Origin of the sequence: Methanosarcina thermophila TM-1, assembly GCF_000969885.1 — an archaeon.
Classification (GTDB): domain Archaea; phylum Halobacteriota; class Methanosarcinia; order Methanosarcinales; family Methanosarcinaceae; genus Methanosarcina; species Methanosarcina thermophila.
Genome location: NZ_CP009501.1, coordinates 1,211,101 through 1,441,786 on the forward strand (window position 1 = coordinate 1,211,101; position 230,686 = coordinate 1,441,786).

The 230,686-nt window shown below is 41.9% G+C and carries 218 protein-coding genes, 4 tRNA genes and 1 pseudogene (1 of these 223 cut by a window edge); 106 read left to right on the forward strand and 117 right to left on the reverse strand.

The features are described 5' to 3' along the window. The 3 genes from MSTHT_RS05170 to MSTHT_RS05180 all read left to right on the forward strand — a co-directional run. Positions 1 to 1,107, forward strand: partial view of a DUF2117 family protein gene (locus MSTHT_RS05170; protein WP_048166861.1) — the 3' portion only. Its footprint begins 69 nt before the window's first position; 1,107 of the gene's 1,176 nt are visible here — the last part of the coding sequence; its start codon lies off the left edge, out of view; the stop codon is at positions 1,105 to 1,107. A gap of 925 nt (positions 1,108 to 2,032) precedes the next feature. Further along, positions 2,033 to 4,621 (forward strand): type II/IV secretion system ATPase subunit, encoded by a 2,589-nt coding sequence (locus MSTHT_RS05175; protein WP_048166862.1) that lies wholly within the window; start codon positions 2,033 to 2,035, stop codon positions 4,619 to 4,621. 17 nt (positions 4,622 to 4,638) lie between these two features. After that, positions 4,639 to 6,579, forward strand: coding sequence for a hypothetical protein (locus MSTHT_RS05180; protein ID WP_048166863.1), 1,941 nt, complete (start codon positions 4,639 to 4,641; stop codon positions 6,577 to 6,579). Between the two features lie 102 nt (positions 6,580 to 6,681). Here the strand turns inward: MSTHT_RS05180 and MSTHT_RS14015 are convergent, their stop codons facing one another. From MSTHT_RS14015 to MSTHT_RS05215, 9 genes are all read right to left on the reverse strand, one after another. Next, entirely contained in the window at positions 6,682 to 8,994 is a 2,313-nt protein-coding gene (locus tag MSTHT_RS14015) for a PGF-pre-PGF domain-containing protein (protein ID WP_048166864.1), read from the reverse strand. An 890-nt stretch (positions 8,995 to 9,884) separates the two neighbouring features. Next, positions 9,885 to 10,886 carry a hypothetical protein gene (locus MSTHT_RS05190; RefSeq protein ID WP_048166865.1) on the reverse strand — a complete coding sequence of 334 codons (1,002 nt, stop codon included), beginning with the start codon at positions 10,884 to 10,886 and terminating at the stop codon, positions 9,885 to 9,887. 373 nt (positions 10,887 to 11,259) lie between these two features. Further along, a complete protein-coding gene (locus MSTHT_RS15035; RefSeq protein ID WP_048166866.1) occupies positions 11,260 to 11,514 on the reverse strand; it encodes a hypothetical protein in 255 nt (84 codons plus the stop codon). A 32-nt stretch (positions 11,515 to 11,546) separates the two neighbouring features. Then, positions 11,547 to 11,681, reverse strand: coding sequence for a YncE family protein (locus MSTHT_RS15355; RefSeq protein WP_259274537.1), 135 nt, complete (start codon positions 11,679 to 11,681; stop codon positions 11,547 to 11,549). A 59-nt stretch (positions 11,682 to 11,740) separates the two neighbouring features. Continuing rightward, the gene (locus MSTHT_RS15045) at positions 11,741 to 11,899 is read right to left on the reverse strand and encodes a hypothetical protein (protein ID WP_231588205.1); all 159 of its coding nucleotides are present in this window, start codon (positions 11,897 to 11,899) and stop codon (positions 11,741 to 11,743) included. 290 nt (positions 11,900 to 12,189) lie between these two features. Further along, positions 12,190 to 12,837: a histidinol phosphate phosphatase domain-containing protein gene (locus MSTHT_RS05200; RefSeq protein WP_048166867.1), complete on the reverse strand. Its 648-nt coding sequence runs from the start codon at positions 12,835 to 12,837 to the stop codon at positions 12,190 to 12,192. A gap of 146 nt (positions 12,838 to 12,983) precedes the next feature. After that, positions 12,984 to 13,775 carry a 23S rRNA (uridine(2552)-2'-O)-methyltransferase gene (locus tag MSTHT_RS05205; protein ID WP_048166868.1) on the reverse strand — a complete coding sequence of 264 codons (792 nt, stop codon included), beginning with the start codon at positions 13,773 to 13,775 and terminating at the stop codon, positions 12,984 to 12,986. Positions 13,776 to 13,937: 162 nt separating this feature from the next. Then, a complete protein-coding gene (locus MSTHT_RS05210; protein WP_048166869.1) occupies positions 13,938 to 14,675 on the reverse strand; it encodes a YoaK family protein in 738 nt (245 codons plus the stop codon). 661 nt (positions 14,676 to 15,336) lie between these two features. Beyond that, the gene (locus MSTHT_RS05215; RefSeq protein ID WP_181952183.1) at positions 15,337 to 16,377 is read right to left on the reverse strand and encodes a Vms1/Ankzf1 family peptidyl-tRNA hydrolase; all 1,041 of its coding nucleotides are present in this window, start codon (positions 16,375 to 16,377) and stop codon (positions 15,337 to 15,339) included. A gap of 302 nt (positions 16,378 to 16,679) precedes the next feature. Between MSTHT_RS05215 and coaBC the strand changes: the two genes are divergently transcribed. The 25 genes from coaBC (at position 16,680) to rpsJ (ending at position 48,275) form a co-directional block, all read left to right on the forward strand. After that, positions 16,680 to 18,047 (forward strand): bifunctional phosphopantothenoylcysteine decarboxylase/phosphopantothenate--cysteine ligase CoaBC, encoded by a 1,368-nt coding sequence (gene coaBC, locus MSTHT_RS05220; RefSeq protein ID WP_082086776.1) that lies wholly within the window; start codon positions 16,680 to 16,682, stop codon positions 18,045 to 18,047. A gap of 117 nt (positions 18,048 to 18,164) precedes the next feature. Further along, positions 18,165 to 19,097 (forward strand): pantoate kinase, encoded by a 933-nt coding sequence (locus MSTHT_RS05225; protein WP_082086777.1) that lies wholly within the window; start codon positions 18,165 to 18,167, stop codon positions 19,095 to 19,097. A 251-nt stretch (positions 19,098 to 19,348) separates the two neighbouring features. Then, the gene (locus MSTHT_RS05230) at positions 19,349 to 20,110 is read left to right on the forward strand and encodes a 4-phosphopantoate--beta-alanine ligase (RefSeq protein WP_048166870.1); all 762 of its coding nucleotides are present in this window, start codon (positions 19,349 to 19,351) and stop codon (positions 20,108 to 20,110) included. Between the two features lie 2 nt (positions 20,111 to 20,112). Further along, on the forward strand, positions 20,113 to 20,796 hold the full coding sequence (locus tag MSTHT_RS05235) for an HD domain-containing protein (RefSeq protein ID WP_048166871.1): 684 nt from the start codon (positions 20,113 to 20,115) through the stop codon (positions 20,794 to 20,796). Positions 20,797 to 20,911: 115 nt separating this feature from the next. Next, a complete protein-coding gene (locus MSTHT_RS05240) occupies positions 20,912 to 21,226 on the forward strand; it encodes a hypothetical protein (RefSeq protein ID WP_148704579.1) in 315 nt (104 codons plus the stop codon). A 48-nt stretch (positions 21,227 to 21,274) separates the two neighbouring features. Further along, positions 21,275 to 22,171 (forward strand): LbetaH domain-containing protein, encoded by an 897-nt coding sequence (locus tag MSTHT_RS05245; RefSeq protein ID WP_048166873.1) that lies wholly within the window; start codon positions 21,275 to 21,277, stop codon positions 22,169 to 22,171. 279 nt (positions 22,172 to 22,450) lie between these two features. Next, positions 22,451 to 23,749, forward strand: coding sequence for an amidohydrolase family protein (locus MSTHT_RS05250; RefSeq protein WP_048166874.1), 1,299 nt, complete (start codon positions 22,451 to 22,453; stop codon positions 23,747 to 23,749). Between the two features lie 145 nt (positions 23,750 to 23,894). Further along, positions 23,895 to 25,130: an adenosylhomocysteinase gene (locus tag MSTHT_RS05255; RefSeq protein WP_048166875.1), complete on the forward strand. Its 1,236-nt coding sequence runs from the start codon at positions 23,895 to 23,897 to the stop codon at positions 25,128 to 25,130. A gap of 633 nt (positions 25,131 to 25,763) precedes the next feature. After that, complete coding sequence (locus tag MSTHT_RS15050; protein ID WP_052721835.1) at positions 25,764 to 29,852, forward strand: PAS domain S-box protein; 4,089 nt, start codon at positions 25,764 to 25,766, stop codon at positions 29,850 to 29,852. A 98-nt stretch (positions 29,853 to 29,950) separates the two neighbouring features. Next, entirely contained in the window at positions 29,951 to 30,397 is a 447-nt protein-coding gene (locus MSTHT_RS05270; RefSeq protein ID WP_048166876.1) for a response regulator, read from the forward strand. A 32-nt stretch (positions 30,398 to 30,429) separates the two neighbouring features. Beyond that, positions 30,430 to 32,343: a PAS domain S-box protein gene (locus MSTHT_RS05275; RefSeq protein ID WP_052721836.1), complete on the forward strand. Its 1,914-nt coding sequence runs from the start codon at positions 30,430 to 30,432 to the stop codon at positions 32,341 to 32,343. A 343-nt stretch (positions 32,344 to 32,686) separates the two neighbouring features. Further along, positions 32,687 to 33,238 carry a DJ-1/PfpI family protein gene (locus tag MSTHT_RS05280; RefSeq protein ID WP_231588245.1) on the forward strand — a complete coding sequence of 184 codons (552 nt, stop codon included), beginning with the start codon at positions 32,687 to 32,689 and terminating at the stop codon, positions 33,236 to 33,238. 769 nt (positions 33,239 to 34,007) lie between these two features. Further along, positions 34,008 to 34,084 (forward strand) — tRNA-Lys (locus MSTHT_RS05285). 84 nt (positions 34,085 to 34,168) lie between these two features. After that, the gene (locus tag MSTHT_RS05290; protein WP_048166878.1) at positions 34,169 to 34,405 is read left to right on the forward strand and encodes a DNA-directed RNA polymerase subunit H; all 237 of its coding nucleotides are present in this window, start codon (positions 34,169 to 34,171) and stop codon (positions 34,403 to 34,405) included. A gap of 213 nt (positions 34,406 to 34,618) precedes the next feature. Next, the gene (locus tag MSTHT_RS05295; RefSeq protein ID WP_048166879.1) at positions 34,619 to 36,214 is read left to right on the forward strand and encodes a DNA-directed RNA polymerase subunit B''; all 1,596 of its coding nucleotides are present in this window, start codon (positions 34,619 to 34,621) and stop codon (positions 36,212 to 36,214) included. 14 nt (positions 36,215 to 36,228) lie between these two features. Beyond that, on the forward strand, positions 36,229 to 38,043 hold the full coding sequence (gene rpoB / locus MSTHT_RS05300) for a DNA-directed RNA polymerase subunit B (protein WP_048166880.1): 1,815 nt from the start codon (positions 36,229 to 36,231) through the stop codon (positions 38,041 to 38,043). Between the two features lie 12 nt (positions 38,044 to 38,055). Further along, a complete protein-coding gene (locus MSTHT_RS05305; protein ID WP_048166881.1) occupies positions 38,056 to 40,698 on the forward strand; it encodes a DNA-directed RNA polymerase subunit A' in 2,643 nt (880 codons plus the stop codon). A 29-nt stretch (positions 40,699 to 40,727) separates the two neighbouring features. After that, positions 40,728 to 41,876 carry a DNA-directed RNA polymerase subunit A'' gene (gene rpoA2 / locus MSTHT_RS05310; protein WP_394297019.1) on the forward strand — a complete coding sequence of 383 codons (1,149 nt, stop codon included), beginning with the start codon at positions 40,728 to 40,730 and terminating at the stop codon, positions 41,874 to 41,876. A gap of 266 nt (positions 41,877 to 42,142) precedes the next feature. Next, a complete protein-coding gene (locus MSTHT_RS05315; protein ID WP_048168404.1) occupies positions 42,143 to 42,433 on the forward strand; it encodes a 50S ribosomal protein L30e in 291 nt (96 codons plus the stop codon). Positions 42,434 to 42,453: 20 nt separating this feature from the next. Beyond that, a complete protein-coding gene (locus MSTHT_RS05320) occupies positions 42,454 to 42,879 on the forward strand; it encodes a NusA-like transcription termination signal-binding factor (RefSeq protein ID WP_048168405.1) in 426 nt (141 codons plus the stop codon). 106 nt (positions 42,880 to 42,985) lie between these two features. Next, positions 42,986 to 43,414, forward strand: coding sequence for a 30S ribosomal protein S12 (locus MSTHT_RS05325; protein ID WP_048166883.1), 429 nt, complete (start codon positions 42,986 to 42,988; stop codon positions 43,412 to 43,414). Positions 43,415 to 43,420: 6 nt separating this feature from the next. Next, complete coding sequence (locus MSTHT_RS05330) at positions 43,421 to 43,981, forward strand: 30S ribosomal protein S7 (RefSeq protein WP_048166884.1); 561 nt, start codon at positions 43,421 to 43,423, stop codon at positions 43,979 to 43,981. Between the two features lie 111 nt (positions 43,982 to 44,092). Next, entirely contained in the window at positions 44,093 to 46,285 is a 2,193-nt protein-coding gene (locus tag MSTHT_RS05335) for an elongation factor EF-2 (RefSeq protein ID WP_048166885.1), read from the forward strand. Between the two features lie 375 nt (positions 46,286 to 46,660). After that, positions 46,661 to 47,929, forward strand: a complete 1,269-nt coding sequence (tuf, locus tag MSTHT_RS05340) for a translation elongation factor EF-1 subunit alpha (RefSeq protein WP_048166886.1) — start codon at positions 46,661 to 46,663, stop codon at positions 47,927 to 47,929. A 37-nt stretch (positions 47,930 to 47,966) separates the two neighbouring features. Continuing rightward, entirely contained in the window at positions 47,967 to 48,275 is a 309-nt protein-coding gene (gene rpsJ / locus MSTHT_RS05345; protein ID WP_048168406.1) for a 30S ribosomal protein S10, read from the forward strand. A gap of 228 nt (positions 48,276 to 48,503) precedes the next feature. On the opposite strand, the gene MSTHT_RS05350 is transcribed toward rpsJ, so the two are convergent. The 4 genes from MSTHT_RS05350 to MSTHT_RS15060 all read right to left on the reverse strand — a co-directional run bounded on the left by MSTHT_RS05350 (position 48,504) and on the right by MSTHT_RS15060 (position 51,559). After that, positions 48,504 to 50,021 carry a DUF4139 domain-containing protein gene (locus MSTHT_RS05350; RefSeq protein ID WP_048166887.1) on the reverse strand — a complete coding sequence of 506 codons (1,518 nt, stop codon included), beginning with the start codon at positions 50,019 to 50,021 and terminating at the stop codon, positions 48,504 to 48,506. Between the two features lie 239 nt (positions 50,022 to 50,260). Beyond that, a complete protein-coding gene (locus MSTHT_RS05355) occupies positions 50,261 to 50,662 on the reverse strand; it encodes a carboxymuconolactone decarboxylase family protein (protein ID WP_048166888.1) in 402 nt (133 codons plus the stop codon). A gap of 209 nt (positions 50,663 to 50,871) precedes the next feature. After that, on the reverse strand, positions 50,872 to 51,135 hold the full coding sequence (locus MSTHT_RS15055) for a phospholipase D-like domain-containing protein (RefSeq protein WP_231588206.1): 264 nt from the start codon (positions 51,133 to 51,135) through the stop codon (positions 50,872 to 50,874). A gap of 172 nt (positions 51,136 to 51,307) precedes the next feature. Further along, positions 51,308 to 51,559 carry a TrmB family transcriptional regulator gene (locus MSTHT_RS15060; protein WP_231588207.1) on the reverse strand — a complete coding sequence of 84 codons (252 nt, stop codon included), beginning with the start codon at positions 51,557 to 51,559 and terminating at the stop codon, positions 51,308 to 51,310. Positions 51,560 to 51,804: 245 nt separating this feature from the next. Between MSTHT_RS15060 and MSTHT_RS05365 the strand changes: the two genes are divergently transcribed. Both MSTHT_RS05365 and MSTHT_RS05370 read left to right on the forward strand, forming a co-directional pair. Further along, positions 51,805 to 52,221 carry an ester cyclase gene (locus MSTHT_RS05365; protein ID WP_052721837.1) on the forward strand — a complete coding sequence of 139 codons (417 nt, stop codon included), beginning with the start codon at positions 51,805 to 51,807 and terminating at the stop codon, positions 52,219 to 52,221. 131 nt (positions 52,222 to 52,352) lie between these two features. After that, complete coding sequence (locus tag MSTHT_RS05370; RefSeq protein ID WP_048166889.1) at positions 52,353 to 52,904, forward strand: hemerythrin domain-containing protein; 552 nt, start codon at positions 52,353 to 52,355, stop codon at positions 52,902 to 52,904. A gap of 157 nt (positions 52,905 to 53,061) precedes the next feature. On the opposite strand, the gene MSTHT_RS05375 is transcribed toward MSTHT_RS05370, so the two are convergent. From MSTHT_RS05375 to MSTHT_RS05395, 5 genes are all read right to left on the reverse strand, one after another. After that, a complete protein-coding gene (locus tag MSTHT_RS05375) occupies positions 53,062 to 53,430 on the reverse strand; it encodes an ATP-binding protein (RefSeq protein WP_048166890.1) in 369 nt (122 codons plus the stop codon). A 66-nt stretch (positions 53,431 to 53,496) separates the two neighbouring features. Further along, the gene (locus MSTHT_RS05380; protein ID WP_048166891.1) at positions 53,497 to 53,952 is read right to left on the reverse strand and encodes a hypothetical protein; all 456 of its coding nucleotides are present in this window, start codon (positions 53,950 to 53,952) and stop codon (positions 53,497 to 53,499) included. Positions 53,953 to 54,285: 333 nt separating this feature from the next. Next, complete coding sequence (locus MSTHT_RS05385; RefSeq protein ID WP_048166892.1) at positions 54,286 to 54,630, reverse strand: CGGC domain-containing protein; 345 nt, start codon at positions 54,628 to 54,630, stop codon at positions 54,286 to 54,288. A 20-nt stretch (positions 54,631 to 54,650) separates the two neighbouring features. Beyond that, positions 54,651 to 54,989 carry a cupin domain-containing protein gene (locus MSTHT_RS05390; RefSeq protein ID WP_048166893.1) on the reverse strand — a complete coding sequence of 113 codons (339 nt, stop codon included), beginning with the start codon at positions 54,987 to 54,989 and terminating at the stop codon, positions 54,651 to 54,653. A gap of 374 nt (positions 54,990 to 55,363) precedes the next feature. Next, positions 55,364 to 56,023 carry a nitrite/sulfite reductase domain-containing protein gene (locus MSTHT_RS05395; RefSeq protein WP_048166894.1) on the reverse strand — a complete coding sequence of 220 codons (660 nt, stop codon included), beginning with the start codon at positions 56,021 to 56,023 and terminating at the stop codon, positions 55,364 to 55,366. Positions 56,024 to 56,165: 142 nt separating this feature from the next. On the opposite strand from MSTHT_RS05395, the gene MSTHT_RS05400 reads away from it, so the two are divergent. Both MSTHT_RS05400 and MSTHT_RS05405 read left to right on the forward strand, forming a co-directional pair. Then, positions 56,166 to 56,522 carry a winged helix-turn-helix transcriptional regulator gene (locus MSTHT_RS05400; protein WP_048166895.1) on the forward strand — a complete coding sequence of 119 codons (357 nt, stop codon included), beginning with the start codon at positions 56,166 to 56,168 and terminating at the stop codon, positions 56,520 to 56,522. Positions 56,523 to 56,909: 387 nt separating this feature from the next. Continuing rightward, positions 56,910 to 58,277, forward strand: a complete 1,368-nt coding sequence (locus MSTHT_RS05405; RefSeq protein ID WP_048166896.1) for an acetate--CoA ligase family protein — start codon at positions 56,910 to 56,912, stop codon at positions 58,275 to 58,277. A gap of 81 nt (positions 58,278 to 58,358) precedes the next feature. Here MSTHT_RS05405 and MSTHT_RS05410 read toward each other — a convergent pair whose 3' ends face one another. Then, the gene (locus MSTHT_RS05410; protein WP_231588208.1) at positions 58,359 to 59,492 is read right to left on the reverse strand and encodes a Glu/Leu/Phe/Val family dehydrogenase; all 1,134 of its coding nucleotides are present in this window, start codon (positions 59,490 to 59,492) and stop codon (positions 58,359 to 58,361) included. Positions 59,493 to 59,959: 467 nt separating this feature from the next. On the opposite strand from MSTHT_RS05410, the gene MSTHT_RS15410 reads away from it, so the two are divergent. From MSTHT_RS15410 to MSTHT_RS05425, 4 genes and pseudogenes are all read left to right on the forward strand, one after another. Next, entirely contained in the window at positions 59,960 to 60,139 is a 180-nt protein-coding gene (locus tag MSTHT_RS15410; protein ID WP_310572468.1) for a hypothetical protein, read from the forward strand. Continuing rightward, positions 60,133 to 60,585 (forward strand): annotated as a pseudogene (locus MSTHT_RS15415) (class I SAM-dependent methyltransferase); the annotation flags it as partial. The gene MSTHT_RS15410 and the pseudogene MSTHT_RS15415, both read left to right, overlap by 7 nt. Before the next feature lie 915 nt (positions 60,586 to 61,500). Then, entirely contained in the window at positions 61,501 to 62,340 is an 840-nt protein-coding gene (locus MSTHT_RS05420; RefSeq protein ID WP_148704573.1) for a PGF-CTERM sorting domain-containing protein, read from the forward strand. A 157-nt stretch (positions 62,341 to 62,497) separates the two neighbouring features. After that, a complete protein-coding gene (locus MSTHT_RS05425; RefSeq protein WP_048166898.1) occupies positions 62,498 to 63,646 on the forward strand; it encodes a hypothetical protein in 1,149 nt (382 codons plus the stop codon). A gap of 85 nt (positions 63,647 to 63,731) precedes the next feature. On the opposite strand, the gene MSTHT_RS05430 is transcribed toward MSTHT_RS05425, so the two are convergent. Continuing rightward, a complete protein-coding gene (locus MSTHT_RS05430; RefSeq protein WP_082086780.1) occupies positions 63,732 to 64,409 on the reverse strand; it encodes a rhodanese-like domain-containing protein in 678 nt (225 codons plus the stop codon). Positions 64,410 to 64,639: 230 nt separating this feature from the next. After that, complete coding sequence (locus MSTHT_RS05435) at positions 64,640 to 66,451, reverse strand: KUP/HAK/KT family potassium transporter (RefSeq protein WP_048166899.1); 1,812 nt, start codon at positions 66,449 to 66,451, stop codon at positions 64,640 to 64,642. 607 nt (positions 66,452 to 67,058) lie between these two features. Here MSTHT_RS05435 and MSTHT_RS05440 point away from each other — a divergent pair. The 4 genes from MSTHT_RS05440 to MSTHT_RS05455 all read left to right on the forward strand — a co-directional run bounded on the left by MSTHT_RS05440 (position 67,059) and on the right by MSTHT_RS05455 (position 70,116). Beyond that, positions 67,059 to 68,468, forward strand: a complete 1,410-nt coding sequence (locus tag MSTHT_RS05440) for an MATE family efflux transporter (protein ID WP_048166900.1) — start codon at positions 67,059 to 67,061, stop codon at positions 68,466 to 68,468. A gap of 226 nt (positions 68,469 to 68,694) precedes the next feature. Then, the gene (locus MSTHT_RS05445) at positions 68,695 to 69,156 is read left to right on the forward strand and encodes a MarR family winged helix-turn-helix transcriptional regulator (RefSeq protein WP_048166901.1); all 462 of its coding nucleotides are present in this window, start codon (positions 68,695 to 68,697) and stop codon (positions 69,154 to 69,156) included. A 22-nt stretch (positions 69,157 to 69,178) separates the two neighbouring features. Then, positions 69,179 to 69,532 (forward strand): TrmB family transcriptional regulator, encoded by a 354-nt coding sequence (locus MSTHT_RS05450; protein ID WP_048166902.1) that lies wholly within the window; start codon positions 69,179 to 69,181, stop codon positions 69,530 to 69,532. Positions 69,533 to 69,750: 218 nt separating this feature from the next. Then, positions 69,751 to 70,116, forward strand: a complete 366-nt coding sequence (locus MSTHT_RS05455; RefSeq protein WP_048166903.1) for a cupin domain-containing protein — start codon at positions 69,751 to 69,753, stop codon at positions 70,114 to 70,116. An 18-nt stretch (positions 70,117 to 70,134) separates the two neighbouring features. On the opposite strand, the gene MSTHT_RS05460 is transcribed toward MSTHT_RS05455, so the two are convergent. The 4 genes from MSTHT_RS05460 to MSTHT_RS05475 all read right to left on the reverse strand — a co-directional run bounded on the left by MSTHT_RS05460 (position 70,135) and on the right by MSTHT_RS05475 (position 77,488). Beyond that, on the reverse strand, positions 70,135 to 72,330 hold the full coding sequence (locus tag MSTHT_RS05460; protein WP_231588209.1) for an NACHT domain-containing protein: 2,196 nt from the start codon (positions 72,328 to 72,330) through the stop codon (positions 70,135 to 70,137). Positions 72,331 to 72,531: 201 nt separating this feature from the next. Then, a complete protein-coding gene (locus MSTHT_RS05465) occupies positions 72,532 to 75,912 on the reverse strand; it encodes a HEAT repeat domain-containing protein (protein ID WP_048166904.1) in 3,381 nt (1,126 codons plus the stop codon). Positions 75,913 to 76,182: 270 nt separating this feature from the next. After that, positions 76,183 to 76,605 (reverse strand): RidA family protein, encoded by a 423-nt coding sequence (locus tag MSTHT_RS05470; protein ID WP_048168411.1) that lies wholly within the window; start codon positions 76,603 to 76,605, stop codon positions 76,183 to 76,185. A gap of 316 nt (positions 76,606 to 76,921) precedes the next feature. Then, on the reverse strand, positions 76,922 to 77,488 hold the full coding sequence (locus tag MSTHT_RS05475) for a flavodoxin family protein (protein ID WP_048166905.1): 567 nt from the start codon (positions 77,486 to 77,488) through the stop codon (positions 76,922 to 76,924). Between the two features lie 258 nt (positions 77,489 to 77,746). Between MSTHT_RS05475 and pta the strand changes: the two genes are divergently transcribed. The 3 genes from pta to MSTHT_RS05490 all read left to right on the forward strand — a co-directional run bounded on the left by pta (position 77,747) and on the right by MSTHT_RS05490 (position 81,272). Further along, positions 77,747 to 78,748 carry a phosphate acetyltransferase gene (pta, locus tag MSTHT_RS05480; protein ID WP_048166906.1) on the forward strand — a complete coding sequence of 334 codons (1,002 nt, stop codon included), beginning with the start codon at positions 77,747 to 77,749 and terminating at the stop codon, positions 78,746 to 78,748. Between the two features lie 120 nt (positions 78,749 to 78,868). Then, entirely contained in the window at positions 78,869 to 80,095 is a 1,227-nt protein-coding gene (locus MSTHT_RS05485) for an acetate kinase (RefSeq protein ID WP_048166907.1), read from the forward strand. Positions 80,096 to 80,528: 433 nt separating this feature from the next. Further along, positions 80,529 to 81,272 carry an acetate--CoA ligase family protein gene (locus MSTHT_RS05490; protein WP_048166908.1) on the forward strand — a complete coding sequence of 248 codons (744 nt, stop codon included), beginning with the start codon at positions 80,529 to 80,531 and terminating at the stop codon, positions 81,270 to 81,272. 206 nt (positions 81,273 to 81,478) lie between these two features. Here the strand turns inward: MSTHT_RS05490 and MSTHT_RS05495 are convergent, their stop codons facing one another. The 3 genes from MSTHT_RS05495 to MSTHT_RS05505 all read right to left on the reverse strand — a co-directional run bounded on the left by MSTHT_RS05495 (position 81,479) and on the right by MSTHT_RS05505 (position 83,104). Beyond that, positions 81,479 to 81,673, reverse strand: coding sequence for a 4Fe-4S dicluster domain-containing protein (locus MSTHT_RS05495; RefSeq protein ID WP_048168412.1), 195 nt, complete (start codon positions 81,671 to 81,673; stop codon positions 81,479 to 81,481). A 187-nt stretch (positions 81,674 to 81,860) separates the two neighbouring features. Next, positions 81,861 to 82,157: an Hsp20/alpha crystallin family protein gene (locus tag MSTHT_RS05500; RefSeq protein ID WP_048166909.1), complete on the reverse strand. Its 297-nt coding sequence runs from the start codon at positions 82,155 to 82,157 to the stop codon at positions 81,861 to 81,863. Between the two features lie 401 nt (positions 82,158 to 82,558). Beyond that, a complete protein-coding gene (locus MSTHT_RS05505; RefSeq protein WP_048166910.1) occupies positions 82,559 to 83,104 on the reverse strand; it encodes a uracil-DNA glycosylase in 546 nt (181 codons plus the stop codon). 302 nt (positions 83,105 to 83,406) lie between these two features. Here MSTHT_RS05505 and MSTHT_RS05510 point away from each other — a divergent pair, with 302 nt between their 5' ends. After that, positions 83,407 to 84,645, forward strand: coding sequence for a phosphoglycerate kinase (locus MSTHT_RS05510; protein ID WP_048166911.1), 1,239 nt, complete (start codon positions 83,407 to 83,409; stop codon positions 84,643 to 84,645). 328 nt (positions 84,646 to 84,973) lie between these two features. After that, the gene (locus MSTHT_RS05515; RefSeq protein WP_048166912.1) at positions 84,974 to 85,582 is read left to right on the forward strand and encodes a TIGR00296 family protein; all 609 of its coding nucleotides are present in this window, start codon (positions 84,974 to 84,976) and stop codon (positions 85,580 to 85,582) included. Positions 85,583 to 86,192: 610 nt separating this feature from the next. On the opposite strand, the gene MSTHT_RS05520 is transcribed toward MSTHT_RS05515, so the two are convergent. From MSTHT_RS05520 to MSTHT_RS15560, 4 genes are all read right to left on the reverse strand, one after another. Beyond that, positions 86,193 to 86,678: an Hsp20/alpha crystallin family protein gene (locus MSTHT_RS05520; RefSeq protein ID WP_048166913.1), complete on the reverse strand. Its 486-nt coding sequence runs from the start codon at positions 86,676 to 86,678 to the stop codon at positions 86,193 to 86,195. Between the two features lie 629 nt (positions 86,679 to 87,307). Next, the gene (locus tag MSTHT_RS15555; RefSeq protein ID WP_231588210.1) at positions 87,308 to 87,751 is read right to left on the reverse strand and encodes a type I restriction enzyme endonuclease domain-containing protein; all 444 of its coding nucleotides are present in this window, start codon (positions 87,749 to 87,751) and stop codon (positions 87,308 to 87,310) included. Next, positions 87,738 to 90,251 (reverse strand): type I restriction endonuclease subunit R, encoded by a 2,514-nt coding sequence (locus MSTHT_RS05525; protein WP_197071764.1) that lies wholly within the window; start codon positions 90,249 to 90,251, stop codon positions 87,738 to 87,740. Before MSTHT_RS05525 ends, MSTHT_RS15555 begins: the two co-directional genes overlap by 14 nt. Then, complete coding sequence (locus tag MSTHT_RS15560; RefSeq protein WP_331454387.1) at positions 90,238 to 90,474, reverse strand: type I restriction endonuclease; 237 nt, start codon at positions 90,472 to 90,474, stop codon at positions 90,238 to 90,240. Before MSTHT_RS15560 ends, MSTHT_RS05525 begins: the two co-directional genes overlap by 14 nt. 328 nt (positions 90,475 to 90,802) lie before the next feature. Between MSTHT_RS15560 and MSTHT_RS05530 the strand changes: the two genes are divergently transcribed. Further along, positions 90,803 to 91,102: an Hsp20/alpha crystallin family protein gene (locus tag MSTHT_RS05530; protein ID WP_048166914.1), complete on the forward strand. Its 300-nt coding sequence runs from the start codon at positions 90,803 to 90,805 to the stop codon at positions 91,100 to 91,102. Positions 91,103 to 91,357: 255 nt separating this feature from the next. On the opposite strand, the gene MSTHT_RS05535 is transcribed toward MSTHT_RS05530, so the two are convergent. From MSTHT_RS05535 to MSTHT_RS05550, 5 genes are all read right to left on the reverse strand, one after another. After that, on the reverse strand, positions 91,358 to 92,020 hold the full coding sequence (locus MSTHT_RS05535; RefSeq protein ID WP_048166915.1) for a hypothetical protein: 663 nt from the start codon (positions 92,018 to 92,020) through the stop codon (positions 91,358 to 91,360). Then, positions 92,013 to 92,417 carry a DUF6884 domain-containing protein gene (locus MSTHT_RS05540; RefSeq protein ID WP_345739987.1) on the reverse strand — a complete coding sequence of 135 codons (405 nt, stop codon included), beginning with the start codon at positions 92,415 to 92,417 and terminating at the stop codon, positions 92,013 to 92,015. The genes MSTHT_RS05535 and MSTHT_RS05540 overlap by 8 nt, the downstream gene beginning before the upstream one ends. A gap of 495 nt (positions 92,418 to 92,912) precedes the next feature. Then, entirely contained in the window at positions 92,913 to 93,341 is a 429-nt protein-coding gene (locus MSTHT_RS05545; protein WP_048166917.1) for an N-acetyltransferase, read from the reverse strand. Positions 93,342 to 93,669: 328 nt separating this feature from the next. Continuing rightward, complete coding sequence (locus MSTHT_RS14450; protein ID WP_156149722.1) at positions 93,670 to 93,840, reverse strand: hypothetical protein; 171 nt, start codon at positions 93,838 to 93,840, stop codon at positions 93,670 to 93,672. A 593-nt stretch (positions 93,841 to 94,433) separates the two neighbouring features. Beyond that, positions 94,434 to 94,856: a nucleoside 2-deoxyribosyltransferase gene (locus MSTHT_RS05550; protein ID WP_048166918.1), complete on the reverse strand. Its 423-nt coding sequence runs from the start codon at positions 94,854 to 94,856 to the stop codon at positions 94,434 to 94,436. A 352-nt stretch (positions 94,857 to 95,208) separates the two neighbouring features. Here MSTHT_RS05550 and argC point away from each other — a divergent pair, with 352 nt between their 5' ends. The 6 genes from argC to MSTHT_RS05580 all read left to right on the forward strand — a co-directional run bounded on the left by argC (position 95,209) and on the right by MSTHT_RS05580 (position 101,878). Beyond that, on the forward strand, positions 95,209 to 96,222 hold the full coding sequence (argC, locus tag MSTHT_RS05555) for an N-acetyl-gamma-glutamyl-phosphate reductase (RefSeq protein WP_048166919.1): 1,014 nt from the start codon (positions 95,209 to 95,211) through the stop codon (positions 96,220 to 96,222). Between the two features lie 75 nt (positions 96,223 to 96,297). Beyond that, entirely contained in the window at positions 96,298 to 96,762 is a 465-nt protein-coding gene (locus tag MSTHT_RS05560) for a CBS domain-containing protein (RefSeq protein WP_048166920.1), read from the forward strand. Positions 96,763 to 96,780: 18 nt separating this feature from the next. Next, on the forward strand, positions 96,781 to 97,968 hold the full coding sequence (argJ, locus tag MSTHT_RS05565; RefSeq protein ID WP_048166921.1) for a bifunctional ornithine acetyltransferase/N-acetylglutamate synthase: 1,188 nt from the start codon (positions 96,781 to 96,783) through the stop codon (positions 97,966 to 97,968). Positions 97,969 to 98,125: 157 nt separating this feature from the next. Next, on the forward strand, positions 98,126 to 99,598 hold the full coding sequence (pfkC, locus tag MSTHT_RS05570) for an ADP-specific phosphofructokinase (RefSeq protein ID WP_048166922.1): 1,473 nt from the start codon (positions 98,126 to 98,128) through the stop codon (positions 99,596 to 99,598). Between the two features lie 50 nt (positions 99,599 to 99,648). Then, positions 99,649 to 101,049, forward strand: coding sequence for an ADP-dependent glucokinase/phosphofructokinase (locus tag MSTHT_RS05575; protein ID WP_048166923.1), 1,401 nt, complete (start codon positions 99,649 to 99,651; stop codon positions 101,047 to 101,049). Continuing rightward, entirely contained in the window at positions 101,036 to 101,878 is an 843-nt protein-coding gene (locus tag MSTHT_RS05580; RefSeq protein ID WP_048166924.1) for a DNA-3-methyladenine glycosylase family protein, read from the forward strand. Before MSTHT_RS05575 ends, MSTHT_RS05580 begins: the two co-directional genes overlap by 14 nt. Positions 101,879 to 101,995: 117 nt before the next feature. Here MSTHT_RS05580 and cca read toward each other — a convergent pair whose 3' ends face one another. Then, positions 101,996 to 103,381 (reverse strand): CCA tRNA nucleotidyltransferase, encoded by a 1,386-nt coding sequence (gene cca / locus MSTHT_RS05585; RefSeq protein WP_374756214.1) that lies wholly within the window; start codon positions 103,379 to 103,381, stop codon positions 101,996 to 101,998. A 495-nt stretch (positions 103,382 to 103,876) separates the two neighbouring features. Next, positions 103,877 to 104,032, reverse strand: a complete 156-nt coding sequence (locus MSTHT_RS14455) for a hypothetical protein (RefSeq protein ID WP_156149723.1) — start codon at positions 104,030 to 104,032, stop codon at positions 103,877 to 103,879. A 231-nt stretch (positions 104,033 to 104,263) separates the two neighbouring features. On the opposite strand from MSTHT_RS14455, the gene MSTHT_RS05595 reads away from it, so the two are divergent. The 7 genes from MSTHT_RS05595 (at position 104,264) to MSTHT_RS05625 (ending at position 112,391) form a co-directional block, all read left to right on the forward strand. Then, positions 104,264 to 106,867 carry an S-layer protein domain-containing protein gene (locus MSTHT_RS05595; RefSeq protein ID WP_048166926.1) on the forward strand — a complete coding sequence of 868 codons (2,604 nt, stop codon included), beginning with the start codon at positions 104,264 to 104,266 and terminating at the stop codon, positions 106,865 to 106,867. A 476-nt stretch (positions 106,868 to 107,343) separates the two neighbouring features. Continuing rightward, the gene (locus MSTHT_RS05600; RefSeq protein WP_048166927.1) at positions 107,344 to 107,799 is read left to right on the forward strand and encodes a YqaA family protein; all 456 of its coding nucleotides are present in this window, start codon (positions 107,344 to 107,346) and stop codon (positions 107,797 to 107,799) included. Positions 107,800 to 108,510: 711 nt separating this feature from the next. Next, on the forward strand, positions 108,511 to 109,218 hold the full coding sequence (locus MSTHT_RS05605) for an energy-coupling factor ABC transporter permease (protein WP_048166928.1): 708 nt from the start codon (positions 108,511 to 108,513) through the stop codon (positions 109,216 to 109,218). After that, positions 109,215 to 109,556 (forward strand): energy-coupling factor ABC transporter substrate-binding protein, encoded by a 342-nt coding sequence (locus MSTHT_RS05610; protein WP_048166929.1) that lies wholly within the window; start codon positions 109,215 to 109,217, stop codon positions 109,554 to 109,556. Before MSTHT_RS05605 ends, MSTHT_RS05610 begins: the two co-directional genes overlap by 4 nt. 118 nt (positions 109,557 to 109,674) lie before the next feature. Then, positions 109,675 to 110,457 carry a cobalt ECF transporter T component CbiQ gene (gene cbiQ, locus MSTHT_RS05615; protein ID WP_048166930.1) on the forward strand — a complete coding sequence of 261 codons (783 nt, stop codon included), beginning with the start codon at positions 109,675 to 109,677 and terminating at the stop codon, positions 110,455 to 110,457. An 11-nt stretch (positions 110,458 to 110,468) separates the two neighbouring features. Beyond that, complete coding sequence (locus tag MSTHT_RS05620) at positions 110,469 to 111,830, forward strand: energy-coupling factor ABC transporter ATP-binding protein (protein ID WP_048166931.1); 1,362 nt, start codon at positions 110,469 to 110,471, stop codon at positions 111,828 to 111,830. Positions 111,831 to 112,094: 264 nt separating this feature from the next. Then, entirely contained in the window at positions 112,095 to 112,391 is a 297-nt protein-coding gene (locus tag MSTHT_RS05625; protein ID WP_082086871.1) for a DUF378 domain-containing protein, read from the forward strand. A 281-nt stretch (positions 112,392 to 112,672) separates the two neighbouring features. On the opposite strand, the gene MSTHT_RS05630 is transcribed toward MSTHT_RS05625, so the two are convergent. The 3 genes from MSTHT_RS05630 to MSTHT_RS05640 form a co-directional block, all read right to left on the reverse strand. Further along, positions 112,673 to 113,506, reverse strand: coding sequence for a TIM barrel protein (locus MSTHT_RS05630; protein ID WP_048166932.1), 834 nt, complete (start codon positions 113,504 to 113,506; stop codon positions 112,673 to 112,675). Positions 113,507 to 113,520: 14 nt separating this feature from the next. Next, entirely contained in the window at positions 113,521 to 113,853 is a 333-nt protein-coding gene (locus MSTHT_RS05635; RefSeq protein ID WP_048166933.1) for a hypothetical protein, read from the reverse strand. 66 nt (positions 113,854 to 113,919) lie between these two features. After that, on the reverse strand, positions 113,920 to 114,390 hold the full coding sequence (locus MSTHT_RS05640) for a phosphopantetheine adenylyltransferase (protein WP_048166934.1): 471 nt from the start codon (positions 114,388 to 114,390) through the stop codon (positions 113,920 to 113,922). Between the two features lie 321 nt (positions 114,391 to 114,711). On the opposite strand from MSTHT_RS05640, the gene radA reads away from it, so the two are divergent. Together radA and MSTHT_RS05650 are read left to right on the forward strand one after the other, a co-directional pair. Further along, entirely contained in the window at positions 114,712 to 115,689 is a 978-nt protein-coding gene (gene radA, locus MSTHT_RS05645) for a DNA repair and recombination protein RadA (protein ID WP_048166935.1), read from the forward strand. A 157-nt stretch (positions 115,690 to 115,846) separates the two neighbouring features. Further along, a complete protein-coding gene (locus tag MSTHT_RS05650; protein ID WP_048166936.1) occupies positions 115,847 to 116,527 on the forward strand; it encodes a phosphoglycolate phosphatase in 681 nt (226 codons plus the stop codon). 57 nt (positions 116,528 to 116,584) lie between these two features. Here the strand turns inward: MSTHT_RS05650 and MSTHT_RS05655 are convergent, their stop codons facing one another. Further along, positions 116,585 to 117,208 (reverse strand): transglutaminase-like domain-containing protein, encoded by a 624-nt coding sequence (locus tag MSTHT_RS05655; RefSeq protein WP_231588211.1) that lies wholly within the window; start codon positions 117,206 to 117,208, stop codon positions 116,585 to 116,587. A 558-nt stretch (positions 117,209 to 117,766) separates the two neighbouring features. On the opposite strand from MSTHT_RS05655, the gene MSTHT_RS05660 reads away from it, so the two are divergent. Then, positions 117,767 to 118,000 carry a DUF2795 domain-containing protein gene (locus MSTHT_RS05660; protein WP_048166938.1) on the forward strand — a complete coding sequence of 78 codons (234 nt, stop codon included), beginning with the start codon at positions 117,767 to 117,769 and terminating at the stop codon, positions 117,998 to 118,000. 207 nt (positions 118,001 to 118,207) lie between these two features. On the opposite strand, the gene MSTHT_RS05665 is transcribed toward MSTHT_RS05660, so the two are convergent. From MSTHT_RS05665 to MSTHT_RS05680, 4 genes are all read right to left on the reverse strand, one after another. Next, a complete protein-coding gene (locus tag MSTHT_RS05665) occupies positions 118,208 to 118,603 on the reverse strand; it encodes a DUF6326 family protein (RefSeq protein ID WP_281853417.1) in 396 nt (131 codons plus the stop codon). 298 nt (positions 118,604 to 118,901) lie between these two features. Next, positions 118,902 to 119,615, reverse strand: a complete 714-nt coding sequence (locus tag MSTHT_RS05670; protein WP_231588212.1) for an SAM-dependent methyltransferase — start codon at positions 119,613 to 119,615, stop codon at positions 118,902 to 118,904. Positions 119,616 to 119,879: 264 nt separating this feature from the next. Beyond that, positions 119,880 to 120,131 carry a PRC-barrel domain-containing protein gene (locus MSTHT_RS05675; protein ID WP_048166941.1) on the reverse strand — a complete coding sequence of 84 codons (252 nt, stop codon included), beginning with the start codon at positions 120,129 to 120,131 and terminating at the stop codon, positions 119,880 to 119,882. Positions 120,132 to 120,280: 149 nt separating this feature from the next. After that, positions 120,281 to 122,605 (reverse strand): CDC48 family AAA ATPase, encoded by a 2,325-nt coding sequence (locus MSTHT_RS05680; protein WP_048166942.1) that lies wholly within the window; start codon positions 122,603 to 122,605, stop codon positions 120,281 to 120,283. Between the two features lie 551 nt (positions 122,606 to 123,156). On the opposite strand from MSTHT_RS05680, the gene MSTHT_RS05685 reads away from it, so the two are divergent. Beyond that, positions 123,157 to 123,927 (forward strand): NAD+ synthase, encoded by a 771-nt coding sequence (locus MSTHT_RS05685; protein WP_048166943.1) that lies wholly within the window; start codon positions 123,157 to 123,159, stop codon positions 123,925 to 123,927. A 97-nt stretch (positions 123,928 to 124,024) separates the two neighbouring features. On the opposite strand, the gene MSTHT_RS05690 is transcribed toward MSTHT_RS05685, so the two are convergent. Then, the gene (locus MSTHT_RS05690; protein ID WP_048166944.1) at positions 124,025 to 125,311 is read right to left on the reverse strand and encodes a tRNA(Ile)(2)-agmatinylcytidine synthase; all 1,287 of its coding nucleotides are present in this window, start codon (positions 125,309 to 125,311) and stop codon (positions 124,025 to 124,027) included. 148 nt (positions 125,312 to 125,459) lie between these two features. On the opposite strand from MSTHT_RS05690, the gene MSTHT_RS05695 reads away from it, so the two are divergent. The 4 genes from MSTHT_RS05695 to MSTHT_RS05710 all read left to right on the forward strand — a co-directional run bounded on the left by MSTHT_RS05695 (position 125,460) and on the right by MSTHT_RS05710 (position 129,861). Next, entirely contained in the window at positions 125,460 to 126,443 is a 984-nt protein-coding gene (locus MSTHT_RS05695) for a transcriptional regulator (RefSeq protein ID WP_048166945.1), read from the forward strand. A 270-nt stretch (positions 126,444 to 126,713) separates the two neighbouring features. Next, positions 126,714 to 127,322 (forward strand): phosphoribosylglycinamide formyltransferase, encoded by a 609-nt coding sequence (gene purN / locus MSTHT_RS05700; protein ID WP_048166946.1) that lies wholly within the window; start codon positions 126,714 to 126,716, stop codon positions 127,320 to 127,322. 410 nt (positions 127,323 to 127,732) lie between these two features. Beyond that, positions 127,733 to 128,971 carry a bifunctional serine hydroxymethyltransferase/L-allo-threonine aldolase gene (gene glyA / locus MSTHT_RS05705; RefSeq protein ID WP_048166947.1) on the forward strand — a complete coding sequence of 413 codons (1,239 nt, stop codon included), beginning with the start codon at positions 127,733 to 127,735 and terminating at the stop codon, positions 128,969 to 128,971. 26 nt (positions 128,972 to 128,997) lie between these two features. Then, positions 128,998 to 129,861 carry a bifunctional methylenetetrahydrofolate dehydrogenase/methenyltetrahydrofolate cyclohydrolase gene (locus MSTHT_RS05710; RefSeq protein ID WP_048166948.1) on the forward strand — a complete coding sequence of 288 codons (864 nt, stop codon included), beginning with the start codon at positions 128,998 to 129,000 and terminating at the stop codon, positions 129,859 to 129,861. Between the two features lie 624 nt (positions 129,862 to 130,485). Here the strand turns inward: MSTHT_RS05710 and MSTHT_RS14460 are convergent. Next, the gene (locus MSTHT_RS14460) at positions 130,486 to 130,632 is read right to left on the reverse strand and encodes a hypothetical protein (protein ID WP_156149724.1); all 147 of its coding nucleotides are present in this window, start codon (positions 130,630 to 130,632) and stop codon (positions 130,486 to 130,488) included. Between the two features lie 112 nt (positions 130,633 to 130,744). Here MSTHT_RS14460 and folP point away from each other — a divergent pair, with 112 nt between their 5' ends. The 3 genes from folP to MSTHT_RS05725 all read left to right on the forward strand — a co-directional run bounded on the left by folP (position 130,745) and on the right by MSTHT_RS05725 (position 133,657). After that, positions 130,745 to 131,971, forward strand: a complete 1,227-nt coding sequence (folP, locus tag MSTHT_RS05715; protein ID WP_048166949.1) for a dihydropteroate synthase — start codon at positions 130,745 to 130,747, stop codon at positions 131,969 to 131,971. A gap of 2 nt (positions 131,972 to 131,973) precedes the next feature. Next, positions 131,974 to 132,588, forward strand: coding sequence for a methylenetetrahydrofolate reductase C-terminal domain-containing protein (locus MSTHT_RS05720; RefSeq protein ID WP_048166950.1), 615 nt, complete (start codon positions 131,974 to 131,976; stop codon positions 132,586 to 132,588). Positions 132,589 to 132,775: 187 nt separating this feature from the next. Beyond that, a complete protein-coding gene (locus tag MSTHT_RS05725; protein ID WP_048166951.1) occupies positions 132,776 to 133,657 on the forward strand; it encodes a methylenetetrahydrofolate reductase in 882 nt (293 codons plus the stop codon). Positions 133,658 to 133,666: 9 nt separating this feature from the next. Here the strand turns inward: MSTHT_RS05725 and MSTHT_RS14465 are convergent, their stop codons facing one another. Beyond that, positions 133,667 to 133,843 (reverse strand): hypothetical protein, encoded by a 177-nt coding sequence (locus MSTHT_RS14465; protein WP_156149725.1) that lies wholly within the window; start codon positions 133,841 to 133,843, stop codon positions 133,667 to 133,669. Between the two features lie 92 nt (positions 133,844 to 133,935). On the opposite strand from MSTHT_RS14465, the gene cofE reads away from it, so the two are divergent. From cofE to MSTHT_RS14470, 11 genes are all read left to right on the forward strand, one after another. Continuing rightward, complete coding sequence (cofE, locus tag MSTHT_RS05730) at positions 133,936 to 134,799, forward strand: coenzyme F420-0:L-glutamate ligase (RefSeq protein ID WP_048166952.1); 864 nt, start codon at positions 133,936 to 133,938, stop codon at positions 134,797 to 134,799. A 294-nt stretch (positions 134,800 to 135,093) separates the two neighbouring features. Beyond that, positions 135,094 to 135,360, forward strand: a complete 267-nt coding sequence (trxA, locus tag MSTHT_RS05735) for a thioredoxin (RefSeq protein WP_048166953.1) — start codon at positions 135,094 to 135,096, stop codon at positions 135,358 to 135,360. 613 nt (positions 135,361 to 135,973) lie between these two features. Further along, positions 135,974 to 136,381 carry a DUF1699 family protein gene (locus MSTHT_RS05740; protein WP_048166954.1) on the forward strand — a complete coding sequence of 136 codons (408 nt, stop codon included), beginning with the start codon at positions 135,974 to 135,976 and terminating at the stop codon, positions 136,379 to 136,381. 528 nt (positions 136,382 to 136,909) lie between these two features. Then, complete coding sequence (locus tag MSTHT_RS05745) at positions 136,910 to 137,923, forward strand: MBL fold metallo-hydrolase (RefSeq protein WP_048166955.1); 1,014 nt, start codon at positions 136,910 to 136,912, stop codon at positions 137,921 to 137,923. Between the two features lie 235 nt (positions 137,924 to 138,158). Beyond that, positions 138,159 to 138,572 (forward strand): EMC6-like membrane protein, encoded by a 414-nt coding sequence (locus MSTHT_RS05750; RefSeq protein WP_231588213.1) that lies wholly within the window; start codon positions 138,159 to 138,161, stop codon positions 138,570 to 138,572. Between the two features lie 474 nt (positions 138,573 to 139,046). Further along, on the forward strand, positions 139,047 to 140,813 hold the full coding sequence (locus tag MSTHT_RS05755; protein WP_048166957.1) for a ribosome biogenesis/translation initiation ATPase RLI: 1,767 nt from the start codon (positions 139,047 to 139,049) through the stop codon (positions 140,811 to 140,813). Positions 140,814 to 141,025: 212 nt separating this feature from the next. Next, positions 141,026 to 143,215: an ATP-dependent DNA helicase gene (locus tag MSTHT_RS05760; protein WP_048166958.1), complete on the forward strand. Its 2,190-nt coding sequence runs from the start codon at positions 141,026 to 141,028 to the stop codon at positions 143,213 to 143,215. Positions 143,216 to 143,580: 365 nt separating this feature from the next. Further along, positions 143,581 to 144,882: a histidinol dehydrogenase gene (gene hisD, locus MSTHT_RS05765; RefSeq protein WP_048166959.1), complete on the forward strand. Its 1,302-nt coding sequence runs from the start codon at positions 143,581 to 143,583 to the stop codon at positions 144,880 to 144,882. Between the two features lie 103 nt (positions 144,883 to 144,985). Then, entirely contained in the window at positions 144,986 to 145,393 is a 408-nt protein-coding gene (locus MSTHT_RS05770) for a DUF1699 family protein (RefSeq protein WP_048166960.1), read from the forward strand. Between the two features lie 719 nt (positions 145,394 to 146,112). Next, the gene (locus tag MSTHT_RS05775; protein WP_048166961.1) at positions 146,113 to 146,520 is read left to right on the forward strand and encodes a DUF1699 family protein; all 408 of its coding nucleotides are present in this window, start codon (positions 146,113 to 146,115) and stop codon (positions 146,518 to 146,520) included. 59 nt (positions 146,521 to 146,579) lie between these two features. Next, complete coding sequence (locus tag MSTHT_RS14470; RefSeq protein WP_156149726.1) at positions 146,580 to 146,717, forward strand: hypothetical protein; 138 nt, start codon at positions 146,580 to 146,582, stop codon at positions 146,715 to 146,717. A gap of 26 nt (positions 146,718 to 146,743) precedes the next feature. Here MSTHT_RS14470 and MSTHT_RS05780 read toward each other — a convergent pair whose 3' ends face one another. Next, complete coding sequence (locus MSTHT_RS05780; RefSeq protein ID WP_048166962.1) at positions 146,744 to 148,042, reverse strand: TrpB-like pyridoxal phosphate-dependent enzyme; 1,299 nt, start codon at positions 148,040 to 148,042, stop codon at positions 146,744 to 146,746. A gap of 340 nt (positions 148,043 to 148,382) precedes the next feature. Further along, positions 148,383 to 149,741 (reverse strand): bifunctional hydroxymethylpyrimidine kinase/phosphomethylpyrimidine kinase, encoded by a 1,359-nt coding sequence (gene thiD / locus MSTHT_RS05785; RefSeq protein ID WP_048166963.1) that lies wholly within the window; start codon positions 149,739 to 149,741, stop codon positions 148,383 to 148,385. Positions 149,742 to 150,175: 434 nt separating this feature from the next. On the opposite strand from thiD, the gene MSTHT_RS05795 reads away from it, so the two are divergent. The 3 genes from MSTHT_RS05795 (at position 150,176) to purF (ending at position 152,257) form a co-directional block, all read left to right on the forward strand. Beyond that, positions 150,176 to 150,394, forward strand: a complete 219-nt coding sequence (locus tag MSTHT_RS05795) for an LSm family protein (protein ID WP_011032293.1) — start codon at positions 150,176 to 150,178, stop codon at positions 150,392 to 150,394. A gap of 190 nt (positions 150,395 to 150,584) precedes the next feature. Further along, entirely contained in the window at positions 150,585 to 150,755 is a 171-nt protein-coding gene (locus MSTHT_RS14025; RefSeq protein ID WP_082086781.1) for a 50S ribosomal protein L37e, read from the forward strand. A gap of 50 nt (positions 150,756 to 150,805) precedes the next feature. Continuing rightward, positions 150,806 to 152,257 (forward strand): amidophosphoribosyltransferase, encoded by a 1,452-nt coding sequence (purF, locus tag MSTHT_RS05800; protein ID WP_048166965.1) that lies wholly within the window; start codon positions 150,806 to 150,808, stop codon positions 152,255 to 152,257. Between the two features lie 42 nt (positions 152,258 to 152,299). Here the strand turns inward: purF and MSTHT_RS05805 are convergent, their stop codons facing one another. From MSTHT_RS05805 to cgi121, 10 genes are all read right to left on the reverse strand, one after another. Further along, positions 152,300 to 152,695 (reverse strand): secondary thiamine-phosphate synthase enzyme YjbQ, encoded by a 396-nt coding sequence (locus tag MSTHT_RS05805; RefSeq protein ID WP_048166966.1) that lies wholly within the window; start codon positions 152,693 to 152,695, stop codon positions 152,300 to 152,302. A gap of 161 nt (positions 152,696 to 152,856) precedes the next feature. Further along, positions 152,857 to 153,495 (reverse strand): hypothetical protein, encoded by a 639-nt coding sequence (locus MSTHT_RS05810; protein WP_231588214.1) that lies wholly within the window; start codon positions 153,493 to 153,495, stop codon positions 152,857 to 152,859. A 453-nt stretch (positions 153,496 to 153,948) separates the two neighbouring features. Beyond that, positions 153,949 to 154,917, reverse strand: coding sequence for a nucleotide-binding protein (locus MSTHT_RS05815; protein WP_048166967.1), 969 nt, complete (start codon positions 154,915 to 154,917; stop codon positions 153,949 to 153,951). Further along, the gene (locus MSTHT_RS05820) at positions 154,914 to 155,771 is read right to left on the reverse strand and encodes an ATP-binding protein (RefSeq protein ID WP_048166968.1); all 858 of its coding nucleotides are present in this window, start codon (positions 155,769 to 155,771) and stop codon (positions 154,914 to 154,916) included. The genes MSTHT_RS05815 and MSTHT_RS05820 overlap by 4 nt, the downstream gene beginning before the upstream one ends. Before the next feature lie 14 nt (positions 155,772 to 155,785). Continuing rightward, positions 155,786 to 157,021: a cation diffusion facilitator family transporter gene (locus MSTHT_RS05825; RefSeq protein WP_048166969.1), complete on the reverse strand. Its 1,236-nt coding sequence runs from the start codon at positions 157,019 to 157,021 to the stop codon at positions 155,786 to 155,788. Between the two features lie 103 nt (positions 157,022 to 157,124). Next, positions 157,125 to 157,502: a NifB/NifX family molybdenum-iron cluster-binding protein gene (locus tag MSTHT_RS05830; protein WP_048166970.1), complete on the reverse strand. Its 378-nt coding sequence runs from the start codon at positions 157,500 to 157,502 to the stop codon at positions 157,125 to 157,127. A 200-nt stretch (positions 157,503 to 157,702) separates the two neighbouring features. Then, positions 157,703 to 158,134, reverse strand: a complete 432-nt coding sequence (locus MSTHT_RS05835; RefSeq protein WP_048166971.1) for a NifB/NifX family molybdenum-iron cluster-binding protein — start codon at positions 158,132 to 158,134, stop codon at positions 157,703 to 157,705. A 368-nt stretch (positions 158,135 to 158,502) separates the two neighbouring features. Further along, entirely contained in the window at positions 158,503 to 159,813 is a 1,311-nt protein-coding gene (locus MSTHT_RS05840; protein WP_048166972.1) for a tRNA (N(6)-L-threonylcarbamoyladenosine(37)-C(2))-methylthiotransferase, read from the reverse strand. An 86-nt stretch (positions 159,814 to 159,899) separates the two neighbouring features. Continuing rightward, positions 159,900 to 160,988: a class II fructose-bisphosphatase gene (gene glpX / locus MSTHT_RS05845; RefSeq protein ID WP_048168416.1), complete on the reverse strand. Its 1,089-nt coding sequence runs from the start codon at positions 160,986 to 160,988 to the stop codon at positions 159,900 to 159,902. Between the two features lie 376 nt (positions 160,989 to 161,364). Then, positions 161,365 to 161,895 carry a KEOPS complex subunit Cgi121 gene (gene cgi121 / locus MSTHT_RS05850; RefSeq protein ID WP_374756213.1) on the reverse strand — a complete coding sequence of 177 codons (531 nt, stop codon included), beginning with the start codon at positions 161,893 to 161,895 and terminating at the stop codon, positions 161,365 to 161,367. Between the two features lie 642 nt (positions 161,896 to 162,537). On the opposite strand from cgi121, the gene MSTHT_RS05855 reads away from it, so the two are divergent. Continuing rightward, positions 162,538 to 162,816, forward strand: coding sequence for a hypothetical protein (locus MSTHT_RS05855; RefSeq protein WP_048166974.1), 279 nt, complete (start codon positions 162,538 to 162,540; stop codon positions 162,814 to 162,816). A 407-nt stretch (positions 162,817 to 163,223) separates the two neighbouring features. On the opposite strand, the gene MSTHT_RS14475 is transcribed toward MSTHT_RS05855, so the two are convergent. From MSTHT_RS14475 to MSTHT_RS05870, 4 genes are all read right to left on the reverse strand, one after another. Continuing rightward, entirely contained in the window at positions 163,224 to 163,373 is a 150-nt protein-coding gene (locus MSTHT_RS14475; protein WP_156149727.1) for a hypothetical protein, read from the reverse strand. 97 nt (positions 163,374 to 163,470) lie between these two features. Continuing rightward, the gene (locus MSTHT_RS05860) at positions 163,471 to 164,262 is read right to left on the reverse strand and encodes a cytochrome b/b6 domain-containing protein (RefSeq protein ID WP_048166975.1); all 792 of its coding nucleotides are present in this window, start codon (positions 164,260 to 164,262) and stop codon (positions 163,471 to 163,473) included. 13 nt (positions 164,263 to 164,275) lie between these two features. Further along, on the reverse strand, positions 164,276 to 166,066 hold the full coding sequence (locus MSTHT_RS05865; RefSeq protein WP_048166976.1) for a nickel-dependent hydrogenase large subunit: 1,791 nt from the start codon (positions 166,064 to 166,066) through the stop codon (positions 164,276 to 164,278). Next, complete coding sequence (locus MSTHT_RS05870; protein WP_048166977.1) at positions 166,066 to 167,292, reverse strand: hydrogenase small subunit; 1,227 nt, start codon at positions 167,290 to 167,292, stop codon at positions 166,066 to 166,068. Before MSTHT_RS05870 ends, MSTHT_RS05865 begins: the two co-directional genes overlap by 1 nt. Positions 167,293 to 167,733: 441 nt before the next feature. Between MSTHT_RS05870 and MSTHT_RS05875 the strand changes: the two genes are divergently transcribed. Then, positions 167,734 to 168,648, forward strand: coding sequence for a peptidoglycan-binding domain-containing protein (locus tag MSTHT_RS05875; protein WP_048166978.1), 915 nt, complete (start codon positions 167,734 to 167,736; stop codon positions 168,646 to 168,648). 263 nt (positions 168,649 to 168,911) lie between these two features. On the opposite strand, the gene MSTHT_RS05880 is transcribed toward MSTHT_RS05875, so the two are convergent. The 4 genes from MSTHT_RS05880 to MSTHT_RS05895 form a co-directional block, all read right to left on the reverse strand. Then, a complete protein-coding gene (locus tag MSTHT_RS05880) occupies positions 168,912 to 169,400 on the reverse strand; it encodes a hydrogenase maturation protease (RefSeq protein ID WP_048166979.1) in 489 nt (162 codons plus the stop codon). An 83-nt stretch (positions 169,401 to 169,483) separates the two neighbouring features. Next, a complete protein-coding gene (locus MSTHT_RS05885; protein WP_048166980.1) occupies positions 169,484 to 170,260 on the reverse strand; it encodes a cytochrome b in 777 nt (258 codons plus the stop codon). Positions 170,261 to 170,284: 24 nt separating this feature from the next. Then, entirely contained in the window at positions 170,285 to 172,060 is a 1,776-nt protein-coding gene (locus tag MSTHT_RS05890) for a nickel-dependent hydrogenase large subunit (RefSeq protein ID WP_048166981.1), read from the reverse strand. Positions 172,061 to 172,067: 7 nt separating this feature from the next. Further along, entirely contained in the window at positions 172,068 to 173,213 is a 1,146-nt protein-coding gene (locus tag MSTHT_RS05895; RefSeq protein ID WP_231588215.1) for a hydrogenase small subunit, read from the reverse strand. 1,257 nt (positions 173,214 to 174,470) lie between these two features. On the opposite strand from MSTHT_RS05895, the gene MSTHT_RS05900 reads away from it, so the two are divergent. From MSTHT_RS05900 to MSTHT_RS05940, 10 genes are all read left to right on the forward strand, one after another. Then, positions 174,471 to 174,731, forward strand: coding sequence for a HypC/HybG/HupF family hydrogenase formation chaperone (locus tag MSTHT_RS05900; protein WP_048166983.1), 261 nt, complete (start codon positions 174,471 to 174,473; stop codon positions 174,729 to 174,731). 19 nt (positions 174,732 to 174,750) lie between these two features. Continuing rightward, a complete protein-coding gene (hypD, locus tag MSTHT_RS05905; protein ID WP_048168417.1) occupies positions 174,751 to 175,869 on the forward strand; it encodes a hydrogenase formation protein HypD in 1,119 nt (372 codons plus the stop codon). Beyond that, a complete protein-coding gene (gene hypA / locus MSTHT_RS05910) occupies positions 175,862 to 176,272 on the forward strand; it encodes a hydrogenase maturation nickel metallochaperone HypA (protein ID WP_048166984.1) in 411 nt (136 codons plus the stop codon). Before hypD ends, hypA begins: the two co-directional genes overlap by 8 nt. Positions 176,273 to 176,306: 34 nt before the next feature. Continuing rightward, complete coding sequence (gene hypB, locus MSTHT_RS05915) at positions 176,307 to 176,969, forward strand: hydrogenase nickel incorporation protein HypB (RefSeq protein WP_048166985.1); 663 nt, start codon at positions 176,307 to 176,309, stop codon at positions 176,967 to 176,969. A gap of 144 nt (positions 176,970 to 177,113) precedes the next feature. Beyond that, positions 177,114 to 178,160: a hydrogenase expression/formation protein HypE gene (hypE, locus tag MSTHT_RS05920; RefSeq protein ID WP_048166986.1), complete on the forward strand. Its 1,047-nt coding sequence runs from the start codon at positions 177,114 to 177,116 to the stop codon at positions 178,158 to 178,160. A 719-nt stretch (positions 178,161 to 178,879) separates the two neighbouring features. Beyond that, entirely contained in the window at positions 178,880 to 179,008 is a 129-nt protein-coding gene (locus MSTHT_RS15360) for a hypothetical protein (protein ID WP_259274533.1), read from the forward strand. Then, on the forward strand, positions 178,989 to 179,939 hold the full coding sequence (locus MSTHT_RS05925; RefSeq protein ID WP_052721838.1) for a S8 family peptidase: 951 nt from the start codon (positions 178,989 to 178,991) through the stop codon (positions 179,937 to 179,939). The genes MSTHT_RS15360 and MSTHT_RS05925 overlap by 20 nt, the downstream gene beginning before the upstream one ends. A 104-nt stretch (positions 179,940 to 180,043) precedes the next feature. Then, positions 180,044 to 180,322 carry a hypothetical protein gene (locus MSTHT_RS05930; RefSeq protein ID WP_048166987.1) on the forward strand — a complete coding sequence of 93 codons (279 nt, stop codon included), beginning with the start codon at positions 180,044 to 180,046 and terminating at the stop codon, positions 180,320 to 180,322. A 273-nt stretch (positions 180,323 to 180,595) separates the two neighbouring features. Continuing rightward, positions 180,596 to 181,120, forward strand: a complete 525-nt coding sequence (locus tag MSTHT_RS05935; protein WP_048166988.1) for a gamma carbonic anhydrase family protein — start codon at positions 180,596 to 180,598, stop codon at positions 181,118 to 181,120. Between the two features lie 173 nt (positions 181,121 to 181,293). Continuing rightward, positions 181,294 to 181,713: a hypothetical protein gene (locus MSTHT_RS05940; protein ID WP_048166989.1), complete on the forward strand. Its 420-nt coding sequence runs from the start codon at positions 181,294 to 181,296 to the stop codon at positions 181,711 to 181,713. A gap of 101 nt (positions 181,714 to 181,814) precedes the next feature. Here the strand turns inward: MSTHT_RS05940 and MSTHT_RS05945 are convergent, their stop codons facing one another. Then, positions 181,815 to 182,108 (reverse strand): hypothetical protein, encoded by a 294-nt coding sequence (locus tag MSTHT_RS05945; RefSeq protein WP_048166990.1) that lies wholly within the window; start codon positions 182,106 to 182,108, stop codon positions 181,815 to 181,817. A gap of 840 nt (positions 182,109 to 182,948) precedes the next feature. Between MSTHT_RS05945 and MSTHT_RS05950 the strand changes: the two genes are divergently transcribed. Both MSTHT_RS05950 and MSTHT_RS13730 read left to right on the forward strand, forming a co-directional pair. Then, positions 182,949 to 183,509 (forward strand): hypothetical protein, encoded by a 561-nt coding sequence (locus tag MSTHT_RS05950; RefSeq protein WP_052721839.1) that lies wholly within the window; start codon positions 182,949 to 182,951, stop codon positions 183,507 to 183,509. A gap of 358 nt (positions 183,510 to 183,867) precedes the next feature. Further along, positions 183,868 to 184,248 (forward strand): DUF2795 domain-containing protein, encoded by a 381-nt coding sequence (locus MSTHT_RS13730; protein ID WP_052721840.1) that lies wholly within the window; start codon positions 183,868 to 183,870, stop codon positions 184,246 to 184,248. A 380-nt stretch (positions 184,249 to 184,628) separates the two neighbouring features. On the opposite strand, the gene MSTHT_RS05960 is transcribed toward MSTHT_RS13730, so the two are convergent. The 39 genes from MSTHT_RS05960 to rpl3p form a co-directional block, all read right to left on the reverse strand. Then, positions 184,629 to 185,684 (reverse strand): tetratricopeptide repeat protein, encoded by a 1,056-nt coding sequence (locus MSTHT_RS05960; RefSeq protein ID WP_048166991.1) that lies wholly within the window; start codon positions 185,682 to 185,684, stop codon positions 184,629 to 184,631. A 90-nt stretch (positions 185,685 to 185,774) separates the two neighbouring features. Then, complete coding sequence (locus MSTHT_RS05965; protein ID WP_048166992.1) at positions 185,775 to 186,017, reverse strand: hypothetical protein; 243 nt, start codon at positions 186,015 to 186,017, stop codon at positions 185,775 to 185,777. A 913-nt stretch (positions 186,018 to 186,930) separates the two neighbouring features. After that, positions 186,931 to 187,015: transfer RNA gene (locus tag MSTHT_RS05970), tRNA-Leu, on the reverse strand. A gap of 132 nt (positions 187,016 to 187,147) precedes the next feature. Further along, positions 187,148 to 187,232: transfer RNA gene (locus tag MSTHT_RS05975), tRNA-Leu, on the reverse strand. Between the two features lie 302 nt (positions 187,233 to 187,534). Then, a complete protein-coding gene (locus tag MSTHT_RS05980) occupies positions 187,535 to 188,335 on the reverse strand; it encodes a DNA-directed RNA polymerase subunit D (RefSeq protein WP_048166993.1) in 801 nt (266 codons plus the stop codon). Between the two features lie 72 nt (positions 188,336 to 188,407). After that, positions 188,408 to 188,788, reverse strand: a complete 381-nt coding sequence (locus MSTHT_RS05985) for a 30S ribosomal protein S11 (RefSeq protein ID WP_048166994.1) — start codon at positions 188,786 to 188,788, stop codon at positions 188,408 to 188,410. A 2-nt stretch (positions 188,789 to 188,790) separates the two neighbouring features. After that, positions 188,791 to 189,444 (reverse strand): 30S ribosomal protein S4, encoded by a 654-nt coding sequence (locus tag MSTHT_RS05990; RefSeq protein ID WP_048166995.1) that lies wholly within the window; start codon positions 189,442 to 189,444, stop codon positions 188,791 to 188,793. A 23-nt stretch (positions 189,445 to 189,467) separates the two neighbouring features. Beyond that, positions 189,468 to 189,956: a 30S ribosomal protein S13 gene (locus tag MSTHT_RS05995; protein WP_082086782.1), complete on the reverse strand. Its 489-nt coding sequence runs from the start codon at positions 189,954 to 189,956 to the stop codon at positions 189,468 to 189,470. 263 nt (positions 189,957 to 190,219) lie between these two features. Next, positions 190,220 to 190,302 (reverse strand) — tRNA-Ser (locus MSTHT_RS06000). A 131-nt stretch (positions 190,303 to 190,433) separates the two neighbouring features. Continuing rightward, positions 190,434 to 191,444, reverse strand: coding sequence for an RNA-guided pseudouridylation complex pseudouridine synthase subunit Cbf5 (locus tag MSTHT_RS06005; protein WP_048166996.1), 1,011 nt, complete (start codon positions 191,442 to 191,444; stop codon positions 190,434 to 190,436). Between the two features lie 156 nt (positions 191,445 to 191,600). Beyond that, on the reverse strand, positions 191,601 to 192,143 hold the full coding sequence (gene cmk / locus MSTHT_RS06010; RefSeq protein ID WP_048166997.1) for a (d)CMP kinase: 543 nt from the start codon (positions 192,141 to 192,143) through the stop codon (positions 191,601 to 191,603). Further along, positions 192,143 to 192,763: a DUF106 domain-containing protein gene (locus MSTHT_RS06015; RefSeq protein ID WP_048166998.1), complete on the reverse strand. Its 621-nt coding sequence runs from the start codon at positions 192,761 to 192,763 to the stop codon at positions 192,143 to 192,145. The genes cmk and MSTHT_RS06015 overlap by 1 nt, the downstream gene beginning before the upstream one ends. A gap of 356 nt (positions 192,764 to 193,119) precedes the next feature. Then, positions 193,120 to 193,290 (reverse strand): hypothetical protein, encoded by a 171-nt coding sequence (locus MSTHT_RS14480; RefSeq protein ID WP_156149728.1) that lies wholly within the window; start codon positions 193,288 to 193,290, stop codon positions 193,120 to 193,122. Between the two features lie 220 nt (positions 193,291 to 193,510). Then, a complete protein-coding gene (locus MSTHT_RS06020; protein ID WP_048166999.1) occupies positions 193,511 to 193,789 on the reverse strand; it encodes a sugar-specific transcriptional regulator TrmB in 279 nt (92 codons plus the stop codon). A gap of 181 nt (positions 193,790 to 193,970) precedes the next feature. Then, the gene (locus MSTHT_RS06025) at positions 193,971 to 194,621 is read right to left on the reverse strand and encodes an adenylate kinase (RefSeq protein ID WP_048167000.1); all 651 of its coding nucleotides are present in this window, start codon (positions 194,619 to 194,621) and stop codon (positions 193,971 to 193,973) included. Positions 194,622 to 194,700: 79 nt separating this feature from the next. After that, positions 194,701 to 196,179, reverse strand: a complete 1,479-nt coding sequence (gene secY / locus MSTHT_RS06030; protein ID WP_048167001.1) for a preprotein translocase subunit SecY — start codon at positions 196,177 to 196,179, stop codon at positions 194,701 to 194,703. Positions 196,180 to 196,322: 143 nt separating this feature from the next. After that, a complete protein-coding gene (locus MSTHT_RS06035; RefSeq protein WP_048167002.1) occupies positions 196,323 to 196,745 on the reverse strand; it encodes an uL15m family ribosomal protein in 423 nt (140 codons plus the stop codon). A gap of 10 nt (positions 196,746 to 196,755) precedes the next feature. Then, on the reverse strand, positions 196,756 to 197,217 hold the full coding sequence (locus tag MSTHT_RS06040; protein WP_048167003.1) for a 50S ribosomal protein L30: 462 nt from the start codon (positions 197,215 to 197,217) through the stop codon (positions 196,756 to 196,758). Between the two features lies 1 nt (position 197,218). Beyond that, positions 197,219 to 197,845 carry a 30S ribosomal protein S5 gene (locus tag MSTHT_RS06045; RefSeq protein WP_048167004.1) on the reverse strand — a complete coding sequence of 209 codons (627 nt, stop codon included), beginning with the start codon at positions 197,843 to 197,845 and terminating at the stop codon, positions 197,219 to 197,221. 9 nt (positions 197,846 to 197,854) lie between these two features. Beyond that, complete coding sequence (locus MSTHT_RS06050; protein WP_048167005.1) at positions 197,855 to 198,379, reverse strand: 50S ribosomal protein L18; 525 nt, start codon at positions 198,377 to 198,379, stop codon at positions 197,855 to 197,857. 16 nt (positions 198,380 to 198,395) lie between these two features. After that, a complete protein-coding gene (locus MSTHT_RS06055) occupies positions 198,396 to 198,848 on the reverse strand; it encodes a 50S ribosomal protein L19e (protein ID WP_048167006.1) in 453 nt (150 codons plus the stop codon). Positions 198,849 to 198,850: 2 nt separating this feature from the next. Next, positions 198,851 to 199,276, reverse strand: coding sequence for a 50S ribosomal protein L32e (locus tag MSTHT_RS06060; RefSeq protein ID WP_048167007.1), 426 nt, complete (start codon positions 199,274 to 199,276; stop codon positions 198,851 to 198,853). Between the two features lie 10 nt (positions 199,277 to 199,286). After that, the gene (locus MSTHT_RS06065) at positions 199,287 to 199,817 is read right to left on the reverse strand and encodes a 50S ribosomal protein L6 (protein WP_048167008.1); all 531 of its coding nucleotides are present in this window, start codon (positions 199,815 to 199,817) and stop codon (positions 199,287 to 199,289) included. Positions 199,818 to 199,834: 17 nt separating this feature from the next. After that, a complete protein-coding gene (locus tag MSTHT_RS06070; protein ID WP_048167009.1) occupies positions 199,835 to 200,227 on the reverse strand; it encodes a 30S ribosomal protein S8 in 393 nt (130 codons plus the stop codon). Between the two features lie 10 nt (positions 200,228 to 200,237). Next, complete coding sequence (locus tag MSTHT_RS06075; protein WP_048167010.1) at positions 200,238 to 200,390, reverse strand: 30S ribosomal protein S14; 153 nt, start codon at positions 200,388 to 200,390, stop codon at positions 200,238 to 200,240. Then, on the reverse strand, positions 200,391 to 200,888 hold the full coding sequence (locus tag MSTHT_RS06080; protein WP_048168421.1) for a 50S ribosomal protein L5: 498 nt from the start codon (positions 200,886 to 200,888) through the stop codon (positions 200,391 to 200,393). A gap of 4 nt (positions 200,889 to 200,892) precedes the next feature. Beyond that, positions 200,893 to 201,600, reverse strand: a complete 708-nt coding sequence (locus tag MSTHT_RS06085) for a 30S ribosomal protein S4e (RefSeq protein WP_048167011.1) — start codon at positions 201,598 to 201,600, stop codon at positions 200,893 to 200,895. A gap of 15 nt (positions 201,601 to 201,615) precedes the next feature. Further along, positions 201,616 to 201,966 carry a 50S ribosomal protein L24 gene (gene rplX, locus MSTHT_RS06090; protein ID WP_048167012.1) on the reverse strand — a complete coding sequence of 117 codons (351 nt, stop codon included), beginning with the start codon at positions 201,964 to 201,966 and terminating at the stop codon, positions 201,616 to 201,618. Positions 201,967 to 201,976: 10 nt separating this feature from the next. Next, positions 201,977 to 202,375: a 50S ribosomal protein L14 gene (gene rpl14p / locus MSTHT_RS06095; RefSeq protein WP_048167013.1), complete on the reverse strand. Its 399-nt coding sequence runs from the start codon at positions 202,373 to 202,375 to the stop codon at positions 201,977 to 201,979. Next, positions 202,372 to 202,701, reverse strand: a complete 330-nt coding sequence (locus tag MSTHT_RS06100) for a 30S ribosomal protein S17 (protein WP_048167014.1) — start codon at positions 202,699 to 202,701, stop codon at positions 202,372 to 202,374. Before MSTHT_RS06100 ends, rpl14p begins: the two co-directional genes overlap by 4 nt. Before the next feature lie 4 nt (positions 202,702 to 202,705). Further along, entirely contained in the window at positions 202,706 to 203,038 is a 333-nt protein-coding gene (gene rnp1, locus MSTHT_RS06105) for a ribonuclease P protein component 1 (protein WP_048167015.1), read from the reverse strand. Then, complete coding sequence (gene rpmC, locus MSTHT_RS06110) at positions 203,028 to 203,231, reverse strand: 50S ribosomal protein L29 (protein ID WP_048167016.1); 204 nt, start codon at positions 203,229 to 203,231, stop codon at positions 203,028 to 203,030. Before rpmC ends, rnp1 begins: the two co-directional genes overlap by 11 nt. Beyond that, entirely contained in the window at positions 203,231 to 204,145 is a 915-nt protein-coding gene (locus MSTHT_RS06115; RefSeq protein ID WP_048167017.1) for a 30S ribosomal protein S3, read from the reverse strand. Before MSTHT_RS06115 ends, rpmC begins: the two co-directional genes overlap by 1 nt. Continuing rightward, the gene (locus MSTHT_RS06120; protein WP_048167018.1) at positions 204,146 to 204,601 is read right to left on the reverse strand and encodes a 50S ribosomal protein L22; all 456 of its coding nucleotides are present in this window, start codon (positions 204,599 to 204,601) and stop codon (positions 204,146 to 204,148) included. It abuts the gene before it with no gap. Positions 204,602 to 204,612: 11 nt separating this feature from the next. After that, on the reverse strand, positions 204,613 to 205,023 hold the full coding sequence (locus tag MSTHT_RS06125; RefSeq protein WP_048167019.1) for a 30S ribosomal protein S19: 411 nt from the start codon (positions 205,021 to 205,023) through the stop codon (positions 204,613 to 204,615). Between the two features lie 15 nt (positions 205,024 to 205,038). Then, positions 205,039 to 205,755, reverse strand: coding sequence for a 50S ribosomal protein L2 (locus MSTHT_RS06130; protein ID WP_048167020.1), 717 nt, complete (start codon positions 205,753 to 205,755; stop codon positions 205,039 to 205,041). Between the two features lie 10 nt (positions 205,756 to 205,765). Next, positions 205,766 to 206,014, reverse strand: coding sequence for a 50S ribosomal protein L23 (locus MSTHT_RS06135; protein WP_048167021.1), 249 nt, complete (start codon positions 206,012 to 206,014; stop codon positions 205,766 to 205,768). Further along, positions 206,011 to 206,772 carry a 50S ribosomal protein L4 gene (rpl4p, locus tag MSTHT_RS06140; protein ID WP_048167022.1) on the reverse strand — a complete coding sequence of 254 codons (762 nt, stop codon included), beginning with the start codon at positions 206,770 to 206,772 and terminating at the stop codon, positions 206,011 to 206,013. The genes MSTHT_RS06135 and rpl4p overlap by 4 nt, the downstream gene beginning before the upstream one ends. A gap of 5 nt (positions 206,773 to 206,777) precedes the next feature. Beyond that, positions 206,778 to 207,791 (reverse strand): 50S ribosomal protein L3, encoded by a 1,014-nt coding sequence (gene rpl3p, locus MSTHT_RS06145; protein WP_048167023.1) that lies wholly within the window; start codon positions 207,789 to 207,791, stop codon positions 206,778 to 206,780. 1,736 nt (positions 207,792 to 209,527) lie between these two features. Between rpl3p and MSTHT_RS06150 the strand changes: the two genes are divergently transcribed. The 3 genes from MSTHT_RS06150 (at position 209,528) to MSTHT_RS06160 (ending at position 214,637) form a co-directional block, all read left to right on the forward strand. Continuing rightward, on the forward strand, positions 209,528 to 211,939 hold the full coding sequence (locus tag MSTHT_RS06150; protein ID WP_048167024.1) for a TIGR04279 domain-containing protein: 2,412 nt from the start codon (positions 209,528 to 209,530) through the stop codon (positions 211,937 to 211,939). Between the two features lie 446 nt (positions 211,940 to 212,385). After that, a complete protein-coding gene (locus MSTHT_RS06155; RefSeq protein WP_048168422.1) occupies positions 212,386 to 213,042 on the forward strand; it encodes a hypothetical protein in 657 nt (218 codons plus the stop codon). Between the two features lie 248 nt (positions 213,043 to 213,290). Further along, positions 213,291 to 214,637, forward strand: coding sequence for a TIGR04279 domain-containing protein (locus MSTHT_RS06160; RefSeq protein ID WP_082086784.1), 1,347 nt, complete (start codon positions 213,291 to 213,293; stop codon positions 214,635 to 214,637). 768 nt (positions 214,638 to 215,405) lie between these two features. Here MSTHT_RS06160 and MSTHT_RS06165 read toward each other — a convergent pair. Continuing rightward, complete coding sequence (locus MSTHT_RS06165) at positions 215,406 to 216,134, reverse strand: glucose-6-phosphate isomerase family protein (protein ID WP_048167025.1); 729 nt, start codon at positions 216,132 to 216,134, stop codon at positions 215,406 to 215,408. 279 nt (positions 216,135 to 216,413) lie between these two features. On the opposite strand from MSTHT_RS06165, the gene rfbC reads away from it, so the two are divergent. The 5 genes from rfbC to MSTHT_RS06190 all read left to right on the forward strand — a co-directional run bounded on the left by rfbC (position 216,414) and on the right by MSTHT_RS06190 (position 222,041). Further along, positions 216,414 to 216,965 (forward strand): dTDP-4-dehydrorhamnose 3,5-epimerase, encoded by a 552-nt coding sequence (gene rfbC, locus MSTHT_RS06170; protein WP_048167026.1) that lies wholly within the window; start codon positions 216,414 to 216,416, stop codon positions 216,963 to 216,965. Positions 216,966 to 217,050: 85 nt separating this feature from the next. Further along, a complete protein-coding gene (gene rfbB, locus MSTHT_RS06175) occupies positions 217,051 to 218,007 on the forward strand; it encodes a dTDP-glucose 4,6-dehydratase (RefSeq protein ID WP_048167027.1) in 957 nt (318 codons plus the stop codon). Beyond that, a complete protein-coding gene (rfbD, locus tag MSTHT_RS06180) occupies positions 217,980 to 218,789 on the forward strand; it encodes a dTDP-4-dehydrorhamnose reductase (protein ID WP_048167028.1) in 810 nt (269 codons plus the stop codon). Before rfbB ends, rfbD begins: the two co-directional genes overlap by 28 nt. Further along, on the forward strand, positions 218,786 to 219,544 hold the full coding sequence (locus tag MSTHT_RS06185; protein ID WP_048167029.1) for a sugar phosphate nucleotidyltransferase: 759 nt from the start codon (positions 218,786 to 218,788) through the stop codon (positions 219,542 to 219,544). The genes rfbD and MSTHT_RS06185 overlap by 4 nt, the downstream gene beginning before the upstream one ends. Before the next feature lie 988 nt (positions 219,545 to 220,532). Beyond that, the gene (locus MSTHT_RS06190; RefSeq protein ID WP_048167030.1) at positions 220,533 to 222,041 is read left to right on the forward strand and encodes a lipopolysaccharide biosynthesis protein; all 1,509 of its coding nucleotides are present in this window, start codon (positions 220,533 to 220,535) and stop codon (positions 222,039 to 222,041) included. 525 nt (positions 222,042 to 222,566) lie between these two features. Here MSTHT_RS06190 and MSTHT_RS06195 read toward each other — a convergent pair. The 6 genes from MSTHT_RS06195 to MSTHT_RS06220 form a co-directional block, all read right to left on the reverse strand. Further along, entirely contained in the window at positions 222,567 to 223,736 is a 1,170-nt protein-coding gene (locus tag MSTHT_RS06195; protein WP_048167031.1) for a glycosyltransferase family 4 protein, read from the reverse strand. A gap of 58 nt (positions 223,737 to 223,794) precedes the next feature. Beyond that, positions 223,795 to 225,723, reverse strand: a complete 1,929-nt coding sequence (locus tag MSTHT_RS06200) for a hypothetical protein (RefSeq protein WP_048167032.1) — start codon at positions 225,721 to 225,723, stop codon at positions 223,795 to 223,797. A 143-nt stretch (positions 225,724 to 225,866) separates the two neighbouring features. Further along, complete coding sequence (locus MSTHT_RS06205; RefSeq protein ID WP_048167033.1) at positions 225,867 to 227,045, reverse strand: glycosyltransferase; 1,179 nt, start codon at positions 227,043 to 227,045, stop codon at positions 225,867 to 225,869. Positions 227,046 to 227,197: 152 nt separating this feature from the next. Then, a complete protein-coding gene (locus MSTHT_RS06210; protein ID WP_048167034.1) occupies positions 227,198 to 228,307 on the reverse strand; it encodes a DUF354 domain-containing protein in 1,110 nt (369 codons plus the stop codon). Between the two features lie 134 nt (positions 228,308 to 228,441). Then, positions 228,442 to 229,491, reverse strand: coding sequence for a glycosyltransferase family 2 protein (locus MSTHT_RS06215; protein WP_048167035.1), 1,050 nt, complete (start codon positions 229,489 to 229,491; stop codon positions 228,442 to 228,444). Between the two features lie 90 nt (positions 229,492 to 229,581). Beyond that, positions 229,582 to 230,553 (reverse strand): glycosyltransferase family 2 protein, encoded by a 972-nt coding sequence (locus tag MSTHT_RS06220; RefSeq protein ID WP_048167036.1) that lies wholly within the window; start codon positions 230,551 to 230,553, stop codon positions 229,582 to 229,584. Positions 230,554 to 230,686: the final 133 nt, after the last annotated feature.

A 230,686-nucleotide genomic window follows, 5' to 3' on the forward strand; every position in this document is an offset into this window, starting at 1 on the left:
AAACTTTCCCGTCTCGGTGAGGTAAAAGCAGAGCTTGGCGGAACTATGGGAAGAACAGCCGTCCTTGATGCAGGGCTCGAAAAAATTATAGATATAACCCGGAATCTCAAGCCTAGTGCCTGCATAGAAGCTTCTTTTGAAACAGCAGACCTTATTTGCCTCCTGAACCGAGGAAAAACTTTCGAAACCGGCAAAATTTTCGGGTCAAAGGTTGCTTCTCGCCTGAAAGACTGTGAAAAGAAACCAGTAATCCAGATCGAGAGCCCCGGCTGTTCCTTTGGGAGAATAATCCCCCTGAATAAAAAAGCCGAAAACTGCATCGAAAAACTCTCCGAAACCCTTGGTATTCCTGTAGAGAAACCCCTGCCTTTTCATAATTCAGTTTTCATAGAAAACTGCCCGAAAACCGGGAAAACCCAAGTAATCCGCGAGATCTCAGGCGTTCTTCCCGGCGAAAATATCTTTGTAAACGGAATCGTAATTGGAAAAGCCCTATCTTCGAAAATCAGGATAATCTCCGAAAATGGCTTCATTACTGCAATCGAAGGCGGAGAAATAAAAGAGCATGGGCTTGAGAAGCTCCATAATTACGAAAAAAGAGAGCCTGTAGACCTTGCCAACGCCTGGATAAAAAGTGGGGATATCCGGAGAAGCACCTCCTTACTGCCGGACGCCAGGAAACAAAGCGCCTGTGCCCGAAAATCAAGATTCATTTCCAGAGCCGGAGCTGGAAAAGTTGTGCCCGGAAAGGTTGTACTTATAGACCATATAGCAGAACGCACTTTCGAACTGACAACCAGTGCCGAACTTGCCGTTACAGTCGGAGATGATACCACTGATATAGCGGGAGATATTCTTTTCAGGTTAGGAATTCCTATTCTCGGAATCACGGACGGGGACTGCGATGAAGTTGCTTGCCAGACTGAATTTTATCCGGGTTCGGTCGTGCTGAGGCTGACAGCAGGAAATGATGATATTCTGGGCAAGAAAATAAAACAGGAACTTTTAAGGGGAAAGAGTTCTGCGGTTTTAGAGGATATATGCGCTTTTAAAGAAGATGTGCTGAAACTTGCAGAGCCTTTGATTGAAGATGTTTTTGAGTATTGATACTAAAAAGTTCATGATTCGAAATCCTAAATTCTGACCTCTACAACGTCATTCGTCACACTGTGTTGTGCTTGCCACGCTCGACGCAGGAGAGCGGCTTTTCAGAAAAAAGAAGAGAAAATATCAAAATTTTGACTATGAATATAAAGCTTTTTAAATCATTTTAGTTTGATAGCTAGACGCTAAGAACCGTTTTTCGGAACGGGACTAATGGTCCGTTTTTAATGATCCGTTTTTAATGGGCTGTTTTTAATGAGCTGTTTTTCGGGTTGGTTAACAAAGAAATGAGAATATGTTCCCGTTCCTAAAGTACAATAATAACAGTGTCATTTATTTAAATAAAATTGAGAAAATAATAGCACTAACATAATCATTTTATGAATTCTATAAGTAAAGAATCAGAGATGAATATGAACAACTCGATGTACAATAGATAGCCAGAATGAAAAATATACCTGTCAATTTGGGGAACGAGCTGGCATTTAGCCTAGCGTCATATGCAAAAATTCAGACGTTTATGATGAAAACGCCAATGTATTAATTGGTTTTAAGTTACTTAATTTTATTATCAGTCAATTGTAATCAGCACTCTGATTTAAAGAATTATTCCTAACTATTTAGAAAAGAGGTAGATGGGCGAGTGAAACAGCCCCGCTCTAGGCTTGAGAGAACAGGAAGAAACAGCTAAACTTGCTCCAGACATGATTGTAGATCCCAGCTAATTGGTCTACAGAATATTACTTTTTATATTAATTTTTATATGAATACATGAATATTTTCAAGTATATTACTCTATTTTTATTCTGATCCCGCTTGCTCTGATAGCTCTCCTGCCTGCGTTTACTAGAGTCTCCGACATCTGTCGAAAATTTTTAATACATTCAAAGATAAATTCTGAAGTTAGCTGGGAAATGGGGACTCAAACTTGAAAATAAAAGCAAAATTTCAGGATGCTGTCAATGTCCATAATTATGGTGGACTTTTCACAACGGATAAAAAGGAAGAGGAAATATGCCCGTATAGGATAAAGCAGACAAAAATTCGGAAAATCATTACTATAAATTGCAGAGAATGTAAAGCGGAATCTTCGCTCAATGATATACATTGCAGAAAAAATATTTTTAGAATTTTACAAAAAGAGGTTAAGGCTGACTGCCTGGTACTCTCAAGACTTTATGAGCGAGACTACGAAGGGCAAGCCCTGTCAACACTTTATACTCTCGCAAGTTTTGAAGAGACAATTAAAGCGTACAAAAGTGCAGAGAAAGTTCTGGGAAGCTGTACTTTGCCTGAAAGGAAAAACTGTGAGCTGGAAAGGAAAAAAATAATTGCCTCTTTTGCTGAAACCGTGGAAACCGATCCTCTAAAAGCCAAGTTGAAAATAAAAAATTTTATTCAGGGCAAAAAACTGAAAAGAAATTCAGATAAGATTTCAGAAAGAGGATTTAAGGCTTTATCTGCTTGTGAACCTTGTTTTGAACATTTCTATCATATGCTTAACGAAATTGATGAAAAATTATCCTGTTTTCCTGAAATTCCTGTGATTAAAAAATCCAAAACTCGAAATTCTCCAGCCACGTCGGTAGACAATTCTGGTAAAGAAACTGAAAAGACCATGAGAAAGACAGCAGGAAGCCTGATAAAAGATAAATCAGGAGAAGTTACCCTGGCAGAAATATTCAAGTATCTTCCGTTTCTTGCGCCTGCTAGACGAGGAGAAAAGCATAAGAAAAGTAAAAGTTTCACAGATGAAATTTTCGACTACGAATGTGGGATTAAGCCGCATGTAAGGCCGCCTTTTTCCAGTTCAAGAGTTTATGCGGAGGCGCCTGAGAATACCGAATTTCTCGAGTGCTACGATATAAACGGCAGGGAAGGGAGGAAGCTTGAAGTTTCAATTTACCAGTACACCGACAGACCGGAAAAACTTTACATGATCCGACCTCCTGAGTACAATCTCAGGGAGGAAGAACTCAGACTGCTTGAGAAAATCCGGATGCGGATGATCCAGCACAGACCAAAAGATATTGCTTTTACAGATCCTGTGGTTGCAAGGGAATACTTCAGGCGCATGGCGAAAACGCTTCTGGAAGAAGAATTGCTCACCAGCGAGGAAGCTTGCAATCCTGAAGAACTTGAAAGCTATGCCGACCTTCTTGCGAGATATACGAACGGGCTCGGGATAGTTGAAGACTTGCTCTCTGATTCAAGAATTACGGACATTTATATCAATGCCCCTGCCGATAAAAATCCTGTCCATGTTGTGCTGGATGGAGAGGAATGCATAAGTAATGTTTTTCTCTCGCAGGAGGATCTTGATGCCCTAGTATCCAGGTTCAGGATCATTAGCGGCAGACCGTTTGGAGAGGCGGTTCCTGTGCTTGAACTTAATCTTGAGGCTTTCGGGGTAAGAGTTTCAGTAATTGGAGACCCTCTCAGTGCAAGCGGGCTTGCTTATGCCTTCCGAAAGCATTCCCTCTCTCCCTGGACCCTGCCTAAACTGATCAATACAGGTTCAATTTCTCCTTATGCAGCTGGATTTTTAAGTTTCCTCATGGACGGGCAGGCTTCAGTCCTGGTCGCAGGAGAAGTCGGAGCCGGAAAAACTTCCCTGCTGTCAGCCATGCTGCTTGAGATTCCGCAGAAATACAGGATTCTGACAATTGAAGACACACACGAACTCCCTATAGAAAAACTCCAGAGTCTGGGCTGGAAGGTTCAAGGCATGAGTTCACAGTCCTCTGTCCTGAAATCAGGAGCTGAGATGAGCCCTGAGACCGCGTTACGTGCAGCTCTGCGTCTTGGGAATTCCGCCCTTGTTCTGGGAGAAATCCGAGGGTCAGAAGTTAAAGTGCTTTACGAAGCCATGCAGGTAGGAAAAGCTGGAAATTCAGTTATAGGGACTATCCACGGCTCATCCATGGAAAACGTGTATGAGAGAATAGTCCACACCCTGGGGGTTCCCCCGGCTTCTTTCAAAGCTACGGACGCCGTAATTATTTGCTCAACCATAAGGCTTGAAGGGAGCATGAAAAAACTAAAGCGGGTGAGCCGAATCGCAGAAGTTACAGGCGCTGTAATTGAAAATCCGGAGCCATCGGATATCTTTACAGACATAATGGTTTACGATGCCACTCAGGACTGCCTGCTTGCAGGAAAAGCCCTGGAGCAGGGGCAGTCCGAACTTATAGAAAAAATTGCCAGAAGGTGGGGAATTTCCATAGATAGGGCTTTGAAGGATATAGAGCTTCGGACAAAAATAAAAGAAAAAATTGCGGCTGAAGGGATGAAGAAGCCTTTTCTGCTGGAAGCTGAAGCTGTCAGTCAGGCAAACAATATATTCTGGCTGCTTGCAGAGTCCATGAAGAAGAGCACAATATACGGAAACGGATATGCAAATGAGCCTGCAAACGATTGGGAAACCGGCACTGGGAATGATCTGGAAGCCCTTTACAGGCAGTGGGAAGCCTGGTTTGAGAAATTCGCTGGGAAAGATCTGGATACAGGAAAATAAATATCCGAGGGAGAAACATGACCGAAGAAGGCAACTGGTATGTGCGAGCCTGCAAAAGCACAACAAAGCAATGGATCTGGGCTGTTCCTGACCCCGTTGCCTTCCACAGGCAATGTGAAAGAAGCGTCAGCCAGGAGTACAGAGATGCCCTTCGGTTTACTGGTTTTGACCTTGAAGCTTTTGAGACTGTGCTCTTTTCCTATGTAGGAACCTTTTCAATCCTTATCCTGCTCCTTGGAATAGATCTTTTCCTGCTCCTGTCAAGAAATTTTGATGCCAGAACACTTTATATAATGGGGATACTAACCCTTGTGATTCCCCTGATTGTACTCTGTTACCTTAGCGAATACGTGAAGATAAAGGCAGGGTTTATGAAAATATCCTCGCTCGGAGACATTCCTGAAATCCTGAGCTATATAGTTATGTCAATGAAACTCGTTCCCAACCTGGAACATGCCGTACTTTTTGCAGCCAGGAATTCCGAAAGACCGCTTGCAAAAGACCTGAAAAAACTTGCCTGGGACCTGAACCTCAGGATTTACAGCAGTATGGACGATGCTCTTCTTTCTTTTGCCGACCTGTGGGGAAGGAACAGCGAATATTTCAAGCGTTCTCTTCATCTCATTAAAAGCTCAACAGCCGAGCCTGACGAAGCACAGAGAATTATAACCCTGAATCGCGCCCTGGATATAAGCCTCGAAGGCACAGAAAGCCTCATGGATATTTTTGCAGCAAAACTCAAGACCCCGAGTTATATTCTTTACTCGATCTTCATTCTGATCCCGCTTGCCCTGGTAGCTCTCCTGCCTGCGGTTACAGTCGTTGGAATGAAACCTGAATTGATAGACCTTGTCTTCCTCTATGACCTGATTTTTCCGGCGCTTGCAGCCCTTTACTCCGAATACATTCTAATGCAAAGACCTGTTGCATTTATTCCCAGGCAAATTCCGGATTCTCACCCTGAGCTTGCAAATATAAAGCAGAAAAAACGCTTTGCCTTAATGCTTTCAATCCTGGTACTCTTCCTTATAGCTCCTCTTGGATATATTCTGCTTAGATTCGGAAATCCGGGTGAAATTATCGCAACCGCACCCCTTGAAGGGTATTTTTCACCCACCCTCCCGCTCATTATAGGCGGAACGGTAGCATTTTCGGTTTACCTGTACTTCTCGGCTGTCCCTTACAAGAAAATAAGAGACAGGATAAAAGTGATGGAACAGGAATTTGCAGATTCCCTTTTCGTGCTCGGGCGCAGGATTTCTGAAGGTAAAGCCCCAGAAGAAGCTTTTGCCCACACTGCGCGGACTATGGATGGTTCAAAAATTGGGGAAGCCTTCGAGGAAATCTCAATGAACCTGCTCAGCATGAGGACGAATCTCAAAGCTGCGATTTTTGATCCGGATTTCGGAGCTTTCAGGCACATATATTCGGAAAGAATCAGGAATACAATGCTTCTTTTTACGGAAAGCGTCCATAAAAACCATGAAGCGGCAGGTGCTTCGATTATAAAGCTCGCAGACCATTTGAAAGAGCTTGGTGAAGTGGAGGAACGAATCCGGCGCTCACTTTATGACGTCACCTCAACCATGCGCTCAACCGCTGTGATATTTGCACCTCTTATTGCAGGGATTACCCTTGCCCTTTCCGAGGTTATTACAAAAATCCTCAACCAGATAGCTGAAAGAGTAAACCGAATCCCTGCTGACCTATCCGGTATGCCTGTCGAAATCGGTCAGGCAGCTTTTTCCCAGTCCATTTCCCCGGATCATTTCCTGCTCGCAATAGGGGTTTATGTTGTCCTGATCAGCGCCATCCTTACCCGTTTTGCAGGCTCGATAGAATACGGAGGCGACCGAGCTCAGTTGAAATATGATCTTGCCTGCATGCTTCCGGTTTCGATTGCAATATTTGCAGTCTCTACAGCGACTTCAAGAATTATCTTCAGGGGGCTTGTATGAGATTAGTAAAAAGGGATAAAAATATAGAAAAAAAGTGGGATGAGAAAGTGAGAGGCTAGCCTTCTCATCCGGTATTTCCACATTGAATTCGGTAATTACTTTTTATTTCCGTATGTAAAGGTAAAGGAATAACCCGAGGATACAGAAAATTCCCAGTCCCGCTGCAAATCCGGGTGTACTCGGGATTCCTTTTTGTTCAGTTTTCAAATCATTATTTAGATTTTTATTAGTATTTTCATTGTCCATGTTAAGCTGTGTTTCTGCCACAACTTCCTCAGAAGCCCCTTTTGCATTGCCGGTTATTGCAAAAGAAGAAGCATCAGAAGCTTTTGCTGTGAAATACAGGAACTTATCATCTTCTCCTGATGGTTCTACTGGAAGTTGCTCCCATTTTTTCTCGACATATCCCCTAAGGGTAATGGAATCCGGATCAATTTTTTTATCCTGTACCCAGGCTTTTTCGACTTTGAAGCAGACAGTCTGGTTTTCTATATTCTTTGAGGTGGCTACTCCGCCACTCCCAATCCATATATTAAAGGATTTGTACAGTTCTCCTGACGGCAATTCAGAGACGAGGGCTGATTTCCCTTTGAGTTGTTCAGCAATAGTTGTAGTTTTTCCCAGAGTTTTTTTCACATCAAAACTCACATACATAACACAGGTTGCGTTCTTTGCAAATTCAAACTTTACAGGTTTCCCGCTTTTAATGTAAGCCTGAGAAAGTTCTTTTACTTCAACATTTTTTGCAGGTTCAGGGGAACCGCCCCCACCGCCACCGCCGCCACGGCTGCTGCCTCCACTCTTTTTGCTTTCTCCACTATTCCCATAACTGTTTGAGTTGCTATCACTGTTTGAGTTGCTATCACTGCTGGAACTGCCTTCCAGTACAGTTATTGTAGTACCCTTTGAGGAAACTCCGTTTGCATTGTATATTGTCAGGTTTACAAGGTATGTTCCCGGGGCTGTATACACATAAACGGGATTGAGTTCACTGGAGTCAGGTATTCCGTCGTTATTGAAGTCCCACACCCTTGAAACTGCATTCTGGGAGAGATCATAAAACTGCACTGTCAGGGGAGCATAACCCTTTGTAACATTGCTACTGTAATTTGCAATTGGAATTCCAAAGTCTGGAATGACTGAATCTGTGACCCTTATATAACCCCGTTTTTCTATAGAAACGTTGCCAGTCTCACCAATTACTTTTAGAGTAATATCATATGTGCCGGGATTAGTAAATGTGTGCGTGACATCCATAGCACGTTCTGAACTAGTTCCGTCCCCAAAATCCCAGAGCCATGAAGCAGACTCAATATCAATTCCAGTTGCAGTAAATAAAACATCTAAAGGTGCTGCACCGAATGTTACGTTTGCAGTAAAAGTTGCTTTAGGTATTTCAAATTCATTTGTAAGGTCACACAAATAGATGTCTGTACTGCTGGTACCAGAACCGAAGGTAGAGTCAAATCCCCAAACAACTATATCACCATACACATCTGGTGTTGTTCGAGTTCCCTCTGGATAAATACAAATCGGAGTGCTTTTTGCAGAAGGAATGTCATAAACATATACACCCGCATAACCAAACTGGTCATTACCGGATTTTGAATATACGATTTTGTCACCATGGATATTGGGGTGAGTGCCAGTGTCAGCTCCAGCATCAGCATAATCAGATCCGTATAAAGTATTACCTGTATGGTCACTGGTAACATCTATAGTCTTTTTAGTATCAAGGTCATACATCTGGATGTATCCATCTCTGTTAAAGAAGTCTGACCATATCACTTTATTACCATATATATGCGGACTGAATACCTGATCAGAATAGTGTATATTTATGGTCTCCTTAGTATTAACATCATAAACAACAATGTTTCGCCCATAGTCACCATCATAACCATACGCTATCTTGGTCTCGTATATATCAGGACTATTGCCCTCCGCAATTTTAGTCAGTGTAGAAGTTGACATATCCCACATGTATACATTATAATTGTAGCTTGTCTCGTTGTAATCCGCACTCCACACGATTCTGTCGCCGTAAATAGCAGGTTTGCTGTATTGGTCTACATTCTGAGTTATGTAATCTTTTGTAGCTGTAGGAATATCGTACATCGCAAGCTTTGGTGTCCCGCTACTCATATCATGCCACACTATTTTATTTCCATAGATAGCTGGATGAGATGCTGCAGAAGAGTCAACTGCAGTGTCTGTTCTGGCGGTCAGGTCATAAACATGAATAACACCGTTGTCTGTCCATACCACTTTGTTCCCATGAACGGCAGGATCAGTCCCATTGCCAATTTTTATTATCTGCGCCGCTGACGCTACGGTTGGAAATAAAATAGAAAACAGAAAAAAGAAAATTGTTAAAGTTAGAGCTCCCGAATATAGTTTCCCCTTAACTTTCACTTATTTACCCCCGATAACGACATCTTCCAAATTGAGTTGCAGTTCATATAACCTGTATGATTTTATAAAATCATACATAATTTTACGTAATTTGTACATCTTCACACGCTAGCTATTATATTAACATAAATTAAGCAAATAATATAATAATCGTGTGAATTTATATTAAATTTCGAGTTAATTGGAAAATATCAAACAAGTTATAATGAATACATATTATATTATTATACAAGTAAAATATCTTCTAATCTTTGCTACTTGTTAAATTTTAGGAGCCGTGACTTTTAAATAAAAATCTGTTATATCCAATCATGATAATTATAAATGTAAGTTAAGTAAATGGCAGCCTGAAGTTACATAAAAATTATAAAAAAGGGAAAATGACTAAAAAATAATTTTTATCACTTTAAGGCATAACTTTAACATAATTTAGCTTTTTACCTTAACACTGCCTGCAATATTATTTATTATTAAAACGATATTATAAAAACCAGGGTCAGTAAACCTATGGGCTGCATTCATGGGATGTTTTGAGCTTATACCATCCCCGAAATTCTAGAGCCAGGAAGTAGGTGCAAAACCAGTACTTGTACCAGTGAATAAGACAACAAAAGATGTTGTGCCAGAAGTCTCACTCAGGATAAAATATATACACCTGGCAGAATGAGTGAATGTGTACACATTACTGCATAGCGTAAGTTCAAATCACTGCTCCGGTGGTTCAAACACTCAGTAGCAGTCGATCTGAAGATTAAAGAATATTCTGATTTTTTTTGCTAGAATATAAAGATATTCTACTTTTTTACCCTTGCCAATTCAAAAATATAGATGTTTTCCAGTAAAATATTGTGGTGGATTTTCACCACTCACCTTAGTATGAGATTTTAAGGTTACTCTGAAAAGTTGTATGAAAGATTGCATAAATAGATATCATTATTTTCTGCACCATCAACGTAATTCTTGTCCATCCCCCATACAATAATGTTATTGTGTACTTCTGGTGTTGTATAAACGTCATTAGAGTAGCCATATATCAGCGTGCTTTGTCCTTCAGTTATATTATATAAATATACTCCGGGTTTGCCTTCGTAATCATCAACACATTTGTTATATACAATTTTGTCATCCTGTATGGCAATGTGTGTCCCTGTACTGGCGCCGTATTCATTCCCATTTGGATCGGTGCCAAGTGGATGTGTGACTTCTGTGGTTCCTTTTGTTAACATATCGTACATCACGATATATCCCTGATGGTTATACACATCAGACCAGATGATTTTAGAACCCCATATACGAGGAATATTTGGATAGCCATATGAACTTACAGTTACTTTTTCCTTCGTATTGATGTCATACATTCTGATAATCATATCTGCTTCTGGATCTTCGGTATATGAATAATACACCACTTTTGTGTCATATATGTCGGGGTCACTGCCGCTTCCGATAACAGTCTGCGTGGACGTAGACATATCCATCAGATACACGCTGTCATTTGCACTCCAGACTATTTTGTCGCCGTAAATAGCAGGCTTGCTATATTGGTCTACATTCTGCGTTATGTAAGTTTTTGTAGCTGTAGGAATATCGTACACCGCAAGCTTTGGTGTTCCGCTACTCATATCATGCCAGACTACTTTGTTTTCGTAAATATCTGGACTGGATGCTCCAGAAGAGCTAATTACAGTGTCTGTTCCGTCGATCAGATTGTATAGATGAATAACAACCCCATCTGTCCATACTACCTCATTACCATAGACAGCAGGATCGTATCCTGTGCCAATTTTTGTAACTTGAGCCGCTGAAGCTGAAGTTAAGGTTAAAAACAAAAAAACAAAAACCAGGAATGCCGAAGCTAAAGCTGTTGAACACAGCTTCCCCATATCTTTCATTTATTTACCCCCAAGTAGCTTTATTTTTCAAAGTTAATGTATACCCATAGACGGATATTTTTTAGGTTTGTAGTTATATCTGGATCATATATTAAAAAAGCCACGGTAATATAAAAAATCTGATATTTCAAAATCGGAAACGGCAGATAATAGCATAATTATAAGTCTGCCCTAAGATATCCTCCGAATATACAGAATCATATATTTATGAATAGGTTTGAGAACTGTTCCTACGCTTACGTTTTTCAGCGATTATCCTAACAGAACCTAAAATATGTTGTCATTTTTGCCATAAAAGATAGCAGAAATAAAGCGCGGATGAGATATTTTAATGTAAGGTAAAATAAGAAGATTGAAGCCATGAACTCAAAAATTATTTTCTCTTTGACACAAAAGACGTCCCAATAACGATTATTAAAGCAACCACGCCTATGACAAAAATAATCGTTCCAATGCGAAAAATTACATTGTATCTCATCAGATTATATTCGATATAATCAGGAGGCATTTCATCTACAAAAGATATCTCTCTACTATCATGTAAGAAAGTTATGTCTCTACTCGCTACATATAACTTATTTCCATCCGGAGTGACTGCAACTCCAGAAGGATTGCCTTCTATGTTCATTATGGCTATAACAGTATCAGTAGCTGTATCAATTACAGAGACTGTGCCATCATTTTTTCATAGAGCCTACCACCAATTTTTTCGTCGATGTTGCCCTCATTAGCCACATATACCTTTTTACCATCCGGACTGAATGCAACTCCCCATGGATTAATTTCTATTTCCACCGTATCTATAACTTTATTTGTTGCAGTGTCAATTACAAAGACGGTGCCACTCCGAAAGGTTAGACTTGTACATCTACATTTTGCGTCGCATCTGCAATATCTGCATCTTGCGTCGCATCTGCAATACCCATCAGCATTAAGAGTGCCAGTAATATAACTCCTAACGCTTTTATGAGGATGTGTTCTCTAAATATTTTATTAGATGTTATATCTTTCATCTTAAAATTCTAGATAGATTCGTATATTTATGAGTTTATCCATGGTCGATTTGATTCTCAAATCAGTAAAGTTACAGAATTTTTTTCCGTAATCAGAAGCTCATTGATTATCCCAACTCAAGATTCAGAGAAGTAGTTTAGAGTTATGGAATAGGCTCATAGAGCATGATATGAGAAGAAAGTATAATACCTTAGAAATATAGTTTCTGAGCTATAATTAATAAAATTGAGCACTATCCACAGGGTATTCTTGTGCAAACTTGGAAAAGAGTGGAAAAAGAAATTACACATTAAATAATTTCTGCGATCTTCCTCGCAGATGCTTTTAATACCTCTCTTGCCTTTGCTTCGGTAAGCCCGGCTCCCATTGCAATTCTCAGGGCAGCTTCATCTGTGATAAGGTTTTCAGGAGCATGTGTATCTGTATTCACTAAAAGCGTTGCACCGGCTTGAAGAGCGAGCCTTGCAACATGGCCGTTGGTCCGGTTGTGCCCATTTCGGGCGGTAATCTCAAGGCAGACATTGTTCTCTTTAGCAGTCTCAACATCTTCCTCGGAGATCAACCCCGGATGAGCCAGGATATCAACATATTCGCAGGCGACCGCTGCTGCGTTTGTTCCAGGGGCAACCGGCTCGGCTATGGTTTCCCCGTGAACGACCACGATTTCTGCGCCCAGTTCTTTTGCTTTCTTTGCAAGGGGAGCGATCTGGCGGGGAGGGACATGCGTCAGCTCAACACCCGACAGAACACGGATATCCCATTCGCTTTCAAGGTATTTTGCTTTCTTTGCAGCTTCTATAAGCTGTTCGAGATTAGTGTAATCGGCATGGTCGGTAAGTGCAATAGCCTTATAGCCGTGAATGACAGCCCGCCGAATAAGTTCGCTGGGGATAAGTTCCCCGTCACTGAAAATCGTGTGAGTATGAAGATCAATCAACCGGATCACCGTGTTTAGAAAATATTATGCTTTTTACTTTTTGACTTTTAGGCTTTTTATTACTTAATTCTACAGTTCACTTTATTAATGAACATTTAATCAATTTTTAATTAAGCATTTAATAAATTAACCAGATTTTTCGGTTTTCAATCAGATTTCTCGGTTTTTCCAAGCCTTTCTGCGACACCAGCAAAAGCGAAGTTCGGCTTCACATCTGTTATTTTAATCCTGACTTTTTCTCCTATCTCGACATCCTTTACGAAGACAACAAAACCCTCAATAAGCACAGCCCCGTCTCCACTTGAACCCAGCTTCTCGATATCTACAACGAATTCATTTCCTTTCCTGAGCGGAGCTGTAAGGAATTTCTTTCCTATAACATAAATTTCCGCGCTCTGGGAGCGTGAGGCTTTAGGAGAATAAGCTGTTGTCCGGACAAAATTATCCCTTACCTTTTGCATATAGTCGCCAAACATATCTCCCTGGAAGACCTTCACAACGAAGTTTCCTTTAGGCTTGAGAATTTTTTTTGCACATTCCAGAGCCGAAGTTGCAAGCTCGATTGACCTTGCATGGTCATAGGACCAGTTTCCTGACAGGTTAGGGGCTGCATCACAGAGCACCACATCGGCTCCTTTTGGACCAACAATTTGAATAATCTTTTTAATTGTGGACTCGGCATTTATATTGCCCTGAATTGTCTCAACTCCCTCAATAGGCTGAATTCTTTGCAAATCCACGCCAAGAACTTTTCCCCCGGATAATTCCTTTGCAACCTGAAGCCACCCGCCCGGAGCTGCCCCCAGATCGACAACTGTGTCTCCCCGCTTGAGAACTTTATGTTTTTCATTAATCTGTTTAAGTTTGAAGGAAGCCCTGGATCGGTACCCTTCCTCTTTTGCCTGATGATAATAATAATCTCTTCTGTCTCTTGCCATTGTTACTTTCCCTGCACTGAGAGCTGATATAAGTTACGGAAAAATCGTCTAGTTCCTCATCTTAATTTCTTGTCAATAATCCATGAATCTTTTCTCAATATCCATTGACCATTTATCAGTAATTTATGTGTCTTTGTCAGATAATCCATTGATTATCTCTTATTAAACCCCTGAGCCTTTAGCATCAATACGAACATTCTTACTCTTGTATTCGTCTGTGCTGAGCAATATTACAGGGCAAATTAGCACAATTACAGTAACCCACACTGCTTTAACCCCAATAAATGAGGTAAGCAAGCCTCCCAGAATAGCTCCTGCTAAAAACGAGAGGTTAATCACAGAAAAACGGACTGCTTGAAAAGCCGATTTATAGTCTTTTCTTGTGACAGCAAGATAGGCTTCCTGGGTAGCGGATCGTAGATTTCCGGTAATCGCGATTGTGTTGTACGGAGAACCGTCAAGTTTGCGAAATACAGAGAACTGGAGAGCAGCTACAAATGAGATTGCAACAGTTACCATCATATCAGGACCTGTATAAGGTATAAAACCTACAATAAAAAGGACTGCAATCTCAAGAATTAAAACTGCTCTTTCGGTATCCGGTATTAACAGTCGCATTGAAGGTTTTTTGATTGTCTCGGCAACTACTACTCCCACAATAAATGCCAGAATAGGTACTGCATAAAGTACTGCCTTTTCCCATTCTCCTGCTGCAGCTTCTATACCCATGAGCACAACATTTCCAGTCTGCGCATTGGCGAAAACCCCGCCTCTCCCTACGAATGTGTAAGCATCAAGAAATCCCCCTACCAGTGTAAGAAGTATACCAAGTTCTACAGACTCAGATGTTAATTTTTTAAAATTTATTTTATTTTCATTCTTTATTTGCATTTTTATCATTCAAAATTCTAGAAATCATCTTAATTGTAACAAACCTTTCTGCTTTGCACCTAACCTGCTGGGACTGCACCTAAAAGTAAGAAATAACTAAACTAATCTCTAGCAAATCATAGAACAAAAATTTAAATTATGAGCCAATCCCAAAACTTCCTTTGATCTAATTATTGCTGTTAAGATTACAATCCCAAATTTAATTTTCTATTCCGTAAAAAGGAGGATTGACAGGTCGATAATGCGGTATTGATAGCGTATTCATTATCAATTTAGGGGGTTTAAAGGAGGAAATTTTTCATGTAATAAGTAGACCGATCGACCTGCGAGAGTTAAATAAAAGCAATAGTATAAAAAACTATCGATAATTATTATTCAGTAACTTTCTTACGGATTGTCCGTGAATGGTCATCCTGCTGTCATTTTTCAGGTAGAAAAGTCTCTTCTCCACATAATTTAAAATTTTTTGACGCAGAAATTATGTTCTTCTCAAAATTTCAACTCTCATTGGAAAAGGTTAGAGTTTTCTAAGAGAACTTTGCATTACATGAAACAAAAAGCTAAGCCGGATAAACTTTTTAATCTTAACTCTCATGTTCTGAAAAGGGTCAAGTATATCTCCCACTGTCGTCTTGACCTCAGCTCTTATAGCAAACATACCTTCAATATTTCACAGCAAATACCTTCTTGAGCTCAAGACCGTTCTTAGTATTTCTTCACCGCCTGTTTTTTCGACCCTGATGTCAGACGGCTTTTCAATTACCTCAAGATTAAGTGGAAGGCGCTTCCGGATTTCCCCAATTAGCTGAAAATCCCCGCTCAGAATGACGAAGTCAATAGACCTGTTTTCTTCAAGAACCCTGTCCAGAGCCTCGACGACTTTATCGACATGATGCGCGATATCCTCTTCCCTCAGGCGCTCGAAGCGGCGCTGGCTGAAACCTCCTTTACTGTGCTTTTCCTTTACACTGCTGCGGATTAGCTCCCTGATGTCAAAAACCCGCGCATCGGGAGTAAAGCCTATGAAGGATTCACCTGCATGCAGGATAAGGATAAGTATTCGGTAGTCCTTACTCAAACTTTCCTCAAGCAAAGCAACCTCAAAATTGTCTCCGAGCTGCCAAGTAGGGGAAGCAATCGGGAGAGGGGGAGCTATAGCTTCACAAATCATGCGGTGAAAATCATAGAAAAGCACAACGCCGGTTTCGGATTCAAGCCTGTCAAGAAGCGTACGGTTTCCCTCTTCTACACGCTCAAGTATTTTTTCACTCATTATTTCTGATAGCCTGGTACCCGAAGGCAGGTAAACAGTGAGCAGGTCATCTGCAGGGGCGTGGAAGGATTTGAGTCTGGAAAGATAAGCCTGAACCGCTTGCGGGCTCAAAGTCTCAATTCCCCGAAACTTCAGTTTGCCCTCGGACTCAGACCTGAGGGTTTCAAGCTCGTGGGAGAGGGTCTGAGTCCGAATACGTTCCTGGTTTAAAAGGGCTTCAGCCTCCTGCCTGTCCGCAACTGCCTGCCTTGCGAGAGCCTCTTTCTTTTCAAGCTGGCTTTTTGCACTCTGCAGGTCGAGCTCCAATCTAACGATCTGAGATTTGAGCCGGGCTATCTCAAGCTCAAGCTGCTCTTTTCCTGAAATCTTCCCTATAAGTGTACCCAAGCCCTTTTTTGTGATTTCCGAGGTTTCTTTTTTTGCTTTCTTGTCGTTCATTTTGCCTTCCCGAACATTCTCCGGCGTCAATCAGAATCAATATAATCCTGTGGCTGGTATTTAATTCATAACAGCCAAGATTTAGCTCTCTATTTCATAACTCAGACTTATTAAGAAATTAAAGCATCTCTATAAAGCTTCTCTATTAATTTTAATCGTTTGTATTTCGAAAGTTTTAAGAATATCGTATTAAATGTCACTTTGCTTTCAGGAATGTTTTCTGAAAAGCAAATCGATTTAAGAAATTATTGCCCAGTTTACTAGCTTAGTTTATTAGCTTTATAGATTACTCCGGTGCCTGAATGAAAACCCCATTGGAAGACACTCAAAACCTAGCGGATCAGAAGGAACCGAACAGGGAAAATCCCGGTCAAAAAGAACCGGATCGAGTAGATGAAAAGGATAAACAGGACAGGCAAAAGCCTTCCAGGCGCAAACCCGAAAATTTCCATCCAACACTCTGGATCCAGGGACAGAAAAGCTCATCTCTTGCTGGGAAAACCATAGTTATTGGAGTTACAGGGAGCATTGGGGCGGTAAGAACCGTTGAGCTTGCAAGAGAACTGATAAGAAATGGAGCTGAAGTTCATGCTGTCATGACAGAGGCTGCCACGCGAATACTGCACCCTGATGCCCTGCACTATGCTACAGGAAACCCTGTAATTACCGAACTTGGAGGCAGGGTTGAGCATGTGGAGTTTTGCGGACTCAAGGGAAGAGCAGACCTTCTCCTTATAGCCCCTGCAACAGCAAACACTGTGGGAAAAATTGCATTCGGGATAGATGATACCCCTGTAACCTCGTTTGCAACAACTGCACTTGGCTCTGGTGTACCTGTGATGGTAGTTCCTGCGATGCATGAATCTATGTTCAGGCATCCGGCTGTAGCTGAGAATCTGGTGAAACTGAGAAGCTGGGGTATCCAGATCGTCGGTCCCAGGCTGGAAGAAGGCATCGCAAAAATTGCAGCAAATGAAGAAATCGTGCTTGAAGTAGAAAGGGTGCTGGGAAGCAAAACCCTTGAGAACCGGAAGATAATCATCACAAGCGGCTCAACAGCCGAAAGCATAGATCCTATCCGCATTCTGACGAACCGGGCTTCAGGCAAAACAGGAAAAGAACTTGCCCTTGAGGCTTACCGCAACGGAGCTGATGTAACCCTTGTTCATCGGGATAGGCTCGGATTTTCGGGAATCAGGGAAATTTTTGCAGAAAGCGCTGCTGAGATGACTGAGGCTGTACTCCTGGAGCTTGAAAGCGGATACGATGTCCTTATAAGTTCGGCAGCGATTGCGGATTATACAGTCGAGCCTTCTCCCGAAAAGATCAAATCGGGAGGAGAACTTGTTTTGAGATTGAAACCTACTCGCAAGCTGATAAAAGAATGCCGTGAAAAATACCCTGACCTTATAATTGTAGGCTTCAAGGCTGAAACCGGGGTTGAAAAGCAGGAACTTTTAAGAAGAGCAAGCTCAACCCTTAAAGCCTCAAAACTTGACCTGATTGCAGCAAACGACGTTGCAAAAGGCGGAATGGGCACCGAGGAAAATGAACTGTACCTGGTTAGAAGGGAAAAAAGCGAACCCAGGCACGTAAGCGGGAATAAACGCAAACTTGCAGCCTATATCCTTGAAGAGGTAGCTGAACTGTTAAAACAAAAACTCTCGTGAAGTAAATGCTCTGATAAAAAACAAGCATCTCAGGTATTGCCGAGTACTCCGGAATATTTCACAAAGATCCGGATATTCTGCAAAGCACTATGCAAAACAGGAACGAACTTTGAAAAAATGATTAAAATTGTAAAAAAGGCGCTTTCCATGTATACATATGAAAGTGAAGGAGCAAACTTTCTGGCAAAAGCCTATGCTCCGGGACACATTACAGGTTTTTTCCAGATACATGAACACGAAAATCCTCATCGTAAGGGTTCTACAGGCTGCGGAATCGTCCTGAACGGAGGCGTTACCACTGAAGTAGAGGTAGGGAGGTCTGTAGAAGAGACCGAGATTTTCCTTAACGGAAAAAGGGTTGAAGGCAAAACCAGCCGTACAGTCGCAGAGATGATGACTGACATGCCTGTAAAGATAAAGAGCTGGGCAGAAATTCCAACCGGGTGCGGATTCGGAGCATCAGGTGCAGGAGCTCTCGGTACAGCCTATGCCCTCAACAGAGCACTTTCCCTTAACCAGACCGTAAAGAGCCTGACTGAGTATGCCCATGTAGCTGAGGTTGTCAACCACAGTGGGCTTGGAGATATTGCTGCCCAGTCCAGCGGTGGAGTGGTAATCAGGCTGCAACCGGGTGGGCCCGAGTACGGGCTTGTAGACAGGATTCCGGCTCCTGAAGCCAGGGTTTTCTGTATTGTACTTGGCGAGATTTCTACCGATCTGGTTCTGAGAGACGAAGCCGCAACCGCAAGAATTAACAGTGCAGGGAAAACAGCCATGTCCGAGCTGCTTAAAAAGCCTACACTTGAGAATTTCATGCAACAGGCTAAAACGTTTGCCAGTAAAACAGGTCTTATGAGCAGCAGAGCAAAAGATGTTATCGAAGCTGCAAACGCAAGTGGAGGGCTTGCTTCCCAGGCAATGCTTGGGGATACGGTTTTTGCAATTGCTCCTCACCCCCATGAATTCTCTCTCTACGAATCCCTTCAGGAATTCGGGGAGGTGCTGGAATACAGCATAAGTACCTGTGTGCCGAAGTTAATGAATGAGTGAACCCAGGAAAAGCAGTTTCATGCAGATCAGGAAAATCTAAAATCTTTACACAAAAATATTCGCAAAAAAGAATTTACAGAAAATCTACTGCTTAATTAATCCTCCTACAGCTTAAATAGAATAGAAATAGAAAGAAAATCTGGATCAAATAGATGACACGCAGTTCTGAAGGCTTAATTAGAATAAATATTTGCCTATACTGAATTTAAATTGATTTGCATAAACTAAAATAAGAAAGGTAAGCGACCGTTATGACAGAGATACCTAAAGACCACCCTAGGTATGAGTCCCTGATCGCCCGTGAAAAGGTTGCAGCCGGGGTAAAAATGGGGATTACAAGCATTCAGGGGCTGATTGCCCAGGGAAGAGGTGAAAGCTTTGATTACCTCATAGGCGAGCGAAGTACCAAGTCTGCACTGTATGCTGAAAGGGCGGCAGTTGCAGCCATGCTTCTGGCAAAGAACCCTGTAATTTCTGTAAACGGTAATGTCGCAGCTCTTGCTCCTGATAAAGTTGTAGCTCTTGCGGATGTTATGGGGGCAAAACTTGAGGTGAATCTCTTTCACAGGACAGAGACGAGGGTGCGCCTTATTATAGAACAGCTTAAAGCCAATGGGGCTTCCGAAGTACTCGGGAAAAATCCGGACGCTACCCTTGAACTCTCTCACGATAGGCGGCTGGTAGAGAGCAGGGGGATTTATTCCGCAGATGTGGTGCTCGTCCCGCTGGAAGACGGAGACCGATGCGAGAAACTCGTGGAAATGGGAAAGACCGTTATAGCCATCGACCTGAACCCTCTCTCACGAACTTCAAGGACAGCTACAATCTCGATAGTTGACAATCTCACGCGGGCACTTGATAACATGATCAAGCTAGGAGTAGAACTGAAAAAGGAGAGGAAAGAAGAACTTGTGGAATTAATCACGACCTATGACAATAAAAGAGCCCTCTCCGAGGCGGTTTCCGAGATCCAGGAAAACCTCAAAGCCATTGCTGCAGAATTGGAATACTGAATATGGACCTGATAGAAAAAACGAGGGAATTTGTGGCTTCTTTTCTTGAAGGAGAGCCCAGTTCCCACGATATGTCACATATAAACCGGGTAGAAGCCCTTTGCCTTGAGATCCAGAAAGTAGAAGGGGGAAATCCTCTCGTCCTTCAGCTTGCAGCTCTTCTCCATGATGTCGGCGTAATTAAAGAACATGAAGAAGGAGGGGACCATGCCGTATATAGTGCTGAGATAGCCTCAGAATTCCTCTCAAAAGCAGGGCTGAGAAAAGAGGTTATTGAAGCCGTTAAGAACTGCATCTTGACTCACCGCTTCAGTTCAGGAGAGATTCCGGAGTCTCTCGAAGCCCGGATCTTGCAGGACGCTGACCGCCTTGACGCTCTCGGAGCAGTAGGAATTTTCAGGGCTGTTCTTTCTATGGGCGCTCTGAGAATGCTGAAACACACAACAGGGCTGGATAAGGGGAGTTCGAAAAGAACTGTATATATTGAAGACCCGATTGAAGGCTTTAATGAATACATGAAGTATAAACCTTTCACAATTCCTGAGAAGCTGAATACCGATACGGCAAAGAAGATTGCTGAAGAAAGGCTGAAAATCATGCGCCTTTATCTTGAAGCGCTGAAACTTGAAACCGGAATGATAAATCTGGAATCTAAGCAGGGATCGGACTTTAATAAACTTAAATAAATTATCGTAAAATGCTGATAAAAACGATTATAACCATTTAGAGTTATCAATCCTAAAGGGCTGGCGCTGCGCTGGTCACAAACCCTTTAAAGAGAATCATGCATATATTCTCAGAATGACCTCCAGAGGCACTGTAGATCGGCGGATGAGAAGGTGTATCCTTGAAACAAAGCAGGTAATCCATCCCTTCGAATCACCGGCTGCAAGATTGCCAGTATTAAACAGAACAATCGTCGAACATCAGGAAGACGTATTCACACAATTAAAATTTAAAGGAAGACCTTTTTTAATCTCATCACTGGAAGAAATTAGCTCATCTACCTCCCCAACGCTTGTTTACCGTGATGATATTTACTTCAATAAAGAAATAGTCCTGGAGTTTTTAAACAGGGCTTCAGCAACCGGAAAACCTGCACGATTAGCATTCTAAGATACTGACCCCTGTTTTAGTGAGCATATCTCATCCCTGCAGCATAGTATGGAACATGTGGGAAATTTGTATATGGGTGATTTTTTCTTTTTTCCCGCTGGAACACAGGAGAAAGATTTCTTACCCATAGTAATAGATACGGAAAGTATCTCTATTCCCTGTTTCTCCTTGCCCTCACCAGAATTAGGAAAAGGGCAAAAATTATCAGGTAATTTACCTATTACGCTCCCCCCATTTCACTTACAAGTACCAAGGCTATCTTATATCGCTATCAAACACTGGATACATCTGCTTTTTGCCAATTTTACGTGGGGCATTCATTCCCAGGAACGCCAGCGAAATACAGGTTTTATAAACTGGTATGCGAGATTTAGAAAAATACTATCCTGTCTACCATATGCACCAGAAAACTGTGGTACAGTTAAGATTGGAAAAGGTTGTCAAACAGATCCAACAGCAACTATAATAGGTCCAACTACTATTGGTGACGGAGCTGTTATTGGACCAAATGTAACTATCGCAGTGGGGCATATTGGTGATCATGCTGTTCTTGAGCCGAGTTGTACGGTCCGGTTTGGAGTTTTGGGAGCACGAAGTAGTCTTCTTGCCAGCAGAAATCTTATTATGAGCTGTGTTATGAATAATTCAGTTATTAACACCGATATTCGTTATTCTATAGTTGGAAACCATTCTTTTCTTGGCGCTGGGTCACTTATTACGGATTGTATTTTGAAGAATGCTGATGAGGGCGATCCCAAGATTAATCTACACATGGTGAAAGTTCTCGCCGGTAAGGAGATAGTTAATTCCGGGTATTACATCCTGGGCCCGGCTATGGGTAATAGAGTTAAAATCGGATCTGGAGTAATCATATATCCCGGGCGGGTGATAAAATCCGGCAGCATAATTCTTCCTGATCAAGGGTACAATATTATTGACAGGTAGTTGAGCGTATTTACAAAAAACGACACTGGGAAGTCCCGGTTTTCAGGGGCTTATGAATTCTTTTTTTACAGGATTTTAATATAATTCCAGTATTCTCAGAAATTTCAGTAATTTCAGGACAGCTTTTTTTAGTATAACCTCCTATTCCAGTTACCTCTTAATTCAAGTTAACCTCTTAATTCAAGTTACTTTTTAGTTACATTACTCAAAATCAGAAAATGCTCTTTAAAACGTGTTTAAGCTAATAACTTGATTTCATTACCTAACGGATCTGATCAGATGGCTGATATAATTATAAAAAATGCTTATGTTCTGACTATGGACCCTGAAAAGGGAGACCTCAAAAACGGAACCATTGTCATTGAAGACGGAAAGATTACTGAAATCGGGGAAAAGACAAGCGAAAGTGCTGATACCGTAATTGATGCGAAACATTCCGTAGTAATGCCCGGGCTTGTAAATACGCATACTCACGCTGCAATGACACTTTTTAGGGGTTATGCTGATGATTTGCAGCTTGCAGACTGGCTTGAGGGGCATATCTGGCCTGCCGAGGCGAAGCTAACTGCAGAAGATGTTTATAAAGGCAGCCTGCTTGCCTGTCTGGAGATGATCAGGTCGGGAACAACAGCTTTTGCAGACATGTATTTCTATATGGATGAAACCGCAAAAGCTGTTGAGATATCAGGGCTTCGGGCTTCACTCTGTCACGGGTTAATAGAGCTCTGGAACGAAGAAAAAGGAGAAACCGACCTTAAGGAAGGTAAGCGTTTTGTTCGAGCCTGGCAGGGAGCTGCTGACGGCAGGATAAAAACCATGTATGGACCCCATGCTCCGAACACCTGTTCCGAGGAATTTCTTGCAAAGGTCAGAGAGGAAGCCAGCAAGGACAGAGCAGGCATTCATATTCATCTCCTTGAGACGGAAGCCGAGCTCCTTGCCATGAAAGAAAGGTACGGAAAATGTTCGGTGCACCTTCTGGAGGACATAGGGTTTTTCGGACCTGATGTGCTTGCTGCCCACTGTGTCTGGCTTTCGGATGGGGACATAGAGATTCTGGGAAAAAGAGGAGTGAATGTCTCCCATAACGTTATAAGTAATATGAAACTGGCTTCAGGGATTGCACCTGTGCATAAAATGCTCGAAAAAGGGGTAAATGTAAGCCTTGGCACGGACGGCTGCGCCTCAAATAACAACCTTGACCTATTCGAGGAAATGAAAACTGCTGCCCTCCTGCATAAAGTCAACACTTTCAGTCCGACTGTCCTTCCTGCACGGCAGGTACTTGAGATGGGTACTGTGAATGGGGCAAAAGCCCTCGGCATTGAAGCCGGCATGTTGAAAGTTGGAAAGAAAGCGGACCTGATTGTTGTGGATATGAGAAAACCGCATCTTACTCCCTGCTTTGATATTCATTCCCATCTTGTGTACTCTGCAAGAGGCAGTGATGTAAGGACAACAATTGTAGATGGAAAACTCCTTATGGACGATTACAGGGTACTGGCTTTCGATGAGCAGAAGGTGCTGGAAGAGGCTCAAAAAGCCGCAGAAGAGCTTATCGCAAGGGCAAATGCCTGAGAAACTCGTATTCAGGGAAATGATTTTAATTATGCGGAAAGGTAATACCTGAGACCACGAGAATAAATTGACCTTATATTGAACTTTATATTCATCCTGATAAAAATCGAATTTAATCGCCTATCTATAATATTACGGGATCACCATGAATGAAAAAGAACTAATAGAATCCGGAAACATGAAAATGGACTGGGCAAGAAACCACATGCCTGTGCTTGCTATTATAAGGGAAAAGTTTGAGGAAGAAAAACCCCTGAAAGGGCTGAAAGTAGGAATGGCACTGCATGTAGAAGCGAAAACTGCAGTCCTTGTAGAGACCCTGGCAGCTGGCGGTGCGGAGGTATCAATTACAGGCTGCAATCCCCTGAGCACGCAGGACGACGTAGCCCTTGCACTTAACATACGCAAGAATATAAGCTGTTTTGCAAGATACGGGGTAGGAAGCCAGGAATATTATGAAGCGATTGACCGTGTTCTGGATTCCAGACCCGATATCACCATTGATGATGGGGCAGATCTCATATTTAAATTACACAAGGAAAGAACCGACCTGCTTCCGAATATCCTTGGCGGCTGCGAGGAAACAACTACCGGTGTGCACAGGCTTCATGCTATGGAAAAGGAAGGAGCCCTGAAAATGCCGGTAATTGCAGTAAACGATGCCATGACCAAGTACCTTTTTGACAACCGCTACGGGACAGGGCAGTCAGCCTGGGATGGTATTAACAGGACTACAAACCTCCTGGTTGCAGGCAAAAACGTTGTTGTTGCAGGCTACGGCTGGTGCGGACGTGGAGTTGCAATGCGGGCAGCAGGTCTCGGGGCAAGCGTAATCGTTACCGAAGTTGATCCCATAAGAGCCCTTGAAGCCAGAATGGACGGCTACAGGGTCATGAAAATGTCTGACGCCGCGAAAATAGGAGAAATCTTTGTAACCACTACCGGAAACCGCGATATCCTCACAGCCGAGCACTTCAAATCCATGCCTGACGGAGCAATCCTTGCAAACTCTGGTCATTTCAATGTGGAAATTGATATGGAAGCCCTTAATTCCCTCGCAAAGACCGTCCGAACAGTAAGAAACAACATAAAAGAATACGATATCGGCGGCAAGCGCATCAATGTCATAGCCGAAGGCAGACTGGTTAACCTCGCTGCCGGCGACGGCCACCCTGCTGAGGTCATGGATATGAGCTTTGCAAACCAGGCTCTCTGTGTACGCTATATTGCCGAAAACAAACTCCCGAACGGAGTCCACAGGGTACCCCAGGAACTCGATAATTATGTTGCCAGAATGAAACTCGAATCAATGGGCATAAGCATCGACGAGCTTACAGAAGCGCAGAGATCCTACATGAGCGGCTGGGAGTGCGGAACGTAATTTGAAAAGAAAAAAGAGTAATTTCTACAAATTTTCTTCAATAGTATAACTACGGTGCTAAAAATGCAGTAACTCACACTGCATTTTATTTTCTAATTTCGTTTTACTTTTGGCTGCACGTCTTTTTAGAAAATAATAATTTTTGTGAAACTTAACAATTACTTATTTTCCTTTCTTTTGTTGGCTGCGCTTTATTCTCAAGAACTTCTGATGAAAAATATATATACGTTTAAATATTTATTATAGACAGTTTATAACTCAAAAAATCACAAAGGATATATTAGTACAAGTTCATCTTATAGACATGTAGTACAAATTCATCTTATAGACGTATTTAAACAAAAATCAATTTGTTATTTTATAGAATGCCTGAATCCACTTTTAATGAAAAACTATATTAAATTAAGTTACAGGGCTTATAAAGTTTCCCAGGCGTTTGCGATACGATTTATATGGTTTAGAAAATAATGGGGACATGGTATACAAAAATTACAGAGGCTAAAATCTCTTCCAGGGATAAAATAAAAAGTTGAGTATAACAAATAGGAGATTTTGATATCAGGTTCTGGAACCTGAGAAAGCTTACAAGTATGGATTTTTAAAATTAGTTTTAATAACGGGAAGAGGGTTGGAATGAAAAAAGGCTTGAGAAAATCCGGAATTGACGTTGTTGGTGAAGTGCCTTGGGGGACACACTTCTGCCAGTTTTACCAGACAAAACAGGATTTGATTGACATACTTGTTCCTTACTTCAAAGCAGGGCTGGAAAATAATGAATTTTGTATGTGGGTTACTTCACATCCCCTTGAAGCTGAAGAGGCAAAAGAAGCTCTTGGAAGGTCCGTTCCTGATATTGATGTTTACCTGGCGAAAGGGCAGATTGAAATTATTCCCTATGATAGATGGTATATAATAGACGGGGTTTTCGACTCTCAAAGAGTGCTTAATGGCTGGATTGAAAAACTTGACAAAGCTCTTGCTAAAGGTTATGACGGTCTGAGATTGAATGGAAACTTATCTTGGCTGGAAAGAGGAGAATGGAACGAGTTTATCGAGTATGAAGAACAGGTAGATAATATAATTGGCAACCACCAGATGATGGCTCTATGCGCTTATCCTCTCGATAAATGCACCGCAATCGACATCATTGACGTAGTCGTCAATCATCAGTTTGCTCTTGTTAAAAAGGAAGGAAAATGGGAACAGATTGAGAGTTCCAGACGCAAAAAGGAAGAAGAAAGAGCCTTTCAAGCCACGCAGCACTGGGGATCTACTTTTGATACCCTGCCAGACCCCATATCCATACTTGATAATGAATACAGGATTATTCGTGCAAACCAGGCAATGGCAAAAAGATTGGGGATGGCTCCGGAAGAGTGTAAAGGCTTAACCTGCTATCAGGCAGTGCATGGGACAGATAAGCCGCCTTCTTTTTGTCCTCACAGGCGGCTGCTTGAGGATGGACTTGAACATACAGTTGAGCTTTATGAAGACAACCTGGGTGGTTATTTTATAGTTAGCGTCTCGCCACTTCACAACTCAGAAGGAAAAATTATAGGAAGCGTACATGTTGCCCGTGACATCAATGAACGCAAGCAGGCTGAGGAGACTTTGCGTGACGCATACGAGAATCTCCAGATGCAATCGGAGGAGCTGGAAGCTCAGACCGAAGAGCTTCAGAAGGCTTATGAAGCATTGAATGAAAGTGAAAAGCAATATAGGATGCTTTTCACAAACATGACCGAGGGTTTCGTCCTTGGAGAGCCTATTTATGATAAGGATGGTAAGCCTTGTGACTATCGTTTCCTTGATGTAAATCCTGCTTTTGAGCTTCAAACAGGTTTAAAAAGGGAAGAGATATTGGGCAGGACTATACGGGAAACACTATATAACCCAAACTACCTGCTTATCGAAAAGTGTGGTGAAGTAGCGCTCTCAGGTGAGCCAACACATATTGAGATTTTTAGCCAGGAGCTGGATAGATATCTTGACAGTTACATATTCAGCCCTGAGAAAGGAAAGTTTGCAGTAATCTTAAGAGATATTACAAAACGCAAGCAGGCCGAGGAGGCACTGCGCGAGATTGAAGCACGTCGTAAGGTTGCCGAGGCTGTGCAGGTTGAACGGGAGCGATTGAATAATGTGCTGGACATGCTACCGGCTTACGTGGCACTAATCTCACCAGATTACCACGTGCGGTTTGCAAATCGTTTCTTCGAGGAGCGCTTCGGCAAATCTGAGGGGCGGCGTTGTTACGAATATCTTTTCCAGCGTACCGAGCCCTGTGAGAACTGCGAAACCTGCAAGGTGTTCAAAACAGGTGCGCCTCATCACTGGGAGTGGACCGGTCCGGATGGCCGCAATTACGACGTCTACGACTATCCGTTCAAGGATTTCGATGGTTCTACACTCGTTATGGAGATGGGCATTGATATAACCGAAATCAAACAGGCTCAAGCGGCAGCTCAGGCAGAGCGACAGCGATTCTTTGAAGTACTTGAGACTCTGCCAGCACTGATATCCCTGATGACACCTGACTATCACGTCGCCTTTGCCAATCGTAGCTTCCGTGAAAAGTTTGGGGAATCCAACAACCAGCACTGCTACGAGTATTGTTATGGGCGCACTGATCCCTGTGAATTCTGCGAAATATATAAAGTGATTGAAACCGGTCAGCCCCATCATTGGGAAAGCAACATCCCTGACGGGAGCGTAGGTGATTGCCATGCCTTTCCATTCACCGACATTGACGGTTCGCCCATGATTCTCTTGATGAACATTGATATTACCGAGCAGAAACGTGCTGAAGCAGAGCTAAAAAAGCATAAGGAGCAGCTCGAGAAAGCTTATAAATTATTGAAAGAGAGTGAAGAAGATCTTGCTGAAGCTCAGAGAATGGCTCACCTTGGAAACTGGAGCTGGAATATAGAAAATAACGAATTATACTGGTCTGATGAGGTTTACCGAATTTTTGGACTCACCCCTCAGGAGTTTAGAGCAACTTACGATTCATTTTTGAGTTATATACATCCAGAGGACAGGGAGTATGTAGATAATGCTGTTAAAGAAGCTTTAAACGGAAAACCCTACAGTATTGATCACCGGATTATCCTAGATAATGGAGAAGAGCGTATATTACATGAGCAGGCTGAAGTTATTTTTAACGAAGAGCATATTCCTGTTCGGATGAGGGGAACAGTTCAGGATATTACTGAGCAGAAAAAAGCTGAAGAAGCGTTAAAATTAGCTAATGCCTATAATCGTAGCCTTATAGAAGCCAGTATAGATCCCTTTGTAACTATTAGTCCGGATGGTAAAATTACTGATGTGAATCATTCCACAGAGATCGTTACAGGCTATTCCCGTAAAGAGTTAATTGGAACAGATTTTTCGGACTATTTCACCGAGCCTGAAAAAGCCAGGGAAGGTTATCAGCGGGTTTTCCAGGAAGGATCGGTGCGAGATTATCCACTGGAAATTCGGCATAGAAACGGAAAGATAACGCCAGTTCTGTATAATGCATCGGTTTATCGGAACGAGGCTGGTGAGGTTGTTGGGATTTTTGCAGCTGCACGTGATATTACTGAACAGAAGAAAGCAGAAGAAGCTCTGAGGCTATCAAATATGTACAACCGCAGCCTTCTTGAAGCCAGTCTGGATCCTCTTGTCACTATCGGGGCAGACGGAAAAATAACCGATGTGAACAGAGCTACAGAACTGGTTACAGGGTATTCCAGGAACGAGTTAATCGGAACAGACTTCTCGGACTATTTCACTGACCCTGAAAAAGCCAGTGAAGGGTACAGGCAGGTATTCAGAGAAGGGCTGGTACTGGATTATGAGCTTGCGATTCAGCACAGGACTGGAAATGTTACACCGGTTCTGTATAATGCGTCAGTTTACCGAAATGAGGCTGGTGAAGTTATTGGTGTTTTTGCTGCAGCCCGTAACATTACAGAGCTAAAAAAGGCAGAACAATTGCTAAAATTGAAATTAGAAGAACTTGCTCGCTCAAATGCAGAACTGGAACAATTTGCATATGTATCTTCCCATGATCTGCAGGAACCCTTGAGAATGATAGCAAGCTACCTGCAGCTTTTGCAGAGAAAATACCAGGGAAAACTCGATGAGAAGGCGGATAAATACATTTATTTTGCCGTTGACGGGGCTTCCCGCATGCAAAACCTGATTAATGACCTTCTGGAGTTCTCAAGAGTGACCACCAGAGCCAAAGAATTCGAACCCACAGACTGCGAATCTATTCTGGATCAGGTAATTTCTGATTTAGAGATACCCATAAAAGAAAATGAAGCCAGTATATCTTATGGTAAACTACCTGTGGTAATGGCGGACTCTACCCAGTTAACTCAGGTATTCCAGAACCTCATCAGCAACGCTATAAAGTTTCGCAGCGAAAAAGCCCCTGAAATCGAGATTTCTGCAAAGAAAAAAGACAATGAATGGTTATTTGCAGTAAAAGATAACGGAATCGGAATTGAGTCCAAATTCTCGGAGAGAATCTTTGAGGTTTTTAAAAGACTTAATAAAAGAGAAGAATATCCAGGAACAGGCATAGGTCTTTCAATCTGTAAAAAAATTGTAGAGAGGCATGGAGGACGTATTTGGGTAGAATCTGTTCCAGGTGAAGGTTCAGTCTTTTACTTCACTCTGCCCATAATTCCTGTGAAATCTCATGATAAAGACTCTATAACAGAAAAATGAAATTTAGAATAACTTTTGAGCCTCAAAAGTCTTGTTCAAAACTTAAAACATTTTAAGGAAATTTGAATCTATATTCATAGCCAGGAAGGTCATAAAAAATGAGAACCCGGACCATGTCTAAATCCGTAGAAATCCTCTTAGTGGAAGACAGTAAAGGAGATGTAGGCTTAATTGAAGAAGTTTTCGAAGATGCGAAAATCGGGAATACTCTTCATATTGTAGAAGATGGAGAAGAGGCAATCGCTTTTTTACGCGGCGAAGGACAATTCTCAGACGCTCCACGCCCGGATATAATTCTTCTGGATTTAAATTTACCAAAAAAAGATGGGCGCGAGGTTCTTGAGGAAGTAAAAAGCGACGATGAGCTTAAGAACATACCTGTTGTGATTTTAACGACTTCAAAAGCCGAAGAGGACATACTGAAATCTTATAATCTCCATGCCAATGCATACATTACCAAACCTGTTGACTTTGATCAATTTATAAAAGTAGTTAAATCCATAGAAAGCTTTTGGCTTGAGATTGTAAAACTGCCGTCGAAATGAGATTAAATTAACCCCTGATAGGTCGCTTGGATATGGATAAGAAGATTGAAATCTTACTTATTGAGGACAACCCCGGGGATGCAGCTCTAATTGAAGATATGCTCGAAGAATTCTCTAGCTTTCCGTATGAGCTTAAAAATGCTGCAACCCTGAATGAAGGTTTGAATCTTCTTAAGGAAAATTCGTTTGATGTAATACTAGCCGACCTGGGATTACCGGACAGCGATGGCATTGACACTTTTCTTGAGATTCATGCAAGGAACTCGCGAATTCCCATCATAATCCTGACAGGTATGACTGATGAAAGGCTCGGAATCAATGCCGTAAAGCAAGGTGCTCAAGACTACTTGGTCAAAGGGCAGGTAGACGGAAAATTACTGATACGTTCTATCCAGTATTCCATTGAACGTAAAAAATCCGAGGAAAAAATCCAGAACTTAGCAAATGTTGTGGAATCATCAAATGATGCTATTATAACAAAATCGCTTGACGGAATTATTACAAGCTGGAATAAAGGGGCAGAGCAGATCTATGGGTATTCGGCTGAGGAAGCTCTGGGCAAGCCCGCAGATTTCTTAATACCATCTGAATTGAATAATGAATCAAAAAGATTACTTGAGATGGTTAAACGGGGAGAAAAGGTTCACCAGTATGAAACCTCACGGGTAAGAAAAGACGGCAGGATTATAGACGTGTCAATGACCCTTTCCCCGATTTTTGACATCTCCGGAGAACTTGCAGCAGTCTCGATAATTGCCAGAGATATAACCGAGAGCAAAAAAGCCGAAGAGAGGCTTCAGAGAAGTGAGGAAAGGTATCGTATAATTGCGGAGCAGACAGGGCAGCTCATATACGAATACGATATTGAGGATGGTAAAATTTACTGGGCAGGTGCCATAGAAAAGGTCACGGGATATACTCAGGAAGAACTGACGAATATCGGGATTGAACTATGGATAAATAATGTCCACCCTGACGACCAGGTAAGAGTCTGGAACCAGAAAATGAATGATTACATCCAGAACACAAAAAACGCTGAAAGTAAGAGAAATTGCCACCTGGAATATCGTTTTAGAAGGAAGGATGGAGAATATATTTATATCGAGGAGCATGTTGTTTGCCTTCAAAAAGGAAATTATCTCACAAATAAAGTCTTCGGGATAATGAAAGATATCACGGAAAAGAAAAAGGCTGAAAATGTGCTAAAAAGGATTGAAGAAGCTCGTAAAAAAGAAATCCACCATCGGATAAAAAATAACCTTCAGGTCATCTCATCCCTGCTTGATCTTCAGGCTGAGAAATTCGCTGGTAGTGACAGTTATGACCCTTCAAAAGTCCTTGCAGCATTCAAGGACAGCCAGAACAGGGTTATTTCTATGGCTCTTATTCATGAGGAGCTGTATGGATCGCGAGAGGTCAGCACACTTAATTTTGGAGCATACCTGCAGAAGCTGACCGAGGATCTCTTAAGGTGTTATAATGTCGGAGCCTCAGGAATCAATCTGCGTCTGGAAATCGAGGAAAATACTTTTTTTGACATGGATACCGCAGTTCCTTTAGGAATGGTTGTCAACGAACTTGTATCAAACTCCCTCAAACACGCATTTCCAGACAAAAAATCTGGAGAAATTCGGATTAAGCTTTCCAGGGAAGAAAATCGAAAATTCAAGAACGATAAGCTCAAAGGCAAAAATGAAGGGCGCAAATGTAAAAATTACACGCTAACCATTTCAGACAACGGAACAGGTATACCTGAGAGCCTTAATATAGAAGATTCCGACACATTAGGGATACAGCTGGTAACTATCCTGGTAGACCAGCTAGATGGAGTACTCGAATTGAACAGGAACTCCGGAACTGAGTTTATTATTGAGTTCTCGGTAGAAGAGAAGCAGCAGGAAACTTATCAGGAGCCTTTGGAATCTCCAGAAACTTTACTTTTCTAACCTGATTATGGTCAAACTTTCTTTACGGCTGGCAAGTCAATTACCAATTTCTCCAGGCTTATTTTTGCTACATACTGTATCAGGATACTCATTATTTGTCAGAATTGCTTTAAACTGGCAGAGAAAGATTATATAAAGAAAAAAATTAATAATGTTGAAAGTCTAATGTTATTGTGCTTACATTTTACATCATTACCATGTGTAAAATTATGCCTTTCATGTAATGATGTTGCATTATTTAGTTCACTGATTTTTGAACTGAGCAGGTTATTGTGGAAAAAAACTCTATAGTTCAGAAATTGGTAAAACCACAAGGGGGGAACATATTTCAAAGAAAATCCTTATCTTAACAGGGGATTGCGCTGAGGATTATGAGGTTAAGGTACCTCAGCAATCACTCCAGATGCTGGGCTACAAGGTGGATATATCGGCACCCAATAAAAAAGTCGGTGACATGCTGCAACTGGTCGTACATGACTTTACTACGCTCGATACCTATATTGAGCTTCCCGGGCATCATATCTCGGTAGATATCCCCGCTTCCGAAGTAAATGTGAATGAATATGAAGGTCTTGTTGTTCCGGGTGGCAGAGCTCCTGAATACATCCGTATGTATGATGATACTCTTAAACTCGTACAGGACTTCTTTAAGGCTGGCAAGCCTGTAGCAGTCATTTGCCACGGCTTGCAACTTCTGGCAGCCGCTAAGGTTCTGGAAGGATATCGGGTAACATCATATCCGGCATGTGCTGCAGAATGCCGGCTAGCAGGTGCTGATTGGCAGTCTGAACCCGTAATTACGGATAAAAATCTGGTAACAGCTCAAGCCTGGCCAAACCACCCTGCCTGGTTAAGAGCCTTTGTCGAACTGCTTGGCGCAAAGATAAAGGTTTAAAGAGGGCACTAAAGTCTCACCAATGAATCATGTTACCCAAAACCAAGCCTCCTCATCGTTTTCGCTCAAGCACAACCATTGTGCGGGTTGATCACCAACTTTCACAACACTTGACCATGCAGTCACGCCGGTTTTTGATCAAACTTTTTTCTAAAAAGTTTGTGATTAAACATTTTTTAAAGAGTTTGCTCTCAAGCAGTTTTTTGAAAAGGCTTGCGCTCAAGCATTTTTTGAAAAGGTTTGTGGGACTCAGGCAGCAGAGCCAGGAATTAATTTATTATTAAGAATTAATTATTCTACTTAAGTTTTTTAAAATTGTTTAGTTTTAAAAACATTAATTTAAGTCTAATGACTTTATTTTTGAAGTCTAATGACTTTATTTTTGGAAAGGGAAAGGTTGACTGACGGGAAATCGGGGCGTTATTCAGAATCGGGGCAAATTTCAGAATTGGGGCAAATATCCCCGTTTACCCGCATTTATTGAGAGGTAAATTAGTTTTTGGCCTTACTCTTAAAAAAATGAAAATTATCGTACATATAGATTTCCAGCAAAATCAGGAAAAAATCTCGAAAAATCCTGAAAGTAGGAAAGAAATTTAGCATAAATTCATAAAAATTGAGGAAGAAAAAATTATCTCACCAGAAACTATTTATAGAATAGCTGTAATTAGAGGGTTGCATCGGTGTGAGAGGTGCTCCCTGAGGCAGCGGGGCAGCAGGATGGCACGAAAAATCATCTGGTGTAAATTAGTAAAGTAGAAAAGCAACTGGGCCCGTAGCTCAGTCAGGCAGAGCGACTGGCTTTTAACCAGTCGGCCTAGGGTTCAAATCCCTACGGGCCCGCCATATTCTTTATTATACCCGGCGGAAGGCCATTAGCTGGAGAGTTTAACTAAATTTTTTTAATACTTTATTTTTGGAGGAAAGGATTTGACAAAATTCAGCCTGCTCGACCATGAGTTGGTCCCGAAACATGAAATCATGTCTGAGGGAGAGTTAAAGTCTATTTTAAGCAAGTATTCCATTGAAAAGGAACAACTTCCGAAAATCAAAGCACAGGATCCTGTTGTTAAAGAAATAGGAGCTGTCGTCGGAGACGTAGTGAAAATCACAAGAAAAAGTCAAACTGCGGGGGAGGCAGAGTATTACAGACTTGTGATCGAGTAAGCGGAGGGGAGTAGACCGCTTGCATGATCTCATGTATTCTTTAAGGAATGTTTTTTTGAATTTTATGCACCATCATACAGAAAAATTTAACAACTGCATACCGATCAGAAGATCACAACTCCTTAATTCTCATAATAACAAAGCAAAGAGGGTGCTATCATCGTAATAGATACTAATGTACTGTCGCAGGCTTATTTTACACGGGACAAAATAGTGCAGCATCATATAGACTCATTTAATAAGTTTATAGATTACGGGCTGCAAAAGATCATAGATGAACAAAGAATAATAGAAACCGATATCGAAGACACCTACCTGAAACTCGGCAAAATACGGGTAGAGCATCCTGTGGTAAAGGAAGCTGACGGGGCAATTGAAAAACTTTATCCCAATGAGGCAAGGCTCAGGAACCTCTCGTACTCAGGCCCTCTTTATCTTGAGATGAGCGTGGTAAAAGACGGGGTTGAATCCGAGGTAATGGAGGCAAAAATAGGGCAGCTTCCGATCATGGTCAAATCCAAGGTCTGTAACCTTCCAGGACTTAGCGAAAGCGAAAAAATCCGCTATGGGGAAGATCCTCTTGACCCAGGGGGATACTTCATTATCGGCGGTACCGAAAGAGTGGTTATGACCCTTGAGGACCTCGCTCCTAATAAGATTCTTGTAGAGTATGGTGAAAGGTACGGCGACACTATAGAGGTTGCAAAAGTTTTCTCCCAGAGACGCGGATACAGGGCACTCGTAATTGTGGAAAGGGGAAGAAAATCCTTGCTTGAGGTTTCTTTCCCTTCTATCTCAGGCAGGGTATATTTTGTTACCCTTATGAGAGCGCTTGGGATAGTAACTGACGAAGATATCGTAAATGCTGTTTCGAGTGATCCCGAAATTATCAAGTTTATGCTGGAGAACCTGGAAGAAGCCGAAGTCGAAACCCAGGAGGAAGCAATCGAAAAAATAGGAGCAAGGGTTGCTGCAGGCCAAGCAAAGGAATACCAGATAAAAAGGGCAAATTACGTTATTGACAGGTACCTGTTCCCGCATCTTGGGAACGATATAAGGGACCGGATCTCCAAAGCTCACTTCCTGGCAAGAATGGCTGAATCCTGTTTTGAGCTGGCACTTGGCAAGCGTGCGGAAGACGACAAAGACCACTATGCAAACAAAAGATTAAAACTCGCAGGTGATCTGATGGAAGATCTTTTCAGAGTATCTTTCAACAGACTTGCAAGAGACATAAAGTACCAGCTAGAGCGCGCAAACATGAGGAAAAGAGAACTCAACGTCGCCACAATAGTAAGGGCAGATGTGCTCACTGACCGCCTGCAACATCCTCTTGCAACCGGAAACTGGGTTGGAGGAAGAACAGGTGTATCCCAGCTCCTTGATAGGAACGACTATATCTCAACGCTCTCCCACCTGCGCCGTGTAATATCTCCGCTTTCACGTGCCCAGCCTCACTTCGAGGCAAGAGACCTTCACGCAACCCAGTGGGGGAGGCTCTGTCCCTCGGAAACTCCTGAAGGCCCGAACTGTGGACTGGTGAAAAACTTTGCCGAAATGGTTGAGCTTTCAACAGGAATAGAGGATACCGATAGCTTGAAGAAAATACTCTACGACCTGAATGTCGAGCCTGTGGTTGTAAAAGTACCCGAACTTCCACCCAAACTGAAGGAAACCCTGCTTGACGAGTTCGGAGAAGAGATTATAGAAGAGTTTGAAGAGCCTTCAGAAATTGAAACCAAATATAAAGATGATGAATTCTACGATTATTCAGATATGGATGATCTCGGATCTATGTACGATGATTGAGGGGTCGATGTCAGATGGCTAAAGCAAAAGTATTCATAAACGGGGAGCTTGTCGGAACCCATGATAACCCTGCAGAGCTTGTAGAAGAGCTCAGAAAAATGAGGCGTCAGGGATTCATATCCAGACAGGTAAATGTCGCTCTTAACGATAACACAAGAGAAGTAATTATAAACTCCGATATGGGCAGAGCAAGAAGGCCCCTCTTAGTTGTGGAGAACGGAGCTCTGAAAATAACCCCTGATCACATAGAGAGACTTAAGAACAAGGAAATCACTTTTGATGACCTGGTAAAAGAGGGCTGTATAGAGTATCTCGATGCCGAAGAAGAAGAAAATGCCTATATTGCGCTCTATGAGGCTGACATTACTCCAAAGCACACGCACATGGAGATCGATCCCGAACTTATATTAGGGATTTCTACAGGAATGGTGCCTTATCCGGAACACAATTCATCTCCGCGTAACACTATGGGTGCAGCCATGATCAAGCAGTGTATCGGGGTTGCAACTGCTAACCAGAAACTCAGACCTGATACCCGCGCCCATATCCTTCACTATCCTCAAAAGGCACTTACCACTACCAGAACCTCGGATGCAATAGGCTTTGACGATAGACCCGCAGGGCAGAACTTCGTGGTTGCAGTCCTGTCTTATGAAGGATATAATATTGAAGATGCCCTGGTTATTAACAAAGGCTCAATCGAAAGAGGTCTTGGGAGAAGTCACTTCCTCAGAACTTTCGAAGGTGAAGAAAGAAGGTATCCTGGCGGACAGGAAGATAAGTTTGAGATTCCCGATTCCGAATACCGTGGAGCTCGCAGCGCAGAAGCGTATGCTAATCTGGATGTCGATGGGCTTGTAAACCCAGAGACCCCAGTCGGACCTAACGACGTGCTGATCGGGAAGACCAGCCCTCCAAGATTCCTTGAAGAACCGTCAGATTTCGGGATTGCGGTTGAGCAGAGGAGAGAAAGCTCTGTCACCATGCGGTCCAACGAAAAAGGAATTGTTGATACAGTTATTTTAACCGAGTCCATTAACAGAACGAGACTTGCAAAGGTAAAGGTAAGAGACGAAAGAATTCCAGATATAGGAGATAAATTCGCCTCAAGACACGGACAAAAAGGTGTTATAGGTCTTAAAGTTCCGATTGCAGATATGCCGTTTACAGAATCCGGTCTAACCCCTGACCTGATTATTAACCCGCATGCAATTCCTTCCCGTATGACTGTAGGTCACGTTCTGGAAATGATTGGCGGGAAAGTAGCTTCCATGGAAGGCCGAAGAGTAAATGCGACAGCTTTCTCCGGAGAAAAAGAAGAAGACCTTAGAGAAGCCCTGAAAAGGCATGGGTTTGCCCATACCGGAAAAGAGATTTTCTACGATGGAGCGACAGGCAGAATGATTCCGGCAGATGTCTTTGTTGGGGTTATTCTCTACCAGAAACTGCACCATATGGTCACTTCCAAGATGCATGCAAGGTCACGCGGGCCTGTACAAGTGCTTACTCGCCAGCCAACTGAAGGTCGAGCCAGAGAAGGTGGTCTCAGATTCGGAGAAATGGAGCGTGATGTGCTGGTAGGGCACGGAGCTGCCATGTCGTTGAAAGAGAGGCTGCTTGATGAATCGGATAAAGTTGTGGAACTTGTCTGCTCTCACTGTGGAATGATTGCAACGTATGACAAGCAGCGGAATATTTCATTCTGCTCAGCCTGCGGGGCTGACACGGACATATATCCTGTGGAAATGAGCTACGCATTCAAACTGCTGCTTGACGAAATAAAATCCCTGGGAGTCGCACCCAGGCTTAATCTTGAAGATGCGGTATGAGGTGAGGTAGATATGGCAAACATACCTCCTATTCCGAAAAGAATTGCTTCTATTAAATTTGGCTTAATGTCCCCTAAGGAAATCCGTAGGATGAGCGCAACGCCAATTATCACAGCTGACACGTATGACGATGACGGATTCCCAATTGACATGGGGCTTATGGACACGAGACTCGGGGTTATTGACCCCGGGCTTCGCTGCAAAACTTGCTCAGGGAGAGCAGGCGAATGTCCAGGACACTTCGGACATATTGAACTTGTTGCTCCAGTAGTCCATGTAGGTTTCAACAAAGTAATCCGAAAACTCCTCAGGGCAACCTGCAGGAAATGCAGCAGGCTTCTCCTTGAGCCTGCACAGAAACAGTACTTTCTGGAGCACCTTTCAGGTATTGAGGAAATCGGGCATATGCCTGATGACCTGATCAATGAGGCATACAAGGAAGCCAGCAAAGTAAAGGTCTGTCCTTACTGCAATGAGGAACAGCTCGAAATTAAATTCGAAAAACCCACTGAATACCTTGAGAATGGGGAGAAGCTGACACCTACTGAAATAAGGGACCGCTTCGAGAACATTCCTGACGAGGATATTCAGGTTATCGGAATGGATCCGAAGAATGCAAGACCTGAATGGATGATTCTTACAGTTCTGCCTGTACCTCCTGTTACGGTTCGTCCTTCAATTACCCTTGAATCCGGGCAGCGCAGTGAAGACGACCTGACACACAAGCTGGTAGACATTATCAGGATAAACCAGCGCTTCCAGGAAAACAGGGAAGCAGGCGCCCCTCAGCTCATTATTGAGGATCTCTGGGAACTCCTTCAGTATCACGTTACAACCTTCTTTGACAATTCCGTTTCAGGAATACCTCCGGCAAGGCACAGGTCAGGCAGACCTTTAAAAACCCTTTCCCAACGTTTGAAGGGTAAGGAAGGACGTTTCAGAGGAAGTCTATCAGGTAAACGTGTTAACTTCTCCGCCCGTACCGTAATCTCTCCAGGTCCCAACCTTAGCATTAATGAGGTAGGGGTTCCTCTGCCCATTGCGCGTACCCTGACACTGCCCGTTATGGTAACACCAAGGAACATAGAGCAGCTCAAGATTTACGTGCGCAATGGTGAGGATATACACCCCGGAGCAAATTATGTACTGCGTCCTGACGGCAGGCGTATAAAAGTCACCAATATGAATAAAGAAGACCTTGCCGAAAAACTGGAGTTCGGATGGATAGTTGAACGACAGTTGAAGGATGGGGATACTGTTCTCTTTAACAGGCAGCCCTCTCTGCACAAGATGAGCATTATGGCTCATTCTGTAAAGGTGCTTCCGGATAAAACATTCAGGCTGAACCCTGCAGTATGCCCTCCGTATAACGCTGACTTTGATGGGGATGAGATGAACCTGCATGCCTTACAGACTGAAGAGTCCAGAGCTGAGGCAAAGATTCTCATGCAGGTTCAGGAAAATATTCTTTCCCCACGTTTCGGAGGTCCCATTATAGGCGGGATTCACGACCATATTTCAGGGCTTTTCCTGCTGACACGCTTTGAAAACCACATCTCCAAGCATGACGCTTACGATCTTCTTCGGAAGAGCAGTGTCCGAACTCTGCCAGAGCCTGCAGGGTATGATCCTGATGGAGAACCCTACTGGACAGGAAAGCAGATCTTCAGCCAGATCCTGCCCGAAAGCCTGAATTTGAAGTTTACAGCTCAGGTCTGCTCACACTGTGACACCTGTAAAAAGGAAGAATGTCCGAACGATGCCTATGTGGTAATCCGGAACGGGAAGCTCATCACTGGCACAATAGATGAGGCAGCTATAGGAGCATTTAAAGGAAAGATCCAGGATCGCATTGTCAAGGAGATAGGCCCTGAGGCCGGAGCCCGCTTTGTGGATGATATGACAAGACTTGCAATTCGAGCTCTCATGCGGACAGGCCTGAGTTTCGGAATAGCTGATGAAGACATTCCGAGAGAAGCGAAGATCCAGATCAATGAAGTTCTCGAAAAAGCTGAGGAGACTGTGCAGAATCTCATTAAATCTTACCAGAACAAGGAACTTGAACCCCTTCCAGGAAGAACCCTTGATGAAACGATTGAAATGAGCATTATGCAGAAGCTCGGGAAAGCCAGGGACGATACCGGTAACATAGCAGACAGTCACATGGGACTTGAAAACCCTGCTGTTATTATGGCACGTTCAGGAGCCAGAGGTTCCATCCTGAACCTTACCCAGATGGCAGCCTGTGTTGGACAGCAAGCCGTGCGTGGTGAACGTATCCGCAGAGGATATACAGGCAGGACATTGCCCCATTTCGAAAAGGGAGACCTTGGTTCAGAAGCTCATGGGTTCGTAAAGTCAAGCTACAAGAGCGGGCTTAACCCTACTGAATACTTCTTCCACGCAATTGGTGGTAGGGAAGGGCTTGTAGACACTGCGGTCAGAACATCACAGTCAGGGTACCTGCAGAGAAGGCTTGTCAACGCTCTTCAGGACCTGGAAGTTCAGTATGACCTTACAGTAAGGGATACAAGAGGCGTGCTCGTACAGTTCAAGTTTGGAGAAGACGGGATTAACCCCACGAAAAGCGATTTTAGCAAACCCGAGACGGTCCACAGGATTGTCAACTCGGTAGTAAACAAGGAGGTGGCCTGATGAGTATCAGTGAAGCTACAATCGATAGCATGATAAAAGATCTGCCTCTTCCTTCAAATATCCTTAATACGCTTAGGGAAGACGCCATTAAAGCGGGTGTAAGCAAGAAGGAAATGGAAGAGATTATAGAAAGGTTGATGGAAGAGTATCAGGCCTCATGCATTGAGCCCTGTGATGCTGCCGGTGTGGTTGCAGCCCAGTCTATAGGAGAGCCGGGTACCCAGATGACGATGCGTACCTTCCACTATGCTGGTGTCGCCGAGATTAACGTTACTCTCGGTCTGCCCCGTCTTATCGAAATCGTGGACGCAAGGAAAATTCCGAGTACTCCTATGATGACAATTGCCCTTTCCAAAGAACATCCAGATGACTATGCTTACAACAGGGAGAAAACAAGAGCTCTTGCCTGGGAAATTGAAGCGACCAAGGTAGATCACATTGCTGATGTGACAACCGATCTTTCCCAGATGCAGCTGATAATAGACCTGCATGAAAAAGCAATGGAAAGCAGGAACATTACTATAGACCAGGTAAAGGAAAAGTTAAGCGATGAACTGAATGCGAAGGTTACCATTTCCCCGGATATAGACAACCAGATTATTATTGCCCCTGGAGAGCCTTCTTACAGGGAACTTCTCCAGCTTGCAAAGAGCATCCACAACGTCACTCTGAAAGGCGTTGAAGGAATCAAGCGCGTAGTGGTTCGTAAGGAAGGGGAAGAATATACCCTCTATACCGAAGGCTCGGCCCTGCGTGAAGTTCTTCAGTTTGAAGGTGTAGATAAAACAAGGACAAGCACGAATAATATCAATGAGATCTATGAAGTGCTTGGGATAGAAGCTGCAAGAAATGCGATTATTAAGGAAGCAACCGATACCCTGCGCGAACAGGGTCTTACTGTGGATATTCGCCACATTATGCTTGTGGCTGACCTCATGACCTGCGATGGAGAAGTAAAGCAGATAGGAAGGCACGGAATCTCAGGTGAGAAGGCAAGTGTATTTGCCCGTGCAGCTTTTGAGGTTACAGTAAATCACCTGCTGGATGCAGGGATGCGTGGGGACGTAGACCAGCTTCAGGGTGTTACGGAAAACATTATTGTCGGTCAGCCTATCCGTATGGGTACCGGGGACGTACACCTGATAAGCCGAAGAAAAAGCGAAGTTGAAGCTGAGTAAGGTGAAGTTTCGGTTTTTGACCTGAAACTCAACCTATAATTATTTAAACGTGTAGCCTGATAGAAGACCAGTCCAGATCAGGCATACATTAACCTTTATAAGACTCAAAGAATCCTGCTACAAAAACTTGAGTCCGCGAGGCTCTTAACCAGAAAATAAATATAAGGCATCAGGTATTTAGAGTACCATATATTCACCGAGATTGGAAAATCTTTATTAAGAAAGAGGTCGAGTAGACGAGCTCATTTGAGACAGAGTTGATGAAAATGAAGATCAATGTTGATAAATCTCTTATCAAGGCTGTGAAAACAGGAAAAGTAATTATTGGAGCCAACCGAACCATAGAAGCAGCTGCAGAAGGCAAAGCAAAAATGGTAGTTTTGGCATCAAACTGCCCGGAAGACATTAAACAGAAAGTTCAGGCAACAAATGTCCCTGTTCTGGAGTATGAAGGCACAAGTGTAGAACTCGGCCCCGTATGTGGCAAGCCTTTTACGATTGCAGCCATGGCAATTCTCGATGTAGGAGAATCTGATATCCTGGCAGCTACAGTTTGATAGAAGGAGTTGGCAACGTTTTGGGTGAAATAAGACTTACTGCAGAAAGCATCCAGTACATTGCGTTATTTGAAAATATGACACGAGCCAAAATTCTCGACTGTATCCCTGAAGAGGAAAGGCTCGTTTATGTCGTAAAACAGGGTGATATGGGGCTTGCTATAGGCAAAAATGGAGAAAATATAAACCGTGTTAAAAAAGCCCTGGATAAACCCATAGAACTTGTGGAATATTCAGATGACCCTGTAGCCTTCTTGAAGAACGCTTTCGGACCAGTGTCCGTGAGTTCGGTAAACATTATAAACAAAAATGGCAAGCGTTTAGCTTATGTAGAGGTACCCAATAAAGAGAAGGGTCTTGCTATAGGCCGCAACGGGAAGAACATCGAAAAAGTAAAGATGCTTGCCCGTCGCCATCATAACATAGAAGATGTAATCTTGCAGTAATCGATCATAATTTACGTTGATCCATTAATCCGGCGTTGAAAGACTGTTTGGCATCAAGTATGCCTCTAGAAAACTGAGATCAATTTTTAACTTGGAGAAATTAATAATGGCTAAAGGAAAATATGCAGCTAATATCCTCAAACAGACCAGGAAGAATGCCCGCTGGAAAGATACAAACTACAGCAGGCGTATGCTTGGGCTGAACGTGAAAGCCGATCCATTAGGTGGTGCACCACAGGGTCGGGGTATTGTATTAGAGAAAGTGGGAGTTGAAGCCAAGCAGCCAAACTCAGCTATCCGCAAATGCGTAAGAATCCAGCTCATCAAAAATGGGCGTCAGGTAACTGCTTTCTGTCCAGGGGACGGCGCAGTGAATTTCATCGATGAACACGATGAAGTGACCGTAGAAAGGATTGGAGGCCGCATGGGTGGTGCTATGGGTGATATTCCAGGTGTACGCTTCAAAGTGATTGCCGTAAATAACGTGTCCCTGAAAGAGCTGGTCATCGGTAGAATGGAAAAACCCAGGAGATGATAATCCTTGTACAAAATATTCGGTAAATGGGACCCGACTGAAGTTGAAGTCAGAGACCTCGGAATTAAGCGTTATGTCAATCTTACTCCTGTCATTGTTCCACACAGCAGCGGAAAGCATGCAAGGCAGCAGTTTAACAAATCCGAGATTTCCATTGTGGAACGTCTGGCAAACAACCTGATGAGGAAGGAAGCAAACACTGGAAAGAAGCAGAGGACTCTTCGCATAATTGAAGAGGCTTTTGATATCGTGAACAGGAAGACTCAGCAGAACCCTATCCAGGTACTTGTGGACGCCATTGCCAACGCAGGCCCAAGGGAAGAAGTAGTGAGGCTGAAGTATGGCGGAATCTCCGTGCCAAAAGCAGTAGACACTGCACCCCAGAGGCGTGTGGATACAGCTCTGCGCTATATCAGTATGGGAGCTAATAACGCGGCCTTTAAATCCAAGCGTTCGATCGCAGAATGTCTGGCAACGGAATTGATAGGCGCTGCAAATTATGACACGAAAACCTTCTCTATCAACAGAAAAGATGCAAAGGAAAGAGTTGCAAAGGCAGCACGCTAATCGTTTATGTGGGTTGCCCGATTTAAAAGTGATTATATAACAAATTACGTGGGTTGCCCGATTTAAAAATTGATTATATGACAAATTACATTTGATTAGAAAGGTATTAGCATGGGACGAAGAAAGAAGATGGTCGAGCGCGTAATAACGCTCATGAATGAGCCGACAAAAATTAGAAATATCGGTATCGTTGCGCATATTGACCATGGAAAAACTACATTATCGGACAACCTGTTAGCCGGCGCCGGCATGATTTCAAAGGAACTTGCTGGCAGACAGTTGTTCATGGACTCCGATGAAGAAGAACAGGCAAGAGGTATCACAATTGACGCCTCTAACGTTTCAATGGTTCACACTTTTGACAATGAAGATTACCTGATCAACCTGATCGACACCCCAGGGCACGTTGACTTCGGTGGGGACGTTACCCGTGCCATGAGAGCTGTGGATGGGGCAGTCGTGGTCGTGGATGCAGTCGAAGGTACAATGCCCCAGACTGAGACCGTACTGAGACAGGCTCTCAGGGAACACGTCAAACCCGTACTTTTCGTTAATAAAGTAGACAGGCTGATCAATGAGCTGCAGGTCGATGCTCAGGAAATGCAGGTCCGTCTTGGAAAGGTCATTGATCACGTGAACAATCTCATTAAAAACATGAACCCTGAAAAGTACAAGGCAGGCTGGAAAGTTGACGCTGCAGTCGGAACTGTTGCTTTCGGGTCCGCACTTTACAACTGGGCAATCAGTGTGCCTATGATGAAGAAAACAGGGATCTCCTTTAAGGAAGTATTCGACTACTGTAAAGCTGGAGACATGAAGTCCCTGGCTGAGAAGTGCCCGCTGCACGAAGCTGTGCTTGATATGGTCATTCACTTCCTGCCAAACCCGATTGAAGCCCAGAAGGAAAGGGTACCTATTATATGGCATGGGGATACGAAATCTGAGATCGGACAGTCTATGATCAACGCAAATGCAGACGGAGAGCTCGCATTCATGGTGACTGACATTTCCGTTGATCCTCATGCAGGTGAGGTTGCAACTGGAAGGTTATTCAGTGGCTCTCTTACTCGTGGCATGGAAGTCTACACCTCAGGCAGTATAAAGAAGAGCAGGGTCCAGCAGGTGGGTATCTTCATGGGTCCCGAAAGGCTTGAAGTGGACAAGATTCCTGCAGGAAACATTGCTGCAGTTACCGGTCTTAAAGAAGCAATCGTGGGTTCCACCGTAACAACCCTTGAAGGTATGACACCTTTCGAGAGCATAAGGCACGTAAGCGAGCCCGTGGTGACTGTAGCTGTAGAAGCCAAGCACACCAAGGACCTGCCCAAACTGATTGAGGTTCTCAGACAGGTTGCAAAGGAAGACCCGACCCTTCAGATCACTCTTGACGAGGAAACCGGGGAGCACCTTATGGCAGGTATGGGAGAACTTCACCTTGAGGTTATTGCCCACAGGATCGAAAGGGACAAAAACGTGGAAATCACCACGAGCAAGCCAATTGTCGTTTACAGGGAAACCGTTAAGAAGAAGATCGAACCTGTAGAAGGAAAATCTCCGAACAGGCACAACAGGTTCTATATCTATGTTGAGCCTCTTGACCCTGAGATTGTCAATGCTATCAAAGCCGGCGACATTACCATGGAAATGCCCGAACTTGAACGCAGGCAGAAGCTCATTGAACTCGGGATGGACAAAGAAGAGGCAAAAGGCATTGTTGGGATCTTCAATTCCAATATCTTCATTGATATGACCAAAGGTATCCAGTACCTGAATGAGACAATGGAACTCGTGCTTGACGGATTTGAAGAAGTTATGCGTGCAGGCCCGCTCACAAGGGAGCCAGTTGCAAATGTAAAATGCGTGCTCGTAGATGCCAAGCTTCACGAGGATGCAATCCACAGAGGTCCGGCTCAGGTTATTCCTGCTGCAAGGCAGGCAATCCAGGCAGGTATGCTTATGGCTGACGACACCCTGCTCGAGCCTTACCAGAAGGTCTTTGTCCAGGTGCCCCAGCTTTTAATGGGTGGTGCAACAAAAGAACTGCAGGGCCGCCGTGGGGTTATTCTTAATATGACCACGGAAGGAGACCTGGCAATCATTGAGGCCAGAGTGCCTGTAGCTGAGATGTTCGGATTTGCAGGTGAGATCAGGTCTGCAACTGAGGGGCGCGCAATGTGGAGCACAGAGTTTGGAGGCTTTGACTTTGTGCCTTCCAGCCTCCAGAATGAAATTGTTGGCCAGATTAGAGAAAGGAAAGGACTGAAGAAGGAACTGCCCAAACCTTCCGACTTCCTTTCAATGTAAGCGGATTTTCCGCTTTACCTTAATATTTTTAGGTTATACCTGTCTTCCAGCAGGATAGAAAAAGTACCTGACTGATCTCGAAGGGAAGAGAATCCCTATCGATCTGGAAATACGGTCAATCGGAAAGCTTTAAGATAAGGTATGCCTATATTGGGGAAAACGTCCAGGCCACTGAAAAATTCAGAGAGCAGCGGTTCACGAAGAAGTTCGGAAAAAGATGCTGAAAAATTGATCAAGTATTAATATTGATCAAATATTGATGAGACGTAAAAACATAGAAACGTGTGAATCAATATTGGGATCCGCCCTAATCTTAATATAGTAAATATTTGATATACCATTGAAACTCATCCAGAATTACAGGAGAATTTTAATATGGCAGCAGAAAAACCACACTTGAACTTAGCAGTGATTGGTCACATCGACCATGGAAAATCAACATTTGTAGGACGCTTAATGTATGATGCAGGAGCTGTACCTCCACACATCATTGAAAAATACAAGGAAGAAGCAAAGCAGAAGGGTAAAGAATCTTTCGCCTTTGCATGGGTTATGGACTCTCTTAAGGAAGAGCGTGAAAGAGGTATTACAATTGACATCGCTCACAAGAGATTCGACACCGAAAAGTACTACTTCACAGTTGTAGACTGCCCTGGTCACCGTGACTTCGTTAAGAACATGATCACAGGTGCCTCCCAGGCTGATGCAGCTGTCCTTGTCGTTGCAGCTCCCGATGGCGTAATGGCTCAGACCAAGGAACACATTTTCCTTTCCAGAACCCTCGGTATCAACCAGCTTATTGTCGCAATCAACAAAATGGATGCAGCAAATTACGACGAGAAGAGATATAAGGAAGTAGTCGAGCAGGTTTCCGGTATCCTTAAGATGATCGGGTACAAGCCAAACGAAATTCCCTTCATTCCAATCTCCGCATTCTTCGGTGACAACGTTCTTAATCGCAGCGACAAGACCCCCTGGTACAATGGTCCAACCATGATGGAAGCTCTTAACAACCTTAAAGAGCCAGAAAAACCATCCAACCTTCCACTCAGGATCCCTGTCGAAGATGCATACACCATTTCAGGTATCGGAACTGTACCAGTAGGCAGAGTTGAAACCGGTGTCATGAAGAAGGGTGACAAGGTCATCTTCATGCCTGGCGGAGCATCCGGTGAGGTTAAGTCCATTGAGATGCACCACGAAGAAATTCCACAGGCAGTCCCCGGAGACAACATAGGCTGGAACGTCCGTGGTATCGGCAAGAACGATGTCCGCAGAGGAGACGTTTGTGGTCATGTTGACAACCCACCAAAGGTTGCCGATGAGTTTGTAGGACAGATTGTTGTTCTGCAGCACCCCTCCGCAATCACTGCCGGATACACTCCAGTATTCCACGCCCACACCGCCCAGATCGCATGCCAGCTAATTCAACTTAACAAGAAGCTGGACCCGAAGACCGGGCAGGTTAAGGAAGAAAACCCAACCTTCCTCAAAGCAGGAGATGCAGCAATCGTTACAATCAAACCGACAAAGCCGATGGTTATTGAGCCCGTAAAAGAAATTCCACAGCTCGGCAGGTTCGCTATCCGTGATATGGGTATGACCATTGCTGCCGGCATGTGCATGAGTGTTAAACAGAAATAACACTCTCCTTTTTCATTTTTTTGAGGAGAAAAAAGGTATGCAAAAAGCTAGAATAAGACTGTCAGGCATCAGTCCCAAAGATCTGGACGGAGTCTGCGACCAGGTAAAATCTATTGCGGAAAGGACAGGAGTTAGTATTTCGGGACCTGTTCCGCTTCCCACAAAGAAACTTGTAGTTCCTACAAGAAAGAGCCCGAGCGGTGATGGAACTGCAACCTGGGATCCCTGGGAGATGCGCGTACACAAGCGCCTCATCGATATTGCTGCTGATGAGAGGGCACTCCGTCAGCTTATGAGAATTCAGGTCCCTAAAGATATCAATATCGAGATCGTACTCGAAGGGTAACCGAGAAAAAAGACAGGCTACAGAAATTCTCTGTACCCGGTCTTGCAAACATCTTTTTCACTTCTTTATTCCAGAATGTCATATTCCTCTTAATATAAATTTGAGAAGATTGCCGGCGACCGTCGAATCAGACGTTTTTCTCGCCAGCTTCTCTGCAAACTATAAATCTCTTCATTATCTTCTTGCGTTCTTACGCTCTTCTTGCGTTCTCCTTTTATCATTATATCCTCAGAAACGGCGTTCTACTGTATAAGTGACAAGTTTCGTCCCTCTGGCAGGCACCGTTACTCTGAATTCTATCGTAAAGGCATTGATTTCTTCATAACTGTCTGAACTTTCCAGGATTTCCCATTCCCCGTAGAGGTGCTCCACAATCGTGACGGGCTGATCCTCAGATTTACTGTTATTAATTTCGATCTGATAGGTGACCCGCTCTACATTATCGCTTATGCGCTGGTAATCGGTTTCATTCCGCCTGGCTGTCAGATCGAAAGCTGAGCCCACACTCACTCTTAACTCCTCGCCTTCAGGAGTGTGTTTTATCCGGTCTTCCCCAAGGAACTGGAGCTCTCCTGAAGAATCAGTACTGTAAATTCTCATAACTCCTGCTGGAACAGGCATCCCAAGCCCGCTTTCGTTTGTGTTTTGAAGCGTAAGATAAGCCAGGATTCTCTCACTCACAGAACTATCATAGATCAGCTTCTTTTCTATGGGCACTGAATTGGCAGACAGCAGAGAAATCTGCTTTGCCTGGTTATTTTCCAGGGTTACCGGGTTTTCAAGGGTATATAGATGGTACTCAAAAAGAGGCTCCTGGACAAAGGGTGTTTGCGTTGCTCTTTCGTCAGCAACGGCTCTTTCTTCCATAACCGGAGTCGCTGCTTCAGAAACACGATTTATCTGGCCTGAAACTAGCTTCAGAACTGCATTTTCAAAGGTTATTCCTGCCCTGTTGTCAATGTTAGCCCATCCTCTAATATCTGCCTCGGTATTCTCCGCATTGCTCATCAGGATATAAGCCGCCTTCCAGTTCATTCCGCTCGTCAGGTAGGAAATTAAAAGTTCCCTCGCCCCGGATACAGGAGAATAAATCTGCCATATGAGAGCGGGTCTTATAGAAAGCCCGGACGAATCTGCAAGTTCGACTTTTGAGAAGTCCTCAATTACCACGACCTGTTCTGCTTCGGTTTTAAGAACTATGCTGTTGCCTGAATGACTTAACAATGTGCCGGTATACATTTCACCGTTCCTGTCGGTTACATTGACTTCTCTGCCAAGGTATTTTTCAAGCAGATTCGAACTGTCCAAAACGTCATACTCGTAGTTCTGCTCAAGTACAGCAGTATCCTCATATTCCGCATCCTCGATGATAACAGAAGTCGGGTCTATTCCGGAAGGAATATCCGTGTACTCAACCTGATTGACCCCACTTTGCAGCTCGATCTCTCGCCTTTCCTTCACAAGGGCAATTCCCTGTTCATAAATCGTAATCTCAGAATTTTCCACAACCCCTCCACCCGCTTCTGAGGTTAAATTTATCGAAGTGTCTGAGGTCAGGTTTCCTGCGATCCTTGGTGACCTGATCACGGATTCAATGCCAGCACCTGTGTTAATTGCGGTCGTATTATTTGCAGGCTCGTATTCCTGAGCTATAACTCCCATACTCAGGGGAACCAGGTTTGAAAAAAGCAGCATTCCCCCAAAGAATCCCAATATAAGCCAGAAGAGAAGTTTCTTCACTCCCATACTATTAAATGTAATTTAATTTTATATATATGTGCTTTATTGAGAATTCGGGGGAAGTTACACTTAAAAACTCAAATTCTGAATAGATATTCTTCAAAAAAATACAGAATGAGCTTATTAAAAGAGGGAAAATAAAAAATAAGGCATTATTAGAGAAGTTTTATATCACTCTGTATAATACCTCAATTGCCATTAATTGAATAAGGCACTCAGGAACTCTCTATAAAACGAATAATTGATTACTTTAGCAACTTCAATGCATCCCTGCAAGCTGCTACAGCAGGTGCCCCTGAGGTTATGAATATAACATCCATAAGCCCCATTATTTCTTCTTTTGTAGCTCCGTTGTTGAGTGCACTCTGCATCTGCACAACTGTGCATCTTTCACATTGCTTGGATGCAACAACAGCAAGTGCTACAAGGATTTTTGTTTTTGCAGATAGAGCTCCGTCTGACAGTAACTTTTTATTGCATCGATTATACTTTTTAAGAAATTCACTGTCAAGCTCTCCAACGATCTCAAGAATGTGTGGTGTGAAACCCAGCTTCTCGCTCATGCTTTCCAGTAACTCTTCATGTTCAAGATCTTCCTGTTCTTCCCGACGAACGCCGCCGCAACATCCTTCCCCATATTCTTCCATATTTATCAATCCCCACTGAAATTCAACTGAATATATTAGATATCAGCTATTAATTTAGTATTATTGTATCTGTATGTATATTATTTATCTATTCCTGAAGCTCCTTAACTCGTCTCCAGATGATTTGTCAAGATCAAATATTTCTCCCCCATTCCACAGGAGCTCAAATTCCTTACCCAGACTCGTTGCAAGCCCTGTATCCCAGATTTTTATAACCGAAAGAATACGGTCACTATCGTGGGGTGAAGCTGAGATAGCACCACAGCACTCTCATCAATAATACCGAAACAGGAGTTAAGATTCTTGGTAAACCTTATATCGACGCCTTTTTTAAACATGCCAAAATTTTCTTCTCCCTGCATTGAAAGCAAAGAAGAAAGCGGTGTAAAACGATGGGATACAAGCAGCCTGATTTTGACCCCGCGGTCAATAGCTCTCAAAACTTCGGGCAGCAAGCTGGCAATTATGGACATGCCAAAGGCAGGAGGAATTAAACATAATGACTTTTTTTACCTCGCTATAAACCGAAATGGCAAACTTCCTGATTTCAGACTCAGTTACGGCAGTCGTCCAGAAAATCTCATCCTTTTGCTTTTGAACAGGAACGTTTTTAAGAACCTGTTTTGCCTCTTCAACAGAGCCTTTTCAAGCTTCGATATCTCTTTCTGCCTCAAATTTTCGCTTCTCAAAAAAGGAATTTAAAGCTATTTCAGGATCAACTGCCCTGAATTTTTTTGGTCTTGAGACCTGGATTTCTACAAAACCCTTTCCTGCAAGAGATTCAAGCACAGTATATATCTTCCCATAGGGTACGTCGGCGTCTTTACAAATAGAATTTGCTCCAGAAACCCCGAATTTTAAAAGAGAAAGGTATGCGGCTGCTTCATAAGCCGTCAACCGATATCCTGAAGTAGCCTTTTCTTTTACAAAGGTGATTTAACAGTTAGAAACTTAAAAAATATTCCTAAAAAATAAGCTCCAATAAAAAATCTCCATTTTATTTTCAAAGTCTCCAAATAATTTTAAGTACCTTTCCTCCCCAAATTCATATATTAACGATAATATAGTTCTTACTATAGTTTTTACACCCGATTGGAATTGAGTCAGTATTAACTTTTATCAGAAAAAGGAAAGAAGAAAACATGTACACAGAAGAGAACAAAGCAATAGTTCGTCAATTTTTCGAAGTAGGACCTTGTAAGGGGGATATAAATGCTGTTAATGAACTGTTATCACCTGATTTCACTATGCATGTTCCCCTACCTGCTCCAGCGGGAATTGAAGGAATAAAGGAAGTAATTACTACATGCAGGTCAGCCTTCGAGCACCTCAATGTTACAATTGAGGATATGGTTGCTGAAGGTGATAAAGTGGTCGCCCGTTTTACAGCTCGAGGCATACATAGCGGCGATTTCATGAATTTACCGGCTACAGGCAAGCCTATAACCATAACTGGTATAGAGATTTTCCGCATTAAAGATGGTAAGATTGCAGAGTTATGGGGTGAGGTTAACCTACTTGGGCTCATGCAGCAGCTAGGAATTTTCTCTTCACCCTGACCATCAGGGGTTAATCTGATCAGATATTCCAGACAGTTTGAGCAGGATATGGGGTAAAAATAGAAGGATACACAAGAAAGGAAATGTATAAGCTCAGAGATGAAGTATTTTTCTAATATAAGGGGAGTAAGATGAGACCTACAGTTGACCTAAAAGAGGAACACAAAGCTGTTAAACTGATGCTGAGAATCCTTGATGGAATGTGCACAAATATAGAATCCGGGAAAAGTGTTGAGCAGGAGCATCTTGACGGACTGATAGAATTTATGAGAGTATTTGTTGATAGATGCCACCACACAAAGGAGGAAGCTTACCTTTTTCCTGAAATGGAAAAAGCAGGAATTTCCGGTTCAGGAGAGTTAATAGCCTCACTTAAAAAAGAACATGAAGAGGCAAGGCAGTATGTCAACAGAATAGAAAAAGCAGCTTCAGAAAAGGGCAATAGAGAATTTTCAGCTATAGTTGAGAATTCGAGAGCCTATATTCAACTTCTAAATCCGCATATTGAAAAAGAAGACAATAAGCTTTTCCCGATGGCTGACACGCACCTTTCAGAGACTGTTCAGAAAGATTTGCTGGAACGTTTTGAAGCTGTGGAAATTGAAATAATAGGTCCCGGAAAGCATGAGGAATTCCACAGATGGCTACACGCTATGAGAGATATTTACATTAAACCCAAGTAAGCCGTAGAGCCGCAAACCTTTTAGAAAAAACTGCTTGAGCGCAAGCCTTTTCAAAAAAGGCTTGAGCGAAAACGACGTAACCTTTGGATTTGAGAAACTTATCCCTTAGCCCTAAAAGGGTTGCAGAGCAACGGTTTTGATCAAGAGATTGAAAAAATTAACCGTGGATCAGCTTAGGAAGGCAGCGGGTGCAGACCCACAGGCTTTGCATGTTGTGCCTGATAGGAAGGAGGTAGCTGATATCTTCACCGGCACCGCAGGAGAAACACTGGATTGAGATATCTCTTTTCTTGGGCTGAGCCTCTGCTTTCTCCCGGTCAAACTCGACAGTGTGTCTCTCTTCGATCGATATTGCGCCTTCTGGACAGACCCCTATGCAGAAACCCATACCGTCGCAAAGTTCTTCAGATATGACTTTTGCTTTCCCATTAATGATTTCAATAGCACCTTCGGCGCAGGGCGCAACACATTTTCCGCAACCTGTACATTTTTTTTCGTCAATTTTTATTATCATTCGTTTTACCATTAAATCGATCCTCTCTCAGGATTTTTCTGTTAAAAATTGTTTGATATGTATATCTAAAGACAGGACTCAAATGTCGTCCATCGATAGTTGCATTCTGAGGTCCGGCAAATAGCCTTCCCTGTGCAGCAATTTTTTATAATCGTTAACTAATTTGCACATTTTACGGGTATAATCTATGAGATCCGTACCTGTTCCCCCCTTGAATAATAACTTCTCAGTTTTTTCCAGAAGCTCCGGATAAATAAGTACCAGTTCTTCTTTTGTGTGTAACAGCAGGGCTGAGAAGTCCCTGTGAATACTCATGCTTCTCTGGAGAAGTTCCAGATCCAGAGTGTTCTGGGAAAGATAGTCTCTGAATTTTGTATAAGCGTAAAAGTTTGCAATATTATGGTTTAAAGAACTTAGAATTGAATATAGGATATTTCCCGTATTTGGAAGGGGAATATCCCGAAGTTCAAGGTCTGCACCTTCGTAGTTCTCATCATCTTCAATTCTCCGATCCCCAGTGATATCACGGCTCATATTATCGACCTTGGCATATTTCGGCGGATTCTATTCACAAGTTAATTTTTTAAACTTGTTTAATTTCGTTAAAAGATAGTTTATTTTTAAAAAGCAATGTTCGCAATGCGTTCCCCTAAAAACTATATCTGCAAAAAGCTTCACTCTAGGTGAACCCCATGTTTCAGTCTCGAAATTACTTAATTTACAGGAACTCAGGGCGCAGAATAGTTTTTATCCACAATAGTTTTATCTTTACTCCCCTGCGTTGTCTTCTAGTAAGCATGCGTGCTGCTAGTTGTATATTATGTTGCTAGTTGCATATTAGTAGATTATTAATAGGTAAATCAATTTTCAATGATGTGTGCCTTCAACAATTTCTATGCCTGCGTCTTTGATCGTTTTTCTGATACTATCAAGGTTTGGGCATTTAGGGTAACTATCTTCCATAAGCATACAGGAGCTGAGATGCACAGCATTTAGCCCATATTTTTTCAGGGTGTTCACCAGCCGGTAAACTCTCCTGCCCGAGCAGCCCCCACATGTGAAAAATGCTATCATCTGCGTATCCGCATCATAACCCTCAAAGCTGGATTTTCTTTCATTGAAAGCTTTGAAGCAGCCCACTCCGGGGCAGGTCTCCGAGACCAGTTCACAGCGGACAACAGCTATCTTTTTCGGTTTTGTTTTTTCGGTCATCTTTACACATTCCAGTTGTCTTACAGCAGGCGCGAAGCCTCGGTTTGCCTTGGAGCTTTAACAACCAGCACTCTGAAAACCTCATTTCCAGGATTCACAAGGCGGTGAGGAATTTTAGCAGGACTTTCAATCAACATATCCCTGCTGACTTCCTCTGTTTCATCCCCAATCTCAACTATTCCTTTTCCTTCAAGCACGTAAAAAAATACATCTACTGGTGTTATGTGTTTCTTTAACGCTTCTCCAGGCTTGAGTTCTATATGTACTGCCTGCGCGTTTTCGGTATCATAAAGCATCCGGACGCTCACATTGTGGGGGTTCGGCTTTTCAGGTGAAGATTTCATCTCAGTAATTTTCATCTATTTTCCCCTTTTGACCATAATTTGTATTTCCCAGCATTAAATCAAGATAGCCTGCACCAGATTTTCAGGCTAATTTTTGATTACTTATCACTTTTATTGCTATATTACTTATCAATTGCTCTTTTTCCCAGCATATCCAATTCTAATATCTGCCCATATATGCCTGGACATAGGCTTTCATATTACCTCAGAACTTCATATTACTCCAAGAGCCAATTTTGGAGAACTGGTAACAATTTTTGCCCCTAGAACCCCGGATAAGATCTGGGGTTAAGGGTGCTTACATAAGGAACATTTTAACTGGAGCATTCCGTTCTTCTAAAGACGGCGAGAAGCAATTTAAGCGATATAGAAGTTAATGAATGCTGGGTTTACAAGCCTACCTGGGTTTTGAAATTCTCAAGACCTATATCTTCAATGAACCTCCCAAGTCTCTTTTTCGTACCGGAGCTCTTATAGAAGTTAATAATTCTATCAATTGTCTCAAGAACCTCTTCTTCTGACAGTTCCTTTGCGACAACCTCAGCAAGCCGTGGAGTCGCGGCTGCAGAGCCTCCAACCATTAAAGTATATCCTTTAGCAGTGCCCATTACCCCTATATCTTTGATGGCAGGCTCGGCACAGGAATTAGGACAGCCGGAAACAGCCATTTTCATTTTGGAAGGCATGGGCATTCCGTGGTACTTCTCATCCAGTTTAAGACCCAGACTTACAGAGTCCTGTTTTGCCTGCTTGCAGAAAGTCGTTCCCGGACAGAACTTCACGCTTCTTACACAAAGCCCTATAGCTGCGCCGGGCTTCATATCAAGCTCAGCCCACACATTGTCAAGGTCTTCTTCTTTAAGCCCCACGATTGCAATCCTCTGGGCGGAGGTCACCTTGAGGGCAGCAGCCCCATATTTTTCCGCAACTTTAGCGATTTTCATGAGGGTTTCCGGCTCCACAATTCCTCCTGGAAGGTGGGGAGCGATTGCATATGTTTCACGGTCTCTCTGAACGATTGCACCTTTTTCCGGTAAATTGTCTTTCATGGCTGATCTTTCCGAACTTTATGGATTTTTCTGATATATTATATAGACAGATTTTATAAAATGTCAATTATAATAGTATCTTTTTGATACCAGTATATTAGAGATACTAATTTATATATAAGGCAGTTTCTATGTTTATACTATGAAAGACTGCACAGTCTACAAGACTATGAATATCATCGGGAAAAGATGGACTATCCATATCCTTCTGGAACTGCACAAAGGAGAAAAAAAGGAAAAGCGCTTTAATGAGCTCAAAAGGAAACTCGGCTACATAACCCCTAAAATCCTTTCAGAAAGGCTGACCGAACTGGAAATCGAGGGCTTGGTTGCAAAGAGAGTTGACGACTCAACAAAGCCTCCGAAATCCGAATATTACCTGACCGAAAGCGGGATGGATTTCGTGAAAATAATACAGGCGATTAAACGCTGGGGGCTTAAGTGGAAGTTCCAGAATGAAGAGTGCGAGAAAGCCATTTGCATGTACTGTGACCACTGAGCCAGGGTTGCTGAAAAATAAATGAAGATGGAAATTTGTATATCTTCTATCTTTTGGAAGGAAATAAAAATAGGAAACACAGAAAGATAGAAGACTGAGAAAGATAAAAGGAACAGAAAGATAGAAGGAACAGAAAAAGAGAAGACACAAAAAGATAGAAGATATACAAAGATAGAAGACACAGAAAAAATGGGAATAGAGATTCCATGCTTTAAGTTTTTTCTGATTTCAGTCCTTTAAGGTTCTGCAACGAGTTTTTCCTTGCCTTCTTGCACTTACCATGCTTTCCCTGTTTTCAAGGATTATGGAGCCAAAATTTATAGGTGCAAGTATTTAAGCTCAGAGCTATAATCTGCATATGATATGCAATTATTCGGAAGGGCGTAAATGACCACTAAAGAAAATATTGGTTTTTTCTTCAAGCCCGAGAGCATAGCCCTGATAGGAGCGTCACCGAATCCTGAGAAGCTTTCCTATACAATCCTGGAAAATCTCCTGAATATGGGATTTCAGGGAAAGATATATCCCATAAATCCAGGCTACCAGGAGATCAGGGGACTTAAATGTTATCCAAATCCTGGGGAGATAGAGGACAGAATCGATATAGCAATTTTTGCAGTACCTGCATCTATTGTTCTTGAGATTCTTGACGGACCTGTTGAGAATATAAAAGGCGCCATAATTATCAGTTCCGGGTTTCGGGAAATTGGACCCGAAGGAAAGGAAATGGAAACTCGCCTGAAAGAAATTTTAGATAAGAAAGGTATTCGGGCTATGGGACCAAATTGCCTTGGGATCTACGATACAGTTTCAAATGTAGACACATTTTTTATAAAAAGCGATAAGGTCGAAAGACCTGCCAGGGGTGGGGTCTCCGTGCTTACTCAGAGTGGGTCCTTTGCCGCTATGATTATGGACGAGCTGGCAAACGAAGGAGCAGGGGTCGCAAGGGTGGTAAGCTATGGAAATAAAGTTGATGTGGATGAAAGTGACTGCATCGAATTCCTGACAGACGACGAAGCAACAAAAGCCATTGCACTCTACATCGAGTCTGTAGGAAACGGACGCAAGTTCCTTGCTGCTGCTTCCAGATGTGTGCAAAAAAAGCCAGTGGTAGCTCTCAAAGTAGGAAGGAAGGAACCAGGTGCAAGAGCAGCCAGTTCCCATACTGGCGCTGTCAGTGGGAGATATGAAGCCTATGAAGCCGCTTTCAGAAAAGCAGGTATAATAGAAGTGGAGAGTTATGAGGAGTTAAAAGACGCCTGCAAAGTACTGAACAGGTATTCTCTGGCTGAAGGAAAAAGAGTCCTCATTATAACTGACGGGGGAGGAATAGGAATTTCCATTGCCGATGCATGTGAGGAGGCAGGGCTCAGGGTTCCCGAAATCCCAGACGAAGCTGTAAAGAGGTTAAAAGAGAAGCTTCCTGTTTTTGCTTCCGTAAAAAACCCTATAGACCTGACAGGCAGTGTAAGGGATGAACATTACATTTATGCTCTTCAGGAAGCTTTCAGGGAAGGTTACGACCTTGCAATCGTTAGCCTGCTCTGGGGTCCCCCTCTTCTTACCCCAAAGATTGCGGAGAAAATTCGGGACTTTGCGGATAGCTGCGGAAAACCAATCCTTATCTGTTCTCCAGGCGGGAAGTTCAGCCGGGAAATGGCTTCAGCTCTTACTGCCACCGGAATGCCAGTCTTTTTTACCCCGGATAGTGCAGTCAGGGCAGCAAAGGTGTTGTGCGGAGGAATAAAGTAAGTTAAGCCCGATTTGAGCCGAAAAATCCTGAACAACCGGGGACTTAAAAAGTTAAAGGATGAGAATAGAACTACATGGCGGTTACGAAAAATCCGGAGCCGAAGAAAAGATCGACCACCGCCTGTATTCCATGGCTTGCTTAACTCTTTCCACAGCAAGCTGGACTGCAGCTTCCCTTGGCAGGATTCCTTTTGTTTTTGCAGCTTCCAACACCTGAGCCGTATTGTTCCTCACTTTCTCTTCAATTGCCTCAAAAGCTGCGTGCCGGGTAGCTCCCTGATACTCAGACGCCGCACAGATTACGCCGCCTGCGTTTGCGATAAAGTCCGGGACATAAAGAATACCGGCTTCATAGAGGAGTTTTTCAGCTCCTTCTGTAATCGGTATGTTTGCTCCTTCAATAATCAGTTTAGTATTCAGAAGATGGACATTGCTCTCATTGATTATATCTGGACGGGCTGCAGGAATCCATATGTCACAGGGGATGGAGATAACTGCATCTCTGTCAAGCTTTCTCCCTTCAGGATAGTCATGTACACTTTTTCCTTCATTCTTAAGCCTTATAAGGGCATCTACGTCAAGCCCGTCTGGGTTGTAAACTGAGCCGCGGGAATCGGCAACTCCTACCAGAACAGCTCCACTACTGGTAAGGAAACGAGCAGCGTGCATCCCAACTGCCCCAAAACCCTGAATAACTAAACGAGCTCCATTTAGCTCAAAATCACAGTATTGAAGCGCTACCTCGGTAGATTTTGCAAGCCCCCAGCCTGTAGCCCCCACTTCATCAAGAGGAATTCCTCCAGCCCCACAAGGAAGCCCTACTGCCCTTCCGATCTCATCTTTTATGCATGCCATACAGAACTCGTCAGTTCCCATATCAGGGGCGAAAATGTATTCCTTCGTGTATCTTAAGGCACTGGCAAGCGTTCGAAGTTTCTGGATTTTCTTTTCCTGCGGCATCCGGGGGTCACCATAAATGACAAGTTTACCGCCCCCGAAAGGAATGTCTGCAGCTGCATTCTTAAGGGTCATGGCTCTTGCAAGCCTGAAACATTCTTCAGCACTCACATCAGGAGCCATACGGACCCCTCCAAGAGCAGGTCCCCGGGCGATGTTATCCACTACAAGAATCGCTCTAAGGTCAACTGATGGTTCATAGATATGGATGATTTTAAATGGTCCAAGCTCATCCGCAAATCGGAACATGTCTTCCATTTTAATTTTATCTCCTGTTTTCTCAGTCTTAATTTCCTTTTACTTATGATCTTCTTACTTTTTTAATACTTTACTAATTATTCATTACTAAATTACTTACGTTCGCTGCCTGTATCTAGAAGACAATACTATAATTAAAGCTAAAAGTTCTGTAAATGATCGCACGAATGTATAGAAAGCTGATTTCTGTAGATATCAGAATTTATATAGCCTTTTTACTATAGTTATTAAATTTTTCTATGAGGTTTATAGCATCTTTTACTATAGTTATTAAATTTTCCGACAGTAGGTCAGGACTTGGTCTCAGGACAAATGTTTCAATAACTGAATAAAGTAACGTGAGATTGGTAATATTAAATATATTTTTCAAGAGAGACTGTAAGAAGATTTAATCATCTTTATCTTTACTCAATTGCAGTCATCTGCAGGTGAAATGGGGAAAAATCGGAAGAAAGGGGGTTACCGGTATGGAAATATCATTTAGTAGATCGAAGTTCTCCTGGGCAGAATATTTTTCGGATAAGAAAAAAGGAGGCCATAGATATTCTACCGATGAATTCCTATATAAGGAAGCTAAGGAGAACTTTTCCACCTCAGTGGAGGTAAATCTCTTCTCGATTTTGGGTGCGGCGCCGGAGAGCTCTTGATATATTACGTGCCTTATTACGAAAGGGTGGTAGGTGTTGACTTCTCACGCTCGATGCTTTTTGAAGCTGAGAAGAAAATCTGGGAGAAAAATTATAAAAATGTAGACTTATTCCTTGCCGATGACAAAACAGTATGGGACAAGTTGAATTCTTCGTTTGACCGGATCACGGCATCACAGGTTGTCCAGTACTTGACCCCTGAGCAAATAGATGCTTTTGTCAATAACGCCTGTAGTCATCTAAATGAAGGAGGCAAGATAATCTTTTTTGACATAATTGATCCAAGGCTTTATCCCCTGTGGAAAATGGGATGGTTTTCACAGAATTTCAAACTCTGGAAAACATTACCTAAAGCTGGTATCGGGAGCATCAAGCAGTTATCGGCTATCCTGAGAAACCGCCCCAGGGATATAATTGGGAATTCTCATAGCCCCCTACCTGATTGAAAAAATTGCCAAGAATAACGGTTTCACTATGGAATATATAAAATCAATGTACTACGAGTACAGGTATCATGCAATATTATCAAGGACATCTTGATATTTTTCAGATCGCAATCGCAGTATAAGACTCCTCAAATCATGTTCACATGAAGAACTTTATCGCATTATAACCTGAAATTTAGGGGAATGATTCTGGCTTTTACTGTTTATGATCTAATTGCAATTTTTTTCAGAGAGAATTGTAAAAAGTATGTGATTTAAAATTGAGCCTTGAGAGAGCCTTGAGATTCATTCCCTGTCAATAAGAGTTAAAATTGAGCCTGAGATTCGTTCCCTGTCAATCTTAAACACTTGTAGGAAACTTACTGCAGGGATAAATTTCCTGTCCTTATCCCAGGCATTTTATTTTCGTGCACTAAAACCAGTCTCTTATGAGATATTTTTCCATATAACTGGGAAATCAGAAAATTGCCAGGGCTACCTTCTTTAAAAGTATCATTATTTTCTTTTCCAATGCCGCCAATTCTATTTTCCGATGTGAGGGCAACTCGAAGCGAGCCATGCAGGCTATGATTGCAGGCGGAGTCCTGAACGTCATTCTGGATTCCATATTCATCTATACCCTTAACATGGGAATCAAAAATACAATTAAAACACAGGAATATCAGGTGAAAAATAATATTGATATATTAAATTATACTCTTCATCTAAAATTATTGTAATATGTAAGTAAAATTTTGAAGATATTAACAAAAAAGCCGAAAGTAAATTAAACTAAAAATGCTCAATATCTGCTGAAAAATATTGATTCAAAGCAAATTCTGTAATAAATCAATCGGAAATTTTGAAAAACATTTCAAAAAGCTATTGTACAGGTAATTAAATACCCCTAAATACCCCTAAAAGGAGGTATATAAGTTGAAAAAATATTTGCCCATACTGGTGATGTCGATTTTTGTTTTTGGGGCTGTGTTAACAGGTGCGGTTGCAAGTGCAGCCGATAACCCATTAGTAAATGATACGGCATCAAAGATTTTAAACACAAATGAATCCGCTAATCAATCCGTAAATAAATCTGTTAATCAATCCGCCACCAATAAATCCGTTAATCAACCCGCCAATAAATCCGCTAATCAATCCATGCCCCTGAATGAGACCAGCCTTACCAATGTAACCGAAAGTGAAGCAGCAGTTCCTGTAGCAGAACAGAAATTCAGAGTAGGTCCGACAGTCACTCTGAGACCGGTTAATGATGTTATAACTGAAAACGAAGACGGCATTGTTGAACTTTATATCGATAACCCTTCCCTTAATGATGTGACTCTGAATGTAGACGCAAGGATCAGCGTACCTGCTGGAATTCACGTATACGGGCAGGGTTTTGCTCAGACAGGTGCTGCAGGTACAGTCTATGGAACATTTTCCGTGCCTCCTGGAAGCGCCCGAACAATCTACATCAACATTAAAGGAGAGAAAGTAGGTACTTTCACTGTACACTTCAGCGGTCTGTACTGGCCTGGAGATAACAAAGACGATTACAACCCGATTTCACTCAGCCACCCCTTTATAGTTGAGCAGGCTTCCAAAAATCCCGGAGAAGCCCCCAACTTTGAGGAGAGCAACCCCGAAGAAGCTTCCAGCTCTGAAGAGAGCGGAGGAATAAAAGCCGAAGGAGAAGGCTCATTTAGTGCTCCAGGATTCGAGATATTAATTGCGGCTATAGGACTGCTAGGAGTTTATGCTGCCAAGAGGAAGTAAGTCAGGTTAAAAAAATATAAGCACGATTTCAGGAAAAATACATGCATTTTTCCTGTTTTATTATTTCAATAAGCTAGGAAAGGCACCAATAACTTCGAAAAGCTTTTCAGCTAAGTTGACCGGACGTTTAAAGATCGCAGCCCAAAAAGGTGGTAGAATGTCTCAAAGGGCTATATTAAAAACACTAATAATCTGCTTTTTAGTCGCTTGTTTCCTTGTAAGCAACCTTTCGTATGTATATGCGTCAGAGAGTTCAGCAGATTCTAACGAAAATAAATCAAAGCCTTCAGAAGAAAGAATGCAGCCTTCACGTGAGGCACAGTATCTCGAAGAGCAGTCACAGCCCCCAGAAGATACAGACACACAATCCTCAAAAAACGATGAGACCCAAAATGAAGGCGTAAAGCCTTTGGAGGGGGAAGAAAGTCAATCCTTGGAAAATACCCAATCAGAGTCTGCTGAGAAGACCGAAACAAATTCCGAGGGAAATCCTGAACTACCGACTGAAGAAACAAAAACTGATCCCCAGGAAGAACCGGAATTAGAACCGGCTGAAGAAACCGAAGCAAATTCCCAGGAAAGTAAGGAAGCAGTATCATCAGAGAATACGGAAACTCAGCCCTCGGGGGGCACGAAAATAAAAACTGAGGATACAGGAACGCAAACCTCAGAAGAAACAGAAATTTCAGAGGATACCGAGAGCGAATCTTCGCGTAGTAAAGGAGACTCGTACCATATAATACGCTCAGAATATACTAAAATTGAGAATAACAACTACATACAGCCTGAGCCTGCACAAAAAACAGCTCCAGAGAACACAAAATCAGCCGGGAACTCCAAACCTGCACCCCCCTCTGCAAGTGTCAGTCTCCATGGTGAAAAGACCTGGGTTATTGCTGGGGAAGACATTCTGCTCAAACTGTCAGCTGTCAATCTTATCACAAAACCTGTAATGCATGTGCAGGTTATTATTATTCCACCGTCAGGAATGAGTGTCTCTTCCTCGGAGTTTGTCCAGTCGGGTGCAGGTCAGTATACGACAACATATGAACTTGAGCCTGGACAGGGCAGGGATATTGAAGTAAGAATTGAGACTAACCAGCCTGGAGATTTTACTGTCAAAGGCAGAGTAATATATTATTTCGGCGAAGATACTGAGAACGTGGAAGATTATACGCTTGACCTTCCTATACACGTGGAAGAAAAGCCGTATGCTGTAGAAGAAAGCCTGCCCGGATTCAAACTGGTGAGCCTGGTATGCATATTAGGGGCTGTATTTTTCTTTAAAAGACGCTCGTTATTGTGAGAACATAAAATCAAAGTTGCCTGTCCTGCAGGCAACTGATGAATAAATCAGGTAAGGTCATAAATCAGGTAAGGTCATATAAATATCAGATAAGATCCATAAGATGGACTGTGGATTCGTGGATCAGGTAATCGGCTTCGGTAGAATTCAACCTGCATTCAGCTCTCGTTTTATTAACGAAAGCATTAAAAGTGCTAATTTTCTTTATAGCTTTAGCATCATTTCCTTTTTGAAGATGACAGAGTATGTTGTTGACTTTTACGTTGAGGGCAGTTTTAGTTGAGTCATCAGCGCAGTCAAGCTCATCCACGAAGCTGCTTACGACGGGGTATCCTGCGTCTATCCAGACTTTGATCCCTTCATTCATGTTATAAACATTGCTGTAACCGGCGTTTACCACGACTTTGCTTGCATTGGTGCTTCGTGTCCCGGTTTTACAATAAATAAGTATTTTTGTATTACAATCATCCGGCAACTCATCCGTTCGATTTGCCAGCAGATATTCATAAGACAAAATCGGCTCTCCGGGCGGATTCTTGAGGCTCGTGACCGGTATCAATACCGCTCCTTTGATATGCGCTGCATGGAATTCATCAGGGGTACGTACATCGAGAATGAAGACATTACCTTCTTCAATCATATTCTTGGCATCATTAACACTTACATTTGTGTATGTGCTGCCCTCGGCTCCTGCAACACCTGGTGCGATTATGAGAAAAGCAAAGAGAATTGCAGCAAGATATGGTAAATACTGCTTATCCAATCAGATCCCTCCATTTTATCCAGTTCTACACACCTGAATTTTGAATTTTTTGGATAATTATTCAAAGCGTACTGACGCCCAAACCTGAGTAATCATCCAGAATGAACTATTTATTCATACAGTTTGTTCAGATATCTTATCTAAGATGGGTAATCTTTAGATAGTACTTCAACTTATATCATCTTTTTTAATTTTATTTAGGACTGAAGGCCCATTGTACTTTTCCATTTTTACATTTCGAACCTTGTCATAACTCCGTGAAGCTCGTCGGTAGGGAGCCTGTAAAACTGGACAAATGAAGGTGACAATTTCTTAATTACGGAAAATATTCTCCAGACTATATTACTGGTAAATATATCTTCTACTCCGTAGAAAATTGCTTTTTCATAAATGCCCTGGTCTTTCAAAATCTGTTCGACGTCAACAATTTCCATATATCCTGCTCTTATTTCAAAAACTTTTAATCCTTTTGCCGGTTCTGCTGTAAACGAGCTTTCTACTCCAAAAGGACTGTCAGACTTAATAATTGAAATAAAAATATTATTTTCATAAATGATGTTATTTTTAAACATTACATGGGAAATATATTGGGGAATTCTGGTTATATCCCGTGTAAAGAAAAGTGCAGTTCCACTGATTTTATTTTCAGCAGCATATAGATGATTATATTTTTCAAGGAAATCATCGATTTTTACAGGCTTCAGCACTTCGTAAAGTCTCTTCTGCCCCGATGTGTATATCACAATAAGAGAGAAGATAAAGAGTGCTATGATAATTGACCAGTAGCCTCCATGCGGGATTTTGTAAGTATTTGAGAGAAGGAATATAAAGTCAACAAATGTTATGAACAGCGAGATTATAGTCTTCGATATATCTTTTTTGTAATAGAATATTGAGGCCATCAGTATGCCTGTAATTGTCATGTTCCCTGTAACCGCCAATCCATATGCGGCTGCAAGATTGCTCGATTCCTGAAACACAAGCATCATAAATAATACAGCGATTAGAAGCATCCAGTTTACTGCCCCTATATATATCTGTGATCTCAATTGCCCGGAGGTATAATCAATCTTTAGCATTGGCATTACTCGGGTTGTTATTCCCTGATATACTATTGAAAACACACCGCTAATCATAGCCTGCGAAGCAATAATCGTTGCAACGATGCTCAGGACAAGAAATGGTATATAGATAATGCTGGCTTGTTGAGACACCATCTCAAATAATACATTTGTTGAGTCTGGATTTCTAATAAGGAATGATCCCTGCCCAAGATAATTCAAAACCAATGCTGCAAATACCAGTTTCCAGGCATTTAAAATGGGCTTTCTCCCCAGATGGCCCATATCGGCATATAATGCTTCACCCCCGGTTGCGCATAGAATCACTTCGGATAGTACAAAAAATCCCGCAATTCCACTATCCAGAAGAAAGCTGATGGCATAATAAGGGTTGATGGCTTTAATTACGCCTGGCGCATAAAATATTGAAGAAATTCCAAAAAATGCAAGGGATGCAAACCATAAAAACATTATCGGGCCAAATACCCATGTAATCTTTTCTATTCCCTTACTCTGGACTGAAAAAAGGATTATAGCAATTATACCGGCAATTAAGATCAGAACACTCTGTCCTGTATTTTCAAAACCAGAAACGATGCGTACTCCCTCAACGGCACTGAGTATGCTTATTGCAGGCGTAATAACGCCGTCTCCAATAAGGAATGAAATACCTATATAGGCTAATATTGTGACTAAATAAACCTTTCTGCCTGACCTTAAAAGGGGAATAAGTATTTCTTTTAAGACAATAGTTCCTCCTTCACCCTTTTTACTAAGGCTCATGGCAAGCCAGGCGTATTCCATAGTCACGATAATGATAAGTGTCCAGATAATTAGAGATAAAACTCCTATTACATGAGTTTCAGTCGGTTTTGTAAGAAGAAAGATAACTGTCAGGGTATAAATGGGACTGGTCCCGATATCACCAAAAACCAGACCCATAGACTTCACTGCTTCCCTGAGTTCTGTTTTGGATAACATAGTTCTTCACCTTATTTTCCAGAAATCCGGGCAAAAACATAATTTGAAATAAAAGTTTTATGCATTCAAATCCTAAGACCAAAAATCAAGATTTTCTTCTGCCCTATAAGAGAAAGAGGTATGAAATTTATTGAATCCCTGGATTCAAGATCCACTGTTTCATATGACTTGTCTCTATGATTCAAGATTCACTGTTTCATATGACTTGTCTCTATCTGCGAGTCTTTATTTGTTATCTGTGGTTTGTAATTTAGTTCTCAATAATATAAGAACGGATTTTATTCTAACAATTGGTAACCCCGAGAATTACTTTTTCGTATATAAAGGCTGTGACCCTTTGTACCTGTGGGACTGGAATTAATACATATTATGCCAGTCTAATGCCAGTCAATCTATTCCAGTTTTGTTTCACAAGAAATGTTAAGAGTATATCTTAGTTAACATCCATATTAACACACATACAGCTATCAATAAAATTGCATAAAATAAGTAAACGGTAATGGTAGAAGACGGAATGATAAAAAATTGTACTCAACAATCAACGAAGATATATACAGAAAAGAAGCAGAGGAAAAAAGGAAAGCCGTAAAAAAATGAGAGGAGTTTTTTGGTCGAAGAAAAAGGTTTTCTTGTGCATAAAGAGACAACAGAAGGAGTAAATATTCTTCTCGGTGACCCCCAGAAAGCCGTTATCAAGCTATCAATTCCTATAATAGTTGCAATGTCTGTGCAAACAATATACAACCTTACAGACACCTTCTGGGTTGCGGGGCTGGGAGCTGATGCTCTGGCTGCTATGGGATTTGCATTTCCTTTTTTCCTTATCCAGATGGCACTTACAGGCGGGTTGGGAGTTGGAGGAGGGTCTGCAATTTCCAGGCGGATCGGAGCCAGAGATAAAACAGGCGTAGATAACGTTGCCCTGCATACCTTTGTGATAATGCTCACCCTGACAGCTGTACTGACCGTGCTTGGATTAGCTTTTGTGGAAGATCTTTTCGTATACAGTGGAGCCGCCGGAAGAACGACGGAGCTCGGAATCAGTTATGCCAGGGTGTTTTTCGGGGGCAGTTTTATATTCTTCTTTACTAATGTTGCAAACTCCATCCTGAGAAGTGAAGGGGATTCAAAAAGGGCTATGCAGTCAATGATTCTTGGCTCAGTCCTGAACGTAATACTCGATCCCATATTTATATATACTCTGGGGTTGGGAATTGCAGGAGCCGCCCTAGCAACCGTTGTCGCTTATGCCAGTTCCGGACTGCTGATGTTTTACTGGTTTTTCATCAAAAAAGATACCTATGTAGCTTTCAGGTTCAGTTCCTTCAAATTCGATAAAGCGATAGTAAAAGATATTTTCAGGGTCGGAATACCCTCCTCAGTTGAGCAGCTTGCCCTGGCGCTGACCGCACTTATAATGAATATTATAATCACGGATATCAGCAGTACAGATGGAGTTGCGGTCTATGCCACAGCCTGGAGAGTGACAGGCATAGCAGTTACGCCCCTGATAGGAATTTCAATCGCTATGGTCTCAATTGGAGGAGCTGCTTTTGGGGAAAAGGATTTTAAAAAAGCCCAGAATGCTCTTTTTTACGCAGTTAAAATCGGATTTCTGGTCGAAGCCGTAATTGCGGTTTTCGTATTCGTTTTTGCTCCAGAAATTGCTGCTGTCTTTACACAGACCGAAGACGCTGCCCGGATTGCACCAGAACTCACGAGACTCCTTAAGATCATGACAGTGTTCTATCCGGCAGTCGCCTTTGGGATGCTTTCCGCTTCTTTCTTCCAGGGAGCAGGAAAAGGCACCAACGCTCTTATAGCTACGCTTTTGCGCAGCCTGATTATGACCCCTCTCTTTGCCTTAATTTTTGCTTTCGAATTCAACTGGGGGCTTTCTGGCGTCTGGTGGGGGCTTGTTGCGGGGACAGTAATTGGTTCACTGATTACTTTCATCTGGGCACATACATACCTGAAATGTCTAATTCGTACGGATATGAGTTTAAAGAAATACTAACATTATGAAGTATTGAACCCTGTATCACAAAGTATAAATACAATTTAGATTGAATTAGTAAGAAATCAAACAATTAAATAAACGAACAGTAAGAATATGAACTATCAATTTGAAAGATGAGCTGAAAAACAGGCATAATTTTTCACTATAAGTTCTATTTAAAGGCTTATTGAGAAACTCTTTCAATTTAACATCCGAATTAGAAAACTTCTGGCTGTGGATATCAATGAAAGAAAAAAAAATAAAAGAAGCAGTAAAACTGCAGTTTGAGATGTTTCATCTGTTTCATAAAAACTTTGCCAGAATCTTTCACCAAACTGGAAACGGGCCTTATAACCTGAATAAAAACCAGAACCGGGCTATCATGATTATCGGGGCAGTAGATAATATAATGCCTACAACCCTGGGAAAGTGCCTTGATCTTCAGAAAGGAAGCCTGACAAGCATGATTGATGCCCTGGAAAAAGAGGGACTTGTCTACAGGAAAGGAGATCCCGAGGACAGAAGAAAAACACTTATTTCTCTTACTGAAGAGGGGATAGCTTACAGGGAATGGTTTATGGAGGAACTCGAAAAAAAAGCCTCCGAGATCCTCAGAAGGCTGGGTGAAGAGGATATCCTTGCATACCAGGAAAGCCTGAAGACAATACTTGCAATGCTCAAGAAGCTTGATAGGCTGCCTGAATAAAAGAATCTTGAGGAGGCCTTCAATGCGCACCGAACTTATAGACAAGTTAAAGAAACTGGGGTTTACGGAGAATGAGGCAAAAGTTTATGTCGGACTCCTGAGCTTGAATGAAGCTACAGCAAGGGAAATTCATGAATTTACTCATGTGCCCAGGCCAAAGATTTACTCTGTGCTGGAAAGGATGGTAAAAAAGGGGTACGTGGAAGTTATAGAAGGAACTCCTGCCATTTTCAGAAGCATAGACCCTGAGCAATTGACCGAAAAGCTCAAAAATGAATTCCTCCTCTCCCTGAATGAGACCTTAAAAGAACTTAATTTCACAGAAAACCGGAAGAAAGAACTTAATTTTCACAGGAAATCGGAAAAAGGATCTTAATTTCACAGAAAACAGGAAGACAGATGCTATAAAGTTGGAGTCTGCTTTTTGAAGTGGAATGAAAAATCCTAGAGTATGGGGGCTCTGTAAAATCCACGTCGTCTGGAGTTTCACAAACTTTTGCAGGAAGAAGAATCCACACCCCTGCTTTGAAAATACTTTAAGAAGAATAAGAGCTATATGAGGAATTATATACCTGCAACTTCTGGTAATTTAAAATGAAACTGCTAACCGTATACGAAGAAATACAGCCCTATATTACAAAAGATGGTTCAATTATTCGTGAACTCATGCATCCTTCTATCCACGGCAACTGCAGCCAGAGCCTTGCTGAAGCTACCGTGCCAGTCGGTGGAAAAACTCTCCTTCATAAACACCGCCTGACCGAAGAAATTTATCATGTTACGGAAGGCAGCGGAATAATGACTCTCGGCTCTGAAGAATTTGAGGTCAAAAAAGGAGATTCAATTTGTATTTCTCCAGGCACTCCGCATAGAATTCAAAATACAGGAGACACAGCGCTGAAAATTCTCTGCTGCTGTGCGCCGGCTTATTCACATGAGGATACGGAATTGCTGGAATGAGCGAATAAAGTCACAAAATCAGGTTTTTAAAAACTTTTCATCATTAAATAAGACAACTTTTGATCTCTCTTCTTTCTCGATATCATATAGGATTTCAAATGCGGTATTAACTGAAAATTCATTGTCTGATTTCAGCAGGTCTTCCAGCTGCTTTTTATGTTTAACAGTACAAATTTTTCCAAGTGCTGCTGCCGCACTCATCCGCACATCTGAATCTTCATTTTCTAGGACTTCAATAACTATGCTTATCCCGGTGACTCCAATCCTTTCTAGACTTTTGATAGAATTTATTTTATCCAGTCTATACCTGGAATCAATTTTATCGGCAAGTAACGCACACAGTTTTTCCTTTGTTTTTTCACTTGCATTATTTACACACTTTGAAGCCAGGAAAAGCTCATCTTTTGAAATCATCGAATCCACAAATTCGTCAATAGAATCTGAATCCAGCATTTCAGAGGCGAATATCACAACTTCTTCCCATTTTGGATGATTAAAAGCCTCTGATACATCAAATCCACTTTCAAAAAGCTCTTTTAGCTTTATAGCTGCAAAATATTCCTGAAAAGATTGGTGAATTCCGTATGATACATAATTATCATTTCTATTAAGTATCCCAAGTTTGAAACAATCTTCAAGAATTACCTGCGGGCTGATTTTTCTGAATAAAGGATCTTCAGAGCTTCTCTTGACAAATTTGAGAGCTTCAGAATATTTACATGAAACTTCATTCCTGCACTGAAGTTTAAAATACAGGTCAGTCAGAGAGTTCTCGATTTGTGTTCTGTCTGCGCAGAGATATTTTCCTTTTTTTTCTTGATGACTGAAAAGAGTAGAAATAAAAGCTTCGTACAACTTAGAGCGGTTTGAAGGTAATAAGTCGCCAGCTTTGTCTTTTTGCTCCATAGCAACTTTGATGGCAATGTAAAGCATCATCGGGTTTGAGAGTATGGATTTTAGCTGTTGATTTTTAAAGATTTTGTCTTTGAGAGTATTTGCTAGTTCTTTATTTGAAATGCGGCGATTTATGAATATCCCTATTTTCTCATCGGTTAATTCTTCTAATTCCGAGACTTTGAAACTGCTTTTTATACTCTCAAAAAAGCCTGGTCTTGAAGAAATAACAAATCTGCAATTGTTGTAATCGGTGATGAAATTTGAGATCTTATCATGGGGATAAAACTCATCAGTAGGTGAAAGTAAGTCAAAGCCGTCGAGGAGAATAGTTGCTTTCCCTTTTAATATCGTTCTTAGAGTTTCCTCTGAGATTCCTTTCCCTTTGGCTTTCATAGTGACGTATGCGTCAAAAGGTTCCTTTATAAACCGCTCTTCAGCGATGTAAGAATTTAATTCAATGTACAGCGGAACGTTTTCGCTTTTTCCCTCAAGATAACTTTTAGCAAGAATGTAATTTAACCATCTAAGTGTAGTCGTTTTTCCAGAACCCGATTCCCCGGAAATAATAAGCTTCTCTTCTTTCTCAACAAGTTCAAGCACTTCAAATTCTTGTGGTTTATTGTTTTCTCTATCACGAAATTTGAGAGTTATTGGCAGAATCTCTCTGGCTGAAAGTTCTGTATAGACATCACTGATTCCGTTTTTTCCTTCTTCGTCTAATATTTTGTTCAAGTATTTTTCTAATGATTTTTCGAAGTCTGCATCTAATTCTTTTCTACTCTGATCAGCTTTACTTTCATTTACCACTTCCTTTATTTCTTGAACTGTCTGAGAGATTTCTTGAACTGTTTTATCTGTTCGTTTTGCTAAGTTGAGTATAAGATAATCTCTAAGTTCAGGTTCTTTTTCTATTTCGGCGTCTATTATCACAAAAAAGGAATTTAGGATTAGATCTGCATCTTCACGGGAGAAATCTTCCTCGCTGAATACTTCAAAAAACTCTTGAATTAAAACATTTGAACAATCAAGTTTATCCGGGTTCATCAGGTATTCTCTGATTGCGTTTTCCACATTTTTCTGATGAAAAAAAGTATCAATCTGTATTCCATTTAATTTACATTTCTTATTCGAAAACTCTTCAATCGCCTTGTAATATACTTTCGAATATGTATCAAAAATTTCTCCAGGGATTCTCTTGGAAGAATCATATATTAGGTTAGCAAGATAGCCCAAAGCTAATTCTGAAAAAACCATCGTATCCCTGCTGTCAAAAGAATTTCTTCTCAGTTTCTCTATCAACTTCCTTATTAAAACCATCTAAATTAATTCTTTCTATTATATTCGGGAAAACGGGAAAAGCCGCTCGCTGGCAAGCGTGACGAGAACGATCAGGATACAGCTAATAAGGTTGTTCTGCCTTATTTTTCCCTTTAATTTTCTTTTTATGCCTTTTTTCAGGCTTTAAGCAGTAAAAGTGAGAAAAGCATCCTTTTTAGAAACAAAAATTTTATTTTTTTATCAGCTACCACTGAAAAAAGTGTCCTCTGGACACTCCCACAAATGGGTCTTTAAGATTTCATTCATCTCGATGCCCTCAAGGATCTCAAAAGCAAGGTTTGCCACGAATTCATTTTCTGAGTCAAGTAAAGCCTTCAACTTCACTTCATCCTCTTTAGTACAGATCCTTTTTAGAGCCCCTGCCGCTTCGGCTTTTACAAAGCGGTTCCAGTCGTAAAGGGTATTTATAAGAGGTTCGATAGACCTTTTCGGTTTTATCCTGCCGAGAGCTTTTGCGGCAGCCAGCCGGGTAAAATCGTCCGGATCCTCAAGAGCAGCAATAAGCTGATCCACCGCATTTGAGGCTTTAATCCTGCCAAGAGCTTCGGCTGCTCCCGATCTTCCTTCATTGTTTCTATCCATCAGTGCGTCAATAAGGGGTTCTACAGCTTTTTTGGATTTTATTTTTCCGAGGGATTTTGCAGCTTCCTCTTTTACGGAGCCGTTGTCATCAAAAACCAGAACCTCTATAAGGGGCTGCAGGGCTTCTTTTGACCTTATCCGACCCAGGGTTACGGCTGCAAATCTGCGTACAGTTGCATCTCTGGATTTGAGTGCATTGATTAACGGGGAAACCGCCATCTCACAATCAAAAAATGGCAGTGACTCGGCTGCAAGCCTCCTGACTTCATCATCTCCACTATCAAGGGCGCGGATCAGGGACTCAAAAGCTCTTTTGAGCCTGCTTTCCGACAGATTTTGCAGGGCTTTTGCGGCTTCCCTCCGCACAAGCTTATCTTCGTCTTTGATCGCATGATCAATGAAATCAAAGATTCTATCCGATATCCAGTCAGGGATGCCGTCAGGATTTATCTTGCCCAAAGCTCTTACTGCCCCCTGCCTTGTAAGATTATTCCCTGACTTAAAAATCCGAATGAGCGGTTCAAAGACTTCCTGCGATTCAAACTGCCCGAGTGCGTTTGCCGCTTCCTTCCTGACAAAACGGTTTTCATCTCCCAATGCAAAAAGAAGTGGAACAATAGCTTTGCGGACCTTCATTGCGCCCAGAGCTTTTGCAGCTTCCAGTCGGACTAAATGGCTCTCATCATGGAGTTTATTTATCAGGGTTTTAGCCGCCATTTCAGACCCTATTTCCCCTAAGGACTCTGCGGCTGTCTTCCTTACAAACTCATCCTCGTCCCAGAGCGCGGACACAAGGGGATCGAGGGCTCTTTCCGACCCTACCATGCCAAGTCCCTTCGCGGCTTCCCGACGGACAAAGCGGCTTTTATCCCCAAGCATATCAACAAATGTGCCTGATATTTTATCTGATCTTATTTCTCCAAGTGCTTTTGTGGCGATCCAGCGTACAAATTCATCCTCATCCTTCAGGGCATTTATAAACAATTCAACCGCTTTTTCCGATCTCATCTGACCAAGAGCCTCGGCAGCGCCCATCTGGACAAGCTTGTCTTCTTCCTTAAATGCTTTTATAAGAGCTTCTGCAGCTTTCCTGGAATTTGTCCTGCCAAGCGCACCTACAGCCCCTATACGGACGAAATCATCATTAGCCCCAAGTGCGGAAATAAGGATTTCCAGAGCCTTCTCTGATCCTATCTGCATCAAAGCTTCCACAGCCTGCAGACGGACAGTCCGGTTCTTATCTTCAAACATACTCCTGAGCAGTTCGATAGCTCTATCGGAACCTATCATCCCAAGAGACTTTACAGCCTCTATACGCACAGAGTAATCCTCATCTTTTATTGCAGCCTCAAGCGGAGCGAGCGCTGCCTCAGACCTTGTTTCCCCAAGCACCTTTGCAGTTTCTCTTTTTATCCCTATGTCCTTATCTTCAAGAGCTCCTAAATTGGCTATGATTCCACAGGTACCCAGCCTCCCCAGACTTTGAACCGCCCTTACTTTCTCTCCGATGTATTTACTGTCAAGTTTCCTGGAAAGCAACTCGCACAGTTTCTCTTTTGTCTTAGCACTGGCTCTCAAAGTACATTTTGAGGCTAAATCTAGGTTTCCACTTGAGATTATTGAGTTTACAAGTTCATCTCCTGACTCGACTAACTCCGAGGTAAGTACTATTACGTTATCCCATCTCGGATTCCTGAACGTCTTTGAGATGTCCATTCCGCTTTCAAGGCACGCTTTCAGCTTTAACGCCGCAAAATATTCTTGAAAAGATCGATTTATTCCGAACCTTATTTCGGATCTCTTTCTTATAAGGAGTCCGATCCCCATGCAGGATTGAAGAAGCTTTCTGGCTCTTGCTCTTCCAGACCTGCCGCACTCAATATACCTTTCTGCCACTTCAAGAGCGTAGCTATACTTACATGAGATCCTGTTCCTGCACTGGAGTTCAAACGACAGATTCATCAGGAAATTTTCGATGTTTGTTTTTCCAGTACTCAGTTCCTGAGAATCTATTCTTCCACGAGGAATTTTTTTATGATTCGTTCTATCAGAACTTATCTTTAGATGAAATTGGTTTCGAGATTTGAAAAACTCCTCTCTTAACCTGCTATTCTCAAAAAGCTCAGAAACGAAAGCCTGATAGATTTCCGTATCGTTCGAGGGAACAGAACCTTCAAGGGTAAAGCATTGAGCGCCTACAGCCTTTTCCTTTGTTTCCATATGTACTGTTGAGAGTTTGATCCAGATATAAAGCAGCAGAGGGTTTCGAAGGACTGGTTTCGAATGGACCTCACTCAAACTCCTGGCTGTCAAAAGCTTTGCCTGTCTCTTATTGGGGACATTCTTTGCTATAAACAACCTGATTTTCTCATCAGTTAATTTTTCAAGCTCCGACAGTGCAAATGTACTTTTCAAACTGTCAAAAGGCTCGGGTCTCGAAGCAACAACGTATCTGCAGTCTTCATACTCGGAAATAAAATCAGAAACCTCATCAAAAGGTGAAAATTCATCCGAAAGTGTGAGCAGGTCAAGCCCATCTAACAGCAGCAGGGCTTTTCCTTCGAGCAATTTCTTAAAATCTGCCTCAGAAATGCCTTTTTCCTTTACTTTCTTTTTTAAGTAGTTGTAGAAAGAACCCTTAACGTAGGAATCAAGTGCGACATAGATCGGGACAAATCCTTCCTTTCTCAGGAGGTACTGCCTGGCATAGACAGTACTCAGCCATTTGAGGGTTATTGTCTTTCCCGAACCTGCACCTCCGTAAATTATCAGATGCTTCTCTTTTTCTACAATTTGTGAGATTTCAAAGTCGTAGGCAAGAGAGACCTTTTCTTCGAAAAGCCTGCGGGTAATTGGTAATATCTCTCTGGCAGATAATTCTACATAATTACAGATTTTATCCTTATCTTCCAGTATTATGTTTTTGAGGTACTTTCCCAGGTCTCCGTTTAAGCCGCTTTCAGTTACAGATATAGACATAAAGCCCCCACAATTTATAAATGGCATTCCCTATCCCGGTTCTATTCTTTTTGTCAGGGGACCCTCTTTATATTTACTCTTATTCGGTATGCATCCGGAAGCATCTCGAGGTTGTCAGTAACCGATTTACAGGTTGCTTAATACAGCTGAGATAGAATACGCATGATATATCTATAAAGACTGAGTATCTGGCATGGGCGCATTTAGAAATTCTTCAATCATCGGAACCAGCCAATCAGCACGATCTGTTACCCCTTATGCCCCTTTATATCACTCCTGAGGCACAACAGCAATAGCGTCCATTTCCACAAGGAAATCAGGATTTGACAGTCCCGACACAAACATAAAGGTGATTGCAGGCGGATTGGGCCTGTTACCCCATACCTGCTGGAATACCTCAAAACCCGGCTGTAAAGGTTGCCCCTGAACAATATACACATTCCACTTAATAATGTGCTCCAGTTTAGCGCCAGCAGCTTTCAGTGCTGTTTGCAGGTTGGCTAAAACTTGCTCAGTCTGCTGTCTAATATCGCCTTTTCCAACAATTTTCCCGGAGGCATCAACCGCATCTTGCCCCCCGATGTAAATCGTTTTTACCTTACCGGTTACAACAATCACATTAGTGAATGCCGGGTTTTTAGGCAAACCATCTGGATTTATGTACTGGATCTGTCCCTGAGTAGAATTATTCATACTTAAACCCCTCCCCATTATCTAATTCCTTTGACCTTCTGCTCTGAGTGAGTCGAGAATAACATTGTCCCATTATTATAGTACAGCATCCTGCAAAAAGCTACTCTCAGGGAAGAGATTACAGGCATCTATTAACAAAGGTTTATAAGAAGCTTGAGAATTTATTGCCTACCCCTCGATGAAACCAATTCCATTATAAATTGAGTAGATCATCGAGGATTTATTTTCGCCTTTCATGGAAAAAGTAAATTTCAGATTTTTGAGCTGAAATCTGAATAGATATATTAACTTTTTAAAGTTATTTATACATAACCCCTTATTTTTTTCCTATAAGTTCAAGGACATCACATAATTTTTTTGTGGTCTCAAGCACAGTTTGCATTCCAAGGTTGTCCTCTTCTACCGGGTTCCAGGTGATTCCTCCAAAGTGGGCATTATCACCAACAACTATCATCCCGTGAATGTGCATCCAGTCATGAATTGATTGAATTGTTTTTTCCTGCCCTCCATTCCTTGAGCCTCCGACTGAAAGGGCTGCTCCGACTTTATTCTTGAGCGCCATATCTTTACGGCGGAGGAGAACAGAACGGTCAAAAAGGGCTTTTAGCTGGGCAGGGTAATTTCCCATATACACTGGAGCTGCTACGACTATGCCGTCTGAACTCCTCATTTTTTCATAAACTTCTTCCATATCGTCATCAATTATACAGGAATCTTGTTCTCTGCAGGCTCCACAGGCTTTACAGGGGGCGACTTCTAAATTGGAGATAAAAACAGTGTCGGTCTCAAAGCCCCTTTCATTTGCAACTTTAAGGACGGCTTCGATCATTTTCTCACAATTTTGGCCCTTTCGTGGGCTACCTGAAATTCCCAGTATCTTCATTGAAATCATTCCGGTATTCTTTTATATCAATTTATCATTTATATTCAGTAATATTGTCTTAAGTATTGCGTACGTGATATAAAAATAATCCAGATTGTTATATATTTCGGGAAAAGGAGTTGTACATAAAAATTTGCTGGCAGTCTGAGATATATATTTTTTATTTTTATATATATATATCACTATACCTTTTACGTAAATTTATATATCAAGACCCAGCTAACTTAAACTACTCTAATTATAGAGGAGGTTGGTTGATTGGTAACATTTTTAGAAAAAATCAGTGAAAGAGCAAAGAAACTTAACAAGACAATCGCTTTACCTGAAACTGAAGATATAAGAACCCTCCAAGCAGCTGCCAAGGTCCTTGAAAGAGGTATTGCAAATGTTGTCCTTATCGGTAAGGAGAAGGACATCAAAGAACTCTCAGGAGATCTTGACCTCTCAAAAGCAAGGATTGTAGATCCCGAGACTTATGAGAGAAAAGACGAATATGTTAAGACCTTTTATGAGCTGAGAAAGCACAAGGGTGTCACCCTCGACAGCGCAGCTGAAATTATGAAGGACTACGTTTACTTCGCTGTTATGATGGCAAAACTCGGCGAAGTTGACGGTGTCGTATCAGGTGCTGTTCACTCTTCTTCTGACACTCTTAGACCTGCTGTCCAGATCGTTAAAACCGCCCCAGATTCAGCTCTGGCATCTGCGTTCTTCATTATTTCCGTACCTGACTGTGAATATGGATCCAATGGAACGTTCCTCTTCGCTGACTCGGGCATGGTAGAGATGCCAACTGTAGAAGAGCTGGCACACATTGCCGTAACCTCTGCAAAGACCTTCGAGCTTCTGGTTCAGGACACCCCATATGTCGCAATGCTTTCTTACTCCACTAAGGGAAGCGCTCACAGCAAGCTGACTGAGGCAACAGTCGCTGCAACAAAACGTGCACAGGAACTTGCCCCAGATATAGCAATCGATGGTGAACTTCAGGTAGATGCAGCAATTGTTCCCAAAGTTGCAGCTTCAAAAGCACCGGGAAGCCCTGTCGCAGGTAAGGCAAATGTTCTTATTTTCCCTGACCTTAACGCCGGAAACATCGCATATAAGATTGCCCATAGGCTTGCCAAGGCTGAGGCTTATGGCCCTATAACCCAGGGACTTGCCAAGCCTATTAATGACCTCTCCAGAGGTTGCAGCGACGAAGACATTGTTGGCGCTGTTGCAATTACCTGTGTTCAGGCCGCAGCTCAGCAAAAATAAATATGAATGTTTGATTAATTACGAACAATTTAGGAAGCTTTTTATTAACTCTCATATATAATATTATCTAACGTAAAATCCTAATGTAGATAGAAGCAATGTATGAACTGGGGTTTGAACATGAAAGTACTTGTTATAAATGCGGGCAGCTCGTCCCTCAAATACCAATTAATTGACATGACCACCGAATCAGCTCTTGCAGTAGGTCTCTGTGAAAGGATAGGTATTACAGACTCAATTATTACCCAGAAGAGATTTGATGGCAAGAAACTGGAAAAGACTACTGACTTCCCCAACCACAAAGTAGCTATGGAAGAGGTTGTCAAAAGTCTTACCGATCCGGAATTTGGTGTCATAAAGGACATGAGTGAGATTAACGCTGTAGGGCACAGGGTTGTGCATGGTGGCGAGAAATTTACTTCTTCGGCTTTAATTGACGAAGATGTAGAGAAGTCTATAGAGGAATGTTTTGATCTGGCTCCTCTCCACAACCCTCCAAACATGATGGGTATCAAAGCCTGTCAGGAACTCATGCCTGGAGTCCCAATGGTTGCCGTGTTTGACACAGCATTCCACATGACAATACCAAAATATGCCTACATGTATGCTCTGCCATACGAACTGTACGAAAAATACGGGATCAGGAAATACGGTTTCCATGGAACCTCCCATATGTATGTTTCTAGAAGAGCTATTGCTATGCTTGGAAAACCCGCAGAGGAAACTAAAATTATCACCTGTCACCTCGGGAATGGTTCAAGCATTACAGCTGTCAAAGGCGGAAAATCTGTTGATACAACAATGGGCTTTACTCCGCTCGAGGGAGTTTGCATGGGTACCAGATGTGGTTCAATTGACCCTGCAGTCGTCCCCTTCATAATGGAGAAAGAAAACCTCTCTACCAGAGAAATCGACACCCTTATGAACAAGAAGTCGGGTGTGCTCGGAATCTCAGGAGTCAGCAACGACTTTAGAGACCTTGACGAAGCAGCCTCCAAAGGCAATGAAAGAGCAAATCTTGCCCTCGAAATCTTCGCCTACAAGGTTAAGAAAGTTATTGGTGAATACACAGCTGTTCTCGACGGCGTCGATGCAATAGTTTTCACCGCAGGCATTGGAGAAAACAGTGCAAGCATCAGAAAGAGAATCCTTTCGGGTCTTGAGAACTTTGGAATAAAGATTGACGAAGAAAAGAATAAGATAAGGGGACAGGAAATCGACATCTCCACCCCAGATTCAAAAGTCCGGGTCTTTGTTATCCCGACCAATGAAGAGCTTACCATTGCAAGGGACACAAAGGAAATTGTTGAGACCGAAGCTAAACTGCGCAGCTCTATACCTGTCTGAAGTCAGTTCAGTATCTGTCTGAAGTAAAGGAGCCTTTTCTCCTTTACCTTTCCTTTTTTTAAGTTAAAACAATACTTTCTGCTGAAATTTTTAAATATTATTTTCTTTTAAATTAAGCTTTGTTCCTAATATTTTATTCCTGATATTTTTGTTCCTGATATTTTTGTTCCTGATATTTCTGTTCTAATATCCTTATTCCTGATATTTTTGTTCCTGATATTTCTGTTCTAATATCTTTATTCCTGATATTTTTGTTCCAGATATTTTGTTCCTAATTCCTTGTTCCTATATACCTTTGTTCCGAATCTCTTTTCTTCTGTCCGTCTGCGTTTTCCCACATTTTCGAAAGTTAACTTTCAGCTTTTTAGAACTGCTATATTATCAAAAAATTAATACTCTTAAAGAATAACTGTCCATAAGGTATGGTATAATTATGGAACAGGCAAGTATTGTTCCCAGGATATCCGGGACAGATAGGGTCGCGGCAGCAAGGATTATTGAAGCTGCCCGGGCAGAAGATCGGCGTATGCTTGGCATTGAAGCTTTTGACATTCTGAAAGCTTACGGCATTCCTGTAGTAAATACCAGATTTGCAAAAACTGTTGAAGAAGCCGTAAATGCTGCAGAAGATATAGGCTATCCCCTTGTAATGAAGGTCGTATCTCCGCAGATCTCCCATAAATCCGATATTGGAGGAATAAGACTTCCCCTTCATAACTCTGCCGAAGTCAAGGCTGCCTACTATGATATGATGGAAAGCATCTCAAAGAAAATGCCGGAAGCGTCCCTGGAAGGCGTCCAGTTGCAGCCAATGCTCTCAGGCGGAAGGGAGGTAATTCTAGGAATGGTGCACGATCCTACTTTCGGGCCCATGCTGATGTTCGGGCTCGGAGGAATATACGTAGAAATCCTCAAGGACGTAAGGTTTGCAATCGCCCCGGTTGATGAAAGAGAAGCTCGAGATCTTATTACTGGAATTAAAACCTATCCGCTTCTTGCCGGAGTCAGGGGGGCAAAAGCTTCGGATATTAATGCGCTTGTTGATATAATTCTAAGGGTTTCAGAGTTTGTTTGCGACTTTCCGGAGATTGAGGAATTCGAGATCAACCCCATGATGGTTTTTGAAGAAGGAAAAGGTGCTCTTGCTGTGGATATGAGGCTGGTATTGAAATGGTGAATCGAGCCTGCGGTTTAAAATCCTCTTCTCCAGAAAATCCTTATTCTTTAACTGATTTGTTCTCCGAAAGCCTTAAAAGTCCCGGTATTCTACCAGTCAATTCTGGAAGCCTTAAAAGTTCCGGTATTCTACCAGTCAATTCTGTTTAAGTTTTATTTTAGCTAAATTCTGGTTAAATTTTATTTTAGCTAGACTTTATTCTTAATTTAATCTTCAATAAGCTCAATAGCATCTTCCGGGCAAGCATCCACGCAGTATCCACACTCTATGCAGTTTTCAGGGCGGGCTACAACTGCCCTCTTTACTCGATCAATTTCTTCGATATCAAAAACTTCTGCAGGACAAACCTCATAGCAGGCAAGAGCTCCGGTACATTTATTATAATCGATTACTGGATGCATTTCTTCCTCCGCCTTATCCATTCCCATCTACTTTATTCGTTTCTCATACATCTTATCCATTTTTCATCTAGCTTATCCATTTCTCACCACATTGCCCATTTTCCAGGTTAAAAAACCCAATCCGCAGCGTTAATAATACTACAGCGATTTGTTATTACTCTATATAGCAATCTATTATTCCGGCCTCTTACTGGATTTCAACATTTACAACCTCAGAGGATTCCATGTAAGGCACTATAACAATGAGTTTCCCCTCACAGTATCTTGCGACTGCCTTTTCAGGGACAACTGGACAGCAGAATGCATAAGTTCCTGCATATTCAACTCCTGTTTCTTCTCTTTTTGCTCTTATAAAAAAGCCTTCCGCAACCATTTTTAATTCGATATCCTCTTTCTTTACCCCCGGCAGATTGATTTGGATTTCCAAATTTCCCTTATCATCAGAACACGAAAATACATCAGGCGTCATTTTTACCATTGCCATACTACCTCTCCCAAAGAATCTTCTCCCGGTAAATAATAATTAATTCTAGTATATTCGGGAATCTGGTATCAGGCGTTAAGGCATCTACATTCCAGGCATTTACTGCAGTACTGGATGATACCCGAACGACACCGGATACTCCGATTTTAGATGCGCTGACCGTTTTTGTGAATTATTACCCCTGACAGCCACACAGACCCCAATATTAGAGTAAGGATCTCGATATTTATAATTTATGAATCGATATATGATTCACAAACTCCGGGAGTAAAGATGAGAAATGCAGCCAGGGTAACAAAACTTGATTCCAAGACTCTCTAAGTAAGGGATTGCGAACGGTTATTCACAGTCTTGTAAGTTTCTAGCACTTTTTTGGAAGGGTGCGATGCCATCCAGACCATTCAGCTCCATAACTCACGATTTCTGTCGATAAAAGCATACTGGGTTTCTATCTTTGAGCGAGTGTAAATCAGAGCAGCAGGGTGATAGAGTTTCAAGACGGTTTTTCCTTCGTGTTCTACAGGCACTCCCCATTCGAGTTTTCTTCCGGGGCAGAAAGATCTCTCGGCTGTATTGCCAAGAAGAATTATAATTCTCGGGTTAAGCAGGATTATCTGGGAAAGAAGGAATGGTTTACAGCATTCTATTTCATTAATTTTAGGCTTTCTATTCCCAGAGGGATGGCATTTGACCGTATTTGTTACCATCCAGTCTTCTTCGGAAAGTCCCATATATTCAATCATTTTGTCGAGTTGCTTTCCCGCCCTTCCATAGAATGGTATTCCAGTTTTGTTTTCACTGTCACCAGGTGCTTCTCCTATGAAGAAAACTTTCGGGTGGCACGATCCCTTTCCAATCACCCGTTTTATTGCACTTTTATGGAGCGGGCAACGTGTGCATTTGATTATCTCCCTTGCAACAGTCTCATACCCAGCTTCCACCATCATTCTTATTCTTTCTTCGAAATCTTTACGATTATCTTTTTCATATGTCGTCCCGCTCTACCCCCTATAATAACTTACCCTGTAGTTCGATAGATTCTTAAATTATACAGCTCTTTTTTGCTACTGGCATTTACACAAAATTTATAATCAATCTCATGAGACCTGGCTACAAACAAACTTATTTATGGAAAAAAATCCCATGACAAAGATAACCACTATATAATGAAAAGAAATTCTTTAAAATTTATCTTTAAATTTATTCTTCAATATATATAAAATCTTATTCACAAAGGTGCGCTGAGGGTATGACTTCTAGAGACTTTCTTACAATCGATGACTTTGACACATATGGAAAGACAATTCTTGTAAGGGTTGACCTGAACTCTCCTATGGATCCACAGGGTAATATTCTGGATGATATGCGGATCCGAAGCCATATTACTACCTTGAAGGATCTTGAGGACGCAAAGGTTGTTTTGCTTGCGCACCAGAGCAGGCCCGGGAAAAAGGACTTTACTACAATGAAGCCCCATGCCAATTTGATGTCTAAATATCTGGGCAAGCAGGTTCTTTACGTGGATGATATCTTTGGAACTTACGCGAAGACCAGGATTGCTTCGATGGAAAATGGAGAAGTTATCCTGCTTGAAAATGTAAGGTTCTATTCCGAAGAAACCCTTGAAAGAACCTCAAAAGAACATGCGAATACATTTCCGGTTAAAAAGCTAGCACCCTTTGTGGATATTTTCCTCAATGACGCTTTTGCTGTGTCCCACAGGTCTCATCTTTCCGTAGTCGGATTTACTGAGGTTCTCCCGACCGGAGCTGGAAGAGTTATGGAAAAAGAGCTCACAGCTCTGGATCGAGGGCTTAAAGGAAGGGAAAAACCAACGATATTCGTGCTCGGAGGAGCAAAAGTTGATGACTCTCTCCAAGTGGCGGAAAATGTGCTTTCAAGCGGGGGAGCTGACCGTGTACTCTTTACAGGGGTAGTGGCAAATGTAGCACTTGCTGCTTCAGGTGTAGATATCGGGAAAGCCAATATGGACTTTATCAAATCCCAGGGATACGCAGACCAGATTGAGAAAGCAAAAGACATACTTGCAAAATTCAAAGATAAAGTCGGTCTCCCCAAGGACGTGGCTTTGAATGATGATAAAAAGCGAGTTGAAGTACCTGTTTCGGAACTTAACTCAGAATCTCTTCCCATAAACGATATTGGCCTTGAAACCATTGTAGATTATACCAGTGAGATTGAGAATGCAAAGACTGTTATCTTAAATGGGCCAGCAGGAATTTCCGAAGTTGATGATTTTGCTCTTGGGACGCATGAGATTATAAAAGCTGCCATCAAATCAGAATTTTCGATTATCGGCGGCGGACATATCTCGGCAGAAGTCGAACATCTCGGGCTTGCACACCGTTTCTCTCATATCAGCACAGGTGGAGGGGCATTGATTGATTATCTCTCGGGAGTAAAACTTCCTGGTGTCGAGTCTCTAAAGGCTGCAGCCAAAAGATATCAGGAAGCTAAGACACTATAATTGTCTGATTCCTGAGAAACGGCGTTATTAACAGCAAGTTTTATCTATTCGGCAGAATTCTTCTGCCGAATCTTTTAATATCCCTTTAAGAAAAACTTTTCTTGTCTTTTATTCCTTTTTTATTCCTGAAACCTGAAGTTCCGGATATATTCTTTAACCAGCTCCAATAGACATACTGTTATACTAGCTTCCACGTACTTATACCATAATAACAGGATACATGGCTGGCATTTGCAGCTAATACTGGCAATGCTGATAATACTTAGAAACTTGCGCTGGTTAAGTTTACACGGAATAAAGAGAGCAAAGTTGAGGTGTTGGTTCAAATATGCTAACAGATATCGAAGGTAGAGCTGCAGTTAAACTTGCAAGGAAAACGATTGAATTATTTTTATCGGAAGGAAGGCTCCCAGAGTCTCAGGAACTGGATTTTGAGCTTTCGCCGGTTTTCGAGGAAAAAAGGGGAGTTTTTGTAACGCTTACGGAAGATGGGCTTCTTAGAGGTTGTATAGGGCACCCTTATCCGGACTCCACGCTTCGGGACGCAATTATGGATTCTGCAATATCTGCGGCAACTCGTGATCCACGCTTTCCGCCTGTTGCAAAAGATGAAATTGAGAATATAGTTGTCGAGGTAACGATTCTTACCCCACCTGAAAAAATTAATGCTCCTCCGGAAGAGCTTCCTGAGCGTGTAGAAATAGGGAAGCATGGACTGATTGTAAAACAGGGTTATTGTCAGGGACTGCTGCTTCCCCAGGTCGCTCCTGAACACAATATGGATGCCATCGAGTTTCTTGGTCACACCTGCCTGAAGGCTGGACTTTCGCCTGACGCCTGGCTTAAAGGAGCAGAGGTTTCCTGTTTCGAAGGACAAATTTTCAAGGAAAAAGAACCACAGGGCGAGGTTATTGAGGAAAGGTATTCAGGTGAATGAGGCACTTCTGGCTTCTGAATACTTTTGAGACTCTTAGGAATCGTATTAGGGAGGGCAATATACGACCCTAGAGATCTTATGAACGATGATCTAATTCACTTGAATGACCTGATATATTTTTTCCTATTTTCAAAAGACAAAGTTTCTTCACTAATCTCAATGGAAGGTTAACCACGGAAAACATGGAAAATTCCCGACAATTGTACCCTTATTTCCTTTATTCCATACTTCTCGTGCTTTCCGTGGGTATGAAGTAAGTGAATACTTACCTTAAAAACTTTAGTTTTAGCCTTTTGGAGCTACCTTAGAGACCTTAGTTTAGCCTTTTGGGGCTGATTTTGAGAGACTTCCTTATAGAGCCCAATATACTCCAAATGAGAAAGCAAATAAAAATAATTCACTTTTTAGAATTCATAAGCAAAGTGAGCTTAATTTGTAAAAAAGGGTAAAATGAGGAAAATTGAGTTTTATTTCAGGAAGCCTGCAAGCTTTCAAAAACTGTTTTTTAAGCCAGGGTCCGATTTCTGCATCTGCCTGCAGACTTCCTGAACTTCACAACTTGATGACGTTTTACTAATTTGGATTCTTTTTACGACTATCTTACGGCTAATTACTCAATTTGAATCCTTTTTGTGGTTTCAGATTTTGTTTTCGGCAGGGTGACGGTTAAGACCCCGTTTTTGAGCTGAGCAACTGCCCCTTCATCGGTTACATTGTCTGGAAGGGGAATTTCACGATAATAACGCATGAAAGCCCTTTCTTTTCTCAGGTAACCTTCTTTTTCGGTCTCCTCTTCTTTCCCTTTCCCTGCACTGATTACGAGAACATTATCCCTGAGATCGAGTTCAACGTTTTCCTTGTCAACTCCGGGCAGGTCAGTTGTCACAATTACCTTATCATCTTCTTCGGCAACATCAGTCAGCGGGGAAAAAGTTGCTGCCCCGAACCGGCTTTCCAGCATAGGGAAATTCCTGAACATCTGTTCCAAATAATCATGCATTCTTCTGATTTCTTCAAATGGATTCCAGTTTCTGATCTCATCAAATGGGTCCCAGTAATATACATCACGGTCTGATCTCTTTACTGGCAGTCTCATATACAGAGTCCTCCTTATCCGATACCAAGATTCTTTCATCTCAAGCCTTTATGATTTTAGAGACCCTGATTTCAGGATTTTCTCATTTCAGGATCTCCTCATTTCAGGCTTGTATCTCACGTTTTTCCTGGCTTTTGTCTGGTTTTATGGTGATTAATGATCTGTAAATCTGGCACTTGTCCAGAACAGTTATTCCCTTCTCCGTAGGGCACTGCCTGAAAGGCAGGATAACTGGGTATGAGAGCTCAAGACTCTCATGCTTTTTCCGGAGGAGGAAATAAGTCCGTTTTTTAAAGACGATAGAGGATACGCTTTTGGTCTGTTCGCAGATTATTTGTAAAGTAACTGATTGGCAGCAGTACAGTCTATATTTAATATACCTGTACGCTGGTTATTGTTTCTCAGTTACTATCCTATAGTTAGGATTACTAATATTTAAATTTTTTGTTTGTTTTGAATTCAGCAATTATTAAAACAGATACTTTTTTCGGGAAAACTGCAAAATCTTCAGGCAAGAAGAAGTTCTTTATTGATTTATAATTATAAAATTTATTGAAGTAGTCCAGCCCAAGATAAAATTAAGCTAAATGGAAGTACAGAGGAGGCAAGCCTGAAGTTAAACTGAAAAATTATGTTGCGGAAAAACCGGCATCTCTGCACAGAAGTTCAGCCTGCTTGAGGACATTGTCTGTAGCAAGTTTCTGTTTGTCTGGAGGATATCCGTACTTCTTTAGAAGTCGTTTCACACTGACCTTTATTTTTGCCTGGATATTCTTCCGGAGAGTCCAATCAACGCCTGCGTTTTGCCTTATAATCCTGACAAGTTCCGCTGCCATTAGCCTTAATGTCTCATTGCCGAGGATTTCCAGAGCACTTTCATTGTCAGCTAGAGCATCATAAAAAGCAATTTCTTCTTCACTCAGGCCAAGTCTTTCGCCTCTTTTGTCAGCGTCACTGATCTTCTTTGCAAGCGCAAGGAGTTCTTCTATAACCTGCAAGGTGTCAATTCCCCGGTTCTTATATTCATTTATTGCCCGCTCAAGCATCTCGGCAAAAGATTTACCCTGAATCAAATTTCTGCGAGATCTGATCTTTATCTCGTCGTAAAGCAGTTTTTTTCAGGACTTCATAAGCAAGATTCTTTTGTGGCAGATCACGGACTTCAGCAAGGAATTCCTCTGAAAGGATTGAAATCTCCGGTTTTTTTATTCCAACCGCATCAAAAACATCAATTATCTCCTCGGTTGTAATCGACTTTGACACCAGTTCTTTTATTGCCGAGTTCATTTCATACTTTGATTTTGCGGGTCTCCTTTCTAGCTTTACAAGAATTGCCTTTACAGCCTGGAAGTATGCAAGCTCATCCCTAATTCTCTCGGCTTCAGGATCGGGCACCGAAAGTGCAAAGGCTTTGGAAAGCTCGGTTACATGCTGAATTAGACGCTTCTTTTCCTGAGCTCTCTCATCTTCGGTACGCCCTAGCGAGAGAATGAAATCCGCCCCTTCCCTGACAATTCCCAGCTTTTCCTTTGGAGAAGCAGAAAAGATTCGCATGTAGTCAAAACCATAGAAAAGATCCTGAACAATCTCGTATTTTTCGAGCATTAATGCAACAGCCTGGTCCTTATAATCCGCTGGATTGCCCCGGCCTCCGTTGCGAGTATAGTTTGCCATAGCATACTTCAGATCATAAAGAAGTCCCACATAATCAACAATAAGCCCTCCAGGTTTATCCCGGAAAACACGGTTCACACGGGCTATCGCTTGCATGAGATTATGCCCCTGAAGCCATTTCAGGAAATACATGGTGTGCAGGCAGGGAGCGTCGAAGCCGGTAAGCCACATATCACAGACTATAACGAGTTTCAGTGGATCGTTCGGATCCTGCATTCTGTCCCGGATCTTCATTCTGCGGCCTTTGTTCCGAATATGAGGCTGTAGAGGTTCGTCATCGGCTGCACTGCCGGTCATAATCACTTTTATCTGGCCTCTCAGGTCGTCATCATCATGCCATTCCGGGCGAAGGGCTATGATCTCATTGTAAAGATCGACACACATCTGCCTGGTCATGCAGACAATCATACCTTTGCCGTCCATAGCATCTTCAAGTCTTTTTTCGAAATGGGACACAATGTCAGCTGCAAGTTTTTTCAGGTTATCTTTACTCCCTACCACGGCTTCAAGCCGCGACCAGCGAGACTTAAGTTTTTCTGCCTCATATAAATCCCAATCCCTGGTTATCTGTGAAAAATCAGCATCCAGTGTCTCCCTGGCTTCTTTAACCAGATCGAGCTTCGAAAGGCGGCTCTCATAGAAGATCCGCACCGTGACCCCGTCGTTTACAGCCTGCTCAATGTCGTAAATATCGATATAATCCCCAAAAACCGCAGGCGTGCTCCTATCATTGAGTTCAATGGGCGTGCCGGTAAATCCAATAAAAGGTGCATTCGGTAGAGCATCCCGCATGTGCTTTGCAAAGCCGTAGGAGATCTCTGTAACTTTTTCGCCTTCGACCTCCCTTTCCCGGAATTTTGCATCAAAACCGTACTGGCTGCGGTGAGCCTCGTCAGCAATTACGATGATGTTTCTCCTTTCGGATAGGATAGGAAACTTGCCTTCCTCACTTTCGGGCGAGAATTTCTGAATTGTTGTAAATACAATCCCACCAGAGGCAACTGAGAGAAGTTCCCTCAGATGAGCCCTCGATTCTGCCTGAACGGGCTGCTGGCGCAGAATTTCGCTGCATCGGGCAAAGTTGTCAAAAAGCTGCCCATCAAGGTCGTTTCTGTCAGTAAGCACGACGATTGTAGGATTGTCAAGCTCAAGTGCAAGTTTCCCCGCATAAAAGATCATTGAGAGGCTTTTTCCTGAGCCCTGTGTATGCCAGACAACCCCGCACTTCCTATCCCCATCTGGCATGCAGGCAAGTTTTGTCTTCTCTACAGCCCTGTTAACTGCATGGTACTGGTGATATCTGGCAAGCTTCTTGATAACCTTTCCATGGTCATCTTCAAAAACAATAAAGTGCCTGGTAAGGTCGAGAAGGATTTCCGGCTTGCACATCCCCCTTAGTAGCACCTCCATAGGGGGAATCTTAAAATCTGCGATTTTCTTCCCGTCAATTGTTTTCCAGGGTACAAACCACTCCCTGTTCGAGGTAATTGTCCCTGCCATTGCATCCTGCCCGTCACTTATCAGCAGGAAAGCGTTATACCGGAAAAGTCCGGGAATCTCTCTCTTGTAGGTCTGAAGCTGCTTATAAGCATCCCAGATAATCTCGTCATCTTCAAACCTGGAATCTTCATCCGGTCGTTTTAACTCAATAACAACAAGCGGAAGCCCGTTTACAAAAAGTATAATGTCCGGTCTCCTCGTGTTTCCATCTTCTATAACGGTAAATTGGTTGACCGCAAGAAATTCGTTTTCCGCTGGTTTCGCAAAGTCAAAAAGCCAGACCTTATCATAAACCGTTTCCCCGTCCTGACCCCGATATTCCACATCAACCCCGTTTACAAGCATATTTTGAAAAGCCCGGTTATTATGCACAAGATCCTGGCTTTCAGCCCGAAGCACTTTTTTTTACTGCTTCTTCCCTTGCTCCTGCCACAACTCCGGGGTTCAGTTTATCAACAGCAGCCCTGAGCCGGCGCGGCAGAATAACGGTTCCGAAATCTTCCCTTTCAGCATCTTCCGTTTCCGGCGCAATATCCGGACCGTAAAGGTAATCATAGCCAAGCTCAGAAAGAATTTCAAGGGCTGCTTCTTCAACTTCGGATTCGGGGATGAAGGCGGGAATAAATACCTCTCCTTTTTCATTTGTCTGTTCTTTTTCATTTGTCTGTTCTTTTTCGTTTGTCTGCTTTCTTTTTTGTCAAATTTGTGCGAACTCACTTTTATGGAGGCAGATTTTCGTTTAAATGAGAGCTTTGCTCATTAAAGCGAGAAAATAAAAATTATAAATGTGTATCCCGGTAAATTTATTTAAGCATAACTATTTTGTTAACGAATTATAATTTGCCTGATAGCCTGTTAAAGAACATCCCTGCCATAAGGTTGACGAAATGACTATCTCAATGCAAATGTATAAATATCTTAATATATGACATTACTTTGGGGGTAATACCATGGCGGAAACATTAAGACTATCACCAGTAATTAGTGTATTTCCTGACGACAAATACGAAAACCTCCTGATTGAAGTAATCCTTCCGGGAGTGGAAAAGAAAGACGTTTCTTTCAAGCTTACAACTGACAGCTTTTATGTGAGCAGTAAAAAAGAAGGAGTAACGTATCTGGACAGCTATCCAACCGACTGCCCTGTTGTCCCAGAAAAAGCGACAGCCAAGTACTCAAACGGTATACTTAAAGTTACAGTACCTTATCAAAAGCCTTTAGAGAAATTAGTTGATGTGAAAATCGAGTAAAACAGCTGTCGCATAGCAAACTTCTTTAGAGGAAAGACAGTTAAGAAAAATCGGGAGTCCAAAACCGGCAAAATTTTAAAAACCGTCACTTTTCTCAGTTATAAAATTCCCGATTTTCACACTTTTTATAACTTATCAGGAATAACCTTATTCGCTGTCTCATGTCGTTCTTGTCACGCTCGACGCAGGAGAGCGGCTATTTCGAAATTTTAAGGAAATAACGAAAATAGCCACAAAAGAAAGATATTAGGTCTTTTACTCAATAAATCTGTTGATTCCAGCAGCGTTAGCTGTCAAATTCTTGATCAACTGCATATCCTCATCAGACAAAGGCTCTTTATTTAATTCATTTACCAACCAGAGCCCACTCGTGTTTATTTTTTCTCTGGGGGAAAACAACCCCAGCCAGCTAGGCGAAGGACTGCATTCCTTACATCGGGAAATTGTGGAGATAATTTTTGATTCAAGTTCAAGCCTTTTTTCCTTTTCTTCAACTTCAATCACAACAAAATTAAAATTTGCCTGTATATATTGGCTTACGTTCTTTTCTACTTCTTTCTGTTTCTCAACGTCAATCAAAACAGAATATTCTTCTTTTGCCCTCCTGCTGGTCAAATCTAATTCCCACTGATCCAGAAACGGATCTTTATCCCTGTTCAGTAAAGCTCTACCTATATTCTTCCTGAAAATGCTCCGATCCTTATTTTCTTTAATGAAATGCTGCTTTAGCCGCGATCTTAACTGGTTTTTACCTGTATGAGTCCCTATTCGAACAATTCTGTCCGTGTTGTGGGCAGTTTCTCCTTTTTCAAATAAAATGTAAATTCCATTATGAAGAATCTTCTTATCATCAAATGGAAAATTCATCTTTTCCAGATTATTGAACCATCGATGCAGTTGTTTACAATTTTCACTCATTTTGACATCTCATTTTAAGATAATGGAGCTGCTTTCCAATTCCTAGTCCTTTTAGAGGAATCTGGTAATTTGAAATATGAGGCAGTAAATATTTCCTGTATCTTTCGCCCGCAAGGAAAATAAATTCATCTTCTTTCAGATCGGCTTCCTTTTTGATCTGGTCTATTACGCGATCTGCCCATTCCTTTGTTTCCTTAAAAGACATATTGGTCAAACATTTATCATAAGGCTCAATTTCCGCCTCCGAATCTACCAGACCGTATTTTGCAGAAAAAATGAAGATCTTGTCAGGGTTCAAAGATTCAGCGTAATCAAGGCTATATTTGAAAAGTGTACTGATATACAGATCTCTTGCCTTTGCTTTATATGGCAGTTTCTTTTTCACGCAAGATACCAAACAATCTTCACCATCTCAACATTCAACCCTGATTTTTCCTGACATGAGTTTTGGGAAAAGAGAGTCACGAATAGAACTAAAGTTTTGAGACTCTTCAAGATTAGATAATATTTTAGTCATTAAACTATAAATATTTTCAAAAGATTTGATAGCACTGGTTGGAGGTAAAATAGTTTAAATCGGTCTAAATGTTTTTGTTGAATCTAACTAAATGTTTTTGTTGTAATTGTATTAGAAACAGTATCATATGAATTTTGCTTCATATCTTGAATTAAATTCAGAAATGTAAAGAATAAGAAAAAATCTCCATAATCAAACTTACTTTTCAATCCGTATCTTCCCTTAAAACAGATTTTACTAAGAATTTACTAAAAATAAACCATGAATATGCTAAAAGTTTTACTAAGAACACGCTAAGAATTTTACTAAGAAAACGCTAAAAATTTACTAAAAATACCAGTTTTTAATCTTGGCGCCTTGCAGATCTGAATCTGCTCATCTTCCTTCCCATTCCATCAAAATCTGCACGCAGCCCGTATATTCATCGACCTCTTCGCCAGTTGCCGTAAACCCATGCTTCTTATAAAAGCTGAAAGCTCTTTTGTTTTCCCTGTAGACTTTAAGGGAGAGCCTGCCTCTCAGGGTTTTTGCATGTTCGAGAAGAGCAGTGCCGATCCCTCTGCCCTGCATTTCGGGCGCAATAAAGAGGGCGCAGATTCTTTCTCCAACAAGGGAAATGAATCCTGCAAGCTTCCCATTCTCTTCTAAAACAAAATTTTCGGTAAGTGGAAGGTATGTCTCCTTCATTGCACTCTTCTGCAAAGCCCAGAAAGAAGCAGGGACGAAGGAATGGGCTGTAACAGAAGCCTCATACCAGATCCTCACCATTTCTTCAAGATCGGTTTTTCTATAACTCCGAATCAAATTATCGGTTTCCTTTTTTCAGGTTTTTTTAAGTTCTTTTGTTTGTCTATACTTAAAATTACCCTCATAAATTCAGAATTGAATGCACTAGGTCTGGCTGAGACTAATTGAATGTTAAAGGTTTGGCTGAGACTAATTGAGCCTTATTTAGCATAAAAATTCTGTTGCAAAAACTGTATATAAAAAGTTATGACAAGAGTAAGGTATATATAGAAAAAAAATAGTCTAAAAAACGCCAGACCGAAAAGCTTCGGTCTGAAAAGGGACTTCATCAAGATGGGTCCGAATTAAAAAAAATATCGGAAAAAATTTAAAAATTTTTATCTTTTCACTCCATTGACTCGATCTGGCGGATCAGGTCAGTGGTGTATCTTTCAGAGAACTTCACATGTGGGCTGCATGGAACGATCTTTACCAGTTTCCCGTATCTGGACACGTAAATGTCAGTCCCATGTGAAGTTTTAACTTTTGTAAAAGCATATCCTTCTACAAAGGTCATTATTTTAACCTCCAGTAGTTATTATGTCGGGCATTCTATATTAAAATTTTTTTACTAAATAATCGTTATAAATTCAGGCTTCTGTTCCCGAATTGACCATCAAACTATCTCAATCGAGATATAATAATATAATTAGTAAAAAAAGAATTTTATAAAGAGTTTAAAAGCTGAGGTCATTTTTGAAACTCGTTAACAGAAACTGAACAACAGAAACTTTCGAGTGCATATCTTTTAAAAGAAACCAGTTGACATTTATCTCAACCTTTTTCTTGTTTAAAAACTATCTTACTAAATATTACCTAATAGATCTGATCCAGAATTGCGTTCTGGTGAATTAAAGTGATGAATTTAAAAGCAATTCAGAGCCAAAAATTGAGGACAAAAATTGAGGATAAAAATTGAGAATAAAAATTGAAGATAATTGAGATAATAATTGAAGATAATTGAGAATAATTGAAGACAATAATCGAGAATAATCGAGATAATAATTGAGAATAATTGAAGATAATAACCGAGAATAAAAATAACCCGGGTTAAAGATAGTTGAAACTAAAAGAATTCGAGGTATGAAATAACCAGGCAGCATTCAGAGGTTATCTAAACCTTTCCATTGTTTTTAATAGCTCATTCTCGTCCCTTGCAAGGGCGACTATAGCCATCTCTACCATCAGGTTAACAACCCCATCCGAGAGAGATCTGAAATCAGTTCGAAGCCCTATAACAGGTTTTTCCTTTGCGTAAGCATAACCGATCTCCCAGGCAGTTCCAGAATCTACATCTGCTCCATCAAGCACTGCTACTACAATATCGGAATTATCCAAACCTTCTACACATTTTCTGAAAATATGCTCCTGATTCTGTTTTTCGCGTTCTTCTGTGCAATCCTCTGCATCTTCCTGGGGCAAAAAAACTAAAAAACCTTTATTGAGCAGCAAATCCCTCAGTTTACGGTTATATTCTAATTCCGCATGGCTGAAAAGAGGGCCTGCAAGGTAGATTTTCTTTTTTCTGTCCATGTCTTTTCTTCCTGCCGCTTCAGAAGGCGTCTAAACAGATTTTCTCATAGTATCAGAGCTTCTAAAGGTAAAAAGTTTATCTGTGACACCTTCTATTCCAGCGCGAAGAACCCCAGTTCCCCTTGTGGAATATACTTATATATTTAAAAATTTAAGTTTTACTGATTTAAAATTAAAAATATGACTCGCTTCCTGTAAAAATCGCAGGTAAAAGGATAAGTCGATTAGCCTTCTGAATAAATGGGGTCAGTTTGGTCAAAGAAATTTCCTGAGCGAGCAGAATTTCCTACCAGTTGCTTTCCAGGAACAAATTTAATTATCCTTTATTGACATTACACAGACAGTGACACTTATGATCAAGGCTGGAATAATAGGAGCATCGGGATACACAGGAGGAGAACTCCTTCGCTTGCTCGTCAACCACCCCAATGTAAAGCTGGAACTGGCAACTTCCCGAAGCCTTGCCGGGAAACCTGTAACAAGCACGCACAAGCACCTTGAAGGTTTCCTGAACCTGAAATACGAGAATCCTGATCCTGAAGACATCAGGAAGCGCTGTGATGTTGTATTTCTTGCAGTGCCTCATGGATCTGCCATGAATTATGTACCTGAGCTGCTTGACGGCGACACCAGGGTTATTGACCTTAGCGCGGACTACAGGCTTAAGACTTCGGAGTTTGAAAAAATCTACGGATTAAAACACACTGACCCGAGGAATGCCGTATACGGTCTCGTAGAACTTCATCCAGAGGTTTCAGAAGAGAGTCTCGTTGCAAACCCAGGATGTTTTCCTACAGGTGCAATCCTTGCAGCAGCTCCTCTTGCGGCAGCCAAGCTTCTCGATATTGCAGTTTTTGATTCCAAGACAGGAATCTCAGGAGCTGGCATCTCACCAACCGAGACCTCACATTACCCGAACCTTGCAGAAAATATCATCCCATACAAACTTACATCTCACAGGCATAGAGCTGAGATCATCCAGGAACTGACGGCACTCGATGGAAAACTCCAGAGCATCAGTTTCACTCCCCACGTAATCCCTTCTATTAGAGGGATCTTAACAACGGCTCACCTCTTTACAAAGGAGCCTCTCTCCACGGATGACTTAAAGACAATCTATGAAGAATTCTACAGGGACAAGCCATTTATCAGGTTCCCTTCAGGAGTTCCTTCCCTTACCGCAGTCAGAGGCTCTAACTTCTGTGATATAAGCTTTGAGGCGGATAAGGAAAATAACAGAGTTGTGGTGCTCTCGGCAATCGATAACCTTGTCAAAGGGGCTTCAGGTCAGGCTATCCAGAACATGAACCTCATGTTCGGGCTGGATGAAACATGTGGACTCTGGCTGCCTGCGGCGGCTCCATAACAAGCCAAGGCAAGAGAATATAACTCTTGACGGATTAAAGTAAAAAATGGAATTTGTCTCAAGGGGTACAGTCAGATGAAAGTAAAAGATGTCATGAACCCGAACGTTATTTTCTGCAAGCCTGACAATACAGTCCGGGAAGCGGCAAAAATCTTGAAGGAAAACAATATCAGTGGGGCTCCTATTCTTGAAGGGGAAAAGCTTGTGGGAATAATAAGCGAAGCGGATCTGCTGAGACTGCTCATTGTCCCCAAAAAAGGGGATCTCTGGCTTCCGAGCCCCTTTGAGGTTATAGAGATCCCTATCAGAGAACTCATTAGCTGGGAGGAAACAAAAAGAATGCTTTCTGATGTGGGTTCCACAAAGCTAGAAGAGATCATGACAAAGGATGTACACACAATCTCTTCTAAGGCGTCCATAGAAGAAGCTTCTGAGCATATGATAAGGCACAGGATCAACAGGCTTCCTGTAACTGAGGACAACCGTGTAGTTGGGATTGTTACACGCGGCGATATAATAAAAGGTCTTGCAAAGCTCTGAGGAAATGGAGAGTCTCTCATGAAGCAAATAGAAGGTGGAATCTGTGCAGTAAGGGGGGTATCCGCAAACGGGATTAAAACTGAAAAAATGGGGTTGGCTGTCATTGTTGCGGAAGGCCCTGCAGCTGGCGTCTTTACAAAGAATAAGGTGGTTGCAGCTCCGGTTACCCTGAGTAAAGGAATAATTGAGACCAAACACCATCTTTCAGCCTTAATTGTAAATAGCGGTAATGCCAACGCCTTTACAGGTGATGACGGCTTTCTGGATGCTGTGGAAATGGCAACAATGCTTGCCCGAGAACTTGACGTTAAACCTGAAACCGTTGCAGTTGCGTCAACAGGTGTAATTGGCAGAAGGCTTGATGTTTCCCTGATAAGAGAACTCCTTCCTGAAGTCCTTAAAGGGCTGGGTAGTTCTCCTGAATGCAGCCGGGAAGCTGCAAAGGCGATCATGACCACGGATAAGGCTATAAAAGAAGTTGCTATTGAAATGGACTGCGGGATAAGAATTGGGGCGATTGCCAAAGGTTCGGGGATGATTTGTCCCAATATGGGAACTATGCTCTGTTTTGCGTATACCGATGCAAAAGTGCCTGCTGACGTTCTGGATGCAGCTCTGAAAATAGCCGTGGATAAAACTTTCAATATGGTCGTGGTGGACGGAGATACAAGCACTAACGATATGGTACTCCTTACCTCCACCTGCAAATCCGGGATCAAGCCCTGCATGGACTGCCTGGATGATTTTGAGGAAGGATTGATTTACGTATTTACAGAGCTTGCAAAGAAAATAGCAAAAGACGGAGAAGGCGCTACAAAACTCATTGAAGCCAGGGTAGTAGGCGCAAAAACACAGGAAGATGCTAAATGTGCTGCAAAAGCCATTGTACGTTCCCCATTGGTTAAATCCGCAATTTTCGGAGAGGATCCTAACTGGGGAAGGGTTGTAGCTGCTGCAGGATACTCTGGTGCGGAACTTGAACAGGAAAGGCTCTCTCTCTCTTTTTCTGGAGGAGGGTCAGAGGTCGAAATTATAAAGTCAGGTGAAATTTCCAGTTCTTACGATCTCGAACTTCTGAAAAGAATAATGGCAAATGATGAAATTGTCATTACTCTTGACCTCAGTATGGGAAATGAACAGGCAACTGCCTGGGGCTGTGACCTGACTTATGACTATGTCAGAATCAATGCTGAATATACGACTTAATCAGTGTAAATTTGGGAGGAAATAGAGGAAAACAAGCGAGATCATTTACACCAAGATAACTTATAAGTAAAACCATATTAAGAAAATGGATACGGGTTTTTCCCTATTCCTGAAAATTATTTTTAAATCAGATATGCATTTCCAGGGGGCATATTAAGTGGATATACAAGAATGGGAACAGCGCCACACCGACGCTTTTTACAATGTAAAAAGATCCCTTCCTTATCTGGATGGTATGTTTGTGGCTTACAACAGTAATATCGATGTTATTAAACACCTTACAGATAAAGATCTGCGCAAGCTTACGGAACTCTTTGACGAAGCTGAGATTCAGAAAAGAGTTGAAACTTATCCGAGGGAAATAAAAGAGCCTCTGGATTTCATGGCTCGCCTGATTATTTCTATGCGAGAGGGAAAAGCCGCAGAGATCCCAACCCATACCTCGAGTACTCATGAGTGGTTGAAAGCTAACCTGGGTTTTGACTATGCGCGTATGGGAGGCCAGGCAGGAATTATTTCAAACCTTCTTGCCCGCCTTGGACTTAAGAAAGTGGTTGCATACATTCCCTGGCTTTCCGAAGAACAGACAGAGTATTTTGTAGCTTCTGACAATCTTCTGCACCCGAAGGTAGAAAACGGGAATGTCGTGCTCAAGCCCCCGAGGGAGGCATTCAAACCAGGGATAGAATCAAAAGTCAACTGGATCTTTGAATACTCAAAAGGTCTGGAAGTAACCTGTAATGGAAACTTCACAGTGCCAAGAGATAATCGCCTGATAATCTCCTCCCGTCCGAAATGGATTCGTCTGGATATGGACAGGGAAGTTTATGAGCACCTTGACACAATTTTCCCGATTGACGGTGCAATGCTTTCAGGTTACCAGATGATAAAAGAAGAGTATGAAGATGGATCTACGTATAAGGATTATGTCTTACATGCTGTTAAAGTTATTGACAAACTTAAGGCTTTAAATCCCCAACTGCGCATCCATGTAGAACTTACATCCATCCAGAATCGGGTTATAAGAAAGGCTATTCTTGCTGAAATCGTTGCCAACCATGTCCATTCCCTGGGTCTTGATACTGTGGAAGTGGCAAATGCCCTCAACGTCCTGGGACATGAAGAACTTTCTTATTCTGTCATAAGAAAAGAAGAATACGGGATAACCTCGCTTTATCACGGTGCTGTTCAGCTTTTAAAGGATCTATCGCTTGAGAGAGTCCATGTGCATTCTCTTGGGTATTATATCTGTGTCCTTGCAAAAGGTCACCCACTTACACTTAAAGAACATAGAGATGCCCTGCTCTTTTCCTCAACCCTTGCTGCCGCCAAGGCTCTCACAGGAGATATTGAAAGTTTTGAGTCGGCAGCCGCAGGGCTAGAAGTTCCGGTTTCAGACAAAGGCATTGAAGATCTGGAGAATTTCAAGGTTTATTGTGTAGGGAAGAAACTCTGTACTCCTGACGAGTTTGAATATGGATATATTTACGGGGCAGATCATAATGCAGTTATCATTCCTACCAAAGTGGTCGAGCAACCGCAATCGACAGTGGGAATAGGTGACACTATCTCGGCAGGAGCTTTTGCAGCTATGCTTGCAGAAATGAAGCAAAAGCAGGCAGGAAAATAAATACTCCTTACTTAATCCGAAGCCTCCCCATTCTGTAAGGAACTGGTAAGATGAATATACTCTGCGGATATAATGTCAACATAGACTCAGTATACAGGATCACTGGGGCTGAGATTTCGGAACTGCTGAGTGCCTTCGAAGCTGCTGAAATCCTTGAGAAAATCGAAAACCCCCCTGGAAAAATAATTTCTGAATCGGATTTTGTAGCAGGGCTTGCCTATTGTATGAAAGAGGGATGTGGAGCTGAATGGCTTGTATATGAGGATTCTGTTTTCGAGTTTCTTAAAAACCGTTATTTTGAAAAATCCCTGATAAGAATGGGCGGAAACGCAGGAATAATGGCAAATGCCCTTTCCCAGCTGGGCGCTTCCAGAGTAATTCCAAATGTTGCAGTACCTTCAGAAACACAGCTTTCTCTTTTCTCAAAAAAAGCAATCTACCTGCCGGAGGCTTTCACACAGCAAGAGAAAAACGCAGGGATTTTGCCTGAGAAAAGCGAGGAAGATCTTTCCAGCAATCAGGAACCGATACATTTCGTGTTTGATTTTTCTGAAGGGGAGACTTTTTCCCTTTATGGGACAGAAGTTAGGGTTCCGAGGGAAAACCGCTTCATAGCGACCTGTGATCATCTTAATTTCAGGCTTTATACCAATCCTGCGTTTAAGCAGTATGCCCTTCAACATGCCTGTGAGCTTGATGGCATACTCATATCGGGTTTTCATCTCCTGATTGAGAACTATCCCGATGGCACCACTTATAAAACAATTCTCGATAATTCTTTTTCCGAGCTCACAAGCTGGAAATCCAGAAACGACAAACTCCAGATTCACCTGGAACTCGGGCATTTCGCGAGTAGAGAAATTGGAAATTCAGTTTTTCTTAAGTTCTCAGGGCTTTCTGACAGCTTTGGAATGAACGAAGACGAGCTTTCAATGTTTTATAACCTGCATGGAGTGCCTGGAGAAAAACTCCTTCATATGGAAGCTAAAGCCGTAGCTGATGCGGCATGCAGGCTGGCTTCGAGGAACGAGCTTAAGAAGCTCTTTATTCACACAAGGGAATTTGTACTGAGTGTATTTAAGCCAGAATTTAATCCTAATTCTGAACAGGATTTGCAGAGGGTATCCGGAGAAAAACTTGAAGCCCTGGAATTTGGAGTTAAATGCGCAGGCGTGTATGCCGCTTCAGGCAAGCTTGATGGGCGGGAATTCGTGGAAGAGGAAGCATTGAAACTTCAGGAAAGTGAGTTTGGACGAAAACAGATCGAAGTTTTCCTTAAAGCCTTCAATGGAAAAGCTCTCCGGCAGGGCGCTTATGCTTTCAGGGGAGGTTATGTTATCTGCATGCTTCCCACAATGCTTTCCCAATCTCCCGTAACTATGGTCGGGCTTGGGGACACGTTAACCGCAGCGGTCTTCCTGAGGGGGCTTGAACTGGATGTACAGGCTTAAACCCTATCTTTTTAACCTTAATTATACCCTCGACTGCGGACAGGTCTTCCGCTGGGAACGGGAAGGGAACTGGTGGACAGGAGTTGTCGGAGATCACGTTATCCGACTTTCTCAGGAAAACGGACAATTGATTATCGATTCAACCCTGACGCCTGAATTTTTTTCACATTATTTTCGCTTTGATGACGACCTGCCCTCGATCTATGAAAGTATAAACCGTGACCTGCTCATCGATCGGGCAATCCGCAAATACCAGGGTCTGCGCCTGATCCGGCAGGATCCCTGGGAATGCCTTATCTCCTATATGCTCGCAACCGCCTCAAGCATCCCCACAATCCAGAGACGGATCTACCTTCTCAGCCGAACTTTCGGGCAGGAAATCGAACCCGGATATTTCACCTTCCCAGACCCTGAAACCCTTGCAAATGCCGATCCAGCCGCGCTTGAACGATGTAAACTGGGCTTCAGAGCCCCGAGCATAAAAGCCGCAGCCGAAGAAGTGGCTTCTGGAGAACTGGACCTCAATGTTCTTTTCCGCCTGGAGTATAAATATGCGCGAGAACGTCTCATGAGGCTTCGCGGCATTGGGGAAAAGGTTGCCGACTGTGTTCTCCTGTTTGCCTTCGGGAAATTGGAAGCCTTCCCGGTAGATACCCATATCAAGCAGATCATCCAGCATTATCACATAGATGACAATTACTTTGAAACCTGCACAAGCATGAGCTGTATGGGAGACTGGGGAAGGAAGTATTTCGGGCAATATTGCGGGTATGCGCAGGAGTATTTGTATTATCAGAAAAGGGTTGAAGGACTTGTGAGTCTTTATTGAACTCTATTCGCCAGTTCCTTTTAAAACGACTTTTGAGTTTGAATCTAAATCATATATCTCTTGATGAAAAGGAAGCTAAAAAGTGTATTAGGGGACGATTTATGTTTAATGGTAAATTTACATCCATCCCCTCAAAAAGACTCTGAAATCAGTATCCTTTAACCTGCAAATCCCTGCATCCTCTATAATTTCAAACCCTTCACTCACGCTCTTGCACACACTCTTCCCAAGCGAGCACGTCATAAGCCGCTCCTCTAGAAGCCCTTTTGCAGTCGGATATTTGCGCTGGATTTCAAAGACGTATTTTCCATTTTCGATATAGCCTCCGAAAACGCCGTCTGCCCCCTTGTATTTTTCCTTGAATTTCTCGGCGTGGGTTTTGACCCAGACGGGGGGACCGATGTGCTTTTTTATGTTGGGGAGGGTGCCGGAGATGAGTTCAAGCAGGACTGCGGTTTCGGATTTGCCTGACCAGACGCCGGTTTTCATAACAGTAAAATCATATTCTTTCAGAAGGGCAGCGACAGCTTGCTCCATTTTATAGAGCTGAGGGTAGAGAACGTCTTCTACCACATCAGGGGTTTTGAAGACGACTGCAAGCTGGGTGCTCTTTCGGGCTTCAAGTTTTTCAAGGATTTCGCTGTCCTTCAGGGGGAGGGGGGAGGCAGGGAAGAAGAATCTGAGTTCCGGGCTTTTTAAAAATTCCCGGCAGTGGTCTATGAACATGCAGAATTTGTCAAGGGAAAGGGCTGCTGCCACATTCCGCCTGGGGTCGGTTGGGTCGACCACTACGAGAGGTTCGTCGTGTTCGATTTCTGAATGCTGCATAATATCGATTTTCTGACCGGGTTTCCAGGAGCAAGCTGCATGAACTGTGTTCTCGAAGGAACCGTAGTGAATTATCAGGAGTTCGGTAAGGTAGCCTGAAAAGCCCTGGGTTTTCAGTTCTGAACCGTAAACTCCACCCCCACGCATAAATTGTTTCAGGAGCAGGACTTCGTCTTCGAGTCCTTTTACGCGGGGTTTGACAAAATCGTTATGAAAAGGTGTCCTGTCAACTGCGGATTTGATTTGGGAAGCCGAGGCAACCCTGAAACAAGGGACAAGATCCACGTCAAAGCCTTTGTATATAATATTCAGGTAGGGATGCTCAGCATGGCGATCCTCGGCATGTTCGGCATGTTTTGCAACTTCCCTTGCAATTGCCATACCCATGGTTTCCAGTTTTTCTCTGGGTGTCTCTTCAGGAAAGCTTATGAAAACATCAATATCATGAGTACCTGAAAGCCAGGTGCCTCTGGCAGCTGAGCCCACCATTCTCACAAGCACATCCGGGATGCCAAGCTTTTCAGCTGCTGTTTTTACCTTTGAGGCAAGCTCTTCCTGAATCGTCAGAAGTTTTTCTCTCTCAAGTTCAGTGGGTCTTATTTTCTCAAGGACTTCAAGCTTTAATTTTTCGGGAATGTCTGTATTTTCCATGCCAGAAACGGCTCCATATTCCATATTATACTCAGTTTTACCATGTAGAATAAATCTGAGTTTATCTGATTTTCTGTTTATAAGTGTCAGAAATCGCCTCTTCAAACTTATAACTTGTGGATCACCCTAGTTTCACTTCAGGAAGAGGGTTCTAGTCCCGCTTTGGGATCACAGAAAATCGAAGATTTTCTGGGAGTTGCATTGCAAGTGCAACAATACAGTCCATTTCGTTCACCTCGTTTATTCAAAAACCTTTTGAGAAGATGTTTTATCGCAAACTTTTTGAAAAAAAAGTTTGATCACAAGCCTTTTCAAAAAAGGCTTGAGCGAAAACCCCAAGCAACGGTGGTCAAGCGGCTCAATGCTTGGTGATAAACACAAACTTTTTAAGAAAAAGTTTGATCAAAAACAGCATTTTCGGTCAAGCCCTTTAGTAAAAGGGTTACAGTGCAACGGTTTCGGTCAAGCCTTTTTGTAAAAGGGTTGCAGACCAATGGTTTTAGAGCAGTGCGAGTTTTTTCAAAGAGGCTGATCGAAAAGCCCTGGTAGCTTCTCTGGTTTTTCTTTGTTCTCATCCTGATAATTATTATTTCTTAATTTGTTACATTTTTTAAAAAAGTTGTTTATAAAGGATTCTAAGGCATCCATGTCATAAAATTCTCTTTTAATCTTCATTTTCTTTCTTTAATTCTCCAAAAAAATTATCTAATATCCAAAAATTTTTTATTTGATGCCTGAGATATTAGAAAATGTACATAGTTGAATACCTTAAGATAAAACTCAGATTGATGGGAGTATTCTTGTTGGGAACATAATCCGGACATTGAGGAAATTATTTTTTTCCCCTGTCTTTTTCGGAGACCTGAAAATTCTACTCCCACCTGACAACTATAGAGGAGGCCTTATTTGGGGATTAAAACCTACACGAAGATTTTATGTTTGTTTCTGTTACTCGGGCTGCTGTCTGTAAATGTAGCTGCCCAGGTTTCAGATTCGGCAGGCAACCGTATCTGGGATGAGAATGCAAACCAGAACCTTACCTATACCTGGACACCTCAGACATATTCGGGTTTTTACTATGACCTTGATACTGGAGAAGGTTCCGAGAATCTGACAGTTCAGCTCAGTGAGGGCAGTAGGACAATTGGAGAAGGGAACCTGCGGTATGAAACCGTGCCCATACAAACGGCTTTTGAATACACCGATTGGGGTTCTTATGAGGTTATAGGATTTATGGCAGAGCGCTACTTTGCAGGGTACAATGCAAACTCAAGCTTTGCAGATGGTGAGATCAGCGTTATCTCTGATGGACAACTTTCAAAGATTCTGATCGATTCCGATGATAGGAGATCGCTATACACAGGTTCTTCTCTCATTCTTGAGGAAGGATATTCCCTGAACATAGTTGAGGTTGATATAAACGGAGATACTGTATGGGTACAGCTTGAAAAGGACGGCAACATAATCGATAATGCTTTCCTGTCTTCCAATGACGATTATGTGTATACTACTGAACTAGGGGATGTAGAAGATGTGCCCATAATTGCAGTCCATTTCGACCAGATTTTCAGCGGCAGAGAAACCAATGCGGTTTTCGTGGAAGGGATTTTCCAGATCTCTGACCAGTATGTGCAAATCCGGAATGGAGATGAGTTCGGAAAAATGGAGGTAAGTTCCACCTCAAGCTCAGGCATAAGAATGAGAAACAGTGACTCTATCACACTTAGAAGGGGTGATACCATTGATATCATGGGTAAACTGAGCTTTGTTGTCGCTGATGCCGATGATCTTCGTTTTGCCCCAATTGTCGAAATCTCAGAGCCCGGAACCTATGAGTTAAGGGGAACAGTACACGATGACAGGTTTAACACTATGGCCTGGACGCCTTTTAACTTCGAAGGTTTCTACTATAATATCGACGAAAATGTCTCAACTGAAAGCCTTGTCATTGAAGAACTCGATGGCAGGACAATTGATGACGGAGCTCTCGTCTATTCTACAAGACCAGCACGCGTTGAGTTTGAATATGAAAACTGGGGGAGCTATGAAGTTATCGGCTTCATGGCAGAGAAGTATTTTGCAGGATATCCTGAAGACACTCTTGGTAACTCAAACAGCGTAAGTATACTTTCTGAAAATATCCTTTCAAAGGTTCTTATTGACGATGATGATAAAAGATCCCTGTTTACTGGTTCTTCTTTAGTCCTTGAAAACGGTTATTCCCTCGAAGCAGCTGAGGTTGACGTTAACGGGAAAAGAGTACTCTTCAACCTTTATAAGGACGGAGAACTGCTGGACTCGGGAATAATTCCCTCAAACGGGGATTATATCTATGAAGCCGATATCGGAGGCGCTGAAAATGTCCCTATCATTGCAGCCCATGTAAGCACAGTCTTCCGTTCCCGTGAGACCGATGCCGTGTTTGTGGAAGGGATATTCCAGATCTCGGACGATTATATCGAAATTTCCGAGGGTGACTCCTTCGGCGAAATGGAGATAAGCTCAATTTCCGATTCTGGCATTACAATGAGAAACGAGAACCCAATCTCCCTTTCAAGAGATAAGGTTGTTGATCTGATGGGCAATGTCAAATTCAGGGTCGCTGATGCTTCAGTCCTGCGCTTTTACCCCTTTGTTGAAGTCGAGATCGAGGAAGGAGATCAACTGAATATCGAAATGCCAGATGTCCTTGAGGTCGGGAGACAAGCTAATATCACGGTAACTGCGAGAAACGTGTCTGTCGGTGATGTTGAAGTCTTTGTCGGAAATGAAAGAATAGGCACTACCGGCGATGATGGCAATCTGACTTTTACGCCGAGCAGAGAAGGCAGCTTCACTGTGACAGCAAATCGGGAAGGGTATGTTTCCGGGAGTAAGGATATTGATGTTGTCGCACAGGGAGTCCTGAAACTTCTGATTTCAGTCTCACCTGAAACTGTCCGGGAAGGAGATCAGATCAGCATAATGGTTACGGACTCCGTAGAAAACCAGCCTGTTGCAGGAGCGGATGTCTTCTTCGGCGGGCAAAGAATAGCTGAACAGACAAATTCAAACGGTACCGTATCTTACTGGGTTACTGCTCCGGGCACGTACATGATAAATGCTACGAAAGAAGGGTATGAAGAAGGAGAGATTGTTATCGAGGTAATAGAAAATGCACCACAGTTTACCTTCTCGAATCTCACAGTAGAGCCGGCTTCGGTTGAGGCAGGTAATCCGGTAAATATCAGGGTGGATGTCACAAATACCGGAAATGTGGCAGGAGAAACTCAGGTGGATTTACTGGTTAATAACGAACCGGTTGACTCCGAAAACATAACCCTTAGCCCGAATGAGAGTACAGCAGTAGAATTCTCACACACCGAGGATGAACCAGGAACATATACCATTGAGGTAGGAGGGCAGACTGAAAGTTATGAGGTGACCGAAGAGGCTCCTTTCTTGAGTGGGATAGCTACGCTTGGAATACTTGCCACAGCATTTGTTGTCCTCAGGAAAAGAAGGAAGTAATTAAGAACTGATGGGCACTTCTGGCTCTGTGTTAAAACTGCACAGACCGATGCAAAAATATGGAAATGAACTTCTCGGGATTAAAAATTAAGCAGCAGAAACTGGACATCAGATTCATGATTTCCAGCTTTCTGTTTTTTTTCTACGATTCTTATTATTTTCTATAATTTACTGTTATTCTTCTATCACTTTTTTGTCACCTTATTTTGTTAGTATTTTTATCATCTTTTATAATTTTTTATCATTTTTATAATTATTATACCATTTTTACAATTTTTACCATCTTTCACAATTTTTACCATCTTTTACAATTTTATATCATTTTTATTGTTTTTCTTTCCTTATCCAGACTGACTTCCTTTCACTCTTACCAGATCCCATTCCAGGAGTTCCCACGAAAATCTCATTCCCAAAGTTCCCACGAATTAATGTTTGAGACGACAGCTTAAAATAGTGAACTACGATTGTTGATTATAATGCTTGAAGCCTTGACTTCCTTTCTTGCCGATTACGGTTATCTCAATCTCTTTGTGCTGAGCTTTCTGGCTTCCACAATTTTGCCTTTAGGGTCGGAAGCGCTCATAATAGCTCTCATTTATCAGGGCTTCAATCCTTTCGCTGTCGTTATGGTAGCGACTTCAGGCAATTTCCTCGGATCCTGTACGACTTACTATCTCGGATTAAAAGGACGTCCAGTACTTGAGAAATACCTATCTCCTCCCCCTGAGAAGCTTGAGAAAAGTGAAAAATTTTTTAAAAAATATGGTCTTTATACCCTGCTTTTCACCTGGGTGCCGGGTATAGGAGATGTAATTACAATGGTTGCCGGGCTTATGAAGCTCCCTTTCCGGTACTTTTCTGTCATGGTTTTTCTTGGTAAATTTGGGCGTTATTTTGCAGTTGCATATCTAACAGCTTTTTTTAGCAACTGATTTGCGGTTTTCTAGATAAGTTCAGGTAATTTGTTTAATTTTATAAATTTAAATAATTCTTTTAAATTCATCTTCTCAAGTAAATTCCTTAAAATTCATTTATTCTATCGAATTTTTCATGAAACTTTATCTTTTTCCTAATTTTAGAGACAATCTTTCACATATTTCAAAAATTATTTCAAACAGGAAAAAACAGATATGTTTATGTAGTACGAGGTACAATACTAATTCGTTAAAGCAAATTTAGTTGATATCCATTGCTTTAATTTGTTCTTTCTTGCCCATCTTCCAGGGATTTAAAACGGAACCCGTATTTGATTATAACCTCCATTTTTTCTATTTTTTTCCATTTCTTTTTCTATTATTTTTCTGTTCTTTACTCAACCTAGCTTTTCATATCCAGGACTATCCTGTCTTTTGAACTAACAAATCTAATTTTTCACTTTTGTTCTCTCCCCAACCTCATATAATATCCTTAAATATTATTAAAAATTGGGCATAATTATCTACCTTGTTTATATCGAATAATGATTCAAGTTTACTTGTTCTACTCTACACTTTCCAAATTTCAAGAGTATTATTTACCTTTAGATTAATTTAGTAAGCTCTCATGCACTTGCTTCTGCCTCACCGTAACCTTTATCTATAAACGAACTCAATTTAACTTGCCTTAAGTCCAATAATGTTTACTTGATATCACACGGTGATCCTATGCATATAATGGAAGGTTTTTTAGACGCCCCGTGGTGGCAGTTATGGTTTATAGTATCCGTACCGGTGATACTGTACGGGATTTATAAAATGAACAGGCTTGTAAATGAAAAACGAGAGATATTGCCTCTTCTGGCTGTTGCAGGTGCGTTTATTTTCGTGTTATCCTCTCTTAAACTGCCGTCTGTGACCGGAAGCTGCTCTCACCCCACAGGAACCGGGATTGCAGCTATCATGTTCGGACCGGCGATTTCTGCAGTGCTTGGGACCATCGTGCTTCTTTACCAGGCTCTATTCCTTGCCCATGGCGGATTGACAACTCTTGGAGCAAATGTATTCTCTATGGGAATAGCAGGTCCTCTGGCAGCATATATTGTTTATAAGGCAGGAATGAAAGCCAAAATTAATTTTTATTTCGTAGTCTTCCTTGCTACAGCTATTGGAGATTGGGCAACTTATGGCGTAACTTCTGTACAGCTTGCGCTTGCCTATCCAGAAGGAAATGTCCTTACCTTAGGAGGATTTCTGACCCAACTTAAGATGTTTGGGGCTATCTTTGGACTTACTCAGGTGCCTCTGGCAATTATAGAAGGTGCAGTCAGTGCTCTGCTCTTCAAGTACGTGGTCAACGTAAAAAGTGATATCCTTGTGGAAATGAAAGTAATTGAAGCTGCAGTTGTTCGAAAACTTAGAGGGAGCTCAGCATGAGCAAAAAACTGGAAATTATTGTGCTTGCCATCATCCTGATTTTTGCTATTCAGTTTGTCTATATGTCTATGACAACAGATGCCGAATATACAGGAGCCGACGGGCAGGCTGAAGACGCAATAATGGAAGTCACTGGCGGAACCTATGAGCCTATAGCAGAACCCTTCTGGGAACCTCCTAGCAGTGAGATCGAAAGCCTGCTCTTTGGGCTTCAGGCTGCTATAGGTGCAGGCATCCTCGGATATTTCTTCGGATATTACAGAGCCAAAAAGAGATATGAAAGCGACCTTGCCTACGGAGAAAAAAGTAAGTCCGAAGGGGATAGCCAGTCCGTGTAATCTATTCATTTATTTTTCTCCATGTTTCCTTCCTCTCAGGTAGGAAGGTTTTTATCTTTTGTCTTTTATTTTTAACCTTTAATTTTCAGGTTTCATCTACCTATCTCCAGGTTTTAATATGACAAATATCCTTGATGACTATGCCCTTATTAGCCCTCTAAGGCACCGAAATAACTGGCTAAAACTGGCAATAGTGCTATTCGGTTTGCTTGCAGGAGTTTCTTCCAGGTCTCCTATCCCTCCCTTTTTCATAGCTTTGTGCATGAGCTTTGCAACAGTTACCTTTGGCAAAGCACCCCTCTCTCTGTATGTAAAACTTCTGCTGGCTCCTATGGGCTTTGCAGTTATCGGAGTTTTTATTATAGCCTTTTTTTCAGGTACAGGACCTGAACTTCTGTCTTTTGAACTCCTGGGTTATCCCCTCTCTGTAAGGGCAGATGGGTTTGAGCTTGCCCTGCTTGTACTTGCAAGATCAATAAGCGGGATGTGCTGCCTTTACTTTCTGGCACTGACAACTCCCATGATCGAGCTCTTTGCAGTGCTTAAAGCCTCCAGGCTCCCAGAGTCCTTTATAGAACTCTCCATGTTGATTTATCGTTATATATTTGTCTTCCTTGATATTGCACTCTCTATCAAGTACGCCCAAACCGTGAGACTGGGATACTCAAGTTTCAGGCGGTCTATTCGTTCCCTGGGCATGCTTGGGAGCACACTTTTCGTCCGTTCCTGGGAACAGGGGGATAAACTCTTCCTAGCCATGAACTCAAGATGTTATGATGGAAAAATGGCACTTTTCGAAGTGCACAGACCTGTAAGAGCACCTGAAATGCTCCTTACTTCAGCCTATTTTCTCCTGACTCTCGCACTTCTTTATCTAACAAAAAACGCATCTATTGTCTGAGGTAAAAACTTATGATAATTCTTGAGACCAGGAACCTTAAGTATACTTACCCTGATGGAACCGTGGCTATTCAGGATCTGAATATTGAAATTATGAAAGGAAAGAAAATTGCCTTTGTAGGGCAGAACGGCTCCGGTAAGTCCACCCTTTTCCTGCTCCTTAATGGTACCCTTAAGCCGAGCCAGGGTGAAATCCTGTTCCGCGGTGTTCCTTTCAAGTATGATTCAAAATCTCTCCGGGAAATTCGGAAATCCATAGGGATAGTCTTTCAGAATTCCGATGACCAGATTTTTGCTCCCACGGTATTTCAGGATGTAGCTTTTGGACCTTCAAACCTCGGTTATTCGAAAGAAAAGATCAATACCTGCGTTCAGCTTGCCCTTGAGCAGGTGGGTCTTTCCCGGTTTAAAGACAAACCCCCTCATCATCTAAGCGGAGGACAGAAGAAAAGGGTCGCAATTGCCGGTGTAATGGCAATGGAACCCGAAGTGATTATCCTCGATGAACCTCTCTCAAATCTTGACCCAGTCAGCGCAGATGAAATCATGGACTTAATTAACGAGTTTAACCACTTTGGGAGCACTATTATTATTTCAACGCATGATGTGGATCTTGCATACCGCTGGGCTGATTATGTATTCCTCATGTCAAATAGCAGAATAATAGGACAGGGTACTCCGGTAGAGGTTTTTAAAGATTCCGAGCTGCTCAAGAAAGCTGGGCTAAAGCAGCCAACAACCCTTGAGATCTATCATGAGATAGAAAGAAGAGGACTTGCATACGGCAGGCACTCCCCGAAAACCATACCCGAGCTTGTCAATACCTTAAAACCCCTTGAACTAATGTGGGTCGAGGTTCCTCCTGGTGTAAAAGAAGGGGATAACCTGAACCTTGGGGTGATGTATGGGGAATATGCAACCCAGTCGCCTTACGAAGCCATTAATGCTACTGTGCTGCATATTCATTCAGATGGAAGAGCTGTTGTTGAGTTAAAGCGCAAAGGGATTAAAGCGGGCGGAATTCTGCTTTACGATACTGAAAACTATTCCCTGCCTGAAATAAAGCAGATTCTCAAGAAAGGAGAGATTACCTTCGTAGGAGCTATGGGCAAGAAAAGTAAAATCCTTGCTGAGCAGGACGGAATCCAGCTGGATGTTACCTCAGGCGTTATAGACAAATCTATCCTTATGGCGCTTTGTGGAAAACGCTGTCTTATTCTTACAGCCGGCGGGATGGTTGACCATGCCCTTAAAAGAATAAAAGAATACGTGGAAAAAAGTGGGATAGAATTTACGGTTGGAGTTGTTAACAGGGAAGAAGACTGTCAGTGGCTTAAAGAGAGCAGGAGCAGCCCTGAGACTCTAAAGATATAATTTCCTTTCTTTTCTTCTTCTCTTCAGATCTCACTATACTTAGCCCTTCTATATACATTGAAATTAATAATCTGGAAAGTAATTAATATTCTGGAAATTTATCTCATTTTACGCCAGGTTGCAATGTTGAGGAATAGTTTCATAATATCTTAGCTACAACACTGTTTACTATAACAAATGATAAGACCATCCGAAAACCTGGAGTTTTTCCACTCCGGGAAAAGGGATCTGTCATTTGTGAATGCTCTGTCTTTGTGGGGAGGTATGAGAAAGATGCATGAAATGCATAATAAGGATAGTCTGTATATTCCGTTTAAAGTGCTAACAATAATAGGTGCAATTAACTGGGGATTTGTAGGTCTCCTGAACTTCGATCTGGTAGCGGCTATATTTGGAAAGAAGTCCTTTATCACGCGGCTAATCTACACCCTTGTGGGCCTGGCTGGAGTCTTCCTGATAATGAAACACAGGGAAAAGTTAGCTATGAGAATTCGCGAGAAGGAAATAAAGGGCGAGAAACGTTACAGTGGTAAGCAGTACAGCTGGAGTGGAATCCAATAAAATTAGGAAATTGGATTCTCATGGGATTTGCTTAGAGCCTGTTTTTGAATAGCTTGACAACAGCTAGACAATAACTAGACAATAGCTAGACGATAGCCTGAATATATGTGCTTGTTATGGCAAGTACATATTAACCTTTTTTAATTTTATTAATCTTTTATTTTTAGTAAGCTATTTATAAAAAGCTTCAGCAAAAAACAAGATATAAGTTTTTACCTGATTATGAATAGCTAATTTATGGGCAGCCAATGTATGTTTAAAACGAAATTATAAAATTAAAATCATATCTCATTGTAAAGTTGCTTCAACATAAGTGCGTCCTGCTCAAGAATAGGGCTCTCAATTATTACCCGCCCTCTGGTTTTGAATTCTTTCAAAGTTTTCATAAGTATGGGGTAATTAAAGTCTGATTCTTTAAGGTTCAGATGCTTCTTTTCCCCATTCTTGCCGTATTCCACGCCTGAGATATGCATGTGCATATTTGAAAGCCCTTCTTTTCCGAGGCATTCCTCGACTCGGGAGAGAATTTTCGTAAACTCCTGGTAGGAGTTCTCCTTTCCTTCCCTTGCGTGCAAATGGCAAAAATCAATGCAGGGCATAACTCCTTCGATTTCTGCACTTAGCTCAAGCACTTCTTCGAGTGTTCCAAATTGGGTACGCTTGCCCATAGTTTCAGGGCGCAGGACTGCAGGAATTCCTTCATCCTGAAGCTGCCTGGTAAGTATTCTCAGGGCTTTTGAGACGCTCTCAAAGGTTTGTTTTTTGCTGCTTTTCTGATAGAAACCTGCGTGCAACACAATGGATTCTGCCCCGCATAGGCTGCCTATCCTTGCAGCCTGGTAGATCCTCTCAAGGCTTGCTTTTAATTTTTCTTCTTCGTAAGAGTTCAGGTTGATATAGTAAGGGGCATGGACACTCAAGGCTACTTCTTCTTTTATTGCCGCTTCCAGAACATTTTTTGCCCCATTTTCGCTCATGCGCACGCCCTGAACGAATTCAAGCTCCATACAGTCAAGATCAAGTTCTCTTATCCGTTTAATTCCCAAGACGCTGCTTGTTCCTTTTGTGCTTCTTGGAATCCCTCCGGTACCGAAAAGTAGCTGTTTTGAGGACATTTTCAGCTATCCTTTTAGAAGACTCCTACGAAGTCCTTTAGCTTCTTTGCCCTTTCAGGAGACAGCTTTTCTGCAACTACTGCAGCCAGCTCTTCAAAGTCTTCGCCCAGGGACTGGACGTCTTCCTTTCCCTCCAGCGCAAGCCCTACAAGGTAATCAAGTTCATCGGGACTCAACCTCTCCAGCCTTTCTCTGAAATCTTCAGGCGACTCGGCAAACTTATGTGAGACCGGACGCAAGATAAAAGGATACTTGTGTCCTGCTTCCCTGGAAGTCAATGTGCCCCCGGCTTCAGGGGCAAGTTTGTTAAAAATCTCAATATCTTTTCGTGTAAATTCTCTGAGCATACTATCACTTTAGTTTCTGTCCTGATTTATATCTGTTTGGATATAAATAATGCCGAGTGGGTTTATTCAGTGCTTTATGTCTTTTTTCAGCCTGCCGTGCCTGTCAATCTCCCCTTCTGCAATCCGTGTTGAGGAGATCGGGATTCCATCCTCAGCCAGTACATATTCAACGTATACAATTTCCAGAGGCTTCTTTCCTTTTTCCTCCCTGATGCGATTGATTTTAAGAGCGACCGGATAGGTTTCAGGAGAGACAATTATATAGTCGAAATCTTCCTCCAGTGTAGGACCATAAGGATCATTTAGCTTTGTAATCTCATACCTGTCGTCCGGAAACCCCATTTCTTTTATAAATTGAAGCAACTGGTTTCTTCTTTTTTTATAACTATCGATGCTGTGGCTTTTACTCACCATCTCGTCCGATGTAAGTCCTATGTAGACTTTTCCATCTCCCGCAATCTCAAATGCTTTTTCAATCAGTTTGGCATGGCCGTCATGAAAATACTGAAACGTACCGCCTACTGCGACCTTTGGCATGATGGGTGATAATCTACCAAGTAAAAAGAAGTTTTGGTTTTTCCCCAGATTTCAGGGAATCTCACGTTTTTTCTCTTCTATTTTTTCCACGCTCTTTTCACTTTCTTTTAGCTTTCTTCTCTGCTTTTTTTAAATGTAAGTGTCAGAAAAAAACTTCTCGGTTTTTGCCTGATTTGCCATATCCCCTGGCTATACTTCCGTGTTTACAGCCACTTCAGAATACTTTCACCGAGCCTCCTCTAGTTATATATACTCGCAAAACTATTGTGGAGCAACTGTTATGCACCTTATACAAACATGTGCATCTTAGGAGAATTAGTAATGAGCGAAATAGCACTCGAAGAGTTGCCCGGAGTTGGCCCTGCAACCGCAGAAAAACTCAAAGAAGCCGGATTTAATACCATTGAAGCAGTGGCTGTAGCCTCTCCTTCTGAACTTGCAACAACAGCTGAAATCGGGGAATCGACGGCTGCAAAGATTATCAATGCTGCAAGACAAGCTGCTGATATTGGAGGCTTTGAGACTGGAGACGTCGTGCTTGAAAGGCGGAAACTTGTAGGCAAGCTGACGACCGGTTGTACGGAATTTGATGAGATTATGGGTGGGGGCATAGAAACCCAGGCAATTACCGAACTGTACGGAGAATTCGGTTCAGGAAAGACTCAACTTGCCCACCAGCTTGCAGTCAATGTCCAGATGGACAGGGAACACGGAGGGCTTAATGGTTCGGTTATTATTATAGACACTGAGAACACTTTCAGACCTGAAAGAATTGCTCAGATGGTAAAAGGGCTTTCCGAGAAATATGGCATGGATCTTGATCCACAAGAGTTCCTCCAGAATATCCATGTCGCCAGAGCATATAACTCCAATCACCAGATGCTCCTTGTTGAATCTGCAACAGACCTGGCAAATGAGCTCAAGGAAATGGGCAAACCCGTTCGCCTGCTGATCGTTGACTCACTTCTGGCTCACTTCAGGGCTGAATACGTAGGAAGGGGAACCCTTGCCGACAGGCAGCAGAAGCTCAACAAGCACATGCACAGCCTGCTCCGTTTCGGAGACCTGTTCAATGCCTGTGTGGTCGTAACAAACCAGGTTATGGCAAAACCCGATGCCTTCTTTGGCGACCCCACAAGACCTGTCGGAGGGCACGTTGTAGGGCACACAGCAACCTTCAGGCTCTACCTGCGAAAATCCAAGGGTGATAAAAGGATCGTCCGTCTTGTAGACTCACCTAATCTGCCCGAAGGAGAAGCTGTTATCGCAGTTACAACTGCCGGGCTTACAGACGGTTAAAAAGCCGCAGGCAAGTGAACTTGAGAAACTGCAAATTGTTAAATCAAGAGACAAACAACGTTGTGATAAATTTACCAGAAGTAACAGATATAAACGGTAAATAAATTCAAAGCTGGGTAGGGAAATGTTTTATCTACCCATCTCCAATCTTTTTTTAATGAAATTCAAAGCCATTGTTGCCGATATTGACGGGACAATCACCTGCGAGAAAAGGGAACTTCATCTGGAGGCTGTCAAAAAGATCCGCACTCTTAAACTTCCTTTCGTGCTTGCCACAGGGAATATTCTCTGTTACGCAAGGACGGCATCAAGGCTTATAGGCCTTGAGGGTGCTGTGATCGCGGAAAACGGTGGAGCTGTAGCTGTTCGCTTCGATTTGCAGGGTACATATGAGGAAAGCATGGAAGAATGCGAGAAAGCCTATTCATTTCTTTCCCAATATTTTAACCTCACCAAACTCGACCCTCACTACCGAAAAACCGAAATTGCCCTCAGGCGAGACTTTGACCTTGAAAAAGCCCGATCTCTTCTTAAAACCCTGAATCTGGACGTCGAAATGGTTGATACTAAATATGCTATACATATCAAAAGCAAGAAAGTCAACAAAGGTGTCGGTCTTAAGAAACTTGCAAACATGATGGGGCTAAAAGCCAGAGATTTTGTAGCCATAGGGGACTCTGCAAACGACGTAGAGATGTTTGAGGTTTCAGGTTTCGGAATCGCTGTCGGGAACGGGGACGAAATAATAAAGGAAGCCGCAGATTATGTAACAGAAGCCACCTATGGCGATGGAGCCATAGAAGCCATCGAATTTCTTGAGGAGAAAGGCTGGATTTAAAAACCTCAAATTAAAAACAGAGCAACAGCGGCTTCCCTAACGCTCCCCAATTAATTTTTAATCTTGAAATAAATCTCTCAGCCCGAGTTCCCATTGCATCCATAATTCTTCCATGTTATTACTTTTCTTTAATATTTCAACAACAGTAGGATTAGGGTCTGCAAATATTATGTGGCTATCTTCTTCCCCAAACTCTTTGCGGGCTGGTTTTGCAATCTTTTCTTCGAGTATGGAAAACTGAGCGTCTATGCCTGGCTTGTTACCTCTTGCATCCAATCTTATCCATTTATCCAGATCTTTCAAATATACAGCGTTTAAGCCGTGCAGGAACTTCCTGTTAACATCGCGACTTGAGGAAAGTTTCTGATAGCAGAATCCGACTGGAACCCCGAAAAATCTCAGCATGGCTGCAAGCAAGTGAGCTTTAGCACAGCATATCCCGTGACCCGCCTCCAGAACCTCTGATGCTGTACAGTTAACTTCCTGTGCCCCTATATCGCCGGAGTGATGAATCTCATCCCGAACGAATTCATAAACCTTTTTAATCAGGCTGATCTCGTCGCCTGTGCCTTTCTGCAGTTCAAGGCACTTCTCAACAATCAGCCTGTGGTCATAGTTTATGACTTCACTCTTTTTGAGGTAGTCCTGAAGGTTATCGCTTTCAGTGTACATCTTATTCATCTGCCAGCAAACCCTACAAAGCTTATTAAATTTAAGTTTAATACGGATTTCTTTTTATTGACTCACTTTATTGACTCACATATATAAATATGGATAAACGGTAATTTGAAAGATTTATTGAATTCAAAAGACATACTTTAAAAGATTTGTTAAATTCAAAAAATTTACTTTAAAAGACTTATTATATTGAAAAGATTTGCTGAAGTGAGGATTTTTTATTAGTTTTATCTTAAAAATTTACTAATCTATAACTTATTTTGTTACTAAACTTAAAAATTATGTTAATATTTAATACATTTTAATACAATAATGCTAAGTCTTATATAGTATTATCATAATATTCATACTGACAAAAGAAGTACAGCTTCTTTCAAGAGGCTTTAATCAGCATTAATTTCCTGCAAAGCAGGAAGGTTCTGTTAAGCGTTAAGGAGGAGAGAACGCTAGAAACAACATTTTGCTGGCAGAGCCTTGTAATTCAGCAAAAGGAGTATGTAAATGCCTCAAATGCTTTCAGGGAATTTAATAGAAATTAAACAAGAGTAAAGGGGAAATACTATGGGAAAAGAGACTAAAAGCGAATTTATTGTAGAACTTCCTATGGGAGCTCAGAAGATATTACAGAGTATGGATTTTCCTGTAAAAAGGAACGAGATTATTGCCCAGGCAAAGAAGAGTGGAGCACTCCCGGACATTCTTCGGGAACTCGGCCTGCTACCGGACAAGCAATATAATAGCGCTGAGGAAGTCGCCGAAGAGCTTCATATGATTTATATGGGGGTTCCTTCCTGAAAACGTAATTTACTCTTTTTCATTCAGCCCAATACCCCCGCAGCAAGCTGCCGGGGTGAAAATCTTCTTTTCTCTTCCTTATGCCACCCTACAAGATAAACTATTCAGTTATCCTTAATACTCCACAGGAAATTGATTGTCTATAATTCAATCAATTTCCTTAATTTTTCATTAATAGACCTTTTACCTGGATTCGGTTGGTAAGAATCAAGCTATCTGTTTTGACTTCCACGCATACCAGATAATCAATGCCGAAGCCGCGACTGCTGAAAACGTCATTAGTGCCCCGCCCCAATATGCAGATTGTACTGCATCAACTACGCCAACTAACCAGATGACAGCAAATATTGCGCCCACGATAATGTTTAGGCGGCGGTTTATCGAATCTTTCAAGGTCAGGGATAGGAAAGCCATCAACATCGGAATTAGCATTAAGATTGCAAATAACAGTATCAACTCAGGCACTATTTTCTGACCTTCTGCTTCTCCCGCCATTAGATTTGCTATTATACCCGGCTCCATAAGCAACAGTATCTGATGAGCCAGAAAGGCAATTGACGCAAAGAGCCAGAGCACAGAAACCTTTATTTTCCAATCTTCCAGAACTTCTGCCCCCCAGGGTGTATATAAACCATACCATTAATTGGATAGCTGGGAATGTTAAATCTAATAATTAGATTACTATCCTAATTGTGTGACTATCTTATTTTAAGACAAGCTCTTAGAGTTGGAGAATGTCGGGTATTTCCAATTGATGAAACAGAAGAGGAAATTACTGCCACTGACACAAATTATGTATTCGTCAAATTGCTGATCTGATTCCATTTATTCTTCATAAATTCAGGAAAATCTCCGTGTCCAGAAAAATCCGAAAAAATAAAAATTAAGTCTCAAAGCTTCTTCACAGCTTAGTAGCTATTATTGAGACAAGATTAAAGTAATTCCCACCTTCGGCTTCCATCATTCCAATATCCCTGCGGGCGTAGTCATTGTCACATGAAAGCCAATCCTGCCAGGCTTCCTCAAAACAATTTAGCTCCTTGCACTCCTGAATGCTTACTGAATCGGATTTTTTCCATAAATTGTACCACCAGTCGAGTGAGTGGAGAGTTAAATCCATATCTTCACACCAGTATGGCTGTAATTCTTCCGGAACCCCGTCTGTAAATTCCTTTTTCAGCCCGGGGACTGCAACTGCAATTTGCCCTCCTTTCTTTACAAGCGGGGCAAGATGCTCTGTCAGGTAATTTTCCTCAATCCCGAAATAGTGATAGGCATCCACACATACGGCAAGGTCAAAAAATTCATTGGCAAACGGCAGGTCGTGCGCCTCGGCATGTATTGGGATTATTTTATCTTCCAGCCCCATTGACCTTATTCTCTCATAATTATCCGTTGCACTGATCCAGAGGTCGGTTGCAAAAACAGTAACGTCATATTCTTTTGCCAGGAAGATTGAGGTCAGTGCCCGCCCGCAGCCAAGATCAAGTACTCGCATGCCTTTCTCAAACTTTAAAGACTCTGCCATTTCTTCAAGCATTTTCATCGAGTTTGGACCCATCATATTTTCTTTAACAAAATCAGTATCATACTTGCTGCTTTTCTTAAAAGTCAACCGACCACCTTTCATCAGTTTGTTTATTTTCCTATTGCTCTATACTGTCTGACTTTATAAACTAATCGAATTATCCTCAGAAGCAATTCGAGAAGAAAATATAAATTAAAACAGGTCCACCTGTGTGAGCGAAGCAAGCGAAACTGAATCTCCACTCTCAAAGCAGAGCTAGGGAATATAGGAAGAGATCCTCTACTCTGAAATAAACACAGAATAAAAAAACAAAATATGAGAAGAGAGGGAACTTCCTCTCTTTGTTTTAATTTACGCTTTTGCTTTCATCTTGTCGATTATTATGTAGTCTTTTATTGCACTAACGGAATCGAAAGGAATCAGGATAAAATTATCCTCCTTCCTGTATCTCGTTGTGTCAAAATTGGGATTAGGGGTAACCATCATGTCAATAATGTTTCCTCCCCTGATCTCAACTACGATATTGCTCAGTACTCCTATCTCGGTTCCGTCGGTAGCCATTACCTGTTTATTAAAGAGGTTTTTTGCAAATTCCTTTGACATTTTTTATCGTATCTCCGTAGCAGCGTGTTATGAGGGTCTGGGTAAAGCTTGCTTTTTCACTTTAAACATTTTATTTCATTTGAAACCAGGTTCTTTAAAACTTTTTCCTTTTAAAAGTTGTTCATTTAAAGTATTACACGTTCAAACTCTTACCTGTACCCGATATAACTAGCTGGCTCCGTAAGTTTCTGGCCACCTTTGAACTGTGCCTCGATCTTCTCATAGAACTGAGCAATGTTCTCTGTAATGGTGGGTTTCACCTTCTTGAGAGCTTCTCTAAAGTGCCGCATTTCCACATATTCCGTGTCAAAATTTTCTCTAAGGGCAATCATTACGGCTTCCCTGCACACAGATTCTATATCGGCACCCACGTAACCCTCGGTTATATCGGCAAGGGTTTCAAGGTCCACGTCGTCAGCAAGAGGTGTTTTACTTGTGTGGATTTTGAAGATCTTGAGCCTGCCTTTCCGATCAGGGGGACCAATATAGACCAGCCGGTCAAAGCGCCCTGGACGCAGGATTGCAGGGTCCAGCAGGTTAGGGCGGTTAGTTGCGGCAATTACTACAACATCCCTGAGGGATTCAAGCCCATCCATTTCGGTCAGGAGCTGGTTCAATACCCTTTCAGAGGTTCGGCTGTCCGTGGATTCCATGCCTGGCATCGCAGCAACCGAATCAATCTCGTCAAAGAAAATCACACAGGGAGCAACCTGCCTGGCTTTTCTGAAGGTTTCCCGAATGGCTTTTTCCGATTCACCAAGCCATTTTGAGAACATTTCAGGTCCTTTGACGCTTATGAAGTTGGCATTAGACTCCCTGGAAACCGCCTGGGCTATCAGGGTTTTTCCGGTACCTGGCGGACCGTAAAGCAGGATCCCCTTTGGAGCTTTTATCCCCATCCTAGCGAACTTTTCCGGATTTTTAATAGGCCACTCCACTGCCTCGATAATGGCTTGCTTTGCTTCCTCCAGTCCACCCACATCATCCCAGGTAACTGTAGGCATTTCTACATAAATCTCTCTGAGAGCTGAGGGTTCAGCCTCCATCAGGGCATCTTCAAAGTGTTTTCTGGTTACAACGATCTTCTCCAGTCTTTCAGGCGGAATCGCATCTTTTTCCAGATCTAGGTCAGGTAGATTTTCTCTGAGGCACCGCATGGCTGCTTCCTGAACCAGAGCCAGCAGGTCTGCGCCCACGAAGCCCTGAGTCCTTTCAGCCAGATACATCAGAAATTTATCTACCTTTTCTTTTCTTTCTCTTTCCGAAGCCTCACCAGCTCCAATTTCAGCTTCACCAGCCTCCTCAGTCTCTTCATATCCCTCTATTGGCATGCCTCTTGTATGGATCTGCAGGATTTCGTACCTATCCTTTGTATCAGGTACACCTATATGGATTTCCCTGTCAAAGCGGCCTGGTCTCCTGAGTGCTGGATCAATTGCATCTACACGGTTGGTAGCACCTATAACAACAACCTGTCCCCTCTCTACCATCCCGTCAAGCAGGGTAAGAAGCTGGGCAACCACACGCCTTTCCACTTCCCCTGTCACGTTTTCCCGTTTCGGGGCGATGGAATCTATTTCATCAATGAAAATGACTGATGGCGCATCCTGGGTTGCCTCTTCAAAGATTTTCCTGAGCCTCTCTTCACTTTCTCCGTAGAACTTCCCTACAATTTCAGGACCGGCAATGTAATGGAAACTTGCCCCAGACTCATTGGCTACGGCTTTTGCAATCAGAGTTTTTCCGGTTCCTGGTGGACCGTAGAGAATAACTCCTTTCGGTGGCTCGATATTGAGGTGAGCGAAAAGCTCAGGATGCTTCATGGGCAGCTCTATCATTTCCCGGACACGCATAATCTCTTCCCCGAGACCTCCTATGTCCTCATAGGTAGTTACGCCCCGGGTTGCTTTTTCGTACCCTTGTACCGGCTTTTTGCGAAGCTCGATAAGCGTGGCCTCCGTGATGAGAACAATTGTGTTTGAAGGTTCGGTCTCAACCGCGACCAGAGGAATTACCTGGCTTGTTGTCAGGGACTCAGTCATTGGCTGCGACATCGAATTTATTATAGGAATAATGTCTCCCCTGAAGACTGGCCTTTTGAGGATATGCCTCTTTATAATTTCATTTGCATGTTCCCCAAACTGAAGTTCAGGCCCCCCCTGCGTCATGCTTTCCGGAAGTGCCAGAACAAGTTTCTTTGCCTCCGGAGCTTCAACCTTTCTAATAGTAACTTTCTCCCCTATGGAGACGCCTGCATTTTGCCGGATGAAGTTATCAATTCTCACGAGTCCCTGATCCCAGTCCTGCCTGTCAGCTCTCCATACTTTTGCTGTGGTCTTTTTCTTTCCCCTTATTTCAACAATATCGCCTGGCGAGAGCTGGAGTTTCAGTAAGGTTGTAGGGTCAAGTCGTATAATTCCTCTTCCAAGGTCGATAGGATATGCCTTTTCAACCTTCAACTGTATTTCTTCCATAGATCATCCCGAAAATAGTTGTGTCTTTTTGATTGTAACTTCTATTCAATAATTATAAAATGAACAGATTTTTCCGGACTGCGTATTACGGAACTACCTGTTTTCTATATTAGTTGTCTTTTTATTTCAATGCCTTTGATAAGGGAAGCTTTTATCCCGGAGGGTTTGTTGCGGAACATTCTGGGCTTTGAATTTTCTGTCCAGGCTTCCTATTTTTAATACACCCCCTTTTTTAGCCTGTACCCTGTCAGGACAATAATTTTATCGGTTAGAGGTACATTTGGTAATTAATTATTTATATTATATTGCCTGGGATATATTACTCCCTATCTCTTCCATTTATTAAATAAGTTTACCCTATATCCGTTTTTCTCTGAGAATTTTTATATCTGAAGCTTCTGTGTATAAAATTATTTAATTACCAGATCAGTTCTTAAACCTGATAGCTTTCGAATCTGCTTCTGTTATGTCCTAAATTCTCAGGAGCTTGAATTATCAGGAGATCTAGATTGTCTCGAATCTAATCTTATGAATACCACGGAATTGACAGCATGAACCTCGAAATCGCGCAGAACAGAATTATTGACTTTATTCTCAACGAAACTCGTAAAGCAGGAGTAGATGGAGCTGTTATAGGCATAAGTGGAGGAATAGATTCAGCCCTCGCCGTAACACTCGCCGTAAGAGCTCTGGGAAAAGATCATGTACTCGGAATCCATATGCCCGAGTCTGGTCTTACCCCTGCTGAAGACAGCAAAGATGCAAAAGCCCTTGCAGACTGGCTGGGAATCGAATTTCAGGTAATTGATATTTCAGGCATTATTTCAGCTTTCATGGCTGCAGTCCCTGAGAGTAAATCTGCGGACCGACTCTCCATGGGAAACCTGAAAGCAAGGATCAGGATGTCCCTCCTCTATTTCCACGCAAACCGGCTGAACCGTATGGTAATAGGCACAGGCAATAAAACTGAGATCTTGCTTGGATATTTCACGAAATATGGAGATGGGGGCGTTGATCTCGAACCTATAGGTGGACTTTACAAAACTGAAGTATGGGAGCTTTCTCGCAGACTTGGGATTCCAGATTCTCTTATCACCAAAAAGCCTTCTGCAGGGCTCTGGGCAGGTCAGACTGATGAAGCCGAACTCGGGATTTCCTACATAAAATTGGATGAAGTGCTCAGAAAACTTGAGCAAAACGAAGATCCTGAAACCATCCTGAATACGCTCGGAATTTCCGAAGAACAGCTGAACTCAGTTATGAGCCGCATCGAGAGAAGCGAGCATAAAAGAAATCCCCCTCCTGTGCCCCAAATCTTTTGAAAAAAGGCTTGAGCGAAAACCCCAAGCAACGGCGTGGTCAAGCGGCACAACGCTTGGTGATAAACCGGCGCAACGGTTTCAGCACAATGGTTTCTTCTTAGCGGGCAGGGAAGATGTTTACGTTAGATTTTTGTTCCCTTACCAGGGGCTTTGCAAGATGTCTGCGGGCGCAGGGCGGGACTTCATATAGTCCTGCGACAAGGTCTCTTTTTATCTCACAGGTGATTTTTGAGACGGCATGGGTTCCACATTTTTTACAGCGGAAACCCTGAGCCCTGCCTGAAGATTTCATGTGTTTTCCGCAGTTCGGACATATAGGATTTTCTTCTTTGTAAAGAGGAGTGAGTGTTTTTATTTCAATTTTTTCGATATTAAGGGTTCTGGAACTGACACTTCCTGACAGTTCAACCTTATCTCCGGGCCTGAGTTTCCTTATAAGCAACCGGAAGTTCTTTGTGGGCTCGAAGGCTGCACAGTCGATTTCATTTCCTTCCTCATCCCTGATTGGAAATATAACATGTCCCCCAGTAATTGTCCTCGGAATTGCCTGGACTGTGCCCTCAAGCCTATAAGAATGCATATCCTGGATTTCAGCGAAACTTGTTACAGAAAGCAGATGCATATCCGTACCCTGATTTGTCCTGTATACGGCAAAACGTTCGATAGGTTCGGCTCTGATCAGGGATGCAGCTTCAGCAACTATGGCAGGATTTTCTCCTCTTATTCCGAAAAGCACGGGATCACCCGAGTGGGGTACGCAGACAACTTGCCTGCTTTTAAGGTCCACAGTGTCCCAGGTGCCAGGGTACGTCTTCCTGTCAGCCTCAAAGAAACTTTCCTTCTCGACCTCACGTGGGGTCCCCCAGCTTTCCTTTTGCCTGTATGCAAGGTACTCAAAGGTGTGATCCCATGCTTCAAGGTTCAGCATAGCCCCGCATGCTGCAAGAGATCCTATCAATCCTCTCCCGTTCTTAAAACCCTTTGAGGGAATCCCAAGTTCCGAGATGAGCGTTTTTGCCTCCTGTATTTCGATAACATCCTTTACAGCTTTCTCAAAAAAGTTTCCGAGAACAGGTTTGAGCCTATCATAATCATTTTCCGGAATAAAAACTACTCCAGGATTGGTTTTCTCGCATTCCATGTGCGCGAGTTCTTCTATTCTGGACACAACATGGGCAGTTACCTTTTCCGGGCAGTCAGTCCTGATCTTCAGGGCTACTGCAGCATTTCCTCTTGTTTTGTAAGGGATGGTAGGATTCAGGCGTATTAGGAGTGGAAGAGTCTCCAGAGTACCATAAGCCTGAAGTTCGTCCAGCAGCAAAGCTCCCAGATAAGTTGTGCACATTCCATCGTTTGAGTCAGTATCATCAATTCCGATAATCATTTTTAGATTCCAGTTTTTACCTTTATTTTCCCAGATGCACTACCATTAAATACATTTTTCGCTACTCTCCGACGTATTTTCATACTGTCAGGATTATCAGAAGTAAAGAAAAATATATATAGATGATTAAACAGAGATTGGTATCGGAATGGCAAAAGAAGTACTCATACATCAAATAATTGATGTATTGACACGTGCAGGTTTTGTAATTTCCGATCGATGCAATATACGTCCAAGAAGTTTTGATATTGCCGCACGGAAAGGCGAGATACTATTACTTTGCAAGGTTTTATTTAATATTGACGGTCTGAATGAAGAGACCGCCAGAGAGATGAAGTACCTGGCCGAATATCTTGGAGGTTCTGCTATTGTTGTGGGGGCAAAGACAAGAGATCAGATGCTTGAGGATAGCGTTGTTTACATGCGCTACGACATCATTGCCCTAAATGTGCAAACACTCCACGATTACTTTATTGAAAATGTTCCTCCTCTGGTTGCAGCAGCACCTGGCGGGCTGTATGTCTCCATAGAAGGGGATATCCTCAAAAAAGCCAGGATGAGTCAGTCAATGTCTCTTGGGACCCTTGCTGCCATGGTAGGTGTCTCAAGGAGGACAATTAGTAAGTACGAAGAAGAGGGCATGGACGCATCGATAGACGTCGTGCTCCAGCTGGAAGAAATTTTAGGGGTTGAACTCGCTAAGCCCATTGATATCCTGAAATCCTGCAGAAGCAGAAAGCCCAGGAAGAAGGTAGAACCCAGAATTGAAGAGAAGAAAAAGCCTTCCGCCCTTTTGCCCGAAGATCTTGTCCTTAATACACTTTCAATGCTAGGATATGACGTTCTTCCTACCTCACAGGCTCCTTTCAAGGCAATTTCACGGGACAAATCTTCAGTTATCCTTACTGGAGTCAGCGAATTCAATACTACCGTAATCAAAAGGGCTCATCTTATGAGCAGTATTTCCTGCGTTACTGAAACTCAATCCGTATTCATTATCAACGGACGTACCAAGGTAAAATCCGTAGAAAACACGGTAATGGTCGAGAAAAATGAGCTTGACAGGATGAGTGATTCTCAGGAATTCCTTAACCTCATAGAAGAACGTAAGGAAAATCATAGCAGGGTGTAACTCAAGCTTTTTAGAAAAAATTTGGATCACAAGCCTTTTCAAAAAGCTGCTTGAGCGCAAGCCTTTTTTCAAAAGGCTTGAGCGAAAACCCCAATCAACGGCGTGGTCAAGCGGCGCAACTCTTGGTGATAAACCGGCACAAGGGTTTCTTCGGTAAATACGTTTAGCAAGCTTTTGATTTTAGTTTATGGAATTGGGCAAAAATTAGGTGGTTAGTTAGGGCATAATTCCAAAAAACTAATATAACACTGTTTCAATCTAGAAGCTTCGATGACGGTAAAGATTGCAGTGCTGGTTTCTGGAAGGGGCTCAAATCTCCAGGCGATTATAGACAGCATTGAAAAGGGTTACATAAAGAATGCGGAAATTAATGTGGTTATCTCAAATAAGGCAAATGCCTATGCACTCGAACGTGCAAGAATTCATGGAATAAGCACAGTTTTCCTTGACCCCGAAAAATATGACCGGGATGAATACGATAAGGCGATTCTGAATATTCTGAACCAGTACGATACGGATCTTCTTCTGCTTGCAGGTTATTTCCGGATTTTAGGAAATGAGATAATTGAAGCCTACAGGAACAGGATTATGAATATTCATCCTTCTCTTCTTCCGGCATTTAAAGGACTTCACGCCCAGAGGCAAGCATTTGAATATGGGGTGAAGGTCGCAGGCTGTACAGTGCATTTTGTAGATGAAGGGCTGGATTCAGGACCAATAATTCTCCAGAAGTGCGTGCCTGTGATTCCAGGGGATACGGAAGAGACGCTTACTAATAGAATTCTGGAACAGGAACATATAATCTACCCTGAAGCAGTCAAGCTCTTTACCGAAGGTAAACTTAAAATTGAGGGTAGAAATGTAGTAATCCTGGATTGAGCAAGCACTTAGAAAATACTTAAAATTATGCAAAACCGGAATAAATTCTACCGAGTAACAACTAATTAACCCCTGATAATTATAAATAACCCTAAATTATAGGTATTCACCACGAAATCTTACAGGCTATAAGGGCTTTTAAGGTTTCGAAATTTCCTATCTTCAAAATATTCAGGAGTCTTTTGCCGAGAGTTCTGAAATTTCAATATGAAAATCCCCCATCAGGAAGGTATATAGCCTGAATTATGTTCCCATTTATCCGGTGATTCTTACCGTTAAATGCCCCTGCGTCTTGAGATTTTCCAGGCTGTCAGGCAACTCCTGCATACATGCACATGTTAGCTTTAATGATACACAACCCAATCCATAAAAAACCTTGATTTTGAATTTTAAATGAACAGGTGACAGTAATGTCTTATATTGAAAAAATTGATCCGGAACTGTCCGAGGCTATCAATAAAGAAGCCGAGCGCCAAGAATACAAATTGAATCTTATCGCATCCGAAAACTACGCGAGCAAAGCTGTTATGGAAGCTCAGGGCTCGATCCTGACCAATAAATATGCCGAAGGATATTCAGGTAAACGTTACTATGGCGGCTGCGATTTCGTAGACGTTGCTGAAGACCTTGCAATTGCCAGGGCAAAGGAGATTTTTAACGCAAAATACGTTAACGTCCAACCTCACTCGGGTTCAGGAGCAAATATGGCTGTCTATTTTTCAGTCTTGCAGCCCGGAGACACTATTATGTCAATGGATCTGTCCCACGGCGGGCATCTTTCCCACGGCAGCCCGGTGAGCTTTTCCGGAAAGCTCTATAATGTTGTGCCGTATGGGGTCAGTAAAGAGACTGAAATGCTGGATTATTCCGAGCTTCTGGAAAAAGCAAAGAAATGTAAGCCACAATTGATTGTTTGCGGAGCCTCAGCTTATCCTCGTGAGATTGATTTCAAGCAGTTCCGTGAAATCGCTGATGAAGTTGGAGCGTACTTGCTTGCAGATATTGCCCACATTGCAGGGCTTGTAGTTGCAGGTGTGCACCAGAGCCCTGTACCTTATGCGGACTTTGTTACCAGCACAACCCATAAAACCTTGCGAGGCCCGAGAGGCGGAATGATTATCTCCAGAACAGAGGAACTTGCAGCCAAAGTCGACAAAGCGGTTTTCCCAGGCATCCAGGGCGGTCCCCTCATGCACATTATAGCTGGAAAGGCTGTGGCTTTTAAGGAGGCTATGAGTGATCAGTTCAAACGTGATCAGGTGCAAACCGTGAAGAATGCAAAAACCCTCTGTAAATGCCTAAAAGAGAAGGGCTTTAATATCGTTTCTGGCGGTACGGACAACCATCTTATGCTTGTAAACCTAAACAATATGAATATAACAGGCAAGGACGCAGAAGCCGCCCTGAGCAAAGCCGGGATTATTGCAAACAAAAACACGGTGCCCTTCGAGACCCGCAGCCCATTTGTCACGAGCGGAGTAAGGTTCGGAACCCCTGCCTGTACCACAAGGGGCATGAAGGAAAAAGAAATGGAAATAATTGCCGACTATATCGAGATTGCGATCAAAAATGCAGAAAACGATAATCTCCTGTCGGAAATAAGCGGTAAGGTCAGGGAACTTTGCTCAAAATTCCCAGTTTATCGCTAATCTAAGAGGTTGGGGTGCTTTTATCAATGTCAGTTGAAGGCTACGAATCACGAATTATAGATGGTAAAGCTCTTGCAAGGCAGATTGAAGATGAAGTAAAGTCAGAACTTGAAGCTCTGGAAAGCGGCCGAGGCATTACTCCTGGACTTGCCACAATCCTCGTAGGCGACGACCCTGCATCTAGAATGTATGTCCGAATTAAGCATAGAGCCTGCGAACGTGTGGGCATCCGGGCAGAAGACCATATTCTTCCGGCAGAAACCAGTCAGGAGGAACTTATCTCTCTGATCGATAGCCTTAACAAAAACAGGGATGTGCACGCAATTTTGCTCCAGCTTCCGCTTCCGAAACATCTTTCCCCTCAGGAAGCAATGGAAGCCATTGCGCCTGAGAAAGATGCAGATGGCTTTCATCCCTACAATATGGGAAAACTGATGATCGGGGACGAAGGGCTTGTTCCCTGCACTCCACATGGGATCATCCGGGCGCTTGAAGAGTACAATGTGCCTGTCAAAGGCAAAAACGTGGTTGTTGTAGGGCACAGCAATGTTGTTGGAAAACCTATGGCAGCAATGTTCCTTAACCGGAACGCAACCATTTCGGTTTGCCACGTGTTCACCGACGACCTTAAGAGATATACTCTTGGTGCGGATATCCTTGTAGTTGCAGCTGGAGTGAAACACCTTATCAAAGCCGACATGATAAAGGAAGAGGCAGTGATCTTTGACGTTGGAATTACGCAGGAAAAAGACGGCGTATATGGAGACGTTGATTTTGAGAATGTAATCAAGAAAGCATCCCTCATCACACCTGTCCCTGGCGGCGTAGGTCCTGTCACCGTTGCCATGCTGATGAAGCATGTACTTAAATGTGCAGAAAAAAACTTTTAAAGCTACTTTATTAAGGCTTTTTTACCGGGTCTGTTAATCTTCTTTTTTATTTTTTCAGAAAAAAATAAATGCGGTATGAATGTTCAAGTTAAAGCAATGAGTTATTATAAAGCATCGAGTACAGACTAAGGGCTGGATTATAAGGCTGAGGCACGGATTGTAAAGCTAAGGCGGCAGGTTGCGGATTTGAGGCATTGTTTCCTGTCTTACTCAATTCACACTAAAACAAGAAAAGTTGTTTTTCCCAATTGTGTCATATTTGAAAAATCCAGCATTATCTCTCCTATCTTGCCAGCCTACATTAATAATAGCTGGTTTTCATAGCCGATTTCTTAATTAATGCACAATATTGCTATCCCAATTGTGCCAGACTGTTTCTACACATCAATATTTTTATGTATTATTGAAGCCTATTTTATTACAATAAAGTTTACCACCAGTAAAATTCGAAATAATTATTGGGTCCAATTTTATAGGTTTGATGCTATAAAATAATCGGCTGGTAGAGTAAGTTCCACTGTAAGTCTTAGTGCCCGTTTAAACATGCCTTCAGCATGTCTTAATCAAATCTACCTGATAAATCAAGCTGATATGAATTAATTAATATATCATTACAGTGATTATTCAATTATCCTGATAATAATCATCAATAAATTCCCCCTGCCCGGAAGCTTCTGGTAATGGAATAAAAGGTTCTTTTTTCACAGGATTTCCTGGAAACGAAATAAAATGTATCTCCCGATTCAAGAGCATGTCCTTGAAATCTTCCATGGCTGAAAAAAGCCTTTATGAACCTGGCTTCCGCCAATGCCTGTTTACCAGTGTTTATTAAGCGCCGGCTGACGTTAAATCGTTTAAAACCCATATAGTCTGGTTGTCAAAAATGGTTGTTGATACTGATATCTGCGGTATGAAAGTAGGAGACCAGTACCCTTCACATGTAATGGGTATAATTAACCTGAGTCCAGAATCATTTTACGAAAACTCGGTCGTAAACCCGGACTCTGCGCTCGAGATAGCTCAGAAAATGGTTAAGGATGGAGCAACCTTCATTGATATTGGAGCACGTTCAACCTGGCGCTTCTCCGAACCTATAAGTAGGAAAGAAGAACTCAAACGGCTTCTGCCAGTGCTTGAAACTCTGGAGGGTAATGTGGATGCTGTGATCTCAGTAGACACAATGTTTTCCGAAATCGCAGAAGAAGCTCTCAAAAAAGGAGCTCAGGTAATTAATGATGTCTCCGGGTTCACCGCAGACCCCAGAATGGTTAAAGTAGTAGCGGATTACGGATGCCCCGCTATTGTTATGGCATCAAATAAAGTTCCGGGTGACCCTCTCGGAATGGATTCTATTATTGAATCGCTTGATTCCATTATACAAACTGCAGAAACAGGAGGCATAGATCCGAAAAATCTTATACTTGACCCTGCAATAGGTAGGTGGACCGAAGAAAAGCTTACTATTTATGACCTAGAGACCCTTGATAATTTTGACCGCCTTAAGATTTTTGAGAAACCTTTACTGGCAGCCCTCTCAAGAAAATCTTTCATAGGAGATGTACTGGGAAAACCTGCTACTGAAAGATTCTACGGCAGCCTGGCAGCAGCAGCTATTGCAGTCTACAAAGGTGCTCATATTATCCGTACACATGATGTGCCTGAGACTTTCGATGTTGTAAAGCTCTCAAGGGCTGTAAGGAGCCGACCAAGTGTAGTAAAAGAGGGCAGGTATGAGGCTTCTGTGGTTGAGGTAAAAGTCCCGCAGGACGCAGCCATTGTAATGCGGAGACTTGGGGTAACCAGGACAGGCTCACAGATAATGCAGGACAAAAGCGTTCATCTTGTGCTGAAAATTCGCAATCTTACGACTACAGAGGCTTTGATAATAAAGCAGGAAATGCTTGCCCGAGGAGGGGATGCAGCCCTGGCAAGAGATGCGGTTTCCCATGAAACAGAAATGACTGATGTGCTTGTAATGGGCACTCTGCTTCAGCTTGGTCGCCTTGCCAAGAAACTTGAAGGGCAGGTGCGTTCTCTACCACTTATTGCCGAAATGATCCGCGAATGTATTGCAAACCGGAGCGATCTGGAATATCGATATTTGAGGTAATTATGATCATAACTTCAGCAAAACCCCTTGAAGAAATCCTGGCTCTGTTAAAAGACGAAGACTATATCTTCATTATCGGATGCAATGTCTGTGCTGCAAAATTGAAGACAGGTGGAGAACCAGAAGTGCTTGAGATGTGCAGACAGCTTGAGAAAAGCGGAAAGCATGTAGTAGGCTGGGCTCTCCCCACTGCAGCCTGCAGCGTCCGGTCTTTTGATTCTCTGGTCCAGAAAAACGAAAAAATAACCGAGGCACGCTGCATCCTGGTAATGGGATGCGGTAGTGGAGTCTCAACGGTTGCCAGTGTAACGGAAGTGCCTGTATTTGGCTCAAATGACACTCTCTCTTTGGGCGGTGCGAGTCAAGGAAAGCTGCTCTCTGACCAGTGTATAATGTGCGGGAAATGCACAATTGGTGAATTCGGGGGGCTCTGCCCTAAAGCGCAGTGTCCCAAAGGACTTCTGAATGGACCCTGCGGAGGGGTTGTTGACGGGATGTGTGAAGTCAATAGAGAGAATGAGTGTGTTTGGACCCTAATTTATAATAGGCTGAAAAAAATCAACAGGCTTGAACTCCTTTATACAATTCATGCTCCTCAGGAGCATGGAGTTAAATAATTTCTTTTTAACCTTTTATTTAATAAATCATATTTTTGTTTTATCTTATTTGATTTTCATCCACAAAAAGCAACTGCATTATCTTTTATCTTAGTGTTTGAGATTAGTCAAGAGATCTGGTCTTCCTTGTGTTGTTATATCTCACAGGAGCATGGTTTAAATAATTTCATTCCTAATATTCTTACCAATGCTTACTAATTTTCGCGAAAAACTGAATTCCGGCAAATTTCTGGTTACTGCTGAAGTTTCCCCCCCTAAGGGCACAAGATTTTCAGGCTCCCTGGAAGATGCTCGCTATCTCAAAGGCATTGCAGATGCTTTAAATGTTACGGATAACCAGTGCTCGATTATGCACATGAGTTCCCTGGCTTTTAGCAAGCTTCTGCTTGATGAAGGGCATGAGCCTATTATGCAGCTCACCTGCAGGGACAGGAACAGGATCGGACTTCAGTCAGATCTTCTGGGAGCGTATGCTCTGGGTATCCGAAATGTCTGCTTGATGACAGGGGATTATCCTTCGTGCGGAGATCACCCTGGTTCAAAGCCTGTATACGACCTCGATTCCGTACAGCTTCTTCAACTTGTCCGGAAGCTAGATTCAGGCATAGACTTTGCAGGGAACAAGCTGGACGGGGGAACTTCCTTCTGTGCAGGTGCTGTAACTGGAATAGACCCCGGAAAAACAATCCAGCTCATAAAGCTTGAAAAGAAAGTCAGGTGCGGAGCTGAATTTATTCAGACTCAGGCTGTCTATGATGTGGGCATGTTTGAGGAGTTTATGGAGGTTACAAGCCACCTTGAAGTACCTATTATTGCCGGGCTGATCCCACTCAAGTCCTTTAGTATGGCGCAATTCATGAATAAGTATATTTCAGGAATCAGTGTGCCTGAGGAAATTATGTCCCGAATAAAAGATGCACCTGACCCGGTTGAAGAAGGACTTTCCATAGCTTCGGAGACCATAAAAGAGCTTATGAAACTATCAAGAGGAGTCCACATTATGCCTGTAGGCTCTCATAAAAATACTCCGAGACTGCTTTCTATGGCTGGGATTCTGGGAAATGATTAAGATGAGAGTTTAAAAATATGCCTGTACTGTAAAAACCTCTTTTTCCACCTTTTCGGCGGCAAGGTTCTGTATCTCCTCGTTTTCCACATAGAATCTTTTATTCTCCGCAGAACCTTTTGTTCTCCTGTTCTTCTTGAGCACTCTGTTTACATATTCCTTGCTCTTCTCTGCAACCATTGGATACATTTATCAATATCCTGCAGTATTTTACGCTTTGGTTTACATCTATTTTTGATTCAGCAAAACAGGCTAATCATTAATTCTAAAGGCAACAAAATATGAGTTCAGAAAACGTTTCCATCCAGATGTTCGGGATTAAGACCCCTATTATCCGCGAAGGGGATGATATAGTACAGATTCTAGAAAAGGCTCTGGAGGAATCAGGAATTGTTCCTGTTGACGGGGATATTTTCGTGATTGCCGAATCCGCGGTTGGCACTGCAGAAAGAAGAGTCGTCAAGCTTGCAGATATCACTCCATGTAAAAGAGCAAAGGAGCTTGGGGAAAAATACGGTATCGACCCCAGGGAAATGGAACTTGTGCTTCAGGAATGCGATGAGATTTTTGGGGGCGTGCCAGGCGCTGCTCTTACAATTACAAAAGGTGTCCTGGCTCCTAATGCAGGTATTGATTCTTCCAATTCCCCTGAAGGCTATGTAACTCTGCTTCCCAAAGACCCGCGGAAAAGTTCCGAAAACATCAGGCATAGGCTTGAACAGCATTACTCCTGCAGGCTTGGAGTAATCATAGGGGATAGCAGAACCCAACCTCTCAGGCTTGGTTGCTCGGGAATCGCGCTTGGAGTCTCAGGTTTTGTGCCTGTAGAGGACGTTCGTGGAACCCATGACATTTATGGGAAACCTCTCCGCCTTACTTATAAGGCTGTAGCAGATAACCTTGTCTCAGCTGCAGAACTTATTATGGGAGAAGCCGGAGAAAGAGTGCCCTGCGTGCTTATTAGGGGTGCTCCTGTGATTATGGTAAATGAGTCTCCGGAAATGCCAACTATCCCTATGGAAGGCTGCATGTATTTCGGTAACGTTATTAGATGCAAAGCCGAGAATAAATGTACTAGTGACAAAGCCGACAATAAATGTACTAGTGGTAAAGCCGATAATAAATGTACTGGAAAAAACGACTGATTTCTCAACCTGTTCAGGCCTATTGAGGCTTTCTCTTACGAATATATTTACAGTAAAACCATAAGCTTGAGATAAGCGTTATATATTCTCGAAGATAATACATACAATTATTAAGTCCCGACCCTGTATTTGGTAAATCCAGCTATCAGGTCGCCTATCATCAGGATTGGGTCTCCGGCAGCTTTGTCGTATATGCCTTTATAGGCAGTATACGGTTCTTCCATGCGCTTTCCGGAGTGAATTAAATTAAAAACAGAGAAGGTTTCAGACGTTTCAAGATATTCAGGTGATTTTATGAAGCCGATATTATTGGACTTTTCAGCAACATGGTGTGGACCTTGCAGGATGCAAAAACCGATTCTTGAAGAGCTCGAGAAAAAGTACGGGGATAAGGTTGAGTTCAAGATTATCGATGTAGACGAAAACCAGGAACTGGCCTCCAAATATGGCATACATGCCGTCCCAACTCTAATCATTCAGAAAGACGGAACCGAAGTAAAACGCTTTATGGGGGTAACCCAGGGCAGCGTTATTGCGTCAGAGCTAGATAAGCTCCTCTGACCCTAAATTCTTCTGATAAAGATCGTCCGGGGTTCAAGAAACCTGGGGCTAGTTTTTTTCCATACGGTCTTTGAGCTTTTTCTATACTTGTTAAGCCAAAAATCGGACTGCAAATATTAGCTACGTCTATTTTTGCACAACCCTTCACTTTTTTTGGAGATGTGTTTTATTTCTTTTGAAAGTGAATTTAATTTCTTTTAAACGTAAATATTTGATGTCATTTCATATGTTCTTTATATTAAACCACTAATAATTCTCTAAAATCATTCGCCTTTAATCGAATTTTTTCTGCTCAGGGAGTATAAGTTTTATTGGAATTACCCACTAAAGAGATATTAGAGGTTTCATAATTTCATAATAATTATATCAGTTTTTATAAAAAAATTAAATAAGTGGGGATGAAAAAAATCGAATCCAAATAGAAGACAATTTGCAATAATAGTGGTCGTTTATTTTTCCTTGCCTTCACCTGCATATCTAAGAAATATTTTGTGAATCAAGAATCGAGAATACTATCTAAATAATGTTAGTTGAATAGGATAAATATTTATAGTCAGTATATCCTAATATATCAATGTAAAATTTAAAAAATTTGCAGTGGGATGAGAAAAACATGAGAATCCGAGTGGTTAGTTCAAGAGAAGAAATCTTTACACTTAATCCTAATGAGCGTGTTGTTCACCTGGCTTTCAGGCCGTCGAACAAGGATATTTTGGGACTGGTTGAAACTTGCCCGAAGCTTGAGGTAATTCAATTACCTAAATCCTATATGGCTACAGTTTCAAAATCTATAGAAATGTTTCTTGAGATGCAGAGAATCCAGCTCATCGAAGGTGATGTATGGGGTCACAGAAAGGATATAAACGAATACTACACCATTCCATCCTCAGTTACTGAGAAAATAAGAGAGATGAGAATAGAAGGTAAATCCAAGGAGGATATTGAAGCAAGGATTTCAAGGGAAAATAAGCTTAATCCCGAACTGGTCGCTTATATTATTGCTAAAGAAGCTTCTATCTGATCAGGGCAGAGTAAGGTATGCTGTCAGAGGTTTTACTGGAGATTGAATCGTAAGGTCCGAATCTTTCGAGCTCTGCAGATCCGATCTCCGGCTTGAATCTCTTTTTTAGAAGCTTATGTAAAGAGGAAGTAGAAAACTGTAAAATATAATTGAGGTGTACTTTTCAAGATAACAAAAAGATTCTTTATTTCTTAAGTTAATTTATTGTACTTCTCAAAAGATTTATAATCTGAGAAGGTTCCGAGATCCAGGGAGTTGATATCGAAGTTACTATCAAAACTAATTAGAAAACAAACTTTACGATCTCTTTGGCTGGGATAATCTTATTTTTAACTTCTTTTCCAATGGATTTTTCAGGATGCTAAAACTTCGTCAGTATTGATTCTTCCTTTCAAAATACTGTTTTTTTAAAAATGAACCTAATTGGGCTTCAATGCCAATTGTTTTTATATAAAACTACTATATTACGAATCTACAGCTTTTCCCTAAGCTTAAATATTTTAAGTATTATTTTCCTCAAGGATTTACGTGATTTCTAAAAAACTGATTGATCTTGGTGTGCTGGTGCTCAGGCAACGTAATTCGCGCGGAACTTTTAAACCGCATCTTTCTCTCCGGTTCAGGGATAATGCCGGAGATTTGCGCACCTTTTCTATTGACACTACTCGCACACCTGGAAAACATCTCCAGCCCGATGCCTATCTTATTACTCATGCCCACTCTGACCATCATGGAAAATCAGCTATGCTCTCCCCCAATGCTGTATGTTCGGAAAAGACCGCAATGGCGCTTGAAATCAGGCATGACAGGAGATTTGCGGGCAGTATGTTCAAGCTCGGGAGTGAAATCGATATAATGGGTACAAAAGTAAAGACCTTCCCTACGGAGCATACAGCAGGTGCAACGGCTTTTTACTGGGAAAACGAAGTAGGGACAAGGATTCTGGTTACAGGGGATGTGAAAGATGCAAGCAGGCTTCCTCCCTGTGACGTCCTTATTACTGAGGCTAACTATGGTGACCCTGCCGATCCTGCCTGCCATTTTGCAGATGACCTCGAAGGCATGAAATCTGCACTTTTTGAAAATGGTTCGGTTGCCTTTGGAGCATATGAATTTGGAAAAGCCCAGCGCGCAGTCAGACTCATAAGAAGCTTCGGATATGACGGTGCAATCCGCATGGAGGCAAGGACAAGGGCTCTTACCCGCAGCATGCTTGAGAATGCTGGGGAACTTGCAGGACTTGATTCCAAAGATGGGGTTTTTATTGTTCCTCCCTGGGATCTTGACAAACTTCCCTGGAACATGAAAAAATATGTACTCAGCTGCCGCATGGACTACCCATATCCAATAATCCGGATAAGCGATCATCTTGACGCCTGCGGACTTGAGAACATGGTCAGGAGACTTTCGCCTGAGGTCACACTTGTCTATCATCCGGGAGGGCACAGGCCCTCAAAATTTTCAAAACATTTAAATTCAATAGGAATGGATTCGATATCCATAGATCAGATCGGTAATGTTTTAAACGATGGATTTATTTAATTATCTCTTCCAGCAACTGGATTTCATTATCCAGCTCAATAACCCATAAAACAGTTTAGTACCAGAGTCTTATTTCAATAATTTAATTCTAATAATTTAAATACAATGATCTTAATCTGATAGCTCAGATCTGCGAGTTCAGATCATAATATTCAGGTCTAATTCTAACTGAGATTAGATCCTGACCACTATCGCATCCCGGGAATGTTAATTGCCGTTCAGGAGAGTATACAGTTTGAGTAAGCAAAACCCTAAGTCAAAGTACAGAAAGGAACCCGCAAAAACTACAGGACGTGCTGCAGAAAAGCCCGTAGCTAAGGTTGAAACTCCGGAGAAGAAGAGCTTTATTAAGGAAAGGACGCCTGAAGAAAAGAGAAAGGAACACAGGGACGGAATTATAAAAACGGTAGTAGCCGCAGTACTTGGTATAATCGCAGGAGTTATATGTTTCAGCCTTTATGGGACCGGGGAAGATAGGCAATGGTATGCAATACTTATGATTGTTATCGGGCTTACATATTTCATACAGAAGCTCATCTATCCCCCAATCAAGATCGACATAAAAGAGTTCAAATTCAAGGACTGGTTCTACGTAGAGTTTGTAATTATTGATTTCTTCCTTGTTACCTGGACTCTACTCCTGAATTAAAATCTTCTTTAAATCGTCTTTCCTGAACTGCAAAAAGGCTTTCAATTTATGAAAGCCTTTTATATATGTTTGCTGCTACAGGTATCTAATTTCAGGATTTACAGGATTTTTATTACGGGATTTTCTGGTTTGATTTGCCGGATTCCTGTAAGATTGATTTTTTTCAGCAAGATTAATTTATCCGTTTATTTATGAAATTCGCTCTTTATCCTGTTAGATTCCTGGGCGGTTCTTACGCCCGTGTTCGTCCAACGATTCATATACTAGAGAAGGCATTTCATAACCGATACTGCTGTATATGTACAATAAATTCTCAGTAGAGCGCCCTTATATTGTCATATTGCTCTGCTATATTAATTGGTTTTTACTATAGCAAGCCAATACTTTATGTGCCTTGCCTGAGAAATTAAGACAGACATGCCATTCCATTTTAACTGATAAATCAATAAAAAAACGTAATTTTCGGGGACTATCATGAGAATAGCTATACTTGATAAAGATAGATGTCAGCCCAGACGGTGCAGCAAGGAGTGCGAGAAATATTGCCCGAGGGTCCGGACAGGGGATGAGACAATTGTTTTTGAGGAAGGCGGAAAACCCGTCATTTCCGAAGAACTCTGTGTAGGTTGTGGGATTTGTGTAAATAAATGTCCTTTTAAGGCTATTATGATTATAGGGCTTCCTGAAGCTCTGAAAGAGCCAACTCACAGGTATGGACCGAATGGATTTGTCCTCTTTGGGCTGCCTGTACCCAGGGTAGGAAAAGTAACAGGAATTCTAGGACCTAATGGTATAGGGAAAAGTACATCCGTACAGATTCTCTCAGGAGCTTTGATCCCTAACTTCGGAGAAGAGAAAGGCGACTGGGATACCGTGCTTGAACATTATGCCGGAACTGCGCTTTACGACTATTTCAAAGCTGTTATAGATGGGAAGGTCCGGGTTTCCCAAAAGCCCCAGTATGTGGATCTTATCCCTAAAGCCTTCAAAGGAAAAACCTCAGAACTGCTTGGAAAAACTGATGAGAGAGGCATACTTGATGAACTTATAGACTATCTTGACTTAAAAAATGTAGTCGACAGGAAGATTTCAGAACTGAGCGGTGGAGAACTGCAGCGCGTGGCAATTGCAGCCTGTGCGGCAAAGGATGCTCAATTCTATTTCTTTGACGAGATCAGCCCTTACCTTGACATCTACCAGAGGATTAACGTTGCACGCCTTATCCAGAAAATCTCAAAGGATAGGTCAGTACTTGTGGTAGAGCACGATCTTGCAATCCTGGATATGCTTACCGATGTAATTCACATTGCTTATGGAGAACCAGCAGCCTTCGGTGTAATCACTCTCCCAAAGAGTGTACGTGTGGGGATTAACCAGTACCTTAAAGGATACCTCCCTGAAGAAAACATACGAATCCGACCTGAAGCCATTAAATTTGAGGTTCATCCCCCGAGAGAAGATTACCAGTTAAGGTCAATGGTCACGTTTGGCAGTTTTTCAAAGAAATTCGGTGACGGCTTCACCCTGAAAGCTGCAGGCGGCAGCCTTAGGGAAGGTGAAGTGCTTGGAATAGTTGGTCCGAATGGTATAGGTAAGTCCACCTTTGTAAAAATCTTAGCAGGCGAAATCAAACCTGATGAAGGCGACCCCGGCATAGATGTCAAGATCTCTTACAAGCCGCAGTACATTAAAGCCGATATCCCTGTGCGTGTACAGGACTTCCTGCGCGGGATCACAAGGCAGTTCGGAACCAGTTACTATGATGTAGAGATAGCGAACCCTCTCCAGCTTGATAGGATCTATGACAGCTTGCTTACGGATCTCAGCGGCGGAGAGCTGCAAAGGGTTGCAATTGCAGCCTGTCTTTCTCAGGAAGCCGACCTCTATATTCTGGATGAACCCAGTGCCCATCTGGACGTGGAACAACGTTCCATGGTTACTAAGGTCATTAGCCGTTTTGCCGAGAACAACCAGAAGACAGCTCTTGTTGTAGACCACGATATCTACATGATAGACATGTTGAGCCAGCGCCTCATGGTTTTTGAAGGCAAGCCGTCTGTGTACGGTGAGGCGCACGGTCCGTTCAGCATGAAAGAAGGTATGAACAGATTCCTGAAAAATCTGGGGATAACCTTCCGCCGGGATGAGGAAACAAAACGCCCGCGTGTAAATAATCTAGGCTCAAGGCTTGACCGGGAACAGAAGGAAAGTGGAAATTACTACTACTCGGCTAGTAGTTAAATTCGCCAGACCAACCGTTGATTCAATTAGAGATATAATAGATTAAGAATCAGTTCGGAAAATCTTAGAATTGGGTTCCATTAACCGGGAACCCGGATTTTTGCAGAGCTTTTGAATAAGTTTTTGGGAAGCTCTGTGAATAAAAAATTTTTTGACACTGCTGTGAAGTTTCAAAATAGTTATTTATCCAATGTGTGAGTTTCTGATTTTCAATGAAGATAGAAAGTCTCGATCTGCCCGATGAAGTAAAACAGTTTTATCTTGACTCTGGGATTCTCGAACTTTATCCCCCTCAGGCTGAAGCTGTGGAAAAAGGGCTGCTTGAAGGAAGAAACCTGCTTGCTGCGATCCCTACAGCTTCAGGGAAGACTCTCCTTGCAGAGCTTGCAATGTTGAAATCCATTCTTAATGGAGGAAAGGCTCTCTACATTGTGCCTCTTAGAGCTCTGGCTTCCGAGAAATTCAAAAGGTTTCGGGAATTTTCGAAACTTGGAATCAGAGTAGGGATCTCTACAGGGGACTATGACCTGCGGGATGAAGGGCTCGGGGTAAATGACATTATAGTTGCGACCTCTGAGAAAACCGATTCATTGCTCAGGAATGAGACTGTCTGGATGCAAGAAATTTCCGTGGTCGTAGCCGATGAAGTACATCTCATCGATTCTCCGGATAGGGGTCCCACGCTTGAGATCACCCTTGCAAAACTTCGGAAAATGAACCCTTCCTGTCAAATCCTAGCGCTATCTGCAACTATCGGAAATGCTGACGAACTTGCAGCCTGGCTGGAAGCCGGGCTTGTATTAAGCGAATGGAGACCTACCGAACTTCGGGAAGGGGTATTCTTTAACGGGACTTTTTATTGCAAAGATAGGGAAAAGTCTATTGAACAGTCTACAAAAGACGAAGCCGTTAATCTTGTGCTGGATACTCTCAGAGAAGATGGGCAGTGTCTCGTTTTCGAAAACAGCAGAAAAAACTGCATGGCTTTCGCAAAAAAGGCGTCTTCAGCTGTTAAAAAAATCCTCTCTGCAGAAGACAAGGAAGCTCTAGCAGAAATTGCAGACGAAGTTCTGGAAAACAGTGAAACCGATACCTCGGCAGCTCTTGCAGCCTGTATCCGCTCAGGCACGGCTTTTCACCATGCGGGGCTTACCACTCCTTTAAGGGAACTTGTTGAGGATGGCTTCAGGGCTGGAAAGATAAAACTGATTTCAAGTACTCCTACTCTAGCAGCTGGGCTCAACCTGCCTGCACGGCGTGTAGTTATCCGGAGTTACCGACGCTATTCTTCTGAAGACGGAATGCAGCCTATTCCTGTAATTGAGTACAAACAGATGGCAGGCAGGGCAGGCAGGCCGAGGCTTGACCCCTATGGAGAAGCCGTGCTTGTTGCAAAATCATATGAGGAATTTGTTTTCCTCTTTAGGAACTATATCGAAGCCGATGCCGAAGATATCTGGTCCAAGTTGGGGACCGAAAATGCCCTTAGGACACATGTACTCTCCACAATTTCCAATGGTTTTGCGCGGACAAAAGAAGAGCTCATGGAATTTCTGGAGGCGACCTTTTTCGCTTTCCAGTACTCGAATTTCGGGCTTTCTACGGTTGTGGATGAATGCCTGAACTTTTTGCGCCAGGAAGAGATGCTTGAGAAAACCGACACCCTTATTTCTACAAGTTTCGGGAAACTTGTCTCAAAGCTCTATATTGACCCTCTCTCAGCTGCCCGAATTGTAAAGGGGCTTAAAGAAGCAAAGATCCTTACCGAGCTTACCCTGCTTCATCTAGTGTGCAGCACGCCTGATATGCGCCTGCTTTATATGCGGAACCAAGACTATCAGGACATCAATGATTATGTAATTGCTCATGCAGATGAGTTCGTAAGAGTGCCCAGCCCCTTTAATTATACAGAATATGAGTGGTTCCTGGGAGAAGTCAAGACTTCCCTTCTTCTGGTTGACTGGATACATGAAAAATCCGAAAATGAAATCTGTTTAAAGTTTGGCATAGGGGAAGGAGACATCCATGCAATTGCAGATATTGCAGAATGGTTAATGCATGTCACTGCCCAGCTTGCAAGGCTCCTTGAGCTCAAAGGGGCAAAAGAGGCTGCAGAACTGGAGAAAAGAATCCACTATGGAGCATCTCCCGAACTTATGGATCTGCTTGATATAAGAGGCATAGGACGCATGAGGGCAAGGAAACTTTACGAGTCAGGTTTCAGGTCTTCAGCAGAGCTTGCTGGGGCTGACCCTGTGAAAGTGGCTGCACTTTTAGGACCGAAAATTGCAGACAGGATTTTTAAGCAGATCGGCAGAAGAGAGGTGCTCCCCGAAATTGCTGAGCCCACACTTCCTGAGAAAAGTCCTTCTTCGGGACAAAAAACGATCAACGATTATTGATTCTATCTGTTCCATTCTTTTTATCTTCTGCCATTTCACGTCTATTATAATTTTTTCTACTGATGGACTCAGTAAGGGATGTAAGGGATAAAATATTAAATGAGAGCAGGGATTTAATGGGATTGGAGTATCAAGTTAACAATTTATCCCATTAACCAGTTATTCAATTATCAGGTTAACCGGCTCTCTGGTTGTCTGAGGATCAGATTATCTATTATCTATTCTCAGATTAATTGATTATCTGATTCTCAGATTAACTGATTATCTGATTCTCAGATTAACCTATTATTGATTTATATCAAACTTGCCAGTCTATATAAAATTCCCAGATTCCAGGCTTATCAATCTGTCATATTCTTTCAGAGATGGTCATGATGTTATTAAAAAAATTGTCTGATGTTTCGAAAACTGAAATGCAGAAATTGCTCTCCCGGGGGTCCGGGCTTGAGGATGTAGAGAAAATGGTTTCAGCCGTGCTTCTGGATGTGCGCACTAAAGGAGATGCCGCGCTCAGGGAATATACGGCTAAATTCGACAAGGTCGAGCTTGAAAACTTTGAGGTGAGCGAAGAAGAATTTGAAAAGGCTCTTTCCAGCATAAGTCCCGAACTCCTGAATCACCTTAAGTCCGCAGCCGAAAATATAAGGGCTTTCCATGAGGCTCAGCTTCCGGAGACTACCTGGTTTATGGAGCTAAAACCAGGTATTGTGCTGGGTCAAAAGGCAACGCCGCTGGAAAGTGTGGGTGCGTATGCTCCTGGAGGGCGAGCCTCCTATCCTTCAACCGTCCTTATGACTGTAATCCCTGCCAGGGTTGCAGGCGTTGAACAGGTCATAGTTTGTACGCCACCTAGACAGGATGGCTCAATACACCCGCTTACGCTTACTGCTGCAAAGATTGCAGGAGCAGATAAAGTTTTCAAACTCGGCGGCGTACAGGCTATTGGGGCAATGGCTTATGGGACTGAAACGGTTCCGAAGGTGGATAAAATTGTAGGACCTGGAAATGTTTTTGTCACATCTGCCAAAATGCAGATAAGGGGTGTTGCAGAGATCGACTTCCCGGCAGGTCCAAGCGAGGTTCTCATTATTGCAGACGAGTCGGCAGATGCCGTTATGGTCGCATCGGATATTATAGCTCAGGCTGAACATGATCCAAGTGCGGTCTCGATACTTATCACATGTTCGGATACTCTGGCAGAAGGTGTAAAAAGAGAAGTGCTTGCTCAGGCTGAACAGGCTGCAAGAAGCAGTATTGTAAAGGCTTCTCTTGAAAATGCTGCAATTCTCACGGCTGATTCCCTGGAACAATGTATTGACTTCAGCAATAGGTTTGCTCCCGAACACCTTGAGATTATGGTTTCGGAGCCGGATTTCGTGCTTGACAAAATTAAAAATGCAGGATCAATTTTTATAGGAAACTATGCTCCGGTTCCTGTAGGGGATTATGCCTCAGGGACAAATCACGTGCTCCCCACCTCTGGATACGCAAAACTTTACTCAGGTCTGAATATTAATCACTTCATTAAGTACTCGAGTATTCAGAAGATCAGCAAGAGTGGGCTTGAAAGTCTGAAAGAAACTATAATCGCATTAGCCGAGGAAGAGGGTCTACAGGCACATGCTGATGCTATTAGAACTCGCTTTGGGTACAAACCTTGTAAATAATATTTCTGCTAATCGATATGTATATAAAATGTAAATGCGTAAACAAAATTTGACTTTTAAATAAATGAAAAATTAATTCTCAAATAAAGAGTGGGGGATGCATATGAAAATCAGAGTAGTTAGTTCACGGGAGGAAATTCCTACCCTAAATCCGAACGAGAAGGTTATCCATCTTGCTTTTAGACCATCTAACAAAGATGTATTTATGCTTGCAGAGACATGTCCAAAAATTGAAGCGATACAGCTTCCTAAATCCTACAGAAGGACTGTTTCCAAGTCAATTGAGATGTTCCTGGAGATGCAAAAGATAAATCTTCTGGAAGGAGATGTTTGGGGGCACAGAAAAGACATAAATGAATATTATAATGTCTCTCAGAATGTTCTGGAGAGAATTCAGGAATTAAAAGCCGAACGCTTCTCCAATGAGGCTATTGCCGAAAAGCTCTCAAGGGAAAGCAAACTGAACTCAGACATGATTCTTTATATCCTGAGCAAGAAAGTTGTGGATTAATCAGTCAATTCTTCAGGCATCTCCCGGACATACCTGAGTATAAGCCTTATTTCAGGCGATGTCTACGGGGAATGACGGCGAACAGGGATAAACAGACAAATAGAACAGAATAAATGGATATCTCTTCAAACAGGGAAAATCGAAATAGTATCTTTAAAGGAATCCTGGAAGTTTTCCAAAAGCTTTTCCCTAAAATACAAATCCTTATTTTCAGGATGGAACTCCATCCTGGAACTTCCATCTAATGTATACTTTTCTTAAGCTTCTTGGGTTTTACATTTCTATTTTATATTTCTCGTATCTTTTTATTCTTCAGGTCATTCTATTCTTTCTCGCAGTATACTTCTATCTATTTTTTCTCTGAACACACTTCTACTCGATCAATATACTTCTACCCGATCAGCAAACATCTACCCACAACTCACTTCTACTCGATCAACACACTTTTACCCGAGCATACACTATAAAATTTCCTGCAAAACTTTCTTTTTATATTTATTAAGAAAAATCTAATTAATTTAAAAATTTTTAAAAAGTATTATTCCAGTTTTTTCTTGGTTATTTTATTTCTGCTATTTCATATGCCTTTTTTTTACCTTTTTTTCAGGTATCTAAAATTACAGGGGATAAAACTGGCAGGTATACTAGTAAATTATTTAAATAAAGTCGTGTAACTTACTTTATTAATTGTTTAATTAATTTTTGGGTCGGGGGATCTTATGAAAATAAGAGTTGTTAGTACAAGAAATGAAATTCTATCACTGAATCCTAATGAGAAAGTTGTTCACCTTGCATTCAGGCCATCAAATAAAGATGTTTTTCTGCTTGTCGAAACCTGTCCAAAACTGGAGGTGATCCAGCTTCCAAAATCATATAGAAGGACAGTCTCGAGAGCTATAGAGATGTTTTTGGAAATACAAAAAGTTGAACTCCTTGAAGGGGATGTATGGGGGCACAGGAAAGATATTAACGAGTACTTTATTATTCCTTCTTCCGTAATTTCAAAAATAAGAAGCATGAAGGCTCAAGGCACTCCCGCTGAAAGGATTGTCGAGAAGATAGCACAGGAGAGCAAGCTTGATCCTAAAATGGTTTCTTACATAATGAGCAGGAAGGATTTAGAATAAATTAGAGTAGAACTGCCCGAGTCCTCTCTTAGAGGGCGTCCGAATTGTGATCTAAGACTATGCAACACGAATTCCTTCTCGCCAGAATCCCGTTTCGCCCTAATCCCGTCTCGGAAGGACAGCCCGAATTGCGCCTCAGGAGGATAGTCCTGACTTCGAAATTTGAGGATGCTTTAAAGGCATCCCCAAAATTCTGAATTGATTTTTACTCTTTTTTCAGGGTTCAGGAGAGTTCTTTGTTGAAGTATTTATCATAGGATGTCATGTCGAAATGTCCGTGCCCGCTGAGGTTGAAGAGGATTGTTTTTTCTTCCCCGGTTTTTCTGCATTTGAGGGCTTCATCGATTGCACATCGGATAGCATGAGAGGACTCCGGGGCAGGGACTATGCCTTCAGTCCGTGCGAACTGCACACCGGCATCAAATACTGGGTACTGATCGTATGAAACGGCTTCAATAAGCCTTTCAGCGTAGAGTTTACTTATGATTGGGGAGTCCCCATGATAGCGTAGACCGCCTGCATGGATGGCAGGAGGCACATGCTTGTGTCCCAGGGTATACATTTTCAGAAGCGGAGTCATCTCTGCTGTGTCTCCGTAGTCGTACCTGTACTCACCTTTGGTCAGGGTAGGACATGCCGAAGGTTCGACTGCGATTACTCTTGCATTGCCCTTTCCTTCAAGCCTGTCTTTAATAAATTCAAGGGAAATTCCAGCAAGGTTACTTCCTCCTCCGCAGCAGCCTATGACTATATCAGGATAGGTCTCAACTTTCTCAAGCTGCTTTTTGCATTCAGACCCGATTATTGTCTGGTGAAGTATAACATGGTTAAGCACGCTTCCAAGAGAGTATTTGGTGTTATCGTGCGCGATTGCGTCTTCTACGGCTTCACTGATCGCGATTCCCAGGCTCCCCGGGGTATCTGGCTGCTCTTCAAGAATTTTTCTCCCAAATTCCGTATCCGGGCTGGGTGAGGGCACAACATTACCTCCCCACACTGTCATCATGGATTTCCTATAGGGCTTCTGGTAATAGCTGGAACGGACCATATACACTTTGCACTCGAGCTCAAAGTAATTGCAGGCAAGAGCTAATGCACTTCCCCACTGCCCTGCCCCGGTCTCGGTTGTCATTCTCTCAGTTCCTTCTTTCATGTTATAGTAGGCCTGGGCAATTGAGGTATTTGTTTTGTGGCTGCCGGCAGGACTCACCCCTTCATATTTATAGTATATTTTTGCAGGAGTTTTTAGAGCTTTTTCCAGCCTGTGAGCCCTGTAAAGAGGGCTGGGTCTCCAGAGTTTGTAGATCTCGTGAACCTCCTTAGGGATGTCGATAAACCTTTCATCGCTCATTTCCTGCTTGATAAGGGCTTTTGCAAAGATCAGCTCAAGAGCTTCTGGACTTACAGGCTCCCAGGTTCTGGGATCAAGAGGTGGCTCAATAGGAGAAGATAAATCTGAAAGGACATTATACCATTGTCTGGGCATCTCATTCTCGTCAAGGGTTATCTTGGTCTGTTCCATAGGTTTACTCCCTCATTCTTTTATGCACAAAATTGTGCTTTGATGTATTTAAGTGTTACTTAATTTACATTTGAGGTATCCATATTCCATCTATGTACTTTAGTGAAAAATCAGAAAGTCCGGAGGGGAACTGTCTCTCAAATCCATGAAGCAAAAAGAAAAACAGTTCAGTGGAGAAACTGGGGAAAAATAAAGCGACTAAAAACAGAAATTGGAAAAAAAATGGACAGAACCAGAGCCTGACTTTAAGAAACTCCACTCAATTCCGGGAGTCCTATTGGATTCTGGAACGATCGTACAGATACATGAAGTACCCGGTTTTAGCGGGATGTACCCGGTTTTAACGGGATTTTTGCCGTATCCTTTCAGCAAGCTTCACAGCAAGTTCTGCCACTTCAGTTGCACCTGTACCGAGCAGGCGTATCATTGGTTCTTTTCCTGGGCCGCCTTTATCATAGATGACTTTCGGCACACCGCCATATTTTTTGATTGCTTCAGCTGTGCCCCAGTCCATAGTTCGGGTGTTTTTCGGTTCTTCAGCCCTGTCAAATGAGGAAATTCCAAGCTTCATTTCTCTGCAGGCTTCAAGGGCTTCTTCTGAATATTTTATATTGATTGCTGCCCTTATTTGAGAATTATAGCGAAGGGAAGCAAGGATAATTCTTGCTACATGTCTGCTGGCTCCGAAATCCACACAGCCTACCGCAACTGCCCGCCCGCGACATCTCACGATTCGACCTTCAACTGCTGCAACATCCTCGTAACTGTCAGCTTCTGGAATAGCCATTCCTATATTACAGCCTACCTCAGGAATAAGATCTGGAAAATTAGGATTGCTTTCAAGGATTAAAACAGCTTCTTTTAGCTCCCTTAAAACCAAATAGCGCTCTTTTTCTTCAAGGATCGCACCAAGCTGGTTTACAGGGTGGACTCCCTTTCCTGCAGGAAGGCTCCTAAGGATTGCCTGCTCAACAAACTTCTTTGCTTTCCTTGCAGCTCCTTCAAGACTCTCTCCTGAGGCTAAAAAGGCTGTCAATGAGGCAGAATAGGTGCATCCTGAACCGTGTGTTCCCCCTTTAACGAAAGTGCCCGGAACGAGAGTAAAAGTCTCAGAGGCAGCCTCATAAATCAAGTCCGTGGCATCCAGGTGCCCTCCAGTGATAATGACAGCTTCGGCACCCAGGTCCGCGATTTTTCTGGCTGCGATCTTTGCATCTTCAGGGGTTTTGACTTCCATGCCGGCAAGTGCGCCTGCTTCTGACGCATTGGGTGTTGTAACCTTGCAGGTGGGCAGCAGATCCTCAATAAGGACAGAGAGAGCTTCTTTTCGCAGCAAGTCGCCTCCTGCTTCCGCAGCCATAACAGGATCCAGCACAAGGAAAAGTTTCTGTTTCCTTACTTCTTTTGCAACCTCTCTTATGATTTCCGATGAGGAAAGCATGCCAGTTTTTGCCCATTTGACTTCCATATCGGAACAGACAGCCTCTATCTGGCTGGCTATGGTTTCAGGAGCGAGATCAAATGTTTCTAGGACGCCTGTAGTATTCTGGGCAGTAACCGACGTGATGGCGCAGGTTCCGTGCACTCCAAGGGCGGCAAAGGTTTTCAAATCCGCAGCAATCCCGGCTCCTCCTCCGGAGTCCGAGCCTGCAATAGTCATAACAATGGGAGTTCTTATTTTAGAGGGTTTTTCTGTCATGTATTTCTCACTTTTATTCTCATATTCCCAAGCTTTTCTCTGGCAATGAGGTTAATCAATTTAACATTGTGCACTCAAAGAAAATTTTGTCAGGTTTTGATGGAATTGTTGTAAAAATCTTCTCAGTATACTTGAACAGCCATTCATTTCTCCCTGAAGGTATTCTTTATGAGAATATCTTCTCATATCATGATATTTTTGAGGAGAATCTCTCAGTGAGAGTATTTTTGAAGAATGCCTCACTCAGATAAGGGTGTTTTTTTATATGAAAACTTAAAAAATGATATATTGCTTCGATACATTTATATATTGTATTTGCGACTTTGATGCAAATAATCAAATTTAAGCGTAACGACCAGTTTAAAATCGGAATTAACTATTTATACTGATATGGATAATGACTTAATTTATAATGTTTTAAGGGGATTGTAAGGATGGCAAACCGACCTCTGGATATTTTGAACAACGCACTGGATACACCTGTAATCGTTAGATTGAAAGGCGCACGCGAGTTTAGAGGCGAGCTGAAAGGATACGATATTCACATGAACCTTGTGCTTGACAATGCTGAAGAGCTTAGAGAAGGAGAAGTTGTAAGCAAGTTCAGCAGTGTCGTTATTCGCGGTGACAACGTGGTATACGTATCTCCGTAATCTATATCAAGCACTTCACCTATTATCGTTCAAACCTCGGTGAGCAACAGGGCTATATTGTAGCTGGCCGCAGGAAGTAAATCCAGAAAAACAGAACCGCTTGAGATTATAGAATATTTTAGATTATAGAATACTGTTTAGATTATAGAATATTTCTCTAATAATTGATTTTTTAGCAGGAGATTTATAAATGAGTAAAGGTACAGCATCAATGGGAAAAAGGCAGAAACGCACGCACGTCAAATGCAGACGCTGCGGCAGTGTTTCTTTAAACGTGCATACAAAACAGTGTACTTCATGCGGCTTTGGAAAAACATCTCGCATGAGATCTTACAAGTGGCAGGCAAAGTGTAAGTATTGAAACCTGTCTGTTCCACTTTACCTATTTTTTACCTGCACCGGAGGTCAAAATTGAAAGAAGAATGCGGTGTTGCAGGCTTAATTCTACCAGAAGACAGGTCTCTATCCAATACCGTTGCATTCAAATTGTATTACGCCCTGTATGCTCTCCAGCATAGAGGACAGGAATCCACCGGAATAATGGTATATGACGGTACAGCCCCTCATTCCATCAAAGGCATGGGTCTTGTTCCTGATGTGTATAGCAAAGAATCTTTGGGACGTTTAATCGGGAACGTAGGAGTAGGGCACGTCCGCTACTCAACATCCGGAGGATCAAAAATCGAAAACTGTCAGCCCTTTATTCTGAACTTCAAAGGCGGAACAGTTGCAATATCCCATAATGGGAATCTGGTTAATGCCAAAGCCCTCAAGGACGAGCTGGAGTGCGAAGGTCGTATCTTTATCAGCGATTCCGATACTGAGGTTATTGGTCATCTTCTCGTAAAGGAGCTGATAAGGCACAAGCCTGTAGAATCAATCCGTAACGTCATGCGCAAACTTGTAGGCTCTTATTCCCTGGTAATCCATATCAATGGGATTCTCTATGCTGTGCGGGATCCTTTCGGATTCAAGCCGCTCTGTTTCGGAGAAGTCGATGGTGGATATGGAGTTTTCTCTGAAAGTGTAGCCATTGATACTCTCAATGGTACGCTTATCAGAGATGTGCATCCAGGCGAGGTGATAGTCTTTACTGGTGACGGCTTTGAGAGCCACCAGATAGGATGTGAGCCTCATCCTGCGCATTGCGTGTTTGAGTTTATTTACTTTGCAAGGCCCGATTCCGTGATTGACGGCAAACTTGTCTATAAAGTTCGGGAAAATATTGGGCGCGAACTTGCCAGAGAACATCCGGTAGACGCTGATATTGTTTCTCCAGTTCCGGACTCTGGGATTACATCGGCAATCGGCTATGCCAGGGAATCAGGTACCAAATACCTTGAATGCCTGATGAAAAACCGTTACATTGGACGCACGTTTATCCTGCCTGGTCAGGAATTGCGTGAAACCGCAGTCCGGCTAAAAATGAACGCTATCCACGATAACATTAAAGGCAAACGTGTGGTTCTGGTTGACGATAGCATTGTCCGGGGTACAACCTCAAGGCGGATTATAGATATGGTCCGCAGATCAGGAGCATCAGAAGTTCATGCGCGGGTAGGAAGTCCTGCAATTATTGCTCCCTGCTACCTGGGTATAGATATGGCTACCAGACAGGAACTTATCGCATCATATAAGACTATAAAAGAGGTCGAAAGTCTAATTAATGCAGATTCTCTTGGATATCTGAGTATTGACGGGCTCATGCGTGCTCTGGAATGCGATAAGAACGACATGTGCATTGGCTGCCTCACGGGTGAGTACCCAGTAGAAATCCCTGGAGAAAATTGCAGAAGGAAGCAAATGCGTCTGGATGATTTCAATAATATGGAAGATTCAAGAATAGCTTCAAGCAATTCGTAAGAATCTTCTACTCTTTTTGATTACTGCTTGTTCTTTAAGGCATTAAGCCCTTAGAAGCGTAATATTTACAGTTCTGGTTCTTGGTCCGTCCATTTCGGCAAAGAAAATTCTCTGCCAGGTGCCCAGCTTAAGCTTTCCTTCTGAAATAGGCAGAGACTCGCTTGCACCAAGCAGTACTGCCCTGAGATGGGAATCGGCATTGTTATCTATACGATCGTGCTTGTATCCTGCGCAAGGAGGCACCAGCTTATTTAGGAGATCCAGGATATCTTCTTTTAGCCCAGTTTCATTTTCGTTTACTATTATGCCTGCGGTAGTGTGCTGTGTACTGATAAGGCAGATGCCTTCAGGTATTTCGCTTTTTCTTACTTCTTCCTGAACTTCTGAAGTGATATCTACAAGCTCAACACGTTTGGAAGTCTTGATTTTGAGTTGCAAGGTTATCCCTCTAAAGCTCTCAGGTTTTATTCTCAGGCTTTTCTCCTTTGTTTAGTAGTATATACAGGCTTCTTCATCCTGTGTGTGATAAATAGTTATTTAAAGAAGATAAAAATGTCACAAACTAATTATGAATATTAGATATTAGTCCTCAAATAATTTTAAAGAGGGGACCAAGACTCGTCTTCCTGAAAAAGTTCGGAAAATAGCATTGAGCAGTCCGGGATTTCTTCAATATTTAGCATAATCAAATTGATGTAATAAGGTCCTCCACGTTTAATGTCTACATGAGAAGGATCAACGAATTCCCAGGTATCTACAGGATTATTGAGGTAAACAGTCTCAAGCTCAGGGTTGTTCGAATACTTTCTGGAAGGGAAGCCTATTGCATGGATTCTGGAGTCTAAAAGGGATTCTGTTTCCATATCCAGGACAAATGCAAAAAAGTAGTATTCCCCGTGAGGAAGATCAAGCATGAACTTGATGTCCGTACGAAGTTGGGATAATAGAAGGTTCTGCATACCTTTCCTGTATACCATAAGAAGCAGTGCCCTGTCTTTAAAAAGGAGTTCCTGAACCGTATCCGGCAGGAAGAGATCCCCGAAGACCAGCTCAAATTGCTCATAATTCGGAGCCTTAAAATCATTTCTTATGAACAGCAGACCATCCTGGCTCAAAAGTGAATAACCAAGATTACCTTCGTAATCGATTATAGGATAATTTCCTCTAGAGACTTCTCCCCAGAACCTGTTAAGAGCCTCATTATCCATTCTGGACAACAGGCGTACACATGTTCCCACAGCAATATCTTTCAGAGTCTAAACCCCCTCAAATGCAATAGCAGCTTTACATCAAAGAAACACAGGCAAGAAATCTTTTAGCAAAGCTGCAATACAGGTCATATTCCGGATTCAAATGACCTGTCATTTTATGCAAATTCACAGACCATTATTCCGGATTCACAGGTTACTTTACTCAAATTGCACGTTATTATTATCTAAAGTTTAGATACAAAGGATATTATATAAATGATAACCTGCGAAAAAAGAATATGAAACTCCAAATCTGATACTTTTTATCTCAAAAAATAAAAAATCTAAGGCTGAAATAACATACAGCTGAAAAAAGTTAAATACAGATGTCTGGTTGATAAATTTTCCAGAAGAATAATAGATTTTGCAGGAATTACTTACCAGCTCAGCGTATTGATCGAATGTCCGTGGGAAATATCACCAGGATCTCAGAATAATGAATTAATGTTCAGATTTTACCGAAAGTTTATATTTCCTCATTTCAAGGGGTGTAATCGCCTCCTGTTTACTCTGAAGATCCACAAGTGTCTCTTCTACCTTAGCCCAGATTTTCCTTATCTGGTTTGCAAACTCACTTACATTTGCGTACTCATTTGCATACTCATTATTTTTAGTATATTCAATTATGGTTTGCTTATGAAGCATAGCCTTTGTTGCAATGTCATTATATGGAAGCCTGCCAAGCACTTGAATGCCAGTCTTGGTACAGAATTCTTCGATCAGGCGGGTATTCTCTTCATTTATATCGTATTTATTAATGCAGACAAAAGCCGGGATCGTGAAATGTGCAACAAGTTCAAGGACTCTTTTCATATCATGGATTCCGGAAACTGTTGGTTCGACTATCACCATAACTAGGTCTGTCCCTGTAATAGCTGCAATAGCTGAGCAGCCTGTTCCGGGAGGTCCATCAATAATAATCAAATTCTTATGGTACTTCTCCGCAAGTTTCTTTGCGTTGCTTCGAACTACACTTACAAGTTTTCCGCTTGTCTCTTCCCCTATATCGAGCCTTGCGTGAGCCATTGGTCCAAGACAGGTTTCGGAATAAAAAGCCTGACCTGAGATTCTCTTTTCCATGGAAATTGCTCTTTCAGGACAAACAATACTGCAGACCGCGCAGCCTTCACATCTGTAATGGTCGATTCCAAAGTCTTTATTTATAGCCCCATACCTGCAAGATTCTCTGCATACTCCGCATTTAGTACAGAGTTCCGGATTAATCATAGAAACCTCAAGACCGCAGTAGTCTTCTTTTTCAAGAATCCTGGGCTCCAGAATAAGATGCATATCAGCTGCATCCACATCGCAATCAGCAATAACGGCACTTCCTGCAAGTGAGGCAAAGGCTGCCGTAAGGGTTGTCTTTCCAGTCCCCCCCTTTCCGCTTATCACAGTGAGCTGTATCATATTCCTGCTTCCTCCTTACCTGCAAGCTGGAGTTTTATTGCCTCGAACACGCTAAGAAACCTCTCATTCCATTCAGGCATTTCTCGAACAAAAGGAATGCCTTTAGAATAGAGCTCTGCAATCTTTCGATCATTTGGGATCTTGAGGAGAACAGGAATTCCTTCGGCTTTGCAGTATTCCTCAACCCTTGAGTCTCCTAATCCATAGCGGTTAATGATAACTCCAAAGGGAACTTTAATTGCTCTTACAACATCTACTGCAAGCCTGAGGTCATAGAAACCGAATGGGGTTGATTCCGTCACAAGCACACAGTAATTCATGCCTTCAATAGAGGTGACTACTGGACAGGCAGTTCCAGGCGGCGCATCAAGAATTGCAATCTTCCGGTCATCAATATGTTTCTTGAGTGCTTTGATGACAGCCGATGTCATTGTTTCCCCGATATTCAAAAGCCCCCTGTAAAACTCCGGAGAACTCTCTCCTTTTGCCTTTTCGATCACCCCAAGTGATCTCTGGGATTCCTGGATTGCTTTTTCCGGACAGAGGATAGTACATCCCCCACATCCGTGGCAGAGGGAAGGGAAAAACAGAACTCTGTCAGGTAGTGCAGCAAGGGCGTTATAACGGCAAAAGTCCGAACACTGCCAGCAGATGCTACATCTTTCCTGATTGATTACAGGCACCGAGCAGACGACATCTTCCACTTTCTCAAGCTCAAAGCCAAGGAAAAGATTACAGTTAGGCTCTTCAACATCACAGTCAAAAAGCTGTACATCTGAAAGAGCGAGGGCAAGATTTAAGGAAACCGTGGTCTTTCCTGTTCCTCCTTTTCCGCTTGCAATTACAATTTTCATATTCGATCTCCGTGTTATTCCATAGGAGCTGTGATTTCTTCAAGATCCTGGAATCTGTCAAGGACATCTCTTACAGTGGCTGCCCCTTCAGGGATTCTCAGTATTTTTATAAAATTATCCCGGAGCATATAGAAGGGGACTTTTGCAACTGTTTTTACCGCAATGGCGTTTGCCTTTTCCCTGATAACTAAGTCTACAGCTTTCACACCTCTTTTCTTCTCGGAATTGGAAAACAGGTTTTCAAGGATTTGCCAATCTCCTACCCTACCTTCTTCAAGCTCTACAAAGAGAAAATAAGGGGATTTTCCGATATGTTCCGAAAGCTCTGCTTGAAAACCGTTCCTATCAAGAACTGGAAGGGCTAGCTTTAAGTTCTTCCTGCGTACGGGCTTTAAATTGACAACAATATGCTCCAGGTTTTCCACTTCTTTTTTAACAGCCGTTTTAATATCTTCTGATAGCAATTCCACCCTTTTCAGGTCGGTCTCGCCCTCTATTTCGACAGTGGCTTCCCCGAAAACCACAAGCCCGGATTTTCGGAGTTTCAGGTCTTCGAGCTCTATCAAGCCAGGGATATTGTATATATTTTTTTTAATCCTCTCACTTTTCTCTTCATCAAGCCAGGCATCCATCAACGTGAGCACTGCATCCCTTGCACTTTCGATCCCCATTTTGAAGATCAAAAGAGAAATTAAAATAACGCCCAGGTTGTTAAGTTCCGAGAACCCCAGTATGGAGCCAAGAACTGCCACAACCACAACCATCGATGAAAAGACATCCGTATAAGAGTGTCTTGCATCAGTTATCAGAGCCTGGGAATTAATCTTGGTCCCTACATTTCGTTTATATACTGAAAGCCCATAGATTACAAGCACGGAAAAAACAGCTGTTGCAAGAGCAAGCCCCTGGAACTCAAGTTTGGAAGCAGTACTCACGCCTGTAAAGCCCTCTTTTAGCAACTCAAAACCGGAAAACAGGATCAACAGAGAAACAAAGAGAGCTACAATATTTTCTGCTTTATAATAACCGTAAGGGAAATGCTTCCCGCTGCTTTTAAGGCTTATTTTGAGTCCAATCAAGACTGCCAGCGAAGCGAAAATATCCAGTCCCGTATGGACTGCGTCCGCAAGCAAAACCATGCTTCCGGAATAAATACCTACAGCCCCTTTAAGAAAAGCGAGGAGTGCAAGCGCTAGAGTCGAGTTTCTTGAGGCTTTTACCCCGAGTTTTAAGTTATCCTGTGAATTCATTTGAAGACCGCTTAAACATGTGTTATCGCTTTATTCCATAATTTAAAATACAGAGGCTATAGAAATCAAAATATCTCTGGCACTGGGAGTAAAACTCACGATTTCAGTGCTGGTGATGCTCCTCATTCCCGTGCTCGGAACAGGAATTCTCAGCAGTTGCGTTCTGGAGCTTTCCTGCTTTCCAGGCTTCAAACGTCTCCCTGACTGTGCCTCCAGCTCCTACAAAAACCTTAATTCCATATGACTCGAACATACGAACAGCCTTGAACCCTAGCCCGCCACAAAGCATGACGTCCACTCCATTTTGATTAAGGTATTCAGGAGGGAGCCCGACACCTCCCATGTGCTCACTGGTATTGGGAATTACCATGACCTGATCAGTCTCAGTGTCAATTATGGTGTAAGTGGGAGCTTTTCCAAAATGCTGTTCAACAATTCCCTCCAGACCATTTTCATCTCTTGTAGGAATACTTACTCTCATAGAATCACCTGCATTTTTTATCACCCTTATTAATCAGTAGCTTTATTGTTGCACTGATCTTTTTTCTCGTAAGATCATAATTATATAAATTTTTAGAAAGAAAAAAATATACCGTTTTTCATACATGGAGGAATGTGTCTAATATCACAGATTCTGTTCTTAATCATGGATTCTATTTTACTTAGCTAGCAAGTTTTGTCTTACATGCCTCTGCCCATCCCCCTTCCCATACCACCTCCTTTCATTCCCCTTCCCTTACCATTTCCCTTTCTCATACCAAAACCAGGAGTGCTATTGGGACTGCGGATTGGCTGCAGTTCTCCAGCTTCATACTGGCTAATAGCCTCCCTAACTGTACCCTTTGCTCCAACCAGAACATCGATACCAAGCTCTCCAAAAATAGAAAAAGCATTGGGACCTAAACCGCCTGTTAAGAGTACAGCGACCCCCGCATTTGCAATAATTTCGGCTGCTTTAATACCAGCACCGCCAGAAGCTGCTGCACTCGCGTTTGATATGGATTTTACAGATCTGGTCTCAGTGTCATAAATTATAAAATGGCTGCATCTCCCAAACCTTGGGTCCACTTCGGAGTCGAGCCCTTCACTGGTGGCTGTTATACAAATTTTCATTCTATTAACCCCGTATTTTTTTCTTTGTGACTGATTATACCCGAAAGTTCTGAAACCTTATTTTCTCACATATGAGTGAAAGTATTTATATGTTACTATTTGAAGATGAGGTTGTTATATTTACCTGTATTGAGTAAATTAGCTGCCAAAAAGAGACACAGAGCAAGTTTAGATTTTTAATTCTTTTTGAAAAAAGCCGGATACCAGGAGCTGAAACTATTAGAAATAGCAGGAGTTAAAATTATCAGAAATCCCTCTGCTGAACCTGAATTTGTGCTTCTGTCCGGGCATAAGTTAAAGTATTCAAGTTCTTAGATTTTGGACTTTGATTAAAAAATAAGTCTTCCAGCAGAGGTTTTCGTAGCAGATCAATTGTCAACCAGTTTGCCGAGGAAATAACCGGGCTTTGCAGCAACGATTTCCACATCAACATATTGACCGGGTTTCAGGTTCGAGCCTCTTATCACGACAGGACGGTAGGAATCCGTGCGGGTGAGAACATCTCCTGTTTGCGTATATTTAGAAACAAAAACCCGGCCTTTCCAGCCTACCATAGCCTGCTTTGATTCAAGTTTAATCTGTTCACAGATTTTGTGTAAATCGTGAGAACGCTTGACTGAAATCCGGGAATCGAGGTTCCTGAAGGAAAAAGCTTTCGTGTGCGGGCGAGGAGAATATCTTGAAATATTGACCTTTTCAGGGCGGTATTTCTGTATCCATTCGACAGTCTCCCTGAAGTCTTCATCAGTTTCATCGCAAAAGCCAACGATTATGTCGGTGAAAAGAGAAAGGTCTTCGAAACGGTTACGGAATTTTTTTATGATAGTATCCACTGTGTCCATTTTATACGAGCGGTTCATTCTTTTCAGGACTGAGTGGGAAGCAGACTGAATAGGGAGATGAAGGAGCTTGAAAACTTTGTCTGATTCAAAAGCATCTACAAGATCATCGAGAATAGGAAAGACAGTGAAGGGATTCATCATACCTATTCTCACTTTAAAGTCTCCCGGAATTTCCGAGATCATGCGCAGGAGTTCCGGAAGTCTGACACCTGTATCCATTCCGTACTGGCTGTCGTCCTGGGAAGTAAGCCAGATCTCCTTGCATCCATCTGCAACAGCTGCACGAATGTCTTCCACAATCTCATCCGGCGGAAAAGAGTGCAATTTGCCTCTTGCATGTTTTACAATGCAGTAAGAGCAGGCAAAATTGCATCCCTGGGAGATCTGGCAGATATGAATATTCGGATTGTAACGCTCGCGAGGAACATTGAGAAAACCCAGGGGCTCGGAAGTTCTGAGCTCAAGGCGTGTTCCTCCTGACAGACCTTCCTTTTTTCTCTGCTCAAGTGAGGAAAGAAGCTCACCAAGCCGGGAAATCGCATTTACTCCCAGGATATGGGCTTCGGGATTTGCGTGGAGAATATCTTCAAGCTGCACTTCGGGCATGCATCCAGAAACGATTACCTGCACGCCTCGTTCACCCATCCTGCGGAGCTTGTAGAGTATCTTTTGTTCTGTGGTGTATTTTACTGTACAGGAGTTACAGATGTAGACCTCTGCCTGGTCGGCAGTGCCCGGACTCAGTAGCTCATGCCCGAGCCTTTCAATGCTTGCCTTCATGATCTCGGCTGATGCCTGGCTTGCCGAGCAGCCAAAACTTTCAAGATAGACCTTCATATTCTGACTCTAATACCGTGTTTTTTTAATTATGTTCTCTTAAATCCGTGTTTTAAAAAAGGATGAAAAAGGAAAGAATAAAGGATTTACAGACGGAGAGGAGTGGCCCGCTTATCCTTTATATAGATGCTGTCTGTAAACCTGACAGCTCCGGATGAACCCATGGAAATTGTATGCAATCTTGCATCTCCGCCACCAAACAGATTAACTTCACGCAGAAAATGGCCTGGAGTTACAGCAGTTGCTGAAAAGATAACGTCATTCCCGGGTACAAGCTTATTTGTGTCAAGCACATCATTGAAGTTTTCAAGGGTAATTCCCATTTTCTCAAGCCTGGGCATCTTTTCCTCGATTTCCTCATCGATCTTACTCTGAGACTTTCCATTTGCAACCGAGGGAAGCACAAGCCTTGCCAGAATCTTTCCGCCAAGGATCTTGATTGCAGCTGCTGTAAGTACAGCTTCGCCTGAGCCGCCTGCACCCATTACCACATGAATGCCTGACCCACGGATTGCAGTCGAAACCCCTGGCATAAGGTCTCCATCACTGACTAGCTTTACACGGGCTCCAGCTTCCCGAATCTCGGTTATTTTCTGAGCATGCCTTGGCCGGTCAAGAATTACAACAACGAGTTCTTCGACACTTCTATCAAGGGCTTTTGCGACAATCTCCAGGTTATGTCTGACAGGAGCATCCAGATCAATTCTTTCACCGGGATGTTCTTCTTCATATCGCACCACATCCGGTCCGACAACAATTTTATCCATGTAAATGTCAGGCCCGTGGAAAATTCCCCCCCTTTCCGCCATTGCCATGACTGAAACAGAGCCAGGGACGCCATCTGCGGTAAGGTTCGTTCCTTCAAGAGGATCGACAGCAATATCGACCTCCAGGTTTCCCTTTCCCGTGCCTACCTGCTCCCCTATATAAAGCATGGGAGCTTCATCCCTTTCTCCTTCCCCTATCTTGATTATGCCTTTCATATCAAGCTTATTCAGCATCCTCCTCATAGCAGCGACTGCTACCTGATCAGCAAAATGTTTGTTCCCGCGTCCCATCTGGTAGGCTGCGGCAATGGCAGCAGCTTCGGTCACCTGAATAAGCCTGGGCAATAACTCACACTCAATTGGTCCCGCACGATCAATTATTCTTTCTACGGTCTTCGGATACGATATGGCAATCAACTCCCATTTTCTGCTTGATATAATCTGCTTCCTGATAACGGAAAGAAATTCCGCTATCATATTCTGGATGTTTATGTGATCTCTTAATTCAATACTATATTAAAGAATCTATTGGACAAACCGGAGTCAGGTATTTATCTCCCAAAGCGGGAAAACTCCTTCCAGGGGCAATCCGGCTTACCGGATTGGACAGGTGGGAGATAAGAGCGTCAACTTCCCCACAATTCGAAGATAATGAGTTCGTACAATTTCGTATAGTTACAAAGCGTATATAACACTTATGAAGGAGGAAGATGACACCGTATTTACCCTGATAGAGAAGAGAAATGAGAAATCGGATATTGTAGGCGTAGCCTGAGATAGATTTTTACTTTACAAAATCTGCCAGTGCTACTCTTTCAATAACAAGTTCAGGAATATGTTCTTCCCCTGAGGCTTCTATTTCGGCGTTACTTATGCCAAACTGGGAAAGAATTTTCTCCTTTTTGGAATTCGAATAAGCAAGCAACTCGGAACAGGGTTTTTCGAGAATCAGTTTTCGGAGTGCAGAGAGGGCGAGGACCAGATTATCCATTTTTCCAAGCAGTACGAATACGGCATTATTTTCCCCTTTATGCAGCCCTATCGAAAAACTCCTCTCAATCTGCCTTTCCCCGGATGCGTACCGCATAATCTCGATTCCGGGATCTTTAGCTATGTTTCTGCCCGCGGCAATCGCTTTAAGAGCCTTTCCCAGTGCATAATGAAGGTGCCTCTCACCTGCAATCAGATCTGCATTTAAACCCTGGATAATGACATCATTTTCGGAAGCTATCGAATTTATTGTTTTTAGAAAGTCAGAAAGCTTAGGGATACTTACAGTCCCACAGATTACCTGGATTTCTCTTTGCATTTCCATAGTCCTGCCATAGCGCTGCCTTTACGATAAGGGTTTCGGTTGTGGAAAATTAGTGAGTCTATTTCAGGCACTCTAAGCTTGAATGTCAGGTTACAAGCAGAATGAAAAGATGATGTATACTCTAATCCATTGCTATATTGAACAAATAGCTACTTTTTCTAGTTGTCAGTGGAATGTGAGAAAGAAGTATAGAAAAATAATATTATTAAAGATATATTAACAAAAACTTGACTAAATAATTTTACCTTTCAGTTAATATTGGTTACTTATTTATATTTCTCTAATTATTATATTCCTTAAATTATAAAATCATGGTAGTATTTGAGACCACTTTCATCGGCAATATTCATCTGCATATAAAATGAAGATCGAAAAAGTTACCAATACTTATACCCTTCCAGAAATGAATCTGGATGGTTAACTAGAAAAAACAAAACTTATTTGATGCATCTACCGATTGGAAGTGAATTAAAAATCAACAGCCTTCAAATTGTATCAAACTAAATAATAATTGGGAGTGTAGACAAATGGGAAAACAAATATCTGGCAGAACTAAGAAGATACTGAGTATTTCTATCCTAGTTTTGCTTGTAATGTCAATGATGGTCGCGGCAGTGAGCGCACAACCTACAAGGGGGCGAGATGGCGATCGAGATGGTGATCAAGATCGCTGGAGAGATGGCGGTCGGAATTGCAGGTGGGTCTGTGATGACTGGGATCGACAGCGGTTCTGTAAAGACTGGGGCGGCTGGGGCAGAAATCGGTTCTGTAAAGACTGGGATTGGAGATGTTTTGGGCGAAGATAAGAACTGTTCAGGAATGAAGAATAAACATAAAGAAAGAGGTAGTAAGAGACAGAGCACAATTCATGCTCTTGTTCCTCAGTCACATTGCGTAAGTCCTAGAAACGTTTGCATCTAAAAAACTAAATTAAATACTTGGCATAGGAACTTACCCTCTAAATTCTCTATTTTTCTATTAATTAACTGTCTGGTTTACTATATTCAATGTTTTTTTCGTTCCTTTTGGCTCGCATTCTTCAATCACCTTGACAAATGCCTATCTGTCAGATTCTCTTTGTCGGACTAGAAAATTACCTTGCATGCTTCCAGATATCCGGGTCTAATTCAAGAGCTCATGCATAGAACACGAGGTTAAAGACAAAAAACAGACGGCAAGCAGTTCAATAAGCGGATTAGTCCTAAAGCTTTAATGTTAAACATAAGCAAAGTAAACATAAGCAAAGTTTAGAGTATAGAAGAAACAAGGAAAAATAATGAGACAAACGAATAAATTAAAGAATTAAATAAAAGAAAAGCCGAGAATCCTCAAATAGGGCCCTTAATTACCAAACATTTGAGAACAACCTCAACCACAGTTAACCAGAGCACTACCACTGAAAAAAGAATCAAGAGGTTGAGGATGATCTGGCTGAGTTTTGCCCGAACTGCCGCCAGTTCGTACATCCTTATTCCCATATATAAATAAGAATGGGCGGTATATAATCGTTTTTAAAATATATACACATATCAACATTTATGCTGGAGTTTATATTTCTGCTGCCGGAATTTATTGTCAGTGCTCTCCTGCCACCCCCTTTTGCTCATCCTCCTCAATTACTTTGACAAAATGCCTGTCTGAGAGATCTTCTTTTCCAGACCAGAAGATCGCCTTATGATATTTCCAGGCATTCGGATCAAACTCAATTATTCCTACATGGATAATAAGCTCAAGGACAAACCAGTAGGCTGCAAGCAAGTGTAAAAAGCGGAGCAGTGCCAGACCGTTTACATTAATCAGGGATGCAAAATACCAAGCTACAGAGAGTATCCATTCTGAGATTGGAATTCCAAACGGAGCCCAGGTAAGACTATAAAGTACAATCCCAGTGACTGCCACCAGAAAAATTGCCAGGCTTTCAAAAACCAGCAAAATCTTCATTGCAGGATGAAGTTTCGTGATATAACGTTCACTACGCTCGTCATAAATTGTATAAGCCGGATACCTGCCTTTTCCAAAGAAATTTTTGATTGTATCGATAAGGCGCTCTGCATCGTCTCTCCCAAATATGTAAGACTCTTTGAAATGTCCTATACGGTCCCTGATGCTGCATTTTTCTCCTTTGCAGGAAAATATGTTATAAGGAACCAGAAGCCAGTTTGCAACCAGGAAAAAAGGAACAGCGATCATATGCCATGTTCTGGCTGCCTCAAAGGACATGAAATCCCAGCCCGCATAAATTTTAAATCCTGTAATAAGCAGGACAAACATGGAAATAAGGTGCACTAGATGAGTAACCCTCTCAAGCCAGGTATAGCGCTCAACAACCTTTCTTCTGGAAGCAGGTCTTTCGGCTGATCGTACCATGTTCCAACCTCCTTTAAACTACCCTGATAATGCGATTCGGATTCTTTCCGGTTATATCAATTGTATGAATTGCGCAGGCAAGGCAAGGATCATAGGAACGAGCTGTATGCAGGATTCCCAGTGGATTTGCATAATCCACTCCAAGGGCATTTTCGGCAGCCGAAATCTTTGTCCCTATAAGAGCCTGCTCAACAGGACCTGGAATCCCCTGCCCATTCCGCGGAGCAAGGTTCCAGGTGCTTGGAACTACAGCCTGGTACAGGGTTGTCATGGAATTCGAATCTGTAGCTACCCAGTGCCCAAGGGCACCGCGCGGGGCTTCCCACAGTCCCATTCCTTCGGAATCCCTTGCCATAGAAAGCTCTGTGTGTACTGCAACCTTTCCGCCTGCTTCAAGATCCTGACTGAGCCATTTCAACAGTTCGGGAATCACTACCAGAATCTCCTGCATTCTTGCAAGCATACGAGTATAGTTGTTTGCAGGAGAGTAGCCGTTTTCCTGGAAAGTTCTTGCAAGACCCGTAACAAGAGGTTCTCCCATAATCAGAAGTCGGGCAAGCGGACCTACTTCACAGGGAATACCGCCATAATTAGGAGCCTTTACCCAGGAGTAACGGCTTTCCGAACCTCTGGTATAATCGATTTCATCAGGATTATCCTCAGGGATTGTAACCCCATTCCAGGGAGGACGGTCTGCCACTTCATCGATATAGAACGCATGAGTGATATTTTCTGAAATCTTCCTGTGATCAAATTTTTCAAGTTGCAAATTCCCGTTCATATAACCTGATGGAATAACTTTGTCTTCCGCGGGGCTTGTCGGATCGTAACCGTCCCCGTTTTCAGGCTTGAAAAAAACTCCGTAAGAAAGGAAACCGATTGTGTTAGGATCCTTATAGCCCCCTGAACGGTCAAGTTTCAGGCTAACTGGCAAGCCGAGCATAGTCTCTCCAATCAGTTCCGAACCGAAAGCTGCAAAAAGCGGAACATCTCCCCAGCCTGAAGCATGTGAAAAGTCATTGTTGTTAAGAGAATTGTCAAGAAGCTCCTGCAGGCGCTCAATAACAAAATTCACAGCACTTTCCGGGGAAGAAGCCCTGTAAGTATTCTCAATCCAGGTTTCCGGAGGTACCCCAAGTGTAAAGTTCTCAACAAATCTTGCAGTCTGTGAAACATACGAGATAAGTTTCTGAATATCTGCAACCGTTGGAGAGTAAACTACCCCTCCGACATGCTGCAGCACGGGATGAGGCATTTTGCCTGCAATAAGAGCAATACCTTCGTGAAGGCGGCGGAACTCCCTGAGGGCAGCAACATAGGAAGAACCGGCAGGATAACGGGTACCTCCCTCCTGATTTACAAGAGGCATAAAACGTCCGGATAACTCTCCCCATACAGCATTTCCAAGATCTCCATGTTGTGTGAGGATATCTCGGTAAGCGGGATTTGCAAGATCCGGACCCCAGAGCACATAAATATGAGCCGCATGACTGGCTATAAAATTCATTGCTTGATGAACATTCCGCATAACAAGGGCATTTTTGGGAACCTGGTCTGCAACCCCGAAAAGATCATCCAGAGCATTTGCTGCAGTTATACTGTGACAAACCGGACAGACCCCGCAGATTCTCATGGTAAAGAGAGCTGCATCCCTGGGATCATGGTGTTGAAGAGCCCTCTCAAAACCCCTGAAAACCAGACCATTGCTCTGAGCGTCAGTAATCACGCCGTCCTCACTGACCTCAGTATTAATCCTGTAATGCCCTTCAATTCTTGAGAGCGGATCTACGGTTACCTCTACCATTATTTTTCACCTCCTGTCCTCTCTAATGCACTTTCTTCAGTGGTGCCTTCCTTTTCCTCTGGCTTTCTCAAAACTGTCCTTCTTAAGGCATGGGCACCCGCAGCAATAAGCCCCCCTGCTATTGCTACTCCTGCTATGGTATCGAGGTTAGTATTGACGATTCCGGCGTCTTCGATTTCCACATAGAAAGGCCTGGTACTATCCGGAAAACCCGGCTGTACGCAGCCTATGCATGGAGAGCCAGCCTGCGGACAGAAATTGACATGGCCGTTCCAGTGGCGTAAGGCACAGTCTGCGTGAGAGTAAGGTCCCTTGCATCCAAGTTTCCAGAGACATTTTGGTCCGCCTACTGTAGTTTCAAATTCTCCACGGTCATAAAACCCACGCCGAGGGCAGTTATCATGCACTGTGTGGTCTGGGGGGTAGAAAACCTTGGGACGATACCACCTATCCAGTACTTCAGGTAAATCGTCAGGCACCCTGATTTTCCCAAGGGCGATTGCGCCTATGGTTAAAAATACCCAGTCTGGGTGGGCAGGGCATCCGTTAATATTGACAACGGGCGTATCTATCCCTAACAGGTCTACAATTCCTTTTGACGGGTCTTCCAGAGTAAAAGCAACTCCACGATGATCCATGAGATCACTGATCTCACTTTCAGCGGCATTTACTCCGCTGTTGGTTGCACACTGCCCGATTGCAACAATTACTGAGGCGTTTCTCGCAGCTCTTTCGAAAACATCCTTGTAGATCTTTCCTCCGAGAACCATGTATTTCCCGGAACCATGAGGTCCGTTTGCGATTGCACCTTCTGCAATAAGCACATAGCCTCTTTCGTTTTCCAGAATTTCTTCCAGCAGGACTTCAGAATTCAGATCACTCGTATTTGCAAGTTGTCCATCTACGAAAATTCCCTGCTGCATCATCAGCACTTCATGATAAAGCAGGTTGAGATTAAAAAGCTGGAGAAATTCCAGTATGTCCGGATTCTCTCCATCCAGCATTGAGATGCTGCATCCCGAGTCCATTACCCCATGAAGCCAAAGTACTTTGGTTTCAGGCAGCCCATTAAAGGCTTTGGCGATATCGCTTTTATAGGTTTGAAGAAATAGCGAAGCTCCCAGCGCCCCTACCGCCTTTATAAATGTCCGTCGATCCATTTTTATAAAATCGAGATTTTTAAACTCTTCAAGTAAACCTTCATTATTCACTCCACTTCCCCCCATGTCGCAAATAATTTTATATAAGATATATAAAAAAAGGAATCCAATATATTAAAGACTATCACATCTTCAGAACTCACTCCACAAGTAATTTTTTTATATCGCAGCCAGGGCATTGTTCAGGGCAAGTTCAAAAATAGAAAGGCAAAGTTTGAACGAAAACCTCTCTTTATCAAGTTTCTATAAAATCCTCTAAAAGGGAAATCTGTTCTGAGAAATTTCAAACATATCCGGATAAAGCAAAGATGTCCTCCAAAATGGTTTTTAATACATTTAATTTATAAAAATAATCGAGGTACACTTAAAATAAATATAGCTTTTCTAAAAAACTTATATATTTTAATATCACTATTTATTTATTGAAATTTTAAGGTTAGTAACATTTAGTATTAATGCTGCATCTTTAAGGGAATAAAGTTTGTAGCAAAGTTGGGGGGATAGAATATGACTATTGGGGATGGTCACGACTTAAGATCGCCGAGATTTGCAGGCGATGAGGTTCTGGAGGCTTGTTATGACAACGAAAGAGTTCTCCAGAGAGGGGATAGCGGTTCAGCAGTAAGAAAAGTTCAGGAGGCTCTTATATTCCTGGGTATTCCTGTTCCCGAAACTGGAGCCAGCGGGAATTTTGATGAAGAAACCGAACTGGCAGTCAGAAGCTACCAAGAAGCACGCGGACTAAGGGTTGACGGTATTGTGGGACCAGAGACTATAGGAAGTCTGGATGAAGAGTTTGTCACAGGCACATCTGAGACTTTATTATCAACCGAGCCAAAGGTATCGGATGTACCGACTCCTTTGTTCCCGGAATCTCCGGTTCGGACACCAAGGGCGTCTCCAGTTGGACCAGCAAGGGCACCTGAAGTCCCACCAGTAGAGGCGCCCAAAGTTCCTCGAGTATCGGCGCCTGAGGTTAAAATACCTCAAGCTCCTGAAGTACCGGTAGCTGAACCTCCACTGATGGCAACGCAGGCAGTTCCGATCGATCAACCCCAGGTTCATGTAACTAAACCGATTACTCCACCTATGACCCAACTACCCCATACAGTTGATAGTCAGGGGCGCAAATTCCATAGTGCAGGAACCTGGAGAGGGAGCAACTATTCTTTTGAAGCTGAAGCCGGCAAATCAATACGCCTTGAGTTGAGAAACCTCAAGACCACTGAATCAAACATCCGGGTAAAAACGAATACAGGGGAGATCAGAGAGTCTGTACTTCTACCTGACACCCTCGTGAATTTAGAATTTTCTGCAGTAAGTGAACCCATTATATGGAGATTTTACTTTGAAGCAGACAAGAAGGATTCTTTAATCGAGTGGAAGCTTTACAGCAACTGGATACCGGGAGAATCCAAATAATCCGTAGAGGGGGAAGAGAGTGCATTAACCCTGAAGGGGATTAAAAATTTGCATATTCCCTTCAGGCAGATTCTTAAAATAGCCGTTATATCCAGTAAAATTTTAAATTTAGCCTATTTGCATGCAGAGGTTCAGAACTGGCTCGTTTTGCTTGCTCAACGCACTCTTTAAGAGCCATATTCATTCTGTTAAAGCTTTGTTCAGTATTATAAAGCAGAAAACCTGAACAAAACCTGAATCAAAATAAGGTAACAAAAACAGAATTAAAGCGAGGAATAGACTTCTTCTTTGATAAGCAGTATGGATTTATCCACGCCATTAAGCACATCGGGACTTATTTCCTGTGTAAACTCAGAAGCGGGAGAACCGATCTCAATTCCAATAACTACGACTTCCGGAAGCGATTGGACCTGTTCTCCTATTTTCAATACATCAGTAATTGTAAGGTCATGTATGGAAACCAGAGGATGAAGCTCGGTACCTCCTTCCAGTAAGTCCTTTCCTTCTATACGATGAACTGTACCAGGAGGGTTGTCTGCCAGAATCGCATCCACTATAATGACTTTCCTGGCACCTTCGAGCAGGTTTAAAAGATCAAGCCCGCAGACACCTGCATCCACGATATCAAGGTCTTTGAGGTCTTTAAGTTCGGTTCTGTGAAGGGCCTCAATTACTTTGAGACCAACACCGTCATTTCCCATTAGTGGGCTTCCGCATCCTAGGATGCGGACTGGAGCATGTAATATAGGCATATTCTCACTTAATTAAAAGGTGTACAGGTTTTTCGAATATGCCTATATTACCTTTTCCAGTTAAGGTTTTTCTTTAGCAATTTTCAGTGTTTTGAGTGTTCCTTGGCATCAAACTTTGAATATTTCTCTACGAACTCGGAGTAGTGAGTATCTGAGAAATCTTCTTTTCCTGACCAGAAGATAGCTTTATAGTACTTCCAGACATGAGGGTCAAACTCCAGAATACCCACATGCACTACCAGTTCAAAGATAAACCAGTAAGTCATTGCCAGGTGGAGTATTCTATAGAATTGGATAGCAGTCAAATCGAAGAGAGGCGCAATTAAATTTCCGACTGAAAGAATCCATGACCCTATTGGCAGCCCGAAGACTGACCAGTCAAGCTTGTACAGTACAACGCCTGAAACCGCAATCAGGAAGAGTGCTGTACCTTCAAGTACAATCAGGATCTTCATTACGGGATGAAGTTTGGTCTCGTAGTGACCTTTTTCTTCATCGTAGATGGAATATGCAGGATACCTGCCCTTCCTGAAGAAGTTTTTAATTATACCACCCAGGCGCATTGCATCCTTGGGACCAAAAATATAGTGATCCGTAAAATGCGAGATCTTTCCGAATAACCCGTGACCTTCGGAAAATATGTTGTAGGGGATAAGGATCCAGTTCACTGCAAGCAGGAACGGAACCATTATCATGTGAAGGGCACGAGCACTACTGAAACTCATAAAGTCCCATCCCGTATAGATCTTTAACCCGGTAATGATGAGCACTATCATCGCAATAGCATGGACAGTATGGGCTATCCTGTCAGTTATTGTATAGCGCTCAACAACCAGCGACCGGTTGTTGTTAGATTTCATTGTGAGTCATCTCCTTGTATATACTTAAAGTATTCTTAGAGTATTTGGAGCATGCTTCCCGGTCAGGTCAATGGTGTGGACTGCACACGAGATGCAAGGATCATAGGATCTGCCCATATGGTAGATACCAATTGGGTTGGTATAATCGAGATTTCCGACGGGGTTGATTTTTGAGCCAATGAGGGCTTGTTCAAGCGGACCAGGAATGCCTTTGCTGTCTCTTGGGGACATTAACCAGGTACCCGGAACTATACACTGATAGTTAGTGACCTTTCCATCGCTGCCAGCAGAGACCCAGTGACCGAGAGCTCCGCGAGGTGCTTCCCATAAGCCCATTCCCTGGTTATTCTTGGCTGCATTAAGGTCTATAGGCACGGAGATCTTTCCTCCTGGCTCATAGTCAACTGTCACCCAATTAAGCAGTTCATACGCGAGAATTGCTGTTTCCTGCATACGAGCCAGCACTCTGGTGAAAACATTAGCTGCAGAGTAGCCATTCTCAGCGAAGGTCAAAGCCAAACCGGTTACAAGCGGCTCTTTTATATTCAGCATGCGCGCAAGAGGTCCAACTTCACCTGGAATTCCGTCGTATCTCGGAGCCTTATCCCAGCTGTACTGGCTATCCGAGCCTCCTGTGAAGACAATTTTATCGGGATCTGTAAACGGAACGGTTTCGCCTTTTGTTGGTGGGAGGTCGTTACTACTATTGCTGTAGAAGGAGTGAGCAGTACTCTCCGTAATCTTGTCCGGATCAAATTTCAGATATTCGAGATTACCTGTTACCACACCTGAGGTGAAAATACGGTCTCCTGCCGGGCTCCTCGGGTCGTATCCGTCTTTGGGCTTATAATATCCACCATATGAAACAAAGCAGATCTTTGAGGGATCCTTGTACCCACCGATTGTATCAAGTTTAAGGCTTGCTGGAAGACCAAGAAGTTTTTCTCCTACAAGTTCTGAACCAAAAGCTGCGAAAAATTCCACGTCTCCCCAACCTGCCTCTTTGGAGAAATCATTGGATGTGGTTGATTTGTCAACAAGACTCTGGAGGTGTTCAGTGACAAAGCTTACTGCTTTCTGAGGAGAGCTTGCCTTATAGGTATTTTCAATCCAGGTATTGAAATCAACTTTCAGAGTATGCTTGGATACGAAGTCCATGACTTCCAGATAGTAGGTAGAAAGTTTGGTTATATCTGCGACAGTAGCCGGGTAGGTATATCCACCTGGATAAAGGGATGCAGCACCGGGCATTCTACCGGCAATAAGTGCAATAGCCTCCTGAAGACGCTTCTTCTCAGGAATTGCTGCCAGATATGAACTTCCCGCAGGTACAGCCACGCCATCCATCTTGTAGCTAATTGGGGCAAACCTTCCAACCATTTCTTTCCAGACTGCATTTCCGGTGTCTCCCAGAGTTGTAAGAACATCTCTATATGCTGGGTTTGCGAGGTCAGGACCGAAGAGGACATATATATGAGTTGCATGGCTTGCAACCATGTTCAGACCCTGGAGTATGTTCCTCATTACAAGAGCATCTTTTGGAACGTGTTCAGCGACGCCATAAAGGTCGTCAAGGGCGTTAGTGGCTGCCATTCCATGTGAAATTGGACAGACACCACAAATTCTCTGGGTAAGAAAAGCTGCGTCTCTTGGGTCGTGTTTCTGCAAAATGCGCTCAAAACCTCTGAATATGAGGGAAGATGACTGGGCATCAGTTATGACACCATTAGCATCTACTTCAGCAGATATGCGCTGGTGTCCTTCAATTCTGGTTAAGGGATCGACTGTAACGTTTACCATTTTTCACTCACTCTCCTTTCATTCTCCTTACAGCATGCACACCTGCAACAACTGCGGCTCCTACTACTGCACCTTTAGCTATTGTATCAATGTTTGTTCCGGCAATTCCCACATCTTCACGCTCAACATACAACGGCCTTGCAATGTCTGGCCATCCAGGTTCTACACAGGCAATACAGGGGCCGCCTGCCTGGGTACACATGCTTACTGAGCCATTCCATCTGCGAATTCCGCAGTCTGCGTGAGAATAAGGAGCCTTACAGCCTAATTTCCACAGGCACTTTTCTCCTCCTACTTCTACATCGAATTCTCCACGGTCATAGTACCCGCGGCGTGGGCAGTTTTCATGCACTGTGTGGTCTGGGGGATAGAAGACTTTCGGCCTACCGAACTCATCCACAACTTTTGGAATATCATCAAGTTTAATTTTTCCAAGGATTACCGCTCCCAGGGTAAGAAGAATCCAGTCGGGATGAGCAGGGCAACCAGGAATGTTAATTACTGGTTTATCAATTCCAAGCTCCTGAAGCATACCTTTGTTTTTGTCGGTCTTTGCGAAAGCAACTCCTCTATAGTCTGTGTCCTTGGCAACATCGCTATCTGCAGAGGTGATTCCTCCCCAGCAGGCACAGGCTCCGACTGCAATGACAGCAATTGCGTTCTTTGCAGCCTCTCCAAGGGTTTCCTTGAAAGTCTTGTTTCCAATAACAAGGTAACGTCCTGAGCCATTTGGACCATTCGGGATTGAGCCTTCAACGACCAGGAAATAATTGCCTTCTTTATAAGTCTCTTCGAGAAGAAGCTCAGAGTTAAGCTCGGGGGTGTTTACAAGCTTACCATCATTCCAGATTCCCTGCTGTGCGCAAATAGTCTCATGGAAAACAAGATTGACATTGAGCTTTTGTAATGCCTGTAGAATGTCAGGATTGCCTGCATTTAAGAGCGATTCTGAACAGCCAGTGCATTCTGAACCATGCAACCAGACAAGCTTGGTTTCTGCGAGTTCAAGCGCCTTCACAATGTCAGCCTTATAGGTGCCCAGGAATGCAGATGCTCCCATTAAGCCTACTGCTTTCATGAAAGTACGGCGGTCCATTTTTAAGAAATCCACACTGTCCAGTGTACGGACAAGATTTTTCATTCCAGTACTCATCTCTACCACATCTTGATTTTACCCAAATTATACCTACGAAGAAAATTTGAATAATTATCCATCGTAATTATATAAATATATACATAAATTTACAGTTAATGTTTTCAATGAGGGAATAGTATTTAAGGTTTTTTACACGATACGATAATTATATTAATTGGTTGCATTGCAGGCTTATAATTCAGCGAAAAGTATAATGAAATTTCTAAATAAATAAGACATATAATGTACAATAATCAACAATATAGTACAAATAAGTGGAATTAAATCATTTTGAAGAAGAAAAGAGATTCAAAAGAATAAACTTAATTGCAAAAGTTAAAAGTTGCCAATGAGATAGTAATTCATACCTAGAAATTTGCCTGTATTATGACAAAACGCATAAAAACAGAGTAAAGTGCAGAAAGATTTTAAAAGGCAAAGGAATAGTCATTCTATTTGCAGGGAATGTTTAATACCCTGAATTATCTCATTCGGGACAGAGGTGCCGCTGCACGAATTCATAGAATCTCTGCTGATCTCGTTTTAAATCTAAGGAAACCTGAACAATTCTATCCCTGAAAAAAGAGGTAAAGATTTAATTTTAGATTTCCTAGAAATTTTCTCGTTATTATAACCTTTAGTGCTCTAAAAAAGGTTTTTAAGGAAAAACTAAGATTAAAAAGTGCTAAAAAAAGTTTATTGCACTGCATGAAGCTAAAGAAGAAATAATACTCAAGTTCGAATTATTCATACAATTTAAAACCTATGGAATTCATGCTCAAATAAAATAATTTTAGTACTTTACTCAAAAATCTTCTAAAACAAGTTCAATAGTAGGGGGAAGACATCTTTAAATTATGCACGTGAAGTGAAAAAGCAAAAAGAATATAATATAGAACCATAGAATTTTAAAAAACAATTTTCGATAATATACATATTTAAAACGTAGAATTCAGCTCCTGTTTGCGAAACCTCCGTTCTTCTATTTGCGGCAAGTGGAAAAAGGAAAAACCTGTGGTTAAAAGCAGCACTATAGAAGTAAAAAAGGAGAAGGGGATGCGGGCTATTTAACCAGTTAAGGAAGTAAACTGGATAGGTTTTTTGCCCGGTTAAAACCTGTAAATATATATACTATACAAATATATATCTCTTGTAAAATAATTCTTATAAATACTGATACAGGAATTTATATCATTCTGATACAGGAAATTATATCATGAAAAAAATAATTACAATAAATTAATATAATTTTGAAAGAAAATATTTCGAGGTAACATGTGTATAGCTATTCCTGGAAAAATAGTTTCTGTCGTAGATGAAAGCACTGCAACTGTCGATATGGGCGGAGTTCGCAGAAACGTAAATATGGATTTGCTGGGAGGTGCCAGTGAGTCCGTAATCGGAAAGCATGTCCTTGTCCATGTGGGATATGCAATTGCGGAAATCTCCGAAGAAGAAAGTGAAGAAACAATGCGCCTTCTCAAACAGATTGCAGGGCTTGAAGAAATTGACACCTTAGAAAGTGAATCCCCCTGAAAAACGGATGCTGATAATAATGGAAAACGGGAATTCTTCTTCAAAGCCAGACATTCCTGAGTTTGAGAAAAAGCTACTGGAGAGAATCAGGAGCTCAAAAATACCGCTCCGCATAATGCATGTCTGTGGAACGCATGAGAGAACCATAGCAAAATACGGGTTAAGGAGTGTCCTTCCAGATAATATCGAGGTAATAAGCGGTCCCGGATGTCCTGTCTGTGTTACTCCTGAAGAGGATATAAATATCGCAATCGCCCTTGCGAAAAGCGGAGCAACTGTTATCACCTTCGGAGATATGATGCGAGTTCCCGGTTCGGCTGAAAGCTTGCTGGATGCAAAGTCTGAAGGGGCAGATGTGAGGATGGTTTATAGCATTGACGATGCAGTTGCCCTTGCAGAAAAAAAGCCAGAACTTGAGGTAGTCTTTTTTGGAATAGGCTTTGAGACCACAGTTCCTGCAAATGCGGCTGCCCTCTTAAGAGAGACTCCTGAGAATTTCAGCCTTCTTACCTCCCAGAAGAAAACTCCTCCTGCAATCGAACTCCTTGCCAGGGATGCAAATGTTGATGCATTTATAGCTCCAGGGCATGTGGCGACCATAATAGGCACAAAACCTTTTGAGCCGCTCGCAGAAAAGGGTTTTCCTGTCGTTGTTAGTGGATTTGAGGTAGGAGACATCCTCCTTGGTATAAGCCTGCTGCAGGCGCAGATAGAGGAGGGCATCTCAAGAGTAGACAACGGTTACCCCAGAGCTGTGAAACCTGAAGGAAACCAGATTGCCCTGAAAATGATGGAAAAGGTATTCGAAACTTCAGATTCGGAGTGGCGAGGTATAGGAAAAATTGCAAATTCAGGGCTTGTGTTAAGGAAAGAGTTTGAGGAAAAAGACGCAGCAAAGAAGCACGAAGACCTGTATGCATCTGCTCTTGAGGAAGTCCGAAAGAAAGTTGGGAAAAAAGATAAGAAACGCTGTATCTGTGCAGCTATCCTTACAGGAAAAGCAAAGCCCTCTCAATGTCCGAACTTCGGGAAGAACTGCTCCCCGAAAAATCCAGCAGGTCCATGTATGGTCAGCCAGGAAGGCATGTGCTACAACTGGTTCAGATACTCCAGAGAAGGAGGCGGCAAGCTTGCATGAATTTTCTATAGCTTATGAGATTTTTGATCAGGTAATCAATACTGCCAATGCCCACGGAGCAACGGAAGTTAAGAAATTAATTCTCCAAATGGGAAGGTTGAGCCATACAAATCCCGAACAGCTCAGTTTCTGTTTCAATGTTCTTGCAGAGGGAAGCATTGCAGAAAATGCGGATTTTGTTGTAGAAATGGTGTCACCTACCCTTGAGTGCGAGTGCGGGTATGAGGGAGAGATAGACGAAAAACAGATACGGGAGAGCAGTGCACTTAGAAGCGAACTTCTTGCTTATGTGGCAGCTATGGAGTGCCCTATCTGTGGAAAACAGGCAAATATTAAAGGCGGCAGAGAACTGATAATCAAAAGTATCGAAATCGAAACCGAAGAAGATCGAACCGCAGAGTAATAATAAGTAATTCCCCCAAGTGATGTTTATGTTAATGCATGTAATCCATATGGGACATGATGTCTACAAAGCAAATGATAAAGTTGCTGAAAAAAACAGAAAGAAACTTGACAAGCATAAGGTTTTTTCAGTAAATGTTATGGGAGCTATCGGCTCAGGAAAGACCACTCTTATTGAAGAGGCAATCAGTCATCTCAAAGAAAAGTATAGAATAGCTGTGATTGCAGGGGACGTAATAGCAGAGATGGATTCCTCCCGTTTCAGGAAACTTGATGTTCCCACTATCCCCGTAAATACCGGAAAAGAATGCCACCTGGATGCAAAACTGGTGGAAAAAGCCCTGGATGAAATCGACCTCGATAACACAGATCTCCTGCTAATTGAGAACGTAGGCAACCTGATCTGCCCCGTGGACTTCAAACTGGGGGAGCACCTGAGGGTTGTAGTTGTGAGCGTGACCGAGGGAGATGACATTATCCTCAAGCACCCAATGATTTTTAAGACCGCAGAGCTTGCGATCATAAATAAAGTTGACATTGCCCATGCGGTTGATGTCGATGCCGAGAAAATGCGAGAAGACATCCTTTCCTTGAACCCGAGTGTGCCAGTTCTCCTAACCTCGAAGCATGACTGGGAAAGCCTGGAAACCTGGATTGACTTTATTGAGCATGGGGTTAAAGAAACTCTGAAGAAATAAAACCTGTTAAAAGGAATATAAGAAAGCAGAAGCGGTCAAGGAAAAATTAAAACAGAAGCCAGGTTAAGGGATTAAGATAAACCCATGAATATAAAGAAGTTAAATCGGATTGAGAAGACCCAGAGGAGTTAAAAGGAGACCCATATGAAATCCAATACTATTTCTCTTGAACACGGTGCAGGCGGAGAGGTCATGCAGGCACTTATAGGAGAAATAATTCTTAAAAATTTTCACAATAAAAGTGCAGGCTCGATAGGGCTTGAATCTCTTGATGACGGCTCCACCATCAGGCTTGAGGGTCTAAACTCGGAATACGAACTCGTACTGACCACTGACAGCCACGTGATAACGCCTGCCTTTTTCCCGAATACTAATATAGGAAGGCTTGCAGTTGCAGGCACTATCAATGACCTCACTGTTATGGGAGCAAAGCCGCTTGCTCTTACCTGTGCGGTCGTAGTCCCTGAAGGTTTTCCACTCACTGAATTTGAGGAAATAATCAAGACAATGGACGAAACGGCTGCAGAAGCCGGAGTGCCCATAATAACAGGTGATACGAAAACCGTGGAGAAAACCGCACTTGATTCAATTATCCTGAACACAGCAGGGCTAGGGATTACAGATAGCCCGGTCAGGGACTCAGGGCTTCAGGTGGGAGATAAAATCCTGGTCACAGGCACTATTGGCGACCATGGTATCTCGCTTATGGCTCACAGGGAAGGTTTTGATTTTGATACTGACCTTGTCTCGGACTCAGCCCCACTCTGGAGGCTAATAGAACCTCTCCTTAAACTCAGAACCCCTGACGGGAAACCTGTCATTACAGCAATGAAAGACCCGACACGCGGAGGGCTTGCAAACGCCCTGAACGAGATGGCAAAAAAGTCAGGAACAGGGATTCTTATTGAAGAAGACTGGATTCCTTTCAAGCCAGCCGTTTCTGCAGCCTGTGAGATGCTGGGCCTTGATCCCCTTGAGGTTGCAAACGAAGGAAAGGCAGTCATCGGAGTAAGATCCGGTTTTGAAGAAGAAGTGCTTTCAATCTTAAGGCAGCACCCATACGGCAGGGACGCGGCTGTTATAGGAGAAGTTACTCCAGACAATAAAGGAGAGGTAATCCTGAGAAACCGCTTTGGCGGTATGCGTTATGTCGATATACCTGCTGGAGACCCAATTCCGAGAGTGTGCTAAGGTCATCTTCAGGTCATAAGGAACTTTATAAAGACCTGCTTTGAAAATCCGATCTTATGCAATGAACGGATAATTCTGCTTTCATGCACTTGAGTAGATTTACTTTTTCATTTATTTACTCTAATTCTTCTTTTTAATTGCGTTAATAATTTGATTTTCCAATTTTTAATTATTTTGATTTTTTAATTAAACTATTTTTTAATTATTCTAATTTTTTGTTCATTTTATCATTTTTCTGTTATTTTGATTTCTTACGCTCATTCAAATTTTCATAATTTTCTATAGATTATCTTTAAACAAGCTATATGGATTAAGAATCCATTAAATCTGCATTTATCTGGCTTATTAGAGAGCAATATCACTATCATAATTATTATATTCAGCTATATTGAAATTTTTGGCTTCTCTCATATATTTAATATCCGAAATCCATTTTCTTTTGTTTTCATATATTATCAATCTCATACTATTTATTAAAAATTATAAAAATGACAATTTAAAACGTTATATTTTACGGAAATTTGTGATCTCAAAAGTGGATTCTTTAAAGACTGCTTTAAAAAATGAATTGTTTAAAACCGATTTTAAAGGTTATTTAAAAATATCTTTAAAACTGCCAGATACTCAAGAAAAAACGTAAATAGGGAGTGGGATAGCTGTGACCAAAGCAGTAATTGTTGAATTGAGAGCACCTTTCGGTTCTTCCATAGAATCATATAATGGTCTCAACGGATATTGCCAAGATACCGGGTTTTGAGATTGATCCTGAGTATATGCCAGTACCGGTCAAACCTACAGAGGAAACTGCAAGGGCTCTTGCAGCTGTAAATGAGGAATATATGGACTGATGCTCCCATCGAGCCTTTTGTAATAGATTGCGATTCTGCCACTCCAAAGGGGACAATTCAGGATGTGGCAAAATATCTCGGTTGTGACCGACTGTGGGATATGGGTGTTAAAGGACAGAGAATTGTGATAGGAATCTGTGATAGTGGGGTCGATAAATCGAAGATTCCTGCTGTTATAGGCGGCTGGTCTTCCATGTCTAGCTCTCCTCCGGGAACAGCTACTATAGAGCACGGAATGATGTGTGCCACAGATGCACTTGGTATGTGTCCGGAAGCAAAAATATACGATCTCGGGATTACAAAGAAACCAACAGCTTTCGGTAAGATTTCCGATGCTATAGCTGCTTACGAGTGGGCGATCGAACAGCATAGAAGGGACGGGACCCCGCATATACTGTCCAATAGCTGGGGGATATACCAAAAGTCCTGGGCACCCGGTTACGCTACGAACCCTGAACATCCCTTTACCAGAAAAGCCGTAGAAGCAATTGATACCGGGATCATTGTAGTCTTTTCGGCTGGGAATTGCGGAATAAAGTGTCCTTATGATAAATGTGGTTCGGACACCGGGCCCGGGAAGAGTATTTGGGGAGCCAACGGGCATCCAAGAGTGATAACTGCAGGCGCAGCCAATATATTGGAGGAGTGGATAGGATGCACCAGTCAGGGGCCGGCAGCCCTTGATCCCAGGAAACCGGATTTCTGTGCTCCGAGCCATTTTAAAGGGTACTTTAATGTAGATGATGGGACATCAGCAGCTACTCCTGTTTGCGCAGGAGTTATCGGGCTCCTGAAATCTTTTGATCTCACATTAACCCATGATGAAATTAAAGGGATCCTGCAGAAGACTGCAAAGGACTTCTGCGGCAATGGTTGGAACGCGAACTCTGGTCATGGAATGATTCAAGCAGAGCTGCCTTCAATAAGGTAGCCGAAAGATCACCATCCATCCTCCGTGGAGCATGATAAAACCAGAGGTCTGAGTTAAGAGGTCAAACCAGCCGGGAAACTAATCAGGCTAAGAGGAAATGGATTATGGCTAAAAGTGTTATTGTCGAGCTGAGAGCACCGGCTAACTTTTCTATGCAGGAAGCCCTTGATTCGGATGTTGCAAAGCTCCCTGGCTTCAAAATCGACCCGGAATGCGGACCTGTTCCTGTTAGCCCATCGAAAGAGACAGTTAAGAATCTGGAAATCGAGAATGAGAAAGTATTTTTGATACGGGGAACTGTTGAGGAGGAAAAAGAGGAAGAACTAAAACGGCTTCCTGATGTGCTTAAAGTCTGGAACGATACTCAAATAGAACCTTTTTAATAATTTTTCCCCCCCTTCAACACGGCAAACTCCCGATCTCATTATGGGCAAGCTGTATTAGTACACTGCATCCAATATTAATGCGATTATAATACCCTACTAAGACAGCTCATCGCTCTATTAAACAGATACAAAATGATCTATAGAGCCATTGCAATGCCCAAGAAGGGATCTGGAGGAGCTTTCTTAATGAGTCTGGCAGAGTGACCTGGGCAGCTCTGACAGAGCGATCTTAGCAAATCCAATATAAATTGGAAAGATGGAGATATATTTATGATAATGAATTTTAAAGGCAAGAGCCCGAAAATTTCAGAAACTGCTTTTATTGCCCCTTCAGCAGACATTATAGGGGATGTTGAAGTCGGGGGCTTTTCAAGCATATGGTTTAATGCCGTGCTTCGTGGAGACAGGAATAAAATAAAAATCGGTAATCGTACAAGTATCCAGGATAATGTGGTAATTCATGCAAACCCTGAGAATGGAGTTCAGATAGGAAATGAGGTAAGTGTCGGGCACGGAGCTGTACTTCACGGGTGCCGAATAGAAGACAATGTGATTATAGGAATGAACTCTACAGTATTAAACGGAGCTGAAATAGGAAAAAACTCCATAGTAGGTGCGAACGCACTTATTCCAGAGGGAAAGAAATTTCCTGAAAAAAGCCTGATTATTGGAGTTCCGGGCAAGGTTAAGAGGAAAATCGAGACATCCGAAATTGAAGCCATAGCAAAAAACGCTGCAGAATATGTTGAGTTTGTCAGGGAGTACAGAGAAGAAGTAAAAGCAAGGAATCGTTGAGTAAATAGGTTTTGTCAGACGCCTGTTCTGGATATAGGTCATCCACCAAAAAACCAGTGCTTATGCATAGAAGAGATGAAAAATAATGCCACAATCCAGATCTCTTTAGTTCCCTCTTTAATACTTTAAGGTGCATACAGAACAGTACGATTAGACATGGAGATGGAACAGAAATGAAAAATATAAATATTATATATTATGGAAAAGTTAAGCAGGCAAACATATACGAAAGCATGTTTGAATATGTAAAATCTTCTGCCCCTGTGGATTGTGAGACAGATTACATTGAAGGTTTGCCTGAATATTTTGTGGGAGAGTGGGAGGCAGCAACGGATAGCGTTGCGTTTTTTGGGTATGACCCTATGAAAGATGCAGGAGAAATCGAGATCGATGGGCAAAGTTATACCCGTATAAGCCGGGGGGAAGACGAAATCAGTTATGTACCCACTGATAGCCTGTCAGAGACTCTGTATGTTATTTACCACCGCAACCACAATACTCGAAGCTGTAGCTGCACCGGTGAAATCTTCCAGACAAAAGAAGAAGCTGAGAAGAGAGCAAATGAGCTTGTAGGAAAAAGCGGTCTCTCCTGACCTTTCTTACTACTGAAAATTTAAAAGTAAAACCTGACTTAAAAGTAAAACCAGAATATATCCTGTAATTCTACTAGTTTCGGAATAAAATTAAAAAAAGTTTATACGTTTCCTGAAACTGCATTCCGCAGGCAGGTTTCCCAGTCTTCAGGATGATCTATATTATCACACTGCCACTCAAACTCACGCCTTGCAAGCCTGATGGTTGCGCGTGCCCTTTTGAGCGGAACCAGCTCTTTTCCTACATCACCTATACCACCAACATCAAGGCAGCTTACGATGTCAATCAAAAACATTTCCAGGCTTTCCGGTGGTATCGGTTCATTTCTTGCATGGATTTCTGCACATTTTGCGAGATATTCTGCAAGTACGCTTATCAGTTTCGCGTCACGCATATTCTAACTCCTTCATACGATAAGTGTCAACTCACCTTGTCACACAGGGTTTCAGACTTTTTTCACAATCACAATGACAGGATATTTGTAAAAATGCAGACATATCTTCCTGAATTCAGCCCAGGATATCATTTAATTCTGATTTTCCAGGGACAGCACCTTAAACAGCAATTAAAAATATGTGTTTTCGGATGCTTAAAGTTTTCTAAATAATCGTATTTGGGAGAAACTATAAACGTTCGAGTTCCAGCCGGATGCTTGCAAGATCATATAGAATACTCTTTCAATTACTGTAACATTCAGCCATATTCACATATCCTGCTCTTTAATCGACTGCTCCATTACAAATCTCTCCTTTTACTGTGTAGCTGTCTGCATTGCCCGGACACCTGATACCTGAGCGTTTAGACACTTGATGTACTTGAGCGTTTAAATTCATCTATATATCAATTCATCTGTATATTTAACCTGCAGCACGAAGCAAGAATATCGCGTACTATGGGCACAGGCTGGATAGAGCTATGCAAAGCATTTTAGGATATGATCAGAGAAAGAACACACCCGGAGTTGTAATGTTAGCAGCAGTAATCAAACTTAATCAAGTTCAGGGGTAGACACAACGGAGATTGAATATTGTTCAAATAATCATAGAACAAACCTTTTGCTTTTTTGTATATTTTCTTTAATATTCTATAATTATTAAATCTAAGGAAAATTTATTCTATTAGGATTATATAGGCTCTGAGAATTAAATAAATTCGCAATTATTAACAAATATTATCTTCGACTTGAAAATAAAAGTGTAAATTCTCTATAATTTTGGCGTTTAAAGAGGCTGGAATGTTAACTGAGAGTGAAATTTTTGCCAACGAGACTTATATAATCGATCTTTTGAGGAAGACAAAAAGAGAAGGAATTAGAGATTATATTCATTATCTCAAAAACTCGGACTTCTTTATTGCCCCCGCAAGTACAAAATATCACAGGAATTATCCTGGCGGGCTTGCAGAACATTGCTTAAACTTATTGGAGCCCCTTAAATTATCTAACTCTCGCCTGAAAAGGGATGAGCAGCTTCCTGAAGACTCTCTAGTAATCACTGCTTTATGTCATGATGTTTGCAAGGAAGGGTTATACATTGGAGAATATGGAAACTATAGAACGCTAGAAGGACATCCAGCTAATAACAAACATTCGACTCTATCTATTGAAAGAATTAAGAGGTACATAAGACTCACACGCATAGAGAGGGATGTAATCCTGTATCATATGGGGCTTTTCTCATGTTACGAGTATGGTATGGAGTATACCCCGGAAGATTTGATGAAAGCTATTAAAAGACATCCTCTCGTACAGATTTTTGCGGCTATTGACATGGAAGAAACCCACTGGCAAAGGTGAAATGAATGCATCCATCTTTATCAGGATAAGCTTTTCTTTTGAGGATTAGACCCTCTTCTATACACAAAGTATTACGTTGACCCCCAGCCACTAAGTTCTCAAACAATGATAAAATTCGCAGTTCTAACCTGATCCGCAATACCTGAAGAATCTTCTTTTAGCAAAGATTTGGTTTGTATTCTTTTTATTATATTAGAGTAATAATGTATCAAAGGTGGGCAATTAAATTGGATAAAGCGATAAGCATTAGAATCAAGCATTTAAAATCCGGAAAATAACCTGCTAACACAGGAGTAAAACACCACCTGATGCCAGCAAGGAATTCCAGAAAAAGGATCAAGCATGGGGGAGGAAGGTTATGCAAGCAAGTGATACTGAAGTCCAGAGCATTTTAGGAAATGTGAAATACCCTGCAAATAAGAAGCAAATTATCGAGGAAGCCAGAAAGCAGAATATCAGTGGCGACACAATGCTGACTCTTGAAAACATTCCAAATCGCGAATATTCCAGCTCTGATGATGTCATCCATGAATTCGAAGGCTTTCAAAAAGCTGTAGAGGTTTTCCATACCAGGAAATATCCTGCATCGAAGCAGGAGCTTATCAACGAAGCCAGAAATCTTCATGTCCGTGGCGCAATATTAAGGGCTCTTGAGGCAGCCCTGACAAAGAATACTCCAGTCCCACTGAGGTACTCAACGAATGCAGAGCCAGGCTTCAGAGCAGGAAATCTGGCTTAGAATAAAACCACACGAAAAATAATAAGGAAGAAAGGAGAAGAAGTGAAAAGAAAAACCGTAATTTAAGCTCAGATCAGCCAGTATCCTGAAGTTTTGAGGGTGATTTCCCTCGAATTCTCTCTAAAAATATGTAAATATATTAAAAAAACTAATTATCTGCGCTGATTAAATAGCCGATTTTTTACTTTCTTTTCAAACAATGTTCTTTTTCATCTTGTCAAACAATATTTTTATCTTCTTGTCAATAATGATTTTTCATCTTCCTGTCAAGCATTTATTCTTCATCGTCTTGTCAAATAATGACTCTTCATCTTCTTGTCAAACAATTGATTTTTCATCTTCTTGTCAAACGATGAATCTTGACTCTTCATCGTCTCTTATCAAATAATTGATTCTTTGCCAAGTTTACGAAGGATAGAATTCTTGAGATTTAAAGCACTTTTGTCGTTAGCATTGATTCTTAAGGCGTTGTCTACTGCAGAGAGTGCTTGCTGGTATCTTCCGAGTTCAAAAAAGATAGATGCCTTATTAAACCAGGTCTCAAGCTTGTTGGGATTCTTTCGTAGCGCTTTATCAAGTGCTTTTAGGGCTTTTTCAGGCATACCAAGCATATAAAGGGTAGAACCTTTGAAGCTCCAAACATCTTCATTTTTAGGATTAATTTCCAGGGACTTATCAAATGCCTCCAGTGCTTCAGCATACCTGCCAAGCATATAAAGTGCAGAGCCCCGATACCACCAGATGTCCGCATCCTGAGGGTTAATCTCAAGGCTCTTATCAAGTTTTTCAAGCGCTCTGGCATATTTATCTGGTTCATAAGCCTGCTGGTCTCCACGCTCCCAGGTACCGGATTTTTCGGGATAGAGATATGGGAGATTGTTCAACTCTTTAATCAGGCTTTCATTTTCAAGTGTAGATATTACAGTTTTATATTCCTGAATCTCCATATCATCTGGATAAACTGCCAGGATCTCATTAAGTACATCCAGTCCCTCTTTGTATTTTCCAAGCCTGAATAGGGCAAAAGCCTTGAGTTTCAGTGCATACTTATAGTTTATATTATCACTTTCTGTCCATAGAGACAAGTTTTCCCCGGGGATCTCCTTTGGTATAGTTTCCAGAGCTCGGTCAAAGGTTTCTATCGCAATATTATATTTGCCAGTTTTGTAAAGAAGCGTACCTTTAATCAGCAATGCTTCGGTAAAGTTCTGGTTTTCATCTATTTCTCTGTCAAGAAATGATAATATTTTATTAATGGTAAAACTGCTCTCGTTTTCTAACGAGAATGCTTCATCCTTCATAAAAGACCCGATCATGTCAATGATTTCCTGATCATTTTTCCTACTTTCACTTACCCCTGACCCGGGAAATTCTTCATAGTACAACGAGCTTTTCTCTGACTGCTTGAATTCATGATTTTTATCTATCTCAGTCATAATACCAGAACCTGACAATTTAGATATAAGTAGTCACTACAATCCCACACCGAACTGGATTCACTGGCTTTAAACCTGCATTAATTCCCTTTAACCCTCACAATCTCTCTTTAACCCAATAATCTCCCATGAATATATATCTGCAATGTAATACACAAAGATACTTTTTGAAAAGAGACATTGGGAAAAGTAGACTTTCATGGCCAAAAGGGTTAGATCCATCCAATTAACGAATATAAATATATTTATATCATCTTTTTCTTTATACCTGAGTTCTATCTCCCATTCACCATAAAGTATTGGTGAAGAAGCCCGGAATCCTGCATTGTTCACGAGATTTCCCTATCAGTCTCTTCATTTATGCTCCCCAAGCATACTGATTTAAAGAAAGATCAGAAACCTCCAGACATTTTTCCAGGCATTCATTTGAGAGATGGGACCACCAACTACGAAGCATAGTATATTAGAACCTATTTTAAATTATTTATATCAAAAGTTAGTTTCGAGTAAAAAACACTTTGATATGAAGTACTTTAAGCCCATTGTAAGCTTTTCATATATTTACTTTTTTTATAAATCGATTATTTTTAATAACATTAAAATTTTTAATATTATATAATTTTTCAATTACATCAAAAATTCAAATCTGAAACAATGTTTCGTATCGATTATGATATATATAACTGGCTCATTATAAAGGTACAGATTAAGAGTAATAGGGTTTCCTCTTAATCCTTGGGTTGGATCGCAGGTAGGATCTGAGAATAGGGACTCAGACCCTACCATCTACTTCTAGATTGATTTTACAGAAATATTTGCTCATTTTATAATATACCTGTTTGAGTCTCATGTTTTAGTGTTGCTTAAAGGCTTTACTCATCATAAATTCATATGAAAAACAAAGTGAGTGAAGCTTTAGTGAATATAGGAGCACAGATTAATCCTGCTGATTATTGTTCAAAAGCACAGGTTCTTGTTAACTCTACTAACATAACTCTACTAACATTGAACCTTATTTTGAGTTCCGTGCCTTTACATCTTTTTTGATCGCTCGTAGAACATTGTCGCATGAAATGAAAGATGGTCAAGTTATGCAAACCAGAGTTGAATATACATCTCCTTGCAATCCGGTCACATGTATTAATGGCTTTTGAGACTAATCGTTAAAGTTTAGGATTAATGGTTAAAGTTTAGAACTAATTGTTAAAATTAGAATAGAAAAATTAAATAGAAGAGTATAAACAGATGCGAGGGGTGCGATTCGAACGCACGAACTCCTACGAGACTAGGCCCTCAACCTAGCGCCTTTGACCTGGCTGGGCAACCCTCGCATAACGGTTATGAAATAAAGAATCTGAAAAATTTTTTACAAAAGTATATAGAAGATATGTAAAAAATCGATTCTTTAAGATTAGCTGATTTTGAAATTAATAGTTACAAGATTAACAGATTAAAATATTTAGTGCGAGGGGTGCGATTCGAACGCACGAACTCCTACGAGACTAGGCCCTCAACCTAGCGCCTTTGACCTGGCTGGGCAACCCTCGCATCTAGTTTTAATTCTGTTATCAAAGCAATTTTATTCTGGTAATCCGGCGCGCTTTACGCCTTGCACTCCCTCACAATATCATGGATAATATATAAACATTTCGAGTCGTATAAGTCATTCTGCGTAAGTTATAGACTTTAGTAAAGCAGATGGTCCTTTTTTATTCAGTTGCAATGCACAGCGGCATAGAAAGATCAAATAAATCAGGCGCAAAAGCCCTAAGAAGCCCGTATATTGAAATGTTTATGACTCTACAAAGCCTCAGTAAAAAGTTAAGTTTTGGGCCCGTCCGAGTTGCAGCTCAGAACTGGTTCAGAATGCCCAGGATTTCTTCGGCTTTGCCTTTGATCACATTTGCCGCATTAAGTGCGAGATCTTTGGCTGTATAAGAACCATCGGACTCCATTGTAAATACAAAAGCGCTTTCGTCGTAGCCAATCTTTATCGCATGAATATCACAGACCTGCTCACAGAGCCTGCAAAGTGAGCATTTGAGAATATCTTCCTCAGAAACTCTAGCACCTGATTCCTCAAGCTGTATAATGCCTTTCGGGCACTCAGCTGCACAGTGTCCACATGCATCACAATTCTGAATGTTGATAATAGGCACATTCTTGTAGCCGCAAGCGATCCCTGCCTGCCATCTAGCGCTGTCCCTGCCGTAACCCATGTGAGCAATAGCTTCAAGCACAAGCTTTTGCCCCTTTTTCAGCTCGACAATCGGTATATTTAGATCAGCTGGCTGTATCTTCGGGTCAGAAGAGATAAGGTCCCGTGAATAAACCACGCCAGGACCCTCTGCACTGAGGGTTAAGGAAACCTCGCAGGCAGGACAGCCTTCTCCTCCGCAGACATCGCATTCTGCCTGTGGCACATACGCCTCCAAATCCGTTACAAGCGGGATTAAGGACAGGCGTAGAGCCAGCTGCTCATCATAGAGTACCGAGGTATTGTCATAAATGTTCACATACTCGATCGCAAGCGTTGGCACATCTGCGATCATGGCACGCCGAATGCCGTTGGCAAAAGCGGTGCTAACTCTTGAGAGCACGAATTTTGCAGATCTGTCCGATAACTCCAGAATGTCTACTTCCATCGTCATATACCTTAATTTCCCTTATAGTTTAATGCATTCAAAAGAGAGAATTTTAGGAAAATTCCCTGAAAATTTCTCTTATACACGTCTTCCGCCTTTCGGTCTAGTACCATCATGCGGGACAGGAGTAACATCTTCAATCCTGCCAATTCGAATTCCTGCTCTTGCAAAAGCTCGGATTGCAGCCTGAGCGCCAGGACCGGGGCTTCTCTGCTTGTTTCCACCTGGGGCTCTTACCTTGATATGGATGCCATTGATACCCTTATCCCTGAGCTGATCAGCAAGCTGGCTTGCCATCTGCATGGCAGTATAAGGAGAGCTCTCGTCTCTTGCAGCTTTTACAATCATACCACCTGAGGACTTTGCAATGGTCTCAGCCCCTGTGATATCGGTTACAGTAATAATTGTGTTGTTAAACGAAGATTTGATGTGAGCTACAGCCCATTTCATGTCTGCCATGGTTATTTCCTCCCTCCTTTCTTCTTCTTTCCGCCGCCTCTTTCAGAGGCTCTCTCTTTAGCCTGTCTTGCTTCGGCTGCAGCCTTTAAAGTTGTGGTCTCTGCAAGGGCAGACGCCACCTGCACAGGTCTTTCAGGGTGAGATTCGCTAGCAAGCGGAGAGGTCCCATAATATCCTATATGCATCTCATCTTCCTTAGAGACAAGCATTCCTGGCACAGTAGCTCTTCTGCCGTTTATTGCGATGTGTCCATGAGTGATAAACTGGCGCGCCTGGATAATGGTTCTGGCGAGCCCGAGGCGGAGAACCTGGGTCTGGAGTCTCCTTTCAAGGATATTTTCAGTTTTTAAGGAGAGGATGTCGTCAATTTCTGCATCCGGTTTGATAATACCATAGCGGATAAGTTTTGAAAGAATTTCTTCAGACTGAGTCTTCTGATGTCCTTCAAGTCCTCTTTCCTGAGCGTTTGCAGCGCTTGCAAGTAATTTCCTGGCTTCGGTCCTGTACATTCTGAGCATACTGGCTGCTTTCCAGACTTCTCTCTTATTTCTGAGGCCGTATGCCTTTATAAGCTGGACTTCGGATGCCATCCTGGCTTCCTGCCAGGGGTGCCTTGGAGTCTCGTAACTTTTACTTTTCTTACCTGGATATGCCATTAAAAACCACCTCAACCAGAAAATCACTTCTTCCTGCTGACACCGACAGTTGCTCCGCGGCGACCAGTGGATTTTGTCCTCTGTCCTCTGACCTTAAGGCCCCTTTCGTGCCTGAGACCTCTGTATGCACGAATCTTTTTAAGGATGTTAATATCTTCCCTGAAGGTCAATAAAATGTCCGTTCCCAGCAGGTGCTTATCCTGTCCTGTTGCCAGATCTTTCCGCCTGTTCAACATCCAGGAAGGAACGATTTCCTCAATTCTCCCGATTGCATCGTCAAGTTTTGCCACTTCTTCTTCTGGCAGATATCCAAGTGTAGCAGTAGGGTCTACCCCTGCGCCCTTTGCAATAAGTCTAGCAGTGCGCCTCCCTATTCCCGGGATGCCTGTAAGGGCGTACTCTACAGGTTTTGCCCCCTGCAGGTCGGTATTCATAATCCGAACAAGATGCCTTAATTCTTCATTATTCTTTTCTTCTACCATATACTCTCTCCTGAGGAATGCATACAGCATCCTGTAGCCCCTGATCGAATACCCTTAAAGAATACGCGAAAAAGTCAGGAGCAGCTCTCTCTATAGGAGCTTCTTTACAGCATATACTGATGAGTCACTTTACATGCATTTACCATTATATAAGGGTATCTGCACTGGATCTATTACTGGATATGATCTTCTGCCTGGATAAAAAACCTACAGACAATTTCCATAGAAAAACAATGGAATATAGAAAGAAAAATCCAGAGAAACTTAAGAATACGAAAGTAAGAATAGTAAGACGCCGAGGGGGAGATTCGAACTCCCGAGGGGCAAAGCCCCACAAGCTCTCCAGGCTTGCGCCCTACCACTAGACTACCTCGGCATAGAGGTTAATAAGCAACTTAATTTTAACACAACTTTAACTTATTAAACGACTTATACCATAACGGAATAGTGATATATAAACTTTATTCTAAGAAAGGAGTGTTTAAAAAGAGTTTTAGAGGTCAGGGCTTAAACATTATCTCCTTTTTTAACCCAACCTTTCGGGTAAGTTCCGGTTTCCATTATAACTCGGATCGAGGTTGCTGCAAACCCTGTAGAGGCTTTAAGAATATCCTCTGTACTCATTTCAGCTTTTGCAAGGGCAACGAGTTCACCTTTAAGCGTAAATAGTGCTGTAAGATTCCCTTTTTTAAGGTTTGCATCAAGGCTTGTGATGCCAGGAACTGCCAGAGCGGCGCCGGAGCAGACGGCATCCACTGCACTGTCCCGCATGACGATTTTGGGAAGGTGGGCTACAGCGGTTTCCATTGGCATGATTACCCGTCGGAGTTCAGACTCGTCACCATCTTCTTTCCAGAATACGTATGCATCTTTCAGATCCTGAAGCGTTATAAGTGTCTCCTCAGTAAAAGGTCCTGCCTTTGTTCTCCTGAGTTCCTGCATATGCCCGCCGCAGCCAAGAGCAAGCCCTATATCATGGCAGAGTTTCCTGATATAAGTCCCGGCTTCGCAGCCTACGCGAAAGAGCACTGAACTGCCTTCAATCTCAAGCACCTCGAGATAATAAATCGTCCTTATCCTGATAACTCTCTTGACAGCGGATTTAACAGGAGGCATCTGGTAGATAGGTCCCGTGAATTCCTCACAGACTTCCCTTATCCGTTTTTGAGGCATTTCCTTATGAAGCTTCAGAAGGCAGATATATTCCTTTCCTGAAAGGCGCAGAGCAGGGACTGCCTTTGTAGCCTTTCCGAGTAAAATAGGCAAAAGCCCCGTAACCTTGGGATCAAGCGAGCCTGCATGCCCTGCCGTGCTCACACCAAGAATAGCCTTTACCCAGGCTGCAACTTCATGGCTTGTCGGTCCAGCTGGTTTATCGATATTTACAACGCCTTTCTCAATGTATTCGAGGATTGGGCGTTTCTCAGGATAGGAACCATAAGATGGATTCGTCCAGGCACGGGACTTCTGGATCAGAATTCTTTCAGCTTCGGATGGCAATTTGCCGGCAGATGACATAGTTTTTCAAAAACTCCTGAATTGGATGAATAAATGTAAAACATCATTATGCTGAATACTCATAATCGCTTTAATATATCAAGTTATATCAGGTTCCGGCAAATAAAACTCTACGCTTTATATAAAAATCCAGCCTTTGATAGAGCCCGCAGGAAATTATTCTGGTCCCATAAGAGAATCGATAGCTGTCCTGAGAATGTCAAAAATCTGGTACTGGTTCCATTTCTCGGAGTCAATAATGATATCATAAATCGAAAGGTCACTTATATCAATATTATAATAATTCATATAACGGAGAGCTTCGGATTTTTCTCTCTCGACTGTTTTTTTAAGCTCTTCATCAAAAGATGAGGCTTTCTCCCGCTTCAGGATACGTTTTACTCTGACATGTAATGGAGCCTTTATCCAGATTTTGAGCACATTAGGGACGTCTTTAGCCATGTGACCGGCAAGCCTGCTTTCGAGAATCAGATTTTCCTGACTGTGGATAACAGCTCTCTGATTCTTATCAATAGCCAGGTCAATTGAAGGATCTTTTTCAGCCATAGCTCCGAATTCTGCCAGGCTGATCCCTTTTTCCTTTGCAATTTTCCTGAAAACCTCACCTGAGGAGATCAGCTCAAGCTCATAGTATTCGGCAAGAAGTCTTGAGATTGTTGTCGTCCCACTTCCAGGAAGCCCACTAACTGTTATCCGCATCAGACCCCACCGATATTCAGTGCCTTTCTGATAAGCTGGCTAACCCCTAGAGAAGAGATAAAGTACCAGTATATCCAGTGCTGGAAGACCCAGAAAGCCTGAGAAGTCAGCAGCTGTTCACCCCAGAAAGGAAAAACCATAGTAGCATTCCCATGCCCGCTAATGTAGTAATAAGCCCACATGAAAAGAGGAAGGGAAATGATACTGATATAAGCCATTGGCTTGAACTGCTGCTTGGACATTTTCATCTGATCTTCCATCATTTCCTTACGCTGTTCATCAAGTTTTTTCAGCATATAGGTATTCTGGGAAAGTTGTGCCTCCCTGAATTCCTTCTGGAAAACCTTCACGCGTTCCTGAGTACTCCTCATGAGTTCCCAGTCAATTGTATACTTCTGGATAAGGGATGCATAAACAGCAGTAATAGCCGCCATTACAAAAAGAATTAGATGAAAATTCTCCTCTCCGACCAGAGCAAGTATGGGATTCATTAAAATCCCGACAAATTCCCCGACAGCTGTCCTGAAACCCTGTCCGAGAACCATAATTCCAATCATAAGGGAAAAACCTAGAGCCAGCAGAAACCGGTCTATTTGATTTTTTAGTGCCTCTGAAACCAAGATGTCCTCACCATTCAGGTTCAATAATTATTCTGAGATCTTCAAACATAGAAGAATTCCATTAAATAAAGCTCGACAAGCTTAGATTATTGTAAAGTTCTGATAAATCAGCTCGATTACGGAGCCGGTTTTAAATGATAACGCAAATTGTTCTGCTTAATAAGGATCGATGTATATATAAGTTATACTATTCTAGAAATTCAATTGACCCGACACTGTTCTATGAAATCCAATTAACATGATACTGTTGACCTGAAAGCGTGGAATCGCTCGATTAAAAGCGCTGAGCTGAAACCGTTGCACTGCAACCCTTTTACGAAAAGGCTCGACCGAAAACTTTTTTCTAAAAATTTTGATCAAAAATCGACATGACAGCGTGATAAACCGGCGCAACGGTTTCGCTCAAGCATTTTTTCAAAAGGCTTGTGATCAAACTTTTTTCCAAAAAGTTTGTGGTCAAGCAGTTTTTTGAAAAGGATTGCTGTGAAAAGGATTTTGGGGCAGAGGGTATCTTCGAATATTCTCATAAATTACCATAAATACATTCAACTTGAGAACAAGAGATTGAATTTAAGTATATTACAGGAAAGCGGGACCAGAGAGCTTCAGAACCCTGAAAATCCAGAGTAAAAAGATTTTCCGGATTAGTTACATTTTTACTAGAATTCTAATTTTATATGCTGTACATATTCTGTTAGGTACTTTCGACAGGTATCTATGCAGCAGGAGATATTCCACTTCCAGCAATTAAAGATACGTGCCGTCAAGTTTTTCCAGAACTTTTTTTCCTTCACTTGTCAGCGTGTATTTTTTCCATGTGGTCTTATCAGGAGTTAAACACTGGATTAAGCCTTTACTCTCAAGTTCCTTTAAAGCATGGCTGATATTCTGTGTAGATCGGCTCGCCTCATGGGCAATACTCGAAGCACGAACAAAAGTATGCCTTTTCATGGAATCCATAAGAATCAAACGGCGGTCAACACTGATAACCCAGTTAACCAGTTCATCGATTGAGTTTTCAGTCATATTACAGCTTCTCCGTCGTATAGTTCTTGTTGACATAAACAGCCGCATATTATTTAAATACTAATTGTTTGAATCAAAAGGAGAAGAAAGAAGCGGAGGCTTTTTATTTGACATGCCTAGTGAAGAAAAAATAGAAAAGCTAAGGACTTAATAAAAGAAAAAGAAAAGGGAAATGAAGGCTTCATGCAAATTTCGCAAGGATTGCCTTTATATCTTCAAAAACCTCATCTATGCCTTTGGTGCCATCAAGAGATACCAGGAGACTCTTTTTTGCGTAATAATCAATAAGCGGCTGAGTCTGCCTTTTATAAACAGTAAGGCGATTCTTGACAGCCTCTTCTTTGTCATCGTCCCGCTGGAAAAGTTCACCGCCGCAAACATCACAGATACCCTCCTTTCTCGGTGGGTTGAAGGTTCTGTGATAGCTCGCGCCGCAGTTACCGCACATAAGACGGCCGCTTACTCTCTCGACAAGTTCTTCATCAGGCACTTCAAGGTTGAGGACAACATCTATAGGCTTGTTGATCTCATCAAGGATGGTTGCAAGAGCATCAGCCTGGGGTATAGTCCTTGGATATCCATCAAGGATGAAGCCTTTTTCACAATCCTTTTCCTTCAGACGGTTCTTAATAATCCCTATAAGCACCTCATCAGGAACAAGTTCTCCTTTATCCATATATTCCTTTGCTGCAAGCCCAAGCTCGGTTCCTTCCCTAACATTCGCCCGCAAAATATCCCCTGTGGAGATCTGCGGGATTCCGTAGAAATCAACCATTTTTTTGGCCTGGGTACCTTTTCCGGCACCCGGGGGCCCAAAGATTATTATATTCATTCGAAAATCCCTGTGTCCGTATCCTTTTTAGTTTATTACTTTACACCTAACTCGATTCCTTTTCAAACTCAAAAGACCCTTACTGCTCCCCGAAGAAGGAACGGATCATCGGGTGCATTTCCATCATCTGCTCGGATGCTATATCCTCGTACAGTCTATACACGATACTCACAGTAAGCAGCAGCCCTGTACCGCCAGCACCTCCAATGGTACCTAGCAGACTTGCAACCAGCGTAAGAATTCCTATGAAAGCTCCACCTATTACGGTTACTTTCGGGATATAACGCTGCATGACCTTTTCAATACTGCCGATGTTCCGCCTGAAGCCTGGGATCTGCATGCCAGAATTAAATATCTTCTGGGCTGTAGGCTTTGCACCCATGCCTGTAGTCTCTATCCAGAAGAGGGCAAAGACAATCCCGCCTCCAATAAGGAAAAGCGCATCTATGAAAACATGAAGTGCAATCTGCCAAGTAGCAGGCGCAGCAACCCCATAGCTTGCAAAGGACTCCCGCACGAGAGATGGAATCCAGTCATAGGGGCTGTTTATTGGAGCAAGATAATACATAATCCCGTTAAGCGGTGTTGACCCACTGAACTCACCAAGGAAATTAATTCCCCGACTTGAGAGAATAATCCCTACCATCTGGATATTAGCTTGAAGAGCGCGGACAAGGATCATTGGCAGCACTGAGGAATATATAAGCTTGACAGGGAAGCGCCCCCTTGCACCTCTTACTGCGCTGTGAGCGAGAGGGATTTCAATCCTCGTACTCTCAACATATACCACAAGCAGGAAAATAGCAACCGTGCTCAGAAGCGCCAGAATTCCTCCTCTGATCAGCATGAACATCACGCCTTCTCCAGAAAAGAGATAATCTGCCCCGACATTCTGGGCGATGTAAACCCATTTAGGAATCAGCCCTATGGGGAGCCCTGTTTCATCAGGTTGCCAGTTTAATATTCCTGTAACAATCTGCTGGGAGATCCCCGCAACAATGAAAAGCCCGACTCCTGACCCGATACCCCACTTAGAAACCACCTCATCCATGAATAGGATCAGTGCACCTCCAATAAAGATCTGGACAAGGAGCAGGAAGGTGATTACTCCCAGGCCTACACCAAGAACAGAAGCAAGCCCTGGATCTGGCTGGATATACCCACCAAGTAGCTGCGGCAGAGCCTCCAGCACGATCATAACAAACACAAGGAACTTCTGAGCTCCCTGGAAGAATGCCTGGTCTCTGGGATCCGACAGGTCCAATTTAATAATTTCTGCTCCAACAAGAAGTTGCAGGACAATCGAAGCCGTGACAATGGGCCCGATACCTAGAAGAATAAGGGATCCAGACGCACCTGCAAAGAAGGCACGGTAAGATTCAAAAAGGTCAACCGAATCCTGGGACATCCCAAAGAGCGGTACATTTGCCAGAGCAAAGTACAGCATAAGGACTCCCAGAGTCCACCAGAGCTTATCCTTAAAATGGACATGTTTTTCCGGACTTGCTACTGCAGGTAACTTGTTAAAAAACGGTTCTAACGTATCCCTGAGAGTCATCGATTACACCATTCAAAATACAATTTACTTATAATTTTTAAAATGTTAGATTACGTTTTACCGTAAGTCAATGCTAATATAGTACATCTAATATGAAAAAGTTACCAAAAGAATTAAAATAAGTAATGTCAGAGTGACACTACTTATTTGGCATCTATGCAACTTCCGCCGGCATTCTCAATTTTTTCGCGAGCAGATGCGGAGAATTCTTCCGAAGTAACCACAAGTCTCTTCGTAACACGTCCGCTTCCGAGCACTTTTTCAATTCCGAGGTTCTCAAGGTTAATGTGGTATGCTCCATCCCTGACTTCTGCAAACCCTTCCTCAGCAAGATAAGGGGCAAGCTCGTCAAGTTCTCCCACATTTACTATGGAGACATCTCTGGAAATCTCAGCAGGGCGCTTGAAACCATGCTTTCCGTAGCTGTATCCCCTTAAGATAGCTCTTACAAAGTGGTGTTTACAGCCACCGGCTTTCCCACGCCCTCCGCGGTTTCCAGCTCCACGCCTGTTTTTGTGAGTCCCGCCTCCGCAGGTCCTGGATCCTCTGAACTTCTTTATATCCATTCAAACCACCTTATCTCATTTTGTGCAGGAGCGCATTGATATTCTCACCATGATCTCCGAGCGTGCCGCCCTGCTGTACGGTCCTTTTAATCCCAGCATGCCCTTTTCTTGGAGGGTGAAGCCTGAAAACAGGTTTCAGCTTGGGAACAGCCTTAAGGGTAGTTTCTCCTGCAATTACAGCCTCTGCAAATGCCTGAATAGAATCATAGGCTGTGTTTTCCCGTATATATTCCTCGGTCAGGCGGGTGTTGCCTTCGAGTCTCCCACGCTTTTTGAGGATCTCTGCGAGGGTTTTTGCGTCAACTTTCCCATAGGCGACGTAATCCTTAACCTTCTGAATCATACCTTTGTAGTGAGGAGTCTCGGGCACAACCACACAGTGGTTAACTTTGTGCAGGCGAAGCATCTTCATGGTATCCTCAATGGTATACCGGACGTTTACCGGGCCTCTCAACCTTACAACTGCATACATCTCAGGCTTCCTCCTTACAGTATACTGGCAGACTCATGACATTGACCTGGTTAAGGGCATCGAAGGTTGCCTTTGCGAAATTGAGGGTAGTCCGCGTAGTTCCGAAGGTCTTGGTCCATACATCTTTGATACCGGCTTTTTCCAGCACCTTGGTTGCAGTATTCCCTGCAGCTATTCCAAGACCTCTTGGAGCCGGAATAAGAGTTACGCTTACACTTCCTGATTTTCCTGTGACTTCGTAAGGAACTGTATGAGGCAGTCCGCAGGCACATTCCCAGGATCCGCAGCCTCTGCGGATGTAGGTAATATTGAGCTTTGCAGCATCAATTGCCTTGCGGATTGCGGGTCCTACCTGCACGTCTTTTGCCTGCCCGAGTCCTACGTAGCCGTTTCTGTTCCCTACAATTACGGTTGCTCTGAATTTCACACGGCGTCCTGAGTCAGTCATCCTCTGGACCATGTTAATATCGAGCACCTCATCTTCCAGGTCAGGAAGCAGCATATCAATTATCTGGGGTTCCCTGATAGGCAGGCCTGATTTAATTGCCTCTTCCATAGAAGCAACCTGTCCTTCTACGACTAATTTTCCAAGCCTGGTTTTCGGAACCCAATCTTCATCGAATGCCATTTAATCACCTTAACTAAATTCAGCAAAGATTTTCTCTTTGGTTGCTTCAAACTGCTCTGGCAGGTCTGAGCTCTCTTCTCTGTATTCAGCAATGTGTTCTCCCCGAATTCTCTCATCCGAAGGGAAAACTTCAGGGTTGCAGGGGACGTCAAAACCAGAATCTATTATGCCTTTAAGCGCAGCATAAACCCTGGAGCCTGCAGAGGAAGCCTGAAGTCCTATATCCAGAATGCCTCCCTCATATCCCTTTTTCAAACTCTTCAGTCCGAAAAGGAGCCCTGTAAGATACGCAGCCGTGGTATTTCCGGTAGCTCCTGTGTAACCGTACCTGGCAAGCTCACTCGAGATGGCTGAGGAATAAGTTATATCCCCGTCTGGGGTTGGAGCTATTAACTGGATCTGAATGTTTCTTGCACTCTTCCTGACAACCACACGGTCCCGCTTTGAGAGCAGTAACTTGAGCCGCAGGTGATAATTAGTGCGACCTTCTCTTCTTCTTCTAAAAGGAACCTTATATCTTGGTCCTGTTGCCATATTTAGCTCCTCCAGTTTATTTCTTTAACATTTTTTCGGACTCAAGGTGGGAATTCAGGTGGGCAACACTTCTATATTCGCCGCCTTTTGCTTTCCTGTAAAGTCTGCAGTACACAGACTTATCAATTGTGCCATCTGCACGCAATTCCTTGAGCCTTCTTCTAAGAGCCCGGATCTTTTTGATCCACAGTTCTTTCTTGGGGGTACGGGCTCCTTTCTTACCTTTTCTTGAACCGTGACCCTTGCGGTGTCCATACTTACGCTTGGCGGCAAGAGCTCTGGCTCGGCCTCTGCTGACTCCTTTTATTGGTTTTGCCTTAATAGTACCTTTCTCGATGAGCCCGCGGATATCTTCCCTGGTAATTGCGGACGCGATCTCTTCGGAGGCGTCAGGATTAAGCCATACCCTGTCAAGACCGCATTCGAGGATTTTGGAGGCTAACCTTCTCTGATTGGCCAAATCTGTCATATTTATTCACTCCTTCCAGGGTTCAATATCTTGATTCCGAGTTCTTCGGCTTTTGCTATAATAATAGCTTTTTTTCTTGCGCCTACTGTAGAAGCTATCCTGATAGCCTCATAAGAAGGATCAATAAGCTCAAGTTCATCAACACTGGAAATAAGCACATCCGAATACCCGGACGGATGCAGACCTTTTACTGCAACCGGGCTTCCATATCCTACCTGGGCGAGCGCACCTTTAGATACATATTTTCTGCGCTGTTTGCCTTGAGTACCTCTTGGACGCCTCCAGTTGCTATCAAGTCTTTTGAATTTGTGACAGGCTGCTCTTTTAAACTGGGGTTTCTTTCCCTTCAGAACCTTTCTCACATTGAATAAACGCCTGGATTCAGAGTCCATATCAAGAGTACCTTCTGATTTGAATTCTTCTGCCATCACAACCACCTCAGGGTTTCTGCACGATGTAGATTCCATCCTGGAAAACCCTCGGGTCGAATCTCCTGATCTTCGTCTTCTGTTCAATGTTTGCGGCAGTCTGCCCGACGTCTTCCTTGTTTATTCCGGTGATAGTTACCTCGTTTCCGGATACCTTAACCTTTGTTTCGCCAAGGATTTTTGCAACTCTCGGCTTCTTTTCTCCAAGGAAGTTTCCGATTATGAAGGACTTACCATCAACTTTTACTTGCATGGGGAAGTGAGAGTACACAATAGACATTTTGCACTCAAATCCTTCATTTACGCCTTTGATCATGTTTTTGATGTGGGAAGTAAAGGTGCCTACCATTGCTTTCTGTTCTTTCCTGGAGGATACTGCATCCACCACTACTTCGCCCTCTCTGACGTCGATCTTGACCCCTGGGTACCAGAGCTTTCTTTCGACAGTTCCCAGGGGACCCTTCACTGTAAGCACATCCTGAGAGAAAGAGACGGAAATTCCTTCAGGAATCTCTATTGTTCTTGCAATTTCCTTAACCATTTCCTGTTTCCTCCAGCTCAGTACACATAAGCAAGAAGCTGCCCACCAATCTTCTTCTCACGGGCTTCGTACTGGGACATAACCCCGCTTGAAGTGGTAACTATAAGGGCGCCAAAGTTCTTTGCCGGCAGGAACTGCTTTTCCCAGCGTTCAAAACTGCCAGTTCCCACAGAATACCGCGGCTTGATTGCACCGCATTTGTTGATTCTTCCCACAAGGGTAACATTGTAGATTCCGGCTTTTCCGTCATCGATAAACTCGAATTCTCCAATGTATCCGAGATCTTGCATAACCTTCAGTACATTGCCGATAGTTTTGGAAGCAGGCCTGATGACACAGGCGCTCTTCCCGACATCTTCGGCGTTTTTAATTACAGAAAGGGCATTTGCAAGAGGATCAAGTAATACCATTTGAATCACCTTACGAATATTTCTCAAAACCCATCTGGTGGGCGATCTCCCTGAAACAGTGCCTGCAGAGGTAGATATCGTATTTACGGACAAGACCCTGCTTTCTTCCGCAGCGCTTGCATACATTTACTCCTCTTCCGGACTTGTCTATAGTATCTGCCATTTACATGACCTCCACGCCATAGTTCTCGCTAAGGAAAGCAACTGCATCCTCAACTGTAACCCTGTGGTTTGTCGGGATCTTCTTTTTTGCGATCCTTCTCTTGCAGATTCTTTCTCCGGGGCGTTTGATAACAACTGTTACATCCATTCCGAAAACCCCGATATTCGGGTCATATTTCATGCCCGGAAAATCCGTGTGTTCTTCAATTCCGAAAGAGACGTTTCCAAGGGAATCAAACTGGGACCTGACCAGAGTTTTGCCAACTATGCCCAGAGCTGTCTCAAGGAATTCCTGGGCTTTCTGGCCTCTCAGGGTCACCTTGCAGCCAATGGGTTCTTTCTTTTTAATCGAGAAAGCCGGAAGAGTCTTTTTGGCAAAGCACCTGACAACTTCCTGTCCTGTGATAGTCCTGAGGATCTCCTCGGCATTTACAAGACGCTGCCCACTTTCTCCAACACCCATGTGGACAATAACCTTTTCAACAGTTGGAGCGCGCATAGGATTACTCAATTGCCTCACCACCGAGCCTGATCTCAGGTTTGTCTTCACCAATTACAAACACGTAATCTTCAATAGTCTCGAAATCGGTTTCCCCGGAAATCGCGACTGTATTGTGCCTAGAACTCTTAACTTCCTTGATTTCTTTAATTGTTCCGATTTCTCCGGAGTGCTGTCCGCCTACCACCATTGCCAGGTTGCCGACCTTGAACTTAAGGTGCTTTATTATCTTCTTGTCAGGCACGGAAAGAATCAGAGAATCCTTTGTGCTATATTCGTTAGAGCCAAGAATATTGGCCCCATCATTCAGGTTAAGCTGCACCTTTCCTCCTTTGAGGATAGTCTTGTTGTTAATCCTGCACAGCTTGTTAACGTTTGTCTCGCTCAGTTTGTAAAGGGTAAGACGCCCCTTTTCATCCTGGAGCACTCTGTATGTTTCATTTATGAGCGGGAGCGAAATTACATCAAAAAGCCCTACAGGGAACCTGAGGTCTTTCCTGGGAATGCCGTCCACAAGAACTTTACCTTCCGAAAGAATTCTCTTACCTTCTCTACTGTTATCTACGAGCTTGAGAATGTCGCGAATAATGATTCCTAGCGGAAGACTGCGTGCCTTGCTGTGAGGCCCCGGGCGGGTGGTGGAGACCCACTTATAACCTTTTTTCCCGACCTTCCAGCTTTTTGGAATTGCTAATCTTTTCTGGTGTGTCACAAAAAATCACCTGGCTCACTTCTTAATGCTTGATGCTCTGCGCCCGTCCTTCATTTCCAGTTTTATGATCATAACATTGGAGGGGTAGATAGGTCTTGGGACTTCGGTGCCATCCACCTTGGTGGAAATAACCCCGTCCACAGTAATAGTGCCGTCCTTAAGAGAAACACTCTGAACCTTTCCTTCAGTACCCTTAAAGTCTCCACGCATGACCTTCACGGTATCTCCCGCGATGACTGGGGCGCTTCTTGTGCCGTATTCCTTGGAGAGCGATTCACTGAGCCTTGCACCCATGAATTTCTGTCTGATATGCAGAGGTGCGTTATATCTTGCTTTTCTCTGCTTCCTTGGCTGTTTGGATACCATGCTCGCCACCTCAGATAATAATAGATGCCGTGGTTCCAATCTTTGGGTATCTCTCAGCTACTTCTCTTGCGATAGGACCTTTTATGTCCGTGCCTTTAGGAACCCCTTCTTCGTCTGTGATTACCATGGCATTGTCCTCAAAGGATACACGCAGCCCATCCGGACGGCGGAATTCCTTTTTCTGGCGAACCACTACTGCGTAGACAATCTGCTTCCTCATTTCAGGGGTGCCTTTCTTCACCGAGACGACACACATATCCCCGATTCCTGCGCAAGGCATTCTGTTCTTGACTCCTCTGTACTTCTTGACAGAGATGATCTCAACTACCTTGGCTCCAGTGTTGTCTACACAAGGAACATTGGCACCTGCATTAAGAGCCCTTGGGATGTTAGAACGTATACCTTTCATTTTGGCACCTCCGCTTTAACTACCACAAAGGACTTGGTTTTGCTTATAGGCCTGCATTCCGCAATCGTAACGATATCCCCGACTTTTGCTGAAATGCAAGGCGGGTTGTGTGCGTGAAGCTTCGAGCGTCTCTTCTCGTATCTCTGATATTTTGGCACCATTTTCATGTATTGCCTTTCAATAACTACTGTATTGTCCATCTTATTGCTGACCACGGTGCCCACAAGTATTTGACCCCTTACTGGGAGTGTGCCGTGGAAGGGACAGTATGAATCATCACATTCTTCTGATGGCGCCGGTATGTTTAATCCAATATCTCTTGCCATGAGTTTAGCCCCATTTGCGTAACTTTTTAATGTTCTTGATCCGATTTTCGGGTTGTGAGAGCAGCAGGTTTCCCTGAATTTTAACAAATGTATCGGATCTGCGGCCTTTTTCTGAGAGCTCGGCAGGGATCCGGAAGACAAATTCCGAACCCGCCTTTGGAATCTTCAGTTCCCGCGACTTCGAGTTTTCTATTATTAACATATTTTTTGTCTCGTCAATTACCCTGCCGCGGATTCCTATCAATGCTGGATTAGTGGAATGAATCACCAGAACCTCGAGCCCTATCAGTTCATGGTAGATAAGGGTCGAAGGTAGAATTTCCACTTTAGATTTCATTTAATTCATGCTGAATTGTCTTTATCCGGGCAATTGTTCTCCTGATTTCTCCGATCCGTCCCGGGTTCTCAGGAGCTCCGCCTGCGGAGGTAAGGGCGCGTTCCCTGACCAGTTCATTTTTCAGATTCTCAAGTTCATCAGCCCGTTCCTCGGGTGTCATAGCCCGGATTTCGCTGGTTCTGAGGATTGCCATTATTCCTTTGCCTCCTTGTGAACCCGTGCCATTGGGTGCCAGTAATCATAACCTTCGTGCTTGTGCTGCCAGACTCCATTGACCTGCCTTCGGAGTTCTTCAGAACCTTCGACCTGAATAACCTCAACCTCTTCCTCTTCTGCGGTCTCAGCCTGAGGTTCTTCCTCGGCTTCTTCAGGCTCTGCGACTTCAGCTTCCTCTACAGATTCTGCAGGTGCAGCTGCAGGACGGGGTTTTGCCGCGCCTTCCTTCTTAGGGGCTTCAGCAGGTTCCTCAACCGGCTTTTCGGCAGGCTTTTCAACCGGTTCAACAAGTTCACCTGTTTCCTTAACTCTGTAGGAGTCAGGCAGGACAACGCCCGGCTGAATGATTCTGACTTTACAGCCAAGGGTTCCGAGCTTTTTGATCGCTACTGCAAACCCTTCATCAACAACATGTTCTACGGGATTTCCGGAGTGTTTTATGTACCCATCAACGAATTTTTCAACTCTTGACCTGGCACCTGTAAGTTTTCCAGAGATAACAACCTCACAGCCGAGTGCACCTGCATTCATGATCGCTCTTAAGGTGTTGTGCCCGGCTTTTCTGAAGTACCAGCCTCTCTCAATTGAAGCTGCAAGCCTGGATGCCATCATCTGAGCGTTAAGTTCAGGTTTTTTGACTTCCTGAGCGTCAATCTGTGGATTTTCGAGGTTATACTTAGTTGCTACATCCCTGGTAAGCTTTCTGATGACCTTCCCGGCTTTCCCGATTACCATTCCAGGCTTTTCGGAGTAAATAATGATCTGGGTGCCCATTGGGGTCCTGTTAAGCTCCATACCGCCGTATCCAGCTCTGCTCAGCTGCTCTGCGAAGTACTCGTTCATGGAGGCTTTAACGTACCCATCATTGACGAATTTTCTCTCTATTGCCATTCAGCGCACCTCGGAAAGAATCATCTCGATATTTACAGTTTCTGTGTCTTTAGGAGTGGCTCTTCCTCTTGCCCTTGGCATGAACCCGCGAATTGTCCTTCCGCGCTGGATAGCAGCGTGGGATATGACCATGTTTGCGGGCTCAAGACCCTTATATTCGGCATTGCTTTCTGCATTCTTCAGAACCTTGAGGATCTCTTTGGAAGCATTGACAGGGTACCTGCCTGCAGCCATCGGACCTTTTCTGTGTCCTGCTCCATCATGGTGCCTCTTGAAGGGTACAGCCTGTTTTAAAGCAATTACATCTTCTAAAAACTTTCTTGCTTCGGGGACTTTCATGCCCTTAATTTTGCAGCAGATTTCACGGGACTTTTTAGGCGAAATATGTAGTTCAGAACCCATAGCCTTAGAGGTGGTCTCAGGGTCTGCCTTAACTGAATAATCAATTCTTGCCATTCCCTCTCACCTCATTTCAGCGGCACGAACTTGCTTGAACGGGTTGCTCCCACACCGGCACTACCGTGTACAACTCTTGATCTTGTGGGTGCGAATTCCCCAAAGCGGTGCCCGATCATCTCAGGCTGGAGATCCACACTTACGAAGGTTTTCCCATTGTGGATTTCAATAGTCTGTCCAATCATTTCCGGAAGGACAATCATGTCTCTGTGATGAGTTCTGATCTTCTTTCCTTCCTTGAACTTGTGCAGGACTTTTTTCTGTCCTTCCGTGAACCCGCGTTTGATGCTCCTGCGTTCTCTTGAGGGCAGGAGTTCTGCAAACTCTTCAAGACTCATTTCCTGAAGTTCTGAGATGGTTTTCCCGCGGTAAGTATATTCACCCTTTCTCTTTGGTAATTTTGATGATGATTTTTTAGCCATAACGAATACCCCTCATCAGCGCTTCATTCCGGTTCTTCTGGCTGCAATCAGTCCGACCTTTCTTCCGGGCGGAGCATTTCTGCTAACCGTTATGGGCTTGCCCGGGTGCTTCCAGGCACCTCCACCGAACGGGTGGTCGCGCGGGTTCATGGCAATACCTGAAACCCTGGGATACTTTGCAGCTCTTGTTTTCAGTTTATGGTATTTCTTTCCAGCTTTAAGCCATGGTCTATCAACCCTGCCACCGCCTGCAACAATACCAACAACTGCTCTGCACTTTGGATTAAGCCATTTAATGGTACCTGAGGGCATTGCCACTGCAGTCCTGTTAGGCTCATGAGTCACGACAGTTGCGTATACTCCTGACGAGCGTACGAATTTACCGCCATCATTTGGCTTTGACTCGATATTGCAGATAAAGAAACCTTCAGGCACATTCCCGATAGGAACTATGTTTCCAGGCTTAATCTCGGCATCGTCTCCACACTTTATTGTGTCCCCTAATGCTATCCCTTCGGGAGCCAGCATGAGAAGCTCTTCTCCATTTTCAAAGCGAACTTTTGCAATCGGAGCTGAGCGAGCAGGGTCATGCTCGATATCAATGACTTTCCCCTGGATCGATGTGTTTTCATCAACACGGGGATGCTTCAGTTCTGCCTTGTATTTGTGAGAAGGAGCTCTGTAGGTTGGAGTGCCTCTGCCCCTGTTCTGTGATATTAATCTTTTACCCATACCTCACACCTCACATAAGTCCTATCCGGGTTGCAATCTCGTGTGCCGATTCGGGATCTTCGAATGTCAGGATTGCTTTTTTCGTACCCTTCATGGTAGTCATCGTCCGCACGGATTTTACTTTGAATCCGTACAGTTTCTCAACGTCTTCTGCGATCTGCTTTTTGTTTGACCTGGGATCCACGATAAACTGAAGCTTGTTTTGATCAAGCAGCATCATCGCTTTTTCAGTAACAAAAGGATAGAAAATTGAACTCATTGGAATGCACCTTCCAGTTTCTTAATTGCGGATTCTGTCCAGATAGTAAGGCGCCCTGCATGTGTACCAGGTGCGAGCAGCTCGGCATTCAGTGAGTCCACAGTTGTAACGTCTACTCCTGCAAGGTTTCTTGCAGCCTTCAGGATAGGGGCATCTTCCCCTGCAACAATAAGGATACTCTTTTTATTCTTGTATTTCCTGCCTCTGAGTTTTCCACGACCTGCACGGATATGCTTTCCGTATTTTGCCCTGAGCACATCGTCATAGACTCCGATAGCCTGCAGGAATTCTATTACCTGCTTTGTCTTTTCAAGGTCTTCGAAAGCGTTTTCTGCAACGATCGGAAGCTCGGCATCAAAGATGTGACCTCTAAGGCTTACGAGGGTTGGGTCTCTGGTTGCTGCGATTGCAGAGCGGATTGCATAGCGGCGTTCCTTGATATTGATTTTCTCACTCCTGTCAGCCTCAGGCTTTGGTGGGTGGGCTCTTCTTCCACCTCTTGCTTGCGGAACTCTTGCAGCTCTGCTGCTGTTTACAAGCCTTGGTACCTGGGCAACTCCACGTCCTGAACCCCAGGATCTTGCAGAAGTGTCCATTCCTGCATAGAGACGGGGACCGTAGGGCTGAAGCCTGTTTGCCTGTGCCGCAAGCACTGCCTTTTTGATCAGATCAGGGCGGTAGTCCACATCAAACACATCAGGCAGCTCGATTTCCCTGATAACCTTTCCTGTAAGGTCTAATGTTTTTGCTGTAGCCATCTTGTTCACCCCTGCTTGGATTCCCTGCTTATGTGAAGTATGTTCGGTTCGCCAAGGTCGGCTTTCTTTGCCCTGATTGGGTCTCTGAGTCTGATAAGCCTCTTTGATGGTCCGGGTACACTGCCTTTAATGAGCACATAGTCTCCACGGACAATACCGTAATTTATGAAACCGCCTTCAGGAGTAACTTCTTCCCCATCTGATCCGATCTTGAGAATACGCTTGTTGAACTCGGTTCTCTGGTGGTACCCCATCTGACCCATCTGAGGAACTCTCCACGAGACCCGGGCAGGATGCCATGGACCAAGGGTACCAACCTGCCTGAGGCTGCCCTGTCTGGAGTGCTTGCTTTTCATAAGCTGAATGCCCCAGCGTTTGACAGGACCCTGAGTACCTTTACCGGTGGTGATAGCAGCTGTATCTACAAGTGTTCCGGCTTTGAAAACGTCAGTAACGCTTACAAGAGTGCCGAGGATTGACTTTGCGTACTCGAATTTGGTTTTGAGATCTCTGGCACTGATTCCGGATTCCATAATGTCAGGCTTCTTTTTGGGAACCCCGGTAATGTTCTTTGGCAGGGTGTAAGTAATTGCTCTGATATCGCTTATCTTGCCTTCTTCGATCATTTTTTCAATTTTCTCAAGATTTTCAGCCATGTTTCCAGCTGCTGGTACAGGGATCCTGCGCTTGAGTTCAGGGTCAAGGTCTGCTGCCCATGCCTCAGCGACTGCCTTTTCTCCGGTGCTGTCTTCTGCATATGCCCGGATGGCTGCGACCCTTATTGCAGGAGTTTCAATGACAGTTACAGGTACGGATATTTCCATACCCTGGGTAAGGCTGTTCTTTGTGTCATCAATCATGATCACGTGGGTCATGCCCACCTTGTACCCTGCAAAACTCTGTAGCCTTGGTTCACCTGTAGCTTCCGGCCAGGCTCTGAACCGTGGAATGTGGCTCTTTGCCCTTTTGCGCGGGCTGAATGCGAGGGAACCTCGTTTTGGTCGGTGTATGCTTGCCATATTTCTACTCCGTAAATTTCAATTGAAATACCAGTCCCTCCGGTCGGCTCAATATGAGTGTCAAAAGAAAAATGCACTGGATTCCCCGAACGCTACCAGGTGAGGAGGGACGTCTTTTAGACCTGCCTGGCAGTTTACGCCTCGAGCAGACCAGAGCTTTATAGCTCCCGGTACCCTACATTCCTTCAGGCATCTACAATATCCGATCCTCTTCCCAGCTTGTCTAGCAGGAGCATACTCTTAAAGGATCGATTTTTCGATCCTGGCAGACCCAAATCCAGGCATCTGGCCTTGATTTGAAACATTCGTAGCCTGATTTGAAACTTCAGTATTCGGTAACCTGATTTTGAATTCAGCTCCCTGATTTGAAACTTCAGTGTTCAGTGACTGCAACCGCGACTCATCGAAAACCTGAACAGTTTCGTGCGATTTTAGGCGTCGGTTCGACCCTAAAAGCGGGCGTTTCAAAGCATTGGCCCTTTGACACTCATGTTGATCCGACTTTTCTCACTGGATTTATCTTCAATGCAGGAAATCTCCCGTAAAGCACGGCAGAAAATCCTATTTCCCGAACACTTTCGGGAAGAAGCATTAAGCATCACATTGATCTGATTAGATAATTTCAAACAATAAATGCCTGAAATTTCCATCTTGGACGTACTTTGCCTTTAAGGGTATATCTAATATATAAAGCCTTTGCAGGCGAGAAGATAATTGAAAAAGAAGAATCAACTTCAGGGAAGATATAATCAAATAAATTAAAAAGACCGAATTGATATCTCTTCGATAAAAACTTTGAGTAATGGAATCTCAATTGAAAAAATACCAGTTCTACTTTTCGACTTATGGATCAGCAAGAGCTTAGACAAGTTTACAAATGTGATATCAACCGACCCGTAGATATTTACATGTATGGTTATCCCATAGACCCGTAGATATATTATAGATATAGCCCACCTGTAAATGTGTTATCCGCCTGAATGTATTATTATGTACCCATCTGCAAGTTACACATAAGTTTGAAGTTTGTATTATATTATGTTTGAAGTTTGTATATTACACATATTATACATATATTATATATAGCTAGCCGCAGGAATATTTGAAACCAGACATACTCTGTTAATCGGAGCTTTATTCTGGATATTCTGATTAATATTAAGCTCTGACCATATTCTGATTATCTTTAGACTCTCCAGAGTTCTTTGTTTAGATCCTGTTCAGAATTCTTCTCAAGCTTCTTTTTATACTTCGAACTTGGGTTATCTAACTTCGAATTTGGGCTATCTAAATCTGGTTATCTGGAGAATTCACAAAATAATCAATCTCTTAACTTGCTACTCGATATAAAAATATTACTACCTAAAAAATAATAACATGAGAAAACTATTTTTAGAAATCTACATTTATTTACTCCTGCCCGCAAACTGGGATTATAAACCACAAACCTGCAGCCTGTAGAAAGTCTAGCTTAAGAGATAAAATCTCTTTAGAGAGTAGCCCCAATCCGAAGAAAGATTCTTAAAAGGAAAAACTGAATAAAAAAAGAAGATTTTTCAGTAATGAAACATCAGGAGATATAGATAGACGGGCTTTAACCTGAATATTATTACTTTTGCTTTACTTAAAGAGAAAAACATTGAAAAGAATCAGACTTGATGGGCAAAAATAACATTAAGTTAAAATCTATGAGAGTCCCGGTCAGGCAGGAAAGAGGATAATCAGGGGTGCAGTGATTGAAGAAAAAAACAGAGAGATATAACAAATCATACGGCAGAAAATGGAAATCTGTATTGGTTATTTTAATTCTTGTTTTCTCAATAATCTCAGTACCAGCCGCAGGAGAAGAGGATAACACAGGAAATGGGACAAGTATCGGACTGAGTCCAGAGCGAATAATCACCGAAAATGACAGCTCAGATAGTTCAGAAAATACTGGAATGAGCCTGACAAATGAAACTGAGGAAATTGGAGATACGGACAGCAAGAAAAATGCGGAGCCGGGGCAGGAATCAACCGTAGAATCGGGTAATGGGTCAGAAGAGGAAGAGAATAAAATAGAAACACTTGAGCCGGGAATCGAGGCTAATAGTGACACACAAAATAATGATGCAATAATTCCAGAGAGCCCGGAAAATGAACCGGAGCCACAAGAGGAAACAAATAACAGCTCAGGTGATCAGGAAAATACGGACAAAGGGCAGGAGCCAGATATAGGATTAAATAACAAGACAGGTAACGGAGAAAACGAAGCTGGAAACCCTGAATCAAATACCGAAACAGGTAAAGGGACTCAATACGGACAAAGCAAGTATGATGACCAGGAACCGAAAATTGTAGAAGAGAATAACACGGAAAACCAGAAGACTAGGAAAGAAAATTCAGATTCGCAAACAGGACAGAATAACAGTGCAAAAACTCAAGAAACCGGGAAAAAAGCTTCAGATCCAGAGACAGAGCAGAATAATGATGCAAAAACTCAGGAAACCGGGAGAACTAAGGAAACCGGGAAAGAAAGTTCAGATCTACAAACAGAACAGCATGACAACACAGAAAACCGGAAAAATACCACGCACAAGCCTGTACCAGACACAGAAGTTGAAAAAGGGATAGAAAACCCGCCAGGAGAAGAGGTAAATCCTGAGCAGAAACAGGAGGCAGGAAACAACATAGCCAGCTCGGAAGACGGCGAAGCAAACGTAAAATTAAAAGAAAAAGTAGAAAATGGAACGGATAATAAAAAGAGTGACCTAGGAAGAACCGACCCAGATGTAAGAGTATACAACAGAGCAGAAAGCCCAAAAGTCGCAGGAATAGAGGAGAGACCGGAAACTAGGGTATGCAATTGCACAAAGACTCCTGAAAGTAAGAAATTGAAACCTGAGATAAAAATAATACAATGTAACTGGACAGGAAATCTGGAAAATAAAGGAGTGAAACCTGAGATAAAAGTTTGTTACCTGGCAAACAATACTGGGAATATCACAGGAGATGAAATTGTAATACCTGAGATAGAACAGAAGGGAAGTAGCTGGAATAATCTGAAATTCATACTGCCATACCGCTATTCTTTTCGTTCGTTTTATACCGTAAATGAGAGCGTGAAGATAAGCTATCAAGGATCTGAGACCCTCAGTCATGAAAAGGTGAATATATATCTTGTCAAGGCATACGATCCTGGTTTTCCTGAAAAAACCATTTTAAATGGCACGGATGGTAACGAAGATAGCCTGGAGGAAATTCTCAGTAACAATACTGAATTTTACGTCCAGATCCCTGCAGTTCTGAACGGCAACGGGGATCTGCCTCCCCTGACCCTTGGTCCTCTTTCTGCCGGAAGCTACCAGGTTCTTATAACTCTTGCAGGAAATGAGACTGATAAACCTGACAAGGAAGAAGAGATTCTTTTAGCAAATTATTTTGATGTTCTGGAGTACAGAATGGAAGCTAAAGTTCCGTATACCATTGAGGAAGGCGAAAATCTTGAGGTCAACCTGAACCTGAGGAATGCACCTGCCAGGACAGGTTACACGTATTGGGCTGTACTTGTAAGAGCAGATACATTCGAAACGAATGAGAATATCCCAGCACGGGCGGCAGTATTGGCAAGACCTGTGGTAAATGGAGTTGACATTATAAGGAGCCTGGAAACTGGTCTTACAGGAAACGAGTCAGGAGCTGGAAAAGACAAGATTAGGAACGAGATCCAGAATTTAATAGGAAAAGAAAGCGGCACAATAAGCATAGGCGAGGAAGACCAGAGTACACTTTCCCTGACAGGCATAGATCTCCCTCCAGGAGACTATATCCTCTTTGCAGGAGCCCACGAGAAAGGCAGGGGACTCGCAGGCCTAGTACAGAAAGAACTGAGAATCTCATCCAGAGACTCACCCGGCGCGAGCCTGAGTTCCCTTTCGGGAACTTATCTTGGCAATATTTCTTCATTGAAAAGTCAACACTCTCCTTTTATGGGACTCAGTTCCGTTTTCGGAATTCCAGATACGTTCATATCTGAAGAAATCAAGCCTCACATTCAGACAAAAGCAATTGCTCATGTCATAAGAAATCCACCAAAGATCCCATCCTTCCTACTAGGCTTTACAGGAACACTCCTTATAGGGCTTGCTGTATTGAGGAAAAGGAAGTAAGGCAGAGAAATAAGCTCAAGAAAGCAGGCAGGAGAATCCTCATTCAGCCTTTACAACAAAGAAAAATTTGGGAAAAAAATCGAGAGAAAGGATGTAGAGAGTTACAATCCTTTCTCCTATTACTGAATGCTAAAACCACATACAGAGAGATTTTTTGCCTCTGACAGCGCAGAAGGCTAAAAAATACACGAAAAAAGTAAAATACATAAGCCAGTTTTATGTATCTATTTCTATATCTGTCTGCAGTTTTTATAATTATTCGTTTCATAAGTACGAGCTTCTTTCAATATTTAGTCTGATGAAGATTAGATTGTTACAGACGAAAAATCCAAGAGGAGAGATTAAACAAATTGTCTTCTAAGAGATTTAATTTAGTAAGTCCAGTTTTTACATCTATCCTACCTTCCAGGAATAAAGGGAATTTGGGATTTCTGCTTTTGCTTTCTATGCTCCTGTGCATTATTTTATCTCATGGAGCAGTTGCTTCAGGCAGCTGGGAACTTATCCCTGCGAATCCAGTTGTTGGGGATGTAATAGAAATAAGAGGAACCGGTTTTGAGGGAGAGAGTGTCGACGTGCTGATAACTTTTGAAAAGGAAGTACAGGTTGTGGACGGCAGATATGAGTATTTGCTTGAAGATGTGAGAATTCCCTCCGGTTTTGATAATAGATTTACCGTGCAGGCAACAGGGGTAGATGACCTGAATGTGAGAGTAAAAATGCTTCTGTGGATTACTAAAACTGCAGAAGCAAAGGACGGAGTTGCTACTGTTTCCCAGGCAGGTGTCCCTCCTGGAACCTATAAGATCAGGATTGATGGGAAGTCGGATGCTCCAAGTGTCAAACTAAAAATCACGGCTTTTCAGGAAATGGAGGTAGATTCTGAAGGGAGCTTCAGCTACACATATGATTCTAAGTCTATGCCGTCAGGCAGTTTTGAGGTAAATGTTGGGAGCATTGCAAAACAGGTAGAATTACAGCCAGCAGCAGGAAACATCGAAGGGGACGCTGAGAAGGATTTCAAATCGGAAAAGATGTGGGTAGCAGGAATTCTAGCCGTATTAATCTTGTTCGTGGCTTATTTGAGGAGGAGAAAATCATAAAAAAGCATATGGAGTTTAAATTAACTTATCTGAAATTAATTATAAGTATTTTGACAGGTTATAAAAATATTTTTATTAAAATATTTTTAAAATAGAGGATATAACGTAATTAATAATCTAATAAGATCTGATTAAAAAAATTAATGAGTGGAAACTTAATGACTAATAAAATGAATATTAAACAAAAGAAAAAAAGTAGTAATAAAATTGAGGTAAAATATTGAATGTTTATATAAGGGGTGTGATGATTGAATAAGAAAACAGGAATGAGTGAAATAAATTGTAGAAAATGGATATTGAGCCTGGTGGTTTTGATCTGCATTTTCTCACTTATTTCCGTGTCAACAGCATTTTCGGAAAAAGAATCCGGAATTGTAAGTATTGAGAAGAAAGGAGAAAGCGTCGTTTTAGCAGACCACAGTGAGAGCCCTACTGAAGGCGGCTGGATTACGCTTAGCGGAGGAAAAGAAATCCAGCTCCCACAGCCTCTTAATTTTACTTATTATGGAGTAAAGAAGCTGGATGGAGAGGGAGCAAAAATTAAAATAAAACAGTCAAATCCAAAATTAAAGAAAGGAAACAATACTGAACTGACATTTACGTATCCATATTCCACACATCCTTTTTACACTGAAGACCAGAGCGTAATAATGAGCTTTAACGGCTCTTCAGATTTCAAGAAGCAGGATGTGGAGATTTACCTTATTAAGGGATTTAATGTACGTTCCACTGGAGAGATCCTTATTGATCTTGCGGATAATAAAACAATGAGCCTGGAAGAAGCTTTTAACAAAGGCACGAATTTCTCTACCCCAATAAGTGCAACCCTAGATAAAAACGGAGACCTAGCTGAGCCCCTTACTTTTGATTCCCTTGAGCCAGGGTGCTACGGCATCCTCATAACGCTTGCTGATGATAAGAACAAAAAGGACAAATTTGAGAAAGGAGAGAAATACAAGAAAGGAGAAAAAACTGAGAAGGAAAAAAAATCCAAGATGAAAAAAGTGATCCTCTCCGCAACCTGCTTTGAAGTTCTTGACTACGAACTAGAAATGGATGCAGCAGACACACTTGAAAAAGGTGAAGATCTTGAGGTTAACCTGAGCCTCAAAGGTGCGCCTGTCGATGGGAACTTCACATACGGTGCTGCACTTATAAAGAAAGAAGCTTATAGAGCTGATATAAACCTCAGCACCAATGGAACAAGAGCCGGGACCGATGTTTTCATTAACGAAATCGGCATTGCCAGGGATCTGGGTATCAACTCCACAAACTATGAGTCCAAACTCAATAGAGATGAGCTCTCAAATAATATCCAGACCCTGATTGGGGAAGGCAACGGCACAATAAGCATAGGCGAGGAAAACCAGAGTACCCTTTCCCTGATGACCTACGATCTCCTGCCTGGAGACTACCTGCTATTTACAGGCGCTTATGAACCGGGCAAAGGCATTGTTAGCATTGATCAAAAAGAACTGACCATATTTGCAGCAGGAACTTCCCAGACAGAGCCTGACCAGGATTCTGAAAAAGAGCTGAACTCAAAACCTGACAGTAGTTCAGGTCTCTGGAAAAATTTACAAGACCGATTTTGATCAGCAGTAAATAATAGCATAAAAGAGTTAAAGACTTGAGAAGAAGGGTTTGTTTACATAACTGCCTTCTCTTCGGTCTTCTTTTTTATTTCTTCATTTTATTATCCGATTTTCCACTGACAGTTATTTTTCTATCAATACTTTTGCCCAGACTGCTTTGCAAAAAAATTATTATTGAGAAGGAGAACTGGAAATAGAAAACCGTTATTGAAAGGAGCAATTAATTAAAGTTCTGGTGTTCGGAAAAATTATTTTGAAGTTGGCGGTTTTCTTGTAAGTGCTTGAATAAACCCGAGATTGCATGAAGTAAAATTCCGGTAAAGGTCATCCCCATTCCCAGAATACTTAGCAGGACCATCAGAACCGTCGGTCCGAAGGGAAGTCTTCCACCAAGGTAATAATTCTGTAACAAATAGAAGCCTGTGTATAACCCACCTGAACAGAAAACAAAACCTGGTAGCACAAACCAGTATAGAGGATTAAACTCCATTTTTTTTAAGTTATTAAGTCGAACAGCCAGACTACTTTTCAAACTATTTTTTGTTGAATTGCCCGTATTATAAAACTGGAATATATATTTAAACGTAAACTAACCTCCATACAGTTAGTTATACCCAAAGTATAAATAGATGGGCTAATCCTTGATAAGAAAATTTCAAAATATAAAAACGTTTCTAAAAATGTGAACAAACTTATATAAATTAGAAAAGGAAGGAACTATAGAATTTTTTATTCTAAAGGGTTAAAAGCCATAGAGCTTACTCCCAGTCAGCAGTAGGCGGTTTCAAACATACAGGTCAAAGATTCTGGCTCTTTGAGGAACCTGAGAGCCTGCAAATTTTCTACCAGCTCATACATGTCTTCTCCTTTCGAAAGCCCGAGCAGTTCAGCTCCTTTTGGTTCAAGCCTCCTGATTTCCGGCACAAAACAATAATTTGGATTCCTGACAAACCCTTCCTCAAGCAGAAAATAAGCCCCTCCTCCAAACTGCCGGACAGGCTCGTAGAGCGAGGAAAAATCCCTACTGACCCAGTTTGCCATTTTTAAAACTTTTTCCGACCTGTTAATCGTGATATGTCCGTAATCAGGAGGGATAAAAACAATATCTCCTTTTTGAGCTTCAACAGCGATTACATCTGCAATTTTTAAGCCCCCTCCTGCCTTCTGGAGAATATATACTGCAGACCCTTCCAGCACCTGATAAATCTCTGAATAAGAGATGTCCGCCTTCGGGATCTTTGGATGATAGTGTCCTGCAGTCTTGATGTACTCCTTCCCAAGCTTTGCTGGCGGAATGACAGTAATATCATAGCGCAGTCCGAACTCCTGCATAAGTTCAAGCTCCTCTTTACTTCGGGCAAGCTCCCTGTACATATAATATAGCTCGAAATTCTCAGCCGTCTTAAGCCATTGCTTGTCTGCAATGACTTCTCTCATGTCATAAAGAGTTCTTACATCTGGAACACGGGTGGTTTCCCCAAAAATTAATGGTTTCACATTTCTCACTCAGTTTAGCAGGTTCTAGATGAGTATATAAGATCTCTACCAAACTATTTAAAAATATTTGAGAATTATATGTGATTTAGAACTACAATTTCTTTTTTGAGATTATAAAATAAGAAATATAATTAAACCCGTTCTGGGGAAAAATAAGATTAATAAGATATAAACACAAACCAAATACTTTAAATAATTACAAAATGTAATTCAATAAAAAATTAATATAATCAAAGAGTCACGACAATCGGCCTGAGAATTAATGAAGAGGCAAACGAGATGAATCTGATAAAAACCAAAATAGAAGATCTCGTGATAATAGAACCAAAGATATTCACAGACGACCGCGGCTATTTTTTTGAGAGTTACAATAAGAAAAAGCTGGAGGTGTTAACGGGAAAACAGTATAACTTCGTTCAGGACAATGAATCCAAATCTTCGTATGGAGTTATCCGGGGACTTCACTACCAGTTAGCCCCTTACAGCCAGGCAAAACTTGTGAGAGTTCTCAAAGGAAAAGTTTATGACGTTGCCGTAGACCTGAGAAAAAATTCACCTACTTTTGGAGAATGGGTAGGGGTAGAACTTTCCGCAGAGAACAAAAGACAATTTTTAATCCCAAAAGGCTTTGCTCACGGTTTTTCCGTCCTAAGCGAAACTGCAGTTTTTACGTACAAATGTGATGAATACTATCACCCTGAAGCTGAAGCTGGCATAATTTACAATGATTCTTCCTTAAGAATTGACTGGAAAGTCCCTGAGAAAGACATAAAACTTTCAGAGAAAGACAAACTCCTGCCAGAATTTGGAAATGCTAAAATGAATTTTTAATATTTAAAGTTTTCAACTAAGTTCTATAACCAACCATAGGATAAAAACAGATATAATAAATGCACGTGACAAAAAGGTGACTAAATTGAAACTGTTGGTTACTGGCGGCTGCGGATTCATAGGCAGTAATTTTATCCGTTACATGCTGGAAAAATATCCGGATTATCAAATTATAAATCTTGATAAACTGACATATGCAGGAAACCCAGCCAACCTAAAAGATGTTGAAAATAACCCAAATTATTCTTTTGTCAAAGGTGATATCTGCGACCCTCTTATAGTCAATGAAGTAATGAAAGAAGCAGATCAGGTTGTCCATTTCGCAGCTGAAAGCCATGTTGACCGCTCAATAGAGGACGGCTCAGTTTTTGTCAGAACAAATGTGCTTGGGACAAATACCCTCCTCCAGAGCGCCCTTGCAAATAACATAAAAAAGTTCATTCATATTTCAACTGATGAAGTGTATGGAAGCATAGCAGAGGGTTCCTATACCGAAACCGATAATCTGAATCCTTCAAGCCCCTATTCTTCAAGCAAAGCAGGCTCAGATCTTCTTGCAATGTCCTACTATACAACCTATGGTCTGCCCGTTTGCATAACCCGATGCACAAACAACTTTGGGCCCTATCAGTATCCTGAAAAATTAATTCCTTTTTTCATTAGTAGATTAATGGATGGGAAAAAAGTCCCTGTTTACGGAACAGGCATGAACATTAGGGACTGGATCTATGTCGAAGATCACTGTTCTGCAGTCGACTTTGTCCTCCACAACGGCAGCAGCGGAGAAATCTACAACATAAGAGGTGGAAACGAACTTACAAACCTCGAAATTACTTACCGCCTTCTTAAAATGCTTGATAAAGACGAATCCTCAATCGAGTATGTTGAAGACCGGAAAGGTCACGATTTTAGATATTCGCTCGACGGCAGCAAACTGGAGAAAATGGGTTGGAAACCCAGATATGATTTTGATGCAGCTCTGGAACAGACGGTCAAATGGTATGTAGAAAATCGATGGTGGTGGGAACCATTAAAACACTAATTCTTGGTGCCGGCGGGATGCTTGGCTCAGATCTTTGCAAAGCTTTTCCTGAAGCAGTTAAGTTTACTCACAAAGATCTCGATATCACAAGCCGGAAGCAGGTTCTGGAAGCTATCAGGGAAATCAATCCGGATGTTGTGATCAATGCTGCCGCCTACACTGATGTAGACGGCTGCGAGGATAACCAGGAACTGGCGTATGAAGTAAATGGAGATGGACCCGGAAATATTGCAGAAGCCTGTTCTATTGTCGGAGCTAAACTGGTTCATTTCAGTACTGACTATGTTTTTGACGGATCTAAGAAGGAGTATACAGAATCCGCCACTCCAAACCCGATTAATGTCTATGGATATTCAAAACTTCTTGGTGAAAAGAAAATAACTGAAAATGTGGACGATTTCAGGATTATTAGAATTTCCTGGCTTTTTGGCACCCATGGCAAAAATTTCGTTGATACCATGCTGAAGCTATCCAGAGAAATGGATACTGTAAAAGTAGTCAATGACCAGTTCGGCAAACCTACCTACACAGTAGACCTTGCTGCAAAAGTAAAAGAGATAATTGGACTCGAACCAGGGATTTACCATATTACAAACGATGGGATCTGTTCCTGGTACGAATTTGCCTCTTCGATTATTGATAACGTAATTCCCTGTACAAGTGAAGAATTCCCGAGAAAAGCAAAAAGACCGAAGTACTCAGTTCTTGCAAATACTAAAACTGAACCCATGAGGCACTGGAAAGAAGCACTTAAAGACTATCTAAAGGAGAGAAGCGCATGAAAGGCGTAATACTTGCAGGCGGCACAGGCAGCAGACTGTATCCTCTAACCAAGGTTACAAACAAGCACCTTTTGCCAGTTTATAACAAACCAATGATTTACTACCCGCTTGAGACCCTGATAAATGCCGGAATAAAAGACATAATGATAGTTTCAGGTAGAGGGCACGCAGGACATTTTCTTGAACTATTGGGATCCGGGGTAGATTTTGGAGTGCATTTTACATATGAAATCCAAGAACAAGCTGGAGGGATTGCCCAGGCACTCTATCTAGCAAAAGATTTTGTTGATGGAGACAACGTAACTGTTATTTTAGGTGACAATATCTTCCAGGACAATGTCAAAGATGATGTAAAAAATTTCAAAACTGGTGCTAAAATTTTCCTGAAAGAAGTGCCTGACGCTCACAGGTTTGGAGTTGCAGAACTAAAGGGTAAGAAAGTAATAGGCATCGAAGAAAAACCAAAAGTGCCAAAAACCAACTTTGCAGTTACAGGGCTCTATATTTATGACTCTGAAGTTTTTGACGTGATCAGGACATTAAAGCCTTCTGGAAGAGGAGAACTTGAGATAACAGATGTAAATAATTACTATGTAAATAAGGGAGCTATGGAATACACAGTGCTTGAAGGATTCTGGAGTGATGCAGGAACTTTTGAGAGTTTGTTAAGGGCTGGAATGTTAGTAAGGCAAAGCATGCAAAGAGATCTCTTAAAGGAATATACTGAGATATTAGATTCTGTCCAAGAATATTAACTGTGTGGATGAAATGTTATCAAAGTAGAACTTAGATTCGTAAGTTGAACTGAGAATACTTTCCTACAAGGATGTGGTAAATATGAACGATTGCAATTGTTCTCGGTACAAGGCCTGAGATTATAAAAATGAGCCCTATTATGAGAGAATGTGAAGAATAGGCATCAATTATATTATATTCTCCACACAGGCCAGCATTACAGTTACGAAATGGACAAAGTCTCTTTTGAACAATTAATTTAAAGAATGGATTCAGAAAAACTGTCACACAGAATAAAAAATAGGAATATTGTAGATATAAGAAACATCATTGACAAAAGTTTATGGAAGAAATCAAGATATGAAATAAAAATTATTGAGATAGAGAAAAATTAAAATAGTTCTTGTAGAGGCCTTGCTCCAAAATCTGATAATTTTTGAGCGTTTATCATCTAAACATTGGATTAAAGAAAATCTAGGTCTTTAATCAAAAGTCTTTCTGATTACCTTGGAAAGAAAAAAGATGGTTAAGCCGGAAAGTTCGCTAATTAGGAATTCATATAAAAGGAATTACAAGTGTAGTGAGGAAAGCAATAGTAACAAAATATTATCTAATTGTGTAAAAGTAGCACTTAAGTTATATTCTCTGAAATATGGTCACGTTCAAATAGAAAAATCTGTGTATACAGATAGCTAAAAACTTTCAACCGAAATTTGGACAAAAAAATATATTTAAGCACCAAATTAAAAGCTAAGCTGCAAATTTGACTCATTGGTCAAGATCAGTATTGAAAAACATAGAAAGTATAAATTATTAAGAGTTGTAAAAGATTAGCAAACTTCTTAATTTATATATTCCATGCAAGAAATAAATTTTTAAAGATAGAAATTTTTCGAAATTGTTATCGATATTATTAATACCTGGATAATTAAGAGATAAGTATGACACTAAGAGTTCTAAAAGTTCTAAAAAGATCCAACTCTAAAAAGTTTCTTTAAGGTACTAGCTATGGACGAAGTAATAGAAAAGAAAAAAAGACTGTCCAAAGATGTAAAGATAACAGGTTTTATATCTGATGTACTGACACTCGTCGGAGGAACAGCCTTTGCTCAAATTCTTACTATTCTGTCTGCCCCTGTCTTAACCCGCCTGTATAAACCTGAAGATTTCGGGATTTGGGCTTTATATATCTCTATCACCAGCATTATAAGTATTATTGCATGCATGAGGTATGAATATTCTATAATGCTGCCTGAATCGAATGAAGAAGCTGTAAACCTATTAGGGCTGAGTTTTCTAGCGGCATTGATTATAAGTGGTTTAACCATTCCATTCATATGGTATTTTAAAGAATCTATAGTTAACATCTTGAATTCTCCGCAGATCGGAAGTTATCTCTGGCTTGTACCTCCATTTATTTTTGTAAATGGGTTATTTCTTGCCCTGAATAATTGGAATTCAAGAACAAAACTTTTCAAAAGGCTTTCCATCTCAAGGATTTGCAGTTCAGTTTCGACTTTAGCAGCGCAGATTGGTATGGGACTCACAGTAAACACACCAAGCGCAGGAGGCTTGATTGGTGGCAGTATTGCTGGTCAGTATGTGGCAACATTTGTGCTTGGATGTCAGATATGGAGGGATGACAAAAAGCTTATCAAAAAAAGCATTCGATGGGAAAAGATATGTGAAGGGTTTAAGAGATATCGTAGCTTTCCACTTATAGATAGTTGGTCTGCTCTCATGAATATAATTTCTTGGCAACTCCCAACCTTCCTCCTTGCAGCTTTCTTCACTCCTGCAGTAGTCGGCTTCTATTCCCTTGGGTTTCGCCTTTTACAACTACCAATGAGTTTCATTGGCAGTTCAATCTCACAAGTATTTTTCCAAAGGGCTTCAAAGGCTAAATCTGAAGGTACCCTCGATTATCTTGTGGAAAGCGTCTTTAGACTTCTTGTAATCATAGGAATGTTTCCTATGTTAATTATAACAATTATTGGAAGTGATATTTTTACTTTAATTTTCGGGAATGATTGGACAGAAGCGGGTGTTTACGCTCAAATCCTAAGTTTATGGGCCTTCATATGGTTAATTTCATCCCCTTTAAGTACTATATATATAGTAATGGAAAAACAACAATTCGGTTTTCAGTATAGTTTTTTTAACTTAATTACACGCATACTATCTCTTTATATTGGTGGACTTCTTGGAAATGCTCGCTTAGCATTAATACTATTCTCCATATCAGGAATTCTTGTATATAGCTATCTATGCCTAAAAATGTTGTTTTACTCAGGAATAGAAAATTCAAAAGTGATAAAAATATTATATTCTAACTTTTGTTTATTCATTCCAGTGGGAATTATCCTTATAGCCCTGAAAATCGCTCAAGTGAATCATATTATAATAGTTCTATGTTCTTGCGTAGCTATTATTATATATTATATATATATAATGAATACAGATATGCAATTAAAGCAAATTATAAGCCAATTTATACCCAACAGGATTATTAATTAGTTTGATTTAAAACCCGGCTTTGTAGAAATTCTATTATCGATTTATAAAAAAGATGTAAAATTAAGTGCTTCTTCCACTTTCCTCCACAAAACATAGGAGTACATAAATGAGTTAACGCAAAATAAGCATCAATGACAATCATATTAAGTTTATTGTAGTTAGTTGAAGACTGCTCAGTCTACTAAAGTGAATCTTTATTTCCTGTAAATTTTCAAAAAAGAACTATAATCAACACTAACATTTGTCTTGCTCAACTAGAGAAATATATTGGAACAGGTTATGGTGGCGTTATTGAGATAGCTGATCTTATGAACAAGAATGTTCCGCCGTCTATTATAAGCTTAAGACATGTCTTCAACCATATCTTAAAAGCATATTTATAATTAAGTTCACCCTAAACCCCTTAAACCCTCTTCTATTCTCAAACCAGTAAGTTTTGGAATTATTCCTTGATAAGGAATTAATTAACTCTTCGAATACAAGGCTCATAAATGTAATTTCAACTAGGGATAAGTTTACCATAATTTAAACAGTTTTTTGATATATTGACAGTTCTTTTTTGATTCTTTTTTCCCAGCTTCTTTTTTCTATAATTGTTTTTCTTGCATTTCTGCCCATTTTAAGTCTTAAATCAGGTTTATTATATAATAACACCAGCGATTCTACAAAATCATCAATGTTTCCAGAATCTATTAAAATTCCATTTTCCATATTTTCAATCAGATTCGACATATTTCCATTATTATCAAATACAATAACCGGTTTTTCACAAGCCATAGCCTCTTGAATCGCACGTCCATTGTTACTATTCATTGAAGTCCCAATAACCACGGAACTATTGTTTATACAATTAATAAGTTCATCTCCTGAAAGTTCGTTCAGAAATTGGACGTTATTTTCAATACCTTCTTTCCTAGCAAGTTCTATTAACTCTTCTGACTGGCTTGCACTTAGATATAATAGAGAAACACTATAGTCGTTTATTCTGTTCAAGAATTTTTTAAATATATTCATAGCAATGTCAGGTCTTTTTATTGGGATTGGCCTATGTGGGAATAAAACATTAAAAGAATTAGAGGAAATTGAATTTTCAGCAGGTTTAAAGAGATCAGTATCAATTCCATGATATACTATATCCCAAGGAATATTTTTTTTATTTAAAATTGATTGGAGCTCACATATTTGACTCCCATCATTCAATATGAAGTATTTATTAGGAGGAAATAAAGGAATTAATTTATTTCCGAAATAATATGATATTCCAAACCTCTCATCTTTTTTACCAGGCCACCCGTGAGCCATTACAAAAATCTTCACGTGCTTATCATATGCTCTTATATGAGGAATAAAATACGAAGCTAATATAGGGGAATGAAAATGTATTATATTAATATTATTATCTTTAATAATTTGCAAAACCGTTTTAATTACATAGAATGAGTAGAACATATTTTGTATAATTGGAACTCCAAAGTCACAAAACTTTGGTATCTTTTGCCTTATTACTTGGATTGGAAAAGTTTTATCAAATGCCTCACAACCTTCAATATATGGAGCAAAAATGATCTGTTTTTGTAAGAAAGGATCAATTTTTCTTGACAATTCAGAAATATGTGTTACTGAACCCCCAATTTTTGGAGGAAATTCCCATACTATTCTTAAAACGGAGAAACTTTTGTGATTTTTATCTGACAATGACACTACCATCCTAGTAAGAATAAAGTTAGAAGATTTCGTAGACAAACATGAATAACTATGTGTAAAATATAGATATATATGTACTACTATAAATTTTATTTTTCTTACTTAGTTCTAAATTCAATTTTTTCCATTCTGAAAGATCATCTTTTGTTAAATAAAATCTAGAACTTGGATCTAAATTCAGACCTCTTTCACTGAAAGCTTCGTTGTTTAATATAAAATAACCATTAGAGTTTACAATATCTATAGATCTAATTGTTTGTGCATTATAAAAAGGAAAACCAAGTTTATCTGAATCATTGAACTCTTTTTGACAAAAATATCTTTTTATATAATAATCAGAATATAAACTAGAGTTGTTGGGAACATATTTTAGTACATAACTTAGACCATCTAACTCTTCAGATGTAAAATACTTTCTGTCCGTATTTGAACTTACTTCAGGATTATTGTAAGCTAAGGGAGGAATGATAAAAATCATTAAAAGAATAACAATTAATAAGCTACTATATAAAGATTTAACTTGTTTGGTTTTCAAAAAATTATAAAAGAAGAAAACACCTGATGCCATTGAAAAAGCTACAAAAGGGCTAGTCAATAGCATAAATCTGTTAAACTGTAACAAAGTCATTGCTTGCCACAGAGTTTGCAAAGGATTAGGCAAATACAGTGGAAGAAAAAGCAAAGCAGCTAAGGCAAAGACTGATGAATAATTATTAGAATATCTCCAGAGGGTAACCCCAATCCCAATCAAGACAAAAAATGTTAGAACTAAAACATCAGTATTACTATATAGAAATATCCATTCGTTTCCAGACACGACTGATCTTTCCATTTGAATTGAATCGCTTATGAACGAATCAAATGTAGTCGTCAATACCATATTAGTAAACGAATAAGCCAGATAAATCCAATATCCTAGGAAGATTACTACAAATAAAAGTACATATGTGGAACTCCAGTATTTTTCTTTGAGATTAGTAAAATGCCATATAAATTTTTCAGATAATAATAATATTAAAATTACAAAAAGTATTTGCGGACTTGATACTTGATGAACAAGCACTATGAATGTAGTAAGTAATATACCAATATACTTGAAAGCAATTTTATTTTTAGTTCCACTTTTATTTTTTGAAATAATATATAACAACATGACGAATCCAATAAATGCTACAGTTCTCGTTATTACATACATTCCGTAGTAAACTACAACACTTAAATTAGAATACAAAATAACTGTAAGTAAAGACAATTTTACGTTTTCAATAGTGCCCAAAAAAAAGAGATAAACAAAAAAAACAGATAAGGCAAATATTGGAGCGCTTATTAAAAAATAAGAGGTCTTTATATCCAAACCCAATAGATAAGAAGTCTGAGATATCAAAATATGAAATAAAGGAAAATTTGCATAACCGATACTTAATTCTTCGGGAATTATATGACCAGAAATATATGTGACTTGTGACATGAAAATGTGAGCCAATATATCTGTTCCACCAAAATATAAAGGATATTTAAAAGTGACACTATAAATCAAATTAAGCATGCAAAGAATAATTTGAAGCAAAATGAATCTGGAATTAAAGCCAGTAGAAAAAATTTGAAGCAAAATTGTGAGGTAAAGTAATGAAATTAAGGATAGATATAACCAGGTTCGAGTTGAAGAAATAAAAACGACAGTTAAACTTGAAAAGTAAACGATAAAAAATAGATATGCTAATTGTTTTTGAGTTAAACCAAGAGAAACATTAATATTTTCAAATTTATTTTTATTTTTATAAATATTACATAATATTATTGCCGACGCAATGGAGGGAACCGCAATGATCAAACCTCTAATAGCAAGATCGAGTCTACCAATTATACCCGCAATAAGGAAACCAATTAAGATAACAGTTGCTAAGAGAAATGGTAAACTAAGAGCGAGCTTGCTAGGAATATTTCCTACCTGTAAACGTTTAAACTGATTTGTTTTCATGTTAACCTTATAATATATTGATGCATTGAACTATCTATTCTTATCTGAAATTTCATAGGACACTCAATCAAATTGGTAGCTAGGTTTTTTTGCTTGATTGATCTGGAATAAAACTCATAGTTAGAATTTTCAAGTAATATAATTCAGTTTTGTAACAGATGACAATAAATTTGCTGAATTTCCTCTGCTATATTTTTCCATTTATATTTCTCTGCATAATTTACTATTTTTTTTCCATCCCATTTTTTATCCAAAGCAGTTTTAATTTTCTCAGCAAGCTTATGAGAGTTCCCAGCATCAGTAAGCAATCCATGATCGTTAGATTTAATGATCTCTGGAACACCACCTACATTGGTTCCTATAAATGGTTTACCACAACCTAAACACTCGAACATAACTGTAGGGTTTCCTTCATTTAAACTGGGAAGAACAAACAAGTCACAAGCATTAATCCAAATAGGAATCTCGCTATGTGGTCTTCTTCCAACAAGCTTGATAAATTTGCTTAACCCGTTGTTATTAATTTGCCTTTGAAGTGTGTTTCTTAACTTACCTTCACCTATTATGATACAAAGAACATCTTTTCTAAATTTTACAATTTCTTTCATCGCTTCAATAAGATATTTATGACCTTTAACTTCAGATAAATTCCCGACATTTAAAATTATCTTATTATTAAGAGGTAAATTAAGTTTACGCTTACATTGAAGTTGATTCATAGGATAAAACAGATCATCTTTATAACCATTAGGTAAAATTTTAACAGGTGTATTAACATTTAATTTGTTAATACAATCTAAATTATTTTTGCTGACTGTAATTATATAATCTGCAGAGTTGAGAACATATTGAATTTTTTGTTGCCAATCCATATCTTTAAATGGCAATTTATAAATATCAAATCCGTGTGCGGTAATAACCAGTGGTACATTATATTTTTCCCTTAGTTTTGCACCGACATATCCACATGGCCATGTGAAATGGGAATGAATTAAATCGAATTCAATATTGTTTTCTTCAATAACTTTCTCTACTGATTTTAAATGTTTATTTCCAAGAGCCTTATATTGAGAATCAAAAGGCATATAAAATATAGGAGTTAAAAAAACATTAATATTTGGAGGTTTATTAGTTAGATCGATCTTATTCTTAGAATTGTGTTGAATCAGGGCGGGAAGTGAAATATATCTAGAAATCTCAGCTATTGGATTGTATTTAACAAAGACTGAGATATTATTAAAGTGATTTGCCAATAAATCAATAGGATCTTTTTGGAAATTGGTATATGTTTCACATATTAGGAGTAGATTATTTTTTCCCATGTACTATATCATTCCTCATATTTAGTCGTTGACTATATGCTAGATTCATTTTGGAATCTTACTCTGAAGCATTAAAATTTTATGTGAGTTCTCTCCATCATACCAATAATTCTACTGATATCATTAAATTGTAATTTAGAGATAACAAAAAATTAAATTGACTTTTGGGATAAACATTTATTGAAACTTTGAGGAAATTCCTCAATAAACCACTCCATAAACAAACTTGAATCAATTTTATCATTTAGCAAAATTTCTTTTTTATGTTCCCATTCTTTTTTCAGATTTGGTCTATTAATTAGTTCTTTCGCTTTTGCGATTGCTAACTCTGGATCATCATAAGTATAAATTAGATCATACTTACTTGATAACTCAACGAAAATTCCTAAATCATTAGCTCCTGCATTAGTGCTAAATCTAACTGCAGGGGTACCTAAGACAGCTGCCTCAATAACCATCGTTCCTGTGTCCGCCACAACTAAGTCAGCATAATATAAAGCATCATGAATTCTATGTTTAGGTATATTTATTGAAAACTCTTTTAAGTCCTGAGGAAGCTTTGATTCAGAGGAGATAAAAACTTTAGCATGCTTAGATAATATATCAACGAGTTTTCTCTTTTCATCTACAGAAAAACCCGTCACGCCTCCTAGATCGTGAACAGAATCAAAAGCATTAAAACGAAGCACAATGAACCTTTCATCTTCAGTTAACCCTAATAGATCATAAATAGAACTGTCCGGTACGAAATGATTTGGATGGAGGTAAGCAAGTTCTTTATAAGAGTTTATCATAATGTGCTTTGGTCCCAAAGACTTTTTTGGAGAGTTTGGGGTTACTACAGAAGCTGGGGATATGATTGCACTCATAAAAGGCTTGCATAATAAAAATTGACTTTTTACATAAATGGATTCATTAAGTGGCATTGAGTCAGTAAATAGGATAGATTTTGAGTTTAATAACAAAGCAGTATATACACATTCAATACCTGCACCAACCAATAGATCCGGTTTGTATTTTTTTAAAAAATTATATGATTTTAACACATTATAAGGAAGGGTATAAATTTTACGATATATACTACAGTTTGACACATCCGTATAAATAAAATAATTGAATTTAAAATATTTTAAAAGAGGGATAGTATCTCCATATTCTCTTGCCAAAATTAACACTTTATGGCCTTTTGACTCAAGGCCTTTAATAATATTTTTAAAGAAATGCGCTTGAGCAGGCGTATTTATAAAGAAAGCTATTATCATATTATCCGCCTTTAAATTATAATTTATTGAATAAACGAACTCAACCCAAAACTTGATTTGACTTCAGATAGCTACCAACATTAATCTCTGAATAGACTCTACATAAAAATATATCACAATCCTAACCTTTTGTATTAGACTATTCTTCTTATTACTTTCATATTCAATGCATAAAAAGAATTGAAAATAATATCAGTCGTTCTTTTCATTATATGATTTTCAATTATCTGCTCAAAAGGAATACTCCAATCTAACAGTCCGAAGAACTCTTTGTCAGAGATTATTTTTTTAGAAAGAGTTTCTTCTCTTTTTATTAAAATAGTTCTAATATGCTTTATTATCCATAAATAAGCCATTAATTTACTTTTTATGTATTTGGGACCATTTAAAATAGCATGACCCATTGTTACAATTTCAGTTATTGCAAGTGCAGGCGTTAACAATATCAATGTTTTCGTATTAAGATTTTTCAGCAAAATTAGGTAACGGTTTCTTTCAAGGTAGAACTCTTTAAAGGGAGCTATTGACAAGCTGAATTTGTGATATATTACAGACTTTGGGACGTACATTATTTTACCTCCAGCAAAACGTATTCTCCAGGAAAGATCTGTATCCTCCAGATAAAGGAAAAAATCAGGATCAAATCCATTTATCTTCTTTAGCATATCACTTCTTATTGCGAATGAACAACCAGAGACTGCACCTACTGCCTGGAAGTTGCTGAATTCGTCAGCAGACTTATTAAGTCCTCTACAAAAGGTAAGTCCTGTAAGGTGGCTTGTGTTTGCACATGTATTAATTTTGTCTTTCTGGTAATATATTAGAACCTTTGAAGTGGTAGCTGCAATTGTAGGGTCATTTTTGAGGGGTTTTATAAGTTCAGCAAGCCATTCTGGATCTGCAACAGTATCTGGATTCACAACTACAATATATTCACCTTCTGCAACCTCAAAGCCTGCGTTATTACCTGCAGGGTATCCAAGGTTTTTTCCTGTCTGAACTACTTTTATCATGGGATAGTTGGTTCTTATGAATTCTTCACTGCCGTCCATAGATGCATTGTCCACTACAATAATCTCAAAATCTTGATATGTTTGAGACATTAAAGAAGGGATGCATTCTTCCAAGTCTTCCCTGTTGTTGTATGAAAGAATGACTATGCTTACAGATTTCTTTCGAGGCATTAAGATCGAACCTTCTCAAGAGTTGGTTTAGTTCTTAGATAGACTTTAGAAGAAATATTAAATCTCAGAGATTAAAGCCATTTTAAATATTTAACCCTTCAGCGCATCCCTCAGAATCGTAGATACCGAATGCAGCATAATACCCATCAAAGCCATAAACATCCCCACAACAATACACAGAACCATGAGCATGGTAGGCCCAAAGTACAGGCCTTTTCCCAGTGTGAAATCGTGAAGGAAAATGGCACCCATAATAAGCCCGATAATTCCAAGAATTGATCCAGGTAATGTCAGGTAGTAAAGAGGCCTATTGAATTCGATATCTTTCAGAACCATCATAAGAACCCCAAGACCGTGTTTTATTGGGTTTTCTGTTGATCCGTCAACATCGTAACGGACGCCGATTTCGACTTCGGTTATGCGAAGGCCGTGGCGACCGGCGTCGGCTAGCATTTCGCTTTCAATTGCCATGCCTTTGGCAGTGAAGCGAAAAATGTCTTTTGTTGAGGCTGCAAACGCACGAAAACCGCTCTGGGAATCTGTTATATGGAGGCCGGAGTTGAGGTTCGTTACTTCGTCGAGAATGGTCTGACCCACGCGGCGGTAGGCTGGGGTATTCTTGCCCAGACCATTGAGGTACCGGCTGCCGTTGACCATGTCGGCTTCACCTTTCAGGATGGGTTCAACCAGTTTCGGAATGTCAGCAGGGTTGTGCTGGCCGTCGGAGTCCATGGTCACAATAATGTCTGCGCCCAGGGCGACTGCGGCTGTAAAGCCTGTTTTAAGAGCCCTTCCTTTACCTTTATTCACTTCATGAACAATGACCTCAGCGCCTGCTTTCCTGGCAACATCGGCTGTGCGGTCTGAACTGCCGTCATCGACCACAATCACGCTGTCTGCGTACTTGCGTGTTAGCAGGACAATGCTTCCGATGGCAACTTCCTCATTATATGCAGGGAGAATCACAGTTATTTTTTGAGGGGCTGTAACCTCCCTGCACGTTTTTTCCTCGCATTGAAGCATGCATTGAGAGCTTGTATCGGGGGTAAGCTCATTACTCATTTATTCAACCTCATATGAACTTATATTATAAATACTTTTTTAGAAATTTCTATGAGTGCTCCCAACTATCTTGGAATTTTGGAGATACTATGGAGTACTATAATAGATTAGTATAGTATAAAATAAATAGAAG

Excerpts from the sequence above, each read along its gene's own strand:
- MSTHT_RS05180 (WP_048166863.1), top strand. The coding sequence starts at position 4,639 with ATGACCGAAGAAGGCAACTGGTATGTGCGAGCCTGCAAAAGCACAACA.
- MSTHT_RS05190 (WP_048166865.1), bottom strand. The coding sequence starts at position 10,886 with ATGAAAGATATGGGGAAGCTGTGTTCAACAGCTTTAGCTTCGGCATTC.
- MSTHT_RS15035 (WP_048166866.1), bottom strand. The coding sequence starts at position 11,514 with ATGAACATAGAAGGCAATCCTTCTGGAGTTGCAGTCACTCCGGATGGA.
- MSTHT_RS15045 (WP_231588205.1), bottom strand. The coding sequence starts at position 11,899 with ATGAAAGATATAACATCTAATAAAATATTTAGAGAACACATCCTCATA.
- MSTHT_RS05205 (WP_048166868.1), bottom strand. The coding sequence starts at position 13,775 with ATGGCAAGAGACAGAAGAGATTATTATTATCATCAGGCAAAAGAGGAA.
- MSTHT_RS05210 (WP_048166869.1), bottom strand. The coding sequence starts at position 14,675 with ATGATAAAAATGCAAATAAAGAATGAAAATAAAATAAATTTTAAAAAA.
- MSTHT_RS05215 (WP_181952183.1), bottom strand. The coding sequence starts at position 16,377 with ATGAACGACAAGAAAGCAAAAAAAGAAACCTCGGAAATCACAAAAAAG.
- coaBC (WP_082086776.1), top strand. The coding sequence starts at position 16,680 with ATGAAAACCCCATTGGAAGACACTCAAAACCTAGCGGATCAGAAGGAA.
- MSTHT_RS05225 (WP_082086777.1), top strand. The coding sequence starts at position 18,165 with ATGATTAAAATTGTAAAAAAGGCGCTTTCCATGTATACATATGAAAGT.
- MSTHT_RS05230 (WP_048166870.1), top strand. The coding sequence starts at position 19,349 with ATGACAGAGATACCTAAAGACCACCCTAGGTATGAGTCCCTGATCGCC.
- MSTHT_RS05235 (WP_048166871.1), top strand. The coding sequence starts at position 20,113 with ATGGACCTGATAGAAAAAACGAGGGAATTTGTGGCTTCTTTTCTTGAA.
- MSTHT_RS05240 (WP_148704579.1), top strand. The coding sequence starts at position 20,912 with ATGACCTCCAGAGGCACTGTAGATCGGCGGATGAGAAGGTGTATCCTT.
- MSTHT_RS05245 (WP_048166873.1), top strand. The coding sequence starts at position 21,275 with ATGGAACATGTGGGAAATTTGTATATGGGTGATTTTTTCTTTTTTCCC.
- MSTHT_RS05250 (WP_048166874.1), top strand. The coding sequence starts at position 22,451 with ATGGCTGATATAATTATAAAAAATGCTTATGTTCTGACTATGGACCCT.
- MSTHT_RS05255 (WP_048166875.1), top strand. The coding sequence starts at position 23,895 with ATGAATGAAAAAGAACTAATAGAATCCGGAAACATGAAAATGGACTGG.
- MSTHT_RS15050 (WP_052721835.1), top strand. The coding sequence starts at position 25,764 with ATGAAAAAAGGCTTGAGAAAATCCGGAATTGACGTTGTTGGTGAAGTG.
- MSTHT_RS05270 (WP_048166876.1), top strand. The coding sequence starts at position 29,951 with ATGAGAACCCGGACCATGTCTAAATCCGTAGAAATCCTCTTAGTGGAA.
- MSTHT_RS05275 (WP_052721836.1), top strand. The coding sequence starts at position 30,430 with ATGGATAAGAAGATTGAAATCTTACTTATTGAGGACAACCCCGGGGAT.
- rpoB (WP_048166880.1), top strand. The coding sequence starts at position 36,229 with ATGGCTAAAGCAAAAGTATTCATAAACGGGGAGCTTGTCGGAACCCAT.
- MSTHT_RS05305 (WP_048166881.1), top strand. The coding sequence starts at position 38,056 with ATGGCAAACATACCTCCTATTCCGAAAAGAATTGCTTCTATTAAATTT.
- rpoA2 (WP_394297019.1), top strand. The coding sequence starts at position 40,728 with ATGATAAAAGATCTGCCTCTTCCTTCAAATATCCTTAATACGCTTAGG.
- MSTHT_RS05315 (WP_048168404.1), top strand. The coding sequence starts at position 42,143 with ATGAAGATCAATGTTGATAAATCTCTTATCAAGGCTGTGAAAACAGGA.
- MSTHT_RS05325 (WP_048166883.1), top strand. The coding sequence starts at position 42,986 with ATGGCTAAAGGAAAATATGCAGCTAATATCCTCAAACAGACCAGGAAG.
- MSTHT_RS05335 (WP_048166885.1), top strand. The coding sequence starts at position 44,093 with ATGGGACGAAGAAAGAAGATGGTCGAGCGCGTAATAACGCTCATGAAT.
- tuf (WP_048166886.1), top strand. The coding sequence starts at position 46,661 with ATGGCAGCAGAAAAACCACACTTGAACTTAGCAGTGATTGGTCACATC.
- rpsJ (WP_048168406.1), top strand. The coding sequence starts at position 47,967 with ATGCAAAAAGCTAGAATAAGACTGTCAGGCATCAGTCCCAAAGATCTG.
- MSTHT_RS05350 (WP_048166887.1), bottom strand. The coding sequence starts at position 50,021 with ATGGGAGTGAAGAAACTTCTCTTCTGGCTTATATTGGGATTCTTTGGG.
- MSTHT_RS05355 (WP_048166888.1), bottom strand. The coding sequence starts at position 50,662 with ATGGAAGAATATGGGGAAGGATGTTGCGGCGGCGTTCGTCGGGAAGAA.
- MSTHT_RS15055 (WP_231588206.1), bottom strand. The coding sequence starts at position 51,135 with ATGTCCATAATTGCCAGCTTGCTGCCCGAAGTTTTGAGAGCTATTGAC.
- MSTHT_RS05365 (WP_052721837.1), top strand. The coding sequence starts at position 51,805 with ATGTACACAGAAGAGAACAAAGCAATAGTTCGTCAATTTTTCGAAGTA.
- MSTHT_RS05370 (WP_048166889.1), top strand. The coding sequence starts at position 52,353 with ATGAGACCTACAGTTGACCTAAAAGAGGAACACAAAGCTGTTAAACTG.
- MSTHT_RS05375 (WP_048166890.1), bottom strand. The coding sequence starts at position 53,430 with ATGGTAAAACGAATGATAATAAAAATTGACGAAAAAAAATGTACAGGT.
- MSTHT_RS05380 (WP_048166891.1), bottom strand. The coding sequence starts at position 53,952 with ATGAGCCGTGATATCACTGGGGATCGGAGAATTGAAGATGATGAGAAC.
- MSTHT_RS05385 (WP_048166892.1), bottom strand. The coding sequence starts at position 54,630 with ATGACCGAAAAAACAAAACCGAAAAAGATAGCTGTTGTCCGCTGTGAA.
- MSTHT_RS05390 (WP_048166893.1), bottom strand. The coding sequence starts at position 54,989 with ATGAAAATTACTGAGATGAAATCTTCACCTGAAAAGCCGAACCCCCAC.
- MSTHT_RS05395 (WP_048166894.1), bottom strand. The coding sequence starts at position 56,023 with ATGAAAGACAATTTACCGGAAAAAGGTGCAATCGTTCAGAGAGACCGT.
- MSTHT_RS05400 (WP_048166895.1), top strand. The coding sequence starts at position 56,166 with ATGAAAGACTGCACAGTCTACAAGACTATGAATATCATCGGGAAAAGA.
- MSTHT_RS05405 (WP_048166896.1), top strand. The coding sequence starts at position 56,910 with ATGACCACTAAAGAAAATATTGGTTTTTTCTTCAAGCCCGAGAGCATA.
- MSTHT_RS05410 (WP_231588208.1), bottom strand. The coding sequence starts at position 59,492 with ATGGAAGACATGTTCCGATTTGCGGATGAGCTTGGACCATTTAAAATC.
- MSTHT_RS15410 (WP_310572468.1), top strand. The coding sequence starts at position 59,960 with ATGGAAATATCATTTAGTAGATCGAAGTTCTCCTGGGCAGAATATTTT.
- MSTHT_RS05425 (WP_048166898.1), top strand. The coding sequence starts at position 62,498 with ATGTCTCAAAGGGCTATATTAAAAACACTAATAATCTGCTTTTTAGTC.
- MSTHT_RS05435 (WP_048166899.1), bottom strand. The coding sequence starts at position 66,451 with ATGTTATCCAAAACAGAACTCAGGGAAGCAGTGAAGTCTATGGGTCTG.
- MSTHT_RS05445 (WP_048166901.1), top strand. The coding sequence starts at position 68,695 with ATGAAAGAAAAAAAAATAAAAGAAGCAGTAAAACTGCAGTTTGAGATG.
- MSTHT_RS05450 (WP_048166902.1), top strand. The coding sequence starts at position 69,179 with ATGCGCACCGAACTTATAGACAAGTTAAAGAAACTGGGGTTTACGGAG.
- MSTHT_RS05455 (WP_048166903.1), top strand. The coding sequence starts at position 69,751 with ATGAAACTGCTAACCGTATACGAAGAAATACAGCCCTATATTACAAAA.
- MSTHT_RS05460 (WP_231588209.1), bottom strand. The coding sequence starts at position 72,330 with ATGGTTTTAATAAGGAAGTTGATAGAGAAACTGAGAAGAAATTCTTTT.
- MSTHT_RS05465 (WP_048166904.1), bottom strand. The coding sequence starts at position 75,912 with ATGTCTATATCTGTAACTGAAAGCGGCTTAAACGGAGACCTGGGAAAG.
- MSTHT_RS05470 (WP_048168411.1), bottom strand. The coding sequence starts at position 76,605 with ATGAATAATTCTACTCAGGGACAGATCCAGTACATAAATCCAGATGGT.
- MSTHT_RS05475 (WP_048166905.1), bottom strand. The coding sequence starts at position 77,488 with ATGAAGATACTGGGAATTTCAGGTAGCCCACGAAAGGGCCAAAATTGT.
- MSTHT_RS05485 (WP_048166907.1), top strand. The coding sequence starts at position 78,869 with ATGAAAGTACTTGTTATAAATGCGGGCAGCTCGTCCCTCAAATACCAA.
- MSTHT_RS05490 (WP_048166908.1), top strand. The coding sequence starts at position 80,529 with ATGGAACAGGCAAGTATTGTTCCCAGGATATCCGGGACAGATAGGGTC.
- MSTHT_RS05495 (WP_048168412.1), bottom strand. The coding sequence starts at position 81,673 with ATGCATCCAGTAATCGATTATAATAAATGTACCGGAGCTCTTGCCTGC.
- MSTHT_RS05500 (WP_048166909.1), bottom strand. The coding sequence starts at position 82,157 with ATGGCAATGGTAAAAATGACGCCTGATGTATTTTCGTGTTCTGATGAT.
- MSTHT_RS05505 (WP_048166910.1), bottom strand. The coding sequence starts at position 83,104 with ATGATGGTGGAAGCTGGGTATGAGACTGTTGCAAGGGAGATAATCAAA.
- MSTHT_RS05510 (WP_048166911.1), top strand. The coding sequence starts at position 83,407 with ATGACTTCTAGAGACTTTCTTACAATCGATGACTTTGACACATATGGA.
- MSTHT_RS05515 (WP_048166912.1), top strand. The coding sequence starts at position 84,974 with ATGCTAACAGATATCGAAGGTAGAGCTGCAGTTAAACTTGCAAGGAAA.
- MSTHT_RS05520 (WP_048166913.1), bottom strand. The coding sequence starts at position 86,678 with ATGAGACTGCCAGTAAAGAGATCAGACCGTGATGTATATTACTGGGAC.
- MSTHT_RS05530 (WP_048166914.1), top strand. The coding sequence starts at position 90,803 with ATGGCGGAAACATTAAGACTATCACCAGTAATTAGTGTATTTCCTGAC.
- MSTHT_RS05535 (WP_048166915.1), bottom strand. The coding sequence starts at position 92,020 with ATGAGTGAAAATTGTAAACAACTGCATCGATGGTTCAATAATCTGGAA.
- MSTHT_RS14450 (WP_156149722.1), bottom strand. The coding sequence starts at position 93,840 with ATGACCTTTGTAGAAGGATATGCTTTTACAAAAGTTAAAACTTCACAT.
- MSTHT_RS05550 (WP_048166918.1), bottom strand. The coding sequence starts at position 94,856 with ATGGACAGAAAAAAGAAAATCTACCTTGCAGGCCCTCTTTTCAGCCAT.
- argC (WP_048166919.1), top strand. The coding sequence starts at position 95,209 with ATGATCAAGGCTGGAATAATAGGAGCATCGGGATACACAGGAGGAGAA.
- MSTHT_RS05560 (WP_048166920.1), top strand. The coding sequence starts at position 96,298 with ATGAAAGTAAAAGATGTCATGAACCCGAACGTTATTTTCTGCAAGCCT.
- argJ (WP_048166921.1), top strand. The coding sequence starts at position 96,781 with ATGAAGCAAATAGAAGGTGGAATCTGTGCAGTAAGGGGGGTATCCGCA.
- MSTHT_RS05575 (WP_048166923.1), top strand. The coding sequence starts at position 99,649 with ATGAATATACTCTGCGGATATAATGTCAACATAGACTCAGTATACAGG.
- MSTHT_RS05580 (WP_048166924.1), top strand. The coding sequence starts at position 101,036 with ATGTACAGGCTTAAACCCTATCTTTTTAACCTTAATTATACCCTCGAC.
- cca (WP_374756214.1), bottom strand. The coding sequence starts at position 103,381 with ATGGAATATGGAGCCGTTTCTGGCATGGAAAATACAGACATTCCCGAA.
- MSTHT_RS14455 (WP_156149723.1), bottom strand. The coding sequence starts at position 104,032 with ATGAAGATTAAAAGAGAATTTTATGACATGGATGCCTTAGAATCCTTT.
- MSTHT_RS05600 (WP_048166927.1), top strand. The coding sequence starts at position 107,344 with ATGCTTGAAGCCTTGACTTCCTTTCTTGCCGATTACGGTTATCTCAAT.
- MSTHT_RS05605 (WP_048166928.1), top strand. The coding sequence starts at position 108,511 with ATGCATATAATGGAAGGTTTTTTAGACGCCCCGTGGTGGCAGTTATGG.
- MSTHT_RS05610 (WP_048166929.1), top strand. The coding sequence starts at position 109,215 with ATGAGCAAAAAACTGGAAATTATTGTGCTTGCCATCATCCTGATTTTT.
- cbiQ (WP_048166930.1), top strand. The coding sequence starts at position 109,675 with ATGACAAATATCCTTGATGACTATGCCCTTATTAGCCCTCTAAGGCAC.
- MSTHT_RS05620 (WP_048166931.1), top strand. The coding sequence starts at position 110,469 with ATGATAATTCTTGAGACCAGGAACCTTAAGTATACTTACCCTGATGGA.
- MSTHT_RS05625 (WP_082086871.1), top strand. The coding sequence starts at position 112,095 with ATGAGAAAGATGCATGAAATGCATAATAAGGATAGTCTGTATATTCCG.
- MSTHT_RS05630 (WP_048166932.1), bottom strand. The coding sequence starts at position 113,506 with ATGTCCTCAAAACAGCTACTTTTCGGTACCGGAGGGATTCCAAGAAGC.
- MSTHT_RS05635 (WP_048166933.1), bottom strand. The coding sequence starts at position 113,853 with ATGCTCAGAGAATTTACACGAAAAGATATTGAGATTTTTAACAAACTT.
- MSTHT_RS05640 (WP_048166934.1), bottom strand. The coding sequence starts at position 114,390 with ATGCCAAAGGTCGCAGTAGGCGGTACGTTTCAGTATTTTCATGACGGC.
- radA (WP_048166935.1), top strand. The coding sequence starts at position 114,712 with ATGAGCGAAATAGCACTCGAAGAGTTGCCCGGAGTTGGCCCTGCAACC.
- MSTHT_RS05650 (WP_048166936.1), top strand. The coding sequence starts at position 115,847 with ATGAAATTCAAAGCCATTGTTGCCGATATTGACGGGACAATCACCTGC.
- MSTHT_RS05655 (WP_231588211.1), bottom strand. The coding sequence starts at position 117,208 with ATGAATAAGATGTACACTGAAAGCGATAACCTTCAGGACTACCTCAAA.
- MSTHT_RS05660 (WP_048166938.1), top strand. The coding sequence starts at position 117,767 with ATGGGAAAAGAGACTAAAAGCGAATTTATTGTAGAACTTCCTATGGGA.
- MSTHT_RS05675 (WP_048166941.1), bottom strand. The coding sequence starts at position 120,131 with ATGTCAAAGGAATTTGCAAAAAACCTCTTTAATAAACAGGTAATGGCT.
- MSTHT_RS05680 (WP_048166942.1), bottom strand. The coding sequence starts at position 122,605 with ATGGAAGAAATACAGTTGAAGGTTGAAAAGGCATATCCTATCGACCTT.
- MSTHT_RS05685 (WP_048166943.1), top strand. The coding sequence starts at position 123,157 with ATGAACCTCGAAATCGCGCAGAACAGAATTATTGACTTTATTCTCAAC.
- MSTHT_RS05690 (WP_048166944.1), bottom strand. The coding sequence starts at position 125,311 with ATGATTATCGGAATTGATGATACTGACTCAAACGATGGAATGTGCACA.
- MSTHT_RS05695 (WP_048166945.1), top strand. The coding sequence starts at position 125,460 with ATGGCAAAAGAAGTACTCATACATCAAATAATTGATGTATTGACACGT.
- purN (WP_048166946.1), top strand. The coding sequence starts at position 126,714 with ATGACGGTAAAGATTGCAGTGCTGGTTTCTGGAAGGGGCTCAAATCTC.
- glyA (WP_048166947.1), top strand. The coding sequence starts at position 127,733 with ATGTCTTATATTGAAAAAATTGATCCGGAACTGTCCGAGGCTATCAAT.
- MSTHT_RS05710 (WP_048166948.1), top strand. The coding sequence starts at position 128,998 with ATGTCAGTTGAAGGCTACGAATCACGAATTATAGATGGTAAAGCTCTT.
- MSTHT_RS14460 (WP_156149724.1), bottom strand. The coding sequence starts at position 130,632 with ATGGAAGATTTCAAGGACATGCTCTTGAATCGGGAGATACATTTTATT.
- folP (WP_048166949.1), top strand. The coding sequence starts at position 130,745 with ATGGTTGTTGATACTGATATCTGCGGTATGAAAGTAGGAGACCAGTAC.
- MSTHT_RS05720 (WP_048166950.1), top strand. The coding sequence starts at position 131,974 with ATGATCATAACTTCAGCAAAACCCCTTGAAGAAATCCTGGCTCTGTTA.
- MSTHT_RS05725 (WP_048166951.1), top strand. The coding sequence starts at position 132,776 with ATGCTTACTAATTTTCGCGAAAAACTGAATTCCGGCAAATTTCTGGTT.
- MSTHT_RS14465 (WP_156149725.1), bottom strand. The coding sequence starts at position 133,843 with ATGTATCCAATGGTTGCAGAGAAGAGCAAGGAATATGTAAACAGAGTG.
- cofE (WP_048166952.1), top strand. The coding sequence starts at position 133,936 with ATGAGTTCAGAAAACGTTTCCATCCAGATGTTCGGGATTAAGACCCCT.
- trxA (WP_048166953.1), top strand. The coding sequence starts at position 135,094 with ATGAAGCCGATATTATTGGACTTTTCAGCAACATGGTGTGGACCTTGC.
- MSTHT_RS05740 (WP_048166954.1), top strand. The coding sequence starts at position 135,974 with ATGAGAATCCGAGTGGTTAGTTCAAGAGAAGAAATCTTTACACTTAAT.
- MSTHT_RS05755 (WP_048166957.1), top strand. The coding sequence starts at position 139,047 with ATGAGAATAGCTATACTTGATAAAGATAGATGTCAGCCCAGACGGTGC.
- MSTHT_RS05760 (WP_048166958.1), top strand. The coding sequence starts at position 141,026 with ATGAAGATAGAAAGTCTCGATCTGCCCGATGAAGTAAAACAGTTTTAT.
- hisD (WP_048166959.1), top strand. The coding sequence starts at position 143,581 with ATGGTCATGATGTTATTAAAAAAATTGTCTGATGTTTCGAAAACTGAA.
- MSTHT_RS05770 (WP_048166960.1), top strand. The coding sequence starts at position 144,986 with ATGAAAATCAGAGTAGTTAGTTCACGGGAGGAAATTCCTACCCTAAAT.
- MSTHT_RS05775 (WP_048166961.1), top strand. The coding sequence starts at position 146,113 with ATGAAAATAAGAGTTGTTAGTACAAGAAATGAAATTCTATCACTGAAT.
- MSTHT_RS14470 (WP_156149726.1), top strand. The coding sequence starts at position 146,580 with ATGCAACACGAATTCCTTCTCGCCAGAATCCCGTTTCGCCCTAATCCC.
- MSTHT_RS05780 (WP_048166962.1), bottom strand. The coding sequence starts at position 148,042 with ATGGAACAGACCAAGATAACCCTTGACGAGAATGAGATGCCCAGACAA.
- thiD (WP_048166963.1), bottom strand. The coding sequence starts at position 149,741 with ATGACAGAAAAACCCTCTAAAATAAGAACTCCCATTGTTATGACTATT.
- MSTHT_RS05795 (WP_011032293.1), top strand. The coding sequence starts at position 150,176 with ATGGCAAACCGACCTCTGGATATTTTGAACAACGCACTGGATACACCT.
- MSTHT_RS14025 (WP_082086781.1), top strand. The coding sequence starts at position 150,585 with ATGAGTAAAGGTACAGCATCAATGGGAAAAAGGCAGAAACGCACGCAC.
- MSTHT_RS05815 (WP_048166967.1), bottom strand. The coding sequence starts at position 154,917 with ATGATACAGCTCACTGTGATAAGCGGAAAGGGGGGGACTGGAAAGACA.
- MSTHT_RS05820 (WP_048166968.1), bottom strand. The coding sequence starts at position 155,771 with ATGAAAATTGTAATTGCAAGCGGAAAAGGAGGAACAGGAAAGACCACG.
- MSTHT_RS05825 (WP_048166969.1), bottom strand. The coding sequence starts at position 157,021 with ATGAATTCACAGGATAACTTAAAACTCGGGGTAAAAGCCTCAAGAAAC.
- MSTHT_RS05830 (WP_048166970.1), bottom strand. The coding sequence starts at position 157,502 with ATGAGAGTAAGTATTCCTACAAGAGATGAAAATGGTCTGGAGGGAATT.
- MSTHT_RS05835 (WP_048166971.1), bottom strand. The coding sequence starts at position 158,134 with ATGAAAATTTGTATAACAGCCACCAGTGAAGGGCTCGACTCCGAAGTG.
- MSTHT_RS05840 (WP_048166972.1), bottom strand. The coding sequence starts at position 159,813 with ATGAAGGTCTATCTTGAAAGTTTTGGCTGCTCGGCAAGCCAGGCATCA.
- cgi121 (WP_374756213.1), bottom strand. The coding sequence starts at position 161,895 with ATGGAAATGCAAAGAGAAATCCAGGTAATCTGTGGGACTGTAAGTATC.
- MSTHT_RS05855 (WP_048166974.1), top strand. The coding sequence starts at position 162,538 with ATGGCGATCGAGATGGTGATCAAGATCGCTGGAGAGATGGCGGTCGGA.
- MSTHT_RS14475 (WP_156149727.1), bottom strand. The coding sequence starts at position 163,373 with ATGGGAATAAGGATGTACGAACTGGCGGCAGTTCGGGCAAAACTCAGC.
- MSTHT_RS05860 (WP_048166975.1), bottom strand. The coding sequence starts at position 164,262 with ATGGTACGATCAGCCGAAAGACCTGCTTCCAGAAGAAAGGTTGTTGAG.
- MSTHT_RS05865 (WP_048166976.1), bottom strand. The coding sequence starts at position 166,066 with ATGGTAGAGGTAACCGTAGATCCGCTCTCAAGAATTGAAGGGCATTAC.
- MSTHT_RS05870 (WP_048166977.1), bottom strand. The coding sequence starts at position 167,292 with ATGGGGGGAAGTGGAGTGAATAATGAAGGTTTACTTGAAGAGTTTAAA.
- MSTHT_RS05875 (WP_048166978.1), top strand. The coding sequence starts at position 167,734 with ATGACTATTGGGGATGGTCACGACTTAAGATCGCCGAGATTTGCAGGC.
- MSTHT_RS05880 (WP_048166979.1), bottom strand. The coding sequence starts at position 169,400 with ATGCCTATATTACATGCTCCAGTCCGCATCCTAGGATGCGGAAGCCCA.
- MSTHT_RS05885 (WP_048166980.1), bottom strand. The coding sequence starts at position 170,260 with ATGAAATCTAACAACAACCGGTCGCTGGTTGTTGAGCGCTATACAATA.
- MSTHT_RS05890 (WP_048166981.1), bottom strand. The coding sequence starts at position 172,060 with ATGGTAAACGTTACAGTCGATCCCTTAACCAGAATTGAAGGACACCAG.
- MSTHT_RS05895 (WP_231588215.1), bottom strand. The coding sequence starts at position 173,213 with ATGAGTACTGGAATGAAAAATCTTGTCCGTACACTGGACAGTGTGGAT.
- MSTHT_RS05900 (WP_048166983.1), top strand. The coding sequence starts at position 174,471 with ATGTGTATAGCTATTCCTGGAAAAATAGTTTCTGTCGTAGATGAAAGC.
- hypD (WP_048168417.1), top strand. The coding sequence starts at position 174,751 with ATGGAAAACGGGAATTCTTCTTCAAAGCCAGACATTCCTGAGTTTGAG.
- hypB (WP_048166985.1), top strand. The coding sequence starts at position 176,307 with ATGCATGTAATCCATATGGGACATGATGTCTACAAAGCAAATGATAAA.
- hypE (WP_048166986.1), top strand. The coding sequence starts at position 177,114 with ATGAAATCCAATACTATTTCTCTTGAACACGGTGCAGGCGGAGAGGTC.
- MSTHT_RS15360 (WP_259274533.1), top strand. The coding sequence starts at position 178,880 with ATGGTCTCAACGGATATTGCCAAGATACCGGGTTTTGAGATTGATCCT.
- MSTHT_RS05925 (WP_052721838.1), top strand. The coding sequence starts at position 178,989 with ATGAGGAATATATGGACTGATGCTCCCATCGAGCCTTTTGTAATAGAT.
- MSTHT_RS05930 (WP_048166987.1), top strand. The coding sequence starts at position 180,044 with ATGGCTAAAAGTGTTATTGTCGAGCTGAGAGCACCGGCTAACTTTTCT.
- MSTHT_RS05935 (WP_048166988.1), top strand. The coding sequence starts at position 180,596 with ATGATAATGAATTTTAAAGGCAAGAGCCCGAAAATTTCAGAAACTGCT.
- MSTHT_RS05940 (WP_048166989.1), top strand. The coding sequence starts at position 181,294 with ATGAAAAATATAAATATTATATATTATGGAAAAGTTAAGCAGGCAAAC.
- MSTHT_RS05945 (WP_048166990.1), bottom strand. The coding sequence starts at position 182,108 with ATGCGTGACGCGAAACTGATAAGCGTACTTGCAGAATATCTCGCAAAA.
- MSTHT_RS05950 (WP_052721839.1), top strand. The coding sequence starts at position 182,949 with ATGTTAACTGAGAGTGAAATTTTTGCCAACGAGACTTATATAATCGAT.
- MSTHT_RS13730 (WP_052721840.1), top strand. The coding sequence starts at position 183,868 with ATGCAAGCAAGTGATACTGAAGTCCAGAGCATTTTAGGAAATGTGAAA.
- MSTHT_RS05960 (WP_048166991.1), bottom strand. The coding sequence starts at position 185,684 with ATGACTGAGATAGATAAAAATCATGAATTCAAGCAGTCAGAGAAAAGC.
- MSTHT_RS05980 (WP_048166993.1), bottom strand. The coding sequence starts at position 188,335 with ATGACGATGGAAGTAGACATTCTGGAGTTATCGGACAGATCTGCAAAA.
- MSTHT_RS05985 (WP_048166994.1), bottom strand. The coding sequence starts at position 188,788 with ATGGCAGACATGAAATGGGCTGTAGCTCACATCAAATCTTCGTTTAAC.
- MSTHT_RS05990 (WP_048166995.1), bottom strand. The coding sequence starts at position 189,444 with ATGGCATATCCAGGTAAGAAAAGTAAAAGTTACGAGACTCCAAGGCAC.
- MSTHT_RS05995 (WP_082086782.1), bottom strand. The coding sequence starts at position 189,956 with ATGCTGTATGCATTCCTCAGGAGAGAGTATATGGTAGAAGAAAAGAAT.
- MSTHT_RS06005 (WP_048166996.1), bottom strand. The coding sequence starts at position 191,444 with ATGTCATCTGCCGGCAAATTGCCATCCGAAGCTGAAAGAATTCTGATC.
- cmk (WP_048166997.1), bottom strand. The coding sequence starts at position 192,143 with ATGCGGATAACAGTTAGTGGGCTTCCTGGAAGTGGGACGACAACAATC.
- MSTHT_RS14480 (WP_156149728.1), bottom strand. The coding sequence starts at position 193,290 with ATGAGAATATTCGAAGATACCCTCTGCCCCAAAATCCTTTTCACAGCA.
- MSTHT_RS06020 (WP_048166999.1), bottom strand. The coding sequence starts at position 193,789 with ATGACTGAAAACTCAATCGATGAACTGGTTAACTGGGTTATCAGTGTT.
- MSTHT_RS06025 (WP_048167000.1), bottom strand. The coding sequence starts at position 194,621 with ATGAATATAATAATCTTTGGGCCCCCGGGTGCCGGAAAAGGTACCCAG.
- secY (WP_048167001.1), bottom strand. The coding sequence starts at position 196,179 with ATGACTCTCAGGGATACGTTAGAACCGTTTTTTAACAAGTTACCTGCA.
- MSTHT_RS06035 (WP_048167002.1), bottom strand. The coding sequence starts at position 196,745 with ATGGATATAAAGAAGTTCAGAGGATCCAGGACCTGCGGAGGCGGGACT.
- MSTHT_RS06040 (WP_048167003.1), bottom strand. The coding sequence starts at position 197,217 with ATGTATGCAGTTGTAAGGTTGAGAGGCCCGGTAAACGTCCGGTATACC.
- MSTHT_RS06045 (WP_048167004.1), bottom strand. The coding sequence starts at position 197,845 with ATGGCATTCGATGAAGATTGGGTTCCGAAAACCAGGCTTGGAAAATTA.
- MSTHT_RS06050 (WP_048167005.1), bottom strand. The coding sequence starts at position 198,379 with ATGGCAACAGGACCAAGATATAAGGTTCCTTTTAGAAGAAGAAGAGAA.
- MSTHT_RS06055 (WP_048167006.1), bottom strand. The coding sequence starts at position 198,848 with ATGACAGATTTGGCCAATCAGAGAAGGTTAGCCTCCAAAATCCTCGAA.
- MSTHT_RS06060 (WP_048167007.1), bottom strand. The coding sequence starts at position 199,276 with ATGGCAGAAGAATTCAAATCAGAAGGTACTCTTGATATGGACTCTGAA.
- MSTHT_RS06065 (WP_048167008.1), bottom strand. The coding sequence starts at position 199,817 with ATGGTTAAGGAAATTGCAAGAACAATAGAGATTCCTGAAGGAATTTCC.
- MSTHT_RS06070 (WP_048167009.1), bottom strand. The coding sequence starts at position 200,227 with ATGGTATTACTTGATCCTCTTGCAAATGCCCTTTCTGTAATTAAAAAC.
- MSTHT_RS06075 (WP_048167010.1), bottom strand. The coding sequence starts at position 200,390 with ATGGCAGATACTATAGACAAGTCCGGAAGAGGAGTAAATGTATGCAAG.
- MSTHT_RS06080 (WP_048168421.1), bottom strand. The coding sequence starts at position 200,888 with ATGCGCGCTCCAACTGTTGAAAAGGTTATTGTCCACATGGGTGTTGGA.
- rplX (WP_048167012.1), bottom strand. The coding sequence starts at position 201,966 with ATGGTATCCAAACAGCCAAGGAAGCAGAGAAAAGCAAGATATAACGCA.
- rpl14p (WP_048167013.1), bottom strand. The coding sequence starts at position 202,375 with ATGAAAGGTATACGTTCTAACATCCCAAGGGCTCTTAATGCAGGTGCC.
- MSTHT_RS06100 (WP_048167014.1), bottom strand. The coding sequence starts at position 202,701 with ATGGCAAGAGATATTGGATTAAACATACCGGCGCCATCAGAAGAATGT.
- rnp1 (WP_048167015.1), bottom strand. The coding sequence starts at position 203,038 with ATGAAATCTAAAGTGGAAATTCTACCTTCGACCCTTATCTACCATGAA.
- rpmC (WP_048167016.1), bottom strand. The coding sequence starts at position 203,231 with ATGGCAATCCTCAGAACCAGCGAAATCCGGGCTATGACACCCGAGGAA.
- MSTHT_RS06115 (WP_048167017.1), bottom strand. The coding sequence starts at position 204,145 with ATGGCAATAGAGAGAAAATTCGTCAATGATGGGTACGTTAAAGCCTCC.
- MSTHT_RS06120 (WP_048167018.1), bottom strand. The coding sequence starts at position 204,601 with ATGGCAAGAATTGATTATTCAGTTAAGGCAGACCCTGAGACCACCTCT.
- MSTHT_RS06125 (WP_048167019.1), bottom strand. The coding sequence starts at position 205,023 with ATGGCTAAAAAATCATCATCAAAATTACCAAAGAGAAAGGGTGAATAT.
- MSTHT_RS06130 (WP_048167020.1), bottom strand. The coding sequence starts at position 205,755 with ATGGGTAAAAGATTAATATCACAGAACAGGGGCAGAGGCACTCCAACC.
- MSTHT_RS06135 (WP_048167021.1), bottom strand. The coding sequence starts at position 206,014 with ATGAGTTCAATTTTCTATCCTTTTGTTACTGAAAAAGCGATGATGCTG.
- rpl4p (WP_048167022.1), bottom strand. The coding sequence starts at position 206,772 with ATGGCTACAGCAAAAACATTAGACCTTACAGGAAAGGTTATCAGGGAA.
- rpl3p (WP_048167023.1), bottom strand. The coding sequence starts at position 207,791 with ATGGCAAGCATACACCGACCAAAACGAGGTTCCCTCGCATTCAGCCCG.
- MSTHT_RS06155 (WP_048168422.1), top strand. The coding sequence starts at position 212,386 with ATGCTCCTGTGCATTATTTTATCTCATGGAGCAGTTGCTTCAGGCAGC.
- rfbC (WP_048167026.1), top strand. The coding sequence starts at position 216,414 with ATGAATCTGATAAAAACCAAAATAGAAGATCTCGTGATAATAGAACCA.
- rfbD (WP_048167028.1), top strand. The coding sequence starts at position 217,980 with ATGGTGGTGGGAACCATTAAAACACTAATTCTTGGTGCCGGCGGGATG.
- MSTHT_RS06185 (WP_048167029.1), top strand. The coding sequence starts at position 218,786 with ATGAAAGGCGTAATACTTGCAGGCGGCACAGGCAGCAGACTGTATCCT.
- MSTHT_RS06190 (WP_048167030.1), top strand. The coding sequence starts at position 220,533 with ATGGACGAAGTAATAGAAAAGAAAAAAAGACTGTCCAAAGATGTAAAG.
- MSTHT_RS06200 (WP_048167032.1), bottom strand. The coding sequence starts at position 225,723 with ATGAAAACAAATCAGTTTAAACGTTTACAGGTAGGAAATATTCCTAGC.
- MSTHT_RS06205 (WP_048167033.1), bottom strand. The coding sequence starts at position 227,045 with ATGGGAAAAAATAATCTACTCCTAATATGTGAAACATATACCAATTTC.
- MSTHT_RS06210 (WP_048167034.1), bottom strand. The coding sequence starts at position 228,307 with ATGATAATAGCTTTCTTTATAAATACGCCTGCTCAAGCGCATTTCTTT.
- MSTHT_RS06215 (WP_048167035.1), bottom strand. The coding sequence starts at position 229,491 with ATGCCTCGAAAGAAATCTGTAAGCATAGTCATTCTTTCATACAACAAC.
- MSTHT_RS06220 (WP_048167036.1), bottom strand. The coding sequence starts at position 230,553 with ATGAGTAATGAGCTTACCCCCGATACAAGCTCTCAATGCATGCTTCAA.